The following is a 228171-nucleotide window of genomic DNA, read 5'->3' as shown; positions in this document are numbered from 1 at the left end:
GCCGCTTCGGGCACGTGGCGCAGCACGATGCGCTTCATCGCGAGCGGCAGCCGGTAGCCGTCGAAGCGCTGCAGCACGATGCTGTCGCCGGCTGCCCACTTGACCAGCTTGTACGCACCGGAGCCGGCCTCGTTGGTCTTCAGCCACGCGTTGCCGAAGTCGTTGCCCTGCTGGTGCGACAGCAGCAGCTTCTTGTCGAGCACCGATGCGGGCCACGAGCCGAGCACGTTCAGCACGAAGGTCGGCGCGTATTTCTGGTCGGTGGTGATCGACACCGTCTGGTCGTCGAGCTTCTTCACGTTGGCGACGACGTTCGCCTTCGTGAGGCCGATGCCGGTCAGCACGGCGGCCGGTCCCTTGTCGAGCAGCACCGCGCGCTGGATCGACCATGCGACGTCGTCGGCCGTCAGCGGGTTGCCCGAATGGAACTTGAGGCCGGGGCGCAGCTTGAACGTATAGGTCAGCCCGTCGCTGCTCACCGTCCACGACTGCGCGACGTCGCCGTTGAATTTCGACGGATCGCGCAGGTCGACGCGCACGAGCCGGTCGTACGTGTTCGCGACGTATTCCTCCGGCACCAGCTCGTAGATCTCGCCCGGGTCCAGCGTCGTGAATTCGTCGAGCAGCGTCGCCATCACGAACATGTCCTTCGGCGTTTCCGCGCGTGCGGCGGAAAGCGGAACGGCGGCGAGAACGGACGCGGCGGCCAGCGCCGCGACGAGCCGGGATGTCAGGGGTTTCATGTGCGCTCCATGTGTCGTTGAAGTCGTCGAACGTGAACGGTGAGGGGAATGCGTATGGCCATCACATCAGGCGCCACGGGCCGCTGGCCGCGTTGTCGATCTGCGGCAACGCGCGCGAGCCGGGCAGTTCGTAGTGCCACCACTCGTCGTCGTCGTGCGCGAAGCCGGCCGCGTGCATCACGCCGAGCAGCAGCAGGCGGTTGCGTTGCACGGCGTCGGACAGCCCCGCGTGGAAGTGGCCCGACGCGGCGACCATCTCGTCGAAGCCGGTGCCCATGTCGAGCGGTTCGCCGTTCGCGTCGACCAGCGTCAGGTCGAGCGCGGTGCCGCGGCTGTGATTCGAGCCGCGGCCGAGATCGGCGACGAAGTTCGGGTCGGGCAGGAAATCCCACAGCACCTGCTGCGCCTGCGGCGGCCGGTATGCGTCGTAGATGCGCAGCGTGAAGCCGGCCTGCGCGGCGACGCTCACCGCGCGGCGCAGTGCGGCTTCGGCCGGCTCCAGCAGCAGGCAGTGCGCGCGGCGGTAGATCGGCTTGCCGGTCAGGTTGCGGTCGGTCGCGTAGACGAGGTCGAGCTCGACGCGATGCGTGGCGGGCGTGATTTCGACGAGGCGGTGGTCGGTCATCGGCGGTTCGGGTTCATTCAGGCTCGCTCAGGATTCGAATTGGTCGAACGTGTGCTGCAGTTCGCGGTTGCGCGCGACGCGCCGGTCGATCGCGGGGCCGAGGCGGTCGACGACGGCCGTGATCAGCAGGTTGAACAGGCAGGTGAGCGGCGCGAGCGAATCCCAGAACTGGCCGACGTCGGTCTTCACCTGCAGCAGGTCGGCCGGCCATTCGCGCGCCCACGGGCACGACAGATCGGTGACCAGCGCGAACGGCTGCCCGCGCTCGGCGGCCGCCTGGCAATAGCGGCGCGCGCTGCGCGAATATGCGCGCGTGTCAGTGACGATGCAGTACGGCCGCTCGAATTCGGAGTTCAGCGAATCGACATACGAACCCGACTGGCCGTCGGAATAGAACACGCGCGGGCGCAGGTATTCGAGATAGCTGCTGAACGCGGTGCTGATCCCGCGCGTCGACTGGATGCCGAGGATGAACACGGCGTCGGCATGTGCGATGCGGTCGGCGACCTGCGCGAACACGGGGCCTTCGGCGAGCCGGTACACGTGGCGGATCGCATCGAGTTCGCGTTCGAGCGACGACGCGAGCGCGCCGTCGCTGCCGTTGCCGTCGGCCGGTAGCGTGCCGGCGACGCGGCGGTATTCGTCGAGGCGGTCGGTGATCATCCACGGGCGATCGCCGCCGCCGCGCAGCTCGCGTTTCAGGTCGTCGAGATTGCGATAACCGACGCTGCGCAGGAAGCGCCCGACCGAGATGCCGCTGGTGCCGGTCTGCTGTGCGATCTGGTCGGCCGTCTCGAGCCCGAGCCGGTCGAGGTTCGCGAGCATGTAGCTCGCAATGCGCTTCGCGGTCGGCGTCAGCTCGGCAAAGCGGGATTCGACGGTACGGGCGAACGCGCAAGTCATCGGCTGTTAGATCGTTGTCGTCTGATGATTGAATGTCATCCATCTAACAAAGCCAAAATCATTCGCGCCAGCGGATAAAAACTATGGTGTGACGATAGGTGATAGGGTCGAAAACGCGTTAGAGGGTGGGGTGGCGGCACGTCAGGGTGCACTTTTATGTCTGTCAGGCATATTTTGCGTTTATGCCTGACAGGAATAATTTGCGTTTATGCCTGTCGTTGGCGCCTCGATTTCCTCCTGCCGCCATTCCCGGCATCCCGACCTGATACAGCCGCATTTCGGCATTCACCACACCCGATCGATTCACTGAAATCCATCGCCACCTGTCACCCGCCGCGCCGCAATAATTACAAAATTAAAGCAGATCAGTTTAAATCATTAATTCAGGTTAATAATTCATTTAAGTTTTTAGATTATTTGTATTTAACTTTCGTCACGGGATGTTCGATTTTCGATAATCCGAAAAGCGGCAATTGTTCCGTAATGGAAATTCGCTCAATCGCAAGAATGAAGAGGAAATCATGACGAATCTTTCTCGACGCAAGATGCTGGCGGGTACGGCGGGCGCCATTGCCGCCGCGGGCATTGCCGTATCGGCCAAGGCAGCCTCGTTCGGCAATCCGGACAGCCCGCCGGAAGGTGCGGTGAATGCGCGCAACCGCCAGAGCCTGACCGACCCGGGACCGAAAAACCCGGCAATCGCGAATCAGTTTCCGTCGTTTCAGGATCCGCCGGCCACCGATATCAACGGAATGCCGTTATTCTGGGCATCGTTCAATAATGCCCATAAGCGAATTCAGAATGGCGGATGGGCGCGCGAAGTCACGCAGGACGATTTTGCGATTTCAGAAACCATTTCCGGCGTGAATATGCGCCTGACGCGCGGCGGCATTCGCGAGATGCACTGGCACCAGCAGGCCGAGTGGGCCATCATGCTCGACGGCCGCTGCCGGATCACGGTGCTCGACGAACTGGGGCGGCCGTCGGTGCAGGACGTGAAAACCGGCGATCTCTGGTATTTCCCGCCCGGCCTGCCGCATTCGCTGCAGGGCCTCGGCACCGACGGCGCCGAATTCCTGCTCGCGTTCGATAACGGCCGTGCCTCGGAATTCAACACGCTGCTGCTGACCGACTGGGTCGCGCATACGCCGCCCGACGTGCTCGCGCTCAACTTCGGTGTGCCGGCCGATGCATTCAAGAACGTTCCGCTCGACAACCTGTGGATCTTCCAGGGCGACGAACCCGGCCCGCTCGCGGAAGCGCAGCGTGCGTCGGCATCGTCGGCCGGTGCGCCGCCGCATCCGTTCATTTTCTCGCTCGGCGACATGAAGCCGGTCAGGAAGACCCGCGGCGGCGAAGTGCGGATCGCGGACAGCACCAACTTCAACGTGTCGACGACCGTCGCGGCGGCGCTCGTCACCGTGCATCCGGGCGGCATGCGCGAGCTGCACTGGCACCCGAACGCGGACGAATGGCAGTACTACCTGCAGGGCGAGGCGCGGATGACCGTGTTCGACACGGGGCCCAAGGCGCAGACGGCCGACTTCCGCGCGGGCGACGTCGGCTACGTGAAGAAGAGCCTCGGGCACTACGTGCAAAACACCGGCAAGACCGACCTGGTGTTCCTCGAAATCTTCAAGACCGACCGTTACGCGGAAGTGTCGTTGTCCGACTGGCTCGCGCACACGCCGCCGAAGCTCGTCGAAGCGCACCTGAACGTCGCGCCGGACGTGATCGCGCAGTTTCCGCGCAATCGTCCCGACGTCGTGCCGCTGTAAGGCCGCCGCCACTACCGAGGCCGGCAAGCGGCAGGCCGGCCGCGGCGCCGGCTTCCGGGCAAGCCTTCCTTATCCGAACGGAACCAAACCATGATTCCCGTCACGAGCAAATCCGCCGGCGGCTTCGCGCTGCCCGGCCTGCCCCCCGAGTGCACCGACGGCGCGGCGCGCGCCGCGCTGGAAGGGCGCCGCACCGGTCTCGCCGCACTGCTGCCGTTCGTCGGCCCGGCCGTGATCGCGTCGATCGGCTATATGGATCCCGGCAACTTCGCGACCAACATCCAGGCCGGCGCCGCATACGGCTACCGGCTGCTGTGGGTCGTGCTGGCCGCGAACGCGATCGCGATGCTGTTCCAGGCGATGTCGGCGAAGCTCGGCATCGTGACCGGCCGCAATCTCGCGGAGCTGTGCCGCGACCATTTCCCCGCGCCGGTCGTGTGGAGCATGTGGGTCGCATCCGAGATCGCCGCGATGGCGACCGATCTCGCCGAATTTCTCGGCGGCGCGCTCGCGTTCGGCCTGTTGTGCCACCTTTCGTTGTTCGCGGGGATGATCGCGACGGCGCTCGCGACCTGCGCGATCCTCGCGCTCGAAAAACGTGGCTTCCGGCCGCTGGAAGCCGCGATCGCGGCGTTGGTCGGCGTGATCGGCGCGTGTTATCTCGGCGAGCTGCTGATCGCACCGCAGGACTGGCACGCGGCTGCGTTCCATCTGGTCGTCCCGCAGATTCCGGATCACGCGGCGCTGACGATCGCGGTCGGGATCATCGGCGCGACGATCATGCCGCACACGCTGTATCTGCATTCGGGCCTGACGCAGGATCGCACCGCGCCGCGCGACGACACGGAGCGGCGGCGGCTCGTGCGTTTCTCGAACCGCGAGGTGGTCGTCGCGCTCGGGCTGGCCGGGTTCGTGAATCTCGCGATGGTGATGATGGCGTCGTCGGCGTTCCACCGCAGCGCGCCGGGCATGACCGACATCGGCGACGCGTATCACACGCTGATCCCGGTGCTCGGGCCGGCGGCCGGCGCGCTGTTTCTCGTCGCGCTGCTGACGTCGGGCGTGTCCAGTTCGGTGGTCGGCACGATGGCCGGGCAGGTCGTGATGCAGGGTTTCATCCGCCGCCGCATGTCGGTATGGGCGCGGCGCGCGGTGACGATCGCGCCCGCGTTCGCGGTGGTGGCGCTCGGCTGCGACGTCACGCATGCGATGGTGGCGAGCCAGGTCGTGCTGAGTTTCGTGCTGCCGATGCCGATGATCGCGCTGCTGATGCTGTCGGCGCGCGCGGACGTGATGGGCGCTTACGCGATGCGGATGCCGCTGCGGATCGTCGCCGGCGCGGCGACGATCGTGATCGTCGGGTTGAATGCGTACCTGGTGTGGGTGGCGTTCAATTGACCTGCGGCGAACGGCGGCGGCGTGCGGTGGCCCGTTGCGCCGCGGCGAACGGGCCGGTGCCTACTGCTGCATGTCCGGCGCTTCGCGCAGCCGCCAGATCGCATTGCACTGCTGGCCGCCGAGGCTCGTCGAACGCAGCGTGATGACGGCGCCTGCCACGACCTGATACCAGAAATGCGCCATCAGTTCGGTGCCCTTGCGCTGAGCTTGCCCGTCGACCAGCACTTCGGTCCGCAGCGGCGACGGGGAGCCGGACGGGTGCGTGGCGTACACGTTGAGCCGCGCGATGTCGCGTGTCGCGGTGAACACGACCTCATGGTTTCCGCTGCCGACGAGCATCGTGCCGCCCGGTTCGTCGATCGCCTGCAGATAGGCGCCCGCGCTTCCCTCGATCGCCGCGGACACAACGGTCAGCCCGGCCGATCGCACGTAGTCCGTCGCCGCGATGCGCGCGGCGATCGCATCGGACGGCGACGGCGTGCTGTCCGACAGCGCGAACGGCGCGCCGTCGCGCAGCGCCGCGTCGACGTGGTTCGCGTAGTAGCGCCACCGGTCGAAGAAGCGGATATCGCCGGTCATGTGCAGCGCGCGGATCGGCTCGCCGCGATGGCGGAGCGTCGTGCTGCCGTCGCGTTCGTCGAACGATTCGTGAATGCCGTTCTTGCTGACGAAGTTCTGGACCGGATCGAGCAGCGCCGTTTCGCCTTGCGCACTCCACAGATGCAGGAACGTCGTGTCGATCCCGAAGCACTCCTGGAAGTCGGTGCCGACGCGGGCGATGCAGTCGCGCAGGTGATCCGCATAACGCGCCCAGGCGTCGGCCGTTCCCGCGACGAGCCCGGCCTGCAACGCGCTGCCGTGGCGCGCCTTGACCTCGTCGACGACGAGCCGCCAATGATGGTCGCGCCGCTCGCCGATCAGCGGCGTCACGACGAACGTGCAGAACAGCGGGTCGGGGCACACGTGGATCCGGTCGTCGCCGATCTGCGAGAACAGGTCGAACGAGGGGGCGCAGAACCAGATGTCGGCGTCGTACAGCGCGAGCTTGCGGATCTGCGGGTTGCGCGCGCAATAGTCGGCGGCCTCGATGAAGCGCCCGACCGGCAGCGCATACGCGCTCGACGCTTCGATCACATCGACGGACTGGCTCGCCAGGATGTGCCGCTTGCGTTCCGACAGCCCGTAGCCGATCACCGCGATGCGCCCGTCGTAGCCGGTGTGCCGCAGCGACAGCAGGAACGGCACGAGCATTTCGTACCATGCGCGGTTGTTGTCGTTGATCGCCACGCAGACCGCGTGTTCGCTCGGATGCATGTTCTCTCCCCGTTGCGCGCGCCCGGCTCAATAGCCGACGTGGCGCTCGCAGACGACCGCGCCGCAACCGCGGCTGTCGTGATACGTAATACGAAACTGCTTGTTGTCCCACAGCCACTGGAACACGGCCTGGTAAACGCCGGCCGTGGTCATGTCGTGCAGCACGATCTTCTTGCGTGCCAGCGGGCCGAACCGGTTCAGTTCGGCGAGCGTCTGCTCGTACGTGTGCGTGGTGTCGATGAACAGCAGGTCGGATGCCAGCGGCTCCATCGCGAGATCGTCGGCGATCCTGAATTCGAAGTCGATCGACAGGTCTTTCGCCGCCTGCTCCAGTTCGGGCCGGATGTGGAAGTACTCGTCGGAGATGTCGACCGATACGAGGCGCTTCGGTTGCGCGAGCATGAAGGCCGTCGTGGTCAGCCCGGTAAACACGCCGAGCTCGAGGATGCTGTCGCATCCGACGGCCGTCTCCGTATAGAAGTCGAAGCGGGAAGGGCTGTCGCCGAGCCAGCCGATCGGTTCGATCTTGTACTGCAGGAATTCCATCCGCAGTTGTTGTAGCGTGCGCATCCTGTTTTCCTTGGCGAAGCGAATTCGAGGGGTGCAGCGGTCGCCGGCGCGGCCGGCCTCCCGTGGCGTCGGTTATTGTAGATCGCCGCCGCCGCACGGCCTAGCGCAGGCGCGGTGGCCCGCGGCGATTACCCGCGCGGCGGCATTGCCGGCCGCGCGGGAGGCCGCCATTATTTCGCGAGCGTCCGGTATGACACGAGGTCGTTGATCGGCCCGATTTCCGGCCCGGTCGTACCGGGGCGCGTCGCGACCTGCACGACCTTCTCGAACATGATGATGAACGGCGAGTTCGCGAGCACGGCCTTCTGCAGCGCCTCGTAGCGCTGCGCGCGCTTCGCGGGCGACGGCTCGACGAGCGCGGCCTCGGTGTCCTTCGTCAGTTGCGGAATGTCCCAGCTGTTGCGCCACGCGAGCATCTTGGTCGGCGACTGGTCCGAATTGTCCGGATTCCATGCGAAGCCGCGCGCGTTGCTGTTCGGGTCCATGTAGTCGGGCGACCATTCGCCGACGAAGATGTCGTGCTGGCGTGCGCGGTACTTGCCGATCGCCTGTTTCGCATCGCCGGGGATCAGCTTCACGCGGATGCCGCCCTGCGCGAAGTTCGCCTGCAGCGCCTGTGCGATCTCGATGTACGGATAGTCGTTCGGCATGTCCATCGTCACGTCGAAGCCGTTCGGCAACCCGGCCTTCGCGAGCAGCGCCTTCGCCTTCGCGACGTCCTGCTTGTACGGCCGCGCGTTCAGCGTGCCGAGGAAGCCTTCGGGCAGGAAGGTTTCATGCACCTTGTAGGTCGTGCTGACGATGTTGCGCTGGATGCCGTCGTAGTCGACGAGCCATTTCATCGCCTGCTGCACTTCGGGCTTCGCGAGGTTCGGGTTCTTCGTGTTCAGGCTCAGGTACAGCAGCGCGGACACCGGCCACGACGCGACCTTGATCTTGCCGGCCTTCGTCAGCGCGGCGAGGCTGTCGGGGCTCAGGTTGCGCGCGGCGTCGACGTCGCCGTTCTCCAGCAGCAGCCGTTGCGCGGACGCTTCGGGCACGTGGCGCAGCACGATGCGCTTCATCGGGTACGGCGTGCGGTATTTATCGAAACGCTGCAGCACGATGCTCTCGTTCGGCGTCCACTTGGCGAGCTGGTACGGGCCCGAGCCCGCGTCGTTGGTTCGGAGCCAGCCGCTGCCGAAATCGTTGCCCTGCTGGTGCGACAGCAGCAGTTTCTTGTCGAAGACCGACGCCGGGCAGGCGCTCAGCACGTTGAGCACGAAGCTCGGCGCGTACTTGCGGTCGGTTTCGAGCACGACGGTCTGCGGGTCGACCACGCGCACCTTCTGCATCACGTTCGTCTTCGTGAGGCCGAGATCGGCGAGCACGCCGGCCGGCCCCTTGTCGAGCAGGATGGTGCGCTGCAGCGACCACGCGACGTCGTCGGCGGTCACCGGATTGCCGGAGTGGAACGTGAGGCCGGGGCGCAGCTTGAACGTGTAGGTCAGGCCGTCGGCGCTGACCGTCCACGATTGCGCGATCTGTCCGTCGAAGCGCGTCGGGTCCTTCAGGTCGACGCGCACCAGGCGTTCGTAGGTGTTCGCGACGTACTCGGACGGCACCAGTTCGTAGATCCCGCTCGGGTCGAGGGTCGTGAATTCGCCGAGCTGCGTGGCGACGACGAAGATGCCGGGCGGCGTGGCTGCCTGCGCCGGCAACGCCGGAACAAGCGCGACGAGCGCGGCGCTGACGAACAGCCGGGACAGCAGGTGCTTCATGCGGGCTCCATCGAAAGGGAATCGTGGGTGCGATTCTCTCATCGACGGCCACCCGGATGAAAATATTCGGCGTGCGCGCGGTGGCGCGCAGGAGCGGGCCGGGCGGGCGCCCGGCGCCGGAAGGCGTCAGATCACGCAGCGCGCGATCGCGAAACGCATCGCTTCTTCGGGCGGCTCGCTGCCCGAGCCGCGCACGACCTTGACGACCGAACCGTTGCCCGACGGCGTAAGCGTGACGAAGTACGAATTCGAGCCGACGGAGATGTCGGTCACGCCGTTGTGCTGCGACTGCTCGGACCCTGACAGACGGCTGTCGAGGCAGTTGGCGATCGCGTAAGCCGGACGTTGCGACGACACGTAGATCATCGGTGTCACGCCGGATGACGAGGCCGAGTCGGACGAGGGCGCGGAGCCGCAGGCGGCGAGCAGGGCGGCGGGAAGGAGCAGCAGGAATCGTTTCATGGTCGGTCGTCGAGTGTCTCGTATCGAGGCTGGGGCGCGGGGGAGGCGAAACGCGAAGCTTCGCGACGAAACCGCCCGGAATCGGGCCGTTTTGACGGTCGACACGGCGGGCAGTTGACGACGGAGTATACCCGCGGCATTTGACACGAATGTCACGCTGAAACGAATCGATACAACAAGCACCCGCTGCCGGACCACGGCAGCGGGCGTTTCAGGTGAGGGCGCTTGGGCGCTTGTTGTGGTCGCTTACTGGCCGATCTTGTTGCTGACCGAATTCTCTTGCTGGTTCAGCACGCGCTGTTCGCTCTTGGTGATGTGGCTGTGATCCTGCGCAGCCATGTCCCGCTCTTCCTGGCGGATCTTGTGGTCGTCACGGTGCAGGCGCGCGGCCTGTGCGTGCGACATCTCGCCCTCCTTCACTTCGTGATGGATGCGGCGATTCTGGTTCGCGAGGCGCTGGTTGACCTCTTCGCGGCGCGGATGCGCCTGCTGCCACTGCGTGTCGGCGAACGCGGTGCCGGTCAGCACCGACATCAGGGTGGCGGCAATCGCGAGGTGGCGGGTAAAGGCTCGCATGGTGTTTTCTCCTGTCGTTGTGCGTCCGGATCGTGGGCGCTTGAGAAAAAAACGCGGAGCGGGCCCCGGCTGTTGACGTTTCCGCCTGTATCGATTGCAAGTCTTTATTACGTCTGCTGTTTGCGACGCGGGCGGCGCCGGGTCAGCTGAGCCGGTAGGACGGCCCGGGCGTCACTTCCGCAGGCAGCGGCTCGCGGTTCAGTTCGAGCAGCGAGCGCTCGATTTGCCGCGTGATCGCGTCGAGCGCGAGATGGTTCGGCCCGTCGCCGAACGGCTCGGCGATTGCATGCGCGATCGCGTCGAGCGCGATCAGCGTATACGCGACGAACACGGTGACGAACGGCGTCGCCGCGCCGATCGAGTCGACGAGGCCGAACGGCAGCAGCACGCAGTACGCATAGATGGTCCGGTGCAGCAGCACGTCGTACGAGAACGGGATCGGCGTCGACGCGATGCGCTCGCAGCCGCTCACCATCGCGACGAGTTCGTCGAGGCGCGCGTCGAGCATCCACAGGCGCGTGTCGGCGAGGCGGCCCGCATCGGCGCGCGCGGCGAACGCTTCCCGCAGCCCGTGGACGATCGCGACCGGGCGGAACCGGGACGCGGCGATGCGCGCGTAGGCATCGTCGTCGAGCAGCCCGCGCAGGTCGCCGGCCGGATCGGTGCCGCGCAGTTGATGCTTCAGCGCATAGACGAATGCGACGACTGTTCGCACGAACGCGCGCCGCGCGGCGTCGTCGCGGTCGATCGCGCCGTAGCAGAGCGCCTGCGACACGAGCGTGCGCGTGGCGGTCAGCACGCCGCCCCAGAGTTGCCGCGCCTCGCGGTAGCGGTCGTAGCTCGCGTTGTTGCGAAACCCCGCGAAGATGGCCAGCGTGAGCCCGATCAGCGTGAACGGCGTCGGGTTCAGCGGCACCTTCTCGCCGAGCACGCGGCCGCCGCCCCACACCGCGACGAGGCTGATCGCGAGCGTCAGCACGAGCTGCGGCAGGATGGTCGGCAGTACCGAGCCGTTCCAGACCAGCAGCATCCGCAGCCAGTGCTCGCGCGGACGAACGATCATCGTGGTGCTCCGTCAGGCGGCCATCGACGCCGGCGCGGCCGCGCGATGCAGCAGCACGGGCACCGACTTCGACGTCGGCGTGTTGCACACGTCGCCGACGCTGTCGAGCGGCACGAGCGGGTTGGTTTCCGGGTAGTACGCACCGATGCAGCCGCGCGGGATGTCGTACTCGACCAGCAGGAAGCCGTCCGCACGCCGCTCGATGCCGTCGTGCCACACGGTTTCCATATCGACCCAGTCGCCGGCCTGCAGGCCGAGCATCGCGAGATCGTCGCGGTTGGCGAACACCACGCGGCGCTGGCCGAACACGCCACGATAGCGGTCGTCGAGCCCGTAGACGGTCGTGTTGTACTGGTCGTGCGAGCGCGTCGTCATCAGCGTCATCAGGCGTTCGCCGTGCAGCGCGCGGGCGCGCTGGATCGGCGTGTCGGTCGGCAGCGCGTGCGCGATGAAGTTTGCCTTGGCCGTCGGCGTGAGCCATTCGCGGTCGCGCGATGCGACGCGCAGGTGGAAGCCGCCCGGCCGCGCGATGCGCGTGTTGTAGTCGTAGAAGCCGTCGAGCGTCGCCTCGATCGCGTCGCGGATCTTCGCGTAGTCGTCCTTGTACGCGAGCCAGTCGATCTTGCCGCTGCCGAACAGCGCGTGGCCCATGTGCGCGACGATCGCGGGCTCCGACATCAGGTTCGGCGACGCCGGCTTGTTCATCCCGTACGACACGTGGACCATGCTCATCGAATCCTCGACCGTCACGCCTTGCGCGACGTTGTCCTGCAGGTCGATCTCGGTGCGGCCGAGCGTCGGCAGGATCAGCGCGTCGCGGCCGTGGATCAGGTGGCTGCGGTTCAGTTTCGTCGTGATGTGCACCGAGAGATCGCAGCGGCGCATGCCTTCCCACGTGCGCGGCGTATCGGGCGTCGCCATCGCGAAGTTGCCGCCGAGGCCGATCAGCACCTTCACGTGGCCTTCGAGCATCCCCTCGATCGTCTCGACGACGTCGTAGCCGTGGTGGCGCGGCGGTTCGAAATCGAACACGTGGCCGAGCCGGTCGAGGAACGCCTGGGTCGGTTTTTCCTCGATGCCGACCGTGCGGTTGCCCTGCACGTTCGAGTGCCCGCGCACCGGGCACAGGCCCGCGCCGGGTCGGCCGATGTTGCCGCGCATCAGCATCAGGTTCGACAGCATCTGCACGGTGGCGACCGAATGCTTGTGCTGCGTGATGCCCATGCCCCACGTCGCGATCACGCGTTCGCTGCGCGCATAGAGCTGCGCGAGGCCGTCGATCTGCTCGTACGGCACGCCGCTTTCGGCCGTCAGCGCGGACCAGCTTTCGTTGCGCAGGTCGTCGGCGAATGCGTCGAAGCCGGCCGTGTGCTCGCCGATGAACGCGGTGTCGAGCACGCGCGGCGCACCGGCGGCGCGCGCGGCGTCGTCGAGTTCGAGCACGCGCTTCGCCATCCCCTTGATCAGCGCGAAATCGCCGCCGATGGTCGGCTGGATGAACGTCGATGCGATCCTGGTGCCCGACATCGTCAGCATCTCGAGCGGGCTTTGCGGATCGGCGAAACGTTCGAGGCCGCGCTCCTTCAGCGGGTTGATCGATACGATCGTCGCGCCGCGCTTCGCGCATTCGCGCAGCTCGCCCATCATCCGCGGATGGTTGGTCGCCGGGTTCTGGCCGAAGATCAGCAGCGTGTCCGCGTGCTCGAAATCGTCGAGCGTGACGGTGCCCTTGCCGACGCCGACCGAGGCCGGCAGCCCGCGGCTGGTCGCCTCGTGGCACATGTTCGAGCAGTCGGGGAAGTTGTTCGTGCCGTACAGCCGCACGAGCAGTTGATACAGGAACGCCGCTTCGTTGCTCGCGCGGCCGGACGTGTAGAACGCGGCCTGGTTCGGGTCGGGCAGTGCACGCAGGTGGCGTGCGATCAGCTCGAACGCGTCGTCCCACGCGATCGGCACGTAGCGGTCGGTCTGCGCGTCGTACACCATCGGGTCGGTGAGCCGGCCGTGCTGTTCGAGTTCGAAGTCCGACTGTTCGAGCAATTCGGTGACCGTGTGCGCGGCGAAGAATTCGGGTGTCACGCGCTTGCTGGTCGCTTCGGCGGCCACGGCCTTCACGCCGTTTTCGCAGAATTCGAACGTCGACGCGTGCTGGCGGTCGGGCCACGCACAGCCGGGGCAGTCGAAGCCGTCCGGCTGGTTCTGGCGCAGCAGCGTGCGGTAGTTGCCGCCCGCGACCTTTTCCTTGATCAGGTTGATCGTGACGGCTTTCAGCGCGCCCCAGCCGGCTGCCGGGTGGGTGTACGGTTCGATGCGCGCGGTGGCGGATTTCTTTTTCATGATGCAGCGGGTGTCGGGGTCGATGGCTGCAGAGTACGCGGGGCGCCCGCCGGGCTGTGTGTACACCTGTTCACTTCAAAAAAGAGTACAGTTGCGGCCATTCAGACAGTGCGGATCGCAACTGTGTTGTTGAATGGCAATTGAAAGGAAGGCGCGTGAAGCGTTACGAACAACTGGCCGACGATCTCCAGGCGCAGATCGAGCGTGGCGTGTACCGGCCCGGCGAGCGGATTCCGTCGGTGCGGCAGGCGAGCCGGCAACAGCAGCTGAGCGTCACGACCGTGCTGCGTGCGTACCTCGTGCTGGAAAGCCGCGGCCTGATCGAAAGCCGGCCGCAGTCGGGTTATTTCGTGCGGGCACGCGCGTCGGCGCCGGCCGAAGCGGAACTGCACACGTCGGCGCCGGCCGCCGAACCGTCGGCCGTGGACGTGAGCCGGCTCGTGCTGTCGACGCTGCGCTCGATCGCGCGCGACGACGCGGTGCCGCTCGGCTCGCCGTATCCCGATGCATCGCAGTTCCCGGTGCAGCGCCTCGCGCGCTATGCGCAGACGATCGGGCGCCGCCGCACGCGCTGGGGCGTGATCGACGATCTGCCGCCCGGTAACCAGGAACTGATCCGCCAGATCGCGCGGCGTTATGCGGAGCGCGGGATCGCGGTCGAGCCGGGCGAGATCGTGATGACGATCGGCGCGACCGAGGCGATCAACCTGTGCCTGCAGGCCGTCGCGAAGCCGGGCGACACGATCGCCGTCGAGTCGCCGACGTTCTACGCGATGCTGCACGCGATCGAGCGGATGGGCATGCGCGCGCTGGAAGTCGCAACGCACCCGGGCGACGGCATCGATCTCGACGCGCTCGAACGGATCCTCGAGCGCGAGCGCATCGCCGCGTGCATGGTGATGCCGAATTTCCAGAATCCGCTCGGTTTCCAGATGCCCGACGCGCGCAAGCGCGCACTCGTCGAGCTGCTGGCGAAGCACGGCGTGCCGGCGATCGAGAGCGACGTGTATCACGAGCTGCACTTCGGCGACACGACGCCGAGCGCGCTGAAGTCGTTCGACCGCGACGGGCTCGTGCTGCATTGCGCGTCGTTCACGAAAAGCCTGTCGCCGCGCTACCGGATCGGCTGGGCGATGCCGGGCCGCTACCGCGACCAGGTCGAGAAGCTGAAATTCCTGAACACGCTCGCGACGCCCGCGATCGAGCAACTCGCGATCGCCGAGTACCTGAAATACGACGGCTACGATTTCCACCTGCGGCGCATGCGCAAGCAGTACGCGCAGCAGGCGAGCCTGATGAGCGCGATGGTGCGGCGCTTCTTCCCGGAAGGCACGCGGCTGTCGCAGCCGCAGGGCGGGTATGTGCTGTGGGTCGAGCTGCCGCCTCAGGTCGATGCGATGAAGCTGTATACGCTCGCGCTCGCGCAGCGGATCACGGTCGGGCCCGGGCACATGTTCTCGGCGGGCACCGATTACCGGCATTTCATCCGGCTCAACTACAGCTACCCGTGGTCGCGGCAGATCGAGGACGCGCTGAAGGTGCTGGGGCGGCTCGCGTCGGAGTGCGCGGCGCGCTGAGCGCCGTGCCGGGCGGCCGCCGTCGCTTGCATCAACCGGCGCGCGGCGCCTGCAGCGCGGTTTGCGCGGCGCCGGCCATCTGCCGCATGTCGAAGCCCGACGGATGCTGGTACACGCGCAGGCCGAACTCCGGCAGCACCGCGATCAGGTGGTCGAACAGGTCGGCCTGGATGGTTTCGTAGTCGACCCACGACGTCGTATCGGTGAAGCAGTACAGTTCGAGCGGAATGCCTTCGGCCGTGAGCGGCAGCTGGCGTGCCATGCAGGTCATGTCGCGGCGAATGCGCGGATGGCCCTTCAGGTAGTTCGCGACATACGCGCGGAACGTGCCGAGATTCGTCAACTGGCGGCGGTTCGCCGGGCAGTCGCCGGCCGCGCCGAGCGAGCCGTTCCATTGTTCGATCGCGTCGACCTTGTCCTCGAGATAGTCCTTCAGCAGCGTCAGGCGTTCGAGCCGTTCGATCTCGTCGTCGGCGAGAAAGCGCACGCTCGTCGCGTCGACGAACAGCGCGCGCTTGATGCGGCGGCCGCCCGCTTCGGTCATCCCGCGCCAGTTCTGGTAGCTCTCGGTGATCAGTTTCCAGGTCGGCACCGTGATGATCGTGTGATCGAAGTTCGCGACCTTGACCGTGTTCAGCGTGATGTCGATCACCGTGCCGTCCGCGCCGGCCGACGGCATCGTGATCCAGTCGCCGATCCGCAGCATGTCGTTCGACGACAATTGCACGCCCGCGACGAGGCCGAGCAGCGTGTCCTTGAAGATCAGCATCAGCACCGCGGACATCGCGCCGATGCCGGACAGCAGCAGGCCGATCTGCTTGCCGGTCGCATCGCCGATCACGACGAGCGCGGCCGTGATGAACATCACGAGCTTGACGAGCTGCATCGCGCCTTTCAGCGACAGGCGCGGCTGATCGCGCTGGTGCGTGCGGTGCGTGTGTTCGAGCGCGGACAGCGTTGCGCTGATGGTCATCGTCACGAGGAACACGATCAGCGCGAACAGCACCTTGTCGGTGGCCTGCGCGGCGCGGTCCGGAATGCCGGGCACCGCGCCGAGCCCGAGCTTGATCACAACGAACGGGACGATGCGGTTCAGCCACTTGAACGCGCCGAACTCGAACAGTGCGTCGTCGACACTCGTGGCGGACAGCCGTGCGAGCCGTGCCACCACGCGAAACAGCAGGAAATGGACGGCCGCGGTGATCGCGCCGGCAGCGGCGAGCAGGACGAGGATGCCGACGAGCGGCGCAAACGAAGCTTCATTCAGAGTCATGGGGCAAACGGGGCGGACAGGGCCTGCTGGTGCGTTGAATCGGCGCCGCGATGCGGCGCGTGCCCGGCGAAGGGCACATGAAAGGGACCGTGATTGTGCCATCGGGTTCCGGGCGCGTGCCGTGAATGTGCGTCGCGCGGCTCCCGAATATCCTCACCATTGTGCAGGTCTCCTCTGTAATCCGGTGAAGGCGAATGGCGAACTCGCATCACCGCAAGCCGATGCGTACGCCTGTCGCCGGATGCATTTCGTTTAGTCCCGCGATCGGCTCGAAGCCGCTACGGCGGGCCTTCGCGGGCGAAGGCGCCCGGCCTGCGATTCATGCCATCATGCCGGCATCGCATGCGTTGCCGGTGTATTGCTTGTTGTCGCTTGCGGCCAATCCGGCGACGGTGAGCGACACGCAACGCTTTCGCGCACTTGCCATGCGATGCCTGCTCGGGGCACGATGCGCGAACGACTTCGCGAACCACGTCACTTCGTATCCACGCATTTCACGCATGCAAGATTCCAACGAAAGCCGTCCGTCAGGCGTGCGGCTGCTGAAAGGCATCCTCCCGATCCGCCGCGCGGCGGCCATTCGCGACATCTTCGCGGGCATTTCGCTCGCGTCGATGGATATCCCGCAGGTGCTCGGTTATGCGCGCATCGCCGGCATGCCGGCCGTCACGGGCCTCTATACGGTGTTCCTGCCGCTCGTCGCGTTCGCGTGCTTCGGTGCGTCGCGCCATCTCGTGGTCGCCGCCGATTCCGCGACCGCGACGATCTTCGCGAGCCGGCTTTCGTCGATGGCGCCGGCCGGCAGCGCCGACTATGTCGCGCTGGCCGGCATGGTCGCGCTGCTGACCGCAGCGATGCTGCTGCTCGCGCGCGTCTTCAAACTCGGCTTTCTCGCCGATTTCCTGTCGCGTACGGTGCTGGTCGGTTTTCTCGCCGGTGTCGGCGTGCAGGTGTCGATCGCGATGCTCGGCGACATGTTCGGCCTGGCCGTGCCGTACCCGGCCTCGCGCAGCCTTGCACAGCTCGACTATGTCGTCACGCATCTGGTCCACGCGAACGGGCCGACATTCGCGCTGGCCGCGCTCGTGGTCGTCGCGATTCTCGCGTGCAAGCGGTTCCTGCCGCGCGTGCCGATGCCGATGATCGCGGTCGCGGGCAGCATCGCCGCGAGCTACGCGTTCGGATTCGCCGCGCACGGCATCGCGGTGCTCGGGCCGGTCGCGGGCGGGTTGCCGCCGCTGCGCTGGCCGTCCGTTACGTGGCAGCAGTTCCTCGATCTCGTGCCGGTTGCCGCGTCGTGCTTCGTGATGATCATCGCGCAGAGCGCGGCCGCCGCGCGCGTGTTCGCTCAGCAGTACGGCGAGGACGTCGACACCAACGCCGACATCCTCGGCCTCGCGGCTGCGAATGCGGCCGCGGCGGTCGGCGGCGCGTTCGTCGTCAACGGCAGCCCGACGCAGACGGCGATGGCCGACGGCGCGGGCGTGCGCAGCCAGATCGGGCACCTTGCGTTTGCCGCCGTCGTGGTCGTCGTGCTGCTGTTCCTCAGCACGTATTTGCAGTATCTGCCGCACGCCGTGCTGGCCGGCATCGTGTTCACGATCGCGCTCGGGCTGATCAACGTGCGCAGCCTCGCGGCGATCCGCAAGGAAAGCCCCGGCGAATTCACGCTCGCGCTGGTGACGGCCGCGGCCGTCGTGACGGTCGGCGTCGAGCACGGCATCCTGCTGGCGATCGCGCTGTCGCTGATGCGGCACGTGCGCCACAGCTACCAGCCGCACACGATGGTGCTCGAACCCGTCGCGGGTAACGGACGGTGGCAGCCGGTGCCCACGCGGCCCGGTTCGATGACGGCGCCGGGGCTGATCGTCTACCGGTTCGGCTCCGACCTGTTCTTCGCGAACGACCATCTGTTCGCCGGCGAAGTGACCGAGCTCGTCGATGCGGCGCCCGTGCCGCCGCGCTGGTTCATCGTCGATGCGGGCGCGATTACCGACCTCGACTATTCCGCCGCGCGGACCTTGACCGATCTCGTCAAGACGCTGCACGCGCGCGGGATCGGCGTGCTGTTCGGCCGTGTGAACCGCTACCTGCGCGCGGACATGGACCGTCACCGGATCACGGAGATCGTCGGCGCGCCGTGCATTTTCCCGACGCTGCATCAGGCGCTGGAGGCGGCGGGCACGACGCCGGCACCGCAGGAGCCGGGCACCGTGTAACGCGAGCCGGCCCTAGGCGGCCGCGCGCAAGCGTGCGAAGCCGTTGCGCAGGTGGCGGGCCAGCTCCGTCGCGGCCGGCGTGCGCTGGCCGCGCGGCAGATGAAGGTTGATCGCGAAGTTCGGCAGCGCGGGCAGGCCGCTGCCGGCCGGCAGGATGTCGAGGTCGGCCGGCACGGTGGACGCGAGCCAGACGGTCACCGCGAGATCGGCGCGCACGGTCGCGGCCGTCGCGTCGATGCTGCCGTTTTCGAACAGGGTGCGCCATGCGCGATCGCAGTCGCGCAGCGCGTCGAGCACCGTCGGGCGGAACGCGCAGGACTGCGCGACCATCGACACGGGCAGCGGCGTGTTTCGGTGCGCGGTGCCGCCTTTCGCGCCGACCCAGACCAGACGGTCGACGGCGATGCACTCGCCGCGCGACGACCCGACCGGCGCCTCGATCAATGCGACATCGAGGTCGCCTTGCGCGAGCCCCCGGCGCAGTTCCGGCGACGCCGCGCACACGAGCGTGAGCGCGACCTGCGGATGCGCCTGCGCATACGCTTTCAGGATCGGCGCGAGACAGGTGCCGACGAGATCCTGCGGTGCGCCGAGACGAACGGCGCCTTCGACCGCGCCGGCCGTCAGGTCGGTCAGCAGCGCATCGTGCACGGCGAGCAGCCGGCGCGCCTGCTCGAGCAGACGCTCGCCGGCCGCCGTGAGCAGCAGGTTGCGATGCTCGCGGACGAACAGCGGGCCGGACAGCGTTTCGAGCCGCGCGACCTGCTGGCTGATCGCGCCTTGCGTCAGGTGCAGCGCATGGCTGGCCGCCGTCATGCTGCGATGATCGGCGACCGTGACGAATGCGCGCAGCAGCGCGATGTCGAGATTGCGTGCCATGCGTCGCATTATGAATGCTAATGGCAGGCATAAAAAGCTTTCGCTGTCGTGATGTGAGGATCGCGGGTAAAAACGGAGCTTCGACGACGACAAACGGGAGCCTCCGTGCCGCTTCGCGACTACCTGCCGCTGATGCTGTTCGTGATCGTGTCCACCGTGACGCCGGGCGGCGCCACGACGCTCGCAACCGCATCGGGTGCTCATTTCGGCTATCGGCGTTCGCTGCCGCTGATGACGGGCATCGCGGCCGGCCTGGCGTCGATGGCGGCGGCCGCCGCGGCCGGGCTCGGCGGCGTGCTGCTTGCGCTGCCCGCGTTGCAGCTCGCGATGAAGGCGGCCGGTTCGGTGTATCTCGTGTGGCTGGCCGTGCGCATCGGGCGCGGCGGCAAGCCCCGGCTCGATGCCGCCGTGCACCGGCCGCAAGGGTTTGTCAGCGGCGTCTGGATGCTCTGGCACAACCCGAAGGGCTGGGCGATGACGCTCGGCGCGGCGGCGTCGTTCGCCGCGCTCGCGTCCGGCCCGGCGCGGCTCGGCCTGTTGCTCGGGCTCGCGTTCGGCGTGGCCGCGATGGCGTCGCTGTCGCTGTGGTGTTTCGCCGGGCTGCTGCTCGCGCGCGTGTTGCGCACCGAGCGGCAGTGGCGCTGCCTGAATGCCGGGCTCGGCGTGCTGCTGGTGGTGTCGATCGTGCCGATGTGGCTGCGGTAGCGACGCAGCGCGCGGCGCGGCGCAGCGTTCAGGTTCAGCGCGAACCGCTGCGTGCGCCGCCGGCAGGTTGCCCGCCCGCGCCGGCCGACCACAACGGCAGCCACAGCGTCGTGACGACGCTCGCCGCATGCAGCGCGCAAAGCAGGCCGAACGCCCATGCGTACGCGCTGGCTTGCGTGCCGCCGATCGATGCCGATTCGGCCTGCAGCCGCCACGCGAGGAACAGTGTGCATAGCGTCGTGAACGCCGGTCCGCCGAGGCGCTGCACGATATTGAGCGAGGTGGTCGCCATCGGCAGGTTGCGGCGCTCGACCGACGCGTACGCGGCGGTGATCGACGGCGCGCCGATCGCGCTCTGGCCCATGCCGCGCAGAAACAGCGCCGGCACGAGCACGTAGGGATCGTAGCCGGCCAGCGCGAGGAACACGAACGGCAGTGTCGCGAACAGCGCGAGCAGCGCGCCGGCGGCGGCCAGCCGGCGCACGCCGAACCGGCTCGTCAGCGCGCCCATCAACGGATAGGTGACGAGCATGCCGAGCCCGAGCGGCGCGAGCAGCCAGCCCATCTCGCCCGGCGAGCGCCCGCACGCCTGGATCAGGAACACGGGGATCAGCATCTGGCCCGCGTACATCGCGCCGTTCGACAGGAACTGGGTGCCGGCCGCCGCGCCGAAGACACGAGCGCGAAACAGCTTGAGATCGATCAGCGCATGCTCGCCCTTGTAGTGCTCGAAGCGCAGGAACGCGGCGAGCAGCAGCACCGAACACGCGATCGCGGCGACACCGATCGCCGAGCCGATCCGCTCGGCGCCGTACAGGAACAGCACGAGGCCCGGCGACAGCAGCGCAAGGCCGACCCAGTCGAGTTCGCGCCGTTGCGCATCGTCCCGGCCGCCGGGCAGGAACCGCACGGCCAGCGCGAGCGCCAGCACGCCGACGGGCAGGTTCACGAGAAACAGCCAGCGCCACGATGCGTGCTGCAGGATCGCGCCGGCGACGACGGGGCCGAGGATCGGTGCGAGCAGCACGGGCACCGCCGCGTAGCCGATCACGCGCGCCATCTGCTGGCCGGCGACGCGCGCGATCATCATCTGCGCCATCGGCGCGAGCAGCCCGCCGCTGACGCCTTGCAGCACGCGGAACGCGATCAGCGACGGCGCGGACCACGCGAGCCCGCACAGCGCCGACGTGAGCGTGAATGCCGAGAAGCACCACAGGTACAGCGCCTTTGCGCCGATGCGGTCGACGAGCCAACCGTTCAGCGGCAGCACCAGCGTCAGCGCGAGCAGGTAGCCGCTCGTTACCCACTGGATCGTCGACAGGCTCGCGTGCAGGTCGGTCGCGAGGCTCGACAGCGACACGTTGACGATCGTCGCGTCGAGCTGCGCCAGCAGCGAGCCGAGCATCGCGACCGCGCTGACTTTCCAGATCGACGGATCGAGCCGGCCGGCCGCGCGGCCCGCTGTCGACCGCGCGCGTTCGTCGCTCACGCGCCGCGCTGGTCGAGCAGCGCGATGATGTCCTGCGTCGAGCCCGTTTCGCCGAGGCGCGGGAAGATGCGCTCGACGCTGTTCACGTGCGCATCCGCGTTGAGGTCGGTCATCGCGTCGACGGCGAGCGTCACGTTGTAGCCGAGTTCGAATGCGTACCGGGCGGTCGATTCGACGCCGATGCTGGTCGCGACGCCGGTCAGCACGATCTGCGTGACGCCGGCCGCCTTCAGGTGCGCGTCGAGATCCGTGCCGGTAAACGCGCCCCAGGTCTTTTTCGTCACGACGTGGTCGCCCGGCTGCCGGTTCAGTTCGGGCACGAGTTCGGTCCAGTCGGCGGGGAGCGCGTCCACGCGCATCTGCTGTTGCGTGCGGCCCGGTGCGCCGCCGGCGACGTTGACGAGCACGACCGGCAGGCCGCGGCTGCGGAACGCGTCGAGCAGTTCGCGGGCATGCGCGACTACCGGCGCGACCGGATGGGCGGTGGGGAGGGCGACGATGCCTTTCTGCAGGTCGATGACGACGAGTGCCGTATTCGTGTCGAGACGGGTTGCGCTCATGATGGGACTCCGTGGAATGGACGAAGGGAGGCGGGCGCGCGCATGCCACGGCGCGCGTCCGCCGGAATCACTGGTCGCCGATTCGCCTGATCAGCGGGATCGCGGCGGCAAGCGTGAGGATTTCTTCCGGATTGAGCTTTTCGATCGCGGCACCGAGCCACCGGTGCTTCGCGATGTGGCGCTTGCGCCGTGCGTCGAGGCCGACCGCGGTCAACTGGAACAGGATCTGGCGGCCGTCGGTCGGGTGCGGCTCACGTTCGACGAGACCTTCCTCTTCGAGGCTCGCGAGGATCGCCTTCATCGACTGCGGCTTCATGGCCTCGGCGCGCGCGAGGTCGGCGGTCGTCATCGGCCCCTGCTGTTCGAGCCGGGCGAGCGCGCTGCTCTGGGACATGCCGAACCCTTCGGATTCGACCTCGGAGCGGAGGCGGCGGATCAACTGGCCGACCGCGAGGGTCAGGTCGGCGGCGACGAGGTCGGCGGAAACGCCGGGTTTGCGTGGCGGGTTCATGCGGCGGATCATAGAACACGACAGTTAAACTTGCAAGTTTAACTGTCGAATTAACCGCCGGATCGCGCGCCCCGCGGCGCGCGGTTATGTGCGACGCGGCAGGGCGACCGGCACGACTTCGCTGTATTTCGGGGTGGCGTCTTCGTGCAGCAGGTCGCCGAGGTATTGCGCGAGTTCGTCCGCGGCGAGCGCGGACGGAACATGCAGGTCGGCCGGGCGCCGCTTGCCTTCGGTGCCGAGATCGAACACGGCCCAGCGGCCGTTCGTGCGCACGACGGCGAGCAGCCGTCCGAATGCGTTAAAGCGGTATTCGTCCTGCATGGCATCGCTCCCGTAGGGTGAATGCGCCGGCCGCCTGCGTGTGCTTACTGGATCGAGCAGGTCAGCCAGCGATGGATTTTGAGGGCATCGCTCGATACGCCGGCACGCGTCGGCGCGCCGAGCAGCACGACCGTTTCGCGGCGCCCCTTCACGCGCATGCGCATCACGACGCCATGTCCCGATTCGTTGATGAAGCCGGTCTTCTGCAGTCGGATCGGCAGGCGGCGGTAGCGCACGAGCGGGTCGGAATTCACGTAGACCAGTTCGCCGTCGCCGGGGCGCACGGTGGTCGACGTATCCGTCGAGAAATAGCGGATCAGCGGATCCTGCGCGGCCGCGCCGACGAGCCGCGCGAGATCCTCGGCCGTCGACACGTTGTGCGGCGACAGGCCGGTCGGCTCCCGGAAGTGCGTATGGCGCATGCCGAGCCGGCGTGCTTCGCGGTTCATTGCCTTGACGAACGCGGTGCGCCCGCCCGGATAGTCGCGGCTCAGCGCGGCGGCCGCGCGGTTTTCCGACGACATCAGCGCGATATGGAACATGTCGCGGCGCGACAGTTCCGAGCCGACCTGCAGTCGCGACCCGGTGAACTTGATCGTGTCGCGATCATGCGCGGTGACGCGCAGCACGCCGTTCAGCGGACGAGCGGCGTCGCGCGCGACGACGGCCGTCATCAGTTTCGAGATCGATGCGATCGGCCGCACGGTGCGCGCGTTGCGCGCCAGCAGCGGTGTGCCGGAGTCGACGTCGAGCACGTAGGCCGCGCGTGAATGCAGCGCCCCGACCGCGCGCGGGTTGTAGCCGCAACTGGCGAGCAGGCGCGGTTTCGCGGCCGCCGGGCGCGGGCGTACGGCGGTGGTGCGCTTCGCGCGGCGCTGCTGCGGCGCCGGTGCCGCATGACGCTTGATGGCTTGATGCTTCGCGCGCGGGCGGTGGTGCTTGACGGCCTTGTTCTTGCGATGAGGTTTCTTCTTGACGGCCTTCGCATGCGCATGGGGCTGGACGTGCGTGGTGCGATGCGGCTGCGCGGATGCGTTCGCGGCGAACGCGAGCAGCAGGAACGAGAGGGCGAGGATCAGGGTGGTCCGGGCGCGAGGCAGGTGCGCGATGAGGCCGGTCAAGCGAAAGTCTCCTTTTCACGCGCGATGCGGCTGCGCGGAATGCATGGGCGGTCAGCGGGTGCGGGAAATTATAAGGTCGATTGCGTGGCGATGACGATTGGAGTGCACACAATGACGCATGATCCGGGCGGATGCGGGGCGGTTTCGTGGGGTCGATCAACGCGGCCAGTTCCGCCGCGACACGACCGCGAAACTGATCGCGATCGAACCCGTCACGGCGCGTGGCGGCGTGTTCTCGAGCGCATCGCCGAAGCGAAAGCGGCGGCTGCGTCCGTCGGTGCGTTCGGCACGACGCTTCGGTGCGTACGCTTCTACCGTGGCAGTGCGTTCGTTCGCGACCGCGGCATCGCACGCGGTGTCGGCCACGCATTCGGGCACATGATCCAGGGACATGACGGTTAATTCCGGGAAGGGCATGTCCGTATTGAACGCCATCGCATTCGATCGGTAAAATGAATATTTCGATCGTTACGATTCCTTTGAAGAATGGAACTGAAACTGCTGCGAACGTTCCTGACGGTCACCGAGCTGTGCCATTTCAGCCGCGCGGCCGATGCGCTGCACATGAGCCAGCCGGCGCTGAGCAAGCAGATCGGCGCGCTCGAGGCGAGCCTCGGCGGCAAGCTGTTCGAGCGCGGGCGGCACGGCGCGGAGCTGACGCCGTTCGGCGAACGCTTCCTGCCCGACGCGCAGGCGCTCGTGCGCGATGCCGACGAGATCCTCGCGCGAGCGCGAGAAGCGACCAGCGGGCAGCGCGGGCATCTGCGGCTCGGCATCTGCCTGTCCGTGCTGACGCTCGTGCCCAAGCTCGTCGCGGAATTCCGGCGCCGCAATCCGGGCATCGCCGTCACGCTGAGCGACCTGTCGTCGTCCGAGCAGACGCGTCGGCTGCGCGCCGGCAAGCTCGACGCCGGTTTCCTGCGCCTGCCGTCCGACGAAGGGCTGTCGTCGTTCAAGGTGATCGACGAAGGGCTCGCGCTCGCGGTGCCGCCGCACCTCGGCTTCAAGCGCGTGCCGGCCGACCTCGACGTGCTCAACGAGATCGGCTTCATCGCGCTGCAGCGTGCGCGCGGCCCGGGGCTGGCCGCGCAGATCGACCGATGGTGCGTCGAGCGCCGCTTCGTGCCGCACGTAATGCAGCAGGCGGAGGATGTGCAGTCGGTGCTGACGTCGGTCGCGGCCGGCGTCGGCGTCGCGTTCATCCCGTCTCGCGCGCAGTACCTGCTGCGCGACGCGACGGTGCTGCCGCTCGACGGCCGGGACGCGAAGTGGCGTGTGGGGCTCGCGTGGCTGTCGGGCCGCGAGGATCCCGTCACGACGCATTTCGTGTCGTTCATGCGTGCCGCGATCAAGGGCGCGTGACGGGCGAAGCGATATAGTGTCCGCAACCGGCGCTGAATGCCCGAACGAATATCCTGTCCGCTACAGACCGAACCGATGACTTCAGAATCCGACGAATCCCCACTCGATCCCGCACTCGTTGCGACGCTCGCGACGCTGAACGACGCCGCGAGCGATCCGGCCGGCAAAACGTGGTCACTGCCGAAGATCGCGAAACGCACGCAACTGCCGATGAGCACGCTGCGCCGCGTGCTGACGCAGCTCGACGGCGCCGGCCTCACCGCGACGACGCTGAACGAGGACGGTACCGGCAGCGCTGCGCTGACCGACGAAGGGCGCGCCGTGTGCGCGCAACTGTTCGGCGCGAACGACACCCGATGAATGAAAAAACGGGCCGCTGATGCGGCCCGTCGTATGGCGGTTCGACGCGTGCGACGCGCGACGCCGGGTATTACCAGCGCGCGGTCACGCCGCCCATCACCGAATGACGGTAGGTCTGGTCGTTCAGCCCGTGCCGGTAACCGACGTCGAGATCGAGCCAGCGCGTCGGCGAATAGATCACGCCGGCCAGCACGAACGCCGGATTCGCGCCGGCGGTGCTTTCCGTGTTGCGCGACAGGCCGACATCGGCCACGAGCTGCAGCCGGTCGGTCGCCTTGTAGATCGCCGCACCCGATACCGCCCAGATCGACGTGAGGTCGCCCTGGCGATTCGGCTGGTAGGTCAAGCCGGCATTCGCGAGCAGCGAAAAGCGCCCGACGTCGGCCTGCGCGAGCAGCGTCGCGCCGGTGCCGGCGCGGCCCGTGCCGAGCCCGCGCTCGTCGTTGCCGGTCGGGATCGTCACCTTCGGTTTCAGCGCGAGCGACAGCGGCCCGCGTTCGACGAAGCGCCATTTCATGCCGATCTCGACATCGCCGATGCCTGCGCCGTTTTCGTCGGTCCGCGTTTGCAGATGCGTGTAAGGCGCGTTGACGTAGAGGTCCACGTGTTCGCCGAACCCGCGCGTGAGCGTCGCGTTCCACAACTGGTGGCGGCCGTTTTCTTCCTGTTTCGAGGTTTCCTCGCCGTTGAACTCGAATTGCCAGTTCGCGTTGCCCTGCGTGCCCGTATCGTCGCTGACGAGCGGATGAGCAGGAAAGGCGTCGAGCGGCGCGAGGAGGGCGCTCGCGGTTGCGAGCGGAAGGAATCTTTTCATCGCATTACCTGTAAAGCGTCGTGAGCGGCCGGCCCGCGCGTGTGGCACGGGCCGGCCAGTCGTTATCCGAACGGAATCAGAACCACTGCTTGTAGCGGCGCACGTAGATCGTCTTGACGATCTGCGCGAGCATGATGTAGCCGACCATCGTCGCGACGAGCCACAGCCAGAAGGTGCCCGGCAGGTGCATGAAGCCGATCGCGTCCGCGAACGGCGAGAACGGCAGCCAGCAGCCGATCGCGATCGCGGTGAACGTGGACAGCAGCACCGGCAGCGACGCCGTGCTTTGCAGGAACGGGATCTTCTGCGTGCGCAGCAGGTGCACGACGAGTGTCTGCGACACGAGGCTCTCGATGAACCAGCCGGAGTTCATCACGATCTGGCCGCCCGTGCCGCCGTTCAGGTGATACATCGCGCCCGCGCCGAACACGGTCCACATCAGGATGTACGTCGTGATGTCGAACACCGACGACGTGGGCCCGACCCACAGCATGAAGCGGCTGATGTTGCCGGCTTCCCACTTGCGCGGCTTCTTCAGGAACTCGGGATCCATCTTGTCCCACGGCAGCAGCATCTGCGACGTGTCGTAGATCAGGTTCAGCACGAGCAGCTGCGTCGCGAGCATCGGCTCCCACGGCAGGAAGGCGCTGGCGACGAGCACCGAGAACACGTTGCCGAAGTTCGAGCTCGCGGTCATGTTCAGGTACTTCAGGATGTTGCCGAACGTCTCGCGGCCCTTGATCACGCCTTCCTCGAGCACCATCAGGCTCTTCTCGAGCAGGATGATGTCGGCGGTTTCCTTCGCGATGTCGGCGCCGCTGTCGACCGAGATGCCGACGTCGGCGTCGCGCAGCGCGGGCGCATCGTTGATGCCGTCGCCGAGGAAGCCGACCGTGTGGCCGTTCGCCTGCAGCGCCTTGACGATGCGGGCCTTCTGCAGCGGCGTGAGCTTCGCGAACACGGTCGTGCGTTCGACGACCTGCGCGAGCGTCGCGTCGTCGAGCGCTTCGATTTCCGCGCCGAGCATCGGCTTGCCGGGTTCGAGGCCGACCTGGCGGCACACCTTCATCGTGACGGTCGCGTTGTCGCCCGTCAGCACCTTCACCGCGACGCCGTTTTCGCGCAGCGCGGCGAGTGCCGGTGCGGCCGATTCCTTCGGCGGGTCGAGGAAGGTCAGGAAGCCGCGCACGACGAGATCGTGTTCGTCGGCGGTGCGGTACTGCGCGCGCTCGTCGCCGCGCGGAATCGTGCGGGTCGCGACCACGAGCACGCGGAAGCCGTCCTCGTTGTACGCGTTGGCCTGTTCGAGCAGCCGCTTGCGTGCGACGAAGTCGAGCGGGCGTATGCCGTCTTCATCCTGGACGTGGGTCGACACGGCCAGCATTTCCTCGACCGCGCCCTTGCAGATCAGCAGGTGCGTGCCGCGCGTGTCCTCGACGACGACCGACAGGCGGCGCCGCACGAAGTCGAACGGCAGCTCGTCGATCTTCTTGTAGCCCTGCGGCTTCACGCGTTCGCCGATCTCGTCGGCACGCGCGACGACCGCGATGTCGATCAGGTTCTTCTGGCCGCTCTGGTGGAAGCTGTTCAGCCAGCCGAGCCGCAGGATTTCCTCGTTCTTGTGACCGGACAGGTCGAGGTGATGTTCGAGGATGATCTTGTCCTGCGTGAGCGTGCCGGTCTTGTCGGTGCACAGCACGTCCATCGCGCCGAAGTTCTGCACCGAGTTGAGCCGCTTGACGACGACCTTGCGGCGCGCCATCGCGATCGCGCCGCGCGCGAGGTTCGCGCTGACGATCATCGGCAGCATTTCGGGCGTCAGGCCGACGGCCACCGCGAGTGCGAACGTGAGCGCGCTCAGCCAGTCGCCCTTGGTTAGGCCGTTGATCATGAACACGATCGGCACCATCACGAACATGAACTTGATCAGCAGCCAGCTCACGCTCGACACGCCGCGATCGAAGCTCGTCTCGATGCGCTTGTGGCTCACGACGTTGCGCGCGAGCGAACCGAAGTACGTGTCTTCGCCGGTCGCGACGACGACGGCCGTCGCCGTCCCGCTGACGACGTTGGTGCCCATGAAGCAGACGTTCTCGAGATCGAGCAGCGATGCCGACGTGTCGGTCGCCGCGCCGGCCGCGCGCGTGCTGGCGGATTTGCCGGCCACCGCGCCGAGCGTGTCGTACTTCTCGACGGGCAGTGCCTCGCCGGTCAGCACGGCCTGGCTGATGAACAGGTCGCGCGATGCGAGCAGGCGCACGTCGGCAGGGATCATGTCGCCGGCCGACAGGTGCACGATGTCGCCGGTCACGACTTCGCGCATCGGCACCTCGCGGCGCGTCGGCTCTGACGTATCGGTCATCGCACGCTGCACGGTGGCGGTCGTGCGGACCATCGCCTTGAGCTTCTCGGCCGCACGCAGCGAACGGAATTCCTGCACGAAGCGCAGCAGCGCGCTGATCGTGACCATCGTCAGCAGGATCGTCATGCCGACATAGTCGCGATCGTCGGGCGCGGCGAACCAGACGTCGGTGCAGAAGCTGATCGCGGCCAGCACCAGCAGCACGTAGACGAACGGGTTGTGGAACGAGAGCAGCAGCTGGCGGGTCCAGTGCGGCGGCTTGTCGTGCGCGATTTCGTTCGGGCCGTAGTGCTGCAGACGGTCGGCGGCCTGATCGTAGGTGAGGCCGCGCGTGCTGGTATGCAGCGACTTCAGCGTGTCCTCGAGCGGGCGGGCCGCTTCCTGCGCGGCGCGCATGATGCGCGGTTCGTTCTGCTGGCCTGCACCAGCCTTGATGAAGCCGCGCTGTTTCTTTTGCGATGTGTTGTGTCGTGTCATGAGTCGCTCCTTGCGCACGAGGCGGCGGGCGGGGAGCGACCGTAACGTTATCGACGCACGAGCGCTCCCCGCCGCGTCGCGTCAGGCGCGATCGGATTGGGATCGGGGAAAGCGGGAACGCTCGCCGGCGCGCATGGTGCGGTCGGCGTGTCGATGCGCAGCGTCGCACCGGCGAGCGGTAATCGACTACTGTCGTCTGAGTTCATCTGCACTCCTGTCGGTTGCGGATAATCGGCACGGGCGATCGGCAGCGGCGCACGCACGAAGGCGCGCGGCCGGACGGCACGCGAACGGAGAACGCACGCGGCTGGCGCCGCGCGCAACACGAACGCACACGCGCGACGGCGCGTCGCGTGCATTCGACAACATTGAAAATTCGGCGGGAGATCTGGCCAGTCAGGCCGGAAGGACGCCGCATCCTGCTTCCCGGGATGCGGCAGAAGACGAGGCTCTGCGCGTTTTCCTCAGGCAGCAGTCGAGTTGGTCAAGCACCAACTACAACTCGCATCGGTGTTCACAGAACACTCCATGTAATTAGACGGGAGCGATGGTAATGGCTCGCTGTGCGAAGCGTCAACCCTTTTGTCAGGCGTTATTTCGAGAAACGTAATCGGGTCGATGCGCGCGCGCCGGATCGCCGCACTGCCGGCAACAAAACGGCCGCGCGCACGCCAGGTCGGCATGCGCGCGGCCGCGTCGAGGCAGGGTGCCGGTTACTGGTTGGCTGCCGCGACGGCGGCCCCTGCATCGACGATGCCCGAGCCTGCCGGCATCGCGGTGCACGACGTGCCGGCCGCCAGCTTGGTCGTGCGCGCGCCGCCTTGCAGCTTCTGCTGGATCTGCGCGGGCGTGAGGTTGCCGTTCACCGACAGCATCAGCGCGGCGATGCCCGTCACCTGCGGCGTCGCGAGGCTGGTGCCGTTCGCGAGGCCGTAGGTGTCCGTGCCCGGCGTCGTCGTGCCGGTGTTCGACGTCGACAGGATGTTGACGCCCGGCGCGCTCAGCGCGACATCGGCGCCGAAGTTGCTGAACGATGCGCGGCGACCCGTCGCGTCGGTCGCGCCGACGCTGATCACGCCGCGGCAGTTCGCGGGCTGGTCGAGACCGGTCGACAGGCCGTCGTTGCCGGCGGCGACGACGACGGTCACGCCCTTCGCGGTCACATCGTCGATCGCCTGCTGGAACGTCGTGCTGCACGCGCCAACGCCGCCGAGGCTCAGGTTGATGACCTTCGCGGGCGTCGGGTTCGTCGGGGCGCCGTTCACCGGGATGCCGGCTGCCCAGCGCATCCCGTCGGCGATGTCGCTCGTCACGCCGCCGCATTTGCCGAGCACGCGCACCGGCAGGATCCGGCCGAGCCACGATATGCCGGCGATGCCGGTACCGTTGTTGGCGGTCGCGCCGATCACGCCCATCACGCGCGTGCCGTGCCAGCTGCTGTCGCTCGCCTGGGTCGCGCATTGGTAGTACGGGCCGCTGGCGTTGGCGAGTTCCTGCGGCGTGACCCAGTCGCCCGGATCGGTTGCGTCAGGGCCGCGCGACAGGCCGTTGTTGCTGGTGTTGACGTTGGTGATGAAGCTGTAGCCGGGCAGCAGGTTGCCGACGAGGTCGGCATGCGGCCGATAGCCGGTGTCGAGCACGGCCGTGACGACGGTGGGCGAACCCTTGGTCGTGCTCCACGCGGGCGACATGTCGATGCCGGCGGTCGGGTCGGACAGGTACCACTGCTGGTTGTAGAGCGGGTCGCTGGGCGTGTCGCGGATCGCCATCGGATGATCCGGCTCTGCGTAGTCGACGTCGGTATCGGCCGCGAACGCCTGCGCGAGCGCGGTCGCGTCGGTGGCTGCGATGCGCTGGCCGAGCGACAGCACGGCCGCGCCGTTCGAGATCGTCCGTTCGACCTGCACGTTGAGCGGCAGTTGCGAAACCGTGCTTGCATAGGCGCGTGCGCTGCCGGCCACCGGTGCCGTCCAGCGCGTCATCGAGCGCTGGATCACCGCGTCGAGCCGCGTTCCGTTGTCGATGGTCGCCATCGCACGCGTGGCTGTCAGCGTCTTCAGCTTGACGATCAGGTGATCGACGGGCGGTTCGACCGGTGCCGCCTGCGCAGCCATCTGAACGGCGGCCTGCTGCGTCGCGCATGCATTGCTGCCGGTCGTGGCGGGTGGGGTCGTCGGGGCGGGGGCCGGCGCGGGTGCCGGTGCGGCGTTGGAAGAAGACGGGTTGCTGCCGTCGCCGCCGCCGCCTCCGCCGCAACCGGCGAGGGGCAGGAGGGCGGCGGCAGACAACATGCCGGCGAGCATGCGCGCATGAGCGGAGCGGGCCAGCGCGAAATTGAAACGTTTGGCTCTCATGTTGAAACTCGATCCTCGTAGATAACCGTCGTGCCGGCGGTGAAGCTGGGTCCGGCAAAACCGGACCTCGTCGTTTTTTGTCTGACGGCAGCAGGAGGGTTGCTGCTACGCGCCATGCTCTGGGTAACGGCCGGCGTGGCGGGTTCTTGAGGCGATTTCGCGAGAAAAAAACTGGGGCGCGCAAACGATTACGTTGCTGCTTTGCGGCATGAACGCGCGTTTGGAACGCATGGCACAAAAGGTGCGGCGAGACCGCGCGCGGCGGGTCAGGCGAAACGTGCGGCGCGGGCCGGTTTGCGCGGCACGGAAAACGTCTTTCACGGCCCGGCCACGCTGGAAGGTTGTTTACGCTTTCCCTGATGCGACGCGAATTTTGTCGGGCGTACGATCGCGATTCGATCAACCTTTCGTCAGGAGAAAAGCATGGATCGCCGCTTCCGTTGGCTGGCCGTCGCGCTGTCCTGTGCGCTGGCGGGCCCCGCGCATGCGCAGGCCCTCACCGGTACGCTGAAGAAAATCAAGGACACGGGCATCGTGTCGCTGGGCATTCGCGAATCGTCGGTGCCGTTCTCGTATTCGGACAATCAGCAGAAAAACATCGGCTACTCGCGGGACATCTCGTCGCGCATCATCGACCAGTTGAAGACGGAGTTGAACCTGCCGAACCTCACGGTGAAGGAAATTCCGATCACGTCGCAGAACCGGATTCCGCTGCTGCAGAACGGGACGATCGATTTCGAATGCGGATCGACGACCAACACGCTCGAACGGCAGAAGCAGGCCGCGTTCTCGAACAGCATCTTTCTGTACGGGATCCGCTTCAGCACGCGCAAGGATTCGGGCGTGAAGGACTTCGCGGACCTGGCCGGCAAGACGGTCGCAACGACGGCCGGCACGTCGGACGAGCGCCTGCTGCGCAAGCTCAACGAAGAAAAGGCGATGAACATGACGATCATCAGCGCGAAGGATCACGCCGAAGCGTTCATGAACGTCACGACCGGGCGCGCGGTCGCGTTCGTGATGGACGAGCCGCTGCTGTACGGCGAGATCGCGAAGGATCGCAACCCGGGTGCGTATACGGTGGCGGGCACGCCGCTCGTGCACGAGAACTACGCGTGCATGATGCGCAGGGACGATCCGGCGTTCAAGCATGTCGTCGACGGCGTGATCGCGAAGCTGCAGACGTCGGGCGCGGCCGAGAAGCTCTACAACCAGTGGTTCACGCAACCGATTCCGCCGAAGGGCGTGAGCCTCAACTATCCGTTGTCGGCGGAAATGAAGCAGCTGTTCAGGAATCCGACGGACCAGGCGCAGTATTGATCTGATGCCGTACTGATCGCGGTATCGCGACGAAAAACCGCCGGCGCATGCCGGCGGTGTCGAGGATGGGAGCGAGCGGCGCGCCATGCGCCGATTTCCGGGCCGCGTGCGGCCGGGGCCGTGACGATCGAAATCGCCCCGGCGTTAGTGCATTTCCAGGTGTGCCGCAATCGGCATTCAACCGCGTCCGCGCCAGGGGCATCCTGTCGCCTGACGCAACAACAGGCACAATACGCCATTCGCCACGACCGCACGCGTGTTCGCAATTCGAACATCGCGCGGCTGCGTCACCGCTGCCCGACATCCTTCCCAGTCGTCATGAACGCCACGCCCACCCCCGCGCGCGAGTCGAACTCGCCGCGCTTCCTGCTATTCCTGATCTGCCTGTTCGCGTCCGCGGGTCAGCTCGCGATCGATATCTACGTGCCCGCGCTGCCCGATATGGCACGTTCGTTCGCGACGACGCCGCAGGCGATCCAGTCGAGCGTGTCCGGCTACATGGCGGCCTACGCGCTCGGCCAGCTGATCTTCGGCCCGATCGCCGATGCGTACGGGCGCAAGCGCGTGCTCGCGTTCGGGCTCGTGATCTACACGATCGGCTGCCTGCTGTCGCTCGGCGCGCAGAATCTGGAGACCTTCGTGCTGGCACGCTGCCTGCAGGGTTTCGGGATCGCGACCACCAACCTGCTCGCGAAGGCGATCATCACCGATTCGTTCTCCGGCCAGGCGCTGATGCACGCGTTCACGTACATGTCGATCGCGTGGGGGCTCGCGCCGATCATCGCGCCGGTGATCGGCGCGCACCTGCAGACATGGTTCGGCTGGCGCGCCTGCCTCGTGTTCCTGCTCGTCTACTCGCTGGTGATGTGGGCGCTGCTGTGGCGCTATCGAGAAACCTTGCCGAAACCGGTGCATCTCGAGCCGCGCACGCTGATGGCGAATGCGGGCAAGGTGCTGGCGAGCCCGGTGTTCCAGAGCTGCTTCCTCGCGCAGGGGCTGTGCTACAGCATCCTGCTCGTGTTCAACATCGTCGGGCCGTTCATGGTGCAGACCACGCTGCACAAGCCGCCGACCTTCTTCGGTTATCTCGCGCTCGGCATCGGGCTGATGTATTTCCTCGGCGGGCTGTCGAACCGGATTCACGGGCGCGGGCTGCCGAGCGCCGAGCAGCGGCTGCGCATCGGCGCGCGCGTGATGGCGGGCGCGTCGGTCGCGATGCTGGTGCTGGCGCTGACCGTCGGCCTGCGCGTGTGGACGCTCGCGACGCCGGTGCTCGTGATGGGCTTCTGCGCGGGCGCGATGTATCCGACGCTGATGGCCAAGGGCAATTCGCTGTTTCCGCATATCGCGGGCCTGACGAGCGCGATCCTCGGTTGTGCGCTGCTGCTCGTGTCGTCCGCGATGATGGGTCTGGCCGGCTTCGTGTCGATCCACGTGCTGACGCCGCTCGCGGTGTTCTTCGTCGCGCTGTCGTTCATCGTCGTGTGGATGGTGACCAAGCTGCTGCGGTACCTGACGCAGCAGCAGGCCGCGCCGGTCGCGTGCGGGAGCGGGGAAGCCGCGTAAGCGTTTCGTTGAACGAACGCGGGCGACCGGCCGCGCTTGCCGGACCACCCGCGCAATCCATCGCATCCGACCGAACCATGAGCCTGATCCTGCTGAACCGTGTCGCGCGTACCGACGCCGCCGACCTGATCGCCGCCAATCGCGCGAGCCGGAGCCACCATCTGCCGTGGGTCGATTCGTTCTCCGACCAGGCGGGATTCGACCAATGGTTCTCGCGCTGCCTGACGGGGCCGAATGTGGGCCTCGTCGCGCGCGAGCGGACGTCCGGGGCGGTAGCCGGTGTGGTGAACCTCAACGAGATCGTCGGTGGCGTGTTTCAGAGCGCGTATCTCGGCTACTACGGGATGGCGGCATTCAGCGGCAAGGGGCTGATGACGGACGCGCTGCGCGCGGCGATCGGCGTCGCGTTCGGCGAGCTCGGGCTGCATCGGCTCGAAGCGAACATCCAGCCCGGCAACCACGCGTCGATCGCGCTGGTTCGGCGGCTTGGTTTCCGGAAAGAGGGTTTTTCGCCGCGCTATCTGCGTATCGGCGGCGCATGGTGCGACCACGAACGGTGGGCGCTGCTGGCCGACGATACGCGCGAAGCGGGCGCCTGACGCCCGATCCGTTCCCGCGGCGGTCCGACTACAGCGGATGCGCGGCGCCCGCCTGAGTCAGCAGCGACACGGCAACCGGATCCGGCAGCCCGTTCGAATCGATCGCACCGGCCTTGGCCAGCGCGACGAGATCGCTGTCGACACCCGGTTGCCCAACCACGAACGACGTCGTCAGGAATGCCGGCGTAACCAGCGTGAGCGCATAACGCTGCTGCAGATTCGTCACGACCGCCGATTGCGCGTCCTGCACCGCATTCGGGCTGTTCATCACCTGCTGGAAGTGCAGGTTGCCCTGGAAATTGCCGATCAACCCGGCCGTGTTCGTGCCGAGCTGCGCGGCGAGATAGACCAGCATCAGCTCGGTCTCGGGTGTCGTGTTGAAGGTGCCGCCCGCATACGCGAGCGAATGCAGGCTCGTGCCGCCCGACGTCACGGTGATCACGCACGGCAGAGCGGCGTTCAGCGTCAAGTTGTAGTTGCCGCCGCCGTCAGTCAGCGTCGTGGCCGAGCCCACCGCGCAACTGACCGCGACCGGCGCGCTCGCGAGCGCGTCGCCCGTGGCGGCCGTGCCCGACAGCGACACGGTTTGCGTGTTGTTGTTGAAGCAGACATCGACGCCGAAGCAGGCATCGCCGTTGCAGGCCGGGAGCGCCGCGAGCGTGGCGACGCAGAGCGCGCCCAGTGCGGGGCGGGTGAAGCGCGTAGGGCGAATGTTCATGGTCGCGGGTGTCCGGGAGAAGGGAGCAACCGGTGTGCGCCCGGGGTAGCGGCGCTGTTCCTATTCTAGGTTCCGGATCCGCGCGCTGCTTGCCCGTTTGCGGGTCGGGCCGGAATCCTTTCAGTTCCGTTCGGAACGGGTCATGCCGGGCGTCGACCGGAAACGTCGAGAGAATGCATCGTTCCCGCCGGGCGGGCGCGCTGTCCGGCGGCGCGCGCCTTGCGGCAGCGCGGCGCGGTCGGCAAGCGGCTGGCCCATGCGCTCAGGGCTTGCGCGCGGCCGTCTTCGCGAATGCGCCGCGCACCTCGAAGCTGATCGTATCCGCGACATTCCCGCGCGCGTCGACGAGTTCGAGCCGGTGCCGGCCCGGCCACGGCATCCATGCGACGCGGTCGGCATGCCCGATCACCTTGTCGTCGAGCCGCCACGCGAACTTCGTGGCGCGCCCGGCCGAGCGCTCGAACCAGATCCGCTGGTTCTTCGGCGGAATGTCCGGGTCGATCGCGAAGATCGTGCCGTCGGTCGGCGCGCCGATCGTCAGCGGCGCGCGCGCGCCGTCCTTGCCCGGCGTGACGGGCGCGGCGAGGCGGATCGTGTCGAGCGCCGTGCCCGCGATGAACCACTCGTTGCGCGCGGGCTCGATGTCGCGCTCGAACGTGATGCGGCGCGTCTCGACGCCGGCCGGCGCGCGCGGCGCACGGCTCGGCAGGTCGCGGTGCAGGTAGCCGACGATGGCCGACCACACGGGCGACGCGCCCGTGACGCCCGACACGTCCCACATCGGCGAGCCGTCCGCATTGCCGACCCACACGCCGACCGTGTAGCGCGACGTGAAGCCGACGGTCCAGTTGTCGCGCATGTCCTTGCTCGTACCGGTCTTGACCGCCGAGAAGAAGCGCGTCGCGAGCGGGTTGTCGAAGCCGAACGTGCGGACGCGCGCGTTGTTGTCGGAAAGGATATCGGTGACGACGAAGCTGGCCGCTTCGCTGAATACGCGCGTGCCGCCGTCCGCATGCGCGGGCGCCGATGCACCGGACGCGCCGGACGCGCCGGACGCCGGCGCGGGCAGGTCGACGACCTTGCGCGCGACGCCGCCGTTCGCGAGCGCGCGATACGCGTTGGTCAGCGACAGCAGCGTGACGTCGGCACTCCCGAGCGCGAGGCTGAAGCCGTAGTAGTCGCCTTCCTGCGCGAGCGGCAGGCCGAGCGCGGTCAGCGTGCGGGCGAAGCGGTGCGGCGTGACGAGCACGAGCGTGCGCACGGCCGGCACGTTCAGCGAGCCGCCGAGCGCGCTGCGCACGCTCACCCAGCCCTTGAAATCCTTGTCGTAGTTCTGCGGAATGTACAGGCCGCCGCCGGCGGCGAGGTTGATCGGCGCGTCGTCGAGCAGCGACGCGGCCGTCAGCCGCTTTTCGTCGAGCGCCTGCGCATAGAGGAACGGCTTGAGCGTCGAGCCGGCCTGGCGCGGCGCGAGCACGGCGTCGACATCGCGCGCGCTCGACAACGCCCCCGATGATCCGACCCATGCGCGTATCTCGCCGGTCGCATTGTCGATCACGACGGCCGCGCCGTCCTGCACGTTGCGCCGGTGAGCAGGCGCGTTGAGTTCGGTCAGCGCGCGCATCAGCGTGTCGCGCGCGAAGCGCTGCAGCGGTGCGTCGAGCGTCGTGCGCACCTGCGCACCGGCCGCCGGCCTGACCTCGGTCGCGATGCGGCGCGCGAAGTGCGGGGCGAGGGCGGCGCCGTCGTCGCGCACGGCATTGGCCGGGCGCGCGGTGACGAGCTGCACGTAGCCGTCGAGCGACGCGCACGCCTGCTCGGCATGCATGTCGTGCAGGATCCGGCAGGCGCGCTCGGCGACCTTCGCGGGCGTCGCGTTGGGCGCGCGCACGAGCGCGGCCGCGATCGCGGCTTCGCGCGCGTCGAGGCCGGACGGCGCCTTGCCGAACAGCACCTGCGACAGCGCGCCGAGCCCGACCGTCTCGCCGCGGAACGGCACCAGATTCAGGTAGGCCTCGAGGATCTGGTCCTTGCGCCAGCCGCGTTCGAGCAGCAGCGCGTTCATTGCCTGCGTGGCCTTCTGCGGCAACGAGCGTTGGCCCGAGCGGCGCGGCGAATCGCTGAGCAGCCCGGCAAGCTGCATCGTCACGGTCGACGCGCCGCGCGTGCGCTCGTTCCACAGGTTGCCCCATGCGGCGCCGGCGATGCCGCGCCAGTCGACGCCGCTGTGTTCGTAGAAGCGCTTGTCCTCGGAAACGACGATCGCCTCGCGGAACGCGGGCGATACGTCCGCGAGCGACACCCAGTCGCCGCGCCGTTCGGTGAGGTCGACGCGTGTGCGCTGCAGCGGCGTGCCGTCGCGCGCGAGCAGCACCCAGTCGGAGCTGCGCCAGTTGCGGCGCACGTCGTCGTAGCCGGGCAGCGCATGCGCGACGAGCGGCGCGGCCAGCACCACGGCGACGAATACGCGGCCGGCGAAACGCGCCGGCCGCGGCAAGACCAGATCAATCATCACGTGCTCACGACTTGCCCGCGTCGGCCGGCTTCACGGTCATCGGCGGGTTCGGCCACAGGCCGTAGACGGACGGCGCGTACAGCGCCTCGACGCGCGTCGGCGGCAGCCCGAACGTGCCGACGTTGTTCAGCCGTACCGTGTACTCGACCGAGAATTTGCCCTTCGGCAAGTAATCGTAGTACGCGCGATAACCGTCGAAGTCGCGCTCGATGAAGGCCGGCCACGTGCCGTCCGATGTCTTCTCGCCCTGCGTCGCCGCTTCGGAATCGCGGCCGAGGCCCGAACCGAGGATCGTCGCGCCGGACGGGATCGGATCGTTGACGACGACCCACGTCATGTCGCTCTGCGCGTCGATGTCGAGATGCACGCGCACGACGTCGCCGCGCGTCAGCACGCCCTTGACGGCGGGCGACACGGGCGTGACGGTCTTCGTGATCCGGTAGCCGGCCGCGAACGGCGCGCGCAGCGGCACGGCCGCGAGGCTCTCGATCGTCGCCCACGGGCGGCCCGTGCCGTCTTGCGTGACGGACAGCGTGGCCGGCGCCTGCGTCGCGCGCGGCCACGGCAGCATCACGCTGCGCGCGGCGGCGGCGCGGGTGGCCGCGGTGGCCGACGCCGGCGTATCGGCGGGCGCCGGCGCCTGCGACCACGAGATCGAGCGCGCGTCGCCGCCGAGCGCGACCTTCGTCGCACCGGAGACGGGCGTGCTCTCGTAGGTGCGCGAGAAGCGCTCGACCGCGAGCTGCCCGAGCGCGTTCGACGTCGTCGTCTGCCATGCACCCTGGCGCTGCAGCGCGAGCAGGCCGGCCGTCACGCGCGGCATCTCGTCCTTCCACGCCGGGTCGCCCGCGAATTCCAGCGCGAGACGGGCCGCATTGGTCTCGTTGCTGGTCATCAGCCACCACAGGTCGTCGTCGCGCGCGGTCGAGAACACGAGCTGCGTGCCCTGGTACGTGAGGCGTGCCCGCAGGATCTGTTCGACCTGCGCGCGCTTCTCGTCGCGTTGCGGGATGTCCTTCACGCGCGTCAGGATCGCGTGATAGTCGATCACCGCCGACGTCGGCCACTGGTTCGGCGCGATCTCGATCGAGCCGAGCATGCGGCCTTGCGCGGCGCCGTAGCGCGACAGCGCCTCGATCGCGGCGAGCTTGCGCAGGTCGCGATCCTGGCGCGGCGCCCACGCGTTGCGCTCGATGCGGCCGTCGACGAAGCGCGCGAGCCCGGCTTCGAGCTGCGTGCGCAGGTCTTCCGGCAGGGCGAAGCGCGGGTCGAGACGGCTTGCCTCGTCGGACACCACGAGCAGGTACGACGACAGCGTCGGGCTGCCGTAGTGCGAATCGTCGGACGACGGCGGGAAGTAGCTCGCGAGCCCGTCGCTGTCGAGGTAGACGGGCATGCGTGCCACCAGCGCCTGCCATTGTGCGGGGTCGTGCAGGCCGATCGCGCGCGACGTCTGCTGTTCGAGGCAGCGGTACGGATAACGCTCGAACCAGCGCTTCACGCCGGGGAGCCCGTCGGCGAGCTTCGACTGCAGCGACACGGCGATGCCGCCGCGCGGCAAGCCTTGCGCGTTGTTCGCGGCGCCGGCCGGGGAGGCCACCGGCACCGTCAGCGTGCCGTCCACCTGCGCGAGCGTCGCCTGCTGCACGGTCACCGGCAGCGCGGGCACCACCTTCTGCGCCACCGCCAGCGCGTCGGACGCGCGCTTGCCGCCTTGCTCGGCCGCTTCGATGCGCCAGTTCAGCGCACCGGCCGCGTCGAGCGCCTGCTCGGGCACGGTGATCGTCCACGCGACCTCGGTCGCCGTATTGGCCGCGAGCGACACGGTTTGCGGCGCGACGTCGAGGCCGGTCACGCGAGGCGTCACGACGACCTGCATCGCGCGGTCGGTCGTGTTGCGCAGCGTGACCTGCGCGCGGAACGCGTCGCCTTCGCGCACGAGCGGCGGCAGGCCGGAGATCAGCTGCAGGTCCTGCGTGCTGCGGATCGACGTGCTGCCGGTGCCGAAACGGTCGGGGCCGACCGCCGCGATCGCGACGATCCGGAAGCGCGTCAGCGCGTCGTTCAGCGGCACCTCGACGGTCGCGCTGCCGTTCGCGTCGAGCGTCACGCGCGGATTCCACAGCAGCAGCGTGTCGAACAGCTCGCGCGTCGGCGCGCTGCCGCCGCCACCGCCCGCCGGCACGGCCTTGCGGCCGAAGTGGCGGCGGCCGACGATTTCCATCTGCGCGGTGGCCGTCTCGACGCCGTACGCGCGCCGGCGCAGCATCGCGTCGAGGAGGTCCCAGCTGTTGTTCGGCATCAGTTCGAGCAGCGCCTCGTCGACGGCCGCGACCGCGATCTGCGTGCCGGCCGGCGCGGGCTGGCCGTTCGGCAGCGTGACCTTCACGTGCGCCTGCGCCTTGCTGCGCACCGTGTAGCGCGTCGCGTCGGTCGTCACGGTCACGCCGAGACGATGGACGCCCGTGCCGACCTTGATCTCGCCGAGGCCGTAGCGGAACGCGGGCTTCGACAGGTCGACGAACGCGGTCGGCGCTTCGTAGTGGCGGCCTTCGCGCCAGAACGCGCGCGCCCATTCGACCGGCGCTTTCCAGCCCCACGTGAAGAACGAGTACCACGGCACTTCGCGAATCCGGCCGCGCAGCGCGAGCACCGACACGTAGACGTTCGGCCCCCACGATTCGCCGACCTTCAGGTCGACGGTCGGGTTCTTGCCGTTCAGCTCGACGATGTGCGTTTCCATCACGCCGCCGCGCTCGACCGCAACCAGCGCGGTCGCGTAGCGGAACGGCATCCGGACCTGGAAGCGGGCGGTTTCGCCCGGTTCATACGAAGTCTTCTCCGGGATCACGTCGATCCGGTCGGTGTTGTCGCCGCCGAACCAGAGTTCGTCCTCGCGCGTGACCCACACGGACGTCGATGCGTTCGACGTGCGGCCGTCGCCGTCCTTCGCGACCGCGATCAGCTGGATGTTGCCGGCCTGTTCGAGCGTCGCGTCGCAGGCCATGCGGCCCTTGTCGTCGGTCTTGCCCGAGCACAGCACGCCGAGGTCGCGCGTGTCGCTCTTGTTGTCGTAGGCATAGAAGCCGCCGACCATCCGCTTGCGCGACGACGTCGTGATGTGCGCGACGCCCTTGATCTCGATCGGCACCGACGCGCGCGGCTTGCCCTGCAGGTCGACTGCGAGCGCCTGCACGGGCACGCGCTGGCCGACCGACACCCAGCGGCCGGCCTTGATGCCGGCCACCACCGCGGCCGGCCACAGGATCGTGTCGCCGCGAATCGTCTGCACTTCGCCGTTCGGGTCCGCGAACGTCGCTTCGAGCGCGATGCGCTTCGGCGCGTCGACGTCGGGCAGGCCCTTGAGCGTGACCGAGCCCGCGCCGTTGCGGTCGAGCGTCAGCGGCAGCTTGTCGGCGATCAGCTTCGTCGCGTCGGGATCGTTGTTCGACGCCGACGCGTTGTCGCCGTCCTGCGAATCGTCGTCGGCGTTGCCGTCGCTCTTGTCAGGGCGATACGGCGTGAAGCTGAAATCCTCGAAGCGATCCGCGAACGGCGGCGACGCCCACTTCATCAGCGCCGACACCTGCACCGGCAGGTTCGATGCGCCGCCGCCCGACACGTAGTCGATCTGCACCGCGAGCGGCGCTTCCTTCACGGCGACGAGCGGGCTCTTCTGCGCGTCGCGCGCGCCGATCGACCCCTTCAGCACCGGCAGGCGGAAGGCCTCGACGCGGAAGCTGCCGCTGTAATAGGTGGCGGTCGGCGCGTCTTCCGGGCCGCCTTCGAGTTCGACGCTGTATTCGCCGAGCTTCGCGGCGGGCGGCAGCGTGAACTGCGTATCGGCGCTGTGGTCAGCGGCCCACGTGAGCGGCAGCTTGTACGTCTGGCCCGTGCCGAGATGGCGGATCGTCACGCGCGTCGGGTATTGCGACGGGAACGCGAGGCTCTGCAGCGTCTCGGTGCGGATGAAATGCTTCATCGACACAGTTTCGCCCGCGCGCAGCAGCGTACGGTCGAACACCGTGTGCGCACGCACGGTCGGCGCGCTGTCGGTGTCGGTCGGCACGTTGAAGCGCCACGATTCGATCCCGCGGTTCCAGCCCGAGCTGACGAACGCCATGTCGGGGCCCGTCTTCGGATCGTCGACGCGTGCCGACACGAAGTAGTCGTCGAAGCGCTCGGACGAACTGCATTCGTGCTTCGGCTCGAACGGCCCGTCGATCTTCAGCAGGCCCTGCGCGTCGGTCTTGCCGGCCGCGATCTCGTCGCCGTTGCAGTCCGACACGCGGATCTGCGCATTCGGCACGGGCTTGCCCTTGTCGAGCGTCGTGACCCACACGAGGTTGTTCTCGCGGCCCTGTTTCAGGTGCACGCCGAGGTTCGTGACGAGCACGGTGGTGCGCACGTACATGCTCGACGGCTTCGCGAGCAGCGAGCGGCCGAGCGCGGGTGACGCGAGTTCGAGCACGTAGAAGCCGGGCTTGTCGATCGGCACGCCGACGATCTCGAACGGGCGCAGCGTCTTCGGGTCGGCCTGCGGCAGCGTCAGTGCCTGCGCGCCGGGCTCGCCCTTGAGCAGCGACAGCGAGCGCACGTCGATGCGGCGGTCCTTCGCCGCGGGCTGCTTTTCGCCGGCCTGGAGCGGCACGTAGACGGGGTGCTGGCCCTTGCGTTCCAGCAGGCCGGGAATCTGGCTGTCGATCGAACCGGCCGTCATCGACCAGTTGTCGAAGCGGTCGACGGTGCGCATCCACTGGCGGATCGCGGTGTCGTTCTCGACCTTCAGGTTCGCGAATTGGGCGCCGCCCGCGTTGAGGCCCGCGATATGCAGGTCGGCCTCGACGTTGCGCAGCGTGACGGGCACGAGCGCGGGCGTATCGGGTTCGGCGAAGCGCTCGATGATCCCGAAGGTGCCCGACGAGAATTTCGCGAGCGGCGGCATCGGCGCGGTGCGCGTCGCCAGCGGGAACAGGTCGGCGTTGGACAGCGCGCGGTCGGTCACGTCGCGCAGGCCCGACGGCAGCTCGATCGTCAGGCCGGCCTGCGCGGGCAGCGGCGGGTTGAACGTGACGGTCGTCACTTCCTCGCTGTGGTCGTCGGCCGCGAAGGTCGGCGACAGCGAGCCGTCGGGGCCGCGCACCTTGATCGCCTCGGCGTTCTTGCGCGAGATCGGCGCGTTGAACGACAGCGTGAGCGGGCGCAGCGGCGTGCACGGCGCCTTCGCGTTCTCGCGTTCGCACGAGAAGCTCGCGGCGAACGGCGCGCGCACGGTGAAATCGAAGCGCCGTTCGGTTTCGTTCGCGATGCCGCTCGGGCTCGCGACCCCCTTGCCATACACGAGCTGCATCTTCGCGCTGGCCGGCAGCGCCTGCGCGCACGACAGCGTCAGCACGCGCGCGGCATCCTTCTTCAGCCCGAAATGATCGAGCAGCGCGTTGCGCGTATCGTCATCGGCGGCCGTGACGGGAATGCGGTTGCCGATACCGGCCGCTTCGCACCAGATGTTCGCGAGCGCCGAGCGCGGTTCGGCCGGGCCGTTCAGCTTCATCACGAAGACCTGCCGTTCCTCGATCTCGCGCGAGCCGGGGCGCACGTTCACCGGGAACGGGCCGCCCGTCTGGAACGTGAAGCGGCGCGGGCCGCTGGCCGCGTTGCCGGCGACCGAGCGCAGCGTATCGTTGAGCGCAACCGAGCAGCGCACGCCCGGCGGCAGGTCGTTTTCGAAATCGTAAACCCAGGTCTTGTCGTCGAGCCAGTGACCCTGGCCGCGTGCGGCGGTGGAATCGTTGCAGGTCACGCGCGCGGGATTCGGCGCGGAAGCCGAGCCGAACGCGACCATCGGCTCGTCGAACTTGACGACGCTCTGCCGGACTTCGGTGACGGTGCCCTGCGGCGATACGCTCACCGTGCGCGCCGCGCCCGCATGCAGCGACAGGGCCGCGGCGGCGCCGAGCACCGCGACGGCGCCGATGCGCCAGACGAGCCGCGTGGTGTGGTTGGTTCGATTCGTTTCGTTGTTGTACTTGTCGTGCTGCTTCATCGCTCGATTGCCCTCGGAGGGAAGCTTTCTGTTTGATTGCTGGCGATTCTAACCGACGGCCGTGCGGGCGCATCGCGGCACGCAGTGTGTCGCCGGCATGCGACACGCGTGTGTGCGCGCCGCAGATTTGTCGCGTCGGCGACACAAAAAGGCAGCGAAATGTCGATTATCTCGGATTGCGGAACATTTAATGGACTATAAAAAGATTGTTCGATCCGATTTGTGCGCGTACATTTCAGGTCCGCGCCAATGTTTGAGAAATATCAAGCGTGGTTTTCCCGAATCCGGTGTTCGAGAGAAGGAAACATGCACAACGACAACACCCCCCACTCGCGTCGCAATGGCGACGCAGCCGCAACCGGCATCACGCGGCGTCAATGGCTGCAGGGCGCACTGGCGCTGACGGCGGCGGGCCTCACGGGCTCGCTTGCGTTGCGGGCCCTGGCCGATGATCCCGGCACCGCGCCGCTCGATACGTTCATGACGCTTTCCGAAGCATTGACCGGCAAGAAGGGGCTGAGCCGCGTGCTCGGCCAGCGCTTCCTGCAGGCATTGCAGAAGGGTTCGTTCAAGACGGCCGACAGCCTGCCGCAACTCGCCGGCGCACTCGCGTCCGGCTCGCTGAATCCCGATCAGGAAGCGCTCGCGCTGAAGATTCTTGAAGCGTGGTATCTCGGCATCGTCGACAACGTCGTGATTGCCTACGAAGAAGCATTAATGTTCAGCGTCGTATCCGATACGCTCGTGATCCCTTCGTATTGCCCCAACAAACCCGGCTTCTGGGCCGAAAAACCGATCGAGAGGCAAGCCTGATGGCGGATACCGATACGCAAAAGGCCGACGTCGTCGTCGTCGGGTCGGGTGTCGCCGGCGCGATCGTGGCGCACCAGCTCGCGATGGCGGGCAAGTCGGTGATCCTGCTGGAAGCGGGCCCGCGCATGCCGCGCTGGGAAATCGTCGAGCGCTTTCGCAACCAGCCCGACAAGACGGACTTCATGGCGCCGTACCCGTCGAGCGCGTGGGCGCCGCATCCGGAATACGGCCCGCCGAACGACTACCTGATCCTGAAGGGCGAGCACAAGTTCAACTCGCAGTACATCCGCGCGGTGGGCGGCACGACGTGGCACTGGGCCGCGTCGGCGTGGCGCTTCATCCCGAACGACTTCAAGATGAAGACGGTGTACGGCGTCGGCCGCGACTGGCCGATCCAGTACGACGACCTCGAGCACTACTACCAGCGTGCCGAGGAAGAACTCGGCGTGTGGGGCCCGGGCCCCGAGGAAGATCTTTACTCGCCGCGCAAGGCGCCGTACCCGATGCCGCCGCTGCCGTTGTCGTTCAACGAGCAGACGATCAAGAGCGCGCTCAACGGTTATGACCCGAAGTTCCACGTGGTGACCGAGCCGGTCGCGCGCAACAGCCGCCCGTACGACGGCCGCCCAACCTGTTGCGGGAACAACAATTGCATGCCGATCTGTCCGATCGGCGCGATGTACAACGGCATCGTGCACGTCGAGAAGGCCGAGCAGGCCGGCGCGAAGCTGATCGAGAACGCGGTCGTCTACAAGCTCGAAACCGGGCCGGACAAGCGCATCACCGCAGCGGTCTACAAGGACAAGTCGGGCGCCGACCATCGCGTCGAAGGCAAGGTCTTCGTGGTGGCCGCGAACGGCATCGAGACGCCGAAGATCCTGCTGATGTCGGCGAACCGCGATTTCCCGAACGGCGTCGCGAACAGCTCCGACATGGTCGGCCGCAACCTGATGGACCACCCGGGCACCGGCGTGTCGTTCTACGCGAACGACAAGCTGTGGCCGGGCCGCGGCCCGCAGGAGATGACGTCGCTGATCGGTTTCCGCGACGGCCCGTTCCGCGCGACCGAAGCCGCGAAGAAGATCCACCTGTCGAACATGTCGCGCATCAACCAGGAGACGCAGAAGATCTTCAAGAGCGGCAAGCTGATGAAGCCCGAGGAGCTCGACGCGCAGATCCGCGACCGCGCCGCACGTTTCGTCGAGTTCGACTGCTTCCACGAAATCCTGCCGCAACCCGAGAACCGCATCGTGCCGAGCAAGACGGCCACCGACGCGATCGGCATCCCGCGCCCCGAGATCACGTATGCGATCGACGACTACGTGAAGCGCGGCGCCGTGCACACGCGCGAGGTCTACGCGACGGCCGCGAAGGTGCTGGGCGGCACCGAAGTCGTCTTCAACGACGAGTTCGCGCCGAACAACCACATCACGGGCGCGACGATCATGGGCGCGGATGCACGCGACTCGGTCGTCGACAAGGACTGCCGCACGTTCGACCATCCGAACCTGTTCATCTCGAGCAGCTCGACGATGCCGACCGTCGGTACGGTGAACGTGACGCTGACGATCGCGGCGCTCGCGCTGCGGATGTCGGACACGCTGAAGAAGGAAGTCTGACCGTGCGGAAATCTACTCTCACCTTCCTCGTCGCCGGCTGCCTCGCGCTGCCGGGTCTCGCGCGCGCGGCCGACGCGGCCGATCCGGCGCTGGTCAAGCGCGGCGAATACCTCGCGGTCGCGGGCGACTGCATGGCGTGCCACACCGCGAAGGGCGGCAAGCCGTTCGCGGGCGGCCTCGGGATGCCGGTGCCGATGCTCGGCAAGATCTACTCGAGCAACATCACGCCCGATCCCGATACGGGCATCGGCAACTGGACCTTCGACGACTTCGAGCGCGCGGTGCGCCACGGCGTGTCGAAGAACGGCGACAACCTGTACCCGGCGATGCCGTACGTGTCGTACGCGAAGATCAACGACGACGACGTGCAGGCGCTGTACGCGTACTTCATGCACGGCGTCGAACCGGTCAAGCAGGCGCCGCCGAAGAACGAGATCCCCGCGCTGCTGAGCATGCGCTGGCCGCTGAAGATCTGGAACTGGCTGTTCCTGAAGGACGGTGCGTACGAGCCGAAACCGGCGCAAAGCGCCGAGTGGAACCGCGGCGCGTATCTCGTGCAGGGCCTCGCGCATTGCAGCACGTGCCACACGCCGCGCGGCATCGCGTTGCAGGAGAAGTCGCTCGACGAGACGGGCGGCAGCTTCCTGTCGGGCTCGGTGCTCGCGGGCTGGGACGGTTACAACATCACGTCCGACCCGAATGCAGGGATCGGCGGCTGGACGCAGCAGCAGCTCGTCCAGTACCTGCGCACCGGCAGCGTGCCGGGTGTCGCGCAGGCGGCCGGTCCGATGGCCGAGGCGGTCGAGCACAGCTTCTCGAAGATGACGGAATCCGACATCGGTGCGATCTCGACGTACATCCGCACGGTGCCGGCGGTTGCCAGCGGCGACGCGAAGCAGTCGCGCTCGTCGTGGGGCAAGCCGGCCGAGGACGGCCTGAAGCTGCGCGGCGTCGCGCTCGCATCGTCCGGCATCGATCCCGCGCGGCTGTATCTCGGCAACTGTGCGACCTGCCACCAGATGCAGGGCAAGGGCACGCCGGACGGCTATTACCCGTCGCTGTTCCACAACTCGACGGTCGGCGCGTCGAATCCGACCAACCTCGTGCAGGTGATCCTGAACGGCGTGCAGCGCAAGGCCGGCAGTGAGGATGTCGGGATGCCGGCGTTCCGCTACGAGCTGTCGGATGCGCAGATCGCCGCGCTGACGAACTACCTGACCGGGCAGTTCGGCAATCCGGCCGCGAAGGTGACCGAGCAGGACGTCGCGAAGCTGCGTTGACGCGGCGCGCGACGGCGCGGCAGGGCAATATCGAAGAAGAGCGGCATCGAACAAGAGGAGGAGCACAGCACATCGGGCGGACCCCGATGCCGGTTGTTGCAGAGCGGGGCGGGCGGCGCAGGCGGCGGTCCGTCCCGATTCACAGGCAATCCGGTGCGCCAGCCGCGCATCGTTTTCGTTGATCGACACCATGACACCGAATCAACCGTTTCTCGCGTCCCAACGCGATGTGCTGCTGCTGCTTTCCCGCATCCTCCTCGTGATCCTGTTCGTGATGTTCGGCTGGAAGAAGATCGTCGACTTCCCCGGTACCATCGCGTTCATGGGCTCGGAAGGCGCGCCCGCGCCGATCATGTCCGCCGCGATCTCCGTCGTGATGGAGCTGTTCGTCGGGATCGCGATTCTGGTCGGCTTCCAGACGCGCGCACTCGCGTTGCTGCTTGCGCTGTATACGATCGGCACCGGCATCATCGGCCACCACTACTGGACGATGACGGGCGGCGAGCAGATCAACAACATGATTCATTTCTACAAGAACATCGCGATCTCGGGCGGCCTGCTCGCGCTCTGCGCGGCGGGTCCCGGACGTTTTTCGATCGATCGCGGATAAACAGACCCTGGGCGCGCGCATGGGGCACGCGTCGGATGGTCGAGACTCCGAGGGGGCATCATTTTGCGACTCAAACATTTCGCATGGCTGATTGCGGCCGCCACGCCGGCGGCCGCTTTCGCACAAACGAGCGTGACGCTGTACGGCCGTGTCGACGGCGGCATCGAGTACCTGAACCACATCGCGACGCCGAACGGCAGCAAGTCGCGCTGGGCCGCGGAAAGCGGCGACTGGGGCACCAGCATGTTCGGCCTGAAGGGCATCGAGGATCTGGGCGGCGGGCTGTCGACGGTCTTCGATCTCGAGACCGCGTTCCAGGTGATGAACGGCCAGACGGGCGGCGGGCGCATGTGGTCGCGGCGCGCGTATGTCGGCCTGAAGAGCAATACGTGGGGCCAGCTGCAGGCCGGCCGCAACCTGTTCATCGACAGCGACGGCGTGTGGGAATTCGATCCGTTCGTGCAGCAGGCGTTTTCGTCCGCGTCGCTCGTGCGCGGCCGCAACTGGCAGCAGACCAGCAACAACATCGAATATCACAGCCCGGTGATCGGCGGTTTCGACGTGCAGGCGCAATACGCGTTCGGCAACCAGTCGCGCGGCTTCAACTACGGCGCGGCCGACGATTTCGGCCGCTCGGACGGGATCATGATCTCGTACCACTCGCCGCTGCTCGACGTGCGCGGCATGTACGACGAGCTGCGCGACAACAACGGCAAGTTCAGCAACATCTTCACCGCGTCGCGCGAGTACTTCGTCGGTGCGAACGTGAAGGTGTCGAAGTTCAAGATCCAGGGCGCGTATACGCACTACCAGGCGCCGGACAGCCCGGCCGGTGTCGCCGATCGCGCCGATCACTACTGGCTCGGCGCGACCTACACCGCGACGCCGCAGTGGGCCGTGACGGGCGGCGGGTACTACGTGAAGGTCGGCGACGGCGGCGGCGATGCGTCGCACGATCCGTCGGGCCACGCGATGATGTATGTGCTCGGCACCACGTACAACCTGTCGAAGCGCACGTTCCTGTACGGCACGGTCGCGTACGTGCGCAACGGCGGCAACTCGAACTTCTCGCTGCTCGCGACGCCGCGCGACGCGACGTCGGGCACGAGCCCGCTGACGGGCGAGTCGCAGACGGGCGCGTATGTGGGGATGATGCATACGTTCTGAGCGGGGCGGTTTGCGCAGGGAAAGGCACGGGCGATGAAGGCCCGTGCCTTTTTGTGTTTACGGGGCTCGCTTCGATCGTTGCGGGACATGCTATTGGCATAGACGCATGATCGACTGTAGCGGGCAGGCTGGATCACTCTTAAATGCGACCTCGACCAGATTGCCAGCAGGTCCGACTGCGACACGCAATTCGTAAATGCGTGCAATGACATCAAGGGATGCATAGCTGATGCCGCACCTTGTTCGTCCGTCGTTTCGAAATCGGTATCGTGATCAGAGGCCGGAAGTCAATCGTTGCGCTATCAATCAAACGTGCTTGGTAAAGTCATATTCGTATAAGTTTTAACCGAATCGTGAATGCCAGGATGACCATCTCGATTTTTCATTTTTCGAAATAATTTCACTTATTTTTTCATAAATAGTATTCGAGATCGGCGACAACAGCATGGTTGGCCTGGCAAAAAAGCCGGTGAGGGTCGGCCTGGATCGCCGTGCTCCAAGTCTTGCCATCTCCTGGTGTCGTGATATTGGCGAGTTGTGCCTCGGTTCTGCAGGCGAGATTAATTTGCTTGCGTAATGAATATGAAATGCTTTAGCATTCGCCGTGCAACATTCCGTAATGAATATGAAATGTTGTAGCGGACCATCGGCTTAGTAGATATCTATCTCTAGCTAGCGGTTGCTCGATCCCAGGTTGACAAGGTGGATCATGAGGCTGTATGGCGGTTGTATGCCTATGGCTGGTTGTTGTTTTTCTGCAGGGAGGATTTGCTATCTCAATCAAATCTTCATTTTTTAAAGTAAGGAGAACTGAAAATGTCAAGCAATGATCTGCAGTCGAAGCTCAAAATTGAATCGGTAGCCAACCAGCTTAATCTCGATCGATTGAACAGCAGTCACGCAAGCTATGGCGATTTGATGGATGCCTTCGCCCGTGAGCTGACGTCCGACGAGATTCTTCTCATTTCTGGTGCGGCGAAGTCCGGTGGTTCCTATTGCGGGACTGCGTATGCGTAACTTGAACTAGCCGGCTAACCGGCTGATTCAGCTGCCAGATCTTCTTCTGGCAGCAGATGTCCAGTCAGATTCATCGAAATAATAAGGCGCCGCAGAAGGGCTGCGCGATTCAAGTTCATCCTTTAAGGGTGTTATTTGAATCGAGAGAAGCTCAATCGTTCGCCGGAATTCGTGCGCGCGTGAGACGTCGTGTCGGCTGCTTTTGCTTGATCACCGCTGTCAGGAACCTGTAGAGTTGAAATCCGATTCGTAAAAATGAAAATTAATTTCAAGATCAGTGCCGAGGAATTCAAGCAGAAGTATCAGGAGCGACTGCCGTTCATTATCAAGGGAGCGCTTGATACGTCAGGCGTTCGCTGGGCAGACATCAACGACATCATCTCCAGATGCGATCCTCAATCTGAAAACTTCCGTGTCTCGTTCCCGAGTGGAAATATCGACAAGGACAAGTACGTGCGCACGTACTTTCATGTCGGGGACGTGCGGCGCAAGCTGAACAAGCCGGCTCTCTACAGTTTCCTGCGGCAGGGTGGGACGTTGGTCGCGAATCATATCTATGATGAGCCGAGGTTCAACGACTATGCGAAGGACGTGGCGCAGTTTACCGGGCGCCAGACCGTCACGTCGGCCTATGTTGCATTCGGAAAGACGGATTCGTACCGCGAGCATTGGGATTCGAGAGACGTTTTCGCGGTGCAACTGAAGGGGCGAAAGCGCTGGGTCGTGTATGCACCTTCCTTCGAGGCGCCGCTGTACATGCATCAAAGCAAGTTCATCGAAGAAAAATATCCCTGTCCGGACGAACCATATCTGGATTTTGTCCTCGAGGAAGGCGATGTTTTTTATATTCCGCGCGGTTGGTGGCATAACGTCACGCCGCTTGGAGAACCGACGGTGCATCTTGCCATTGGTACGTTCCCCGCATTTGCCATCGATTATGCAAGATGGGTATTCCGGCAGTTGCCGGAGTGTATTCACGCGCGGATGGCACTTGAAAACCATGCGCAGGACAAGGAAACTATCCGCCTGCTTGCAGAGGCAATATCCGAACGCTTGAACGCCCCCGCCTGTTACCGCGAGTTCATGGAAGCGCACGTGGCGGACCAGATTCTCGAGACGCGACTGAATCTCGAAACGCTTGGCGACGCGAGCGTCGGTGCACTCGAACGTGATACGCAGATACGTCTCAACGTGTTGAGAAGCGATCTGTCGGACGAGTATTTCGTCACGAGCAACGGCAAGGTGTGGTTCCAGGACGAATTGCAGCTTCTCAAGGATTTTCTGACCGCGAATCCGCAAGTGAACGTTTCTCAAATTGAAGAGCAGTTTCCCGGTCACGCCCGTGCCGAGCTTTTCGAAGTTCTGCATTCGTTGGCAACGAATGAGACTATCGAAATTCTTTAAATAGTAGAGATTTCTTATCGGCGCAGATGGATTAATGCGCTGGATGCCCGCGGCATCCAGCGTGGCATTGTCCTGCCGCGCATCAGGAAAGTGTGTGAGATGAGGCCCGGATTCATGTTGATTTGGGTATTCGGCCGCGCAATCGATGATTGCAAGATAAACGTGGTGCGATTGTAGTGTACCGCTGCAAACAAGATGAAAACCGAGCTCCCCTATCCATTCGGTATTGATTTCATGAGGCAGAACAAGGTCTTCATGTTTTTCTGTCCTCCCGATTGTCTGGACGAAGATGGTCGCCCCGTGCTGGAGGGGCGATCGGTGTTGCACAAGCCCAATAGCGCGGCGTATCAGGCGTGTGCTTACCAGGACTCGCGAGCGGATACCCGCAAGCCGATCAATGTGGAATCGCTCCAGGCGCTGATGCGGCATCAGAATGAGGTGGTCGCGTTTATCCGGGAAATCGCTCGCCATCTGCGCAGCCGAAGGATCATTGGTGAAGGCGGGAACAGCATCGGTGACATGTATACGCTCGCTTACGTGTGCTACAAGTCGCCGGCAATCTATTTTGTCAGTCAAGTGTTTGGCGGGCAGGCCGGCGTGCCCGTGGTGTGCTCGATTGTCTCGCGCTTCTTTCATGGGCTGGTCAATCTGTTTGCCATCATGGCCCTTGAACATGAGGGCGATCTGGCTCGGATTGACCTGACGCCCGAGGAGATTTACCGCTACGCGGATGACGGCGGATATCTCATTGGCATGAATGAAGCGTGCGCCGCATCCAAGGCAACCATCGTCAAATACATCTCCATCGTCCGGCAAGCGCTGCTGCCTGACGGAGGTGCGGTCGAGGTTGCGGATGTTGTCCTGTCCGAACAGGAAATGGATACGGTGATTGAAGCGGCTCAGGTCATAACGAGTCTCGAATTCCATGGCCTGATCTACGAAACGGCGCGTTGTCGTTCCTGGCGACAGATCAATGAGAGTGACCCATCTCGCGGGAACTTGAAGGAGCCGCTTTCGCGCTTCGCCACGACGCATTGTCTGGTGGCCAGGAAGCTGTCGCTGGACGAGCGGCCCTTTGAGCATCTCCTCTTCAGGCGAGCCCGCAATCTGTCCGAGGCGCTGCTGAGCGATCGTGCGTCAGCGGAGCGACTGTTCGAATCGGCGAACGCGTACATCACGACGAGCGTTCGCGATACCGAGGCACGAAGCGCACATCGAGAGAGGCTCAAATCCGAGATGCTGCGGCTCATCGAGCGTCACCGGCGATTCGTTGCGCGGCATGTCACGGGAGATGGATACCTAACGGCTGATATGGACATCTTTTTTGGCCGTTGGCCGGAATAGCGGATTGATGATTTGTGTCGATGGACAAGAGAGAATTATTCAGGAAGGAAGCGCTGGAGGCGCGCAAGGAAGCGAGGAATCTCTATGGCGACGTCCTGCTGTTTCTTCCTCGGTCGTATAAAAAAATACTTGTATTGCTGCTCGCTTGCATCTTGTCTCTCCTGCTGGTCCTGATCTTCGGGTCCTATACGAGAAGAGTAGCGGTAAAGGGAGAGCTGTTCTCGACACTCGGCGCGATACCGGTATATCTGCCGAAGCCGGGAATCATCAACAAGTACTTCGTGAAGGAAGACGAGATCGTAAAGAAAGGCGCGCCGCTGTTCCTGGTGTCGACCGAAGTATTTGGCTTGGCCAACCGGGGAACCTCGACCGAGGCGATCAACCTGCTCAGCGAGCGAAAGGAACTGCTGCAGCGGCAGCTCGAGAGCGAGAAGGCGACTTACGCGCATAGCTTGAAGAACATCGAATATCAGATCCGCTCGAAACAGAACGAGCTGAAGCTGATTGGTGTGCAGATAAGAGAGGTACGGAAAAAGAATGAGTTGCTGTCGGCAAGCCTGAGGCGGTATGAGGCCGCGCGAGCCCAGGAGGCGATCTCCGAGGATGCGATGGCGGAGAAGGCGATTCTTGCGTTCAACAGCAGGATTGACTACAACGAGCGGCAAAGATTGTCGGAAACATTGAGTCGGGACATCTCGAATCTTTCCTTTGAAAAGGACAAGGAGGAGTCGGAGTTCGGGAAGCGTACTTTGTCGATCAAGGGCGAGCTGTTGGCGCTTGAAGAACAGATTCTGGCCGCCGAATACCAGAAGGGCGCCATCATCAAGGCGCCTGCATCGGGAAAGATCACGGCGATCCAGGGGGTCGACGGCTCCTACTACGACAGCACCAAACCCGTCTCGTTCGTGGTGCCTTCGCAGGCGGAAATCGAGGCCCGGCTTCTTGTTCCCGCCGCCGCCATTGGCTTCGTGAAAAAGGGCGACGTCGTCTATCTGCGCTATTCGGCATTCCCGTATCAGCAGTTCGGCCAGGGCAAGGGAATCATCCATTCGATATCCGAAACTTCCCTGATGCCGGACGAAATCGCATTGGGATCCAAGCTGTCTATAACGGAGCCGATGTATCTGGTGAAGGTTCGGGTCGAGCGGCAGTTCGTGACCGGGAATGGTATGCGCTACGCGCTCAAACCGGGATTGATGATCGATGCGGACATCATGGTGGAACGGCATCGAATCTATCAGTGGATCATGCGCCCGCTTTTCGCTGCATCGGAAAGAATCAAACAGTAAGCAATGGAAAAGAAGGCATACTTCGAACGTATATTCGGCACCCGATTCCCGACGGTCCTGCAGACTGAGTCGACGGAATGTGGTCTCGCGTGCGTGGCAATGCTGGCCAACTATCATGGCCACCACGTGACGCTGCGCGACCTGCGGCTCAAGTTTTCCGTGTCGCTGAAGGGAATCTCGCTTGGGTCACTGCTCCGCGTGTGCAAGCACAACGGCTTGTCGAGTCGACCGATCCGTACCGAAATTGCTGGTCTCGAGCAGATCAAGCTTCCGTGCATCCTGCACTGGAACTTCAATCATTTTGTCGTGCTGAGGCAAATCGGCACCGAGTACGCCATCATCGTCGATCCTGCATACGGCGAGAGAAAAATCGAGCTGGGAGACTTGTCCCGAGCGTTCACCGGGGTGGCCATCGAGGTATGGCCCGATCCGGAGTTCATCGTCATTGAGCCGCAGAAGAACATTCCCCTGAGTCATCTGATCGGCAATTTGCGGGGGCGGATGAGGGGGCTCGTCACGATCCTGTTTCTGGCTATCGGGCTGGAATTTCTTGTGGCACTTTCGCCCTATTACATCCAGCTGGTCATCGACAGTGCGATCGGCGCGAACGATCAGTATGTTATCGCCGCGCTCGCGATAGGCTTTGGCATGGTCTATCTGCTCAAGAACTTCATCGGCTCGGTGCGCAGCTGGTTCCTGATGTATCTGAGCACCAGCCTGAACGTTCAGTGGAAAGACAATGTCCTGGAGCACATGCTTGCGTTGCCGCTCGAATACTACGAGAAGCGGCACATGGGCGATGTGCTGTCCCGATTCGGCGCCATTGACTTCATTCAGCGAATGCTGACCACGTCATTCGTCGAATCCGTACTTGACGGTGCATTCTCCGTCGTCATCCTGCTCGTGCTGTTCATTTACCAGCCGTTGCTGGGCACCCTGGTTCTGGTCAGCGCACTGCTGTACATCGCGGTGCGCTGGCTGCTTAACGCGTCGATTCTGGGGGCGTCGAGAAATGAGATCGTTCATGGGGCGAAGCAAAGTTCCTACCTGCTCGAGACCATTCGCGGCATCCGGCAGGTCAAGCTCTATGGCCAGCAAGCAGAGCGTCGGCTTACCTGGATCTCGTTGTTCGTCAATCAAACGAATGCCAAGATCAAGACGCTGAAAATCGACGTTTGGTTGAAGTTTGCCAGGACCTTGATCTTTGACGTCCAGAACATCGTGGTGGTCTGGTGCGGTGCAGTCCTGGTTATTGATCGGGAATACACGGTGGGTGCACTGATTGCCTTCCTCGGATACAAGCTCCTGTTCGAAAGCCGCGTGATTGCGCTCATCGACAATGTGTTTGTCATTCAGAACATGCAGCTCCAGGCCGACCGGCTCGGCGATATCGTGCTTTCAAGGCCGGAGGAAGCGCGCGGTGGCCTTGAATGCGATATCACCAGGTTGTCTGGCAGTCTCGAGTGCAAGGACCTGTTCTTCCAGTATTCGCTATTCGAACGAAACGTGATCGACGGATTGAACTTCAAGGTCGAGGAAGGCGAGTCGGTGGCCATCATCGGGCCTTCGGGATGCGGCAAGTCGACGATTTTCAATGTCATTCTAGGCATCTACCAGGGGGCCAAGGGGCGAATCCTCATTGGCGGGGAGGATGTCGAGTCTATGAGTGTGGAGAAGGTCCGAAGCGTATTCGGAACCGTGCTGCAGGATGACATCCTGTTTGGCGGATCCATCGCGGAAAACATCTCGGGATTCGATGTGCGTCCGGATCATGAGTGGATCGTCAGGTGCGCGGCAATGGCCAACATCGGGGATGAGATAGACGCGATGCCGATGAAGTACGCGACTCTCGTGGGCGATATGGGCGCGGTTCTGTCTGGTGGTCAGAAGCAGCGCATTTTGCTGGCGCGAGCGCTTTACAAGCGTCCGAAGATTCTGTTGCTGGATGAGGCGACCAGTCATCTGGACGTGTCGAACGAGAAGGCGGTGAATCGGGCGATCAAGTCGCTGAAGATCACGCGCGTCATCATCGCCCACCGTCCGGAGACGGTCCTGTCCGCGGACAGGATCCTGCTGATGAAGGACGGAAAGATCGATTCGATTCTCACGCCGGCGGAGGCCATGGCATTGCTCGAGACCATCAATGGATCTTCGGAATAGCCGGGCTCATGGTGGCAGGCAATTGTTCGGTTGGTGTTCGTGCGAGGGGGCTTTCTCCGTGTACGCAGTATCTCTCTTCAAGGTGGCGTGATGTCGAAACCGTGGTTTGCAATCGGGTCCTGCGCATGATTGTGCTGTGTGCAAACAAAGATTTGCATTGCAAGGAATGACATGAGAAACACGCCTGTTCCTGGCAAGCGTCGTCGCGACCTGGTCGATTGTTCCGGGCAGATCGCCCGTTCGTGGCCGAGGCATTGCGTCGTTGGTGCATTGATCTCGGTAAATGCCATGTTGGCCGGTTGTGCGGGCAGTGCGTATGAACGCCCGGCGGTCGACATACCGGCTCGGTGGACACGTGAGAACACCGTGGACACGCGTTCGCGTACGGATGCCGCGCCCTGGTGGACGCGTTTTGGCGATAGCCAACTCAATCGGCTCATTGCAGCGGCGGTGTCGCGCAACAACGATCTCGCCACCGCTGCTCTGAATGTCCGGAAGGCCCAACTTCGCGCCGGACTCGCGGGAGATCCGCTCCAGTTAGGGCCCGAGGCTGGCATCAATGCCCGGCGCGAGTTTCGCCTGGATAGCGGTGCGACGGCCTGGGACAACAGCAGCGTAACCCGCGGGACCGTCAATTACACGATCGATTTGTGGGGGCGACTCGAACAGGAGCGGAACATCGCTCAATGGGCGCTCCAGGCGTCCGAGGCGGACCGCGAAGCCGTGCGCCTCAATGTGATCGGAACCACGGCGGACCTTTACTGGAGACTGGCGTACATCAATCAGCGGTTGGCCTCCGAAGAGCAGAGCCTGGCGACGGCGTTGCGCACGCAACAACTCGTACATGCCCAGAATCTGGCGGGCATCGTATCTGCGCTCGAGCGGCGGGAAGCGGAGCAAACTGTTCTTACGCAAAAGAGCAGCCTGTCGCAGTTGCGACAAACCCAGGTTGAGACGCGCAACGCGTTGGCTATTGTGTTCGACGCGGCGCCCGGCAGCAATGTGCTGGAGGAGGTGCTCGGGCAGGAGCCCCCCGCGTTGCCGACGGGCGCGTTGCCGGTCGTGGATGAGGGGCTGCCGGCGGACCTTCTGGGACGGCGGCCAGATCTTCGCGCCGCCGAACTCCGATTGCGTCAGAGTCTCGCCAGGGTCGATGTGGTCCGTACCAGCTATTACCCGACGCTGTCATTGACCAGCGCGGTGGGAGCGAGCAGTACCTCGCTCGGCAGTCTGCTGGCGAACCCTGTAGCGATTCTCGGCGCCGGATTGAACCTGCCATTTCTCGATCTCAAGGCAATGCGCGTTGGAACGAGAGTCGCACAGGTCGAGTACGAGTCTGCGGTCATCGGATTTCGTCAAGCACTCTATCGGGCCTTCGCGGACGTGGAAAACGCGTTGTCGGCGCGAATTCGCCTGGCAGAACAAGCCGAGCTTCGGGCGCGGAACCTGACCGCCGCGCGCGAGGCCGAGCATCTCTATGAGATTCGTTACCGGACGGGCGCAGTTGCGCTGCGTATGTGGCTCGATGCGCAGGAACTGCACCGCACCGCTCAACTCCAGTTGGCGCAGACTCGCCTGAACCAATTGCAGAATTTCGTCACGCTCTATCAGGCGGTTGGCGGCGATACCTTGAAACCATGACGATCAACGTGAATGAATCATCATGAGGATACCGAATTTAGGTTCAGGAAAATCGAGATCGGCAGCAAGGATTCGCCGATTTCGCGAGGAAATGCCGTGCGCCTTGCTGCACCAGAAGGATCACGGGAACAACGAGCCGTCCGGTATCGCGGATGCCGGTGGAATGACAATCATATCGACAGGAATCGGAAATTGAACACCGCTGGCGTACACATCATCGCTGAGCTGAGCGATTGCGACTTCTCCTGCCTCTCCGACGCGGTTCGCGTCGAGGATGCGTGCAAGCAAGCAGCGCTGCACAGCGGGGCCACCGTCTTGTCCGTCAATCGCCACCGATTCAGCCCTGTCGGCGTGAGCATCCTGGTCTTTCTGGCCGAGTCTCATCTATCGGTTCATACATGGCCGGAGGAAGGCTATGCCGCCGTGGATGTTTACACATGTGGTCCTTCAACCCGACCACATAAGGCCGTCACGTTTCTCGCGCGGTTTTTGAAGGCGAACAACATTCACCTGCGCTGTCTTTCGCGCGGGAAAAAAATCAGCGATCGCGAATACGAATCGGAAGAATTTGTACTGGAAAGCGCCAAGCGGGGGCAGACGCGTACCTTTGACGCGGATGCTCACTTTGACTTCAGTGCGGGCCGAATCGGATGAAGCGCAAGCCTTTCCGTTTCGCATGGGAGACCAACTGCAGATGAAAAATATATCAGTTGTATTCGACTGGGACGGCACGCTTGCCGACACGGATTTCCTGATCGACGCCGCTATCGAATACGTACTCGGTCGGCGGGGAGCGGCGGCGCTGTTGGACGATGTGGCGCCCATCATGTACCGCGCGCGTCAGGAGGGCTTGCTCTTGCGGTCCATCCGGATTCCGGTGGACCAGCGGCGCGAAATCATCACGGAGATCGGGGATACGTTCAAGCGACTCGACAGGGAGGCGGCACTCTTCGAAGGCGCGCGGGAGCTGCTTCATGAACTGGGCAATGCGGGAGTTCCCATTGGCATTGTCACGGGACGGGACCGTGCGTCATGGACGGCTCAGGTGAGCCGGCTGTTGCCGGAAGTGCGCTTCGATGCGTCGATCTGCCGGCATGAGTCTGCGCTGAAACCCGATCCACATGGGTTGAGGAAGGTACAGGACGTACTGGGCGTCGAGCAGATCATTTATGTCGGAAACACCGTTGCCGACCTGGAATGTGCCGAGGCCGCGAACGCACATTTCATCGCGGTCAACGTCTGTACGCGTGCGCGTGAGCCGTTGATCCAACGCGACGATGTGGTTGCGAGGCAAACATTTCATCAAATTCGCGCTGATATCCACCAGCTCATCGAGACGATGGAGCGGATGTGAGACGTATGCGTCGCTCGAAGTGTCGTGGGGCGCGTGAATGTTCGAGCGTTGTTGAAACCCCGTCTCGGACGGGATTTTTGTGAGACACCGGGCAAGAAGTCATGTCGATACAGTCTTTGGATCACGTTATAAATCATGCATTGGCCGAGCTATTGCGACATTGCGCGGAGAGTAGTCAGACCGCGCTCTTTGTCCTTGTTGGCGGGTCGGCGGCGGAGGGCTTTGCGGTCTGTACCTCGGACATCGATCTGGTGCTGGTGCACGCCGACGAAAGAACGATCCGTACGAGGCAATTCGTAGTGGGTAACCGGCGCGTGGAGGTCACGATCTACAGTCTGGAGGAATTCCGGGCCGTCGTGAGTTTGACGCGTCAAGGATGCACGGGTCCCACCTTCTTTCGTCAACTGGATTCGCGACGGCGCCTCTTGTTCTCGAAACCGATCTTCGGTGAGGACCGGTACAGGGGGGAAATGGAGAGCGCCAAACGCCAGGACTTCACGGATGACCTGGTGGCGTTTCAAAGAACGGCACTGTTGAAGAGTTTTTCCGATCTGGTCGGTGGTCTTCGCGAAGACTTGCATGAAGATGATCTGAGAATCCGAGCCAGAGGCTATCTCGAGTGCAGTGTCGATGCCCTGTTGACCTCGATCGGAGACTACTACTTCCGCGACAAGTGGAGAGTCGCGCGCGTTCGAAGAGGCATGGTCGGCAGCGTACTGGGTCCAATGCGCGAGCCCGTGAGTTCGCTGCTTTCCGGCCGCCCGCTGCCAGGGACGGTATTTCTGGACACGTTTCTTGAACAGGTATTTTCCTGTTCCGCAATGTGCCAGTACCTCGCGGTCTTCAGTGCGTTCAGTTTCGAGTATCTGCTGGCGGACGATATCGAGACATGCATGGCACGGTGCTCGGCATTGCGGACCCCTTTGCTGGTCGTCGGGCAAGGCGCCGACGTACTCGTGAGATCAAGTACGTCCACGTTGCAGCTCGCGCCTGCATCGGCGAACGCGCTGTGCTTGAGCGCATTGGGGTTGAATACCGCGCGCGTTGGCGAGCTCGCAGGAAAGATGGCGAGTGAGGAACCAGGTGGAGAACAGGTGGAAGCAATTCTTATGAATCTGTCGGTCGTCCTTGCAAAGCTCGGAATCGGGTAAATAAAAATCGGGCCGACGAATGGGGTATCGATCCCGAAACGGTTGTCGCATCTTGGCTTGATGACCGGTCGAGATTGACGACTCCCGTTAAGGATCTCCGAGTATTCATTCAAATCAATCGAATTCTGTCATGAAGATACTTGTTACCGGTGGCAACGGCTTCATTGGGAGGCACGTCGTCAAGGCGCTGTTGGATGATGGTCATAAGGTGGCGATACTTGATCGAAAGATCAAGGCTCAGCCGAATGATGTGTCTCCCCACATCGAGTATGTGTACGGATCCATTACCGATGCAGCCGCGATACATGAGGCGATGTCCGAGGTCGATGGATTCGTTCACCTGGCCGGCGTGCTGGGCACGCAGGAGACTATCAAGAACCCGGCGCCTGCGGTGCACACCAATGCAGTCGGCGGGCTGAACCTGTTGGAAGCGGCGGCGCACTATTCAGTGCCGGGCGTCAACATCACCATTGGAAACTGGTGGATGAACAACGCCTACTCCATTACCAAGAACATGACGGAGCGATTCGTCCACATGTATAACAAGGAGCGGGCGACGAGAATCTCGAATGTGCGAATCGTCAACACGTATGGGCCGGGCCAGTCCGTCGCAGCGCCGTTCGGTCAGAGCAGCGTCAGGAAGATCATGCCTTCGTTCATTTGCCGGGCGCTGACCGGGCGGGACATCGAAGTGTACGGGAGCGGCGAGCAGGTATCCGATATTGTCTACGTGGAGGATGTCGCTCGCATCATCTCGCTTGAACTTGCGTCGGTAATGGCAAGTGGTCCGAGAGAATATTGTCTTGAAATCGGCTCCAGGCGTCCAAGCACGGTCCTGGAAACGGCGATTCTGGTTCGGGATATCGTTGCCGACCTGGGGCTGGCAAAAGTCAACATCAAGCATCTGCCCATGCGCCCGGGAGAGCACGACAACGCGGTCCTTTCCAACGAGGGGGCGGACCGTCTGAGCTCAGCTGTCGGCGCGCTCATGACCACGGAGAAAAACTCGATCCTGCTGTCGGTTACGACCAGTTCGATGATCCGGTCGCTTCGGAATGTCGTGTCGGCCAATCTGTCGACCCTGGATCATCTCGATGTAGATATCGACAGACTTACGCCTCCGGAAGTCGGCATCGCGCATACCGTCAATTACTATTTTAACCAGAAGGGTGTTGTCTGGGACGACTACAGGTAAGTCTGCGATATGAGTCGAAGCACACTTATTCTGGATCTGGATAACACGATCTATCCGGAATCGTGGGGATTGATGAATGTTATTTCAAATCGCATGGTTCAGTTCGTCCGCATGAAATTCCAGGGTGAAGAGGTGGAGTTGCGCGGGCTGATCGAGAGCTATCGATCGAGATACAATTCGATTTCCATCGGTTTTATGAATGATAACCGCGCGGATTTCGATGATTTTATTCTCTACTCACATGAAATTGATCTGAGTCCCTATGCGTCGGATGCGAGCCTCGGTGGGCTTCTCGCGCTGTCGGGGTTCCGGAGGAAATTCATTTTCTCCAATGCGCCCAGGGTTCATGTTGTAAACGTGTTGAAGAAGTTCGGGCTGACCGATGCTTTCGATGGAATCGTATGCATTGAAGATGTGGGATATCGATATAAGCCCAGCGCGACGGCATTCGACGTATTTTACGCAATCACAAAATCGGACCCGTTCGACTCGGTCTTTGTCGATGATTGCATGTGCAACATCGAGACGGCGAGAACGCAGGGAAATTACACGGTACACATCAGCGAAGCGCTCGAGGGCGGGGGGCAGTCAGATGAGATGCATGGGTCGCTCGCTGATTTTCTATTGAGTCGTTGCAGAGAAAGAAAGGAATAACCATGACGTACACGCCATTGCCTCCCCATGCCGCCGCGGAGAAGATCCAGCAACTTGTGGCGGCGCGAGGGACGTTGACTCGTTCCGAGCTGGTGTTTTTCGGAGGAATGACCGATGCCGCGGTTCAGCGTGGTATCGGGTATCTGCGAGAGAACGATGGTGCGGGTGGGAGCCAGCTTCACGATCGGCCGGACGTGCTCGGGCTGGTGGAGGATTCCGGTGTTCGAAACCATCTCAAGGTTGGCATCGCGCCACTGATCGACGATCTCGGCACATACGAACGCGCATTGAAATTCCTGGAGGCATTTTTCCAGGAGGTTTCCAGCCCCGACCATCGCTTCAATCAGAATTTCGTGACGCCGGATACGAGTGTGCGGCGCATCATGTATGCCGCGACGCGAGACACGTTGAAGGGCAAGCGGCTCTATTTTCTCGGGGATGACGATCTTACGGGAGCGGTTGCGGCCTATCTTTACCCGGAGGCGGAGGTGTTCGTCATGGACATCGATGCCCGGCTTCTATCCAGCGTCGAGGCATGCGCAAAAAAATATGGCCTGGGCAATTTGAGGACCATCGTGCACAACGCCTTTGACGAGCTGCCTTCGCATTTGCATAAGCATGCCGATGTGGTGTGGTGCGACCCGTCCAAGGCAGTTCTCGATGTTTTTCTGAGAAATGCCTCCGCCCTGATCGGCGATGAAGGTGTCGTGTATACCTTTGCCCAGCCGGAATACCTTCCGGTGAGCCGAGTGTTCTTTGATGTCATGCTGAAGTACGGGATGATTGCGACCGACATGATTCCGCGCTTCAATCAGTATTGCGCGAGCGGGCAGCATTCGCGGATTCGGGCACACGCTGACGGATTTGAATTGGCGTTCACGGAAAGCCTGGTTCGCCTGATCAAGTTGCCGAATTGAAGTGACGTGAGCTCGCCATGATAATTTCGATCGACGGGTTGCCGGGAACCGGCAAGACTACGCTGGGCATGCGACTCAGCAGGCGATACGACGTTCCCTTCTTGCCGGAACTTTGCCTGCCGAGCCTGAATCGGGCCGACTACGACGAAGGCGCATTCGTGAAGAACGACATGCACAAGATTCGCCGTGCGAGAAATCTCGGGCGTGCAATTCTGGATCGATCGTTTTGTTCGACGATCGCATTCAAGATGGCTGCAACTCAGCGAATCGATGAGGCGAGTTTCCACGATTTCCACCACGCGTTTTACGCGAGTGAACGCGTTGCCCCTGATCTCGTCGTCATGATCATGTCCCCGCCCCATGTTTCGTCGATCGGGCTTGCGAAACGCGGGGACGCGGGATTGTTCACTCAAGCGTTTCTGCAGGCCTGGTGGCATGGTTTTCAGCGTGCGGCACGCGCGCTGGAGTTGAGTGGCGTTCCGGTGCGCTATGTGCCTTATTCAAAGACCCCTTTTTACAGGAGTGTTGTTCGTGAATCAAAAAAGTGAGCTGAATATTCGTGTGTCCGCCAAGGCCATTGTTATTCATCAGGATCGTCTCCTGTTGATTCGGTACAAGTCGGATTCGGATGAGTGGTACACGTTGCCGGGAGGCGGCCAGTTGTTCGGCGAGAAGCTGTCGGAGACGCTGGTCCGGGAATGTCTTGAGGAGACCACGTTCCTGATCGAACCCGGCAAGCTGGTATTCATCCGGGAGTATATCGGCGCAAATCACGAGTTCGCGGAATTCGATGGCGATACGCACCAGATTGAACTGATGTTCCTGGCCTCCCTGGCCAGCGAAGGCACGAATCTCGATGACCTGGAGATCAGTGCGGACCGAGATCAGGTGGGGGCGCAGTGGATCAAGCTGGAAGACGTGACGAACGCACCGCTGTTTCCCGCCGCCCTGCGCAGCCTGATTGCGGAGAAGCAGTTCACCGCTGGCGCATCGATCTATCTGGGCGACGTGAACTGAGACCGGAACATGAAGATTTGCATCGTAGGCCCTTCAGGAGCAGGGAAATCGACGATCTCAGGGGAATTGGCGCGCAAGTTCAATGTCGCCACGTACGAATTCGACGATATCTATTGGGACTTGAGCGGGGCGGAGTTTGTGAAAAACTCGGATGAGTCGATGGCGGCTGCGATCGAAAAGATCATCGAGAAGGACAGCTGGTTCGTCGAAGGTGCATATGACAAGCGGATGTATCCGCTGCTCGTCGAATGTTCCCTGATCTTGAAGGTAGAGGTTTCGTTCGGCCTGAGAGCGATACGCTTGATCAAGCGCTTCATTCGTTCATCCATGACAGGCAAGCGGCCGAGGGAGACCCTCTGGAATACCGTCCATTTGGTCAAGTTCTCGTATAGCTTTGACAAGCGGCTCAGCGAATTTCTGTCGGAGGACGCGGCGCTCTCCCGGAAAGTCGTTTCCGTTCACGACACGCCGTCGTGCATTAGAGCGATGCATACGATGGGTCTTTGCTGACGCGATTGCCATATATGAATACGTTCGCGCTTTATGTGCCGTTGATCGTGCTGTGGCTGAGAACCGTGATGAATATCGCGTGGCTGGTTCGACTGGGACGGGAGACTTCGTATCGGATGGGCCGGGATGCGACGGCGCCCAGTGCAAGCGATGGGGTGGCGAGGCTGTTCATCGTCACGCCGGCGCTGAACGAACAGAACCACATCGGCGATTTTTTGGCTCACGTCTGTGAGCGCTTGACATCGCATGCTGGGCTGGTTTCGCGCATGGTCGTCGTGTGCAATGACAGCGAGACAGGCGATTCATCGTCGACGTCGGGTCCGTACACCTGGGATGCCGCCATCCATGCCCTTGGCGTGTCCGGGGCGTCGGCAATCTCGTCCAAAGTCGATGTCATCCGATACTCGGGAAAAGCCAGACGGCCGGGGCAAATCAACTTCGCTTGCGATTTCTTGCGCCGGAATCACGGTCTTGCTTCGCATGACTTCGTTCTTTTGCTGGATGTCGACGCGATTTTGGACAAGAACTTCTTTTGTGCCGTGGCGGATCATGTGAAATATTCGCGGGCCGATCTTGCACAGGTTCAGTCCATCTATGTTTCCGACGCAAACCGGAGGCATTACGATGCCGCCGCCGCTCAATGGCAGAACTATTTCATGTTGTCGCGCGAGCGCACCAGATTCATGAGAAGAGAGCGTCTCAATGAGGACGATTTGGCGCTGAATGGGTATTTCTGGTACACGGCGAATGGTGTTGTCATTCGCTATTCCCTGATTGAGGAGGTAGGTGGTTTTTTTGAAAACTGCGCGGTTGACGATCTGTCGACTTCAGGCATGTTTTGTGCGATGGGGTGCCGTGTCGCCCTGCTGGATACATTCTTGTCCGTCGAGCAGGTGTCGGGTCCAACCGCGGATTTAAAACAGAAGATTTTCTGGTGCTCGTCTTATGTGGAGATGTTCCGAATGCTGGGTTCGCGGGTGCTGGGTGGAAAAGCCGGCATCGGATACATCGCATTTCGCATATCGCACTTTATCGTCTGGATCTTGCGTGCACCGGTAATTTTGGGGTTGGTTATGGCTTGTGCCATGGATAGTCGGCACATCGGTGCTTGTGCTTTGTCATATCTTGCGTATCTCGTCTCATCGTACGCGTTCCCTTTCGTCTTCCTGCCTCGGACCAGGGGGGGGCTACGGATGAGGTCGGCGCGCGGTCTGCTGTGCCTGGCACTTTATCCTCTGGTGCAGTCGCTTGTCCCGTGGATGATGGTTGCGAAGAGAGGGGCGCTTCGCTTATGTGGTTCTAGTGTCTTGGGTTCGCCAAAGAAATCTGCGGGAGTGTGATGTCCGAAATATTTGAAGTGGTAAACTCAGCGGTGGCACGCTGCGCTCATGGTTCCGATGTGGATGCGTCCGGGGTGAGCATTGCCGTGAAATGCGAGCGTCCGGAATTCATCGATGCGTTGCGAGAGTATTTCTTTGTTCCGTGTCCGCCTCATTGCAAGGAGTTTCCGTTTGTTGGCGCGGAACTGATTTATTGCCACGGAGATGATCTATTTTTTAAGGTGCTGGACATTGCGTCGAGATTTCGGGTGGTCGAACGCATCGAATTTCATCCGGATAACTTCTATGAAGTGATTTACAGGGACGAGTTCGGAGAGGTGCTGGAGTCGCGAGGCGGGATACGACATCTGATCATTCGCTCCTCGTCACGACGGCAATACTGCATTATCACGCCCGGCTTCAAGGAGGGTGTTCTCGAGTTCCAGAAGCCCGGTATTCGATTGATCCGCGAAATCGCGTTTCGTGCGCATCAGTCGGTGCGATATTTTCCGCTGCATGCATCCGTAGCGGGCACGGGATCCAGGGGGTTTCTGTTTGTCGGGGATAGCGGCGCCGGAAAAACCACTTTGGCGGCCGTTGTGTCGGCGATGGCGAATGAGGGCACGTTTGTCAGCTCGGATATCGCGTTGATTCGGCACGATGGCAAGGGTGTCGATTCGATAGGCTGGCCTGGTGGAGGGATATCGGTCGGCCTGGGGACGCTCGACTGCCTTCGCGCCACCGTTTCCGTGCCGCAGCCCGAGAAGGTGTTCCTGCACGAGGAGGGGTACGTAAAGAAAGGCAAGCGCCTGGTGACGCCGGCCGAATTCTCCGAGATGCTGGGGGTGCGCGTGGGCGTCCGACAGCGTATCGATGCGATTGTCTTCCCGAAAATCACGCCTGAGGAGGAATCCTTTCAAATCGAACCGCTATCGTCCGAGCGCGCTTTCGAACTCGCATCGAGTCAGTTGCGGGATTCGATTTCCGATACGTACAGATACGGGTTGGTCGACTTCATCGAAGAGGATATGGAAATCGTTAACACGCTGGCATTAGCGGATCTCGCCGCCGCGACGAGTGCGGTGCCCGCGTACGCAGTTCGGGGGCACCCCGTTGCAATCGCACGTTATCTCGTCGGCGATCCGATCTTGAATTCGAGGCGTTGATTTAACGTGCGTTGTAGGGCGTGTGCCAGAGAGAGGCCACTTTTCCGCGGACTTTATAAGATTGGGGCCTCCTCGACAAACTTGTGGTCTGGTGAGTGCGGTATATCAGAACCCGCAAGCGTCGGTGGTCGTCAGCGTTGCGAACGGGCCGTCGAGCGTTGCGTTGTGATGCGCGACGATTCGCTCGGCCGGCAGCGCCGGCGTGTCCATGCAGGTATGTGCATCGGCAACGAGCACCGCGCGAAAGCCGAGATCGGCGGCCGCGCGACAGGTCGTATCGACGCAGTACTGCGTCTTCATGCCGGTGACGACGAGTTCGCCGATGCTGGCCGCGCGAAGCCATTCGGCGAGGCGCGTGCCCGCGAAGCAGCTCGGGCGGGTCTTGTCGAACACGGTGTCGCGCGCGGGATCGATCGCGAGTTCCGGCAGCAGCGCGGCGAGCGGCGAATCGGGCGCGATCGGCGAACCGGCGGGTCCGGTGTGACGCACGGCGAACACCGGCGCACCGCCTTCGTGCGCGCGGCCAATCAGCCGATTGATGTTGGCGAGCACGCGTGCGCCGTCATGCGGGCGCTCCGGGCCATGAAACAGCCCGACCTGCATGTCGATGACGAGCAGCGCGCGTTGCGGGGAAAGGACTTCGGACATTGCGTTTCTCCTGAATGACCGGTACAGGGACGGAGAAACGACAAGACCCCGTCCGGAACCGGCGGGGCCTGTGAGGAATCGGTGGCGCTACGACCTTGCGCGCACTCGCCGCACGAGCCCGCCGAAGGCGGTCGTGCGCGTGGTTGTCGAAAGGGTGGTCGTGGCGCGGTGCATGGAGCGATCATGCCCGATGCGCGTGCGCTGCGTCAATTGCGCACCGCGCATCGACCGTCGTTCAATCGAGTGCCTTCCCGGCCTTTTCGTCCATGCAGCGGATGGCGAGCAACGTGCACGCGCCGCAGCCGATCGCATACCACGCGGGGGCATTCGGGTTGCCGGTCGCCGCGATCAGCCACGTGACGAAGAACTGCGCGAAGCCGCCGAAGATCGCGACGCCGACGCTGTACACGAGCGCGCCGCCGGTCGCGCGCACCGCACGCGGAAACAGTTCGCCGAGCACCGCGCCGGTCGCGCCGACGTTGATCGCATGCACGATCGACAGCGCCGTGATGATCGACAGCAGCGACGCGGCGCCCGGCCAGCGGTTCAGCGCGATGAACGCCGGGTAGACCGCGGCCATCAGCACGATGCGGGTCCACCAGATGATCCGGTTGCGCCCGTAGACGTCGGACAGGTGGCCGCCGATTGGCGTCACGAGCATCAGGATCGCACCGGCGACGCAGCCGGCCGTCATCGACAACCAGGTCGGCAGGTGCAGCACCTGCACGCCGTAGATCGCCATGTAGAACACGATGATGTAGTGGATCGACGTGCCGCCGATCGTCACGCCGAGCCCCGCGAACACGGCCTTGCCGTGATGGCGCAGCACGTCGGCGAGCGGCAGCGACGCGACCGGCTCGTCATGCGCGGCGGCGGGCGCGGCAGCCGGCACCTCCTCGACGGTGCGGCGCAGCCGGTAGCCGAGCGGCACGAACAGCGTGCCGATGATGAACGGCACGCGCCAGCCCCAGCTTTCAAGCTGCGCGGCAGTCAGCGTCGACGTCAGCGCGACGCCGGTGAGCGCGCCCGCGAGCGCGGCGAGCCCCTGGCTCGAGAACTGGAACGATGCGTAGAAGCCGCGGCGGTGCTGTGGCGCCTGCTCGAGCAACAGCGTGGTCGATGCGCCGACTTCGCCGCCCGATGCGAACCCTTGCAGCAGGCGCGCGAGCACGAGCAGCAGCGGCGCGACGATGCCGACCTGCGCGAAGGTCGGCGCGACCGCGATCGTTGCGGTGCCGAGCGCCATCAGCAGCAGCGTCAGGATCATGGCCTTCTTGCGGCCGGCGCGGTCGGCGTACATGCCGATCACGAGTCCGCCGAGCGGACGCGTGACGAAGCCGACGCCGAAGCTCGCGACCGCGAGCATCAGCTGCCCGAACGACGAATGCACGGGAAAGAACAGCTTGCCGATCAGGATCGCGAAGAAGCTGTAGACCGTGAAGTCGTAGAACTCGAGCGCGTTGCCGACGGCGGCGGCGGCGATCAGCCGGCGCTTCTTCGCGGCGGCGTGTGTATCGGGCGGCGTGCCGGCGAACGACAGGGCAGACGTTTCCATGGGGTTCCCCCGGTAAGCGCGAAACTGCGTGGTGAAGGGCCGTCAGGCCGCGAGCCAGGCTTCGGCGACGCGAACCCAGTAGCTCGCGCCGATCGCGAGGATGTCGTCGTTGAAGTCGTAGCCGGGGTTGTGCACCATGCAGCCGCCCTTGCTGCCGATCCCGTTGCCGATGAACGCGTAGCAGCCGGGGCGGGCCTCGAGCATGAACGCGAAATCCTCGCTGCCCATCAGCGGCGCGGCGTCGGTTTCGACCCGCTCGGCACCGAGCATCTGGCGCGCGATGTCGGCCGCGAACGCGGTCGGTTCCGCGTGATTGACGAGCACCGGGTAGCCGTAGTCGTAGTCGACGTCCGCCGTGATGCCGAAGCTTTCGGCCTGGCCTTTGACGAGTGCTTCGATGCGGCGTGCGAGCAGCGCGCGTACATCAGCGTTCAGCGCGCGCACCGACAGCTTCATCACGACGGTTTCGGGAATGATGTTGAACGTCTCGCCGGCCTGCACGCTGCCGACCGTGATCACGGCCGCATGCTGCGCGTCGACCTCGCGCGCGACGATCGTCTGCAGTGCGACCATGATGCTGCCCGCGGCCGACATCGGATCGCGCGCGAAGTGCGGCATCGCGCCGTGGCCACCGACACCGCGCAGCGTGATCGTCACGCGGTCGGCCGACGCCATCGCGGCGCCGGTGCGGAATGCCATGTCGCCGGCCGCGCGGCCCGGCATGTTGTGGATCGCAAAGATCGCGTCGCACGGGAAACGATCGAACAGGCCGTCGTCCATCATCGCCTTCGCGCCGCCGAAGTTTTCCTCGGCCGGCTGGAAGATCAGGTTCAGCGTGCCGGAAAACTGACGCGTGGCCGAGAGGTGGCGCGCCGCGCACAGCAGCATCGCGGTGTGGCCGTCGTGGCCGCATGCGTGCATCTTGTTCGCGTGGCGGCTCGCGTACGGCAGGCCCGTGGCTTCGGCGAGCGGCAGCGCATCCATGTCGGCGCGCAGCCCGACGGTGCGCGTGCCTTGTCCTTCGCGCAGCACGCCGACGACGCCCGTCTTGCCGATGCCGCGATGCACTTCGTAACCCCAGCCGGCGAGCAGCTCGGCGACGAGATCGCTCGTGAGCGTTTCTTCGAACGCGAGTTCGGGATGCGCATGGATGCGGCGGCGCACCTCGACCAGCTCGGGGGCGATCGCGGCGATACCGGGGATGACGGGGTTCACGGCTTGCAGCATGGTCTCTCCTGTGGGGCAGGTGGGGCGTTTGACGTGCATATGACGAGAGAGCATATAAATTTCTTTTGCTCACTAGAAGCTGATAAATTGCTTTGGTGCACACCACCGGTTGCCGCTCGGGAATACCCTGAACCGGTACGCACGGCCGGGTACAGGGTTTCCACGGATCACGCATTGCCGCCATGAAATACCATCAGTTGAAAGCGTTCGTCACCGTCGCGGAAGAAGGGAGTATTCGCGCGGCCGCGCGGCGCCTGAACGTGTCGCCGGCGGCGCTGACGAAGGCGGTCAAGGAACTGGAGATCGCGCTCGGCGTGTCGCTCGTCGTGCGTACCGCGCGCGGCGTGCAGCTCACCGCGTTTGGCCAGCAGCTGCAGGTGCGCGCGCGGCTGATCGTCGCCGAGATGCAGCGTGCCCGCGACGACATCGAGCAGGCGCAGGGGGCGCTGACGGGCTCCGTGTCGGCAGCGATCACGCCGGCCGCCGCGGTGACGATCCTGCCCGACGCGTTTCGCGCGTTCCGGCGCCGCTTTCCGGTGGCGCGCGTCAACCTGATCGAAGGGTTTCCGGGCGTCGCGCTGCCACGCCTGCACGATGGCTCGCTCGATTTCGCGGTGGTCGTCGTCGTGCCGGAACTGCTGGCGGCCGAGTTCGATCATGCCGAGCTCTACGCGAGCCGTTCGCTGATCGTCGCGCGCAAGGAGCATCCACTCGCGTCGGCCACGTCGCTCGCCGATCTCGTCGAGGCCGACTGGCTGATGAATCCGTCGCCGGAAAGCTCGACGCAGGCGCTGTTCAATTCGTTCGTCACGTACGGTCTGCCGGTGCCGGCGCGCGTCGTCGAATGCCCGAGCTTCGGGCTCGCGCACCGCCTGTTGACGGGTTGCGACCTGATCGCGTCGATGCCGGAGCAACTGTTGGAGGCAGAGTGGGCGCGCGATCAATTGGCGGTGCTGCCGATTCGCGAGCGCTTGCCGGCCGTGTCGGTGCAGGTCGTGACGCGTCGCGACAGCCCGTTGACGCCGGCCGCGGCGATGCTGCTCGATTGCTTGCGCGATTCCGCGCGACGCAAGGGGCTGCGGTGAGTCGGCAACCGAGGCGTGCGCTCGTCATCATGTAGTGATCCTGACGATCTGGCACCGCTGCCGTTTCACGGGATGACGCGGGCAAGGCGTCGTGCGGTTGCGGCGTGCGTCGCGCGAGCCGGTATCATAGCGGCCGGCCCGCCGCTCCGGCCGGCCTCCAACCACATCGCCATCCGGCATCCAGCAATCAGAGGCATCACATGACCAGTGCAACCCAATTCGACAACGTATCGGTCGTCAAGCGCGCCAACGTCTATTTCGACGGCAAGTGCGTGTCGCATACCGTGCTCTTCCCGGACGGCACGCGCAAGACGCTCGGCGTGATCCTGCCGTGCGCGCTCAACTTCGGCACGGACGCCCCCGAATTGATGGAAGTGCAGGCCGGCAAGTGCCGCGTGAAGCTCGACGGCAGCAGCGAGTGGCAGACCTACGGCGCCGGCGAATCGTTCTCGGTGCCGGGCAAGAGCCGCTTCGACATCGAAGTGCTCGAGACGCTCGATTACGTCTGCAGCTACCTGTAAGCGCGGGCGGCAGAAAAAGACAAGCCCCGCCGAGGCGGGGCTTGTCGCAAGCGGATGGCGCAAGGCCATCCGAAGCGCCTGTTCTCGTTACTTACAGGCAGGCGTTGATGTCGCCGGCCGACGACGCATCGCCGCCGCGGAAACCGACCCAGGTTTTCGCGTTCGCGGCGTTGGCAGGACGCACCACGGCGGCGGCGCCGTTCGGCGGTTGCTGGCCCGGCGCATAAACGGCCATCGCGAGGCCGTTCGCCAGTTCGTACTGCGACGTTACCTGTTGCTGCGACTTGTCGGCCCAGGTCTTCGCGATGCACTGCGCTACCTGGTCGGCGGGTTTCTGGCTTTGTCCCACGTTCTGCAGGGCAGAATCGGCTGCATGAGCAGAAAATGCCACGGTCAATGCGATGAGCGGTAAATATTTTGCGTTCACGTTATCTCCCTCGAGTCGTGATTGATTGAGTGGGATGCGCAGCAGGACTGCGTGCAAGTGAGATCGCATCGAACAAGCACGGTTCCGGCTATTCCGAAACAAGTTGTTAACGCGCTTGCCAAACGGAGGCTCCGGTGCTTGGCGGCGCTGCTGCGGCACAACATGCATCGTGTGCGGCCCGTCGGTGGACCGGTGATGCGGCAACGACGTCATGCGTTGCCCGGTCGGCGCGCTGTCCGGTCGTGTGGTGAGGTGACGGCCACGGCGAGTGGCATGTCAATGCATGCCGTGCCGCGACTCATTATTTGAATGCGAACTGATTGGAATGGCTGAATTGTTTGTTGGCCCCGTCGCATGGAGACCATGATGACAAACTTTCGTCGGTTCGATTGTTAACCAACTTTAAACGCGGGAAGCAGCGGAATGCGATGCGGCGCGCGCGGTGCGCGCTGCATCGTGCAACGAGGTGGGGTGAGTGGGCCGTGCGCGGCTGACATGCCGCGCAGGCTGGCGGCGTCAGCCTGCCTTGCGCGTGCCGGCGTCGCGCAGGTTGACCGGGACGACCGGGCGGAAGCGCTCGCGCTTCTGTTCGTCGTCGAAGTGCTGGAGCGCGGGCTTGATCAGGTCGCTGCGCGACACGATGCCCGTGATGCGCAGCGATTGCTCGTCGTCGACGACCGGCAGGCGTTCGAGGCCGAGCATCGCGAGTCGCGACGCGACGACGCGGCAGGTTTCGTGCGCAAGCGCGACGGCGGGCACGCGGTTGGTGAACGCGCCCGAGATCGGCGTGTCGGCTCCGGCTTGCGCGCGCTGCGCGTCGAGCGTCGCGCGATCGACGAGGCCGAGCAGGCGGCCGTTCTGCACGACCGGGTATGCGCGGTGCGTCTGCTTCGCGCCGAAGTACTGCGACTCGACGGTGTCGAGCGTCGACGCGCCGTCGATCGCGACCAGCAGATCGGCGGACGTCATCACTTCGGCGATGTCATGCCGTTCGAGCGGATCGACGCCGTATTCGCGATAGATGTGATAGCCGCGGCGCGCGATCTTTTCCGTCATGATCGAGCGTTTCATCACGATGGTCGCGAAGCCGTGCGCGACGAGCGTCGCTGCGAGCAGCGGCAGCAGCGCGTTGGCATCGTGCGTGAGGCCGAACGCGAACACGATCGCGGTCAGCGGGGCGCCGAGTGTCGCACCAAGCGTCGCGGCCATGCACACGAGCGGCCACAGCGCCGGATCGCCGCCCGGCAGCATCGGCGACAGCACGGTGCCGAGACCGGCGCCGAGCATCAGCAGCGGGGCGAGCACACCGCCCGACGTCCCCGAGCCGAGCGCGATCACCCACATCACGGCCTTCACGATCAGCAGCGCGAGCGCGATCTTCAGCGCGATGTGCTGGTGCAGCAGGTCGCCGATCACGTCGTAGCCGACACCGAGCGCGCGCGGCTCGAGCCAGCCGCCGATACCGATCACGATCGCGCCGAGCGCGGGCCACCACATCCAGTGCACGGGCAGCTTCGCGAAGGTGTCCTCGACGCGATACAGCGCAGCCGACAGGCCGCAGGCGAGCATGCCCGACAGCAGGCCCGCGACGATGCACGACAGCAGCGCGACGGGCGTCGGCGCGGCCGTGGTCAGCGGAAACAGCGGATCGACGCCGAAGAACAGCGCGCGCGCAAAACCGGCCACCGCGCACGCGAGCGCGACCGGCAGGAAACTGCGCGGGCGCCATTCGAACAGCAGCAGTTCGACCGCGAGCAGCACGGCGGCGACCGGCGTGCCGAACACGGCCGTCATGCCGGCGGCCGCACCCGCGACGAGCAGCGTCTTGCGCTCGGCGGCGGTCACGTGCACGCATTGCGCGATCAGCGAGCCGAGCGCGCCACCCGTCATGATGATCGGGCCTTCGGCGCCGAACGGGCCGCCGCTGCCGATCACGACGCCGGACGACAACGGCTTGAGGATCGCGACCTTCGGCGACATGCGGCTCTTGCCGAACAGGATCGCCTCGATCGCTTCGGGAATGCCGTGCCCGCGGATCTTTTCCGAACCGAAGCGCGCCATCATCCCGACGATCAGCCCGCCGATCACCGGCACGACGATCACCCACGCGCCGAGCGTGTTGTTCGCGGGAGAGCGGTCGGCGAACGAGAACTGCTGGAAGAAGAACAGGTTCGTGAACAGGTGGATCAGGCTCAACAGCACGAACGCGGCAAGCGTGCTGAGGAGGCCGATCCCGGCGGCAAGCAACGCGATCCTGGGCAGGCGGTCGTTGGTCGAGAAATCGCGTTTGTGTGGTGCGTTCATCGGCGTGGTGGAAGCAAGGGTCAGTAATCTATCTGGGGAACCTGGAACGCGTCCTTGAGCGACTTCAGCTCGGCGCGATGCATGGCTGCGAGGCGGGCGAGCAGCGTCTCGCCGGCTGGTTCGAGGTGGACTTCGACCTGTCGGCGGTCCGCTTCGCTCGTCTTGCGCTTCACGAGCCCGAGCGCCTCGCAGCGCGTCACCAGCGCGACGACGCCGTGATGCTGCGCCTGCAGGCGTTCCGCGAGTTCGCCGATGGTCGCCCATTCGCGGTGCGGATAACCCTTGATGTGCAGCAGCAGCAGGTATTGCAGCGGCGTCACGCCTTCGCTTTGCGCGGCGCGTTCGGAGAAGCGCTCGAAGCGGCGCATCTGGTAGCGGAACTCGGACAGTTGCTGGAAATCGCTTTTGTTCAGCGCGCGTCGGGTATCGTTCATCGAGGTCGGTCGGGCAGTCGGTTTCGGTAGCGATAAATATATCACAGCATGATATAAATGACCGAAATGAAGCGAAATGAATCCATTTCGCGTCGCATCGCGTCGGCGCGTTGCGCCCGCGTTAAGCGGCCTCGAGCATTTGCGTCTGCTGGTAGAGGCCCGTCACCAGATCCGTCTGCGTAATGATCCCGACGAGTCGGCGCGATGCGTCGACGACCGGAATATGGTGATGGCCCGAATGCGTAAAGAGCGGCACGAGCGCGGTGATCGGCATCGTTTGCGGCACGAATGCGACGTCGCGCGTCATCACGGTGGCGACACTGGCGGGCTGGCCGCCGAGCGATTGCGGCAGCCGTGCGGACAGGCGTTGCCACAGCGGGGTCGGGCGGCGCAACTGGCGCGTGAGGTCGGCGCGCGTGACGATGCCGGTCAGGCGGCCGTCACCGTCGACGACGGGCAGTGCCTTTACGCGGTGGCGGTCGAGCAGCGTGAGTGCGGCCGTCACCGACGTCGACGGCGCGACCTCGATCGCATTCTTCGTCATCAGGTCGGCGCACGTGAGCTGGCCGAACGTGCGCGTATAGGCCTGCATCTCGGTTTCGCGCAGCAGCGTTTCGAGATCGTCCGGATCGACGTCGAGCCATTCGCTGCGGCGCTTCAGCACCGCGTCGAGGTCGCCGCGCGTGAAGCCGCCGCGCGCCGGGGCGGCGCCGCCCGCTTGCGGTTTTGCTTCGGGACGCGCGCCGCCGTGCGGGTAGCGGTGCCCGGTCAGCGCGTGATAGGCGAGCGCGGCAGACAGCAGGATCGCCGATTGCAGCGCGATCGGCTCCAGCACGAAACTGAATCCGAGCGCATGGATTGCCGGGCCGCCGACCACGGCCGTGAGCGCGACGGCGCCTGACGGCGGGTGCACGCAGCGCAGCACGAACATGCCGCCGATCGCACACGCGATCGCGACCGCGGCGGCCGTGATCGGATCGGCGATCCATAACGCGCACGCGACACCGACTGTCGCCGAGACCAGATTGCCGCCGATGATCGACCACGGTTGCGCGAGCGGACTCGCCGGCACCGCGAACAGCAGCACGGCCGACGCTCCCATCGGCGCGACGAGCAGTGGCACGAGGCCCGGCACGCCGGGCAGCAGCCGCATCGTGACGCCGACCGTCGCGATACCGACGAGCGCGCCCGTGCATGAGCGCAGGCGCTCGCGCCAGCCAAGCGACATCGGATGGGGAATGAAGCTGTGCAGCCATTGCCGCAAGGTGCGGCGCGACGAAGAGGAGCCTGACGACATGGGCGGTAAGCGGTAAAAATGACAGCGCGGACGCGCGCCGCCACAAGCGCGGAATTATATCGTGTTGTGATACAAATTGTCGCGGTGCATCAAGCCGTTGCACGTGCGCGACGCGCGAAGCTTGCAAAAACCTTTCATCGGAAGAAAGCTCGAGCGCCGGGCAATCGCGCAAGTTTGTCCGCGGCGGCGTACAATTCGGGCCACTGAATCCCCCGTTATCCCAGAACCACGTACGCGATGCCCGCTCTCCCGCCTTTCTCCCGGCACGGTGATCGATTCGACGTGGTTCGCGGCCGCGTTCCGTTCCCCACCTGACGCGAGCGCCACCGACGTCTCCTCACTGACTCTCCCCAAGCCAATTCAATGGACATGCTCGAAAACATGCGCCTGTTCGTGCGCGTTGTCGAAGCCGGCAGTTTTACTGCGGTCGCGAAGGAAATCGACGCGACCACCGCGCAAGTGTCGCGCGCGGTATCGAACCTCGAAGCGCACGTACAGACGCGCCTGCTGCATCGCACGACGCGCCATCTCGGCCTCACCGAAAGCGGCGAACGTTATTTCGAGCGCGCGAAATCGATCCTCGCGGAATTCGACTATGCGAACGCGGAGGCGCGCAACGCGCTGCTGCGGCCGAGCGGCAAGATGCGCATCCATGCGATGACGGGGCTCGGGCAGAGTCATGTCGTGTCGTCGATCGTCCGCTATCAGGAGGACAACCCCGACGTGTCGGTCGAGCTGACGCTCGCGCAGCGGATGCCGAATCTCGTCGAGGAGGGCTACGACGTGTCGATCGTGACGGCGTCGCAGTTGCCCGACTCGGGTTATGTCGCGCAGACCTGCGGCACGAGCTGCAGCGTGCTCGTCGCGTCGCGCGAATATCTGGCACGACACGGCACGCCGCAGTCGCCCGATGAATTGCCGAACCACGTGTGCCTGCGTCTCGATACGCCGGCTTCGCCGGCCGGCGAATGGCGGCTCGAGCGCAACGACGGTGAGGAGACCGTCTACGAGCTGCAGCCGGCACCGTTCCAGGTCAACGTGCCGGACGCGCTGTGCGTCGCAGTGCGCGCCGGGCGCGGGATCGCGTGTGTCGCGTTGTATACGGTGCTCGACGACATCCGCGAAGGGCGGCTGATTCGCGTGCTGCCCGAGTACCGGTTGCAGACGGTGAGCGTGTATGCGGTCTACGCGACGCGCCGTTATCTCGACGCGAAGATCCGCACGTTCCTCGACCACCTGCGCACGACGCTCACGCCCGCGCTGGAGAACGACCTGCGCGAACTCGACCGGTTGACGATCGAGCACACGCCGGGCGGCCGCAAGCGCGCTTGACGGCATGCGCGGTCCGAATCGTGTGCGCCGCGGCGCGGCTCATGCGCCCGGCGTGATGCGAATCCGCTCGAAGCGGCCCGCGAGCCATGTGTACGCGGCGATGCCGATCAGCCCGTGCGCGGCGACGAACCACAATGCGCCGGCGAACGAACCCGTGCTGGCGACGAAATAACCGATCACGAGCGGCGTGACGATCCCGGCGATGTTGCCGAGGCCGTTGAACACGCCGCCGCTCAGGCCGACCATCCCTTCCGGCGCCGTATCGGCGAGCACGGCCCAGCCGACCGCCGCGAGCCCCTTGCCGAAGAACGCGATCGTCATCAGCGCGATCACGACGGCGTTCGACGATGCGCCGTTCGCCAGCACCAGCAGCGTCGCCATTGCCATCCCCACGACGAACGGCGTCTTGCGTGCGCGCGACGGGTGCATGCCGCGCCGGATCAGCCAGTCCGACAGCACGCCGCCGAGCACACCACCCGTGAACCCGCAGATCGCCGGCAGCGCGGCAACCCAGCCGGCTTCCATGATCGTCATCCCGCGCCCCTTGATCAGGTAGATCGGGAACCACGTGATGAAGAAGTAGGTGAGCGCCGTGATGCAGTACTGGCCGATATAGATCGCCCACAGGTTCCGGTGGCGAAACAGTTGCGACACGTCGTGCCACGACACGCGCGGCCGATGGCGCACGCGGTTCGCCTCGAGATCGACGAGCGCGCCGTGCGCGCGCAGGTAGTCGCGCTCCGCGTCGCTCACGCGCGGGTGGCCATGCGGCTCGCGATACCACGCGAACCACAGCGCGGCGAGCGCGACGCCGAGCAGCCCCATCCACAGGAATACGTGTTCCCAGCCGAGCGCATGCGTGAGCCACGCCATCGCCGGCGTGAACAGCACGACGGCCATGTATTGCGCGGAATTGAACAGCGCGGACGCCGTGCCGCGTTCGGCGGTCGGGAACCAGCACGCGACGATTCGCGAATTGGCCGGGAATGCCGGCGATTCGACGAGGCCGAGCATGAAGCGCATCGCGAACAGCGCGAGCGTCGCGGATGCACCCTGCACGGCAAGCCAGCCGACCGTGCCCTGCAGCATCGTGAATACCGACCACAGCAGCAGGCTCAGGCCGTATACGCGTCGCGCGCCGAAGCGGTCGAGCAGCCAGCCGCCCGGGATCTGGCCGATCGCGTAGGCCCAGGCGAACGCCGAAAAGACGATGCCGAGCTGCACCGGCGTCAGCCCGAGGTCGTGCGCGACGCCGGTGCCGGCGATCGACATCGTCGCGCGGTCCGCATAGTTGATGACGGTGACCGCGAAAATCAGCGCGAGGACGGCATAACGGACGCGGCCGATCGTACGCGAGGCGGCGGGCGACGCGGCGAGGGCGGCGCCACTGGATCGATTGGGCATGCGTGTCTCCTGGCCTCCGTCGTGCGGAGGCATCCGGTGTTGTAACGGTGGGCGTGCGGCGGTCAGCGCGTGACGCTGGTCGGCGGGCGCTGGCCCGCGAAGCACGCGGCCAGGTTGGCAAGCACGATCCGGCCCATCTCGTCGCGCGTCTCGCGCGTGGCACTCGCGCGATGCGGCTGCACGACGACGCGATCAAGTTCGAGCAGCGCGGCCGGCACGTGCGGCTCGTTCGCGAACACGTCGAGGCCGGCGCCGGCGATCGTGCCGTCGGCGAGCGCGCGCACGAGCGCGGCTTCGTCGATCAGCTTGCCGCGCGCGACATTGATCAGGAATCCTTTGGGGCCGAGCGCGGCGAGCACGTCGGCCGTCACGAGCACGTTGCCGTGATCGGCCGATGCCGCGATCACGAGCACGTCGCTGTCGCGCGCGAGCGCGGCGAGGTCGGGCACGAAGCGATAGCCGCTGTCGCGATGCTCGCGCGGGCCGGAGTAGCTGACGGGCATCCGGAACGCCTGCGCGCGCTCGGCGATCGCGCGCCCGACACGGCCGAGGCCGACGATGCCGAGCCGCTTGCCGGTCACCTGCGTCGCGAGCGGCTGGGCCGTCTTGCCCCAACTGCCGGCGCGCACGATCCGCTCGCCGACGCCGAGGTCGCGCAGGGTCATCAGGATCAGCCCCATCGCCATGTCGGCGACGTCGTCGGTCAGCACGTCGGGCGTCGTCGTCACGTGGATGCCGCGTGCCCGCGCGCGGTCGAGATCGACGGCGTCGGTGCCGATGCCGCTGATCGCGACGATTTCGAGCGCGCTCAGCCGGTCCATCAGCGCGGCGGACAGCCCGTTCGCGCCGCCGGTGACGACGCCGCGGATCCGCGATGCAACGCGATCGAGCAGCGCGTCCGGTTGTTCGGCCGCATACAGCCGGTGCACGGCGTAGCGGGCGGACAGTTCGGCGTCGATGGCGTCGGGGAGCGGCTGGGTGAGCAGGATGTCGATGGTCATGAAGGTCTCGGTCGTCGTGCGCGGCGCGGGCCGTGCATCAGGTGCAACCGAGTATAGAAATCGTATCGATATCGGTCTAACATCAAAAGACTATCGATTGATTCAAGATTTGGATGATTGAACTGCACCAGCTTCGCTGCTTCGTCGCGGTCGCCGAGGAACTGCATTTCGGCCGCGCGGCCAGGCGGCTCTTCATGACCCAGCCACCGCTCAGCCGGCAGATCCAGCTGCTCGAGCACGCGCTCGGCATCGCGCTGCTCGAGCGCAGCAGCCGGCAGGTCAGGCTGACCGCGGCCGGCGAGCGCTTCCTGCGCGATGCGCGGCACATCCTCGAATTCTCCGCACGGGCCGAGCAGGCCGCGCAACGCGTCGCGCACGGCGGGGCCGGCCGCATCACGCTCGGCTTCACGGCCGTCAGTGCCTACCGGATGATTCCGGAGTTGCTCGCGCACGCGGCGCATGCGCTGCCGGACGTCGATATCGAGTTGCGCGAGATGGTGTCGACCGTGCAGATCGACGCGCTCGCGTCGCGGATGCTCGACGCGGGTTTCGTGCGCCAGCGCGCCGCGCGCCAGCCGCTCGAATACCGGCTCGTGCAGCGCGAACCGATGCTCGTCGCGGTCGCGGAAGGTGCGCCGCTCGCCGCGTACGAGCAGATCGGCCCCGACGAGCTCGACCGGCAGCCGTTCATCGCGTATTCGCCGAACGAGGGGAAGTATTTCCACGACATGATCTCGGGGATGTTCGCGGGCGCCGGGCGGCTGCCGAACTACCTGCACTACGTCGGGCAGACGCATACGATCCTTGGCCTCGTGCGCGCGGGGCTCGGGGCGGCGCTCGTGCCGGCGTCGGCTCGCGAGCTGCACGTCGACGGCGTGATGTTCCGGCCGCTGGCGGGCGTCGACGCGGCGGCCGAGCTGTATCTCGCGTGGCGCGCGGACAACGATAATCCGGCGCTGCCGGTGTTCAACGCGATGGTCGAACGGTTTCTCGCGCAGGAGCAGGGCGGCGCGGTGGCGTAGCGCGTTCGCGTTGTGTCACAAGCTTTCAATCCGGAAGCTTGCGGTGCCGCGATGGCAAGCAATCCTGAGCGAGCGCGGGATGGATCGAGCGCAGGAATCCTTTCTGTTTCGAAAGCTGATGCGGTGCCCGTGTTCCATCGCAGGAACGGAGCGGGCCGTACGTGTTCACGCGGCCTTCCGGGAGGCGCCGCGCGGATCGCTTGACGCTGCATGCCGGTCGGCGCAGGATACGTCCGTGCATTTGGAGCGGGACGCGCCGGCCGCGCGGTTCCTGCACCCGCGACACGCAAAAGAACAACGATGAGCCTTTACGTACTCGTACCGGAATACCGGCCCCGCCTCCGTCGGCCCGCCGGAACTACGTTTCACCCGACGCCCGTCGCGTCACGTATCCGTCATCCCGTTTCGTACCGTGCATCGGTACACTCTCCCGTTTGCGCGATGGCCGCGCCGATGAGCGGCGCCGGCTTGACCCGCCGCATCGCGCCGCAGCCCGCTACCCCCGATCACCGCATCCTGAACGGCACCTACACCGGCGTCTCGTGACGCCCGCCGGCGCCCGTTGTCGTATTGCGCCGCCGGCTGTCCTGACCGTCCGGCGGCCCCGGAGTCCGAAGCATTTCGATTCAGCTTGAAGAAGCAAATTCACGCAGTTCGGTTCGAGGTTCAAGGAGAAAAACTCATGTCGCAGCTTTCGAATGAAGAAGCAAACGGCAGTTCGGGGAGTGGCAAGGTCAAGCTGGTCAAGTGGGCGATCATCATTGCCGGCGTCGCGATCGCGGCACCGGCCGCGCTGTTCATCCTGAAGGGGATGATCGCGCTGATCACGGCGGGCGTCATCGGCCTCGGCGCGATCTATTTCGCGCCGGTCGTCGCGATGAAGTTCGCGAACCAGAAGGTGAGGATGATCGTCGAGGAGGCGCAGGCGAATCCGATCGAGACGCTCATCAACCAGCTCGCGGAAAAGCGCCAGGCGGCGCAGAAATTCGCGGACAGCATCACCGCGTTCCGCACCGAGGTGAAGAACTTCGAGAGCAAGACGGAGCTGTTCGAGAAGCAGTATCCGGACGACGCGCCGCGCTTCCGGTCGCAGCTCGACACGATGAAGCAGCTCCTCGCGTTTCGCGAAGGGCGCTACAAGCAGGTGCAGGCGGAACTGAAGAATTTCGCGTCGGCGATCGACCGCGCGAAGGCGATGTGGGACATGTCGCAGGCGGCGCAGCAGATGAACAAGCTCGCGGGCCGGCAGGCGTCCGACACGTTCGAGCAGATCAAGACCGACGTGGCCGTCGATTCGGTCATGCGCTCGGTCAACAAGGCGTTCTCCGAAATGGAGACATCGCTGATGGATAACCCCGAGGTCAAGCAGGCGCAGCAGCAGGCGCTGACCGGCGCTCACGTGCCGGTTCCCGGACCCGATGCGGCGAATCCCGCCCAGCTGCCGTCGAAACAACAATAACTTCCTGCAGGCACGCAACCATGAAAAAACTTCTTGGCGCAGTCGCGTTTCTGGTAGTGCTCGTCGGCGTATGGATCGTCCATCAGGGCGGCCTGTCGACGCTGATTCCCGCGCATGACGCGGCCCCGTCCTCGACGTCCGCCCAGACGGGCGACACGGGCCAGCCCGCGCAGCCGTCGGCCAGCGTGCTGCCGGCCGGCTTCACGCCGCAGGCCAGCGCGCTGAAGTCGATTGCCGAAAACGGCATCGTGCGGATCTCGGTGCAGAACCCGAGCGAGCCGTTCTTCGGCGAGGACAAGGGCGCACCGCACGGCTTCAACGTCGAATTCGCGCGGCTGCTGTTCGCGGATCCGTCGTTCTCGCACGGCGGCAAGCCGATCGTCGTCGATACGCGTCACGAGGTCGACACGTACCCGGGCGTGCCGAAGCAACTGCTCGACACGGATGCCAAGGGGAACCACGTCGTCGACGTGGCGATGGACGGGCTGACGTTCCCGGACAACACGCCGTCGGGCGTCGTTTATTCGGTGCCGTACGTCGACGATTTCGGTTATTCACTGATCGTGCGGCAAGGCTCCGCGATCCGTTCGACCGACGATCTCGCGGGCAAGACGGTCGGCATCCTGAAGGGCGACCCCGACGTGCGCGCGTTCGTCACGCGCCAGTATCCGAACGTCCGGTTCGTCGAGGTCGACGATTCCGATCCGGCCTTCATCGCGAAGAGCATCGACGGGCATACGGTCGACGCGTTCATCTACGACTATCCGTTCGCGGTCAGCTCGATCAAGGACACCGACCTGAAGTTCGCGGTGACCAAGCTCGACGGTTCGAACATCGCGTACAAGATCGGCGTGCGCGCCGACGACCAGGATCTGCTGATCTACCTGAACGCCGCAATCGCGAAGCTCAAGCAGTCGCCGCAGTATCTCGACCTGCTGCGCAAGTACTTCGTCAGCGACCAGGCGGTGACGACCGCGGCCGCGTCGGGCGAGCTCACCTATGTGGTGAAGGCGGGCGACACGCTGAACATGATCGCGGCGAGCAAGCTCGGCAGCGGCCAGCGTTATCGCGAGATCCAGCGCCGCAACAACCTCGCCAACCCGAACCTGATCCTGGCCGGCCAGCATCTGGTGATTCCGGTCCGGTAACGATGGCGTGACGTGAACGAAGGCGGGTGAAGGGACGTAAAAAAACGCGGCCCGGCGGAGTGATCCGCCGGGCCGCGCGTTTTCGGGCGTCAGTGGGTGATCGACAGGAACAGGTACGCGGCGAACAGCGACAGGTGCACGACGCCGTGCAGCACCGTCGTGCGCCCCTGGCTGAGCGTCAGCGTGCTGACCAGCAAGGTGAGCGCCAGCAGCACGGTCTCCATCGGCCCGATGCCGAGCGTGAGCGGCTGGCCGATCCAGATGAACACGGCCGCGACGGTCGGGATCGTGAGCCCGATGCTCGCGAGCGCGGAACCGAGCGCGAGGTTCATGCTGGTCTGCAGGCGGTTCGCACGTGCGGCGGTGACGGCCGCGAGTGCTTCCGGCAGCAGCACGAGCGCGGCGATCACGATGCCGACCGCGGCTTCGGGTGCGCCAAGCTTCATCACCGCGTGCTCGACGGCCGGCGACAGCAGCTTCGCGAGCAGCACGACTGCGACGAGGCTCACGAACAGCAGGATCATGCTGATGATGGCGGTACGCGTGCTCGGCGCCGCGGCATGCACCGACTCGTTTGCGCTGTCGTGCGCGGCGAGGAAGTAGTCGCGGTGGCGCACGGTCTGCACGAACACGAATGCACCGTACAGCACGAGCGACGATACGCCGGCAAACGCGAGCTGCGATTTCGAAAAGAACGGGCCCGGCGCAGCGCTCAGGTAGTTCGGCATCACGAGCGACAGCACGGACAGCGACGCCAGCACCGCGAGCGCCTTGCTCGCGCCGCGCCCCTGGAAGTCCTGTTCGCCGTGCTTCCACGCGCCGACCAGCAGGCAGATGCCGACGATGCCGTTGCAGATGATCATCACCGCGGCGAATACGGTGTCGCGCGCGAGGCCCGATTTCTCGGGGCCCGCGCCGAGCATCACCGACACGATCAGCGCGACTTCGATGACGGTCACGGCAACCGCGAGCACCAGCGTGCCGAACGGTTCGCCGACGCGGTGCGCGACGACTTCCGCATGATGGACGGCGGCGAATACGGCGCCGGCGAGTGCGGCGGCGAACACCGCGATGACGAGGCCTTCGGCCGGTACGACGCGCGACAGCGCGAGTACCAGCCACGCGGCAAGCGGGGCCAGGAGGGTCCAGCGCGGGAGCTGGTTGGACGAGAGCGGCATGGAGGGTTTCCTTATGCGAGTGGCGGCGCGCGACGCGCCATCACGGGGTGACGAAGCCCGGCCGTACTATCCGCCGAACGAGGACGATGAAACCGAAGGGTGGCCGCGCGCGAGGACGCGGCCCTGGGTTCGCCGCGGCGACGCGGCGACGGGCGCGGGCGGGCCGAAGCCCGTCGCTGGGTGAAACGGTTCGATGCGGGTGGCCGCCGGTGGCGGGGCGAACGATCGTGACGACGCGCCGGCCGGAGGCTCGGTTCCGACCCTGAAAGGGCGGCGGACGATGGACAGCGGTGGCAGCGCAGCACGCGGTTTCCCCCTGAAATCCGGCAGTTTGTCGAATTTTATCAGGCGTTTGGGGGGGCACTATCTCATATTCGAACGCTTTCATTGACCTTTCGGTTTACAAAAAGTGCCCCGATCCTTCAATTTTTTGTCTTTGCAGTTTCCGTAACGGTCTCTTGCACGACAAATTCGGGCTCGCCCTGACATAAATCTACCGACCGGTCGGTTTATAATCGCTCGCACTTCCACTTCATGACGGATCGCAAGCGATGGCTGTTTCCTCTGCACATTCGGTGAACTCGGGCGCGCTGGCGCCGTCGGCCGTCGTCGGCGTGATCGGCGCCGGCGCGATGGGCGCGGGCATCGCGCAGGTCGCGGCGGCGGCCGGCCATACGGTGCTGCTGTACGACCTGAACGAAGCGGCCTGCGACAAGGCGCTGGCCGGCATCCGCGCGCAGTTCGCGCGGCTTGCGGAGAAAGGCCGGCTCGAACCGGCGCAGGCCGACGCGGCCGGCAATCGGATCCGTGCGGTGCGCGCGCTGGCCGACTTCGCGGGGGCCGCGCTGATCGTCGAGGCGGCGGCCGAGCGGCTCGACGTGAAGCGCGAGATCTTCGCGACCCTCGAGGGCCATGTCGACGACGCGTGCCTGCTGACGACCAACACGTCGTCGATCTCGATTACGTCGATCGCGGCCGGGCTGCGCGTGCCGCAACGCGTCGCCGGCCTGCATTTCTTCAACCCGGCGCCGCTGATGGCGCTCGTCGAGGTGGTCAGCGGGCTCGCGACCGCGCCCGAGGTTGCGCAGGCCCTGTACGCGACCGCCGCCGCGTGGGGCAAGAAACCCGTGATGGCGAAATCGACGCCGGGCTTCATCGTGAACCGCGTCGCGCGTCCGTATTACGCGGAGGCGCTGCGCGTGCTGAGCGAGCAGGGCGGCACGCCGGCATCGATCGACGCGGTGATGCGCGAGGCCGGCGGCTTCCGGATGGGGCCGTTCGAGCTGATGGACCTGATCGGGCACGACGTGAACTTCGCGGTGACCGAGTCGGTGTTCCGTGCGTACTTCAACGACCCGCGCTACACGCCGTCGCTGATCCAGCAGGAACTCGTGAACGCGGGTTTCCTCGGGCGCAAGTCGGGGCGCGGCTTCTATTCGTACGCGGACGGCGCGACGCCGCCCGCACCCGATCTCGAACCGCCGCGCGACGCGCCGGCCGACGTCGTGCTGTACGCGCAGGACGGCCCGGCCGCAGCGCTGCACGCGCGCTTCGCCGAACGCATCGCGCTCGCCCGCCAGGCCGGCGCGCATCCGGACGACCTGCTCGCGACGGCCGGCCGCGCATCGATCGCGCTGACCGATGGCCGGACGGCAACCGCGCGTGCGGCGCAAACCGGCGTGGCCGATCTCGTGCTCGTCGACCTCGCGCGCGATTACGCGCAGGCCGGGCTCGTCGCGCTGACGCGCGCGCTCCAGTGCGGCGATGCGGCCTATGCGGACGCGGTCGGCCTGTTCCAGCAGGCGGGTTTTCGTGTGGTCGGCGTCGCGGACGTGCCGGGGATGGTCGCGATGCGCACCGTCGCGATGCTCGCGAACGAGGCGGCCGACACGGTGAACCAGGGCGTGTGCTCGCCCGCCGATCTCGATCTCGCGATGGAGAAGGGCGTGAACTACCCGTGCGGCCCGCTCGCGTGGGCCGATGCGATCGGCATCGGCCGCGTGTTTCGCGTGCTGTCGAACCTCGCGGCGAGCTACGGCGAGGACCGCTATCGCGTGTCGCCGCGCATCGCCGCGCTGCATGCGGCCGGCCGCACGTTCCGGTCGTAGCCGCCGGCCCCGTCACTTCGATCACGATAACGACATCACTCCATTGGAGGAGCACCCCATGACTCACCCTGCCGCCGCCCTCGAGCCGATCGAGACCGCCAGCCGCGACGAACTGCAGGCGCTGCAGCTCGAGCGCATGAAGTGGTCGCTGCGCCACGCGTACGACAACGTCCCGCACTATCGCCGCACGTTCGATGCGGCGGGTGTGCATCCGGACGACCTGAAGACGCTCGCCGATCTCGCGAAATTCCCGTTCTCGACGAAGAACGACCTGCGCGACAACTATCCGTTCGGGCTTTTCGCGGTGCCGCGCGAGCAGGTCGTGCGCGTGCACGCGTCGAGCGGCACGACGGGCAAGCCGACCGTGGTCGGCTACACGGCGCGCGACATCGACACGTGGGCGAACGTGACCGCGCGCTCGATCCGCGCGGCCGGCGGCCGCCCGGGCGACACGCTGCACAACGCGTTCGGCTACGGGCTCTTCACGGGCGGCCTCGGCATTCACTACGGCGCGGAGCGGCTCGGCTGCATGGTCGTGCCGATGTCGGGCGGGCAGACCGAGAAGCAGGTGCAGCTGATCCGCGATTTCGAGCCGAAGATCATCCTCGTCACGCCGTCGTACATGCTGAACCTGATCGACGAGATGGTGCGGCAGGGGATGGACCCGGCCGAGTCGTTGCTGAAGATCGGCATCTTCGGCGCCGAGCCGTGGACGCAGGCATTGCGCGAGGAAGTGGAGACGCGCGTGGGCATCGACGCGCTCGACATCTACGGGTTGTCGGAGGTGATGGGCCCGGGCGTCGCGTGCGAATGCGTCGAGACAAAGGACGGCCCGGTGATCTGGGAAGACCATTTCTATCCGGAGATCATCGATCCCGTCACGGGTGAAGTGCTGCCCGACGGCAGCCAGGGCGAGCTCGTGTTCACGTCGCTGACGAAGGAAGCGATGCCGGTGATCCGCTACCGCACGCGCGACCTCACCGCGCTGCTGCCGCCGACCGCGCGCGCGATGCGCCGTCTCGCGAAAATCACGGGCCGCTCCGACGATATGCTGATCGTGCGCGGCGTGAACGTGTTCCCGAGCCAGATCGAGGAGATCGTCGTCGCGCTGCCGCTGCTGTCGGGCCAGTTCCAGATCACGCTGTCGCGCGACGGTCACATGGACCGGCTCGACCTCGCGGTCGAGTTGCGCTCCGAAGCCGAGGCGTCCGTCACCGACAGCGATCGCGCGGCGCTCGCACGCGAGTTGCAGCACCGGATCAAGACGATGGTCGGCGTGTCGTCCGGCGTGACGGTGCTCGCGGCCGGTGGTATTCCCGCGACCGCGACCGGCAAGGCCCGACGCGTGATCGACCGTCGCCAGGCTGCCTGATTCCGATGATTGCCGTTCTACCCGAGGAAACCTGTTCGATGGATGGATTGAAGACCCTGGCCGTCGCGGTCGATGCGCGCGGCATCGCGACCGTCTCGCTGCAGCGCGGCGACGTGCTCAACGCGTTCGACGAGACGATGATCGCCGAGCTGACCGACGCGTTCACCGCGCTCGGCCAACGCGACGATGTGCGCGCGATCGTGCTGCGCTCGGACGGCCGCGCGTTCTGCGCGGGCGCCGACCTGCAGTGGATGCAGCGCGCGAGCGCGAACGATGCGGCCGCGAACCTGCGCGACGCGGAGCGGTTCGCCGCGATGATGCGCGCGATCCGGCAATGCCCGAAACCGACCGTGGCACGTGTGCAGGGCCACGCGTTCGGCGGCGGCGTCGGCCTGTGCGCGGCCTGCGACATCGTGATCGCGAGCGACCACGCGCGTTTTTCGGTCAGCGAAGCGCGTTTCGGGATCCTGCCGGCCGTGATCGGCCCGTATCTGGTCGAGGCGGTCGGCCAGCGCCAGGCGCGCCGGCTCGCGCTGACCGCGACGCAGCTCGCCGCCGGCGAAGCCGTCGCGATCGGCCTGATCCACCAGGCCGTGCCGCTCGACGCGCTCGACGCAACGCTCGAACGGACGCTCGCCGAACTGGGCCGCAACGGCCCGAACGCGCTGATGGAGATCAAGCGCTTTTTCGACGCGATCGGCGAGTATCCGCCGTCGGACGCGCGCGCGGCGTTCACCGCGCAGACGATCTCCCGCGTGCGGGCGACGCCGGAAGCGAAGGAAGGCTTTTCCGCGTTCTTCGCGAAGCGGCCGCCGGCATGGGAGTCGGGCGCGGAATAACGGGCAACGGCGACGCTCGACGGCGTGGCGGGCCCGGCCGCATTTTGCGTCTCGGGCCCGGGCGCTTGCTCTACAATGCGTGACCCCCGGCGCGCTGCCGGCCCAGCCCCGACCGATTCCTCGCCCGATGATCGTCAACCGCCTTATCTCCGAGATCCTGTTCGGCTTCACCGGCCTGATCGGCATCATCAATCCGATTGGCATCGCGTTCCTGTTTCTCGAGCGGACCGAGGCGCTCACCGAGCACGAGCGGGACCTGCTCGCGCGGAAGGTCGCGTTCAACGCGTTCATCGTGCTGATGGTCGCGTTCTTCGCCGGCACGCCCGTGCTGCATTTCTTCGGGATCTCGATGGAAGCACTGCGGATCGGCGGCGGCCTGGCGGTCGCGGTGGCCGGCTGGCAGATGCTGAACGAGCCCGACGTGCCGGGCGGTGGCGACACGCCGGTCAAGCCGATCGACGCGAACGCGATCATGACGCGCGCGTTCTTCCCGTTGACCGTGCCGCTGACGGTCGGCCCCGGCTCGATCTCGACCGCGATCGCGCTGAACGCGAACCGCACGCACAAGCTGTCGGAATTCATGCTGTCGAGCATCGTGTCGATCGCCGTTTCCGTGCTGGTCGCCATCGTGATCTGGCAGACCTACAGCCGCGCCGCGCTGCTGTCGCGCTACCTCGGCACCGAAGGCACCAAGGTCGCGATGCGCGTGTCGGCGTTCCTGCTGCTGTGCATCGGCGTACAGATCATGCTGACCGGCTTCTCCGCGTTCCTGCAGCCGATCGCCGACCAGGTCAAGTAACCCGGTTCGCCCTTTCCCGCCGCGCGGCCTGCACGCGAGCGCGGCCATACGCGTTCGCGCCGTGCGGGATAACATGCCACGTCTGGCGGATGTGCGGTGCGCATCCGGCCGCAAACCCAACTTGAGTGGCGAGGCGTGCGATGGAATACGTGAAATTCGGGTCGACCGGGCTGGAAGTGTCGAAGCTGGTGCTGGGTTGCATGACGTTCGGCGAGCCGTTGCGCGGCACGCACCCGTGGACGCTGCCGGAAGCGGAGAGCCGCCCGATCATCCAGCGGGCGGTCGAAGCCGGCATCAACTTCTTCGATACCGCGAACATGTATTCGGACGGCACGTCGGAGGAGATCGTCGGCCGCGCGCTGCGCGATTTCACGAAGCGCGACGACGTCGTGATCGCGACCAAGGTGTTCTACCGGATGCGGCCGGGCCCGAACGGCGCCGGCCTGTCGCGCAAGGCGATCATGACCGACATCGACCAGAGCCTGCAGCGGCTCGGCACCGACTACGTCGATCTCTACCAGATTCACCGCTGGGATGACGGCACGCCGATCGAGGAGACGCTCGAGGCGCTGCACGACGTCGTGAAGGCCGGCAAGGCGCGTTATATCGGCGCATCGTCGATGTTCGCGTGGCAGTTCGCGAAGGCGCTGCACACGTCGAAGCAGAACGGCTGGACCCGCTTCGTCAGCATGCAGAACCACCTGAACCTGCTGTATCGCGAGGAAGAGCGGGAAATGCTGCCGCTGTGCGAAGCCGAGGGCATCGCGGTGATTCCGTGGAGCCCGCTCGCGCGCGGCCGCCTGACGCGCAGCTGGGACGAATCGTCGGAACGGCAGCAGAAGGACGAAGTCGGCCAGCGGTTGTACGACGCGACGGCCGATGCGGACAAGGCGGTTGTCGAGGCCGTCGCGGCGATCGCCGCCGCGCGCAACGTGCCGCGCGCGCAGGTCGCGCTCGCGTGGGTCGCGCACAAGCGCGGCGTCACCGCGCCGATCGTCGGCATCTCGAAGCCGCATCAGCTGGACGATGCGCTCGGCGCGCTCCAGCTGAAGCTGACGGACGACGAAATCGCGACGCTCGAAAGCCCGTACGTGCCGCACGCGGTCGCCGGGTTCAACTGAACGCGGCATCGCCGGGCGGCACCGCGCGCCGCGTTCAGTGCGCGGCGGCGAGCATCGGGTAGGTGAACAGCCCGAAGTGGACGACGTTCAGCCCCGCATGCGCGAGCGCGGATGCGAGCAGTCCGCCGCGCCGCCACGCCAGGCCATAGCCGACGCCGGCCACCGTGCCGAGCACGATCCATGGCCAGCCGCCGGCCGCGTGCGCGGCGCCGAACAGCACCGCGCCGATCGCGGGCGCGGCCCACGGCCCCCACGCGAACGTGCGGAGCGCGCGCGTCAGCCCGCCTTGCACGTAGCCGCGGAACAGCGCTTCCTCGGCGAGCGTCACGAGCAGCAGGTTGTTCACGAGCCACAGCCAGCCGGACGGCGGCCATTTGGGCGCCCAGCCGACCATCCCGAACGCGAGCGCGCCGGCCAGGCACGCGGCGGCCGTCGCGACGGCCGCCACCGCGCCCGTGCGCAGCGCACGCGACAGCGCGACATCGGGGGCGACCCACGGCAGCACCCACAGCAGCCACAGGCCGATGAGCGGCTTGTCGTAATTCAGGTACATCGTGAACGGCACGGCGTCCGGCGTGAAGCGCGTCGGCGCGATCACGCGCGGATTGTGGAAGCCGGGAATCAGGTGCAGGCTCAGCGCGATCGCGAGCGCGGCAAACACGATGTGCGCGGCGATGCGTACCGCGAGCGGGCGCGCGGGCAGCACGCCCCAGGCAGCCGCGGCCAGCAGCGCGAGCGGTGCCAGCGTGATCGGCGCGAGCTGGCCGAACGCGAGGGCGCCCGCATAACCGAGCGCGGCGAGGCCGACGCTCAGGCCATGCAGCGGGCGATGCCACGCGAATGCGGCGGCCGCGAACAGCGCGAGCCAGATCGTGGCACACGGAAGGAGCGAAAGGGACATAACGGGAGAGGCATGATTCGTCGGACGAGACGCCGCGCATCATACAGCAGGCACGGTGACAGGCCGTCGCGCCCGCGCCGGCCGGTCGGCCCTCAGCGGCCGGCGACCTCGGTGACGCCGTCGCGGCCGCCGATGTGGACGCTGTTGCGCACGCGCATCCGCCGCCGGTACCAGAACGTCCACAGCAGCAGACAGCCGAACACGGTGTAGCCGATGATCGGCGACACGACCAGCACGCGCTCGACCGGCCACGTGATGACCATCCAGCAGCGCAGCAGCATTTCCAGCGTCATGAACCCGCCCCACACGAAGGTCATCCGCCGGAGCATCTGCCGCAGCCCGGGCTGGGCGGCCCAGACCGATTCGAAGTGCGCGGCGCCGCCGTCCATCTCGCGGGCGACCGTCGCGCGAGCGAGATAGAAGATCAGCGGACGTTCGCGGAACAGCGACAGCAGGAACACGACGCCGATCGTGCCCGACGCGAGCGATTCGCGCATCAGCAGCGTGCGCGCGCTGCCGCCGAGCGCCATCCCGATGATCGACAGCGCGATGCCGAGCAGCACGATGGCCGCCACCGCGTCGACGCGGCGCGAGCGGATGAATTCGACGATCGACCAGATGATGGGGGGAACAGCCGACGCGTACAGCGCGCCGGTTTCGCCGAAATGCGGATGCGCGACCCGGTAGGCGACCCAGGGCAGCAGCAGGTTGACGAAGAGTTCGAGAATCAGTCCGGCTCGCGGTTTCACGGTGCGCAAGTCCACGCAGGTTGGGGCGAACGCGCGCAGGGCGTGGTTGCCCGCGGTTGCCCCGAAAAGGGTTCGGTCCAGTATATCGAAGAATCAGGCGGGGCTGCGGGGTTGCAATGGTGGCTTGCGCCGGCGCGGGCGTCGCGCATTTGCGGCCGCCGGCAGCCCGAATCCCGCCCATTGCGGCGATCCGCGAAACGCAGCGTTGCGCACATTTCCCTTTACTTGAAGTTAACTTCAATTTGTATCATGTGCGCCAGTCCGATCGCGGCCGCGTGAGACATCCCGTTGCACGCGGCCGCTTCAACGGAGGTGGAGATGACCGAATCGTCTGTCGCGGCCGATGCCGCCGCGCTGCCGTCGCGCAGCTACCGGGCCGCCGTCGCGAACGTCGTGCTGGCGAGCATCGTGTCGGCGTTGCACGTCGGCAAGGCGACGATCGCGTTGCCGTCGCTCCAGCACGAATTCGGCGGCTCGCTCGCCTCGCTGAGCGGGATCATGTCGGTGTTTCCGTTCGTCGGCGTGTTCGGCGGGATCGCGGTCGGGCTGCTGGTGCGCCGCTGGGGAGACCGGTTGCTGCTGATGACGGGCCTCGTCATCCTCGGACTATCGAGTCTCGCCGGCGCGTGGGCGGGCAGCTTCGCGCTGCTGCTGGCCACGCGCTTCGCCGAGGGGCTCGGTTTCGTGATCGTGGTCGTTGCCGCACCGGCCGTGCTGAATCGCGTGACGCCGCCCGAGCGGCGCAATCTCGCGTTCGGCCTGTGGAGCACGTTCATGCCGGCCGGCATGGCGCTGTCGATGCTGGTCGGGCCGCTGCTCGGCGGCTGGCGCAACGGCTGGCTCGCGGCCGCGGCGCTGACGCTCGTCGCGGCGGCCGCGGTGCCTGTCACGACGACCGCCGACTCGCCATCGCGGCAGGCGGCCGCGCCGCGCATCGGCGCCGCGCTGCGTGACGTGCTCGCGTCGCGTTCGACGACGTTGCTGGCGCTGGGCTTCGCGACCTACAACGTGCAGTTCTTCGCGGTGATGACGTTCCTGCCGGTCTTCCTGATGCAGCGCCTCGGCGTCGCGGTCGGCGCGGCGGGGCTGATCAGCGCGGCGATCGTCGCCGCGTGCGTGATCGGCAACCTGAGCGCCGGCTGGCTGCTGTCGCGCGGCGCGCGGCCGGGGATCGTGATGGCCGCGACGTCGGTCGCGATCGGCGCGGCGGGCGCAGGGCTGTTCAGCGCGGCGACGCCCGCGCCGCTCGCGGTCGCGCTGGGTTTCGCGTTCTCGGCGATCGCGGGCATGTTGCCGGCGACGATCCTCGCGTGTGCGCCCGGCTCCGCGCCGTCGCCGTCGCTGGCGCCGCTCAGCATTGGCTGGGTCGTGCAGGGCAACTATCTCGGACAGGTGATCGGGCCGCTGACGATCGGTGCGATCGTCGGCGCATTCGGCTGGTCGGGCGGCATCGGGCTGATGCTCGCGGCGGCCGTCGCCGGTGCGGCGATCGGCCTGGCGCTGCTGCGCGAACCGATGGGCCGGCGCTGAGCGCGGCGCCGGTGCCGTTCAACCTGCACGGAAATCCGTCAAGCATGCTCAACACCATGGAAAGCCTGATCTGCGAAGAAGACGTGGCGTGCGATGCGCCGGCATTCGGCGAACACGATGCGGCACCGCTGCGCGGCGGTCATGTTGCGCATCCGCCGGTGACGATCGGTCACGCGCCGGCTCCGGAACATGTCGCGGCAGCGGTCTCGCCGTTGCGCCCGCAACTGTTCGTCACGGTGCTGGAGGCCGGCGACGACAGCCTGTTGATTCGGTGGGTCGAGAGTGGCCGTTGCCATTACGGCGAGCAACGCTGGCGCTTGCGGGTCGCGTTGCAGTCGGGGCGTTGCGCGATCTCGGGACGGCCGATCGAGCCGGGCGAGCCGGTGTTCCGGCCGGTGCGGCGGCCCGTGCCGGCCAACGGCGACGAGATGATCTGCCCGGCATCGGTGCCGGGCGCGACCGGCGTGGCGTGCCCGGATTTTGCATCCGGGCACGACGATGCGCGGGATCCGGCCGACGTTCTCGACTGAACGCCGGCCGGCCGCGCAGCCGCGTTACTTCTTCAGATCCTTCCGGTACTGGATGAACCCGGCATTGTTCGCGAGCCTGTCGTACAGCGCGCGCGCGGTCGTGTTGGTTTCGTGCGTGAGCCAGTACACGCGGCTCGCGCCGGCTTCGCGGGCATGTTCGTACACGGCCTCGATCAGCGCGCCGCCCGCGCCTTGCCCGCGTGCGTCGGCCGCCGTGTAGAGATCCTGCAGGTAGCAGTACGGCCCTTCGGTCCAGCACGAGCGGTGGTAGATCGAATGCACGATCCCGACCAGCGCACCCGATGCGTCGAATGCGCCGAGCACGAACATCGGTTCGGCGGGGTCCATCAGGCGGGCCCACGTCGTCGCGAACACCGCGTCGCTCAGCGCGGTGTCGTAGAACTTCTGATATCCCTGCCACAGCGGGCGCCACGCGGCTTCATCGGCGGCGACCAGCGGGCGCACCGTGACACGCGTCGCGTCGTTCGCGCGGCCGGCCGCGTCTCGGGCGCTGGCCTGCGCATGGCGGATCGCGGTGAGCGACTGGCGCTGCTCGCCCTGCGCGTCGAAGTTCTCCGGCGCGAGCCACGCGTCGAACGCGGCGCGGACGTGCGGCCATTCGCCGTCGATGATCGAGAACCACGCGGTGTCGCGATTGCGGCCCCGGTAGATGATCGCTTGCCGGAACGTGCCTTCGTAGCGGAAGCCGAGCCGTGCGGCCGCCTTGCGCGACGGCGCGTTCAGGTCGTCGCACTTCCATTCGTAGCGCCGGTAGCCGAGCGTGTCGAACGCGTACTTCATCAGCAGGAACTGCGCTTCGGTCGACACGGGCGTGCGCTTGAGCAGCGGCGAGAACGTGACGGAGCCGACTTCGATCACGCCGTTGGCCGGGTCGATGCGCATCAGCGCGAGCGTGCCGACCGCGCGGCCGGTGGCGCGGTCGATCACCGTGTAGTGGAGCGGATCGGCGCTCGCCTGCGCGCCGCGTGCGTAGTCGCGATAGCTCGACTCGTCGGTGTACGGGCCGTGCGCGAGATAGGTCCAGTCGCTGCCGTCGGGCGCTTGTGCGTAGGCAGCGTACAGGTCGGCTGCGTGGCGTTCGGCGTCGAGCGGCTCGAGCCGGCAGTAGCGGCCTTCGAGCACGATGCGCTCGGGGCGCGGGCGCGTGGACCAGTCGGGAACGGGGTGGCCGATGGGCTGCTGGAAGGCGTTGGTCAGCGTGGACAAGGTCGATCTCGCTTCGGTTGGCGGCCGGCGACATGCCGGCATGCAGACGATCGTAGTCGCGCCGAGGTACCATGAGAAGCGCCAGCCTTCGGCAAATTTATGGTGCCACGGTCCGTGCCCCGTGTTTCGCCCCTTTCACGTTGCGATGTTCCGATGACGACTGCCTTTCCTTCCGGCGACGCCCCGTTGCTGCCGCTCGACGCGCCGCTGGCGCGCACCCAGGGCGCGCCTTCGCTGCAGCGCCAGTTGCTGCGCCGCCTGCGCGACGCGATTCTCGGCGGCGCGATGCCGGCCGGCACGCGGCTGCCCGGCACGCGCGCGCTGGCCGAAACGCTCGGCGTGTCGCGCAACACGACGGCCGCCGTCTACGAGCAACTCGTCGCCGAAGGTTTCCTGCAGTCCGACCGCCGCGGCACGCGCGTCGTCGGCCTGTCGCGGCCCGCGCCGCCGCGCCGGCGTGCCGCGCCGCCGGCCGTCGCGCAGCGGCTCGGCCGGATCCGCCCGAGCCTCATCGGCACCGGTGAATCGGAGGGCTTCCGGCCGGGCGTGCCCGCGCTGTCGCATTTCCCGGTGGATGCATGGCGGCACGCGATCGACCGCGCGCTGCGCCGCGCCGGCCGCGACCTGCTCGCGTACGGCGATCCGCTCGGCGAGCGCGCGCTACGCGAATCGATCGCGCGCCACCTGGCCGTGACGCGCGGCGTGCGCTGCGATCCCGAGCAGATCGTGATCACGGAGGGCGCACAGGGCGCGATCTCGCTGTGCGCGCAATTGCTGACGAACCCGGGCGATACGGTGTGGGTCGAGGAGCCCGGTTATCGCGGCGCGCGCACCGCGATGCAGGCGGCCGACCTCGACGTCGCGCCGATGCCGGTCGATATGGAAGGGTTGCGCGCGGACGAGGACGACTGGCGCGAGCGGCCGCCGCGCCTCGTCTATACGACACCGTCGAACCAGTTCCCGACCGGCGCCGTGCTGTCGATCTCGCGCCGGCTCGCGCTGATCGATGCCGCGCGCCGGCATCGCGCGTGGATCATCGAGGACGACTACGACAGCGAATTCCGTCACACCGGCGAGCCGATCGGCGCGATGCACGGGCTCGCGCCCGATTCGCCCGTCGTTTATCTCGGCTCGTTCAGCAAGACGATGTTTCCGGCGCTGCGGATCGGCTTTCTGGTGCTGCCGGAGGCGCTGCTGGCCGCCGTGCGGACGGTGCTGCCGGAGATGCTGCGCGGCGGGACGCGCCATGTGCAGCTCGCATTGGCGGATTTCATCGAGACGGGGGAATACGGCCGGCATCTCGGGCGGATGCGCCGGCTGTATCGCGACCGGCGGCGCCTGCTGCTCGCCGCGCTCGACGGCAGCCTGAGCGTGCCGCACCAGGTCGAGGGCGGGCCGTGCGGATTGCATCTCGCGCTGCGGCTGCCAGCGCGTTATCGCGACCGCGCGATCGTCGACGCGGCGCGCGCGCACGGTATCGGGCCGTTTCCGCTGTCGGGGTTTTCGATCGAGGCGGCACGGGCGGGTAACGGGCTCGTGCTCGGTTTCGGCAATACGTCGGCCGATGCGTTCGAGCCGATGTTGCGGATGTTGTCGGCGATCGCGGAGCGGGTGAGCGGCGATTGAACCGTTGCCGGACTTGTGCGGATTGACGAATCGCGCACTTTGTCCGGAACGAGCGCCATCGCGGCTTCGCGGCCGTCGCACCACCCGGCATGCGGGTTTCGATTCATCTGTTCGAACAGGCCGCGTGGAGTATAAATGGATGCGTGTACCGGTGCTTGTCGGGCGCCTGCGCGTCTCGCGCAGGTCGGCGCCGCGACTGCCGGGGGAGGTGCACCGTGGTTCGCCAGTCGCTTGCTCGCGCCGTGTTTCACACCGCGCTGTTGGGAGGCGCGTTCGCCTTTTTTGTGTCGACGCCGCCGGCCGCCATGGCGGGGAGCGTCGCGCAGCCCGCCACACCCCCCGTCATAAAGGCCAGGCCGGCCGCCGCGCCTTATGCGATGCCGGTCGATTTTCCGGCCATCGTCGATCGTTACGGACCTGCGGTCGTGACGATCATGACCGCGCTCGAGCAGCAAACCGGCGGGCCGTCCTTCGCGATCCTCGATACCGACGATCCGCTCGCCGCGTTCTTCCGGCGCGCCGCGCCGCCGCCCGCGCAGGGTGTGCCGGCGCCGCCCGACATGTCGCCGCGCGCGGTGTCGGGCAGCGGCTCGGGTTTCATCGTCAGCGCCGACGGCCTGATCCTGACGTCCGCGCACGTGGTCGACGAAGCGACCGACGTGACGGTGCGGCTCACCGACCGCCGCGAATTCAAGGCGACGGTGCTGGCCGTCGATCCGCAAAGCGACGTCGCCGTATTGCGTGTCAACGCAACGAAGCTGCCGTTCGTGCGCATCGGCGATTCGGCGAAGGTGCGGGCGGGCGAACCGGTGATGACGATCGGCGCGCCGGACGGATCGGGCAACACGGTCACGGCCGGCATCGTCAGCGCGACGTCGCACCGGCTGCCGGACGGCAGCGCGTTTCCGTTCTTCGAAACCGATATCGCGCCGAATCCCGACAACTCGGGCGGCCCCGTGTTCAACCGTGCGGGCGACGTGATCGGCATCGTGGTGGAGGTCTATACGGGCGCCGACCGCTACGCGAGCACGACGTTCGCGATCCCGATCGCGTTCGCCGCCAAGGTGCGCGCGCAGCTACAGGCACAGATGCAGGAGCAACAGGCGCAGCAGGCACCCGCGCCGGGCGTGCCGTCCGGCAACGCGTTCGGTCTCGACGTGCAGGATGTCGGCATCGGGCTGGCCGCGGCGTTCGGGCTGCCGCGTCCGGCGGGTGCGCTCGTCAACGGCGTCGCGCACGGCTCGCCGGCCGCCGCGGCCGGCGTGAAGCCCGGCGACGTGATCGTGAAGCTGGGCGACAAGGCGATTGGACACTCGGCCGAACTGAACGACCTGGCCGCCGCGCTGCCGCCGGGCCAGAAGGCGCCGCTGCGCGTGATTCGCAAGCGCGCGCCGGTGATGCTGACGATCACGGGCGCCGACGAGGCGGCCGGCAACGCGGGCGCGACGGTCGGCATGGCTGCACCGATGGCCGCTGCGCGACCGGGCCCAGGGCCGGGAGCGGGGCCGGCGGCGGGTGACGGTGGCGACCGTCTCGGGCTGACGATGCACGCGCTGAGCGACGACGAGCGCCGTTCGACGGGGCTCGCGGTCGGGATGATGGTCGACGCGGTGCATGGCCCGGCGGCGAACGCGGGCATCCAGCCGGGCGACGTCGTGCTGGAGCTCAACGACACGCTGCTCGAGACGCCGGACGACGTGCCGTCGCTCGAAGCGAACGGCGGCAGCGTGATTGCCGTGCTGATCCAGCGCAACAACGCGCGGAAGTTCGTGTCGGTGCGTGCGCGTTAACGCGTTGACGCGGTTGGCGTCGTCCGCCTACCATCGTTCGATATCGCTGGCAGTCAATCAGGCATTCAGGAGCCATCCGGCATGAAAGCGGCATTCATCATCGTAGTCGTACACAGGCGCAGGGTCCGGTAGCGGCACCGCGCCGGCACCCCTGCGCCCCCGACTCGTTCGGGGGCTTTTTTTTGCATTGCGCACGGCCATGCGGCGCGTGCGCGGAGGGCATCCGCTTGCAAACGAACCTGCCGATCGCTTCCGAACCGGCGTCGCCGAGACACGCGACGCTGATCCTGCTGTGCGCGTTCTCGGTGCTGCCGCTGAGCCTGTTCCTGCCGTCGCTGCCGGCAATCGCGCGCGACCTGCGCGCCGACTATGCGCTCGTCGCGCTGTCGCTCGGCGGTTACGCGGCGGTGGCCGCGTCGCTCGAGTTCGTGATGGGGCCGCTGTCGGACCGGTTCGGGCGAAGGCCGATCGTGCTGACGAGCGTCGGCGTGTTCGCGCTCGGCTCGCTCGGCTGCGCGATGGCGACCGATATCCGCGTGTTTCTCGCATGCCGGCTGATGCAGGCGGCCATCACGTCGGTCTATCCCGTGTCGATGGCGACGATCCGCGACGCCGGTGGTGGCAGCCGTGCTGCGAGCCGGATCGGCTATGCGGCGATGGCGGCCGCATTCGCGCCGATGCTGGGCCCGACGCTCGGCGGCGGGCTCGACCAGTCGGTCGGCTGGCGCGCGAGCTTCTGGTTGCTCGGCGCGGCCGGCATCGCGTTGTTCGGCTGGTGCGCGTTCGATCTCGTCGAAACCCATACGAACCGGTCGTCGAGCCTCGGGCGGCAGCTGCGCGCGTATCCGGCGCTGCTCCGTGCGCGCCGTTTCTGGGCCTACGCACTGTGCATGGCGTTTTCGACCGGCTCGTTCTACGCATTCCTGGCCGGCGCGCCGCTCGCCGCGAAAACGGTGTTCGGCATCGCGTCGGCGGAGATCGGCTTCTACATGGGGACGATCACGGCCGGTTTCGTGTGCGGCAGCTTTCTGGCCGCGCGTTACGCGCGCCGCTTCGCGCTGGCCACGACGATCCTGTGCGGGCGCGTCGTCGCGTGCGCGGGGCCGCTGATCGCGCTCGCGCTCGTGTCCGGCGGCGCGCCGCATCCGATCGCATGGTTCGGGCCGTGCGTGCTGGTCGGCATCGGCAACGGGCTGTCCAATCCCGGCGCGCATGCGGGCGCGGTGTCGGTGCGCCCGGATCTGGCGGGCAGCGCGTCGGGGCTGGCCGGTGCGATGACGATCGCCGGCGGCGCCGCGCTTTCGTCGCTGACCGGCGCGGTGCTGACGGTCGGCAACGCGGGTTATGCGCCGCTCGCGATGATGCTGCTGTCGGCCGCGATTGCGCTGGTGGCCGCGGTCTGCGTGCACGTGTTCGATGCGCGAGCCAGCGGACGGTGAACGCGGGCGCGGCACACCGAAGCGCGGAAATGCGGGCCCGCTACCGTGTGACAGGCGATTGGCGGACAATTCGGCCCAGGTCGGGAGACGACGAACCCTCCGCAAGCCGTATTCCCCGACGCATGCGAAGGGCGAATGAACGAGGTAACGATGGACGACTTTTCTGATTTCCAGCGGGACATTGCCGACGCTGCGCGGGCCACCTTCAACGCGCTGCGCGCGCTGCACCCGGACGAGCATTTCTACGCGTTCGCGCTTTATACGGACAGCGGCGCGATGACGGTGGTGCCGGCGGCCAATTCGGTCGAAGGGCTGAGCCGGATCCGCGCGCAACAGGCGATCGCCGATGACGATCGGGACCCGTGGTACACGTGGGGCTTTTCCGAGTGGGCGTACGCGGCGGCGGAAGCGTCGCCGTTCAATGCAATCTGCGGAAAGCTGGCCGATGCCGTGCTGAGCCCGCAGTTTGTCCGGTCGAGATTCGCGGAATTTTCCCGGCAACTCCACGCGGACATGATCGAGGCGTTGCGGCTGCTCGATCGCGACGGCCTGTTCGGCACGGGCGAGGCCAGGGCGGCCATCACGCTGTTCGTATCGATCAGCGACGACGATGCGGCTGAGGCGCTGGAAAACGAATCGGCGAAAGCGCTGAATCCGCCGGCGGTCGTCGACACGTTCCTGCGCCGCTACGACTGACCGGAAGCGGGACAGGGCATGGCGGCTACCGGACGGGCGGCCGCCATGCCTGCGTCGTCAGGGCTTCGCGCCCATCACGAACTCGAACGTCGCGACGCCGTCGACGCCGCCCGTCACGCGGTCGCCCGGCTGCAGCGCGCCGACGCCGGCCGGCGTGCCGGTGAAGATCAGGTCGCCGGCCTTCAGTTCGACCGAGCGCGACACGTACGCGATGACGTCGGGCACGGCCCAGATCATGTCGGCCAGATCGCCTTGCTGGCGCGTTTCGCCATTGACGGCGAGCCAGACGCGGCCCGTCGCCGGGTGGCCGGTGGCCGCGGCCGCGCGCAGCGCGGTCACGGGGCCCGACGCGTCGAAGCCCTTCGCCCAGTCCCACGGACGGCTCAGCTTTTTCGCTTCGGCCTGCAGGTCGCGGCGCGTGAGGTCGACGCCGACGCCGTAGCCCCACACGTGCGACAGCGCGTCGGCCGGGTCGATCGAGCGGCCGTCCTTGCCGATCGCGACCACCAGTTCGATCTCGTGATGGAGGTCGTTCGTCAGCGGCGGATACGGGACGGTGCCACTTGCGGGGACGATCGCGTCGGCCGGCTTCGTGAAGAAGAACGGTGGTTCGCGGTCGGGATCGGCGCCCATTTCCCGGGCGTGGTCGGCGTAGTTGCGGCCGACGCAGAATACGCGGCGCACCGGAAAGCGCGCGGACGCTTGTTCGACTTCGACGGAAGGACGCTCGGCGGCGTCGATGACATAGGCGGACATCGGATGGCCTCGTTCGGTAGGAAGACGGATGCCGGCGCCCGTGCGGCGCACGGGCCGGCATGCATGCAACGATACCGGACGCGCGTGCGGCCGGATGCGACGCAAGTGCGTTTTACCGGGACAAAACTACGCGTCGGCGGCCGCCGGCGCATCGTCGCCGGCCGGCAACGCGGCGTTCGCGTCGCGGTAGGCCTTCGGCGACACGCCGACCCGCGCGCGAAAGCGCCGCGCGAAATACCCTTCGTCGCGGAAGCCGACCGAGCGCGCGATGTCCGCGATGCGCCGGCTCGTATGGGCCAGCAGCGATTGCGCGAGCGCGATCCGGCGCTCGGTCACGAGATCGGTGAAGGTGCTGCCGGTTTCCTTGCGGACCAGGTGCGCGAGGTAGTTCGGCGACAGGAACGCGGCCTCGGCGGTCGCGGCGAGCGTCAGGTCCTCGCGGGTCAGGTTCGCGCGCACGTGCCGCAGCACGCGGGCGAGTGCGTCGCGCCGGCCCGCGCGCTGGGCGCCGCGCTGCGCGAGCTTGTCGAGTGCGCCCGCGTATTGCGTGCAGACGAGCCCGATCAACTGCAGCAGGTAGCCGCGCAGCAGCGTGGTCGAGCCGAAGGTGCGCACGCGATCGGTGTCGAGCATGCACAGCGCGAGGCGGCGCGCTTCGTCGTACGTGTCGCCGGTCAGGATGAAGTCGAGATGTTCCTGGAAGCGGAACGGCGTCAGCTCGGGGAAGCGCTGCGCGGGCACATCCTCGAGATCGAGCGGATCGACGTCGAGATCGGCGCGCAGGAACGCCTGGCTGAAGTTGATCACGATGAAGTGCGCGCCTTCCGGATGCGGGATCAGATGCTCGCGGTGCGGCAGCACGAAAGCGAGCGCGCCGCGCGGAAACGGCCGCGTGACGCCGCCGATCCGCTGCTCGGTGTCGCCGCCGAGATTGAACTGGATCTGGAAATACGCGTGCCGGTGCGGCTCGGTGATCGCCTGGCGCGACGCCTGGTCGCGGATGTAGAAATCGAGCCGGTCGCTGCGTTCGGGCATCCCGTACAGGCGCGGCGGGGCGGTGGAGGGCATGAAGGATTCTGCTGTTCGTGACGCGGTTGAGCCGCGATGGTACAGCGAACCGGGCGCGGCCGGAATGTGTGGCGGCCGCGCTCGGTGGCGATCAGGCGTCCGGATGGAAGCCGAGATAGCGGGTGTCCGGGCCCGCCAGGCTAGCGGCAAGCCGGCTCGACGCGTCGACCGACGCGAGTGCATCCGTCGTCGCCGCGCGGTTCGACACCAGCGTCCAGGCGAGCGTGTCGTCGGCGGCCACCGTCGGCGTCGCGAGCAGATCCGTCAGCGCGGCGAGCAGCGCGGGCGCGGGCGGCGCGTGAATCACGAACCCTTCATTGGCCACGGCCGCCGTGTCGATCCCCAGCACCGCGCACAGCCGTGCGCGCAGCGGCGTCTCGGCTTCGCTCGCCGCTCGCGAGCGCGCGATGCTCTCGCGCGTGTCGGCGTCGACGATCGTGCCGCCGCGGATCAGCGGCGTCTGCTGCCATGCGTCGGACGGGCATTCCTTGCCGCCGGGCGTCAGCGGCACGAACGGATTGATCTCGGCCGGGTAGATCCGGCACACGAGCGGGCGTTCGTCGTAGATCGCGCAGCGCAGGTCGTCGCGCAGGTTCGGGCAGGGCCCTGCATGGGCGGCGGTGAGCACCACCGTGACGCGCACGGGCAGCGAGCCGCTGAGCGCGGGGGTCGAACGGGCGCGCTTGTAGGCGGCGAACGCGTTGTCGGGCTCGGGTTCGACGAGCCATGGCATCGCGTCGCACAGCAGCTCCACGTGACCGCCGCGCCGCAGCCACGCGATCGCCTCGCCGATCGTCAGGGGAATGCGCAGGTCGCGGCAGCATCCGCCGCAGCCGGTGCAGGCGAAGTCGATGTCGGGGGCGGTGACGGTATCGTTCATGGGGTGTGTATCGGGGGTTTGGGCGCGCCGCGAAGCATCGCGACGCCGCCGGTGGTTTCATTCATCGGTCGAGCAGCGGTGCCACGCGGCGGCGCAGCTCGGGCACGACGTCGGCGTCGAACCACGGATGGTGCTTGAACCACGCCTGGTTGCGCGGCGACGGATGAGGCAGCGGCAGCACGTCGGGGCCGTAGTCGCGCCATGCGTGCACGGTGTCGGTGAGCGTCGCCTTGCGCGTGTCGCGCAGGAAATGCCGCTGCGCGTACTGGCCGACCAGCAGCGTCAGCCGGATCGACGGCAGCTCGGCGATCAGCCGTTCGATCCACAGCGGCGCGCATTCGGAGCGCGGCGGGTTGTCGCCGCTCGCGCCGCGGCCCGGGTAGCAGAAGCCCATCGGCACGATCGCGAAACGCGTCTCGTCGTAGAAGGTGTCGGCGTCGACGCCGAGCCACTCACGCAGCCGCTTGCCGCTCGCGTCGTCCCACGGGATGCCGCTCGCATGGACGCGTGCGCCGGGCGCCTGCCCGACGATCAGGATTTGCGCGTCGCGATGGGCGCGCACGACGGGGCGCGGGCCGAGCGGCAGGTCGGCTTCGCAGACGCGGCACGCGCGGATTTCGGTGAGCAGCACGTCGAGCGGCGCGTGCGTTCGTTTCGGCATCGATTCGGATCGGGGACAGAGTGGCCATGCAGTGTCGCCCGGGTGGCCGGAGCGGCGTGGTGTCGCGCCGGCGCGCGCGCCGCATGCATCACGCGGCGCGCATCAAACCCGCGACGGGCCCGGTGCGCCGCCTTCGGCGACGGCAGCATCATACAACGCGGTCTGCGCGATCGCCGCGGCGATTTCCGTGTCGTCGTGCGAACCGTCGAGCATGCCCCAGCGCCGGTATTGCGACAGGAACCACCTGGCTTCGAGCGGATCGGGCCGGTTCACGGCGCCGCCGTCGTGGAAGCGGATCGGCAGCGGCGGCTCGGCGTAAGGCCCCGCGCCGTAGTCGCCGAGCAGGCGCGGCGCGATCAGCCGGGCCGGCACGCCGAGCGCGTCGGGCGACGCGAGCCAGTCGGCCGCCTCACGGCGGTGCGCGGGGCTGTCGAGCCACGCGCACGCATCGACGAGCGTGCGAATCAGTGCGCGCGCGGTCGCCGGATAGAGCGCGACGAAGTCGCGCCGGGCCGCGAGCACCTTCTCCGGATGATCGGGCCAGATCTCGCTCGTGACGGCGACGGTCCGGCCCGCGCCGCAGGCGTCGGCCACCGCATGCCACGGCTCGCCCGCGCAGAAGCCGTCGAGTTCGCCGTTCGCGAGCGCGGCGACCATCTCGGGCGGCGGGATCACGACGCTGCGCACGTCGCGCAGCGGATCGACGCCGTGCGATGCGAGCCAGTGATTCAGCCACATCGCGTGCGTGCCGGTCGGGAATGTCTGCGCGAGGAGCGGCTTGCGGCCGAGCGTCGCGACGGCCGCGCGCACGCTGCCGCTTGCGCGGTACGCGTCGGCGAGGCTGCGCGAAAACGTGATCGCCTGGCCGTTGCGGTTCAGCACCATCAGCGCGGCCATGTCGGCCTGCGGGCCGCCGATGCCGAGCTGCAGCCCGCAGACGAGCCCGTACAGCGCATGCGCGGCGTCGAGCTCGCCGCTCAGCAGCTTGTCGCGCACGGCCGCCCACGACGGCTGGCGGTGCAGTTCGAGCGTCAGGCCGTGCGGTGCGCCGAGGTCCAGGCGCTGTGCGACGATCAGTGGGGCCGCGTCGCTCAGCGCGACGAAGCCGAGGCGAAGATGCGCGCGTTCCGGCGCGGCGGGGGGCGAAGTATTCATGGCGGTCATGGCTGAGGTGTCGCGTCGAGCAGTTGCCGCGCGACGTCGACGATGCGCAGGCCCTGATCCATCGCGCGCTTGCGCAGCGCTGCGTACGCGTCGTGCTCGGACAGCCTGCGCTGGTCCATCAGCACGCGTTTCGCGCGATCGATGAGCTTGCGCTCGGCGAGTTCGCGCTCGACGTCGGCGAGCCGGCGGCGCAGCGCATCGTCGTGCGAGAAGCGCGCGAGCGCGACTTCGAGAATCGGCGCGAGGCGCTCGGCCGACAAGCCTTCGACGAGATACGCGCTGACGCCCGCGCCGACTGCCGCGCGGATCAGCGCCTGGTCGCCGTCGTGGCTGAACATCAGCACCGGGCGCGGCGCGGTCGCATGCATCACCGCGAGTTGCTCGAGCGTATCGCGCGATGGCGAATCGGTATCGATGATCACGACGTCGGGGCGTTGCTCCTCGACGGCCGCCGGCAGGCGCGCGGGCGTCGCGACGTCGTTCAGCATCTCGTAGCCGAGGCGCGCGAGCGCGTCGCCGAGTTCGCCGATCGGCTTGTCGGTGTCGGTGACGAGCAGCACGCGCAGGCGGGCGGATGGGGCAGACGAACTCATGAGGCGAGCAGCAGGGGCGGCAAAGCTTCAGCGCAAGGCGCGAACGATGGATGCCGGCCGCAAGCGCGGCCGGCGTTGACGGCAAGGGGGAGCGGCTGAAGCCGCGCGATGCCGCGCATGCTAGGCGGCCCTGGACAGCGCCGCTTCGCCGGCGGCATCCGCGCACTGCACGGCGGCTTCGCCGATCGCGCCGCCGACGAGGATCACGGCCGGGCTGCCGAGCCGCGCTTCGTCGATGCCGCGCGCGAGGCCGCCGAGCGTGCCGGTCCAGCGGCGTTCGTCGGGCGTGCCGGCCCATTGCACGGCCGCGGCCGGCGTCGCAGCCGGCAGCGCGGCGAGCAGGCCCGCGGCGATGCTGTCGACACGGCTCATCCCCATGTAGATCGCGAGCGTGGTACCGGTCGCCGCGAGTCGCGACCAGTCGGGTTCGCCGTGGTCCTGGCGGTGCGCGGTGACGAACGTGACGCCCTGGCAGTGCTCGCGGTGCGTGAGCGAGATGCCGAGACTCGCGGCGGCCGCGAATCCCGACGAAATACCGTTGACGATCTCGACCGGAATCGCGGCGGCGCGCAGCGTCGCGAGTTCTTCGCCGGCGCGCCCGAACAGCAGCGCGTCGCCGCCTTTCACACGGACCACGTGCGCGCCGCGCTGCGCGTAGCGGCGCATCAGCCGCTCGATGAAGGCCTGCGGCGTGGAGCGGCAGCCGCCGCGCTTGCCGACGCGGATGACGCGCGCCTGCGGTGCGAGTTCGACGATGCCGGGGGCGACGAGATCGTCGAGCAGCAGCACGTCGGCGGCGGCCAGCGCCTTCACGGCCTTCAGCGTGAGGAGATCGGGATCGCCGGGGCCGGCGCCCAGCAGCGTGACTTTGCCAGTCGTCATGTCGTGTTCCAGTGCCGCGTGCGTGCGGCGGTCGTTAATGCATTGTCGGCGTGGCGGCGGGCGGTCGAAGCACACGGGCGTCCGGCCGTGCCGCGCACGGGGGGACGCCGTTGTCCGGATGGGCCCGTCGTGATCGACGGGCAAGGTTTGCGGGGACTGCCCACCGGCGCCGTTGCCGGTGTGATGCAGAAGGTTCAGCAATATCCGGGCCAGCCGCCAACACGCGCGGCGGGCGCGTCGCGCAACGCAACACGAGACGGCCGCAGGCCTGCCTGCGACTGCCGCGCGCGGGCAGACGCCGTGCCGCAACGGCGTGCATCGTGCCCCGTCAGCGCGCACCGCGATGTCGCACGGCGACAGTGCTGCAGCGCACCACATCTGTGCCTCGCTGCATCACGGCGCATCGCGCGCCGCGGGCCGGACGGCCTCGCGCGCTGGCCGGCGAGCCTTGCGCGGCGGGGCTGCCGGCCCGATTCGGGCCGACATGGCACGGCGTTTGCGTAAGCTGGTTCGGGCGGATCAACGGCGATTCGTCCGCAGTACCGATTACAGACGCGCCCGGCAACGGGCTTCATGGGCAACGGCGTCCTACACATCGGGTCTCGACGAGACCGGGTGTGCAGGACGCCGTTTTTCGTTTGGCGGATGACATGACCGACAAAGCTACCCGTATCGATCTCTTCAGCTTCCGCACCGCGCCGATGCGCGCGTTCCACCTGACGTGGATGGCGTTCTTCGTATGTTTCTTCGCGTGGTTCGCGTGCGCGCCGCTGATGCCGCTCATCGCGCGCGAATTTCACCTGACGGCGGCACAGGTCGCCAACATCAACATCGCCGCGGTGGCCGCGACGATCGCCGTCCGGCTGCTGGTCGGCCCGCTGTGCGACCGCTTCGGCCCGCGCCGCGTGTATGTCGGCCTGCTGCTGCTCGGCGCGATCCCCGTGTTCGCCGTGTCGTTCACGCACGACTACCTGTCGTTCCTGATCTGCCGCCTCGGTATCGGCGCGATCGGCGCGGGCTTCGTGATCACGCAGTACCACACGTCGGTGATGTTCGCGCCGAACGTGGTCGGCACCGCGAACGCGACGACGGCCGGCTGGGGCAATGCGGGCGCGGGCGCGACGCAGGCGCTGATGCCGCTGCTGGTTGCCGCCGGCCTGATGCTCGGCTTCGGCGATGACTCGTCGTGGCGCATCGCGCTCGTCGTGCCGGGCGTCGCGATGCTCGTGATGGCGTGGGCGTACTGGCGCTTCACGCAGGATTGCCCGCAAGGCGACGTGATCGCGCTGCGCAAGGAGGGCGTGACGGTCGACAGCGGCAAGAAGGGCGGCTTGGCGAGCTTCTTCGCCGCGTGCGGCAACTATCGCGTGTGGATGCTGTTCGTCACGTACGGCGCGTGCTTCGGCGTCGAGGTGTTCATCCACAACATCGCCGCGCTGTACTACGTCGATCACTTCAACCTGTCGCTGAAGGACGCGGGCTTCGCGGTCGGCCTGTTCGGGCTGCTCGCGCTGTTCGCCCGCGCGCTCGGCGGCTGGCTGTCCGACAAGATCGCCGCGCGGCGCAGCCTCGACGTGCGCGCGACGCTGCTGTGCGCGCTGATCGTCGGCGAAGGGCTCGGGCTGATCTGGTTCTCGCATGCGCAAAGCATCGGCATCGCACTCGTCGCGATGCTGACCTTCGGCCTCTTCACGCACATGGCGTGCGGCGCGACCTACGCACTGGTGCCGTTCATCGACCGCAAGGCGCTCGGCGGCGTCGCGGGGATCGTCGGCGCGGGCGGCAACGTCGGCGCGGTCGCCGCGAGCTTCCTGCTGAAGGGCGTCGGCGACGTGCAGCACACGCTGAGCGTGCTCGGCCTCGCCGTCACCGCGACCGCGCTGTGCGCGATGGCCGTGCGCTTCAGCGAAGAACACAAGGCACGCGAAGCCGAGCTGCGCGACCACGCGCTGGCCGCCGGCAGCGTCGCCAACTGATCGACCGAAGGAAACGTCATCATGAAACTCATCGTCATCGGCCACGGCATGGTCGGCCACAAGCTCCTCGAATGCGTCGCGGCGGAAGCGGGCGCGGCGGGCGCACTGCAGGTCACCGTGCTCGGCGAGGAACCGCGCCCGGCCTACGATCGCGTGCACCTGTCGGAGTTCTTCGCGGGCAAGTCGGCGGACGACCTGTCGCTCGTCGAACCCGGCTTCTTCGAGCGTCATCCGCAGTTCGACCTGCGCCTGAACGCCTGCGTCGCGTCGATCGACCGCGCCGCGCATACGGTCACGCTCGCGTCGGGCGAAACGCTCGCGTACGACAAGCTGGTGCTCGCGACGGGTTCGCGCCCGTTCGTGCCGCCGATGCCGGGGCATGATCGCGCGGGCTGCTTCGTGTACCGGACGATCGAGGATCTCGAAGCGATGCAGGCGTGCGGCACGCACGCGAAGCGCGGTGTCGTGGTCGGCGGCGGGCTGCTCGGCCTCGAATGCGCGAAGGCGCTGCGCGACATGGGGCTCGACACGCACGTCGTCGAATTCGCGCCGCGGCTGATGGCCGTGCAGGTCGACGACGGCGGCGGCCGGATGCTGCGCGCGAAGATCGAGGCGCTCGGCGTGACCGTGCATACGGGCAAGAACACGCTCGAGATCGTCGACGGCGAGGCAGGCACGCACCGGATGGCGTTCGCCGACGGCACCCACCTCGACGCCGACATGATCGTGTTCTCCGCCGGCATTCGCGCACGCGACGAACTGGCGCGCGCCTGCGGGCTCGAAACCGGCCCGCGCGGCGGCGTCGCGATCGACGATGCATGCCGCACCAGCGACGCCGATATCTACGCGATCGGCGAATGCGCGGCATGGAACGGCATGGTGTACGGCCTCGTGGCGCCCGGTTACGACATGGCGCGCGTGGTCGCGAAGCAGCTCGCCGGCAGCGCCGACGAGACGGGCACGGCCGCGTTCGCGGGCGCCGACATGAGCACGAAGCTGAAGCTGATGGGCGTCGACGTCGCGAGCATCGGCGACGCGCACGGCACGACGGCCGGCAGCCGCACCTACCAGTACGCGGACGAGCGCCGCCAGGTCTACAAGAAGCTCGTGGTGTCCGACTGCGGCAAGTTCCTGCACGGCGCGGTGATGGTCGGCGACGCGGCCGAATACGGCACGCTGCTGCAGATGATGCTGAACCGCATCGAGTTGCCCGAGTCGCCCGAATTCCTGATCCTGCCGTCGTCGGACGGTGTCGCGAAGCCGGCGATCGGTGTCGACGCGCTGCCGGACGGCGCACAGATCTGCTCGTGCAACAACGTGTCGAAGTCGCAGATCTGCGCGGCGGTGGCCGACGGCGCGACGAGCCTCGGCGCGCTGAAGTCGTGCACGGGCGCCGGCACGTCGTGCGGCGGCTGCGTGCCGCTCGTCACGCAGATCATGAAGGCCGAGATGAAGAAGCAGGGCCTCGCGGTCAACAACCATATCTGCGAGCACTTCCCGCATTCGCGCCAGGAGCTGTTCCACCTGATCCGCGTCGAGCGCATCACGACGTTCGACGAACTGCTCGCGAAGCACGGCCATGGGCTGGGCTGCGACGTGTGCAAGCCGGCCGTCGCGGGCATCCTCGCGTCGTGCTTCAACGAGTTCGTGCTGAAGAAGGAACATGCCGGGCTGCAGGATTCGAACGACTACTACCTCGCGAACATCCAGCGCGACGGCACGTATTCGGTGGTGCCGCGCATGCCGGGCGGCGAGGTTACGCCGGAAGGGCTGATCGCGGTCGGCCAGGTTGCGCAGAAGTACGGGCTGTATACGAAGATCACCGGTGGCCAGCGCGTCGACCTGTTCGGCGCGCGCGTCGAGCAGCTGCCGTCGATCTGGGAAGAGCTGATCGCGGCCGGCTTCGAATCGGGCCACGCGTACGGCAAGGCGTTGCGCACCGTGAAGTCGTGCGTCGGTTCGACGTGGTGCCGCTACGGCGTCGACGATTCGGTCGGCCTCGCGATCGACTTCGAGAACCGCTACAAGGGCCTGCGCGCGCCGCACAAGATCAAGTTCGGCGTGTCGGGCTGCACGCGCGAATGCGCGGAGGCGCAGGGCAAGGACGTCGGGATCATCGCGACCGAGAAGGGCTGGAACCTGTACGTGTGCGGCAACGGCGGGATGAAGCCGCGCCACGCGGAACTGCTCGCGTCCGACCTCGACCGCGCGACGCTGGTCCGCTACATCGACCGCTTCCTGATGTTCTACGTGCGCACGGCCGACCGCCTGCAACGCACGAGCGTATGGCGCGACAACCTCGAAGGCGGCCTTGACTACCTGATCGACGTCGTCGTGCACGACAAGCTCGGGATCGCGGCCGAACTCGAAGCCGACATGCAGCATGTGGTCGACACCTATGAATGCGAATGGAAGAAGGCCGTGACCGATCCCGAGACGCGCAAGCGCTTCCGCCACTTCGTGAACAGCGACGCGCCGGACGCGAACATCGAATTCGTCGAGACGCGTGGCCAGATCCGCCCCGCGACGCCCGACGAGCGCGTGCGCGGCAAGCCCGTGACGATTCCCGTCGTTGTCGAAGGCGCGACGCAGGCCGTGACCGAATCCGCAACCGTTTGACCCTGACCGACACCAGCGTCTTTTCCAAGGAGCTCATCATGAACGATCGTCTTCCGCTGTCCTGGACCCGTGTGTGCCCGCTCGACGACATCGTGCCGAACACTGGCGTGTGCGCGCTCGTCAACGGCGAGCAGGTCGCGGTGTTTCACGTCGCGCATGCCGACGGCGGCGTGTTCGCGATCGACAACGTCGACCCCGTATCGCAGGCGGCCGTGATGTCGCGCGGGCTGATCGGCAGCCTCGGCGAGCGTGTCGTCGTCGCGTCGCCGCTGTACAAGCAGCATTTCGACCTGCGCACCGGCGAGTGCCTCGAAGCGCCGGAGCAGTCGGTGAGCGCGTATCCGTCGCGGGTCGAGGACGGCTTCGTGTGGATCGCGGCCTGACCGCCCCGGAGCGCGCATGACCGCCACCCCCGTCAAGAGCGTGTGCCCGTATTGCGGCGTCGGCTGCGGCATGGTGCTGCACGTCGAGGAGGGCGAGGTCGTCAAGGTGTCCGGCGACGCCGACCATCCGACCAACTTCGGGCGGCTGTGCACGAAGGGTTCGTCGGCGCACGTCGCGCTGCGCCGCTCGGGGCGGCTCGACCGCGCGTTCGTGCGCCGCGCGCGCGAGGACGACCTCGTGCCGCTGCCGGCCCGCGACGCGATCGCCGAGACCGCGCGCCGCCTGCGCGCGGTGCTCGATGCGCACGGCCCCGACGCGCTGTCGTTCTACGTGTCGGGGCAGATGTCGATCGAGGCGCAATATCTCGTCAACAAGCTCGCGAAGGGCTTCGTCGGCACCAACAACATCGAGTCGAACTCGCGCCTCTGCATGGCGAGCGCGAGCACCGGCTACAAGCAGTCGCTTGGCGCGGACGGCCCGCCCGGGTCGTACCAGGACTTCGATCGCGCGAACCTGTTTTTCGTGATCGGCGCGAACATGGCCGATTGCCACCCGATCCTGTTCCTGCGGATGATGGATCGCGTGAAGGCCGGCGCGAAGCTGATCGTCGTCGACCCGCGCCGCACCGGCACGGCCGACAAGGCCGACCTGTTCCTGCAGATCCGGCCGGGCACCGATCTCGCGCTGACGAACGGGCTGCTGCACCTGCTGCATGCGAACGGCCGCACCGACGGCGCGTTCATCGACGCATACACCGAAGGCTGGGACGCGATGCCCGCGTTTCTCGCCGACTACACGCCCGAGCGCGTCGCGGCGATCACGGGGCTCGCGGAAGCCGACCTGCGCACGGCCGCGCAATGGATCGGCGACGCACCGGAGTGGATGAGCTGCTGGACGATGGGGCTCAACCAGAGCACGCACGGCGTGTGGAACACCAACGCGATCTGCAACCTGCATCTCGCGACCGGCCGCATCTGCCGCCCCGGCAGCGGGCCGTTCTCGCTGACCGGCCAGCCGAACGCGATGGGCGGGCGCGAGATGGGCTACATGGGCGTGGGGCTGCCGGGCCAGCGCTCGGTGCTGTCCGACGACGACCGGCGCTTCGTCGAGAATCTGTGGCGCGTGCCGGCCGGCACGCTGCGCAAGGAGACGGGGCAAGGGACGGTCGACCTGTTCGCGCGGATGGCGGCCGGCGACATCAAGGCATGCTGGATCGTCTGCACGAACCCGGTCGCGACCGTGCCGAACCGGCAGAACGTGATCGCCGGCTTGCAGGCCGCGGAGCTCGTGATCGCGCAGGACGCGTTCCTCGACACCGAGACCAACCGCTACGCGGACATCCTGCTGCCCGGCGCGCTGTGGGCCGAGGGCGACGGCGTGATGGTCAACTCCGAGCGCAACATGACGCTGATGCGCGCCGCCGTGGCGCCGCCCGGCGACGCGCTGCCCGACTGGCGCATCGTCGCGGAAGTCGCGCGTGCGATGGGTTTCGGCGACGCGTTCGACTACGCGTCGGCGGCCGACGTGTTCGACGAGATCGTCCGTTTCTCGAATCCGGCGACCGGTTACGACCTGCGCGGCGCGAGCCACGCGGCGCTGCGCGACGGGCCCGTGCAGTGGCCGGTCGCACCGGGCACCGCGCGCGAGCGGCACCCGATCCGCTACCTGAACGACGGCGTGAGCCAGACGTTGCGCACGGCGGCCGGCGAGAACGACGCGCCGCGCATCGCGTTCCCGACGCCGTCGGGCAAGGCGCGTTTCTTCGCTCGGCCGCATGTCGATCCGGCCGAGCTGCCCGACGACACGTTCCCGATCGTGCTGAACACCGGGCGGCTGCAGCATCAATGGCACACGATGACCAAGACGGGCAAGGTCGCGATGCTGAACAAGCTGAACCCGCGCCCGTTCGTCGAGCTTCACCCGGACGACGCGAGCGCGCTCGGCATCGCCGCGAAGGACAGCGTCGAGATCCGTTCGGCGCGCGGCCGCGCGGTGCTGCCGGCCGTCGTCACCGAGCGCGTGCAGCGCGGCAACTGCTTCGCGCCGATGCACTGGAACGACGTGTACGGCGACGACCTGTGCATCAACGCGGTGACGAACGACGCGATCGATCCCGAATCGCAGCAACCCGAACTGAAATATTGCGCGGTCGCGCTGCGGCGCGTCGAGACCGATGCGTTCGCGTCCGACGACGACGGCACGGCGCAACCCGATGCATGCGCCGACGACGCGCGGCCCGCGCCGGCGATGGTGCAGGCCACTGTTTCACAGGAATCCGACATGGCAGACATCGACACTTTCGCGGCCGCGCTCGGCGTCGCCGATCTCGCGCCGCCGCCGCTGACCGACACCGAGCGGCTGTATGTGGCCGGCCTCGTCAGCGGGTTGAGGGCGAGCGCGGGCCGGCGCGAGGGCAGCGTGCCCGTGCTGCCGGCCGGCGCGCCGCTCACGCCGCCGGTGCGGTTCTGGCTCGACGGGATGCTCGCCGGTTTGTTCAGCCGCTCGGCGCCCGCTCATGCACACGCGCTGGATGCCGTAACGCCGGCCCAGTCGGCCGACGCCGGCGGCGGCGTGCGCATCGTGCGCACGCGCCCGAAGGTCGTACTGCTGTGGGCATCGCAGACCGGCAACATCGAATCGCTGACCGAGGACTACGCGACGCAGTTGATGAACGCGGGTTTCGAGATTCGCACCGCGTGCATGTCCGACTATCCGGTCGCATCGCTTGCCGGCGCGCAATACGTGCTGCTGATGACGAGCACGTTCGGCGACGGCGATGCGCCCGACAACGGCACCGAGTTCTGGGACGCGCTGCAGGCCGGCAGCGCCGCGCGCCTCGACGGCGTGCACTTCGCGGTGCTCGCGTTCGGCGACCGCAACTACGACCAGTTCTGCGGCCACGGCCGCCGGCTCGATGCGCGGCTCGCGGAACTCGGCGCGGCGCGCCTGTGTGCGCGCGTCGACTGCGACGTCGAATTCCAGCGCGATGCCGACCAGTGGCTCGAACGTGTCGTCGCGCGGATCAAGGAGGCGGACGCCGCGCTGCACGCGGTGCCGACCGGCGGGATGAGCCCGTCGGGGCTGCTGCCGACGAAGGCGCATCCGGCACCGTCGAAGCTCGTCGCGAACCTGCGGCTCAATCGTCCGGGCGCCGCGAAGGACACGCGTTACGTGTCGCTGTCGACCGAAGGCGCGAACCTCGAATACGAAACCGGCGACGCGCTCGGCGTGTGGCCGACCAACTGCCCGGAGCTGGTCGACGAGCTGCTGTCCGTCACCGCGCTGAAAGCCGATGCACCCGTGTCCATCGCGGGCGTCGGCGACGTGCGGCTCGGCGACGCGCTCGCACGCCACTTCGACATCACGCGGCCGCATCCGGACACGCTCGCATTCATCGCGTCGCGCAGCGCGAACGGTGCACTGAAGTCGCTGCTCGGCGACGAACGCAAGGGCGACCTGAAGCAATGGTTGTGGGGACAACAGCTCGCGGACGTGCTGCACGAGTTTCCGGTCGAGCTGTCGGGCACGGAGCTGGTCGGGATGCTGAAGCGGATGCAGCCGCGTCTCTATTCGATCGCGTCGAGCCCGAGCGCGCACCAGGGCGAGATCCACCTGACCGTGTCGGCCGTGCGTTATCACAACGGCCGGCGCGCACGCAAAGGCGTTGCGTCGACTTTCCTCGCCGATCGCGCGGACGACGGCCGCGTGCCCGTGTTCGTGCAGAAGTCCGCGCATTTCCGCCCGCCGGTGAACGGAGACGTGCCGATCGTGATGGTCGGCCCGGGCACCGGCGTCGCGCCGTTCCGTGGCTTCCTGCACGAGCGGCAGGCGCGTGGCGCACGCGGGCGCAACTGGCTGTTCTTCGGCGAGCAGCACGCGCAGACCGATTTCTACTACGGCGACGAACTCGGCGCGATGCACGACAGCGGTTTCCTGACGCGACTCGATCTCGCGTTCTCGCGCGACCAGGCCGACAAGATCTACGTGCAGGACCGGATGCGCGAGCAGGGCGCCGAGCTGTTCGCGTGGCTGGAAGAAGGCGCGCACTTCTACGTGTGCGGCGACGCCGCGCGGATGGCCAAGGACGTCGATATGGCGCTGAAGGCGGTCGTCGCCGAGCACGGCGGTATGTCGGACGACGCCGCGAACGACTACGTCGCGCGGCTCGCGAAGGCGCGGCGCTACATGCGGGACGTGTACTGACCGCGCGGGCGGCGGTCCACCCGCCGTCCCGCGACCGGCAGAGGTTACTGCTGGCGGTCCCACGCACGCGCCTGTTCGGCGCGCACGAATGCTTCCGACGATTTCGGCAGCAGGTTGCGGAACGCGCCGCCGTCGCTATCGATCACGTCGACCATCTTCGCGATCATTTCCTCCGGATCGTGCTGTTCGAGCGGGAACGTCAGCCGCTCGGGCGTCACCGTGTGGACGGCCGGATCGCGCCAGCGCCGCGTCGTCTCCATCATCCGGTCGTTGAAGCCGGTGCTGTACGGGCCCGGGTTCACGACCGCGACGCGAATGCCGTGCGGTGCCAGTTCCGCGTGCATCGCCTCGGCCACCGATTCGACCGCATGCTTCGACGCGCAATAGGCGCCCGTGAACGGCCCCGTGATCAGGCCCGCGATCGACGACACGAACACGATCTTGCCGTGCCGGCGCGCGAGCATCCCGCGCGCGATCTGCTGCGTCAGTTCGAGCGGCCCGAACACGTTGGCGTCGAACAGCTCGCGCACGATCTCGACCGGCAGGTCGACGAGCGCGCCGGCTTCGCCGACGCCCGCGTTGTTCACGAGCACGTCGATGTCGAGTTCGGCCGCACGGGCACGATCGTGCGCGGACGTGACGTCGAGCTTGATCGCGCGCAGCGTGGTGCCGCGTTGCGCGGCGGCGGCCGCCAGTTCGTCGATCTCGGTCGTGACGCGCACGCCGGCCGTCACGTCGTGACCGCGTTCGGCGAGCCGCAGCGCGACTTCGCGGCCGAAGCCGGTGCCCGCGCCGGTGATGAGGATGCGTTGCTGTGCCATGTGCTTACCTTGTGGTGGGGAGCGTTGCGTGAAAGCGATCGCGGCAATGTCGGGCGATCGCGGTGTCTTCGTCGACGCTGCCGCCCGATACGCCGATGGCGCCGACGCAGCGTCCGTTGCCGTCGACGAGCGGTTCGCCGCCGCCGAACGTGACGAGCCCGCCGTGACTGTGTTCGATGCCGCGCAGCGGGCCGTCGCCCGACATCGCGCCGAGCGAGCCGGTCGATGCGCGGAAGCGGACGGCGGTCAGCGCCTTGCGCTGCGCCAGATCGATCGCGCCGAGAAAGCAGTCGTCGGTGCGCACGAACGCGAGCAGGTTCGCGCCGGCATCGACGATCGCGATGGCGACGCCCGCGACCTGCAGCGATTCGGCGTGCGCGAGCGCGGTTTCGATCGTGCGGCGGGCGGCTGCGAGCGGCAGCGCGGCGGTGAGCGGGTCCATTCGAGGCTCCGGTGGGACGACAGGGCCAGTGTAGGTCGTCGCGGTATATGGGAGAATCCGCATTCCGCTCGAAGGAGTTTCAAGTTTTTTTAATGATGGGCAGACGCGATCCGATGGCCGGGCTGCACGTATTCATGAGCGTCGCGACGGCCGGCAACTTCACGCGGGCCGCCGCCGCGCTGGGCCTGACGCCGGCCGCCGTCAGCCTCGCGATCGGGCAGCTCGAGGGCGAGCTGAACGTGAAGCTGTTCAACCGCAGCACGCGCGGCGTGAGCCTGACGGAAGCCGGGCAGCGCTACTGGCAGCAGACGGAGCCTGCCTACCGGCAAGTCATGCAGGCGCGCGACGCGCTGAAGGACGCGCGCAGCGAGCCGAGCGGGCTGTTGCGCGTGACCGCGCTGCCGCTGGCGCGCTCGCTCGTGATCGCGCCGGTTCTCGCCGCGTTCCGTGAGCGCTTTCCGAAAGTCCGGCTCGAAATCCGCTACGAGAACGAGCTGGTCGACATCGCGAAGGACGGGTTCGACGCGGGGATCCGCCTCGCCGACCGGCTGCAGCCGGGGATGATCGGCGTGCGGATCGCGCCCGCGCTGTCGTGTGCGCTCGTCGCGTCGCCCGGTTATCTGGCGCGGTATGGCGCGCCCGCGTCGATTACGGAGCTCGAGCGTCATGCGTGCATCCGCTTCCGGTTTTCGGAGAGCGGGCGCCTGCACAAGTGGCTGCTGCACGACGGGCGCCGCGACGTCGATCTCGATCCGGACGGCGTGTTCGTGACGAACGATGCCGATGCGGTGATCGATGCGGCGCGTGCCGGCGTCGGCATCGCATTTGCGTTCATGCGCGAGCGCATCGAGCAGGACCTGCGCGACGGCACGCTCGTCGAGGTGCTGCCGGGTGCGTGCCGCACGCTGCCACCGATGTGGCTCTATTACGTGAATCGCAAGCACGTGCCGGCGAAGCTGCGCGCGTTCATCGACATCCTGCGCGAGCGGGCCGGCGAAGCGTAATTCGACGGCGCCGCCTGCCGGCAGCGATTCGCGCGGCGGCGCATGATGGCGGCTCCATCCACGCAGCCTGGGAGCGCGTCATGCCGGCATTCCCGCATTTCCCGATTCGAACCCTCGTGATCGCCGCAGCGCTGGCGGCCGCCGCGACTTGCGGCGCGCCAGCCGTTGGCCAAACGTCGACCGTGCCGGCCGGCACGGCCGCCGCGACACCCGACAACGCGGTGCTGCTGACCGTGTTCCTGAAGCACGACCAGTCGCGCCCGCTCGCCGAGTTGAACGCGCAGCTCGCGAAGCAGGGGTTCTACAAGGCGTTTCCGCCGCCGGGCGTGGAAGTGGTGAGCTGGACCGTGACGATGGGGATCGGCCAGATCGTCGTGCTGCGGTTGCCGGCGTCGCGGCTGCGCGAGGTCAATCGGGTGCTCGAGGATACGGCCTGGGGGGCGTACCGGACGGAGTTCTATCCGACTTACGACTACAAGGCGATCGGGTTGGGGGAGCATGAGCGGGCGAAGTGACGGTACGCAGCGCGATTCCGTCACGGTGGAAAGTGGATACGAGTGCACCGAATCAACCTGTCCCCATTCCCGAAACGCCCCGCGCCGTTACGTTTTCATCCTCGGCTGTCGGGCCTCGCCCGGGAGATTTCTCCCAAATGCATCACAAGTCATTCATCCGATGAAAAAATGGACCCGGTTCCCGGTATGATGCGCACCTTGCGTTTTTCGGTCGCACGATTTTGATGCGATGTTTACGCGCCCGCGCGCCACAAAACCGCACAATGCGAACCTGAAAGATTCTGTAATATAAATTCCGTATACTCGTAAGTTCTGATTCAGGCGCCACCTGCCTCCGTCTTCGGCCGACCGCCCACGCAGAACAACCAGATTCGTCGCCGCCTGGCCGTCTTGCGCCGCGACACGCTATGCACCACCACTGAACAATCTATGTCTTCCCGCCACTCTGGTTCGCCCGGCCGTGCCGCGGCGGTGATCGCCCGTGTCCGGGCGCTGATCCGCCATGAGCGCGTGCTGTCGCCGCTGCTCGCGCTCGGCATCGGCCTGCTGCTGATCGTGGTTTTCCAGCATCTGTCGGAATCCGTCGACTACCGGTCGGTGATCCGCCAGTTGCGTCACATGTCCGTCGGCGAGTGGGGCGCGTCGCTGGCCGCGACGGCGCTCAGCTATCTCGCGCTGGTCGCCCGCGACGCGGTCGGCCTGCGTTATGTCGCCGCGACGGTGCCGCGCGTCGCGCTGTGGATCGGCGCGATCGCCGGGTCCGCGCTCGGCAACGCGACCGGTTTCGGCGCGCTGACGGGCGGCGCGGTCCGTGCACGCGTGTACGGCGTGTCGGGCGTCACGCCCGCACAGATCGGCCGGATGACGGTATTCACGAGCGGCACGCTGGCGCTCGCGATGGTGCTGATGACGGCGGTCGGCATGGTTTGCGTGCCGGAGGCGCTCGCCGCCATGCTGCACGTCGCGCCCGGCGTGCTCACGTGGAGCGGCGCCGCGCTGCTCGTGGTGCTGGCCGCGATGGTCGTGATGTGCGGCAACACCGCGCGCCCGGTCGTGACGCGCTTCAAGTGGCTGTCGTTCGACGTGCCCGCGCGGCGCGATCTCGTCGCGCAGGTGGTCTACGCGGTGCTCGACGTCGTCGCGGCGGGCCTGACGCTGTGGGTGCTGCTGCCGGCCGCGCCGGTCGGCTTCCCGACCTTCATCACCGTCTACGCGGCCGCGTTGCTGCTCGGGATGATCGGCCATACGCCGGGCGGAATCGGCGTGTTCGAAGCCGCGATGGTCTTCACGCTCGGCCGCGAAGTGCCCGCGCATGCGATGGTCGCCGCGCTGATCGCGTATCGCGCGATCTACTTCGGCGTGCCGCTCGTGCTGTCGGCCGGCCTGCTGGCCGGTTTCGAGGGGCGCGCGTTGCGGCGCCGGCTCGTGTCGCGGCAGGCCGCGCGCGTGTCGCAGCTCGCGCCGGTGTTCCTGAGCCTCGTGACGTTCGCGGTCGGCGGGATGCTGGTGATCTCGAGCGCGACACCCGCGTTCTGGCACCGGATCGCGATCCTGCGCCACCTGGTGCCGTTGTGGGTGCTCGAAGGTTCGCAGGTGATCTGCAGCGTGCTCGGCGTCGCGCTGCTGTTCGTCGCGCGCGGATTGCTGCGCCGCCTCGACGGCGCATGGTGGATGACCTTCGCGCTGACGCTCGCGAGCCTCGCGCTGTCGCTGGCGAAGGGCCTCGCGTTCGTCGAGGCCGGCGTGCTCGGCACGCTGCTGGTGCTGCTGCTCGTCAGCCGCCGCCGCTTCAACCGTCATTCGTCGCTGCTCGCCGAGCGCTTCACGGTCAGCTGGTTCGTGTCGGTGACGATGGTGCTGATGCTGGCGGTGTGGGTGCTGTTCTTCGCGTTCCGCGACGTGCCGTACACGCGCGACCTGTGGTCGCATTTCTCGTTCGACGCACGCGCGCCGCGTGCGCTGCGCGCGACGCTCGCGAGCGGCGTGTTCGTCGCGATGTTCGCGCTGTGGCAACTGCTGCGCCCGGCCCCCGGTCGTTTCGTGAAGCCGGTGCCGCAGGACCTGTTCGACGCCGAGCGGATCATCCGCGCGCAGGAGTGCAGCGATGCGGGCCTCGCGCTGATGGGCGACAAGTCGTTCCTGTTCTCGGAATCGCGCCAGGCGTTCCTGATGTACGCGAAGTACGGTCGCACGTGGGCCGCGCTGCACGACCCGGTCGGGCCGCGCGAAGAATGGCCGGCGCTGATCGCCAAGTTCATCGCGCTCGCGCATGCGCACAGCGGTCGTGCGGCGTTCTACCAGGTGCGCGCGAACGCGCTGCCGCTGTATCTCGACGCGGGGCTCACGCTGATGAAGCTCGGCGAGGAAGCGCATATCGCGCTCGACCAGTTCGACCTGAAGGGTTCGAACCGTTCGCACCTGCGTTACGCATTGCGCCGCGGCGACAAGGACGCGCTGACGGTCGAGGTGATCGCGCCGTGCGACGTGCCGGTCGCGCTGCCGAAGCTGCGCGACATCTCCGACGGCTGGCTCGACAGCCGCGATGCACGCGAGAAGAGCTTCTCGGTGGCCGCGTTCCACGACGGTTATCTCGCGACGCAGTCGGTGATGCTCGTGCGTCAGGCCGACAAGCCGATCGCGTTCGTCACGTTCATGACGACCGACCTCAACACCGAGGCGACGGTCGGTGTGATGCGCCATCTGCCAGACGCGTCGCCGTACGCGATGGAGTATCTGTTTACGCAGCTCGCGCTGCATCTGAAGGAAGCGGGTTTCCGCAAGTTGAGCCTGGGCATCGCGCCGTTCTCGGGGATGGGGGCGGCGAAGATGCCGTCGCCGTGGCACCGGCTCGGCCTGATGGTCTGGCGCTTCGGCGGCCGCTTCTACAACTTCCGCGGCTTGCGCGCATTCAAGAGCAAGTTCGAACCGCACTGGGAGCCGCGTTACCTCGCGGCCTCGGGCTCGGTCGGCGTGTTCGTCACGCTCGCGGATCTGTCATTGCTGGCTGGAGGTCGGCGTTCATGATGTTGAAGAACGGATTCGCGCGGGCGGCAGCCGCCTGCGCGGGAATGATGCTGGCCGGCGCCGCGTGCGCCACGCAGCCGGCCGCAGTGAAGGCCGAAACCGTGTCGGGCGGCCGTTATGGGCCCGTTACCGTCACCAAGCCGAGCGGGCCGCTGCGCGGTTTCGTCGTGTTGTTCTCGCGTGAGGCCGGCTGGAATGCCGCCGATCAGCAGGCCGCCGATGCGCTCGCGAAAGCCGGGGCGATGACGGTCGGTGTCGACTCCGAGCGTTATGCGATGAATCTCGCCGCGAAGCAGGAGACCTGCCACCACCTCGACGGCGACGCCGAGGCGGTCAGCCACCAGCTCGAACGCCTCGCGCAGTCGTCGCGCTATTTCACGCCGATCGTCGCGGGCGTGGGCCAGGGCGGTGCGATCGCGAAGCAGATCCTGTCGATGGCGCCGGAGAACACGATTGCCGGTGTCGTATCGGTAGACCCGGCGGCGAAGCTCGACCCGCGCTTCAAGCCGTGCCCGCCCGATCCGACGATCGTGCGCCGCGCGATGCCGGGTTTTGTCGAAACGGCTGCCGCGGGCGACACCACGAAGCTCGTGTCGCTCGTCACGTCGCACCTGCGTGACAACAGCAGCGGCGACGAACTCGACGTGTCGGATCTGCCGCTCGTCGAGCTGCCGGCCAAGGGCGGCAGCGACCGCCTCGCGATCGTGATCTCGGGCGACGGCGGCTGGCGCGATCTCGACAAGACGATCGCCGAGGCGCTGCAGCGCGACGGCGTGTCGGTGGTCGGCATCGACAGCCTGCGTTATTTCTGGAGCGAGAAGCCGCCCGCACAGGTGAGCCGCGACCTGGCGCGCGTGATGCGTACGTACACGGCGCGCTGGCATGCGAACCGCGTGGCGCTGGTCGGTTACTCGTTCGGTGCCGACGTGATGCCGTTCGCGTACAACCGGCTGCCGGCCGACCTGCGCGACAAGGTCGCGGTGATGTCGCTGCTCGGCTTCGCGCCGTCCGCCGATTTCCAGATCCGCGTGACGGGCTGGCTCGGCATGCCCGCGAGCGACAAGGCGCTGAAGGTCGCGCCGGAACTGGCGAAGGTGCCGCCGCAGCTCGTGCAGTGCTTCTATGGCGCGGAAGAGAAGGACACGATGTGTCCGGCGCTCGTGGGAACGGGCGCCGACGTGATCAAGACGCAGGGCGATCACCACTTCGGCCGCGACTATATCGCGCTCGAGAAGAAGATCCTCGGCGCATTCGGCAAGCCGGTGGCGCGCAACTAGCCGCGTCTGGCGTGCCGGTGGAACGCATGCGCGTTCCGCCGGCGACATGTTCACGTGAGCGTGACCTGGTTTTCGAACGCGATACCGCGCTTCGCGTCGCGCTGCGGCGAAGGATGGATCCCGTTTTCCCGGTCGCCTGATGGTCCGGTAGCAGCCGGCGCGTCGCGTTGCCCGGATCGGGTTCGTCGGGCATTGTCACGGGCGCGTCGAACAGGTCGTTGCCGCCTGCCGACAGCAGGATCGCATCCCATGAATACGCTGGCGTTCCTCCCGCCAGATAGGTGGCGAATTTCACTTCGCTATCACAGCGCCGGGTCGAGCGGCGTGATCCGAGCCAGCATCAACGTGTACTCTTCCGCGGCAATCTGGCCGAATTTCATTTTCACGACCGCTTGTGCCTGGGTCGTCGCGGGTTCGGCCTGCGCATTGGGAAACAGGCACGTGGCGGCGGCTGCGATGATGGCGTCGGGGTTTTCGAGCGGCGGCGCATTGGTTGGTATGGGTGGCGATTCCGCGCCCGGCGCTGGGCTCTGGAGCGCCTGCACCAGCAGGAAGATCGGCACGACATCCGCCAGGCCGATCGGTAGCAATTTCGACGCATCCGGGCCGAAATGCCGGCGTACGATCGCTTGCGAACCGAGTCGCAGCGTGAAGCGAAACGGAAAGCCCGTGCGGATCGACAGCGTGACGGGGTCAGCCGCCGCCATTTGCTCGATCGATGTGATGCCCTCCGCTTGCAGCAACGCCGCCACGAACTTCGTGACGCCGCTCAGGTTGAGCAGTTCGTCCGGAACGTCCTCGTCCTGTTCGAGCTTGCTCATGTTCAGCGCAGCGAGGCGACGAATCGTCTTCATGATCTGATCGACCGGGAGGATCATCAGCGTGAACGCGATCACGACATGCGGCGGGCTGCCGGCCGACGGCGCATATTCCGCGACAAGAGCAAGCGGGATCGAGAGGAACAGCCGCAGCGAATACCAGTACACGTCGGATGCGTTGAGTGCGCGGCGCCGGATCCCCAGCACGGCATCGCTGACGACGAACATCAGCGCACCGGCGATCGACGACACGATCAGCGGGGCACTGAGTCCGAAAATGCAGGTCGCCTGGCTCGACGACGAGCAAGCCCCCTGCGTACACAGCCAGGTCGCGATGGACGTGATCGCGTACGTCACCACGAGCAGGATCAGAAACGGCGGCACGAACGCCCACAGGCCGTACTGCTCGTGGTAGATGTTCGCGAACAGGCGGTCGCCCAGCGTCGGCCAGCGTTCCGAGAAGTCTTTCATGAGGTCCGTGTTGCTGCCCGCGCTCAGCGCCGTGCGTTCCTGATGTTCCGCGAACTGGATCGTCTGCAGCAGCCACTTCGACCAGAAACGCTTGAGGTAGGCATCGAGCGCGTCGTTCTTCAGGCTGTTCTGGAATTCGTCATAACGCGCGTACCAGCCCAGGCACAGGAACGCGATCAGCGGCACGCCTACCAGCACGGTTGCGATCGCGCTGACCATGATGATCGTCCCCCACTGATCCCAGAAAATCCCCGCGCGAACCGGTTGTTTGATCGCATAGGCGGCGACCGCAGCACCCGCCGCGTTGACGAGAAGCAGATAGAGACCTAATGAAATGGCCCTGCCACGTGCCGTCCAGTGATTCATTCTCACGGGATTGATCGTCGGCGGCCGGGCTTCAAACGGATTGGAGGTAGCCATGTGCATGCTCGAGAGTGATCGCACCTGCTTCCACGCACGACCTTGCGTGCGGAAGACAGGCTAATGTCACGTCCCGCCGCCGAACGGCGAAACGATTCTCTTTGCTTCGATGAAGTGAATCAGGGAAGGGGCAGCGGGTCAGCGCGGAGGGGCAAGGAGATGCTTCGACGCGCGCACGGGGGGAATGGCGGCTTCGCGTGTCGACGCGCGCGATGCGTCCGCGAACGGAGCGATTGCGGTGGTGTTTGTGACGCCGCAAGACGATGACTTGTCCATGGCGAGTCCCCAGGTTGAAATTTATTTGTATAACTTAATTATTGTGTCGAATCTTCACGCGATTCATGTGTCCCGATATGAATCGAACAGAATGTGCCGCGCATTTGATCCGTAGAGTCAAGCTAGGTTATACGTTGAAAATGTCAAGCAATGACCGAATCAAATGCGCGGTTTCGCTGTTGTTGCCAGATCGTGCGAGGGTTGGCATGAGGAATGCAGGTTGAATGATCCTATGAATGACTTTCCCGTCGTGGCGAGTGTGGCCGCGCGCTTGCGAATCAAGTCAATCGTCTGACATTATCTCGCGCGGCGATGCCGGCGCTTCCGACCTCGCATCGCGTTGATAGAAGCCCGGAAACCGGTCGAGCTGCCGCCGCGCGGCCGCGATGTCCGTGTCGTCGCCGAGCACCGCGCTCGAAAACCCCGTGCGCTCCATCAGCAGCAACTGGTCGATCAGTACGTCGCCGATCGCGCGCAGGTCGCCGGCGAAGCCGAAGCGCTTGCGCAGCAGGTAGGCCTGGCTGTACGCGCGACCGTCGGTAAACGACGGGAACTGCAGGTCGATGCGCGCAGCCTGCGCGATCCGCGCGGCGAGCGGTGGCAGTTCCTCGTCGTTGCCGATCGTCAGCGTCGCATCGTCGTGCTGCTGCGTGTCGCGGGCGTGTTCGGCCGGCGTCAGCAGCCGGATGCGTGCGTTGATGCTGTCGTTGTCGCTGGCTGGCTTCATGCGTGCTCCGCCTGATGGCGCGCGTCGTTCGCGGCGGCCTTGAAGGGTTCCGCGCCGATGCGGCGCACCGTGTCGATGAATCGTTCGCTGCGGCCGTTCGCATCGATCCGCGCGTCGAGATACGCGTTGACGATCGCGTCGACGACATCGACGATCTCGTCCGCCGAGAACGACGGGCCGATCACCTTGCCCGGCCGCGCGGGGCCGCTCGCGGTCGAGCCGTCCGACCCGCCGAGCGTCACCTGGTACCACTCCGCGCCGTCCTTGTCGACGCCGAGGATGCCGAGGTGGCCGCTGTGATGATGGCCGCAGGAATTGATGCAGCCGCTGATGTGCAGGTCGATGTCGCCGACGTCGTGCAACATGTCCAGATCCTGGAAGCGCTCGGCGATCGCGTCGGCGATCGGGATCGAGCGCGCGTTCGCAAGCGCGCAGAAGTCGCCGCCCGGGCACGCGATCATGTCCGTCAGCAGCCCGACGTTCGCGCTGGCGAGCCCGATCGCGCGCGCGTTTTCCCACAGCAGGAACAGGTCGTCGACGTGCACCCACGGCAGCACGACGTTCTGCGTGTGCGTGACGCGCGCCTCGCCGGCCGAGTAGCGGTCGGCGAGATCGGCGAGCGCGTCGAGCTGGTCCGGCGACGCATCGCCGGGCGCCTGCAGGCGGCGCTTGAACGACAGCGTGACGATGCGCAGCGCCGGGTCGCGGTGCGCGGCGACATTGCGTGCGAGCCAGCGCGCGAACGCCGGGTGGCGGGCCGCCTGCGCGGATACGCGCGCATTCGCGTCGTGCAGGTCGAGCGTGCGCGGCTTGAGCCGCGGCGGCACGAACGACGCGGCGACGCGCTCGAACTCGGCCTGCGGAATCGTATGCGGGCCGCCGTCATGGTCGACGATCTGGCGGAACTCCTCCTCGACGTCGTCGATGTAGCGCTGCCCCTCGGTCTTGACGAGGATCTTGATCCGCGCCTTGTACTTGTTGTCGCGGCGGCCGTAGCGGTTGTACACGCGGACGATCGCCTCGATGTAGTTCATCACGTGCCGCCACGGCAGGAACGCGCGCAGCAGCGTCGCGATCATCGGCGTGCGGCCCATCCCGCCGCCGACGCTCACGCGAAAGCCGAGCTCGCCCGTCTCGTCGCGCACGAGCTTCAGCCCGACGTCGTGCCAGTCGGTCGCCGCGCGGTCTTCGGTCGCGCCGGTGATCGCGATCTTGAACTTGCGCGGCAGAAATGCGAATTCGGGGTGCAGCGTCGTCCACTGGCGCATCACTTCGGCGAACGGACGCGGATCGGCGATCTCGTCCGGCGCGACGCCCGCGCGCTCGTCGCACGAAATATTGCGGATGCAGTTGCCGCTCGTCTGGATGCCGTGCATGTCGACGGTCGCGAGCAGGTCCATCACGTCAGCCGCCTTCGCGAGCGGAATCCAGTTGAACTGCACGTTGGTGCGCGTCGTGAAGTGCGCGCTGCGGGTCGGCAGGCGCAGCGTGCCGAGCAACGCCTGCGCGTCGCACGCGGCGCGATAGGTGGCGTCGTCGGGCACGTCGTAGTCGCGCGCGATCCGCGCGAGCACGCGAAGCTGGGCGCTCGACAGTTCGCCATACGGTACGGCGACGCGCAGCATCGGCGCGTGGCGCTGCACATACCAGCCGTTCTGCAGGCGCAGCGGCCGGAACGCGTCTTCGCTCAGCGTGCCGTGCTGCCAGCGTTCGAGCTGGTCGCGAAACTGGGCGGCGCGGCTGCGCACGAGCGCCCGGTCGAAATCGGTATATCGATACATGACGTGATACGCGAGAGGAGCCGCGGCGCGCGCGGCTCGAAAGGGACGTTGCGACGGGTGTCAGGCAACCGGAGACAGCGTAGGGAACGCGGGGCGGCGGGACAAGCAGCAGATCGGGACGAAAAGGGCGCAGCAGATGGCGGGCGCGACGCCGGTCGTGGCGGCGCCCGCGCGGGCCGGGCATGCATTGATGCCCGTGGCGGATTCAGGCGTCGACGACGAGCGCCGGATCGAGCGCGCGAATGCGCTGGTCGATGAAGTAGCCGCCGCCTTCCTGATAGCGCAGGAACAGGCGGCCGCACGAGCGGCAGCGGCTGACGTTGCAGCGGTTGTACGGGAAATGGCGCAGCGCGATCGGCGCATCGTCCGACGCGTAGCGCGTACCGGCCGGATGATATTCCGCATAGGTTGGCTCCATTTCGCCGGGCGGCGCGAGCGTGGCTACTTCGGTCAGTTGCGCGTCCTGCAGCGACAGCGGCAGGCTGGTCCATCCGGCGAGCGAGGTTTTCGTGCACGTGCACGGCTGCGCGACGTGCGCCGCTTCGGCCGTCAGTTTCAACAACGCGTCGTGATCGAGGTAGGGCAGTTGGCTCATGGAAAATCGTGAAGGGGCAGCGGGATCAGCAATGTAACCCGCGCGCCGATTGCCTGCATGGACGTGACCGGGCACACCGGGCGCGATCAACCGCCCTTGCGCACCGACGGCTGCGCGACCAGTTCACCAAGCACGCGGATCGCGCGCTCGATGTCGCGGCTCCATGGATGGCCGAAGTTCACGCGCACGCAGCGCTCGAAGCCGTGCGTGGCCGAAAACAGCGGCCCCGGCGCGAAGCTGATCCCGCGTGCGATCGCCTGGCGATGCAGTTCCATCGCGTCGATCGCATCGGGAAACGCGAGCCACAGGAAATACCCGCCGTCGGGTCGCACCCATTCGACGCCGGGCGGCAGCCAGCGCCGCAGCGCGTCGTCCATCCGGTCGAGCTGCGTGTGCAGCGCGCCGCGCAGCTTGCGCAGGTGACGGTCGTAGCCGCCGTGCTCGAGATAGTTCGCGATGCCGACCTGCGCGGGAATGCTGGCCGACAGTGTCGTCATCAGCTTGAGCCGCTGCACCTTCTCCGCGAACCGGCCGGCGGCGGCCCAGCCGATCCGGTAACCGGGCGCGAGCGTCTTCGAGAACGAACTGCAGTGCATCACGAGGCCGTGGCGGTCGAACGCACGCGCGGGCAGTGGATAGTCGGGACCGAAATGCAGCTCGCCGTAGACGTCGTCCTCGATCAGCGGCACCTCACGCGCCGCGAGCATGTCGACGAGCGCGCGCTTTTTGTCGACGGACAGCGTGACGCCGGTCGGATTCTGGAAATTGGTCATGAACCAGCACGCGCGGATGTCGTGCCGGTCGAGCGCGTGCGCAAGCGCATCGAGATCGAGGCCCGTGCGCGGATCGACGGGAATCTCGACCGCGCGCAGGTCGAGCCGCTCGATCGCCTGCAGCGCCGCATAGAAGCCGGGCGCTTCGACGGCGACGACGTCGCCGGGCCGCGTGACGGCCATCAGGCACAGGTTCAGCGCTTCGAGCGCGCCGTTCGTGACGACGATCTCGTCGATCGACTGCGACACGCCCGTCGCGAGATAACGCCGCGCGATCTGCTGGCGCAGCGCCTCGTTGCCGGGCGGCAGGTCGACGACCGTGCTCCACGGGCTGACGAGCCGCGTGGCCTGCGCGAGCGACTTCGCGAGACGCGGCAGCGGAAACAGTTGCGGCGCCGGGAACGCGGAACCGAGCGGCACGATGCCGGGCTGCGTGGCCGCATCGAGGACCGAGAACACGAGGCTGCTGATGTCGACCTTGCGCGATGCGCCGGCGCGGCTCGCGCGACGCTTCGCGGCCGGGGCTGCGTCCGGTTGTGCACCCGGCGCGACGTAGTAGCCGGAGCGTTCGCGCGCACGGATCAGCCCCCACTGTTCGAGCAGGTAGTACGCGCGAAACACCGTCGACTGGCTCACGCCATGCTGCGCGATGATCTGCCGCAGCGACGGCAGGCGCGTGCCGACCGCGAGGTTGCCGTTACGGATGTCGTCGGCGATCGTATGGGCGAGGGTTTCGTAGCGTTTCATCGGCGAGGGCGGGAGCGCGTCGCGCGCGGGCGGCTCATTGTCCGATGCGCGGCCCGAAAAGGAAAGCGCGGGCGGCGCAGCGAAGGCGCCGCAGCCGCGCCGCGCTGCCCCGATGCATCAGGCCGCGTTTGGCTCCGCGCCACGCCCGTTCGCGCCGCTGCGCAGCGGCGGCAACGGTTCGACCTTGCCGACGACGAACAGGTACGACAGCGCGCCGACCACGCACAGCACACCGGCCACGGCGAGCGGCACGACGAACGAGCCTTTCGTGATCGACAGCATCACGCCCGTGAACGTCGTGATGAAGATCCCCGCGAGATTGCCCGCGAAGTTCTGGATGCCGCCGATCGACGCGACGTGCGCGGGCGTCGGCGCGACTTCGCCGACGAGCGTCCACACGTTCGCACCGGCAAACGACAGGCTTGCATACGCGAGGGCGAACAATCCGAGGCACGCCCACACGCTTTCGACGAACGCGGACAGCGCGATCGACGACGACAGCAGCATCCCGAGCACGAGGCAGGTCTTGCGCGCGGCGGTCGCACTCCAGCCGCGGCGGAACAGGCTGTCCGACACGTAGCCGCCGAGCCAGCCGCCGGGAATCGCGAGCAGCGCGGGCAGCATGCCCCACGTGCCGAGCGACGCGAGCGAGAAGCCGCGCGATTGCAGCAGATAGCTCGGGAACCACGTGATGAAGAAGTAGATCGCGAAGTTCAGGCAGAACAGGCCGATCATCATCCCCCACACGGTGCGGTAGCGGAACAGGTCGAGCCACGACACCTTCGCGCCGTCGGTTGCGGCCGCAACGGTCGGCGCGCCGCGCTGTGCGAGCAGCGCGTCGACGGCGTCCGGCGCGATCGCGCGATAGCGTTCCGGGTCGCGATAGATGAACCACCACGCCAACGCCCACACGACGCCGATGCCGCCCGTGATCACGAACGACCCGCGCCAGCCGACGATCGAGATCAGCCACGCGACGAGCGGTAGCGACAGCGCGGAGCCGACGCGCGAACCGCTGTCGAAGATGCTGCTCGCGAGCCCGCGTTCGCTGCGCGGGAACCAGTTGAACGCGACCTTCGCGAACGACGGGATCGCGGCCGCTTCGCCGACGCCGAGCATCAGCCGCACGCCGACGAGTTGCGAGAGGCCGCGCGCGGCGCCCGTCGCGACGGTGAACACCGACCACCAGCCGACCGCGAGCGCGAGGCTGACGCGCACGCCGACCTTGTCGATGAACCAGCCGGCCGGCAGTTGCAGGAACGCGTAGGTCCAGAAGAACGCGCTCAGCACGAGCCCCATGCCGACCGCGTCGAGGCCGAGGTCGGCGCGGATGCTGGGCGCGGCGATCGCTAGGTTCGCGCGGTCGATGAAGTTGATAACGTTGGCCAGGAAGCACATCAGGATCATGGCCCATCGGATGCGTGGCATGCGGTGTCTCCGCGCGGAATGTCGTGACGGGCGACCGGCGTTCCGCTGCGCCGGCCGCCTCGATGGGGGTGTTATTGCGGCGCGCGGTTGAACTTCGCCAGCGCTTCCCACAGGCCGTTCAGGTAGACCGCGCCGAGTGCGCGGTCGTAGAGGCCGTAACCGGGCTTGCCCGTCTCGCCCCAGATCATGCGGCCGTGGTCGGGGCGCACGTAGCCCGTGAAGCCGGTGTCGTGGTACGCCTTCACGATCGCGGCGATGTCGAGCGAGCCGCAGCTCGACAGGTGCGCGGTTTCCTCGAAATCGCCGTTCGCGTCGACCTTCACGTTGCGGATGTGCGCGAAGTGGATGCGGCCCATTGCGCCGAACTCGCGCACGAGCGCTTCGACATCGTTCTGCGGGCCCGCGCCGAGCGAGCCCGAGCACAGCGTCAGCCCGTTCGCGGGCGTGTCGACGATGCGCAGGATCCGCGCGAGATCGTCGCGGTTCTTCACGATGCGCGGCAGCCCGAAGATCGGGCGTGGCGGATCGTCGGGATGGATCGCCATCTTCACGCCGGCTTCCTCGGCGACGGGGATGATCGCCTTCAGGAAATATTCGAGGTTCGCCCACAGCGCGTTTTCGTCGACGTCGCGATAGTCGGCGAGCAGCGCCTGCAGTTGTTCGGGCCGGTAGCTCGAATCCCAGCCGGGCAGCGCGATGCCATCGTTCGGATCGATCCGGTCGACCGATTCGGTGCTGAATGCGAGGCAGGTCGACCCGTCGTCGAGCGTCTTCGACAACTCGGTGCGGGTCCAGTCGAACACGGGCATGAAGTTGTAGCAGATGACGCGGATGCCGGCCGCGCCGAGATGGCGGATCGTCTGCCGGTAGTGGTCGATCAGGCGGTCGCGGCCCGGCTTGCCGAGCTTGATGTCCTCGTGGACGGGCACCGATTCGACGACCTCGAAGCGCAGGCCGGCGCGTTCGATCGTCGCCTTCAGCGCGTCGATCTTGTGCGCGGGCCAGACTTCGCCCACCGGCTCATCGTAGATCGCGGACACGATGTGCGTGACGCCCGGGATCTGGCGGATGTATTGCAGCGAGACCGGATCGGGCTCGCCGTACCAACGGAAAGACATCTTCACTGGAGCGGCTCCTGGCTGGCGGTTCATGCATCGGACGACCGGGCGGTAGCACGCCGGCCCGTCGTCGGTGTGCGGATTATGATTGGTATGCCAGTTAACCGGGATAGTGGTTTACCAGTTATCCGATTCCAGATCGCACGGTATGACGCCTCTGCGAATGCGCAGCAGGACTGGCCGACAGGCCGAACGGGACGCGGGCCGGAATTGGTGTACCATTTTGGCGATCCGGTGCCGCGATGGCGCCGGCCAGCCCGTTGCGAGCCTTTCGATGACCGATCTTTCCAGCCTGCCCGCCAGCCGCGACACCGATGCCGCGGACCGCTCCTATATCGGCCTTGCGCGGCAGATTCACGCGATGGTGGCCGCCGGCGCGTTCGAAGCCGGCGCGCGGCTGCCGTCGGAGCGCAGCCTGGCCGACCAGTTCGGCGTGAGCCGCACGCAGGTGCGCGAGGCGATCATCGCGCTCGAGGTGCAGGGGGTTGTCGAGGTGCGGATCGGCTCCGGCATCTACGTGTCGGCGGTCGATGCCGCACGGCCGGTGACGTTCGAGGTGCCGCGCGGCCCGGGGCCGATCGAGACGCTGCGCGCACGCGGGCTGATCGAGGCGGAAGTCGCGGCGCTCGCGGCGACCGAGCGCAAGGATGCCGATCTCGACCGGCTGTTTTTCTCGTTGACGACGATGCGCGAGCAGATGGACGACAAGGCCGCGTACGACGCGGCCGATCGCCAGTTCCATCTGCGCATCGCGGAATCGACCGGCAACACGGTGCTGCTGCACATGGTCACGGCGATGTGGGACTGCGCGCGCAGCGATCCGCTGTGGGACAAGATCGAGGAGCACTTTCATTCGAGCGCGCTGCGCGAGGCGTCGCAGGAGGATCATCAGCGGATCTTCGCGGCGATCATGGCGCGCGATGCGGCCGGCGCGCGCGATGCGATGCGCGCGCACCTGTCGCGCGTGATCGCGGAGTTCACGCAAGCCTGGCGCTGACGTTCGTTTCCTCGGATGAAAGCGGCGCGGCGTCATCGCGCTGCATTCCCGCTGCATTCCGCGTCGACGACGGCACGCACGCATGCCGTGTGCGGCTTCTTCCGATTGCGCGACCGTACGATTTATGGTCTCGTTGCGGGATATCGCATCGACTCGAAAAAGGACAGTCGAATGCAGCCGGGCGATTCGGGTGGGGTCCGATTGATCAGGGGAATCGGCGCGCATGCGCGTCGACGCAGCGGCGTGTTCACGCTGCTCATCATATTGACACTGGGCTTACTGGGCCTGCCTGTTTTCGCTGCCGCTCCCGAAACCGTCAACGACAACGTGCTGCGCGTGCTGGCGTGGCCCGGCTACGCGGACAACGACGTCGTCAGCGCATTCGAGGCGCAGTTTCACGCACGTGTCGAAGTGACGTTCGTCGATTCCGACGAAGCGCTCTGGGCGCGGATGCAAAGCGCGTCGCCGCCGCCGTACGACGTGCTGGCCGCGAACACGGCCGAGATCCAGCGCTACGCGCGCGAACGGCTGCTCGCGCCGATCGACCTGTCGCGCATCCCGAACCGGCGGCGGCAGTTGCCGAACTTCCAGCAGCTCGCGACGATCGGCGGGCTCGTGCAGGACGGCGCGGCATACGCGATCCCGTTCACGTATTCGTCGATGGGGCTGATCTACGACCGCAAGCAGGTGCCGGCCGCGCCGCGCTCGATGCGCGAGCTGTGGAACCCGCGCTACCGCGGCAAGGTGCTCGACTTCAACAGCGCGCAGCACAATTTCTCGTTCGCGGCGCTGGCGCTCGGTTATCCCGATCCGTTTCGGCTGTCGCCCGAGCAGACGCTCGCCGTCGCGCGCAAGCTGATCGACCTGCGCCGCAACTTGCTGACCTACTACACGCTCCCTGAAGAGGCGACCGCGCTGTTCGTCCAGCATCGCGCGGCGCTGATGTTCGGCAACTACGGCACGCAGCAGGTCGAGCTGTTGCGTCGCGCGGGCGCGGACGTCGGCTACGTGATCCCGGACGAAGGTGCGCTCGCATGGCTCGACTGCTGGGCCGTCACGCGCGGCGCGCAACATCCCGAGCTCGCGTTCGCGTGGATCAACTACATGCTCGAACCGGCGATCGGCGCGCTGCTGACCGAGCGCCAGGGGCTCGCGAACACGCTCGAGCCGCCGCCGGGCCTCGACGCCGGGCACGAGCGTCTCGTGTGGCTGCAACCCGTCGAAGACATCGCGCGACGCGAATCGCTGTGGGGGCGCATCGTGTCGGGCGACCGGCCTGAGCGGTTCGGAAAATGATCCGGCTCGGGCTCACGTCGAAGCTCTCGGTGCTGTTCGCCTGCATCGGCGTGATCGCATCCGGCACCACCGGCTACTACACGTATCGCGCGAATCGCGCGATGCTCGTGCAGGAAGCGCAGCACAGCCTGCTGATGTCGACGCAGTTGCTCGGGCAGCGCTTCACGACCGCGCTCTCCGACGTCGCGGACGATGCGCTCGTGCTCGCGCAGTTGCCGTCGTCCGCGCTCGTCGCGGGCAGCGACAACCCGGACCGCGCGCGACGCACGCGGCTCGAGCAGGTGTATTACAGCTTCATGAGAAATCATCCGGAATACCTGCAGATCCGCCTGATCGCGAGCGGGCATTTCGGGCTCGAACACATCCGCGTCGATCGCGACGCACGCGGCATCGTCGTGTTGCCGGAAAATGCATTTCAGGAGAAAGGGCAGTTCTCCTATGTATTCGATACGCTCGCGACGGCGCCCGGCCATATCTACCTGTCGCCGATCGTGATCAACCACGAGACGGGCTCGCACGCGGCTGAGGGGCTGCCGATCCTGCGCGTGGGTACGCCGGTCGTCGATCAGCTGGGCCAGACGGTCGGCGCGCTCGTCGTCGACGTCGAACTGTCGCGCGTGTTCGATCGGCTCGAACGCGATCTGCCGGACGACTATGCGGTGTATCTCGCGAACGAGTGGGGCGATTTCCTCGTGCATCCGGATCCGGCACAGACGTTCGGCTTCGATCGCGGCCGGCGCGTGCTGATGCAGGATCATTTTGTCGCGACACACGTGCTGTTCGACAGCGCGCGCGCGAACGTGACGTTCAATGGCCTGGTGCAGCCGGACGAGGCGCCGGGGCAGATGTTCGCGTTCGTGCGCACGCCGTTCGGGCACGACGAGGGCAATCGCTTCGTCGTGCTCGGGATGGCAAGGCCGCTCGCGGACGTCCTCGCGCCGGCCGGCATGCTTGGCGAACGGATCGTCCGGATGGTGCTCGTGTCGAGCCTGCTGGCGGTGATTCTCGCGATCCTGTTCGCGCGGGCGATGACGCGGCCGCTGCAGACGCTTGCGCGTGCCGCGACGCACGTGTTCGACGATCCGGCGGCGGAACGGCTGCCGGTCGGGCGCGCCGACGAGATCGGCGTGCTCGCGCGCTGTTTCGACAGCATGCGCGTCGAGATCCGCACGCAGGTCGCGATGCTGCGCGCGAAGCAGCAGGAGTTGACGCACCTCGCGGGCCACGATCCGCTGACCGCGCTGCCGAACCGCCTGCTGTTCATGGAGCATCTCGATGCCGCGATCCGGCATGCGGCCGCGGTGCACGAAGGGCTGGCCGTGATGTTCGTCGATCTCGACCGCTTCAAGCAGATCAACGACCAGCATGGGCATTCGGCCGGCGATCGCACGCTCGTCGCGGTCGCGAAGCGGCTGAGCCTCGCGCTGCGCAGCGGCGACATGGTCGCGCGGCTCGGCGGCGACGAATTCATCGTGCTGATTGCGGACGTGCGTTCACCGGCGGTGATCGGCGAAGTCGCGTCGCGGATCCAGATCGTGATGGCCGAGGAACTGGAGGTCGGCGAGCGGCGCGTGGCCATCGGCGCGAGCATCGGCGTCAGCGAGTTTCCGGCTGACGGCGCGTCGGCCGAGGAACTGCTCGTGAAGGCCGACGCGGCGATGTACGCGGCGAAGGCGTCCGCGCAGCGCGCGTGCGTGCGCTATCAGGAACTGGTCGGCGGCGCCGCCGCGACGGAAGAGGCCGGTCGGGTCGCGTCGGGCGGCAGCCGGTGACGGAGGGCCGGTAAAACGGGCCGGTAAAACAAGCGACGCAAACGCAACGAGCCCGTCACGCGACGGGCTCGTTGCAGGTGCGGACTGCGCGCGCAGGGCGCGCGGCGGCAGGCTTAGTGGCCGAAGTAGACCGAGTCGCGCGGGCTTTGCACCTTGGCGGCCGGTGCGCCACCCTGGACGGTCGCGGCCGGTTGCGCACCGTAGCCGCTGTTGTCGGCGCCGCGCACGCGGGCTTGGGCGGCCTGGATGTCCGCCGGGTAGTACGGGCTCGACAGGCCCGGCTTGTAGCCGGCGCTTTCGAGTTGAACCAGTTCGTTGCGCACCTGGGCGCGGGTCACGGTGCTTTGGGCGAATGCGCCGAACGAGGCGGACAGGGCGACAGCGGCAACGACTGCGGAAACGAGCGATTTCATGATGACCTCCGATGTTTGTCTTGGCTTTCCGCGTTCGACACCATGTCGTAAGCGGTTGAATACATCGTAGGCTTCGGCTGACCTAGGGTAAACGTGGATTTCGATGAAAGATCGTTGTCCCTGGAGTAATAATCGCGGTAGAAATACGCTCCGTCCCCATTCGGTATTGCCGGATTTGCAAGGGCACGGCGGGTGGGCGGGTGTCGCGCACGGGCGGGCGCCCGGCGGTAGAGGGGCCGGAGGAGACGATGCGTTCGGGCCGCGGTGCGGCCGGATCAGACGTCGTCGTCGATTTCCTTGCGTTCGCGGCGTTCCTCGTTGCCGCGGCGCGCGCGCAGGCGCTGGCGCGACAGCACGGCGATCACCTGCTGGGTCGGCGCGCCGGACGGCAGCTCGTTGCGGATGCGATCGGGCACCATCGGCAGGCCCGCCCGCTGCCGGCGCAGCGCCTTGGCGATTGCCCGGCGGCATTCGTCCCCGTGGCAATCCCATTCATCGCGGATTCTCTGGCAATAACGGCATTGTTCCATGCGGACAGTCTAACGCGTCTTGGGAAACGGCGAGACGCGCGGGCCGAACGCGATCACGCGCCGGGCGCGGCACCGGCGAGCGCTTTCGCATGCGCCTGGAAGCGGCGGTGTTCTTCCGGCGGAACGAGCGAGCCGCCCGTTGCCCAGATCACGTGCGTCGCCGCGCTTGTGTCGATCGCATGGCGATGCAGGTAGTCGCGGCCGACGGAAGACTGCGTCAGCCAGCCGGGCCCGCCGACGGCAGCGGCGGCCGACGGTTCCAGTTCCACGCCGGTGGCGCGCAGAACCGCGAGCAATTGCGCGTAAAGCTGCTCATCGCTGACGGTGAAGACGCCCGACAGCTGGGACGCCATCAGCGGGCTGACCAGATGCGAGGCCTGCGCGACGGCCAGGCCATCGGCCTCGGTCCGGTTGTCGAGCCCCACGTCGTAGACGGACACCGGCTGACGGGAGCCGGCGGCAAGCTGGACCAGCATGCATGGCGACGCGACGGGCTCGGCAAAAAAGCAATGCACGTGCTCGCCGAACAGCGCCTTGAGGCCGTACGTGATGCCGCCCGGTGCGCCGCCGACACCGCATGGGATATGGACGAAGAGCGGATGCGCGGCGTCGACGCTGCGGCCCGCCCCGGCGAGCTGCGCGGCGAGATGCCGGGCGCTGGCGGCGTAACCCAGGAACAGCATCAGCGAGCCTTCGTCGTCGACGAAATGGCAGCGCGGTTGATGGCGCGCCTGCGCTCGTCCGGCCGCGACGGCTTGCGCATAATCGCCGTCGTGCTCGACCACGCGAACGCCGCGTTTTCTCAGCCGCGCCTTCTTCCAGGGCTTCGCGTCGGTCGACATGTGAACGACCGACTCGAACCCCAGCGCGGCGGCCATCACGCCGATGCTCAGGCCGAGGTTGCCGGTGCTGCCCACGATGACGGTGTGCGTGGCGAACAGCGCGCGAGCGGCGGTCGACGCCAGGATCCGCCGGTCGCCCGCAGGCTCGAGCAGCCCGTGTTCGATCGCGATCGATTCCGCGAGCGCGAGCACTTCATGAAAGCCGCCGCGCGCCTTGATCGAACCGGCAACCGGCAAGGCGTCGTCGCGCTTGATGAACCACGCGCCGTGCGCGTCGGCCGGATGCGACAACGCGCGCTGCAAGTCGTCCGCGGGCATCAGCGGCGACTCGATTTTTCCCGCACTTGCCGCAAGCTCGGGAAAGAGCGCGGCCATCAGCGGTTCGCATCGCGCCAGCCGGGCTTCCGCCGTCGCAATGGCGTCGAACGATGGCGCGTCCTGCGGCAGCGGGCTGCCGGTTTCGGGGTTCAGCCACAGCAGCGGATGGCGGGATTGCAGTCTGGCTAATAGGTCGGCGGGTTGGAGCGTCACGGTCATGGATCGGCCTTGTGTTCGTCAAGCGGGATGCTGGACGGCAATGCTACGATTCCCGCAGACTGCGCAAAAGCGCCGATTTCTAATGAATGTATTAGCCTGACTTATGTCTATGCGACTCGATGGTTCGATCCTCGGTGCGTTGCTCTGCTTTGAAACCGCCGGCCGGTTGCTGAGCTTCACGAAGACGGCGCAGGCGTTCAATCTGACCCAAAGCGCCGTGAGCCAGCAGATCCGGCATCTGGAAGACCGGCTCGGTTATCCGCTGTTCGTGCGCCAGGCGCGCGGGCTGAAGCTGACCGAGAAGGGCGGAATCCTGCTCGGGACGATGTCGAGCGCGTTCTTCGACATCCATCGCACGCTGCAGGCGCTCGACATGTCGGATGCGCCGTTGCAGGTGAGCTGTCTGCCGTCGTTTGCGTTGCAATGGCTGATGCCGCGCCTGACCGAATTTCACCGGCAACAGCCGAACGTGTCGGTTCGCCTGAAAGCCGAGTTTCAGGTGCTGGACCGGCAGGCCATGGAATCCGACGACATCGACGTGGCGGTGCGCTACGACCCGGTGCAATACAGCCGGTTGCATGCCGACGTGATCCTCGACGAAACGCTGTTTCCGGTCGCCACGCCGGCGTATCTGGCGCAGCATCCGTCCTTTGCCGAAGGGAAGTCGCTCGACGGCGTCGTCTTGCTGCACGACGCCGCGCCGTGGGTCGGCGCGCCCGAGTTCGTGGAGTGGCACACGTGGCTGGAGGCAGTCCATCCGGCGTGGATCGCGCAGCTGGGCGGGCCTCAGTTCAATTTCTCCAGCCTTGCGATCACGGCCGCGCTGAACCATCAGGGTGTCGCGATGGCGCGCGCGGCGCTGGTGCATGACGAGATTGCGAGCGGACGGCTTGTCGATGTGTTCGGCACGCACGTGCGTGCGCCGGCGCGCTATGTGCTGCTTTCCCGCAACCCCGAGGATCCGCGTACGGCGGCGTTTTCGGACTGGCTCAAGGCCGAATGCGCGCGCTTCGACGAAGCGCGGCCGCGCCTGCTTCCGGGCGGGAGCAGGCAGGCGTGACGTGTGTGGCGGGATTCGACGCGAATGGTTTGCGCATCGACAGGTGTCGCACGCGTTAGCGGAGCGACCAGATTCCCCAGATGGCAATCAGCAGGCCAAGGCCGAATCCGCAGCCCAGCAACACATAGGTTTCCATTTCGTGCCTCTGAAAACGTGGCGGCGCCGATGTCGGCATCGGCGCGCGAGTAGCAAAGTCGGCAACGTATCGTCCGCATCGTTTCACGATGTCCGGTGCCGTCGGGGGCGGCGATACGCCAGGTCCGCGAATACTACGCTTTGCAGCTTTCAGAACGCATGCGCGATCGAAGGTGGTGCAGTACACCGTTACTTCGTGACGGCGTGCCCGTTGCCCGTCTGCGTCACCTGCGATCCGCCGTGCCGGAACACGCCCGATTTCCAGATCATCTGCGATGCCGCGGCGAGCACGAACAGCAGGACGACCATCCTGAAGATCCGGGGCGACATCTTGTCTCGCAGCGGGCGCACGAGCCACATGCCGGCAATGGCCGGCAGGCTCGCCGCCGCCGAGATCGCGAGGTCGGCGCCGCTGGCATGCGCGGCGCCGCTGAACGTCGTGATCAGCGTGACGATCGACACCACGAGGATGATCGCGATCTGCTTCGTGAACACGCGTCCGGTCGCGCCGGACGAAATCAGGTAGGTGGCCAGCAGCGGGCCCGGCACCGACGCGATGCTTTCCATCAGCGCCGCGCCGAACCCGAGCACGAAACCGACCGGCTTCTGCCACGCGTCCGGCAGGTTGAGCTTCGGTGCGGCGAGCATCAGCGTCGCGGCGAAGATCAGCAGCGCGCCGGATGCGGCCTGGGCGTGCCCCGGATTGAGCGACAGGAGAATGGCGACACCGACGACATTCCCGATCACGGTGCCCACGATCGGCGCGGCGATCTTCCGCGCCGTCGCCAGCACCTGGCCGCCTTCCAGCGCCTGCGGGATGTTGCCGAGGATGATCGGCATCGACAGCAGCAGCACCGCGTGCCGGATCGGCAGGAACTGGCTGAGTATCGGCATCGCGATCAGCGGCACGCCGATGCCCGTGATCCCCTTGGCCATGCCGCCCAGCAGCAGCGCGACGGCGATGCCGGCCAGATCGAGCGGGGTGAGCGCCTGCAGGCTGGAGACCAGCACACCTTCAGTGAGATTGAAATGCATCATGGCGTGGCATGTCGCGGGATATCCGGCAGCGAGCGTTGCCGAGGGAGTCCGTTGCGGTCGCGTGCGTTTTGCATGTATTCGTTCTGGATGGGCTTGAACCGGTCATTCGATCGCATCGCAGCGTTTCAGATGGCCGGGTGCGCTTGCAATCGACGCGGCGATTCGACGACGCATCTTACCTGAGCGTCGCGGCGGACATCTGCCTCGGCCGCCGCGCGGCGCGGGGAGCCGGCTGCGGCGACGCTCGCCGGTCTGCCGCATCGGTTCGATATCCTTCATGACGGCTGGCCGTATCATGTACGGCGTACATACCCCGGATCAAGGAGACCCGATGACGCTTGCCCAGTTGCAGGCTCTAGCTGCCGTAGTCGAACTCGGTTCGCTCACGGCCGCGGCCGACCGGCTCAGCCGCAGTCAATCCGCGATCAGTCATGCGTTGACCGAACTGGAGGACATCACGCAGGTCAAGCTGCTCTGGCGCGACCGGCAGCCGGTCGTGCTGACGGCGGCGGGCGAACGCCTGTGGCCGTACGTCCAGAACGTGGTTCGGGAGGCGCAGATGCTGCGCCAGCAGTTCAGCCTGTCGCGTGGCAAGCTCGAAGGGAAGCTGGTGGTCGCGTCGCTGCCGAGTGTATCGCTGGCGTTCGTCGTGCCCGCGCTCGAGGCGTTGAAGGAGATGCACCAGGGCGTGTCGGCGGTGCTGCTCGAAGGCACGGACAGCGAAGTCGAGGGGTGGATCGACGACGGTACCGCCGACGTCGGTGTGGTGGCCGGCACGAAGACGTTCGCGAACAATCTACCGCTGCTCGACGAGGATTTCGTCGCGGTGGCGGCAGATGGCATGTTCGCCGACCGCAAGCGCGTGTCGGCCAGGCAGTTGTCCGTGGCGCCGTTCATTTTCTCGAAGGCAGGGTGCGGGCCGGTGATCGCCGACTATTTCGCGCGTGGCGGCGCGCCGCTGCGGGCCGCGTTCAACGTGGTCGAGATGCGCACCATTCTATCGATGGCGGAGGCCGGCATGGGCGTATCGATCGTTCCGCGCATCACGCTTACGTACACGCCGTTCTGCGGCCGCGTGCTGGAACTGTCGCCGAGGCTGCATCGTTCCGTGCGGCTGTCGTGGAATGCGGCCGGAAACGCGATCACCGACGAATTCGTGAGGCTCGTCGACGCACAACGCGTAAAGGCAGCGAAGGCGCTCCAGACCCGCGCGAAAAAAGGCCAGTAACGCGCGGCCGGCGTGATGAAAAGCGTTCATGGGCGGCTTGCAGTTTATTCATGATGTTGGTGGACGAGATGCAATACATTGTTCAAACCTCGTCACCCTGACTGTGCTGCCCCGAAGGAGATTGCCGTGCCGGCGTTGCCCACCTTGTTTGCTTTCGGACTCGTGTCGCTCGGCATGGTGCTGACGCCCGGACCGAACATGATCTACCTGGTTTCGCGCTCGATCTGCCAGGGCCGCCGTGCCGGGCTGGTGTCGCTCGGCGGGGTCGCGCTGGGGTTCGTGTTCTATATGTTCTGCGCGGCGCTGGGCATCACCGCGCTGGTGCTGACCGTGCCGTACGCGTACGACGCGTTGCGTTTTTGCGGCGCGCTGTATCTGTCGTACCTCGCGTGGCAGGCGCTGAAGCCGGGCGGTCGCTCCGCGTTCCAGGTCCGGCAGTTGCCGCATGACAGCCGCGTCAGGCTCTTCACGATGGGTTTCGTCACGAACCTCGCGAATCCGAAGATCGCGGTGATGTATCTGTCGCTGCTGCCGCAGTTCATTTCACCGGGGCACGGCAGCGTGCTCGCGCAATCGCTGGCGCTCGGCTGCGTGCAGATCGCGGTGAGCATCAGCGTCAACGCGCTGATTGCGTGCATGGCCGGTTCCATCGCGGGTTTTCTCGCGGGGCGGCCGGTCTGGGCGTCGGTGCAGCGCTGGTTGATGGGCACCGTGCTGGCCGGATTGGCGGTGCGTATCGCGCTGGAGTCGCGAAGCTGACGATGACGGGATGAACGGCACGGGCATCGCGTCGATGCTTGCCGCTGCGCAACAGGGTTCGGCGGACTCCCGGGACGCGGCGGAACGGGCGTTGCGCTCGTTATGCGCGTCGCTTGGGATTCCATGCCTTATGGACGAACTCGAGACGGTTACCGTCGAAGTCCGCGACGTTGGCGGCGTAGTAGCCGGGCGCGAAGTAGGTGCGATCGGCCGGTTTTCCCTCGTCGGTGCCGCCGGCTTTGATGGCAGCCGCATAGGCGGCGTCGACCAGTTCGTTGCTGTCGCAGACGATCCCGAGGTACAGCCCGGTCTCGCCGGGATTGCGTCGACGCAGCCAGATGCTCGATCCGACCGCCGTTCCGTTGCCGTACATGTCGTCGCCGATGCCGTAAAGATCGGGGACGCCCGCGGGGCCCGACGACGAGTCGTAGTTGCCGAACAGGCGCCAGCCGAGCGGCTTCAACGCTTCGGCGTAGAAGGCCAGTGACTTGTCGATGTCGGTGACGGAGAGGTAGACGTGGTCGATCATGGGGTGGCCTTCGACGTGGGGGATGAGTAGCGTTTGCTCGTCCAGCCGGAAACCGGACAAGTCGCGACGCCAATCTAGCATCCCGACGCGCAGCTGGCGAGCGCGCAACGAGCGGCGTCGTCACCCGTGGCAGTTGCCCTCGGCATCCTTCCCGACCGGGACTGGCGCTGTTTTTTCACGTTGCCGGCTGCGTGTCGAGAGCCAGCACAGGATCGACCCGCCGCACACCATCAACGCGCCTTGCCAGAATCCGATCGACAGCGGCGCATGCAGCAGCGTCGCGGCGAGCGCGGCGGCGAGCACCGGCGTCAAGTACGACGCGCCGACGATGATCGTCACGTTGCCGTGCATGATGCCGGTGTTCCATGCGGCGTAGCCGAATCCCAGCGCCGATGCGGCCAGCACGACATACACGACCGCGTGAAGGCTGAACGTCATGCCGCCGCCGCCTTCGATCGCGAACTTGATCCAGAGCATCGCGGCGACCGCCATGAAGAACGGCGTGACGCCGTTCTTGCCGTCGGCAATGCGCGCCGTCACCGTGCAATAGCCGGCCCAGATCAGTGCGCCGAAAAACGCGAGGCCGTAGCTCAGCGGATTGTCCGCGACGTTGTGCAGCATGCCGGCCGGATCGAGACCCTGGTCGCCGCCGAGCACCCGGCAGATGCCGAGCATCGACAGCAGGACACCGGGCACGACCAGCAGGTTGGCGCGCTGCTTGTTGAACAGGATCGCCGCCACCAGCGTAAAGCTCGGCCACAGATAGTTGACCATCGCGACTTCGATCGCTTGCCGGCCGTTGCTCGCATACCCGATCGACAGCGCCAGGCACAGCTCGTATGAAACGAACAGCAGCCCGCCCCAGAGCAGGTACTTTTTCGGGAATCGGCTCAGGTCGGGAAAGCCGATCGAAAACAGCAGTAGTACCGACGCCACCGTATAGATCATCGCGGCGCCGCCGGTCGCACCGAGACTTTCGCTGACCCCGCGAACGAGGGCGACCACCGAGGCCCACAACAACACCGCGCCGAGCCCGACGAGCGTTGCCTTATTCCTGCGCTTCATGCTTCCTGCTTGTTTCGACATTCAAATTCGGGATTGGATGATTCGGTTCCGCTCGCGCGTGCAGCGATCGCGAACGGTAATTCAACGTGGCCGTTGCGTCCGGAGATGCGTAGTTTACAGGGGGCGAGCCGGAAGGGACGAATGGCGGGCGTTGATGGAGAGACGACGTCGTGCGTGCGGCTGTTTCAGGCGAGTGGGTGAAACGGGGCAGCGGGTCACGCGTCGTCGATGCGCCATGCCGCGCCGATTGCCGACAACGCGCGTCCGATCGAGTCGAGCATCGCGTTCCGTGTCGGGCCGAGCGTCGTGACCAGGAAGAAACCGTCTTCGTCGGCCGACAGGCTGATCAGCGGCCAGCCGCCGGTGTCGTCGCGAAGTTCAAGTTGGCGTCGGTCGGGATCGATGTCGATATCGTCATGCGCTTGCCGCAGCGCATGCACGATGGCATCGAATGCGTCGGCCGACGGAAGGGTGTGGATGCGGTATTCGAAACTCATCTGCATGGGCCGGTGTGCGAGGCGGGCAGTCTAACCTGCCTGACGGTATCCCAGTCCGTCGATGCGGACGCAACCGGCGCAACCGGCGCCCGCCGCAGCGGGCGCCCGCCCGATCAGCGTTCGTGCCGCTTCTTGCTCAGCTCGATCGTTTCGAACAGCTCGTAATCCGCGGTCGGGTGCTGGTCGGCGCCCGGCGCATGGTAGTAGCGCATCGTGATCGTCGTGTGCCCGCCCGGCTTGCCCGGGTCGTGGTCGAACACGGCGATCCCGTACCCGGTGCCCGTATCGCGGCGCGCGGACCAGATCGCATCCTCGAGCGCATCGGCCGGCTGGCGCACGAACGTGTTCGGCGCCGTGCCCGGCACCGGCCGGTTCGGCTTCGTGAACACCTTGGCGCGCGCAAAGCCGGTCGCCGGATTCTCGCCGTACACGTCGAGCGGCGCGCTGGTGCCGCCGCCGCCGAGGATCAGGTGGATCGTGCCGTGGCTCGTGTCGAACTTCGTGCGGTCCGGGTCGTTCGATCCGACCGGACGCGGCTGCAGCGTCTCGACCACTTCGCCGGTCGACGCGTCGACGCCCGCGCGGTGATTGCAGCCGCGCACCGGGTAGCTGCGCTCGTAGTCGTGATCGTGGCCGCACAGCACGAGGTCGACGCCGTAGCGGTCGAACAGCGGCAGCCATGCCTCGCGGATGCCTTTGTCGGAGCCGTTGCCCGACTTCGACGAACTGAGCGCGTCCTGGTGCATCTGCACGACGATCCAGTCGATGTCGTCGTCATGCGCCGCATGACGCAGCGTGTGTTCGAGCCAGCGCGTCTGCTCGCCGTTGCTGTAGCCGCGCACGTAGAACGACGTGCCCGGTTCGATCGGCGGGCGGCCCGTGCTCGCGGCCGGCACGAGCGGGGCGGGGCCGCCGACGAACGCGGCGGCGTCCTGGTACACGACGTCGTCGGCGTCGAGCGACACGAACAGCACCGAGCTCACGCGGAAGCTGTACCAGCGGCCCGGGAAGCGCGTGCCGTTCTCCGGCAGCGTATAGCGCGCGAGATACGAGTCGAGCCCCTGCGGGCCGTTGTTGAACTCGATCTCGTGATTGCCGGGGCACGGCATCCACGGACGATTCGCGGCCGACGTCTGGTTGTTGTTGCCGAAGTCGCGCCACACCTCGGGCTGGTGCGCGGGGTTCAGGTTCGCGTAGCAGAGGTCGCCGTTCAGCAGGTGGAACAGCGGCTGGAACTGCTCGACGGCCTGCACCGCGAAGCGGCTTTGCGGCGACGACAGCACCCACGCACCGTTCGGCGTCGCGAGATCGCCGTAGCTCGTGAAGCGGAACGGCGCGCGGCCGCGCGGCGCGGTCGAGAAATTCGCGGAGAACGGCTGCGCGGCATTGCTGTCGTTGTCGGCCGTGATCTCGTAGCGGTAGTGCGTATTCGGCTTCAGCCCGTGCACGCGTGCGTGGTACGCGAACACGGTCTCGCCGTTCAGGCCGTCCGTGTACAGGCGCTGGACGCCGTGCACGGTGCGCGGCGGCTCGCCGTCGGCAACGATGCGCGCGCGCGGATTGACGGCCGGCGCGAGCGATGCCCAAGAGATCACGACCTCGGACGTGGGGTCGTTGCCCCACGTCAGGTGGACCTGCTCGGGCGTGCCGTCCGGATTCGACGCGGCGGCCCTGGCGGCCGCGAGGCCGCCCGCGGCGGTGGCGAGGCCGGATACGCCGGCGAGTTTCAGGAAGCCGCGACGTGACACGGACGCGGCCGGCTCGTTCGGCTGGGCGGGGAGATTGTCCTGGTTCGACATGGTCGTAATTTTCGTTGATGAGGACGCGAGATGTGGAACCGCCAGGTCGTGCGAAAGCGCGAGCACGGCCGGGGCGTGGGCCGGAAGCGAGCGGGATCCCGGTGTCATGCATTGTCGAAGGGCAGTTTTGCCGGGTTGTGACAGCACGGCAACCCGGCGTGAGTGTGCGCCGGCGCGTCACGATATCCAGCCCGCTCCGACGCGCATTCGGTCCGGCCGAAATTTTTTTACCGATACCGCGACGGATTTTTTTTGCCCGCGCCGTTTAACGCATGAACGGCCGCTTCCGGCCGATGCCCGTTACTTCGGAGTCTTTCATGAAACTTTCTGTTCCATTGCGGTTTGCCGCGGCATGCGTGGCCGCGCTGGCGGCGTCCGCGACGTTCGCGCAGGCCGTCATCGTCGCGCCTTACGCGCCGCCGGCGCCGCGTGTCGAAGTGATGCCGGCGCCACGCGCGGGCTACGTGTGGGACCAGGGCCACTGGCACTGGCAGCAGGGCCGCTACGTCTGGATTCCGGGGCACTGGCAAGTGGTGCGCGTCGGTTACCACTGGGTGCCCGGGCACTGGGCCGCGCGCGGCCCGGCCTGGCGCTGGGTGCCGGGCCACTGGGCCTGACGTGTACGCCGTCGCGCGGCACGCGGTGCCGGCGCGGCGGATCCTTCACGCAACGTCATGAGTCGAAGCCATGCCTTTTCGAACCATCGTGATACTGGCGGCGGTAGCCATCGTGCTGGCCGGCTGCGTCGTGGTGCCGGCGCGTCCGGCGTATTACCGGCCCGCGCCGGTCGTCGTATATTGAGCACGCCGGCCGCCGGTCGCGCGGCCGGCCGACAGGATCGAGATGCCGCTCGAACCGGATGTCGATGAAACGGACATGGCCGACGCCGTGTGCGAGGCCGGGCGCGAAACGCGCGGCGTCGCCGAACAGTCGGCGTGGCGCCGTCCGGTGATGGCCCGACGCATGCAAGGAGAGCACGACGATGAGCTTCAGCCGGGCGGCGGGTACACCTGCCGGCACGTGGCGGCGCACGCGCGCCGCGCTGCGGAGCAGGCTGCGTTGAGCGATCGCGGCGACCGCGATCCGGACGCGGAACTCGTCGCGCGCGTCGGCGCGCGCGATTCGTCGGCAGTGCGCGTGCTCGTCGCGCGCAAGCTGCCGCGGCTGCTCGCATTGGCGACGCGCATGCTCGGCGACCGGAACGAAGCCGAGGACGTCGCGCAGGAGACGTTCTTGCGAATCTGGAACCAGGCGCCGCGCTGGCGCGAAGGCGAGGCGCGCTTCGATACGTGGCTGCATCGTGTCGTGCTGAACCTGTGCTACGACCGGTTGCGCGGCCGGCGCGAGGAGCCCGTCGATACGATGCCCGACATGCCGGACCCGCAACCGGAGCCGGCCGCGCATGCGGAACTGCGTTCGCGCGATGCGCGCGTGCGGCAGGCGCTCGCCGCGTTGCCGTCCCGGCAGCGGGAAGCGCTCGTGCTCCAGTACTATCAGGAAATGTCGAATGTGGAAGCGGCCAACCTGATGGGCATCACCGTCGATGCGCTGGAAAGCCTGCTCGCGCGCGCGAGGCGCAACCTGCGCGCGCAGCTGGCCGGCGACACACCTAGCGAGGACAAGCGATGACACCCGAACGATTTCGTACCATCGTCGCCGCATACGGCTCGGACGCGCGGCGCTGGCCGAGCGGCGAGCGTGCGGCCGCCGAGGCGTGGGCGCACGCGAACCCGCGCGAAGCGCTGCTGGCACTGGACGATGCCGCCGACCTCGACGCATGGCTGTCGAACGACATGATCGCACCGCCCGCGCCGGCGCTCGTCGAGCGCATCGTCGCGTCGGCGCCCGCGCCGCAACGCGCGCGTCGGCGCGGCACCGTGTGGTGGTCGGGCGCCGCGTTCGCGGGTGTCGGCCTGGCCGGTGCATTGGCGGGCGCGGTGGCCGTGTCGATGCTGATGCTCGGTAGCGTGCCGTCGTCGCTGCATGAACCGGGCTATCTGACGACCACCTTCGGCGGCCCGAGCGTCGACTGGAGCGAGGAATGACTGAACGCAGCTGGAAATTCATCCTCGTTGGCTCGGTCGTGCTGAACGTGTTCATGCTCGGTGCGATCGGCGGCGGCGCGTATCAGTGGTTTTCGACGCATCGCGACCTGCACGCGGCGGGCGCACCCGCGCAACGGACCGCGTTGCGTTTCGCGGCGGACGAATTGCCCGATGCGCGGCAGCGCGAGTTCGCCGCCGCGCTGAAGGCGGCGCGCAAGGACGGCCGCGATTTCGCGCGGGAAGGGCGCGACGGCCGGATCACCGTGCTGGACCTGCTCGCCGCGCCGCAACTCGATCGCGCGGCGATCGACGCCGCGCTCGACCGCACGCGCACGGCCGATACCGCGCTGCGTGCGCAGGTCGAGCGCAGCGTCGTCGATTTCGCGGCGACGCTGACGCCCGAGGAGCGCGCGAAGTTCGTCGACGGGTTGCAGCGCAGCGGCAACTGGCGTTTGCCGCCGAAGCTGCAGAAGAAACCGGACGCGCCGGCGAGCCAGTAAGCGACTGTTTCGAAAAGCGATCCGCTTGCCGCCTTGCATGAGATCGGACAGAATCGCGACGATCAAACCGGCTCGGACGTCCGTTTCGCGCAGCGCGGCGGATTCGCATATTGGCGCTCATATGCCTCCTCTTGTCGAAGCAATCCTTGACTGGGTCACGGTATCGCTAGCCGCACTCGGTCTGCTCTGCATGATGATCTGGCCGATGACACCGGACCGATGGGTGTTCGAGGCCGGCTATGCATGCGTTCCCGACGGTCGAAATCTGATCCTGTCTCCGCGGCGCATGCGCTTCGGATACTTCGTCTGGTGGTCGTTCGGCTTCGGTCTGGGCGCCATGGGGCTGGCCTGCGTGACCGGCGTACCCGCGTTGGCCGGGACCCTGACCGGAGACGCGTCACATGCATGGTACGAATGGCTCGGCCTCGGCGTCACCGGTGTGCTCATGATCGGTCTGGGTGTTCTGATGATCTGGATCGGCCGCAAGCTGATGCGCGCGCGCTGGTTCGCCGGCCCGCTGCGTGAAACCCGCTTCTGCTGGCGCGACGAAGAGCGCTGGATCGATATCAGCACCACACGCCTGCTGCGCAAGCCGGTGCTGAATACGTACGCGTGTCGCGATCTGGATCGCCTGCTGGTTGGCGGTCGACGAAGTTTCGACGGCGCTGTCGTGGGCGGCTCGCTGGTGACGATCCGGCGCGATCTGGTGCAACTCGTGCTCGTTTTTCGCAACCGCCGGCCGATCGATCTGATGGGCCGGATCGATGATGGTGATGAAGCGCGCCGCATGGCCAACATGATCGGCGTCTGGTGCGGCATCGACGTGCAGCGGGTCGACGGCTTGCCGGACGTGACGCCGTTCAACTTCGACCGGATCTGACCTTACCTGCCGTTGACGGTGCGCGCCATGGGGGGCCGTTGATTGCCATGCGTTGTGCAGATGTAGGCCGATCCAGGCGCGGCCGCCCAATTCCTGATTGACTTGCGTCGTTGTCGCGCATCACCTCCGCCGACTCTCCCGTTCCTCGCTTTCCCGATCCCCCAAAAATATTTGCCATCCCAGCGACGGATTTCCCGGCGCCCCCGCGTTAAACGGGGGTACGCACCGCAAGAGAGCCCGTCATGGACCACCCGAACGACATCACGCCGGCCGCCATCGCGCTGAACCGCTTCGGTCTCGGCGCGCGGGCCGACGAAGCACCGCCTGCCGACCCGAAGGCGGCGCTGGTCGCGCAATTCGACCGTTACGACGCGCGGCCTGCCGCGTGGGCCGGCGAACCCGACGCAGTGGCGCTCGCGACGCGCTTCGCGAACGCGCGCAACGCGATGACGGGCGACGACGCGGCCGCGAAACGCGCGACCGCGCAATCGATCCGCCGCGACGGCTACGACGCGTATCGCAGCGCCGTCGCCGCGCGACTGAACAGCGCGCTGAACACGCCCGCGCCGTTCGTCGAGCATCTCGTGCATTTCTGGGCGAACCATTTCGCGGTATCGGTCGACAAGGGGCAGGTCGCCGCCTATGCGGGCGCGTTCGAACGCGACGCGATCCGCCCGCACGTGCTCGGCCGCTTCGAGGACATGCTCGTCGCCGTCGAACAGCATCCCGCAATGCAGATCTTCCTCGACCAGGCGCGCTCGGTCGGCCCCGACAGCCCGGCCGCGATGCGCGCGCAAGCGCGCAATCCTTCCGCGAAACGCGGGCTCAACGAGAACCTCGCGCGCGAAATCATGGAGCTGCACACGCTCGGCGTGCGCACCGGCTACACGCAAGCCGACGTGACGGAATTCGCACGCGCGCTGACCGGCTGGAGCATCGCCGGTGGGAACGGGCCGCAGCCGGGCGATGCCGCGCCCGGCGCGTTCGTGTTCCGCCCGAAGCTGCACGAGCCGGGCACGCGCACGGTGATGGGGCGCACCTACGACCAGCCGGGCGAAGCGCAGGCGCGCGCGATCCTGCACGACCTCGCGCATTCGCAGGCAACGGGCCGGCACATCGCATTCCAGCTGGCCCGTCATTTCGTCGCCGACAATCCGCCGCCCGCGCTGACCGACCGGCTCGCCCGCGCGTTCGACGCGAGCGGCGGCGACCTGCCGACCGTCTATCGCGCGCTCGTCGATGCGCCGGAAGCATGGGCGCCGGTCAACCGCAAGTTCAAGACGCCGTGGGAGTGGGCCGTGTCGTCGCTGCGCGGGCTTGGCTGGCGCGACACGGGCGAACTGAAGGCCGCGCCGCTGCTCACGCAGCTCGGCCAGCCGGTGTGGCGGCCGGGTTCGCCGGCCGGCTACGACGACGTCGCCGCGAGCTGGGCCGCACCTGACGCGCTCGTGCGCCGCGTCGAGATCGCGCAGCGCCTGGCCGCACGTACCGGCGACCGGCTCGATCCGCGCACGCTCGGCAACACGCTGCTGGCCGGTTCGATGAGCGCGCCGACGGCGACCGCGCTGTCGCGCGCCGAAAGCGCCACCACGTCGCTCGCGCTGCTGCTCGTATCGCCCGATTTCCAACGGAGATGAACATGGCACTGTCCCGCCGACAATTCCTCAGCGTCGCCGCCGCCGGCGCAGGCGCGATCCTCGTCGCGCCGCGGATCGTGTTCGCGAACGTCGCGACCGACCGGCGCTTCGTGTTCGTGATCCAGCGCGGCGCGGCCGACGGCCTGAACATCGTCGTCCCGTATGCGGAACCGGCGTATGCGTCGCTGCGCGGTGCACTCGCGATCGATACGTCGGCCGCGACGCGGCTCGACGGCACGTTCGCGCTGCATCCGTCGCTCGCGCAGACCGCGCAGTTGTACCGCGACGGGCAGGCGCTGTTCGTCCACGCGATCGCGTCGCCGTATCGCGACAGGTCGCACTTCGACGGCCAGAACGTGCTCGAGACGGGCGGCCGCGCGCCGTACCAGGTGAAGGACGGCTGGCTGAACCGGCTCGCCGCGCTGCTGCCGGCGACGCGCGAAAGCGCGATCGCGTTCGCGCCGACCGTGCCGCTCGCGTTGCGCGGCACCGTGCAGGCCGCGTCGTATGCGCCGTCCGGTTTGCCGGCCGCGCCGGACGACCTGCTCGCGCGCGTGTCGGCGCTCTACGAGGCCGACACGCAGCTCGGCCCGCTGTGGCAGTCGGCGATGGACGCACGCGGCCTCGCCGGCGATGCACATGCGCGGCAGGATCCGGCGGGCGTCGGCAAGCTCGCGGCGACCTTCCTCGCGCGCGACGACGGCCCGCGGATCGCGATGATCGAGACGGGCGGCTGGGATACGCACAGCGCGCAGAACGCGCGCCTCGCGAATCAGTTGAAAGCGCTCGACACGATGCTCGCCGCGCTGCGCGACGGCCTCGGCCCCGCGTGGCAGCACACCACGGTGCTGGTTGCAACCGAGTTCGGCCGCACGGCCGCGGTGAACGGCACGGGCGGCACCGATCACGGGCAGGCGTCGGTCGCGATGCTCGCGGGCGGCGCGGTCGCGGGCGGTCGTGTGATCGCCGACTGGCCGGGGCTGCGGCCCGGCGACCTGTACGAAGGGCGCGACCTGAAACCGACCGCGTCGCTCGATGCGCTGATCTCGGGGGCGGCCGCCGAAAGCCTGCGGCTCGATCCCCGCCGCACCGCGTCCGCGCTGTTCGCGGAAAGCGGCGAGACGCGGCCGATGACCGGCCTGATCCGCGGGGGTGCGTGACGCGGCGCGTTGCCGCGTTCGTCTCCGCCGACCGATGACACAACAGGGAGAATCGAATATGAAGTTCCGATCCGTTTCGCTTGCCGTGCTGGTGAGCGTGAGCACCGCGCTGATGTCCGCATGCGTGGTCGAACCCGTGCGGCCGCCGCAGCCCGCGCCCGTCGCCGAGGTGCCGCCGCCACCGCCGGCACCCGGTTATCGGTGGGCAAAGGGGCATTACCGCTGGGCCGGCAATCACTGGGCATGGGTGCCCGGGCATTGGGTGGCCGTGTACTGATCGGGCATGACGTGCCGCGTGCCGCGCGGCGCGGGTGCCGGGAAGCTGGGCCGCGTATTGAACCGCGATGCGCATTGGCCTAAGCTTCCGGATTCCGGCGGCGAGCGTTCCCGTTCGTCCGTCACGGCGAGCCGATGCGCGGCCGCCGTTTTTTCTACGGCACCCACATGAAGGCATGGCTCGTTGCACTGGCCGTCGCGGCCGGCATGACCGGCGCGCAGGCCGCGTCGTTCGACTGCGCGAAGGCGTCCACGTTCGTGGAGCGCGAAATCTGCGGCAATCCGGCGTTGTCGCGTCTCGACGATGCGCTCAACGCGGATTACAAGCACGTCGTGGACGACTTCGCCAATTATCCGGTCGAGGATCCGCCTGAATATCACCAGTTCGTCGCGAGCCAGAAGGTGTGGCTGAAGGCGCGCAACCGCTGCACGACGACGCAGTGCCTGATCGATAGTTACCGCAAGCGCATCGACGCGTTGTGCGGCCAGATCGACGTGCCGGTGGAAAGCGATCGCGCGAAGTGCCGCAGCAACGGCGGCCTCGGCGGCCTCGAACTCGTTCACTGAGCACCGGGACGAAACACGGGCCGGCGTCGACATCGACATCGACATCGGCGGCCCGCACTCGCGCGCAGCACGCGGAGCGTCTGCTACCTACCACCCGATCCGGTGCTTCTCCTCCGTCTCGCGATGGCGCCAGTCGTCGTCCGCGTGCAAATACTGGCTCGTCGTCGTGAGCGATGCGTGGCCGAGGTTGTCACGCACGAGCCGCAGGTCGACGCGGCCATCGGCCATGTGCGAGCCCGCACTGTGGCGCAGCCAGTGCGCGGACGCCTGTTCGAGCACGCGCGCCTGTTCGTCACCGGCCGCGCCGTTCGTGCGCAGCCGGTCGGCCGCGTGCCGGAACACCTGCTTGACGATCCGGTGCAGCGCCGCACGCGTGAGCGGTTTGCGTGCCTGGCCGACCGGCAGCACGAGCGGCGTGGGCTCGCCGTCGGACGGCAGCGCGGGCAGGCCGTGCGCGCGCCGGTAGCGCGACAGCTCGGCCATCATCTCGTCGGTGGCCGGCACGAGCCGCTGCCGGCCGCCTTTGCCCGTCACATCGAGCCACCAGCGGTCGTGCCCGTTCGCGTCGCGCCGGCAGAAGAACTGGCCCATCGTCGTGTCGGCCGCTTCGGTGATGCGCAGCCCGCCGAGATACAGCAGCGTGAACAGCCAGCGCGCGCGATCGGCATGGAAGCATGCACGCGCGTCGTCGCGCGGCATCGCGGCGATCGCGTCCTTGACCGACTGCCACAGCGGTTGCCCGAGATGGCGCGTGACGCGCGGCGCGGGCCGGCGTTGCCGCTGCCGCGACAACGCGAGCGGATTGCCGGCGAGATAACCGGCCTGCACGAGCCACGAGAACATCACGTTGAGGATCACCAGCGCCTGCCGCTGGCTGGCCGCCGACAGCGGCCCGTAGAATGGCCGCCAGCGCGGATCGTCGCGCGGATGCTTGCGGCCGCCGTTCGCGCACCACAAGTCGGCCGGCGCGGGCGCGAGCAGGAACTGCCTGTAGACGACGAGATCCTCGTGCGTGAGCGACGACAGCGGCTTGCCGCACGCGATCACGGCCCACAGCAGCAGGCGCTCGGCTTCCTTGCGGTAGTTCTGGAACGTGGTCGGCGTATCGACGAAGCGCGCGAGCCATGCGCGCACGGCATCGAGATCGTTGGTCGCGGCGATCTGCGGATGCGCGCTGCTCGAACGGTTGGTGCCCGCGCGTCCGTCGAGCGCGGCCGGCACGGTCAGCGTATCGATCGGCAGCGGGCGCAACGCGGCGTCGGACGGAACGGGTGGGGTCATGCGGAGGGGAGCGCAGTGCATGCCGCGCGGGCGTGGCCAAGCGGACGAACGCAGCGCGACGAAGCGTATCGGGAAGCGCCGATGGTACACGATAGCCACGCGGTGAATCGGCCGTCGACGACGCTAGCCAGACCGGCAGCATGACCGCGCGACGCACGTATCGCTCGGCGCGAACGCGTCACCCCAGCGACAGCACGCTGTTCAACAACGTCCGCACGAGCGTCGCCTGCCGCGTCACCCCCGTCTTCGAAAAAATCGCGCGCAAATGCGAGCGCGCGGTGTTCTTGCTGATCGCGAGTTCGTCGGCCGCTTCCTCGAGCGTCTGCCCGTTGACGAGCGCGAGCGCCAGCGCGGTTTCGGCCGGTGTGAGGTCGAACAGCTTGCGCACGATGTCGTGCGACGCCTGCGACTTGCGTTCGGCATCGCGGATGAACACCGCGCACGCCGGCCGGCGCGGATTGTCCTCCGACCATTCGCTCAACGGCACCGCGCGGATCAGCACGCCGAGCCGCGGCTTGCCTGACGGGCGCGGCACCGCGATCGCCTGCACGACCGACGGCACGCCGCCCGCGCGTTCCGCGAGCACCTGGCGGATCAGCTTCTGCAGCTTGCGATCCTCCAGCGGATACGACGCTTCGAGCGCGCCGCCGCGCACGCGCAGGCCGTCGCATTCGGCGAAGATCTCGTCCGCGACGGAATTGGTCTTCATGATTGCGCCGCGCTCGTCGAGAATCGCGGTGCCGACGAGCATGCGGTCGATCGTGCTCGCGTACAGCGTGCGCTCGGATTCGACCATCCCGAACTTCGCGTGCAGCCGCACCGCGCGCTTCAGATGCGGCAGCAGCGCGTTGCAGGCGGCCTTGTCGGTCGCGGAGAACGCGGCGCCGCGATGCGAACGGCACACGCGGAAACGGCATTCGACGCCGTCATGCGTGCGCAGGTCGGCGCCCATCAGATAACCGACGTCGAGCGGTTTCAGGAATTCGGCATACATCGCGCTGTTGCGCCACACGCCGACGCCGAGCAACTCGTCGACGGTGACGACGCGATCGGTCGGCAGGTTCACGAACGGATCGAGCGCGTAATAGTAGTTGTTGTACGACGCGACGCCCGGCAGCGGCGCACTGTGGTCGGACGCATTGATCATCAGCCCCGCATGGCCGCTGGCGGGCCAGCGCAGGATCATCGTCACGTAGTTCGCATGCAGGTGCGCGCGGATCTGCTCCAGCGCGCCGCCCCACGGCACGTCTTCCAGCGGGCCCTCGTAGATTCTCGTGAGCAGCGCGTCGAATTGCTCGAGCGTCAGTTTCGATTGGGCAAGGTGCGGCGGAAGGGCCGCGGGCGCCGTGGTCATTCGGGTTGTCTCCTGTTGCGGCCGCCCGGTCGCAAGGCGCCCGGCGTGCACGTGCGGACCGCCGGCGGCGAGGCGCGCGGCTGAACCGGAACACGGTAACGTGTCGGCGTGCGCGCCACATCGCACGAATGAGGGGGGTGATTCGCTTCTGTAAGCTATTTGTGAACTTTCTCGACGCGCGGGCCGTCTAATCGGCCCTCTAACGCTCCCAGAGGAACATCAGATGATTCGCCAATCCAGAACGCTGCTCGGCGCCGCCGTCATTGCCGGCAGCACGCTCCTCGCCGGGTGCCAGACCGACGCGGCCGTCACGGCCCCGAACGCGGCCCGCCCGGCCGATGGCCGGCCGGTGACCAAGACCGTCTATGTCGCACCGCAATCCGCGCGCTGCATGGGCGTCGCGCCGATGGAATGCCTGCAGGTGCGCAGCAGCCCGAGCGAGCCGTGGAGCCTGTGGTACGCGGGCATCGAAGGCTTCGCGTACCAGCCCGGTTACCTGTACACGCTCGAAATCGACGAGTACCACGTCGCGCAGCCGCCGGCCGACGGCTCGTCGATCCGCTGGGTGCTCAAGCGTGTCGTCGAGCGCCGCCAGGCGAACTGACGGCCGCGCTCACACGGACGGCCGCGACGCCACCGCACGCGGCGGCGCGGCCGTATCGATCCGCCGGAACACGACGGACGACAGCAGCGTGACCACGCCCATGCACGCGAACGACAGCATGAACCCGTGTGCCATCGAGCCCCAATAGGCGGCGAACAGGTTGACGAGGCCGCCGCCGATCGACACGCCGAGCCCCATCGCCAGCATCTGCATCATCGTGAACAGGCTGTTGCCGCTGCCGGCGTCGGCATGGGACAACCCCTTGAGCGTCACACCGTTCATCGCCGCGAACTGCATCGAGTTCGCGGTGCCGAACACGATCAGCAGCACGATCTCCAGCACCGGCGCGGGCCGCGCCGACACCAGTGCGAACCCCGCGATCGCGCAACCGACGATCCCCGTATTCACGACGAGAAACGTCGCGTAGCCGAAGCGCTTCACGAGCGGCGCGATCCAGCGTTTCGCGATGACGCCCGCGATCGCGGCCGGCAGCATCATCAGCCCCGATTGCAGCGGCGTATAGCCGAGCTGCACCTGCATCAGCAGCGGCAACATGAACGGCACCGAACTCGTGCCGATCCGGCACAGCAGGTTGCCGAGCAGCCCCGAACCGAAGTTCGGCTCGCGGAACAGCCCGAGCCGGAACAGCGGCTGCGCGCGCCGCCGCGCGTGCGGCAGGTACGCCAGCGCGCTCGCCAGCCCGAGCACGGCGAGCCCGGCCGCCCAGGCGGCGCGGTGCGCGGACATCGGCGGGTCGATCGCGAGCGACAGCGCGATCATCGCGACCGACAGCAGCGCGCAGCCGACGAAGTCGAACGGCGGCGGCTGCTTGGCCTGGTCGTGCGGCAGGTAGCGCTGCACGGCGACGTAGCCGACCACGCCGACCGGCACGTTGACGATGAACACCCAGTGCCATGAAATCGCCTGCGTGAGCCAGCCGCCCAGCGTCGGCCCGACGATCGGGCCGAGCTGGCCGGCGATCGACACGAACGCGATCGCCGCGACGTACTGTTCGCCCGGCACGCGGCGCAGCACGGCGAGCCGCCCGATCGGCAGCAGCATCGAGCCGCCGATGCCTTGGACGGCGCGCGCGACGACGAGCTGGCCGAGCGTATGGGACGCCGCGCAGCCGATCGACGCGAGCACGAACACGAGGATCGCGACCGAGAACACGCGGCGCGTGCCGAACCGGTCGGCGAGCCAGCCGGACGCCGGCGTGAGCATCGCCATCATCAGCGTGTAGGCGACCACGACCGGCTGCATCGCAAGCGGCGACGCGTGCAGGCTTTGCGCGATCGAAGGCAGCGCGGTGTTGACGATCGTCGTGTCGAGCGACTGCATGAAGAACGCAGCGGCGACGATCCAGAGCAGCACGGAGTGAGTGGGTTCCCGGGACATGGCGAAATCGGTGGTGCGAAAGCCCGGCGCGGGCGGCGCCGCTGCGCGGTCGCGCGGCGCCTGCCGGTCTTCAAGCGCTCGATGGTACCGATTCCGATGGTCATCGGGAAGCTGCCTGAAGACATTGACTGTCATCGTTTATGCCGATGACAATGCGGAATGCTCAATCCCGTCTGGCTCAAGACGTTCGCGACCGTCACGAACTGCCGCAGCTTCACCGAAGCGGGCCGGCAGCTCGGGCTCAACCAGTCGAGCGTCAGTGAACACATCCGTCGCCTCGAAGAGAGCGTCGGCCGGCGGCTGTTCGTGCGCGATACGCATTCGATCGCGATGACGGCCGACGGCGAGGCGCTGCTCGTGCATGCGAACGTGATCCTGCAGGCACTGAACCGCGCGGAATCGCAGTTCCGCAAGCCGCGGCTGCAGGGGCGCGTGCGGCTCGGCGCGTCGGACGATCTCGCGCTCGTCGCGCTGCCGGACGTGCTCGCGGCGTTCCGCGCCGCGCACCCCGACGTCGCGCTGGAGATCACGACCGGCATGACGAGCCGGCTCTACGAACTGATGGACGCGGGCGCGCTCGACCTGATGGTCGGCAAGCGGCGGCTCGGCGAGCGGCGCGGCACGCCGCTGTTGCGCGCGCGGCTCGAATGGGTCGCGCGGCCCGGCACCGTCGTCGATCTGGAGCGGCCGCTGCCGCTCGTGCTGGTCGCCGAGCCGAGCGTCACGCGCGCGGTCGTGCTGAATGCGCTCGCGGAAAAGGGGATCGGCTGGGAAGTCGTGTGTTCGAGCAGCAGCCAGCCGGGCTGCATCGCCGCCGCCCGTGCCGGGCTGGGGCTCACCGCGACCTCGCAGTATCTGTCGGCGCGCGGCCTGGCGCCGCCCGTGAACGGCGACGGGCTGCCGGTGCTGCCCGACGTCGAATTCATCGCGCTGGCCGCGAAGCGGCTCAGCCAGCCGGCCGGCACGCTGCTCGAGCTGCTGGAAACCAGCGACCTGCGCGCGCCGGGCGCGGACGCGTAGCGCGCCTGCCGCACCTGCCACGCGTGATTGGCGCGCATCCGGTGCCCGCGCCGCGCATCGTCATGCCGACCGTTTCTGCGAAATCACCAGCAGCGCGCCGTTCTTGTCCTCCAGCACCGCGCGGAATTCGTGCGGCCCGGCCTGCACGGGCACGCGCACCGATGCGCCGGCCTTCACGACCCGCGCCATCGCCGCATACAGATCGTCGTCCTCGTCGACCCGCAGCGTGAGCGCCGCACGCTCGACGATCTGCTCGTCGCCGGCCACCAGCGCGATCGTCAGCGGGCCGCCGTCGAGCGCGCAATAGCGGTCGCCGTCGCGGAACTTCACGCTCAGGCCCAGCCCGTCGACGAACAGCGGCAACGCCGTGTCGATGTCGTCGACCGGATACAGCAGCATCGATACCTTCATCCCGGATCTCCCTTGTCTTGATGTGGGCGGCGTGCAATGCGCCGCCGCTCGATGCTAGCGCGCCGTTCGCGCGCTCACGCAGTCCGATCGGATGACCGTGAAACCCCTCTGTCCCCGCAGGCATGCCGTTACTCCAAACAGACGATGCCCGCGCCCGCCCGCGCGCCGACACTCCCATTCGTGGACCGTCGCTATTGGTCCGTATCGTGCGGGCGGGCCGCACGACCCCGACTCGTCCAACAAACATGGAGACGCACGCAATGAAGTTTTCCCTCATCTACGAAGCCCAGACCACCGACGCATCGCGCGAGGGCGACCACCGGGTGTTCAAGGAGACGGTCGAACAGGCGCTGCTCGCCGAGCAGGTCGGCTTCGACACGATCTGGTGCGTGGAGCACACGTCGCTGACCAACTATGCGCACATGAGCGCGCCGGAAACCTTCCTTGCGTACCTGGCCGGGCGCACGACGCGCATCGGCCTCGGCCACGGCGTCGTGTGCCTGCCGCCGGCGATGAATCACCCGATCAAGGTCGCCGAGCGCGTCGCGCTGCTCGACATCCTGTCGGGCGGCCGCGTGCACTTCGGCGTCGGCAAGGGCGGCAGCCAGCAGGAAGCGGGCGCGTTCGGCTACGACCTCAACGAACTGCAGCCGATGATCGACGAGTCGATGTACCTGGTGCCGAAGATGTTCGTGCAGGACGAGATCGAGCACGACGGCAAGTACATCAAGATCCCGAAGCGCCCGATCCACCCGAAGCCGTTCCAGGATCCGCACCCGCCGATGTATCTCGCGTGCACGAACACCGACGCGCTGCTGCGCGCCGGCCAGCGCGGGATGGGCGCGCTGGTGCTCGGTTTCGGCGGCCCGGACGAAGTCGCGAAGAAAAACGCGGTGTACCGCGAAGCGTGGGCGAACCGCAAGCCGGAAGACCAGGTCGGCTTCCGCCCGACCCAGCACCTCGCGGCGCTGTGCCCGACGGTCGTGATGGCCGACGGCCAGGCGGCCCGCAAGATCGGTATCCGCGGCCAGCGTTATTTCATGGAATCGCTCGCGTACTGGTACACGGGCGGCGAGCGGCCGGACCCGGCGAAGTGGGGCGACGACCTCGTGCAGGCCGACACCGGCGAGATGGTGATCCGCTCGCGCTTCGCGTCGGAGGAAGTCGTCGTGAACTTCGCCGACCCGGCGCTCGCGATGATGAACCCGAACCACGCGTACGGCACGGTGGACGACTGCATCGGCTACGTCGGCCGCCTGCAGGAAGCGGGCGTCGACGAAGTGCTGTTCCTGTGCCAGATGGGCACGGTGCCGCATGAAGCGCAGCTGGAGACGATCCGCAACATCGGCGAGCACGTGATCCCGTTCTTCAACAAGGAAAAGGAACGGGCCTGCGCGTAAGGCCGGCCGCGCCGCGCCCGTCGTCCCTTCGGACGATGCGGCGCGGGCGCGCGACGCCGAGCATCGGCGGCAGGACCCATCGCTCGCGGCGCGGGCCGCGACGAACAACTTTGAGAGAGACCGGAGCAGGCGCCGCGGCGCACGCTCCGTTCCACAGGAGACATTCGTGCATCGCGACAACGATACGAACGCACTGGCCGCCACGCTGATTGCCCGGGCCGAGGCGCTTGCCCCGACGCTGGCCGGCCGTGCCGCGCAGGCGGAAGCGCAGGGACGCATCCCGGCCGAGACGATCGCCGACATGCAGGCCGCCGGCTTCTTCAAGGTGCTGCAGCCGAAGCGCTACGGCGGCTACGAGCTCGATCCGCAGACCTTCTTCGACATCCAGATGGCGCTCGCGCGCGGCTGCATGTCGACTGCGTGGGTGTACGGCGTCGTCGGCGTGCACAACTGGCAGCTCGCGCTGTTCGACGAGCGCGCGCAGCAGGATGTATGGGGCAACGAACCGGCAACGCTGATCGCGTCGACCTACATGCCGGTCGGCCGCGTGACGCCGGTCGACGGCGGTTTCCGCCTGTCGGGCCACTGGAAGTTCTCGAGCGGCAGCGAACTGTGCGAATGGGTGTTCCTCGGCGCGCTGGTGCCGGCGGCCGTTGCCGGCCAGCCGCCCGAATACCGGACCTTCCTGCTGCCGAAATCCGACTACCGGATCCAGCAGGACTGGGACGTGCTCGGCCTGCGCGCGACCGGCAGCCACGACATCGTCGTCGACGACGTGTTCGTGCCTGCGTACCGCACGCACAAGGCGATCGACGGGATGATGGGCACCAGCCCCGGCCTCGCGGTGAACGATGCGCCGCTGTTCAAGCTGCCGTTCGCGCAGATCTTCGTGCGCGCGGTGTGCACGTCGTGCATCGGCGCGCTGCAGGGCGCGCTCGACGATTTCACCGGTTATGCGGCGACGCGGGTGTCCGCGAACAGCGGCGCGAAGACGACCGACGATCCGGGCGCGCAGAACGCGTGCGCGAACGCGGCCGTCGCGATCGATGAAATGAAGGTGCTGCTCAAACGCAATTTCGCCGAACTGATGGCATCGGTCACCGGCGGCCCGGCCGTGTCGATCGAGCGCCGCGTGCATTTCCGCTACCAGTCCGCGCAGGTCGCAGAGCGCTGCGCGCAGGCCGCGAACGCGCTGCTGCGCTACGCGGGCGGCAACGGCATCTATCACCGCAATCCGCTGGTGCGCCGCTTCCTCGACCTTCACGCGGCCCGCGCGCACTACGCGAACAACGTGGACCGCTTCGGCCAGAACCTCGGCGCCGTGATGCTCGGCCGCGAGAACACCGACTTCTTCATCTGACGAGGCCGAGATGAGCGACCCGCAAGCACAGCAATACGTGTTCGACGTGGTGGTCGTCGGTTCGGGCGCGGGCGCGCTGCTCGCCGCGTGCCGCGCGGCCGACCGCGGCCTGTCCGTCGTCGTGATCGAGAAGACGGCGCTGTACGGCGGCACGTCGGCCGTATCGGGCGGCGGCATCTGGGTGCCGTGCAACCACCATATCGCGGCGCTCGGCGTGACCGATACGCGCGAGGCCGCGCGCCGCTACATCGAAGCGTGCGTGGCCGGCGCGTCGACGCCCGACAAGCTCGACGCGTATCTCGACCAGGCGCCGCAGATGCTGCGCTACCTGGAATCGAAGACGCCCGTGCGTTACCAGTCATTGCCGAAGTACGCGGACTATTTCCAGAAGGTGCCGGGTGCGATGCCGGGTTACCGCGCGCTCGATCCGCTGCCGTTCGACGGCGGGCTGCTCGGCGACGAGTTCGACCGGCTGCGGCCGCCGTCGCCCGGCACGCTGATCGGCGGGCGCGTCGCGGTGACGTCGAAGGAAGCGCACACGCTGTTCTCGCGCGGGCCCGGCTTCATGAAACTCGCGATCGCGCAGTTCGGCCGCTACTGGCTCGACCTCGGGATGCGCCGCCGCACGCGGCGCGACCGGCGCCTGACGCTCGGCAACGCGCTGATCGGCGGCCTGCGCCGCGCGCTGCTCGACCGCAACGTGCCCGTGTGGCTCGACACGCCGATGCGCGACCTGCTCGACGTGGACGGCCGCGTGACCGGCGTGCGCGCGCAGCGCTTCGGGCAGCCCGTGACGATCGCCGCGCGGCGCGGCGTGATCCTCGGTGCGGGCGGTTTCGAGCGCAACCAGCCGATGCGCGAGCGCTACCTGCCGCAACCGACGCAGGCGCAGTGGAGCGCGACGCCGCCGTCGAACACCGGCGACGCGATCGCCGAAGGCCACCGGCTCGGCGGCGCGCTGGCGCTGATGGAACACGTGTGGGGCGCGCCGACGGTCGGCGTTGCCGGCGAGGAGAAGCAGCGTGCGCTGTTCGTCGAACGCAACCTGCCGGGCTGCGTGATCGTCAACCGTCTCGGCAAGCGCTTCGTCAACGAGGCCGCGCCGTATTCCGAATTCGTGCCGGCGATGTATCGCGACCATGCGCGCACCGGCGTGAGCGTGCCAGCGTGGATGGTGTTCGACGCGCGTTTTCGCCGCAAGTATCCGTGCGGGCCGATCATGCCGGCGTCGATGATGCCCGACTCGCGGATTCCGGCAGCGTTTCGCGACGTGCTCGTGAAGGCCGACACGATCGACGCGCTTGCCGCGCGAATCGGCGTCGACGCGGCCGGCCTGAACGACACGCTGCGCGATATGGCGCGCTACGCAGTCACCGGCATCGACGAAGCGTTCGGCAAGGGCGACAACGCGTTCGACACCTACTACGGCGATCCGCGGAACACCCCGAACCCATGCCTCGGGCCGGTCGACCAGGCGCCGTTCTACGCGGTGCGGATCGACGCGGGCGACATCGGCACGAAGGGCGGGCTCGTCACCGACGCGCTGGCCCGTGTGCTGCGCGCCGACGGCGCGCCGATCGACGGCCTCTATGCAATCGGCAACACCAGCGCATCGATGATGGGCACGAGCTACCCCGGCGCGGGCTCGACGCTCGGCCCGGCGATGACCTTCGGTTTCATCGCCGCCGACCACCTGGCCGCGCAGGCGGCCGACGCCGGCGGCCGGCCAGCCCGGCCATCCACGACTGAACTAGACGGAGTCCGATCATGAGCGATCTCACCACCCACCCGCTGCGCACCGACATGCTGCTCGCGATGCGCCGCCTCGCGCGCTCCGTCACGGTCATCAGCAGCGCGCACGACGGCCGGCGCTACTCGATGTCCGCGACGGCGGTCGATTCGCTGTCGACCGATCCGCCGTCGCTGCTGATCTGCATTAACCGCACCGCGTCGCTGTATCCGCCGCTCGATGCAGGTGCGCCGTTCTGCGTGAACGTGCTGTCGGCGCGCCACGAAGGCATCGCGATCGACTGCAGCGGCCGCCTGAAGGGCGAAGCGCGCTTCACGACCGGCGACTGGCACACGTCCCGGGACGGCGTTCCGTACCTGCGCGATTCGCAGGCGAGCTTCGTGTGCGAGCAGGACGGCCGCTTCGAATACGGCACGCATACGGTGTTCATCGGGCGCATCCGCGAGGTGCTGATGAGCGGCGACGTCGATCCGCTCGTCTATCTCGACGGCGCCTACACGACACCCGGCGCACCCGCGAACCGCGTGGCCGCGTGACGGCCGCACGGGTTTTACAGCATCCGCAAGAGACGAACCATGACACGCAGACTGAACGGCATCACCGCGAACGTTGACGAGGCCCGGCGCGATGCCGGCGCATCGGCCGCGCGCGAGATCGTGCGCATGCTCGGCGGTGCGGCATCGCATGTGCTGAACGCGTTCGCGTACGTCGCGCCGGCGCTTGCGTCGAACGCGGCGCTGGTCGTTGCCGGTCGCGAAGCCGGCCACGGCGAACGTGCTCGCCATCCCGCCGGCACAGCGTGAGGAGCCGGCGATGAGCGATTCGCGCTTCCACCGGCTGACCGTTGCCGAAGTGATTTCCGAAAGCGACGACGCGTGCTCGTTCGTGTTCGACGTACCGGCCGCGCTGCGCGACGCATTCGCGTACCGGCCCGGGCAGTTCCTGACGCTGAACGTGCCGTGCGCGGATGCGACCGTCGCGCGCTGTTATTCGCTGTCGAGCGCGCCCGGCATCGACGCCGCGCCGAAGATCACCGTCAAGCGCGTGCGCGACGGCCGCGCATCGAACTGGCTGTGCGACCGCGTGCAGGCGGGCGACACGCTCGACGTGCTGCCGCCGGCCGGCGTGTTCACGCCGCGCACGCTCGACGGCGACCTGCTGCTGTTCGCGGGCGGCAGCGGCGTCACACCCGTGCTGTCGATCCTCAAATCGGCGCTCGTGCACGGGCGCGGGATGTTGACGCTGATCTATGCAAACCGCGACGAGCGCTCGGTGATTTTCCGCGACGAGCTGCAGCAGCTCGCGCAGCGCCATCCGGGCCGCGTGCGCGTGATCCATTGGCTCGACAGCGTGCAGGGCATCCCGCAGCAGCGCCATCTCGAGGAGCTCGCGCGGCCGTTCAGCCAGCAGGAGACGTTCATCTGCGGGCCCGCGCTGTTCATGGAGAACGCGCTGGCCGCGATGCTCGGCCTCGGGCTGCCGCGTGCGCGCGTGCATGTCGAGCGGTTCGCGTCGCTGCCCGATGCGCCGGCGCAGGCCGATACCGCGGCGTCGGCCGCGGCAACGGCGGCGTCCGGCGACGGGGCGGCGATCGAGACGGTGCTCGACGGCGACGCGTTCGCGTTCGACAGCGCGCCCGGCGAAACGCTGCTCGACGCGATGTTGCGCGCAGGCGTGCCGGCGCCGAATTCCTGCCGGATGGGGCAATGCGGCGCGTGCATGTGCCGGATCGAGCGCGGCGAGGTCGCGCTCGACAGCAACCACGTGCTCGATGAAGACGAGATCGCGGCCGGCTGGACGCTCGCCTGTTGCGCGCGGCCGGCGAGCGATGCGCTGCGCGTGGTGTTTCCCGATTGAGCCGTGCCGCGCCGGCGGCGCGCACGGCAACCCTGATGCCTATGACGATGGACAATGAAATCCTGACCACGCCCGCGCTGATCGCGCGGGCTGCCGCGCGCCACGGCGCGCATCCGGCGATCGAGTCGGAGCATGGCCGGCTGACCTACGCGGAACTCGACGCGGCGCGCCTCGATGCGGCGCGCGCGCTGCTGGCAAGCGGTATCGAGACCGGCGATCGCATCGCGGTCTGGGCGCCGAACCTGCCGCAATGGATCGTCGCGGCGCTCGCGATCCACACCGTCGGCGCGATCCTCGTGCCGGTCAATACGCGGATGAAGGGGATGGAGGTCGGCGGCATCCTGCACGACGGCGGCGCAAGGCTGCTGTTCTGCTGCGGCACCTTCCTCGGCGAATCCTATCCGGAGATGCTCGCGCCACACCGGCCCGCGACGCTCGAGCGTGTCGTCGTGTTCGACGGCGATGCGCCGCGAGGCGCGCGCGACGAGACCTGGAACGCGTTTCTCGCGCGCGGCGCGGCGGTGCCGCTTTCCGCGGTGCGCGAACGCGAGGCGCGGGTGACGCCGGACACCGTGATGGACCTGATGTTCACGTCCGGCACGACGGGCCGCCCGAAGGGCGTGATGACCGCGCACGGCCAGAACCTGCGCGCCGCGCAGGCGTGGGCGGCGATCGCGGGTGTGCGCCACGACGATCGTTACCTGATCGTCAATCCGTTCTTCCACACGTTCGGCTACAAGGCCGGCTGGCTCGCCGCGCTGTCGAGCGGCGCGACCGTGCTGCCGCATCTCGTGTTCCAGCCGGCCGACGTGCTGCGGCGCGTCGCCGACGACCGCGTGTCGGTGCTGCCTGGCCCGCCGACGTTGTACTACGCGTTGCTCGATGCGCCCGATCGCGCGACGCGCGACCTGTCGTCGCTGCGGATCGCGGTGACGGGCGCGGCGGCGATCGCGCCGAGCCTGATCGAGCGGATGCGCGCGGAGCTCGGCTTCGAAACGGTGCTGACCGGCTACGGGCTGACCGAATCGTGCGGCTTCGCGACGCTATGCCGTCACGGCGACGACGCGGAGACCGTCGCTTATACGTCGGGCCGGCCGATGCCGGATGTCGAGCTGCGCATCGCGGGGCCGGGCGGCGCGCCGCTCGGGCCGGACGAGACCGGCGAGATCTGGGTGCGCGGCTACAACGTGATGTGCGGCTATTTCAACCAGCCGGACGCGACGCGCGAGACCGTCGATGCGGAAGGCTGGCTGCATACCGGCGATCTCGGCTGCGTCGATGCGAACGGCAACCTGAAGATCACCGATCGCATCAAGGACATGTTCATCGTCGGCGGCTTCAACTGCTATCCGGCGGAGATCGAGCGGCTGCTCGCCGCGCATCCGGCGATCGCGCAGGTCGCGCTGGTCGGCGTGCCCGATACGCGGCTGGGCGAGGTCGGGCACGCGTATGTCGTGCTGCGTCCGGGCGCGCATACCGACGCCGACGAACTGAACGACTGGGCGCGCCGCAACATGGCGAACTACAAGGTGCCGCGGTTTTTCACGTTCGTCGAGCAACTGCCGACGAGCGCGGCGGGCAAGGTGCTGAAGTACCGGCTGCGCGCGGCGACCGAAGCGGCGGCCTGATCGGCGCTGCCACATACGAACGGGATGAACGCATGAACGACAACGGGTTTCCGCAGGGTGCGGTACTGGTGTTCGGCGGCAGCGGCGGGATCGGGCAGGGCGTCGCGCTCGAGTTCGCGCGCGCCGGTGTGCCGGTCGCGGTGGGCTACCGCAGCAAGGCCGACGTGGCCGAACGCGTCGCGCGCGACATTCGTGGCGAAGGCGTTGAGGCCACCACGCACTGCGTGGACGTGACCGATCCGGCGCAGGTCGACGCCGCGCTCGCGGCCGCGATCGACGCGCATGGCCGCGTGCACACGGTTGTCTGGGCGGCCGGGCCGTTCGTGAACCAGCGCCACATCGGCGACATGACGCACGACGACTGGCGCCGCGCGATCGAGGTCGAGACGATCGGTTTCTTCGTGGCGGCGAAAGCCGCGCTGCCGCATTTCCGTGCTTCGGGCGGCGGATCATTCGTGACGCTCGGTTCGGCCGGGCATCTGCGCTGGCCCGATCGCGACGGGCTGTCGGTCGCGCCGAAGGCGGCGAACGAGGCGCTGGTCAAGGGGCTCGCGCGTGAGGAGGGCAGGTACAACATTCGCGCGAATTCGATCCTGGTCGGCGTGATCGAAGCGGGGATGTTTCCGGTGCTGCTCGAACAGGGGCAGTTCGACCAGGCGTGGATCGACGAGACGCAGAAGATGCTCGCGCTCAAGCGCTGGGGGAAGGCGCACGACGTGGGGCGGGCGGCGGTGTTTCTGGCGTCGGACAGGGCGGATTATGTTACGGGGCAGCAGTTGAATGTTTCTGGTGGGTATGGGTTGTAGTGGAGCGTAGACAAGCACGTTCGGGCGGCCGCGCGCGTGGCGGTTGTCCCGAACGTTGACATTACCCACCTGTCTTCCTTCTTCGGCGTATCGACGACGCCGGCCAATATCCCGATCGGCTATCGACAGTTGGTCCGGCTCGCGTATTGCTCCCGTGCCTGACACGGACAAGATGCATGCGCACGCATCGGTATTCACCCTGCCTCGTCACGCGCGATTGCGCATCGACCTCGCTTGCGAGCGGCGCGAGGTCACACCTTTGCAACGCTTCTTCAATCTATTTCGCCGCGCGCGATTGATCGCAACGACGACTCGCGTGCGCTGACGGCCGTCTGGCCTCATTCGATACGCGTTTCGGCATCAACGCGCGATACGTCAAATCGCGTGTTCCGCCTTCGTCTGCCGAATACGGATACGTTCCTGAAACATTTCTCCCGATTCCGCCCCGCGTGACCGTCAGTGTCCGGCGGTAACGCTTGCCCCGCTTCGTTTTGCGCCGCATGGCACGCGCTTTGCGGTTGACCCGGTGCCGCCGGTGCAAACGAAATTGGCAAGAACGATGAGCGCATCGGCGGCATGCAACGACATCGAAACAAACGGGGAATCGGATCGGGTCGCGGGCGCCGCCTGTTGCGGCGTACGCACCGCCGCAGGTCGTATCGGCCATGCGCACGGGGCAACGCGTTCCCGATCCGTCGAACAGCAAGCTTGCTTGCAAGGTGTCGTGCCGGGGATCGCGCCACGCATTGCGCAGGGGGCGCATGCGGGGGGGACGGCGCGCCCGGCACATGTCGGGGAGGCGCCCGTGAAAATGACGGTGAACCAATGGGCAGCGGTGGCTGTGGTGTTCGCCTCGAGCGCGCACGCGCAGGAAATCTACCTGCAAGGCGGCACGCAGGGCGTCGGCATCGGCGCGGCCGTGAGCTTCAATTCGATGCTCGGTGCGCACGCGGATTTCAATGCGATCGATCTTTCGCATGACTTCACGGTGGCCGGCAATCGCTATCAGGACGACCTGAAGCTGCGCCAGGGCGGCTTGTACGCGGACATCTTTCCGTGGCGGGGCAGCGGTTTCCGCGCGACGGTCGGGATGCGCTTCAACGACGACGAGCTGCGCGGCGTATCGGAGCCGACCAACGGGACTTACGTGTTCGGCGGCAAGCGTTATCCGGCGTTGCCGGGGATGTATGCGGTCGCGGAAGCGCGCTATCCGACCGTGATGCCGTATGTCGGGATCGGCTACGGGCATCGGCCGGCGTCGAAAGGGCTGGGATTCGTCGCCGACCTCGGCGTCGCATACGGGATACCGAAGTGTTCATACACGCTGTCGCCGGAGCTGGCGGCCGCTGCGGGACCGGCGAAGAGCCAGATCCTGGTCGCCAGCGGGCTGGACCAACTGCGGCAGGTGATGTCGCGCTATCGGTGGTACCCGGTCTTGCAGATCGGGATTTCGTATCGGTTTTGAGCGGGGGGTGTTGTTGAGCGTGCTGATCGGTGTGTTGTCGATAGGAGCGCGCCAACAAGTCACGTGCGATTTGGCCAGATGGACGGGGGCTGCCTCGCGTGATCCACCCGGACGCGGCGAATGCAGTCGCCCCACGTGGGTCTGCGCGAGCTTGCGTAGGCTGTGGACCGCATCGATTAGCCAATCGGCTGTCTTTTCCGTCGTTCCGATCCGGCATACCTTGGAGACAGCAGTTCGACGTGTCGGGCGAGCGACGAAAGCCGAATGGATTCATGCGGCGGTTGCCGCTCGCCGACGCCAACCACCGTTTTCCCTCTGTCCATGGCGATGATAGCAATGCTTGCATTCCACCGTCATGTTGCTATCATTGATAGCAGTCTGAATGGAGGGACCTATGGCAAATCTTCTGGTGCGTAACGTGGATGACGATATCGTTCAGAGCCTGCGCGAGCAGGCTGCGGCAAATGGCCGGAGTGCCGAGGCCGAGCATCGGGCCATTCTGGCCGATGCGCTCGGCCGGCCGAAGCGAAGGACATTTGCGCAAGTGCTGATGAGCATGCCCGATGTTGGCGAAGACACGGATTTCCAACGTGTTCAGGATTCCGGCGAGGTCAGGCGTGTTTTTGATTGATACGAACGTCATCAGCGAAATCAGGAAGGGCAAGCGAACCAACCGCGGCGTGCGGGCGTTCTTCAGGCAGGCCGAAGCCGACGCGAGCCCGCTTTACCTGTCCGTCGTGACAGTGGCCGAACTTCGGCGCGGCGTCGACCTGATCCGTCATCGCGGCGATCACAGTCAGGCGTCGGCGCTCGAGGCATGGATGGCGACGATCCTGTCCGGCTATGCGCCGAACATCCTGCCGGTCGATATCGAGACCAGCCAGATGTGGGGGCACTTGCGCGTGCCCGATCCGGCGCACGAACTCGACAAGCTGATCGCGGCCACCGCGCTGATCAACGATCTCACGGTCGTCACGCGCAATGTCGACGATTTCGCGCGCACCGGCGTCCGGCTGCTGAACCCGTTCGATTGATTCGGGTTGCCGCACCGCGGCAACCTGCCTCCGCTTCCCGTCTGCCCCTTCACGCGTAGCCTGTTCCGCCGGGCTTCCGCGCCTCCCCGCGCCCCCACGATTCCCCGTCGCCTCTCGTCCCAACAGACGATGTAACACCACCCCCGACCGGCCAGAATCCTTTCACGAACAACGGATTCTGAACCAGGAGGAGGCCGACATGATCGATGTCCGTGCGCTTGGCTATGTCGTCGTCGAGGCGACGCACGTCGATGCGTGGCGCCGCTACGCGGAAGACGTGCTGGGCATGCAGGCGCTCGACGCGCCCGACGGCGCGCTGTACCTGAAGATGGACGAACGCGATTTCCGCTACGTGATCGTCCCCGGCACGACCGACCGCTATTTCGCGTCGGGCTGGGAACTGCCCGACGGCGCCGCGTTCGACGCCGCGCTTGCAGCGCTGCAGCGCGTCGGCGTCGAGCCGATCCGCGCGACGCCCGCCGAAGCCGCGCTGCGCCGCGTGCAGGCGATGGCGTGGTGCACCGACCCGTCCGGCAACCGCCACGAGCTGTACTGGGGCGCGCGCTGCGATTTCCGCCGCTTCGTGTCGCCGCTGGGCGTCGCGCGTTTCGTCACCGGCGACATGGGGCTCGGCCACGCGGTGCTGCCCGCGCCGCAGTTCGACGCGACCGACGCATTCGTGCGCGGCGTGCTCGGCTTCGAACTGTCCGACATCTTTCGGGTGAAGTTCACGGCCGATCCGGCCGAACCCGAGAAGCGCATCCATTTCATGCACTGCCGCAACGCACGCCATCACAGCCTCGCGCTGTTCGAGATGGCCGTGCCGTCGGGCTGCGTGCACGTGATGGCCGAAGTCGACTCGATGGACGAAGTCGGCCGCGCGCTGGACCGCGTCGCCGCGCACGACGTGAAGATGTCGGCGACGCTCGGCCGGCACTGCAACGACCAGATGATCTCGTTCTACATGAAGACCCCCGGCGGCTTCGATCTCGAATACGGCTTCGGCGGCCTCATGGTCGACTGGTCGAAGCACGCGGTATTCGAGGCCACCAAGGTGAGCCAGTGGGGCCACGATTTCAGCATCGGATACCGGTAAGCCAGCACGATGACGATGAAACCTCTCGACAAGACGATGTCCGCGCGCGACGTGGTCGCGCAACTCGCCGACGGCATGACGATCGGTATCGGCGGATGGGGGCCGCGGCGCAAGCCGATGGCATTGGTGCGCGAAATCGCGCGCTCGAACCTGAAGGACCTGACGGTCGTCGCGTACGGCGGCGCCGATGTCGGCCTGCTGTGCGCGGCGGGCAAGGTCCGCAAGGTGGTGTTCGGCTTCGTGTCGCTCGACGTGATCCCGCTCGAACCGCATTTCCGCCGTGCCCGCGAACAGGGCCGCATCGACGTGCTCGAACTCGACGAAGGGATGCTGCAGCTCGGCCTGCGTGCGGCCGCCGCGCGCCTGCCGTTCCTGCCGACGCGCGCCGGGCTCGGCACCGCGCTGCTCGATCACGCGCCGGAACTGCGCACGGTGAGCTCGCCGTACGACGACGGCGAGACGCTGCTCGCGATGCCCGCGATCGAACTCGACGTCGCGCTGCTGCACGTGAACGCGGCCGACCGGATGGGCAACACGCGCATCGACGGCCCCGATCCGTTCTTCGATGCATGGATGGCGCGCGCCGCGCAGCGCTGCTACGTGTCGGCGGAAACGGTCGACGCATCGATCGCGACCGAAGACCTCGACGCCGCGAAACGCAACCCGTTCGAGCGCTCGCTCGTCACGGGCGTCGTGCACGCGCCGGGCGGTGCGCATCCGACGTCGTGCGGGCCGACCTACGGCTGGGACCTGCCGCACCTGCGCGCGTACTGCGCGAGCGCGGAAGACGATGAGAAAACGGCGGCGTACCTGCGCGACGTGGTCGGCCAGGACGAACGCCAGTACCTCGAAGGCGTCGGCGGGCTGTCGCACGTGACGACGCTGCCGTTGCCGATTCTGTAAAGGAGCGCCTGTGAGCGAATCTCTCGACCATTCCCTCGCGGAACTGATGATCGTCGCGTCCGCGCGACTCTGGCGCGACGACGGCGAAGTGCTGGCGACCGGCATCGGCACGGGCCCGCGGCTCGCGGCCGGCCTCGCGCGGTTCGCGTACAACAACGGGCTGATGCTGACCGACGGCGAAGCGTATCTCGTCGAGGAGCCGGTGCCGCTCGGCCCGCGCCCCGACGGCTATCGCGTGAAGGCGAGCGGCTGGATGACCTACGAACGCGTGTTCGACTGTCTGTGGCACGGCCGCCGCCATGCGCTCGTGATGCCGACGCAGATCGACCGCTTCGGCCAGGCCAACATCTCGTGGCTCGGCGACGACTACGCACGCCCGAAGACGCAACTGCTCGGTGCACGCGGCTTCCCCGGCAACTCGACGAACCACGCGAACTCGTTTTTCGTCAGCGGCCACGGCAAGCGCACGTTCGTCGCCGGCGAAGTCGACATGGTGTGCACGGTTGGCTACAACCCGGCGCGCCGACTGCCCGGGATGAAGACCTTCGTCGACCTGCGCAGCATCGTCACCGACCTGTGCGTGATGGATTTCGGCGGGCCGGACCATGCGATCCGCGTGCGCTCGCTGCATCCGGGCGTGAGCTTCGACGAGGTGCAGGACGCGACCGGCTTCCCGCTGATCGCGCATCCGGAACTCGGTACGACGGCCGCGCCGAACGCGGAAGACCTGCGCATCGTCCGCGCGCTCGATCCGCACAACCTGCGCGCGACGATCGTGCGCAACAATCCGGCGCCACGCCGGGGATGAGGCCTGACATGGAAGCGACCCAGGTGACGTTCGGCGACGGTGTCGTCGACTACGCGGTCGAAGGCGGCATCGCGACGATCACGATGAACCGCCCCGAGTATCACAACGCGCAGAACTCGAAGATGACCTACGCGCTCGACGCGGCGTTCCGGCGCGCGGCGCACGACGACGCGGTGAAGGCGATCGTGCTCGCGGGCGCCGGCAAGCATTTCTCGGCGGGGCACGACATCGGCACGCCGGGCCGCGACATCCACGAGTCGTTCGATCGCGCATCGCTGTGGTACGACCACGTCGACAAGGAAGGCGGCGAATTCCTCTATGCACGCGAGCAGGAGGTGTACCTCGGGATGTGCCGGCGCTGGCGCGACCTGCCGAAGCCGACGATCGCGATGGTGCAGGGCGCATGCATCGCGGGCGGCTTGATGCTCGCGTGGGTATGCGACCTGATCGTCGCGTCGGAGGATGCGTTCTTTGCCGATCCGGTCGTGCGGATGGGGATTCCGGGCGTCGAGTATTTCGCGCATGCGTACGAGCTGAACCCGCGCATCGCGAAGGAATTCCTGTTCCTCGGCGAGCGGATGCCGGCCGAGCGCGCGTACCAGATGGGGATGGTCAACCGCGTGGTGCCGCGCGAGCGGCTGCGCGACGCGACCTACGCGATCGCCGCGAAGATCGCGACGATGCCGCGCCTCGGGCTGACGCTGACCAAGCAGGCGCTGAACCACGTCGAGGAGCTGCAGGGCAAGCGCGCGGCGATGGACGCGGCGTTCGCATGGCATCACTTCGCGCATGCGCACAACGAGCTCGTCAGCGGCGACCGCCTCGGCGGCTACGACGCGCGCAGCATGGCCAGCTCGCAGCGCCAGCCGAACGGCGCGGACCGCGGTGACGCACCGGCACCGGTTGCCGTCAACGGAGCCGCCGCATGAGCACGACGCTTCACAGCCAGCTTCACAGCCCGCTCCATACGCCGTTGTGCGACCTGCTCGGCTGCCGTTACCCGATCGTGCAGACCGCGATGGGCTGGGTGGCCGACGCGCGGCTCGTCGCGGCGACCGCGAACGCGGGCGGCTTCGGCTTCCTGGCCGGCGCGACGCTCGAGCCCGAGCAGGTCGAGGCCGAGATCCTGAAGGTGAAGTCGCTGACGGATCACCCGTTCGGCATCAACTTCCACATGTTCCAGAAGAACGCCGCGCAGGTGGTCGATCTCGCGATCAAGCACCGGCTGCGCGCGGTCAGCTACGGCCGCGGGCCCGACGCGAAGACGATCCGCCGCTTCAAGGATGCCGGCATCGTCTGCATGCCGACCGTCGGCGCGCCGAAGCATGCGGCGAAGGCGGTCGAACTCGGCGCGGACATCGTGACGGTGCAGGGCGCGGAAGGCGGTGGCCACACGGGCTCGGTGCCGACCACGCTGCTGCTGCCGAAGGTGCTCGACGCGGTGCGGGTGCCGGTCGTCGCGGCCGGCGGGTTCTTCGACGGGCGCGGGCTGGCTGCCGCACTCGCGTACGGCGCGGCCGGCATCGCGATGGGCACGCGCTTCCTGATGACCGCCGAATCGCCGGTGCCGCGCGAAACGCTCGACCGCTACGTCGCGGTCGGCGACCCGGCGCGCATCCGCGTGTCGGACGCGCTCGACGGGCTGCCGCAACGGATGATCGACAACCCGTATCTGCTGAAGCTCGAACGCTTCGGCCCGCTGCGCCGCACGCTGTTCGTGCTGAAGACGGCCGAGGCCTGGCGGCGCCAGAACGGGCTGCGCACGAGCGACATGCTCGGCCTCGCGATCAAGGCGCTGCGTTCGCACGACTACACCGCAAGCCAGACGCTGATGGCCGCGAACGCGCCGTTCCTGATCCAGCGCGCGATCGTCGAGGGCCGCCCCGACGAAGGCGTGCTGCCGAGCGGCCAGGCGGCGGCGATGATCGGCGCGATCGAATCGTGCGACGCGCTGATCGCGCGGATCGTCGCGGAAGCCGGCGAGCGGCTCGATGCACTGGCCGCACTGCGTGGCGCGGCAGCGGCGCAGGCCGCATGAAGAACATCACAGGGAGGCAATGGAGATGACAGCATCCACTCAACCGGCCGGCGTACAGCCGTTCCGGATCGATCGCGCAGACGGCATCGCCGAACTGGTGATCGCCCATCCGCCCGTGAACGCGCTCGACGCGCAGGGCTGGCATGCGCTTTCCCGCGCGCTCGACGCGCTCGGCGAAGACGACGACGTGCGCGTGATCATCGTGCGCGGCGAAGGCCGCGGCTTCTGCGCGGGCGTCGACATCAAGGAGCTGGCCGCGCATCCGGAGCGGATCGTGGCGGTCAACGCGGGCAACTACGAGACGTTTCGCGCGGTGCACCGCAATCCGAAGCCGGTGATCGCGGCCGTGCACGGTTTCGTGCTCGGCGGCGGGATCGGCATCTGCGGCGCGGCGGACATCGTCGTCGCGGCCGATTGCGCGCGCTTCGGCGTGCCCGAGATCGACCGCGGCGCGATGGGCGGCGGCGCGCACCTGCAGCGGCTGTTCGGCGTGCAGAAGGTGCGGGCGATGTATTTCACCGGCGACATGATCGACGCGGCCGAGGCGTACCGGCTCGGCGCGGTCGAGCAGGTCGTCGCGCGTGACGCGCTGCGCGACGCGGCGCTCGCGATCGCCCGCAAGATCGCGGAGAAGAGCCCGGCGATGGTGCGGCTCGCGAAGGAGGCGCTGAACGGCGTCGAGGACGGCGATCTCGAGGACAAATACCGCTGGGAGCAGGGCTTCACGCTGCAGGCGTACATGACGAACGACTCGACGGAAGCGCGCGCCGCGTTCGTCGAGAAGCGCGATGCGCGGTTCGACGCCCAGGCCGAGGAGGCTCGCGCATGAACCTGACCTACACGCCGCAACAGCAGGCGTTCCGCGCGGAAATCCGCGAATGGCTCGCGGCGCACGTGCCGCGCGAGCGGCTGCCGAGTTTCGACACCGAGGCAGGCTTCGCCGCGCACCGCGAATGGGAGCGCACGCTGCACTCGGGCCGCTGGAGCATGGTCACGTGGCCGCGCGAGCTGGGCGGGCGCGGCTGCGACCTGATCGAGTGGCTGATCTTCGAGGAAGAGTACTGGCGTGCCGACGCGCCGATGCGCGTGAACCAGAACGGCATCTTCCTGCTCGGCCCGACGTTGATGGATTTCGGTACCGCGGAGCAGAAGGCGCGCTTCCTGCCCGCGATGGCCGCGGGCGAGCACGTGTGGGCGCAGGGGTGGTCCGAGCCGAACGCGGGCTCGGACATGGCCGCGATCCGCACGACGGCGGCCCGCATCGGCGACGAGTACGTGCTGAACGGCCAGAAGATCTGGTCGACCCGCGCGGTGTGGGCCGACTGGCTGTTCGGGCTGTTCCGCAGCGATCCCGAATCGTCGCGTCACCACGGGCTCACGTTCCTGATGGTGCCGCTGTCCGCGCCGGGCATCACGGTGCGGCCGATCCGCCAGTTGAACGGGCAGACGGGCTTCGCTGAGATTTTCTTCGACGACGTGCGCGTGCCGGTCGAGAACCGGCTCGCGGCCGAAGGCGCGGGCTGGCAGGTCGCGATGGCGACGGCCGGCTTCGAACGCGGGCTGATGCTGCGTTCGCCCGCGCGTTTCCAGCGCACCGCGCAAGCGTTGCGCGACCTGTATCTCGCGCACCGCGACAGCGCGGACCGTGACCCGACGCTGCGCGAGCGTGTGGTATCGGCGTGGATGGATGCACAGGCCTATGCGCTGTCGACCTACGCGACCGCGAGCCGCTTGCTGAAGGGCGGCCATATCGGCGCGGAGTCGAGCACCAACAAGGTGTTCTGGTCGGAGCTCGACCTGCGCATGCACCAGACGGCGCTCGACATCCTCGGCGCGCAGGGCGAGGTCGTCCCGCAGACGGCCGCGCAGCACGCGACGCTCGGCCACTGGCTCGACGGCTTCCTGTTCGCGCAGGCCGGCACGATCTACGCGGGCACCAACGAGATCCAGCGCAACATCGTCGCCGAACGGATGCTCGGCATGCCGCGCGCGTAACGGCGCCGGCGACTCCCTCACTGAACGGACATCGTATGGATTTCGTATTCGATGAAGACCAGGAAGCGCTCGCGGACAGCGTGAAGCGCCTGCTGATGACCGAGATGACGCCCGAGCTGATCCGCGAGCTCTGGGCCACGCCGACCGGGCGCTCGGATGCGCTGTGGGCGCTGTTCGCGTCGCAGGGGCTGACCGCCGTGTCGGTGCCCGAGGCGCACGGCGGCCTCGGCCTGACCGAAGCGGAATGGGCGCTGCTCGCGCAGACCTACGGTTATTTCGGCAGCCCCGAGCCGCTGCTCGACACGGCGCTCGTGTCGGCCGGCGTGCTCGCGCGGCTGCCGGCGAGCGACTGGCGCGACGCGCTGCTGCGCGACATCGCCGAAGGGCGCGCGCGTGTCGCGCTCGTGCATCCGGTGAACCCGTATGCGGCCGACGTGCACGTCGCGCAGACGCTCTTGTGCGAACACCGCGGCGAGCTGCATCGCGTCGATCCCGCGCAATGCGCGTGGCGCGCGGTGGACAGCGTCGACCCGTCGCGGCGCCTGTTCACGCTCGACTGGGAACCGTCGCCGGCCACGCGCATCGCGGGCGCCGCCGAGGCCGCGCCGCTGCTGGATCGCGCGCTCGACCACGGCGCGTTCGCGGTCGCCGCGCAGTTGCTCGGCCTCACGCAGCGCGTGCTCGACGTCGCGATCGACTACAGCGCGCAGCGCAAGCAGTTCGGCAAGGCGATCGGCTCGTACCAGGCGCTCAAGCATTTGCTCGCGGACGTCGCGATCCGTTACGAGTTCGCGCGGCCGGTGGTCGCGCGCGCGGCGCAGGCGATCGCCGACGATCACCCGCAGCGCGCGGTGTTCGTGTCGCACGCGAAGCTCGCGGCGACGTCGGCCGCGCAGCTGGCCGCGCGCCACTCGATGCAGGTGCACGGCGCGATCGGCTACACGTGGGAGCTCGACCTGCAGATCTTCATGAAGCGCATCTGGGCGCTCGCCGGCAGCTGGGGCGACAGCGCGTTCCACAAGGCCCGCGTGGCCGACGCGATCCTCGGCGACGCACTGCCGATCGGCCCCGCGCAGACCTTCGACCTCGAGGAAACGAACTGATGAAACAAGCCTATATCGTCGACGCGCTGCGCACGCCGACCGGCCGCCGCAAGGGCGGGCTCGCGCACGTGCATGCGGCGGACCTCGGCGGCTTCGTGCTGAAGACGCTCGTCGAGCGCAACGCGATTCCCGCCGACGAATACGACGACGTGGTGTTCGGCTGCGTCGACACGATCGGTCCGCTCGCGGGCAACATCGCGCGCACCTGCTGGCTCGCGGCCGGATTGCCGCTGCAGGTGCCGGGCGTGACGGTCGACCGCCAGTGCGGCTCGTCGCAGCAGGCCGTGCACTTTGCCGCGCAGGCCGTGATGAGCGGCGTGCAGGACGTCGTCGTCGCGGGTGGCGTGCAGACGATGACGCAGATTCCGATCTCGTCCGCGATGACCTGCGCGGCGCCGCTCGGTTTCACCGATCCGTTCTCGGGCAGCCAAGGCTGGCGCGCGCGCTTCGGCGACGCGCCGGTGTCGCAGTTCGTCGCCGCGCAGCGGATCGCCGATCACTGGAACCTGTCGCGCGACGCGATGGAGCGTTATGCACTCGAAAGCCACCGCCGCGCGGTCGCGGCGATCGAGGCCGGCCATTTCAAGCGCGAAATCGTGCCGTTCGAAGGCGTGATGCACGACGAGACGCCGCGCCCCGACACGTCGCTGGAAAAGATGGCGACGCTCGAACCGCTGACGCCGGGCGGCTCGCTGACGGCTGCCGTCGCGAGCCAGACCTGCGATGCGGCCGCCGCGCTGCTGATCGTGTCGGAAGATGCGCTGAAGCGCTACGGGCTCACGCCGCGCGCGCGCATTCATCACCTGAGCGTGCTCGGCGACGATCCGCTGTGGATGCTGACCGCGCCGATTCCGGCGACGAAGGCCGCGCTCGCGAAGAGCGGGCTTGATTGGTCGCAGATCGATGTCGTCGAGATGAACGAGGCATTCGCGTCGGTTGCGCAGGCCTGGCTGGCCGACACGCGCTTCCCGCACGAGAAGACCAACCCGAACGGCGGCGGCATCGCGCTCGGCCATCCGCTCGGCGCGACCGGTGCACGGCTGATGACGACGCTGCTGCATGAGCTGGAACGCACGGGCGGCCGCTACGGGCTGCAGACGATGTGCGAAGGCGGCGGTCTCGCGAACGTCACGATCATCGAGCGCCTGTGAGCGCGTCACTTTCACGATCCACGAGGCACAAGCATGGGAATCTGTAACGGACGCACCGTCATCATCACCGGCGCGGGCGGCGGGCTCGGGCGCGAATACGCGCTCGCGTTCGCGGCCGAGGGCGCGGCGGTCGTCGTCAACGACATCCGGCACGAAGCCGCGCAGGCCGTGTGCGACGAGATCGCGCAACAAGGCGGCCGCGCGCTCGCGAATGCGGACGACATCACGCGAATCGACACCGCGCAGCGGATTGTCGACGCGGCGCGCGAAGCATTCGGCGACGTGCACGTGCTTGTCAACAACGCGGGCATCTGCCGCGACAAGATGTTCACGAGCATGACCGAGCAGGACTGGGACGACGTGATGCGCGTGCACCTGCGCGGCCACTTCTGCCTGTCGAGCGTGCTGGCGCGTGTGTGGCGCGATGCCGCGAAGGCCGGCAACCCGGTCGATGCACGCATCATCAACACGAGTTCGGGCGCCGGCCTGCAAGGATCGATCGGCCAGTCGAACTACGGCGCGGCCAAGGCTGGCATCGCCGCGCTCACGCTGATGCAGGCGGTCGAGCTGCAGCGCTACGGCGTGCGCGTGAATGCACTTGCGCCGGCCGCGCGCACGTCGATGACCGAAGGCGTGTTCGCCGACATGATGAAGAAGCCCGAAGACGGCGGGTTCGACTATTTCGATCCGGCCAACGTCGCGCCGCTGGTTGTGTGGCTCGGCAGCGCGCTGTCGGCCGACGTGACGGGCCAGGTGTTCGAGGTCGCGGGCGGGATGATCGCGGTCGCGGAAGGCTGGCGCACGGGCCCGAGCGTCGATCGCGGCGCGCGCTGGGCGGCGGCCGAGGTCGGCCCGGCGGTCGCGCAGCTGCTCGCCGATGCGCGCCCCGCGCAGCGCGTGTACGGGAGCTGACCCATGGATCTGGCGCTCACCGACGAACAGGCGATGATCCGCGACGCGGCGGCCGACGTGCTCGCCGAGCGCAGTGCGTCCGCCGACGTGCGCCGCGCGCTCGAGCAATCGGCCGGCCGCGACGACGCGTTGTGGGCCGCGCTCGCGGGCGAGCTCGGCTGGAACGCGCTGGCGCTGCCCGAGGCGGCGGGCGGGCTCGGGCTCGGCGCGGTCGAGCAGACGGTGCTGATGGAACAGCTCGGCCGGCGCGTCGCGTGCGTGCCGTATTTTTCGACCGCGTGCCTCGCGGCGACCGCGCTGGCCGGCTGCGACACGCCGCTGGCGATCGGCTGGCTCGCGAAGATCGCCGAAGGCGCGTGCAGCGCGACGCTGGCGCTACCGCTGGACCTGCGGGCTGGCACCGTGGCCTCCTGGTCGCTGCCGGTCGTCGCGGAGGAAACGGCGGGCGGTTACTCGCTGTCCGGCGTGATCGAACAAGTCATCGACGGTGCGCGCGCCGACCTGCTGCTGGTACCCGCGCGAATCGCGAACGAAGGGCAGTCGCTCGCGGTGTTCGCGATCGACGTCGCGACGGCAACCGGCCTGATCGTCACGCCGCTCGAAACACTCGATGCCACGCGGCCGATCGCGCGCGTGGTGTTCGAAGAAACTCGCGTGAGCCGCGACGCACTGCTGGCCGGCCGCGACGCAGCACAAGTACTGGAGCGCACCGCGTGGTTCGCGGCACTCGCGCTCGCGGCCGAACAGCTCGGCGGCGCACAGCAGTGCCTCGACCTGACGCTCGACTACACGAGCCAGCGCGTGCAGTTCGGCCGCACGATCGCGTCGTTCCAGGCCGTCAAGCATCGATGCGCACAGATGATGGTGTCGATGGAATCCACACGCTCGGCCGTGCTCGGCGCCGCGCACGCATGGGACGCGGAAGCCGGCGCGACGCCGGGCGCCGCGCTGCGCGCCGACATCGCGGCCGCGAAAGCCGCCGCGAACGATGCGTATGCGTTCTGCGCGCAGGAGGCGATCCAGTTGCACGGCGGCGTCGGTTTCACGTGGGAATACGACCCGCATCTCTATTTCAAGCGTGCGCAGGCGTCGGGGGCGCAGTTCGGCACGACGCCGCAACTGCTCGAGTGGATCGCGCGCCACGCGATCGACGGCAGCGTGGCCAAGCGCGACGAAACCGCATCGCCGGTCATGAACGCAACCCGCCCATCCGCCGCGCGCGCAGGAGCCCTTCAATGAACAGCGAAACGCGCGAACAGCAATTGCGGCACGAAGTGGCCGACTGGGTGCAGTCGCACCTGACCGGTGAATTCGCCTGCCTGAAATACCGCGGCGGCCCCGGCGACGAGGAAGCGTGGCCGGAGCTGCGCAAGGCATGGGAACGGGAGCTGGCGGAAGGCGGCTGGACCGGGCTCGGCTGGCCGACCGACGCCGGCGGGCGCGGCTTCTCGGTCGCCGAGCAGGTGATCTTCCACGAGGAATACGCGCGTGCGGGCGGCCCCGGGCGGATGGGCCACATCGGCGAAGGGCTGCTCGGGCCGACGCTCGTCGCGTGCGGCACCGACGACCAGCGTGCGCGGTTCCTGCCCGGCATCCTGGCCGGCACGCAGTTCTGGTGCCAGGGTTATTCAGAGCCGGGCGCGGGTTCCGATCTGGCCAACGTGCGCACGCGTGCGGAACAGGATGCGGACGGCACGTGGCGCGTCTACGGCCAGAAGGTATGGACGTCGCTTGCGCACGATTCCGACTGGATCTTCGTGCTGGCGCGGACCGATCCCGCGTCGAAGGGCAACAAGGGGCTGTCGTTCCTGCTGATGCCGCTCGACCAGCCGGGCCTCGAGATCAGGCCGATCAAGCAGCTCAACGGCGGCGCGGAATTCAACGAAGTGTTTTTCGACGGCGCGCGGGCGCAAGCGCGCGACCTGGTCGGCGCGCCGGGCGACGGCTGGCGGATCGCGATGACGCTGCTCGGTTTCGAGCGCGGAATGTCGACGCTCGGCCAGCAGATGCAGTTCGTCCGCGAGCTCGAATGGGTGATCGACGCGGCGCGCGCATCGGGCGCGGACCGCGACCCCGTGCTGCGCCAGCGGATCGGCCGCGCATGGGCCGGGCTGCGCGTGATGCGCTACAACGCGCTGCGGATGCTGTCCGGCGCGGACGACGCCGACGGCGGCGCACCGCTGCGCCGCGAGGCACTGATCTACAAGTACTACTGGTCGAACTGGCACCGCGACCTCGGCCAGCTCGCGATGGATGCGCTGGGGCCGCGCGCGAACGTGATCGATCCCACCGACGAAAAGCTCACCCATCTGCAGCGCGTATTCCTGTTCTCCCGTGCGGACACGATCTACGCCGGCACCAACGAAATCCAGCTGAACATCATGGCCGAGCGCGGGCTCGGCATGCCAAGAGAACCGCGAGGACAAGCATGACCGAACCCCAGATCCAGAAGGCCCCCGCCTACGTGCCGGGCCACCAGCTGCTCGCCGGCAAATCGGTGCTGATCACAGCCGCCGCCGGCGCCGGCATCGGCTTCGCGGCCGCGCGCCGCTGCGCGGAGGAAGGCTGCCGCGCGCTGTTCATTTCCGACATCCACGAAAAACGCCTCGAACAGGCGGTGCAGACGCTGCGCGCCGAAACGGGGCTGCAACAGATCCATGGCCGCCTGTGCAACGTCGCGGTCGAGGCCGACGTGCAGGCGCTCGTCGCCGACGCGCAGGACAAGCTCGACGGCGTCGACGTGCTGATCAACAACGCCGGGCTCGGCGGGTCGACCCGCATCGTCGATATGGACGATGCCGAATGGTCGCGCGTGATCGACATTAGCCTTACCGGGACGTTCCGGATGATGCGCGCGATGCTGCCGCACATGCAGGCCCGCGGCCGCGGCGCGATCGTCAACAACGCATCGGTGCTCGGCTGGCGCGCGCAGGCGGAACAGGCGCACTACGCGGCGGCGAAAGCGGGCGTGATGGCGCTCACGCGCTGCGCGGCGCTCGAAGCGTCGCCGTACGGCGTGCGCATCAACGCGGTCGCGCCGAGCATCGCGATGCACGATTTTCTGAAGAAGTCGGCCCCGGCCGACTTGCTGAATCAACTGGCGTCGCGCGAAGCCTTCGGGCGCGCCGCCGAAGTCTGGGAGGTCGCGAACGTGATGGTGTTTCTTGCAAGCGATTACGCGTCGTACATGACGGGCGAAGTGCTGTCGGTCAGCAGCCAGCACGCATGATGGACACGACCCTCGACCCCGTGCGCGCGACGCCCCGCGTATTCGCGCATCCCGGCGAACTCGCGGCGGCCGTCGGCGACACGCTCGGCGCGAGCGCATGGCTCGCGATCGACCAGATCCGCATCGACGGCTTTGCCGATGCGACGGGCGATCACCAGTGGGTGCACGTCGATCCGGTGCGCGCGAAGGACGGCCCGTTCGGCGCGTGCATCGCGCACGGCTACCTGACGTTGTCGCTCGTCAACTATTTCCTGCCGCAGATCGTACGCATCGACGGTGCGCGGCTCGGCGTCAACTACGGCTGCGACAGGATCCGTTTCCCCGCGCCGGTGAAGGTCGGCGCGCGCGTGCGCGGCGTCGGCGAGCTGCTGCGCGTCGAGCCGCTCGACGGCGGTGTGCAGGCGTGGATTCGCGTAACCGTCGAGATCGAGGGCGAAGGCAAGCCCGGCTGCGTCGCCGACACGATCAGCCGTTACTACTTCTAGATCCAGATTCAGAGAGCCAGCATATGGAAGACGCAGTCATCGTTTCCGTCGCACGCACGCCGATCGGCAAGGCGTTTCGCGGCATGTTCAACGACACCGAGGCGCCCGCGCTGGGCGGCCACGTCGTGCGCACGGCGCTCGAACGCGCGGGTGTCGCGCCGGCCGACGTCGACGACGTGCTGATCGGCTGCGCCGCACAGCAAGGCACGCAGGGCTACAACATCGGCCGCCTGTCGGCCGCGGCGGCCGGGCTGCCGGCGTCGGTGCCCGGTATGGCGATCGACCGCATGTGCTCGTCGGGCCTGATGTCGATCGCGAGCGCCGCGCGCAGCATCGGCGCGGGCGACGCGCGGATCGTCGTCGCGGGCGGCGTCGAGTCGATCTCGCTCACGCAGAACAAGCACAAGAACGCGTATCGCGCGCGTTCGCAGGCCGTGCTCGACCACCAGCCGGCCGCGTACATCGCGATGATGGAAACGGCCGAGATCGTGTCGCGCCGCTACGGCATCTCGCGCGCCGCGCAGGACGCCTACGCGCTGCAGAGCCATCAGCGCACGGCCGAAGCACAGGCCGCCGGCCGCTTCGACGCGGAAATCGCGCCGCTCGACGTGCGCCGCGCGCTGTTCGACAAGGAAGGCAACCCGGCCGGTCACGAAGACCTGCGCGCGGCGCGTGACGAAGGCGTGCGCGCCGACACGACGGCCGAGCGGCTCGCGGGGCTGAAGCCGTCGTGGAGCGGCGGCAAGGTCGTCGAGCAGGGCGAGTTCGTGACGGCCGGCAATGCGTCGCAGCTGTCGGATGGCGCGGCTGCCGTGGTCGTGATGTCGCGCAGCGAGGCGACGCGTCGCGGGCTGACGCCGCTCGGCGCGTTCCGCGGCCTCGCGGTGGCCGGCTGCGAGCCGGACGAGATGGGCATCGGCCCGGTGTTCGCGATCCCGAAGCTGCTGGCGCGTTTCGGGATGACGGTGGCCGACGTCGGGCTGTGGGAGCTGAACGAGGCGTTCGCGTGCCAGGCGCTGTATTGCCGCGACACGCTCGGCATTCCCGACGACCGGCTGAACGTGGACGGCGGCGCGATCGCGCTCGGCCATCCGTTCGGGATGTCGGGCGCGCGGATGACGATGCACGCGCTGCTCGAAGGCGCGCGGCGCGGCGTGCGGCACGCGGTCGTGACGATGTGCATCGGCGGCGGGATGGGTGCCGCCGCGCTGTTCGAAGTCGGCGCGTAGCAGGCGCCGGATCGGCCGCCGGAGACGGCGGCCAGCCATTCAGGACCATTCGAGGCCGCGGCAAAGACCGACGGCCCGGAGATTTGCAGGCGATTGCCGTTGGCGCTTCGGCGCGGACCGCCGTCGAACGCAGACACAGGAGACAAGCATGAAACGAACTTTGCCCGGACTCGCGATGTCGGCGCTCGTGCTCGGCGCCGCGCTGTTCGCGTTTTCGCCGCGCCCGCTGCCGGCGTTCCCGGTCACCGCGATCCATGCGGACCGGCTGCAGATCAACGGGCTCGCCAGGGCCGGCGCGCGCATCGTCGCGGTCGGCGAACGCGGCGTGATCCTGCTGAGCGACGACGCGGGCGCCCACTGGCGGCCGGCGTCGGTCGCGCCCGACCAGGCGTCGACGCTCACGCAGGTGCGCTTCATCACGCCGACGCTCGGGATTGCGGTCGGCCACGACGGCCGGATTATCCGCAGCGACGACGCGGGCGTGCACTGGCGCGAGGTGCACATGGACCACGCGCATTCCGATCCGCTGCTGTCCGTGTGGGGCACCGCCGACGGCCCGCTGTTCGCGGCCGGCAGCTTCGGCCAGTTGCTGCGCTCGGACGACGCCGGCGTCAACTGGCAGACGGTCAAGACGCCCGCCGGCGACCGTCACCTGAACGCGATCGTCGGCGACGGCCACGGCAACCTGCTGGTCGCGGGCGAGAGCGGCACGCTGCTGCGCTCGACCGACAACGGCGTCACCTGGGACAAGCTGCCTTCGCCGTACGCCGGCTCGCTGTTCGGCGCGCTGATGCTCGCGAACGGCGACTGGGTCGCGTACGGGATGCGCGGCAACGTGGTGCGCAGCACCGATCGCGGCGCGACCTGGACGCACGTCGACAGCCACGTGCCGGTGTCGTACTTCGGCGCGACCCAGCTGACCGACGGCGAACTCGTGCTGGTCGGCCAGGGCGGCGCGATCGTCGCGTCGCGCGACGGCGGGTTGACCTTCGACGTGCGCAAGCTCGGCGGCGTGCAGAGTCTCGCGGCCGTGCTCGACATGGGCCACGGCGCGCTGCTGCTCGGCGGCGAGGCCGGCGTCGCGCCGCTCGCCGCGGCGCCGTCCTGATGCGCGGCCACGGCGGCCGCAGTGGCCGCCGGTTGCCGTCCGCTTTGGTTCGTTTCGCATCGCCAGTCCGTACCGACACGAGAATTCCATGAACGACCTGTCACGCCCCCCTGAAGCCGTTCCCGCGTCGCGCCTCGCCACCTTCGTCGAGCGCTGCGCCAACACGATCATTCGCCGGCGCCGGCTGCTGATGCTGCTCTGCGTGGCGGTGACGCTCGCGCTCGGGCTGTCCGCGACGCGCCTGAAGCTCGATCCGGGCTTCAACAAGATGATCCCGATGCAGCATCCGTACATGCAGGTGTTCGAGCGTTATGCGGGCGCGTTCCCCGGCGCCAACACGATCCTCGTGAGCCTGCGCTGGAAGGGCGACGGCGACATCTACAACCAGACGTTCATGGATGCGCTGCGCCATGCGACCGACGATGTGTTCTTCATCCCCGGCGTGAACCGTTCGCGCGTGTTCTCGCTGTTCACGCCGAACGTCCATTACACCGAGGTGACCGAGGCCGGCTTTCGCGGCGACGTGGTCGTGCCGGGCCAGTTCTCGAGCGCGAACCCGGACGATCTCGCGAAGGTGCGCCGCAACGTCGCGCGTTCGGGGCAGATCGGCCGCCTCGTCGGCAACGACCTGAAGTCGGCGCTGATCCGCGCCGAGCTGCGCGAGACCGACCCGGCCACCGGCAAGCGGCTCGACTACAGCGCGGTCGCGCGCCAGCTCGAGGAGATTCGTGCGAAATACGCGAAGCAGGGCATCGACGTGAACATCATCGGCTTCGCGAAGCTGGTCGGCGACGTCGAGAGCGGCATCGCGGGCGTGATGGCGTTCTTCGCGCTCGCGTTCCTCGTGACGGCCGCGCTGCTGTTCGGCTATACGCGCTCGCTGAAGACCACCGTGCTGGCGCTCGTCGTCGCGCTGCTGCCGGTCGTCTGGCTGCTCGGCGCGCTGCCGCTGCTCGGGCTCGGCATCGACCCGATGTCGATCCTCGTGCCGTTCCTGATCTTCTCGATCGGCGTATCGCACGCGGTGCAGATGACCAACGCATGGAAGCAGGCGCTGGTGCGCGGCGAGTCGTCGGTCGACGCCGCCCGCGATGCGTTCCGCAAGCTGTTCGTGCCGGGCACCGTCGCGCTGCTGACCAACGCGCTCGGCTTCATGGTGATCATGCGGATCAGGATCGACATCGTGCGCGAGCTCGGCATCACCGCATGCCTCGGCGTGCTGCTGATGATCGTCACGAACAAGGTGTTCCTGCCGATCCTGCTGTCGTACACGCGCCTCGAACGCGGCACGCTGGCGCGCGCGCAGCGCACGGCGGCGGCCGGCGGCAGCCGGATGTGGTCGCGCTTCGCGGTGTTCGCCCGGCCGGCGCCCGCGCTCGGCGTGTTCGTGGTGGCGCTCGCGCTGCTCGCGTACGGCACGCTCGAATCGCGCAAGCTGGAGATCGGCGACATCGGCACCGGCGCGCCGGAATTGCGCGTGAACTCGCGCTACAACATCGACAACGCGGCGATCACGCACCAGTACAACATTGGCGTGGACGTGCTGTCGGTGATCGTCGAGACGACCGGCTTCGACGACGCGTGCCTGCATTACCCGGTGATGAGCGCGATCGAGAAGTTCGAGATGAACATGCGCGGCGTGGCCGGCGTGCAGTCGGTGACGAGCGTGTCGTCGCAGGGCAAGGTGTTCATCGCCGCGTTCAACGAAGGCAACCCGCGCTGGGCCGCACTGCCGCGCTCCAGCGACGGGCTTACGCAGGGCTCCAACGCGTTCGACCCCGACAACGGGATGAACACCGCGAACTGCAAGGCGATCCAGGTCCTGATCTACACGAAAAACCACGAAGGCACGACCATCGCGCACATCGTCGACGAGATCAAGCGCTTCGCGGCCGAGAACCCGACGCCGAACGTCGCGTTCCGGCTCGCGGGCGGCAACGTCGGCGTGATGGCCGCGACCAACGAGGCGGTCGGCGACGCGGAGATCGCGATGCTGCTGTCGATCTTCGGCGCGATCGCGCTGCTCTGCGCGGTCACGTTCCGCTCGTGGCGCGCGGTGCTGTGCATCGTCGTGCCGCTCACGCTCGTGTCGATCCTGTGCAACGCGGTGATGGCGCGCCTCGGCATCGGGCTGAAGGTCGCGACACTGCCGGTGATCACGCTCGGCGTCGGGGTCGGCGTCGACTACGGGATCTACCTGTACGAGCGCCTGCAGCACGACATCCGCCACGGCGCGTCGCTGCCGGACGCGTTTGCCGACGCGATGCGCCAGCGCGGCACGGCGGCGCTGTTCACGGCCGTCACGATGTTCATCGGCGTCGGCACATGGGCGTTCTCCGCGCTGAAGTTCCAGGTCGACATGGGCGTGCTGCTCGCGTTCATGTTCCTCGTGAACCTGTTCGGCGCGGTGTTCCTGCTGCCCGCGCTCGCCGCGTGGCTCGGCGTCGAGCGGGCCGAGCGCCGCGCGACACAGTCGTCGCCGTCGCCGGTGGCCGCGTCGCCACGGCAGCAGGCGAGCGCGTTCGAACACGGCAATCCGATGCGCTGAGCGGCGCACCCCCATTACCCCGCGCGCGGCGGGCCGCCGCGCGTTCCCCACGAGAGGAGTCAACCCACATGTCCGCACGCCCTTACAAGATCGAAGCCCAGCCGCTCGCGCAGCGCTATGCGCGCGGCTGGCACTGCCTCGGGCTCGCCCGCGACTACAAGGACGGTAAGCCGCACACGCTGAACGTGTTCGGCCGCAAGCTCGCCGCGTTTGCCGATTCGACCGGCAAGGTCAATGTCGTCGACGCCTACTGCCCGCACATGGGCGCCGACCTGAGCCTCGGCACGGTCCAGGGCGACAACCTCGTGTGCCCGTTCCACGGCTGGGCCTGGAGCGGCGAAGGGCAGTGCGCGTCGATCCCGTACTGCAAGCGGATTCCGCCGAAGGCGCGCATCGGCGCATGGCCGACCTGCGAGGAAAACAACCTGCTGTTCGTCTGGAACGACCCGGAAGGCAACGCGCCGCCGGCGGACGTCGCGATTCCGCGTCTCGACGTGTGCTTCTCCGACGAATGGTCGGACTGGGTGGTCGACAAGATGGTGATCCAGGCCAACTGCCGCGAGCTGGTCGACAACATCTCGGACGTCGCGCACTTCGCGACCGTGCACCGCGCGCCGATCGACTATTTCGCGAACCTGTTCGAGGATCACAAGGCGACGCAGCTGATGGTTGGCCGCAGCGAGAAGCTCGGCGGCGACAGCCTGACCGCGCTGTCGACGTATTTCGGGCCGGCCGTGCACATCACGCAGATGACGGGGCAGAGCAACGGGCAGCCGATCCATTCGGTGCTGCTGAACTGCCACGTGCCGATCGACATGAACAGCTTCGAGCTGCGTTACGGCGTGATCGTGAAGAAGGTGGTCGGGCTCAGCGACGAGCAGAACCTGGAGATCGCGAACGCGTACGTGAAGGAAGCGCAGCGCGCGTTCTACGAGGACGTCGACATCTGGCACAGCAAGACGCGGATCGACAACCCGCTGCTGTGCGAAGGCGACGGGCCGCTGTACCAGATGCGCGACTGGTATTCGCAGTTCTATCTGGACGCGGCCGACGTGCGGCCGACGAGCGTCGCGCGTAAGGCATTTGAAATGCGGATTCGCGACGGCGCCGAGCCGCCGGCGTTGCATCACGTGTTCGATCCGCAGTAAAAACGGGCGTGCCGGCCGAGAAATGAGGGGCGTATCGAAATACGCTCCGTCGGCCGGCAACACCCGCCGTATAAGGCGCACGCGGCATTCAAGCTTCCGCGCTGCAACAAAAGGACTTGACGAAACGGTCGTTGCCGCGTAGTGTCCGTGACCGAAGTCTTCAAGAAGTTCGATAGCTCATCATTGGCCGCACTCCGTGCGGCGGTCGTTGGCCTTTCCCTCTTTGATTCTTTCTGTGCCTGTCGTGGGCGCATGTTCAATTATTCGTATTAAGGAAGTATTTGTGGATACCGGTACCGTCAAGTGGTTCAACGAAACCAAGGGCTTTGGTTTCATCTCCCCGGACAACGGCGGCGACGATCTGTTCGCCCATTTCTCGGAAATTCGCGGCACGGGCTTCAAGACCCTGGCCGAAGGCCAGAAGGTCAGCTTCGAAGTGAAGCGCGGCCCGAAGGGTCTGCAAGCGTCGAACATCACGCCGCAGTAAGCCGCAACGGCATCGGCCGCCAATCGGCGGCTGCTGCCGGATGGACTTTCGCGCGGGGCGCCGGTATTCCGGCGGCCAGCGCGATTCCGATGCGCACGACCGATGCATCGCGTCATTCACGATGCATCGGTCGTGACGCCTCCCTCATCGCATGCCTGAACGGCGTGCGACGCAACGCCCTCGCGAAGCGCCCGCCGCTTCGCCAGCGCATCACCGCTTCAACGCATCAACCCGAGCAGACCGCCGCCATGCCGTAGTAGCCGGCGCGGTCCCGACTTGCGCGGCGCTCATTGCGCCGCCGCCACTGACCGCCCGAACGCCGCAACGCGCCGGGCTCCGATCGCAAGACAGGCCTGTGGCCCGTCTGAACGAACCGATACCCGGCAGCCTGCCAGCCGTCGTCCCGTTGCGGGAACGGCGCCCGGCAGATCGCCGCGGCCGCGGTCAATCACCTTGTCTGGAGGAATTGGTTTGGCAAAAGAAGAACTGCTGGAACTCGACGGGATCGTCGACGAAGTGCTGCCGGACAGCAAATATCGCGTCACGCTGGAAAACGGCGTCGTGGTGGGCGCGTACGCGTCGGGCCGCATGCGCAAGAACCACATCCGCATTCTCGCGGGTGACCGCGTGACGCTGGAACTGTCGATGTACGACCTGACCAAGGGCCGTATCAACTTCCGGCACAAGGACGCGAATTCGCCGCGTCCGCCGCGAACCGGGCAACCGCGCCGTTAAGCGGCAACGATCGGGCGCGTTACACCGCACCGATCGACTCCCGTCCGGCCAGGCGGCCGGACGAACCGGATGGACGGCACGCGTCGTGCCGTTCGTCGGTCGCCGGCGGCGTCGTCACGCCGCGGCGGCCAGCACCATCTTCTCCGGTCGCGTTGCGTGTTCCACGCTCAAGCGGCCGCGTCCCGCAGGAAATCCTCGACGATCATCGCGAAGTACGGCGGACTTTCCTGCATCGGGTAATGCCCGCAATTCGGGATCGTCACGAGCCGCGCGTTCGGGTGCCAGGCCAGGAACGTCGCCTGCATTGCCGCTTCGTCGAGCCCCGGATCCTTGTCGCCGACGATCACCAGAAAGCGCGTGTCCAGCCCGCGGATGTCATCGACGAAATCCGTTCCCGTCAGCATGTCGAGATAGGCGAGCCGGCAACCCGGCGCCACGCGCTCGCGGTTCTGCCGCAGTTTCACGTCGGCCCATCGCGCCGACAGCCCACCCGTCACGAATCGTACGAGCCGGCGAAACGCATCGTCGTCGACGGTCGTGCTCGCGAAGAACGCGCGTGCGTCGTCGTTCAGGCGATTGCCGGCCGCGGACACCGGGCACACGGCGATCGCGCTCTTGATGCGCGACGGCGCGTTGGCGGCGATTCGCTGCGTCGCCATGCCGGTCATCGAATGGCCGATGACGTGAAAGCGCTGCCAGCCGAGCCGGTCCGCGAGCGCGAGGCAATCGGCCGCGATCTCGTCGACGGTGCAGGCGCCGTTCAGGTGGATGGAGGTTCCGTAGCCGCGCAAGTCGACGAAGACGTACGTGAAGGCCGTTTCGTCGAGATACGGCAACAGCGCCGCGTAGTTGGTCCGGTCGCCGAGCCAGTCGTGCATGACCATCACGCATTCGGGGCCCGTGCCGTGTTGCAGGTAGCCGAGGCCGTCGTGGTTGGCGTTCGGGCGGGAGGCGAGGGTGTCGACGGGATTCATTTCAAGTGGTTTCCTTTTGGTGGGTGAACCAAAACGAAACGCCCTCCCGGCGGACCGGGAGGGCGTCTTGAAAGTGCATCGATCGTATCGGGCCGACTTGCGAAAGTCAACGTACGGCGCGCCATCCCGCCCGACTCGTCGATGCGCTGCGCATTGATCCGATCCGGCGTTTGTCGTCCGACAGTCGCGACGCGATCGTCGGTCCGATGTTCGTTACGCGGAACATCGCGCCGGCCGATGGTTGAACGCACGCGCGGCAGCGCGGTTCGCGTACGGCTTTACGTGCGGGCCGGCGCGGTCGTACACTCGTCGGCAATTCGCGGCGCGCGGGCATTGCTTTCAATTGCCTTCAATCGTTTTCAGCGCGCCGCCGATCGTGCCCGCCGGACATTCGTCGCGCGACGCCAGGAGGCGCCATGAGTGCAGACGCAGCCCCCGCAGCCCCGCCGGTTCAGCAGCGCATCCAGCACGTGTTCGTGCTGATGCTCGAGAACCGCTCGTTCGATCACCTGTTCGCGCTGTCGGGCATCGCCGACATCGTCGCCGCGTCGCCGGGCAACAGCAACGCGTACGGCGGCGCGGTCTATCCATTCGGCGGCGGTGCGCCGGACCGAATGCCGACCGATCCTTGCCACGAATTCACCGACGTGCTCGAGCAGCTCTGCGGCCCGGGTGTGCCGTTCGTGAAAGGACGGGCTTATCCGCCCATCGCCAACTCGGGGTTCGTGACGAACTACGCGACGTCGCATTCCGAAGGCACGCCGCCGCAGCCGGCCGACGCGGGCAAGATCATGCAGGGCGCGGACGTGCAGACGAACGCGCCGTCGCTGTACGCGCTCGCGAACGCGTTCGTGCTGTGCGACGCATGGCATGCGTCGATGCCGGGGCCGACCTGGCCGAACCGGTTCTTCCTGCACGGCGCGTCGTCGGCCGGGCTCGACCATTCGCCGACCAAGGAAGAAATGGGCGGGTGGGACACGATCGACGGCTTCTCCTATCCGAAGGGTTCGATCTTCGGCGCGCTCGGCGACGGCAACTGGCGCATCTACCAGGACCAGACCGGCGATCCGCTCGGTCATGTGCCGCAGGTCGCGTCGCTGAAGGGCGTGAGCTTCTTCGACGTCGACGACCTCGCGCATTTCGAAGCCGATCTCGCGGCCGGCTACACGGCGCGCTACACGTTCATCGAGCCCGGCTACGGCGACATCGTGCACGGCACCTACGAGAACGGCAGCTCGCAACACCCGATGGACGGGCTGGCTGGCGGCGACCAGCTCGCCGCGCGCGTGTACAACGCGATCCGCAATTCGCCGGTGTGGAACAGCAGCCTGCTCGTGATCGTCTACGACGAGCACGGCGGCTTCTACGATTCCGTCAAGCCGGGCGCCGCGCCGCCGCCGAACGATGGCGCGGCCGCGACGCTGAACGCGAGCGGTTTCGGCTTCGACGTGTACGGCGTGCGCGTGCCGGCGATCGTGATTTCACCGTGGGTCGCGGCCGGGCAGGTCGACCACACGCCGTACGATCATGCGTCGGTGGCCGCGACGCTCGGCCGGCTGTTCGGCCTTGCGCCGCTGACCGACCGCGACCGCCTTGCCAACGACCTGCTGGCGCTCGTGACGGCGACGTGCCGGACCGACTGCCCGCAAAGGATCGGAACATGAGTACGACCCCGGCTCCGGACCCGCGCGATGCGCTACCCGTGCGCGACGGCACGAGCCTGATCGCGTTTCTGCACATCCTGAAGAAAGCGCATGCGGCGCTGGTCGGTCAGGACAAGGCCCATCAGCGCTTCAGCGAAATCGTCACGCGCGGGCAGGCGCGGCAATACATCGAGGAACTGATGCCGTCGCTGCAGCAGGCGCGTGCGGCGCATCGGAAGCGTCGGCACGGCGGGAAGCATCGCTGACGAACGCTGACGCGTGCGATTGGCGCGGTGTAACGCGGTGCCTGCGTCACATGAGAGCGGCGGCCGCGAAGGCGTCATGCGGCCCGCCGCGTGCGTTGCACGCTGACCGCCGACACCGCCGCGCCCGTCAACTGAATGGCCGCACCGGCGAACATCGCCGCGCGCAAGCCGGCCGCGCCGCCGTGCGCAGCCGCGAACAACGTGCCGAGCATCGCGATCCGTTACCTTCCCGCAAAAGAAAACGGGGCTTGCGCCCCGTTTCACAACACCTCCGGACGGATGCCGGCCGCGTTCGCTCAGGCCGCCACCTCCCGCGCCCGCACCATCGTCAGCGCCGCGTCCTCGATCATGTCCTCCTGGCCGCCGACGAGCCGCTGACGGCCCAGCTCGACGAGGATGTCGCGCGCGGGAATCCCGTACTTCGCTTCCGCGCGCTTCGCGAACAGCAGGAACGACGAGTAGACGCCCGCATAACCGAGCGTCAGCGCATCACGGTCGAGACGGATCGGCGCGTCCATGATCGGCACGACGAGATCCTCGGCGACGTCCGAGATCGCGAACACGTCGACACCCGTTTCGATCCCCATCCGGTCGCACACCGCGACGAACACTTCCATCGGCGTATTGCCCGCGCCGGCGCCGAGCCCGGCCGCGGCCGCGTCGATCCGGTTCGCGCCGGCGGCGACCGCCGCGACCGAGTTCGCGACGCCCATCGCGAGGTTGTGGTGGCCGTGGAAGCCGAGCTCCGTCTCCGGCTTCAGTGCGTCACGCACCTGGCCGATCCGCGCGGTCACGTCGTCGGGCAGCATGTGGCCGGCTGAATCGGTGATGTAGATGCAGTTCGCGCCGTACGACTCCATCAGCTTCGCCTGCACGACGAGCTGCTCCGGCGGCGACATGTGCGCCATCATCAGGAAACCGACCGTGTCGAGCCCGAGCGTGCGTGCGAGGCCGATGTGCTGTTCCGACACGTCGGCCTCGGTGCAGTGCGTCGCGACGCGGATCGTGCCGACGCCGAGCTCGTGCGCCATGCGCAGGTGCTCGACGGTGCCGATGCCGGGCAGCAGCAGCGCCGACACCCTGGCCTGCTTCAGCTCCGGAATCACGGCGCTCAGGTACGCCTCGTCGGTATGCGCGGGGAAACCGTAGTTGACCGACGCGCCGCCGAGCCCGTCGCCGTGCGTGACCTCGATCAGCGGCACGCCGGCCGCATCGAGCCCGCGTGCGATGTTGCGCATCTGGTCGAGCGTGATCTGGTGGCGCTTCGGGTGCATCCCGTCGCGCAGCGACATGTCGTGGACGGTGATCTTCTTGCCTGCAAGTGACATCGCGTGGCTCCTCAACTCAAGCGGTGGCGGCCGTCGCGGCCAGCATCTGTTCGGCGAAACGCTCGGCCGTGGCGGCCGCGGCGGCGGTCATGATGTCGAGGTTGCCCGCGTACTTCGGCAGGTAGTCGCCGAGCCCTTCGACTTCCATGAAGACCGACACGCGATTGCCGTCGAACACCGGGCCGTTCTTCAACGTGTAGCCCGGCACGTAGCGCTGCACTTCCTTGACCATCGCGTGCACCGACGCGGTAATGGCCTCGACGTCGGGCGGCCCGTCGGTCAGGCAGTGGATCGTGTCGCGCATGATCAGCGGCGGCTCGGCCGGGTTGATCACGATGATCGCCTTGCCCTTGCGCGCGCCGCCGACCTGTTCGATCGCGCCGGACGTCGTTCGCGTGAATTCGTCGATGTTCTTGCGCGTGCCGGGGCCGACCGAGCGCGACGACACGGTCGCGACGATCTCGCCGTAGGCGACCGGCTGCACGCGCGACACCGCGTACACCATCGGGATCGTTGCCTGGCCGCCGCAGGTCACCATGTTCACGTTCATCTGCGCGCTGTCGAGATGCGCGTCGAGGTTCACCGGCGGCACGCAGTACGGCCCGATCGCGGCGGGCGTCAGGTCGATCATCCGCACGCCGAGCGCGGTGAGCTTGTCGGAGTTGTCGCGGTGCACGTAGGCCGACGTCGCGTCGAACGCGATGCGGATGTCGTCGGCGGCCACGTGCGGCAGCAGCCCGTCGACGCCCTTGTCGGTGGTCTTCAAGCCGAACTCGCGCGCCCGCGCGAGGCCGTCGGAGGCCGGATCGACGCCGACCATCCACACGGGTTCGAGCACCGGCGAACGGCGCAGCTTGTACAGCAGGTCGGTGCCGATGTTGCCGGGACCGATCAGTGCGCATTTGATTTTCTTCATCGGGATGGTTCCTTTAGATAAAGCGGACGTCGCAACTGCCGATGCCGGAAATGTGCATCGACAGCGCGTCGCCGGCCGTGACCGGAATCAGTTTCGCGAGCGAGCCGGACAGCACGATCTCGCCGGCAAGCAACGGCACGTCGTACGCGGCGAGCGTGTTCGCGAGCCACGCGACCGCGTCGGCGGGGTGGCCGAGCGCCGCGTCGCCGCGCCCTTGCGCGACGGGCTCGCCGTTCTTCTCGATCGTCATCTCGCACGCGGCGAGATCGAGCGTGCGCGGGTCGACGCGCGCGTCGCCGAGCACATACACGCCGCACGACGCGTTGTCGGCGACGGTGTCCTCGATGCGGATCGCCCAGTCGCGGATGCGCGAATCGACGATCTCGAAGCAGGGCGCGACGGCGGCCGTCGCGGCGATCACGTCGGTGCGGTCGATGCCGGGGCCGCGCAGGTCGTGCGCGAGGATGAACGCGATCTCGCCTTCGGCGCGCGGCGCGATCAGCGAGTCGGCGGCAATCGCCTCGCCGGCCGCGTAGTGCATGCCCGACAGCAGGATGCCGAAATCGGGCTGGCGCACGTTCAGCATGTCCTGCACGGCCTGGCTCGTCACGCCGATCTTCTTGCCGACCACCGCTTCGCCGTGTTCGACGCGGCGTTCGATGAAGCGCTGCTGGATGCGGTAGGCGTCGTCGAGCGACAGCCGGCGCGGGCGGCTCGACAGCGGCGCGACCGGCGCACGCGCGTGCCACGCGGCGTACAGCTCGTCGCCGAGCGTCGTATGCAGGCGGGAAGACATGAAAGGGCCCTCGAATGGAAAAGGCCGCCGTCGCGGGCGGCGTCGTGCGCCGGAGCAGGGCTCCGGCGCGTGGGTCGCGGGCATGCCGCGTCGCTTAGTTACCCGAACTGCGGATCGCGTCCGGCGAGAAGTACGCCTCGTTGAATTGCGGGCTGTTGTCGAGCTTCGGCATCGGGCCTTCGTTCGTCAGGCGGTCGGCCATGTACGCGCCCGAGATCAGGTCGTGGAAGAACACCGCGCTCGGGTAGAACACCTTCGCGTCATACGCGTACAGCGACGTCGCGACGTTGGTGCGCCACAGCTGGCCGCGTGCGTCGTAGTTGTCGGCGAGCAGCGATTGCCACGAGTCCTCGTCGATGTACAGCACGCGCTTCGCATACTGGTGGCGATAGCCGCTCTTCAGCGTCGCCTGCAGCACCCACACGCGATGCAGCTCGTAGCGGATATACGCCGGGTTCTCGTGGCCCTTGGTCAGCAGGTCGCCGTACTTCACCGCGCTGTCCATCACCTTGTAGTTGTCGTAGGGCACGTAGATCTCGCGCTTGCCGACGATCTTCCAGTCGTAGCGGTCGCCGGGGCCGTTGTACAGGCGGTCGTCGTCGACGGTGCGGAAGCCGCCCGGGCCCTGCGGCTGGTCATAGCCGTATTCGGGCGCCTGGCGCACGCGCCGCGTGCCGGGGTTGTACATCCACGTGCGCGACGAGTTGTCCGCGCCGGCCTTGTCCCAGTTCGTGAAGCCGACGATCAGCGAGCCGCGGTCGGACAGCGGCAGTTCCGTCGCGTTGCGGTAGTACGTGCGGTTGTTCAGGTCGCTCTTCACGTCGTACTTGCCGACGTTGCGCGGCGAGTAGATGTCGTAGCGCACCTTGCCCCACGCGATGTTGCCGTCGGAGTACACGACCGCCTGGTCGTAGGTGGCCTGCTCGGTGCCGATCGACGACGAGAAGCGCTGGTTCCACAGCAGTTCGGCGGCGGTCTTCGGGATCGGGTAGGGCACCGTCGGCGGCGCGTTCGTGAGGCCGTTCGCGTCGGACGTCATCGTCGAATCGGGCGCGTATGCGCGGATGTCCTTGTAGACGGCATCCGGGTAGCGGAAGTCGCGGTGGCTCGGGTAGACGATGATCTTGAAGGTGGTCGGATAACGCTTGAACATCGCCTTCTGACCGTCGGTCAGGTGCTCCGCGTACTGCGCCATGTTCTCCGCGGTGATCGTCGCGACCGGCTTCTCGCTGGCGAACGGATCGGGGTAGCGGCTGCCGCGCTTGTACTGCACGTCGGACGGCGCGCCGAGCCACTTGCCCGACCACTCGGGCACGCTGCTGTCCTTGCTCGCGGCGCGGACCGCGCCCATCGGGGTCAACTGGCCGTCGAGCGCCTTCAGGTCGTCATTCGTGACCTTCGGGTACGACGCCGTCGCGGCGAGCGCGCACGCGGCTATCACCGACGCGCGCAGGAGGGGGAGATGAATTCGCTTCATGACTAATCCTCTTCTTGCTGAGTGACGAGCGGCCGGGCCGCTCAGAAGTGGTAGGTCGCCGTGGCCAGCACGTAGTCGCGGTCCGAGAGCGGGCGCGTGACCGGGTTCGGCGATCCGAGGAACTTTGCGTAGACGAGCGACAGCGACAGGTTGCTCAGGCGCGTGAAGGTCACGCCGGCGGTTACGCGATGGTCGCCCTGGCCCGTCAGCGAGCCGAGCGCGCCGGCCAGCGGCGACGTGCCCGCCAGGTCGTGCGTGTAGGTCAGCGGCACGTCGAGATCCCAGCCGTTGAACACGTTCTTGTAGCTGAGCGTCCACGCGATCTCGAGCGCGAGCGCGTTGCGCGTGTTCGCGAGCGTGGTCGACCCGCCGAGCTCCGAGATGCTGCCCGCGTGCACGTACGTGAGTTCGCCGATCAGCGACTGAGAGTTCGCGAGGAAGCTCGGTCCGATCGAGTAGATGCCCGACAGGTTGGTTTGCACGACGTTCGCGCGGGTCGACTGCACGCCCGTCGGCGTGTTGACGAGGACGGATGCGCCTTGCCGGTACGATGCCTCGCCCGCGACGTTCACCGGGCCGATCTGGGTGGAGAAGCTCGCGCCCGTCAGCTTGATGTTGTTGAAATAGGTCTGCTGGTACTGGAGCGTCGGGAAGAACGACGTGACGACGCTCGGGTTCATGTCGTTGTAGTGCAGGTAGTACAGGCCGAGCTCGGTGTCGCCCAGCACGCGGAAGCGCGCGCCGATACCCCACTGGTTGCGTGCGCTCGGCTTCTCGTCGGCGCCGCGCGGAATCAGCATCCCGCCCGGGCCGATGATGTATTGCGCGCCAGGGCCGGTGACGTCCGAATAGCTCCAGTAGGAACCCGGCGCGGTCAGGCGGTTCTGCTGGAACGAGAACTGGTAGTACGCAAGCAGGCTCAGGCGCGGCGTGATCTGCCACTGCGTCGAGATCTGCGGCACCGGCAGCAGGATGTCCTTCACCTCCGCGCCGGCCATGTACGACTTGGTCGCGTCGGACGGCCCCTGCGCGCCCGCGATGTTCGGGAAGAACAGGCTTTCGCCCCACGCGACGACCTGGTCGCCGACCTTCACGTTCAGGCTCGTCGAACCGATGTGGAACGTGTTGTACGCATACGCGGCGAGCAGCGTCGTGTGGCCGCCCGACCAGTAGCGCGCGTCGCTCGTGAAGTTGTTGTACTGCCCCGAGTGGTTCACGGTGTCCGGCGCGTCGTTGTAGTTCGGACGGTGGTAGGCCTGGTCGTAGAACGTGTCGGCACGGACGAACACGCCCCAGTCGTCGTGCTTCAGGTTCACTTCGCCGAGCAGGCTGACCTGGTTCTCGATCAGCTTGTTCTTCGCGAAGTTGCGATCGCCGTCGTCGCCGTTGATGTTCGCCGGCGTCAGCAGATTGCCGCTCGGCGCACGCGTGCGCATGCCGAGGCCGTAACTGAGCGTGAACGTATAGTCCAGCGTCGTGTCGGCGCCCAGCTCGATCGTGCTGCCTGCATGCGCGTTGGGAACGGCGCATGTCAGCAGCGCGGCGGCCAGCGTCGACAGCGTGGCGGTTGCCCGCTTGTCGGTACGGCGCGAAATCCGTTGATGCATGGTGTCTCCTCTTGGGGGTATCGACGACGGTCGTCTATGTGTGTTGTCGTGAGAGGCAGAGTAGGGAGATCGCGGTAGCAGGGAATCGTCAAAATGAACTAGATGACTTCCCTAGGACTGGCAACGAATCGTCCCGCACCGCTTGCATCGCATGGTTCAACGCGCGGCCGCCTGCACAGCGCTCAGGAACGCCGGCCGCTCACCGCCGCCGTCGAGCCGCAGGTTCGCGCCCGATGTGTACGACGCGTCGGGCGACGCGAGGAACAGGCACGCGGACGCGACGTCGTCCGGCGTCGCGAGCCGTCCGGCGGGAATCGTCGCGCGGATCGCGTCGAGCGCGTCGTCGTTGCCGTAGTGACCTTCGGTGGCCGATTCGGTCTGCACGAGGCTCGGGCTGATCGCGCACACGCGCACGCGCGGCGCCCACTCGACCGCAAGCGACGTGACCGCGTTGACGAGGCCCGCTTTCGCGGCGCCGTACGCGGCCGTGCCGGGCGACGGCCGCGACGCGCTGACGCTCGCGATGAACAGCATCACGCCGCCTTGCGGCTGCGGCTGCATGATCGCGTTCACGCGCTGCGCGAGCTGCAGCGGCGCGATCAGGTTGAGCCGCACGATCGATTCGGTGAAGCGCGGCGACGCGTCGGCCGCGAGCGCGAACGGCGAGCCGCCCGCGTTGTTGACGAGCACGTCGAGGCCACCCGCCGTATCGCGGATCGTCGCGAGCATCGCGTCGACCTGTTCGATGTCGCGCAGGTCGGCCGCGATGAACGCCGCCGTGCGGCCGCCGGCCGTAGGCGGCGTGTCGGGCGCGCTGCGTCCGCAGACGAACACGCGTGCCCCCGCCGCGAGAAACCGTTCGGCGATGCGCCGCCCGATGCCCTTGGTGCCGCCCGTCACGAGCACCGTCTTGCCGCTGTAGTCGAATCCGTTCATCGTCAGCCTCCGTTTCGGTGGGCCGATGATAGAAAGAAGCGCGCGCGGCTTCGTAGTCTGAAAGGATGATGCCGGCCGGCGCCGGCGGCGCAATCATCGGGGCACGCATCCATCGATCGACGAAGGAGACAACCCGCGATGACGATCCCCATGACGCCGCCGGCCGGCATCCTCACCGACGTACCGGGCGGCCTGCGCCTGCACCATTACGAGGCGGGCGAGGGCCGGCCTGTGGTGTTCATCCACGGTAGCGGCCCGGGCGCTAGCGGTTTCAGCAATTTCAAGCACAACGTCCCCGCGTTCGCGGCAGCCGGCTATCGCGCGATCGTCGTCGACCTGCCTGGTTACGGCCAGTCGTCGAAGCCGTCCGACGTCGCCTATACGCTCGATTTCTTCGTCGGCGCGCTGCATGCACAGCTTGCCGCGCTCGGGATCGGGCCGGCCGTGCTGCTCGGCAACTCGCTCGGCGGCGCGATCGCGTTGAAATACGCGCTCGACTATCCGGACGAGGTCGACGGACTGATCATGATGGCGCCGGGCGGCGTCGAGGATCGCGACACCTATTTCCGAATGGAAGGGATTCAGCGGATGGTGAAGCTGTTCACCAATCGACAGATGAATGACGACACGATGCGCGAGCTGCTGACGTTGCTCGTGCACGATCCGGCGATCGTCACCGACGCGCTCGTCGCCGAGCGGATGAAGGTGTGCGTCGAGCAGCCGACCGAAGTGCTGTCGACGATGAGCGTGCCGAACCTGACCGACGCGCTCGGCGACCTGCGCAGCCCGGTGCTCGGTTTCTGGGGCACGGACGACCGCTTCAATCCGGTCGGCGGCGCGCTGAAGTTCCTCGAACGCTGCCGCGACGCACGCTTCGTGCTGATGAACCGGTGCGGCCACTGGGTGATGGTGGAGCACGCCGATTATTTCAATCGGGAATGCCTCGATTTCCTTGCGGCGCGGAATACGCGATAACGCCGGATGCCATTGAAGGTCGCCCCGGCATGGGCGGCCCAGCTAATTACACGGAGACACCATGAAACTCATCGAAGAACTGTTCGACCTGCGCGGCAAGGTGGCCGCGATCACCGGCGGCGCGCGCGGCATTGGCGCGGAGACGGCCCGCACGCTGGCGGCCGCCGGCGCCACCGTCGCGATTCTCGACGTGCTGTCGCAGCCGGCGGAAGCGCTGGTCGAGGAAATCCGCGCGCAGGGCGGCCAGGCGGCGTTCTGGTTGCTCGACGTCACGCAAGAGGCCGACGTGGCGCGCGTGTTCGGCGAGATCGTCGCACGCTTCGGGCGCCTCGACGTGCTCGTGAACAACGCGGGCATCGAAGGGCACAACGTGCCGACGCACGAGCTCACGCTCGCGCAATGGCAGCGCGTGCAGGACGTGAACGTCAACGGCGTGTTCCTGTGCACGCGCGCGGCGATTCCGCACATCGACGCGGCCGGCGGCGGGTCGATCGTGAACCTGTCGTCGATGTACGGGATCGTCGGCGGCCCCGACGTGCCCGCGTATCACGCGTCGAAGGCCGCGGTGCGGATGATGGCGAAGGTCGACGCGATGCTGTACGCGGCGAAGAACATCCGCGCGAACTCGGTGCATCCGGGTTATATCCGCACGCCGATGCTCGAGGAGGCGTTCCGCCAGATGGGGCAGGACCCCGACAACGTGTTCGGTTATCTGCAGACGCATGTACCGATGGCGAAGATCGGCAGCCCGCGTGACATCGCGGCCGGCATCCTGTATCTCGTGTCGCCGGCCGGTCGTTACGTGACGGGCGCGGAACTCGTGATCGACGGCGGGTACACCGCGCGCTGACGCGAGACGGTACGCGCAACGGAACAGGAGACAGGCAGTTGAAAGTGCTCGTGGCAGTGAAACGCGTGGTCGACGCGAACGTGAAGGTGGGCGTGAAATCCGACCGGACCGGCGTCGACATCGCGAACGTGAAGATGTCGATGAACCCGTTCGACGAGATCGCGGTGGAAGAGGCCGTGCGGTTGAAGGAGGCCGGTGTCGTCACCGAGGTGGTCGCCGTGTCGGTCGGCGTCGCGCAGGCGCAGGAAACGCTGCGCACGGCGCTTGCGAATGGCGCGGATCGCGCGATCCTCGTCGAATCGAATGACGGCGTCGAACCGCTGGGCGTCGCGAAGGTGCTGAAGGCGCTGGTCGACAAGGAACAACCTTCGCTCGTGATTCTCGGCAAGCAGGCGATCGACGACGATTCGAACCAGACCGGCCAGATGCTGGCCGCACTGGCCGGCCTGCCGCAAGCGACGTTTGCGTCGAAGGTGACGGTGGCTGACGGCAAGGCGCTGGTCGCGCGCGAAGTCGACGGCGGCGCGGAAACGCTGTCGCTTCAACTGCCGGCCGTGGTGACCACGGACCTGCGTTTGAACGAGCCGCGCTACGTGACGTTGCCGAACATCATGAAGGCGAAGAAGAAGCCGCTAGAAATCGTGAAGCCCGAGGACCTTGGCGTGGACGTGACGCCGCGCCTGAAGGTGCTCAAGGTGAACGAGCCGCCGAAGCGCGCGGCCGGCGTGAAGGTGCCGGACGTGCAGACGCTGGTCGGGAAGCTGAAGACCGAAGCCAAGGTGCTGTAACAGGGAACGCAACGAAATGACGATTCTGGTATTGGCGGAACACGACGATGCGTCGATCAAGGCCGCGACGCTGAATGCGGTGGCGGCGGCGCACGCGCTCAACGCGGCAGGCGGTGGCGACGTTCACGTGCTCGTCGCAGGGCACAACGCGCAGGCGGCGGCCGAGGCGGCCGCACGGATTGCGGGTGTTGCGAAGGTGCTGCTGGCCGACGCGCCGCAGTTGGCCAATGGCCTCGCGGAAAACGTCGAAGCGACGGTCATGAGCGTCGCGGCGCATTACTCGCATATCGTTGCGCCGGCTACTGCCTACGGCAAAAACGTCGCGCCGCGCATCGCCGCGAAGCTGGACGTCGCACAGATCTCCGAGATCACGGCGGTTGTTGCGGCCGATACGTTCGAACGTCCGATCTACGCAGGCAACGCGATCGCGACGGTGCAGTCGGGCGACCCGGTCAAGGTCATCACGGTGCGTGCGACGGGTTTCGATGCGGTGGCAGCCGTTGGCGGCAACGCTGCGATCGAGAAGATCGAAGCGGCTGCCGACGCCGGCGTGTCGCAATTCGTGAGCCGTGAAGTGACGAAGCTGGATCGTCCGGAACTCACGAGCGCAAGCATCATCGTGTCGGGCGGCCGCGGTCTGGGTAGCGGCGAGAACTACACGAAGGTGCTGGAGCCGCTGGCCGACAAGCTGCATGCCGCACTCGGCGCGTCGCGCGCGGCGGTCGATGCAGGTTACGTACCGAACGACTATCAGGTCGGCCAGACCGGCAAGATCGTCGCGCCGCAGCTGTACATCGCGGTCGGCATTTCGGGTGCGATCCAGCACTTGGCCGGCATGAAGGATTCGAAGGTGATCGTCGCGATCAACAAGGATCCGGAAGCGCCGATCTTCAGCGTGGCCGACTATGGTGTCGTCGGCGACCTGTTCACGCTCGTGCCGGAAGCGGCCGCGGCGCTCTGACCGATGCCGCTGTTCGAATTCAACGGGATGCGGCCGCGCGTCGATCCGTTCGCGTATATCGACCCGAGCGCGGTCGTGATCGGCGACGTGACGATCGGCGCGCGCTGCTACATCGGCCCGCATGCGAGCCTGCGCGGCGACTTCGGTGCGATCGTCGTCGACGACGGCAGCAACGTGCAGGACGGCTGCGTGCTGCATGTCGGGATCGGCGAGACCTGCCGGCTCGGTGTCAACAGCCACATCGGCCATGGCGCGATCGTGCATGGCGCGACGCTCGAACCGGACACGATGATCGGGATGAATGCGGTCGTGATGGACGGCGCGACGATCGGCGCGACGACGATCGTCGCCGCGTGCGCGTTCGTGAAGGCCGGTTACGACGTGCCGCGCGGCGTGCTGCTCGCGGGTGTGCCGGGGCGCGTCGTGCGGCGCTTGAGCGATGCGGAGATCGACGCGAAGGCGAACGGCACGCGGATTTATCAGCAGCTGGCGGTGGATTGCTTGAGGACGATCAGGCCGGTCGGCGGGTGAGCGGGCGGCCAGTTGGATCAGGTCGCGGCAGGATCGATTTGCGTCGCACATCGCCGTTGGCTTAAGATCGGCAGCAACTCATCCCACGCCTTCAGCGCCAATGAAAAACAGCACACGCCTGCGGGTCGCCGTGATTATCTCCGCTTTCGCCGTGTTCAACGTTTACATGCACGTTCAGCAGTTCATCAGTGGTTGCATCTGGGTCAGGGGCCATCATCGCTGCAGTTTCGAAAACAGCGCGAATTTCGAGGGCTGGATGGATCTCGACCTGATGATTACCTGCTGCTGGGTCGCTGCGGCGGTGGTGAGCTGGATTGCCGTCGTGCAGTCGGCGAAGAAGCCGGGTTAGCGGCGCGATGCGCGTGCTCGGCGAAACGGCCACGATGTGTCGATTCGATCGAATCGACTCTGTCAATCCGTGACAACGTGTATTCGCTGGTCTTTACCGATGGCTCGATGCCGATGCCCGGCGTCGACGCCGAACCCGTGTTCCGGATCCATTCGAGCCTGCGGTTGGCCTCGGAGATGATGGCGATCCTGAGTGAGCGGGATGCGCGGTTGAGCGCGGCTCGCGCGCCGGGATGGCGGCCGCCGGCGGTCGTTGTGTTTTCACCTTCCGTGCCGGGATAATGATCCCGCGTCGCGCACGCGGCGCGAACGGAGGCTCCCATGCAATTTCCGACGGGATCGATGGTCGCGCTCAGTTCGGCCGCCGCGACGATGTTTTCGCTGGGCATGCTGTTTCTCGGCTACTGGGGATGGCACGAGCCGCTGCCCTGGCGGTTCGGCGACTACATCGTGATCTTGCCCGCACTATTGGGCTTCGCGTGTCTCGCCAGCGTGCCGTTTCTCGCGACGTCGCCGATGAAAACCCCCGACGACGAGTCGCGCATGTTCGTCGCGCGGCGCGTGTTTCTGTGCGGCGCGATTGCGGTGTGGTGTGCGATCGTCGCTTCGCTGTTCGTGTGAGATCCGGGTGAGACGGCGGTCGCCGGAGCAGCCTCAAGCGAGTGCTTCGAAACGTCTTGCGTGACGCCGTGGCGCACGGTTTTCATGCGTCGAAACAGGCCTTCGTTCCTGCTTTGATTTCACCGTGGCGTGCACTAGATTCGAAGCGTTCACATGTCACTGAGCGCGAGGTGGAGTCATGACGCCGTGGGAGATTCAGGGCACCGAAATGATCAGCTGCAATTGTTCATACGGTTGCCCCTGCCAGTTCAATGCGTTGCCAACCAACGGCAATTGCGAAGCGATGGGCGCGATGTCGATCGACAGCGGCCACTACGGCGACGTGGTGCTCGACGGTGTCAGGATCGCGGTCGTGTTTCAGTGGCCGGGGCCCGTCCACGAAGGCAAGGGAAAGTGCCAGCCGATCGTCGACGAACGTGCCAGTCCGGCACAGCGCGAGGCGGTGCTGAAGATCATGACCGGTCAGGATACCGATCCGTTTGCGACGATGTTCTCGGTGTATGCGTCGACGCTCGAGCACGCGTTCGAGCCGATCTTCACGAGGATCGACTTTGACGTCGATGTCGATGCACGGCGCGGCCGGATTCACGTCGACGGCGTGTTCGACGTCGAGGGCGAGCCGATCCGCAACCCGGTGACAGGCGCCGAGCATCGCGTGCGGATCGACCTGCCGCACGGTTTCGAATACGAGTTGGCCGAGATCGGTTCGGGTTCGGGGCGCTCGCAAGGCAACATCGCGTTGAATCTCGACGGCACCTATGCGCAGTTCGCGCGGCTGCACCTGAACAACCACGGGCTGATCCGGCATCGCGTCGCGGCATGATTCCCCTCGACAACTGGCTCGGGCGCGAGCGCGTCATCACGCTGCTCGGCATGGCCGCGCTCGTCGGCATCTGCTGGTTCTACCTGTGGACGGGCGCGGGAACCGGCATGTCGGCGCTGGAGATGACGACGGTCGCGCTGTTTCCGCATCGGCTCGCGGACGACATGGGCAGCATGGATCCGTCGCTGCCGACCGTGATCGTGATGTGGTGGGTGATGATGATCGCGATGATGACGCCCAGCGCGGCGCCGCTCGTGATGCTGTACCGGCGCGTGCTGCGGCATCGCAGTGCGGACGGTGCGGGTTCGGCGTTCACGTCGGTGTCGCTGCTGGCCGGTTATCTGACCGCGTGGCTCGCGTTCTCGATCGGCGCGGCATTGCTTCAGAAGCTGCTGCAGCCGGCCGGGCTGATCTCCGCGATGATGCTGTGGTCGAAGAGCGCCGTCCTGTCCGCGATCGTGCTGGTGCTGGCCGGGCTCTATCAATTCTCGCCGCTGAAGCGTGCGTGTCTTCGGCAATGCCGTGCGCCGGCCGGGTTCCTGGTCGCGCACTGGCGCCCGGGCGTCGCCGGCAGTTTCCTGCTCGGCGCGCGGCACGGCATGTATTGCGTGGGCTGCTGCTGGTTGCTGATGGCGCTGCTGTTCGTCGGCGGCGTGATGAATGTCGTCTGGATTGCCGCGCTGTCGCTCGTCGTGTTCGCGGAAAAGATCCTGCCCGGCGGCGAACGTATCGGCCGCGCGCTGGGTGTCGTGCTGATCGCCTGGGCTGGCGTGACGTTGATCGTGTGATGCACTCGACGACATCGGGATGCCGCCGATGACGATGGCGTTCAAGATCGCCGATGCGGCCATGATCGCGCCGCTTGATGTGGGCGACAGTGTCAGGGTGTGAGTGGAAGGCGTCAACGACACGCTTACGATCGTCAAGCTTGTGAAGCGGCCGTGATGAAGATGCCGCGCATGCGCGGTCGCGGCAGGGTTTTTCCCATTCGTGCTACGTAACGCAGGGCCGATGTTACGGTGAGATTGCCGGGACGCCGGCGTCGATTGAACCGCAGGGCTGGACTCGCTTGCAATGCGTCGTGCCGGAAAGGGCCGCCGGCACGGTCGCTGCTGGACGGTTGCAGGATTGTTAACGACGCCGATGGAGATGGCACGGTAGCTGCTTGCTGAAATGATCGCGCTGAATAGCTTACGGGGGCTTCCATGCAAAATCATTTCATCAAGGCGAACGTTGCGCTCGCCGCCATCGCCGCGGCGTGCGCGCTGGCTGCGTGCGGCGGCAACGACGTTACCTCGCCGACACCGGGCGGTAACACCATCGGAACGAGTACGACCGGTACGTCAAGCGGTACAAGTGGCACGAGCGGGAGCAGTGGCACGAGCGGCAGCAGCGGCACAAGCAGCAGCGGCACAAGCAGCAGCGGCACAAGCAGCAGCGGCACAAGCAGCAGCGGCACAAGCAGCAGTGGCACAAGCAGCAGCGGCACAAGCAGCAGCGGCACAAGCAGTAGCGGCACAAGCAGCAGCGGCACAAGCAGCAGTGGCACGAGCAGCAGCGGCACAAGCAGCAGCGGCACGAGCAGCAGCGGCACGAGCAGCAGTGGCACGAGCAGCAGCGGCACGAGCAGCAGTGGCACAAGCGGAACGCCGGGCACGAACGGCATCATCAGCTCGGTCGGTTCGGTCGTCACCGATGTGGGCGTCACGATCGCCGGCGCAAGCCCTCCGGGCGGAACCAAGGGCGTGACCACCGGGCTTGCCAACACGGTCACCGGCGCCGGCACGCTCATCCGCGATACGTCGAACGCGGTGAGCAACGGCATCGGTCAGATGGGTTTCACGACGAACCCGGTCGGCTCGACGGTCGCCGGCCTCGGCACGATCGTCGGCTCGACCAGTAATCCGGTCAGCGGTCTCGCCGACACGGTGAAGGCGCTCGGCTCCGGCCCGCTGTCGCCGCTGGCACCGCTCACCACGCCGGTCGGCGGCCTGCTCGACACGGTGGCCGGCGGTCTGAAGTCGGGCGGCACGATGCTCGGCTCGGCGCTGTCGTCGGGCCCGGTCCAGCAGGCAACGCAGGCGCTCAGCACGGCGATCACGCCGCTCGTGACGACGGCCGGCCAGCTCACGCAACAGGTCGGCACCGCAACCGGCCTCGGCCAGCCGGTCGCCGGCCTGCTCGGGCAAATCGGCGGGGCAATCACGTCGGCCGGATGGAAGGTGACATCGGCGTCGCCGCAGCCGGTCGTGAGTGGTGTCGGTGAACTCGTCCGTGCGGTCGGCAATACTGTGACCAACGTGGGCGGGCTCGTGAACCCGAGCGGTGCGAACGGCGCGGTGCCGATCGCCGGCCTGGTGACGAGCGTGGTCGGCGGTATGCCGGCGGCCGTGCACGGCGGCTCCGCGACCGGCACGGGAGGCGGCAATCCGTTGGGCGCGCTCGGCAATCCGCTCGCGCCGGTGACGTCGCTGGTGGGCGGCCTGCTCGGCGGCGTGGCTGGCAAATAGCCGATCGGCGCCGAACGTCGCACAGGCAGCGGTGCCCAAAGACCTGGGAGACGGCTTCAGAAAAGTTGCATGGCGACTGTCAACTTTTTGCGCAAGCCGTCTCCTGGCTTCACGTCAATGCGGCGGTGCCGCGGCATGCTGCTGCAACGCATCCAGGTGCCCGATGATCTGACTGGCGATATCCTTCGCCAACGAATCAACCGCGGTCGTCCCCTCGGCTTTCTTGACGACGAACTTCGCCGCAACGACGTACGGATTCCAGCTCGCCACCGTGCCTTGCGCCTTGATCGCATCCGCCACGCCGATGACCGCAAACGGCACGTTGGCGTCTCCGGCCGCGTCGGCGATCGTCACCGAAACTTCCGTGTTCGGGCTGTCGTCGCCCGAGCCGCCTTGCAGCAGCGACTGAATGCGGCCGCTCGGGGCGCGTGAATAGAAAATGCCGCCGATCAGCCAGCCCGACGCGACCCTTGGCAATGGTTCGCCGGGCGCGAGATAACGCGCGGTGACGCCCGCGTTGCCGAGCTGCTGGACGATGGCCTGCGCCAACGCACCGGCATTCTGGCTAGCCGACCTCGCGTGAATGGTCGCCCGCGTGCGGGACAGCAAGCGTCCCGAGCCGTCGCTTTCCTGAACGACCTGGAAAGGCCGCACGTACATGACCGGTGTGGCCGACGCGACGTCCGCGCTGCTCGCAGCCGGCTGCTGCGCGTGCGCGAAACTCGTTGCAAACCCGATGACGAGCGCGGCAAGAACTGCCTGATTGAGCTTTCTCAAGGGTTGCGCCTTTTTCACGATTGGAACGAGGGCCAGCTTATGGCCGTGAACAGGGGGCGTCAACCTTGCCATCTCCCGCGACCTCGGTTTGCCCGGGTCGTTCAGATGCATGAGGTCAGCAGCTCGCGTCGAAAGTTAACCGCCCCATGGGGCCTTTTTGAAACCGTCGCTCAGGTGACCGGCCGGCACCGGTCGCCTGAGGTTCGGACCAGGACCTGCCGGTCGGCGAGGCGTCGGCCGGCTACTTGCGGCCGCCATCGAGCTTCGACGGCGGCCGCGCCAGCCCGCGCGCCGGCAGCGGTGTCGACATCACGATCGACGTGCGCGTTTCGCCGTACAGGTTGATGCGTTCGATCAGCTGTTCGAGATGGGCCATGCTGACGGCGACGAACCGCATGACATACGAGTCCGCGCCCGTCACGTGATGACATTCGACGACTTCGGGAATCGTCTCGAGCAACTTGAGGAATTTCGCTTTCGCCGGTTGCGGCACCGTGATGCCGATCAGCGCGCTTACCGGATAGCCGGCTGCGGCCGGATTGATCCGGGCCGTGTAGCCGTCGACGACGCCGGCCGCTTCAAGGCGCTTCACGCGCTCGGTCACCGCCGGCACCGACAGGTGAACCTGGCGCGCCAGCTCCGTATAGCTGATGCGGCCGTTGTCCTGCATCAGCGCCAGTACCTTCCAGTCCAGTTCATCCATCGCGGCGGGATTTTTTAAGGAGGAGCAGCCATTTTTCCTTAAAAACCGCATTCAGCGATGACCGGACTTTCCCTACGATGCCTGTTCCACCCGTTGAAAGTCGCAAGGAGCAGGCGATGCTGTTCATCAAGTCCGTCGTGATGGGGCTGTCGATCGCGGTGCCGGTCGGCCCGATCGGCATGCTGTGCATTCAGCGCAGCCTGAGCCGCGGTTTTCAGGCGGGATTCGCGACGGGCGTCGGTGCCGCGTGCGCCGATGCGATCTACGGGCTGCTCGGCGCGCTGGGCATCGCGGGCATCGTCACGGCCTTCCCGATGCTGACCGTCGGCCTGAAGATCGGCGGCGGCGCGTTTCTCGTGTGGCTGGCGTGGACCATCGCGCGCCAGGCGCCGGCCGCGTCGGCGATGCAACGCGATCTGCCGCGCACGACCGTCCTGCGCGACTTCCTGACGACGTTCGGCCTCACGCTGTCGAACCCGATGACGATCCTGTCGTTCGTCGGCATTTTCGCGGCGCTGGGCCCGCTGTCGGGCGCGCGGGAAGGCGCGATGTGGCCGGCCGTGGCGCTGATGGTCGCCGGCGTGTTCATCGGTTCCGCGACCTGGTGGCTGTGCCTGAGCAGCGCGACCGCCGCGCTGCGCACGAAGATGTCGTTCGCGTTCATGCACGGGCTGTCGCGCGTGTCGGCCGTCGTCATCGCGGCATTCGGCGCGATCCAGCTGGTCGCGGGCGTGCGCGGCCTGGTCTAGTCCTGCGGCGGGGCGCCGTTCGAACGAACGCCTTCGGCCGCATTCAACGCCTGCAGATGCGCACGCACGAAACGCGCGATCTCCTGGCTCAGTTCCATGTCTTCCGGCGCGCCCATGAACCCGCCATGCGGCATCCCTTCGAACACGTGAAGCTCGGTCGGCACCTGCGCGCGGCGCAACGCGCGGTGCAGGCGCACGGCGTTCGACAGGAACAGGTCACGCGTGCCGCTCTGGATGAACGTCGGCGGAAAGCCGGCGGCGAAATCGCCGAACAGCGGCGACAGATACGGATGCGCAAGATCGGCGCCGTTCGCGTAGAGCAGGTTGTTCGGCATCAGCGACGCCGGCAACACGACGTCGACGAACCGGTTGGTTTCGAAGCTGTCGCCGGATTCCGTCAGGTCGGCTTCCGGCGACAGTAGCACCAGCGCGGCCGGCAGCGGCAAGCCTTCGTCGCGGGCGCGCAGCACCATCGCGGCGGCGAGGTTGCCGCCCGCCGAGCGGCCGCCGATGACGATGTTTTCCGGCGCAAAGCGTTCGAGCACATACGCATACGCCGCGATGCAATCGTCGAGCGCGGCCGGGTACGGATGCTCGGGCGGCAGGCGGTAGTCGACACCGTAGCAGCGGATGCCGAGCCGGTCGGCCTGCATCCGCGCGCCGGCCCGGCACGCCGCGCCGCCGCCGAAGATCAGCGCGCCGCCATGCAGGTCGATGTACGCGCATTCGCCGGAAGCCGGTGCGTCGGGCGTTGCGACATGCACGTCCGCGTCGCCGGCCCGGATCGTTGCCACGCTCGAACGCAGATAGCCGCCGAGCTGCTCGACGGCGGCCGCGTAGTGCGCATCGGTGGCCGCCTTCACGCGCAGCCAGGCGTCGACATCGTCCGGCGCCGGCATCACGTGCCGCGCGTTCAGCGGCACGCCGTCGTCGCCGACCAGCCGTTGCAGCGCGGTGCGCGCTTCGTCGCTGATCGAGGTCGGGAAGGGAACGACACGGCTCGGCAGGACGACGCCGTCAGGTTTGTCTTTCATCGCGAGATTTCCGTTCGATGCGTCATGCGGCCGAAGGCCAGTGACGCAGCATCACGTCCAGCGCATCGAGACTGCGCGACCACGACGTGTCGGAATCCGGCGCGCCGTGCGAGAAACCGCCCGCACTTTCGAGCGTCACGTAGCCCATGAAGAAGCCGCCCAGCAGGCGGATCGCATGAGCCTGTTCGGTTTCCGGAATGTCGTAGCTGCGCAGCACCGCCGAGGTCATCCTGACGAGCCGGCCGCCCGCGCTTTCGGCGGCGCGCTCGGCGCTCACCGGATGGCGCGCGGCCGCAAAGCGGCCCGGGTGCGCGCGCGCATAGTCGCGATAGACGTTCGCGAGCGCGGCCAGCGCGTCCTTGCCGGTGCGGCCGGCCAATGCGTCGGTCGCGCGCTCGGCGAGTTCCTTCAGCGCGAACAGCGCGATCCGGCTCTTGAGATCGTCGAAACTCGGGATATGGGAGTACAGGCTGGCCAGCTTGACGTCGAAGTGCCGCGCGAGCGCTGCCCCGGTGAGCTGCTCGAAGCCGGTTTCATCGGCGAGCTGCGCGCCGGCTTCGACGAGCCTGTCTACGGTAATGCCGGCACGCGCCATGACGGATGCTATGCGGGTTAGTCAAAAAACTAATTCTATTAGTTTTTATGCCGATGTCAATTTCCCGCGCGCGCCGGATGCGCCGATACGCACCGGCGCCCGTGACGCAGGCGCCGATGCACGGGGCGGTCAGAACGTGTAGCTGACCTTGCCGAACGCGGTGCGTCCGAGCGTGTTGTAGCCGTACGCGGTCATGTACTGCCGGTCGAACAGGTTCGACAGCGATGCCGACACCGTCAGGTGCGAATTGATCCGGTACGACGCGCGCAGGCTCACCGTCAGGTACGACGGCAGATACTGCGTGTTGGCCGGGTCGTCGAACGTCGAACCGCCGTAGAGCAGCGACGCGCCGGTGCTCAGCGCATGCAGGTGCAGTTCGTCCCACGTGTGGTCGACGTTGAGGCTGACCGTCTGGCGCGGCCGGCGGTTGAGCCAGGTCTGGTTGGTCTCGTCCTGCGGATTCAGGATGCCGACCGCGACGCTCACCGGCGTCGAGCGGCCGATCGTCCCCTTGTACGACAGGTCGATGCCGCGAATATGCGAGCGGCCGATGTTGATCGGCGAGAACGTCGCCGGGTTGTAGGCGACCAGGTTGTTGACCCGCGTGTCGTAGAGCGCGGCGGTGAACGTGCCGTACGACGTGTTCGCGTCGATCGCGGCCTCGACCGACGTGCTGCGTTCCGGGCTGAGGTTCGGATTGCCGTAGCCGGGGTAATACAGGTCGTTGAAGCTCGGCAGGCGGAATGCATTGCCGTACGACACGCGTGCCGTATAGACCGGCGTGATCGCCCACGACAACGCGGCGTTGCCCGTGTTCACGGATTGCCCGGCGATGATCTCGTGGCGACCCGCGAGGAACATCGTCACGCTGCCGAGCGTCGCCGACTGATGCAGCGAGAACGCGGAGTCGTTGCGCGTCGGCACGCCGCCGGGAATGTCGATCGGCAGGAACGCCTGTTCGCGCGTGAAGTCGTAGGCCAGCTTCGATTCGCCCGACAGCGGCAGGCCGAACAGGCGGAACCCGTGCTCCTGATGCGTCAGCGACGTCGAGATGCTGAAGCGTTGCGAATTGATCTGGTCGGTCGCGAGGGCCGGGTTGTCCGCGTAGATGAACTGGCGATCGTTCGCATAACCGAAGGACTGGTCGAACTGCGTGTCGGGCGTGATGTCGAGATGGAACGCGACACCGGTCGTCAGCTGGTGATCGAGCTCGCGGTTCGCATAACCGAGGTTGTCGAAGGACAGATCGGAGCGGTGATACAGCGCGAACGTCGAGATCGACCAGTTGTCGCGCGCGTAACCGAGGCGCGCATCGAGATCCTGCGCGTGATACGGATTGCGGCCGGCCTCGTGACCGGAGAAGAAGGGCCGCGTCGCATCGATGCCGGCCGTGTTGTAGTCGTGCAGCCCGAGCGAATAGGTAAGACCGCCGAGCGCGGCAAGCGGCCCCGTCGACGGCACGGTGCCCGACGTGCGGAACTGCGTGTCGAACGTCTTGTTCGAGCCGCCGCCGAACGAGACGGTGGTCTGGTTCGGCTGGTTGGACGCACGGCGCGTGAAGAGCTGTACGACGCCGCCCATCGCATTGGCGCCGAACGACGCGGCGGCCGGGCCCGAAATCACTTCGACGCGTTCGAACGCTTCGGTCGGCAGGTCGGCCCACGGTGCGATGCCGGTAGTCGGCGAGCCGATTCGGATGCCGTCGATGAACACGGCGACCTGGCTGGCCGACGAGCCGCGAATGCTGACCGACGAGGATGAGCCGGGGCCGCCGCTCTGCGAAACGGTGACGCCCGGCAGCGTCGCGAGTGCTTGCGTGATGCTCGGGTCGCTCGGCGACAGCCGGTCGAGATCCTCGCGCGTGAGCACCTGCGTCGACGCATAACGCCGGTCGAACGATTCGGGCAAGTGCCGCGTGTCGGTCACGCTGATCGTCGGCAGGTCGGCGCCTTCCGCGGGCTGGGACGGCTGCGGGAGCGCTGCGTCGCCGGCGGCATGGGCGATCGGGGAGAGCAGCGCGGTGGCGGCGGACGTGGCAAGCAGATAACGGATGTTCATGAGGCAGCGAGAGTGAGCGTGTTGCGCGTACGGCGATCGTGTGCGGGGGGCGGGCAGGGCCGGCCGGTTTTGTCCTGGGTCATCGCGTGGCCGGGCAGCGCGGCGGGCCGTCGCGGGTGCAGGCGCGGAACATGCCGGAGGGCGCGATCGATGGCGCAAGCCGTATGCGTGCGGGCAGGCCACGCAGGCCACGCCTGCCGACAGCGTGCCGGTGCGACGCTTCCGGCGGGGAAGCGGATTCGGGAACGAAGGACATCTGAAGGATCCTGAGGTCGGGCCGTCCATGCAACGGGCGACCGCCAATGGCGGTGCTTGGCGCATCGGGACACCCCGCCCGGTGCGGCTGCTTGGACCTCGGGTCGATGGCAGGTCTCCTGGCTCGCGGGTCGTCATCCGTGCCGGCCTTCCCGGTTTCCCAGTGGCGCGCAGTGGCACGAATTCGCCGCTCACAGTTGCGGGGGCAGCCGCAGATTCGAGGCGCTGCCTCTCCTGCGTTCCCTTTTGATCCCGTCTCCGGGAACCATCAGCGCGCAAGCGTAATGGCGCGCACTCCGGCACGTCAATTCTTCGGTCGCGCGGGGATGCGAAAAAACGTCATTGCCTGGTAAAAACTTTCGAAATCCTTTCTTTTATGCACCGACGCCGCGTTTCATGTCTGACGAAACAGGTGGGTTCGAGGCTGCACGCTCGCGCCTGAACCGGCTCGGCGCGACGCCGGTCCAGCGCACGAACGCACGCCGGAACGCCTCCTCGCCACCGAAGCCGAGAAACGCGGCCACGCGTGTCACCGGCCAGTCCGTCTCGTGCAGGCATCGCCGTGCCGCGTCGGCCAGGCATTGCTCGCGCAGCACGTGATATCCGCTGCCTTCGGTTGCGAGCCGGCGCCGCAGCGTTGCTTCGCTGACGCCGAGCCATGCGGCCAGTTCCGCGAGTGCCGGCAGCGCCTGTTCGCGCGCGAGCGCCGCATCGAGAAAACCGCGCACCTGCTGCGCCCAGGACACGACGGCCGGTGCCGCATCGATCAGACGAAACGGGAAATCGACGAGAAACGCGTCGAGCTCGCCCGGCTGCCGGATCACGCGGTTGTCGAGCCGCGCCGCATCGAACGAGAAGCCGTAGGTTTTCCGTCCGACGTCGACCGGCGCGTTGAACAAGCCGAGCAGCGGCATCGCGTCGTCACGGCGCGGATGGCCGAGCCAGACTTCGTCCGGCCGCAGCGGCTGCCCGATCAGCCAGCCGAACAGCTGCAGATAGCAGAGCAGCCCCGTCAGGTCGACGAGGCATGCGGCCGGGCTGCGCGTGCGGCGCAGCGAGTCCATCCGGAACGTCGCGCGGGCGTCGCGCACCGAGAGCGACAGCGCACCGGCGCGCGGCGTCAGCATCTCGCAGAAGTCACGCGCGCAGCGGATCGCGTCGGCGAGCGTCGCGCAGCTCAGCAGGCAGCGGCACATCAGGTCGACTTCCTGCTTGCGCATCGGCGGATGGCCGTTGCCGCGCGCGACCTGTGCCTCGAGCCGCTCGATCGCGTCGCGGTAGAGCGCGACGAAGCCGCGCGTCGCCGTCGCATCTTGCCGCGGCTGCGCATCGCGGTCGGGCGGCGGCGCGCCGCTGCGCGTGAGTTCGCTCAGCAGGCGCGCGTCGAGGCCCGGCAGGACCCGGCCACTGGACGGCATGGCGCGCTGTTTCATGTGTCTCCCGTTCTGATCGTTGCGACAGGGGCCGGTGAGCGGGCCGGTAGGGGTCCGTGAACCGTCGCCACGCAAGAATGCTAGTCACGCCGGCCGCCTTCGGCCTCGCCGGAACGGCGTAGGCCGGCCACGCATCCCGCCACGAACGACCACGGACGACACGCGAATGATCCAGATCGTAGATGAAATCACGCTCGCACCCGAGCGCATTCCCGACGTGCTCGCACTGCTGCGCGACCGCTATCTGCCGGGCCACGCGGCGCGCGGGCTGACGGCGGCCGGCCGCTGGGTGTCGCCGCCCGTTGCGGTGCCGGGGCAGCCCAGCACGTTGTGGCTGACGTGGCAGGTCGACGATGCGCCGGCTTATTACCGGATGCGTGCGCTGACCGATGGCGACGTGGTCGCGTTCTGGGTAGCGGTCGATGGGCTGTGCGACGCACGCCGCCGCCACGTGATGACGGACGCCGATGCGCCGCTGCCCGCGCTGACGGAGGTCGACCATGCGGCATGACACGGCACAGGTGTTCGTATCGGTGGATCGCGACGCCAGCGCAATCGAGCATGCATTGCGCGACGCCGCGCAGGCGTTGCCTGGCGCAACCCGTGTGGCCCTCGCACGCAATCTGGAAGGCAGCTGGGGCGCGGGCGATTACACGCTCGACGTGCTGCGCGACGAACGGGCGGTCGATTCGGCAGCGGATTTCGCTGCGCTGGCTCGACTGCCGGGCATCGAGCGCATCGACGGCGCGGCCTGCCGTGCGATCGGCGGCGGCCTGCGCGAACCGGCGTTGCGCGATGGCATCTGGCGCACGCTGATGCTGCGCGTGCGGCCGCAGGTGAGCGAAGCGCAGGTCGCGTCGCTGGAGCACGAATTGCTGCAGATGCCCGCGTTCATGCGTGGCATCCGCAACTGGCGCCTGAGCCGGATCGTGACGCCCGGCGCATGGACGCACGTATGGCAACAGGAATTCGCGCAGGTCGGCGATCTGCTCGGCGAATACCTGATGCATCCGTATCACTGGGGCTGGGTCGACCGCCGGTTCGACGCCGAAAGCCCCGACTGGACGGTCGACGCGATCTCGCATGCGTTCTGTCCGCTCGCGTCGAGCCTGCTGGCCGACACGGCGGCGTGACGCGCGGCGCACTGCGCAACGAGCCAGCCCAAAATCCTGGAGACACGAAAATGCGAGCCCTTCTGATCGACCGAGTCGGCCATTCCGACGCTTTCCGGCTGGCCGACGTTCCCGCACCGAAACCGGGCCCCGGCGACGTGCTGATCCGCGTTGCATACGCGGGCGTCAATCCCGCCGACTGGAAATGCCGCGAAGGTTATCTCGGCGCGTTCATGCAGTACACGTTTCCGTTCGTGATCGGTTTCGATGCGGCGGGTGTGGTCGAAGCGGTCGGCGACGGCGTCGACGGCTTCGCGCCCGGCATGCGCGTGTTTGCGCAGACCGACGTTGGCGCGGGGCGCTGGGGCGCGTATGCGGAGTACGTCGCGGTGCGCCACGACTCGGTCGTGCGCCTGCCCGACGCGGTGAGCTTCGCGGAAGCGGCCGCCACGCCGACGCCCGCGCTGGCCGCATGGGCCGGCCTGTTCGACGACGGCGGGCTGCGCGCGGGGCAGACCGTGCTGGTGCACGGCGGCGCGGGCGCGGTCGGCACGTTTGCGATCCAGCTGGCTGTGCAGGCCGGTGCGCATGTCGCGGCGACGTGTTCCGCGCGCAACCGCGACACGGTCGAATCGCTGGGCGCGGCCGCGAGCATCGACTACCGCGCGCAGGACATCGCGGCAGCGGTGCGTGCATGGGCGCCCTGCGGCGTCGATCTCGTGCTCGACGCGGTCGGCGGCGACACGTTGCCCGACGCACTCGACCTGCTCGCGCCGGGCGGCACGCTGGTGAACATCATGACGCTCGCGGCCGGCGACGCCGAGCGGTTGGCCGCGACGGGTGCTGAAGCCGCGCGGCGCGGGCTGCGCACCGCGATGACCTACAGCCGGATGCCGAGCGGCAACACGCTCGCGTCGATTGCCGAACGCCTCGGCCGGCGCGCGTTGCGCGTGCCGCGCTTCGACAGTTTCCCGCTCGAACAGGCGGCACGGGCGCTCGATCTCGTTCAAACGGGCGAGGCGAAAACCAAGCTCGTGCTGCACGTTGCGGATATCGCCGGCTGAATGGCCCGCACTCAAATCACAGGAGACAAAATGACCGACACCCGAGCCCCGATCCTGGCCGGCAAGTGCGCGCTCGTGACGGGCGCGAGCCGCGGCATCGGCCGCGCGATCGCGCAGCGCCTCGCGTCCGAAGGCGCGACCGTCGTCGTCACAGCGCGCAGCCTTACGCAATCGGCCGGCACCGCCGGCACGCTCGCCGAAACGGTCGCGCTGATCGAACAGGCCGGCGGTCGCGCGATCGCGCTTGCGGCCGACCTGTCGAACGCGGCCGAGCGCGATGCACTCGTCGGGCGCGCGGTCGATGCGGCCGGCGGCCTCGACATCCTCGTCAACAACGCGGGCGTGGCCGACTACGCATGCGTCGACGCGATGCCGATGACGATGTTCGACACGACGATCGAACACTACCTGCGCATTCCGTTCGCACTGGCGCAGGCCGCGATCCCGCTGATGCGTGCACGCGGCGCCGGCTGGATAGTCAACATCGGTTCGGTGACGGCGCTGCCGCCGCTGCGGCCGTTCGACGATTTCTCGCGGGTGGGCGGCGCGACCGTCTATGCGGCGGTGAAGGCTGCGCTGTCGCGCTTCACGCAGGGGCTCGCGGCCGAACTCGAAGCGGACGGCATCGCGGTGAATCTCGTCGCGCCGAGCACGGCGATCCGCACGCCCGGCGCCGCGCGCTACATCCCCGAAGGTTATCCGACCGAGGACGTCGCGTATCTCGCCGAAACCGCTCTCGCGCTGTGCAGCCTGCCGGCGCGCGAACGCACGGGCCTCGTCACGCACAGCCTGCATTTCCCGCTCGCGCAGCAACTCGCGGTGCGTTCGCTCGACGGCCGCACGCCGCTGCCGCCGCCCGTGATTCCCGCGTACGCGCATCCCCACATCGACCCGACAGGATTCTGATATGACGAAATCGATTCGTTTCGACGGCGGCACCGCCGTGATCACCGGCGCGGCCAGCGGCATCGGCAGTGGGCTTGCGCGCCATGCGGCCGCACTCGGCATGCGCGTCGTGCTGGCCGATCTCGATCCGGCGAAGCTCGACGCGTTCGCCGCGACGCTCGATGCCGACGTGTTGTGCGTGCCGACCGACGTCAGCCGGCCGGAAGCCGTCGACGCGCTGGCCGACGCCACATGGCGGCGCTTCGGCGGCGTCGATCTGCTGTTCAACAACGCGGGCGTGATGGCGACCGGCTTCAGTTGGGAAATCACGCCGGAACGCTTCGAGCGCAGCTTCGCGATCAACGTGCACGGCGTGCTGAACGGGATCCGCAGCTTCGTGCCGCGGATGCTCGAACGCAACGTGCCGGCGCGCGTCGTGAATACCGCGTCGGTCGGCGGCTTCCTGCCGAGCCCGCTGATGTCGCCTTATTCGGCGACGAAATTCGCGGTGGTCGCGCTCACCGAATCGCTGTACGGCGAACTGAAGATGCTCGGCGCGCCGGTCAGCGTGTCGCTGCTCGCGCCGGGCCCCGTGCAGTCGGACATCTTCAACGATCCGTTCGGCGCCGTGCACGACCGGCCCGAGGTGCGCGGCTTCGTCGACACGATGCGCTCGATGCTGAGCGCGCACGGGCTCACGCCCGACGCGTTCGCCGAGCGGGTGTTCGACGGCATCCGCGAAGGGCGTTACTGGCTGATTCCGCAGCCGGAGACGATCGACGGCGCGCTGCAGCGGCGCACCGATGACATCCTCGCCGCACGCGATCCGTCGCTGCCGTCGTTCTGAGGGCCGGGCGCGGCAGCGGCGACCGGCGTGTGGCGCTTACATACGGGTGCCGGCGTGCGCGCGGCCGCTCGGGTCGCCGCCGCGATCGGGCGGCGTATTGTTCTGATCGATCTTCGCGAGCACGAAGCCGGCGGACGGCAGCGCGGCGGGCGAACGATGCGTCGCCTGCGCGACTGCATCGCGTGGCGATGCGGCGGGAAAACCGGAAGACGTAACGCCCGGTTGAGCGAACGCCGAAAGGGAGGCGGCCACCAGGGCGGCGGCGACGATCGCGTGCGTGTTCATGTTGGCTCCTTCACGACTGACTGCGGGACAACGTAATCAGTCTAGGGCGCGAAACTTAACGCGACGTGAAGGAGCGGCGGCGCGCGGATTACCGGATGTTCCCGCGCGCCGCGACGCTCATGCCGATGCCGACACCAGCTTGCAGAAGTTCTCGAGATCGACGTTGCCGCCGCTGATCACCACGCCGACGCGCTTGCCCTGCAGCTGGTCCTTCATCCGTCGCACCGCGGCGAACGACAGGCAGCCGGTCGGCTCGACGACAATCTTCATACGAGTCGCGAAGAAGCGCATGCAGTCGATCAATTCCGCGTCCGTCGCGGTCAGGATGTCGTCGACGTCGCGGCGGATGATCGGGAACGTCAGGTTGCCGAGATGCTGCGTCTGCGCGCCGTCGGCGATCGTGCGCGGCGTGTCGATATGCACGATCGCGCCGGACCGGAACGATTGCTGGCCGTCGTTGCCGGCTTCGGGTTCGACGCCGTACAACGTTGCGCGCGGCGACAGCGCACGCGTGGCGAGCGCGGTGCCCGACAGCAGCCCGCCGCCGCCGAGCGGTGCGAATACCGCGTCGAGCGGGCCGACTTCGTCGAACAGTTCCTTGGCCGCCGTGCCCTGGCCGGCGATCACGTCTGCGTGGTCGTAGGGCGGGATCAGCGTGAGCCCGTGCTTCGCCGCCAGATCGCGCCCGATCTGCTCGCGATCCTCGGTGTAGCGGTCGTAGGTCACGACGTTGCCGCCGTAACCGCGCGTTGCGTCCATCTTCGCGACCGGCGCATCCTGCGGCATCACGATCGTTGCCGGGATGCCGAGAATGCGTGCCGACAGCGCGATCGCCTGCGCATGGTTGCCGGACGAGAACGCGACGACGCCATGGCGGCGCTGCTCCGCATCGAAGCGCGACAGCGCGTTGAATGCGCCGCGAAACTTGAAGGCGCCCATGCGCTGCAGGTTCTCGCACTTGAAGAACACCTGCGCGCCGAGCGCTTCGTCGATCGTCCGCGACGTCATCACGGGCGTGCGGTGGGCATGGCCTGCGAGCCGGGCCGCGGCGGCGGCAACGTCGTCGTACGTAGGCAGAGTCGGAGAGTTCATGATGGTTCGAGGGTCGGAAAGATCAGTCAACAGGAAAGCAGCGCGCACGACGCGCACGCGTCATTTCGCATCGTTGTACACCGTCGCGCGCGATACGCCGAGATGCTGCGACACGATTTCCATCGCGCGGCGCACCTCGAGGAAGCCGTCGGTCTTCAGCGCCTGCATCAGCTCGCGGCGCTGGTCGGTCTTCAGTTCGCGCGGTGTCGTCGCGAGGCGCGACGCGAACGCGTCGATGCGTTGCCGGATCGCGTCCGCGCCGGCCGGGTCGAGCGTTTCGGCGACGGTTTCGCCATCCGTGGCGCAGAACTGGTTCAGCATGCCCTGGAAGCCGCGGAACAGCGTGACGTCGGCATTCAGGCACAGCGCGGCCACGTAGCGCCCGGTCGAATCCTTGATGCCGATCGACGTGCTTTTCGCGGTGCGGCCGTCGGCGAAACGGTTCGGGTAGTTCGCGAGCACTTGCGGGAAATCGTCGTCGGCGATGCGGGCGAGGCCGAGCTCGGTCGCGGGATCGCCGACCGCGCGTCCGGACAGGTTGTTGTGGATCGCGAGGATCGCGTGCTGCGGCGTGCGCAGGTCGTGGACCACGACCTCGGTGAATGGCGCGAACATCTCGCCGAGCCCTTCGGCGATGCGCTGCACCTGTTCGATCAGCGACGCCTGCTCCGACAGCGCTTTGTTCCGGGTGGTGGTCATGGTGTATTTGCGTTCAGTGAGGCGGGTGGTTCTGCGTCGATGCAATGGGCGCCGGAAACGGTCATCCGGCGAGTGCGTCGCCGTCCACCGCTTCCGGCCGCGTGATGTCGGCCAGCAACGGGCGCGCGATCCGCACGTAGTCGGCTGCGTCGAGCACGACCGAGCGGTCGAGGCGGCCTGCGTTGAATGCGATCTCGGCATTGCGTTCGACCAGCGCGGGGTCGACGACGAGCGTCACGTTGGCGTCGAACACGAACGGCGGCACGGCGCCCATCACGCAGCGCGTGACGGCGGCTGCGAGGTCGGGAGAAGCGAGCGTTGCCTTGCGGCGGCCGACGGCATCGGCGACCTTGCGGAAGTCGATCTTCAGGTGGCCGGGGATGACGGCGAGCGCGGTTGTGTCGCCGCCGTCCTTGAATGTGCAGAGCATCGCTTTCGCGCCCTGTTCGGGGCGCGTGCCGCGGATCGCGGCGATGACGTCGGATTTACCTTCCGCCGGATGCTCCAGCACGCGGAAGCGTGCGCCGGAGGTGGTCAGCAGGTCGCAAAGCGTGTCGAAAACGGGGTAGGCGTTCATGTCGCTCCGGGGAGGCTGGGCCGGGGAATCGCCGCGCGCACGGGATGAAGCGTATGCCGCGAGGTGGTCGATGGATTGTCCAATTATAGACGTTTTGTCATGGCGGGTGGAAGTGTGGGTTGTCACGGGGTGGCGGCCGTGGTCATCGGGAAAAGGGGATCGAAGAAACGGATCTTTGCGCAATGGTGCGGAACGCGGAGCGAACGGCCGGCGTTCAGCCAGGCAGCGTCGTTAACCGACGCTTCCGGATTGGCGGCAATCTGGCAATATGCTCCGACAGACCTCAGATACGGCACCCCATGCACATCGCGATCCTGACCTTCCAGGGCTTCAACGAACTCGATTCCCTCATTGCACTTGGCGTGCTCAATCGAATCAAGAAGCCCGACTGGCGGGTAACGCTCTCATGCCCGGAGCATTCCGTCACATCGATGAATGGTGTGACTGTCCACGCGCAGTCAACGTTGGCCGACGCCTGCACGGCGGATGCCGTCATCGTCGGGAGCGGCATTCAAACCCGGGAGATCGTCAACGACGCGGCACTGATGGCGCAGATCAAGCTCGATCCTGCCCGGCAACTTATTGGCGCGCAGTGTTCGGGCACGTTGGTTCTGGCAAAGCTGGGTCTCCTCGGCGGAGTCCCGGCCTGCACGGACCTGACGACCAAACCCTGGGTAGTCGAGGCGGGCGTTGAAGTCCTCAATCAGCCGTTCTTCGCTCAAGGCAACGTTGCAACCGCGGGTGGCTGCTTTGCTTCGCAGTATCTGGCCGCATGGATCATTGCGCGCATGGAAGGTGAAGAAGCCGCGCAGAGCGCACTCCACTACGTTGCGCCAGTCGGAGAGAAGGAAGCGTATGTTTCTCGCGCGATGACGAACATCACGCCTTACTTGCCGTAACTCAGTAAAAAATGGCACTGCCTCCGTCGCGGAGCGACGACGTTTGATCGGCGTCTTCAATGGAGGGATCCGTCCTCCGCATTCGGGACGTGCAGGCCAAAAGCTATCGTCGACAACATCGCAATGAGAAGAAAAATGATCGCCATCGACGTCGCGTGGAAGCACGCTTTTGAGTCAGAGCCGGTCCGTCTCGTTTCGATGCTTGACCGTGATCGTTATGAGGTGCGCAAGCTCGAGTTCTTTCGCGATGGCCGAGTGGGGTTTGCCGACGAAACGAGGTCGTCGCAGGGGACGGCGCTAGGAACCGTTCCGGTGCCCTCGCTGGTCGAGATCAACGAGGATCCGGAATTCGACGCACG

At 67.0% G+C, this 228171-nt stretch carries 208 protein-coding genes, 2 pseudogenes and 1 riboswitch (2 of these 211 cut by a window edge); of the genes and pseudogenes, 127 read left to right on the top strand and 83 right to left on the bottom strand.

The window, feature by feature from the left end; genetic code table 11:
- From ACN22W_RS23610 to sapR, 3 genes are all read right to left on the bottom strand, one after another.
- A protein-coding gene (locus ACN22W_RS23610) for an ABC transporter substrate-binding protein (protein WP_419689608.1) crosses the window boundary here: on the bottom strand, nt 1-743 show its start. Its footprint begins 859 nt before the window's first position; the window shows 743 of its 1602 coding nt (coding positions 1-743); its start codon is at nt 741-743; its stop codon lies beyond the left edge, outside the window.
- A 61-nt stretch (nt 744-804) separates the two neighbouring features.
- The gene (ddpX, locus tag ACN22W_RS23605; protein ID WP_419689607.1) at nt 805-1368 is read right to left on the bottom strand and encodes a D-alanyl-D-alanine dipeptidase; all 564 of its coding nucleotides are present in this window, start codon (nt 1366-1368) and stop codon (nt 805-807) included.
- Between the two features lie 27 nt (nt 1369-1395).
- Entirely contained in the window at nt 1396-2271 is an 876-nt protein-coding gene (gene sapR, locus ACN22W_RS23600) for a sap1 transcriptional regulator SapR (protein ID WP_419689606.1), read from the bottom strand.
- A gap of 521 nt (nt 2272-2792) precedes the next feature.
- Between sapR and ACN22W_RS23595 the strand changes: the two genes are divergently transcribed.
- A complete protein-coding gene (locus ACN22W_RS23595; protein ID WP_129515141.1) occupies nt 2793-4049 on the top strand; it encodes an oxalate decarboxylase family bicupin in 1257 nt (418 codons plus the stop codon).
- A 90-nt stretch (nt 4050-4139) separates the two neighbouring features.
- On the top strand, nt 4140-5447 hold the full coding sequence (locus tag ACN22W_RS23590; protein ID WP_419689605.1) for an Nramp family divalent metal transporter: 1308 nt from the start codon (nt 4140-4142) through the stop codon (nt 5445-5447).
- 60 nt (nt 5448-5507) lie between these two features.
- Here the strand turns inward: ACN22W_RS23590 and ACN22W_RS23585 are convergent, their stop codons facing one another.
- The 7 genes from ACN22W_RS23585 to ACN22W_RS23555 all read right to left on the bottom strand — a co-directional run bounded on the left by ACN22W_RS23585 (nt 5508) and on the right by ACN22W_RS23555 (nt 13529).
- Nucleotides 5508-6761, bottom strand: a complete 1254-nt coding sequence (locus ACN22W_RS23585) for a hypothetical protein (RefSeq protein ID WP_419689604.1) — start codon at nt 6759-6761, stop codon at nt 5508-5510.
- 27 nt (nt 6762-6788) lie between these two features.
- Nucleotides 6789-7331, bottom strand: a complete 543-nt coding sequence (locus ACN22W_RS23580) for a class I SAM-dependent methyltransferase (protein ID WP_129515138.1) — start codon at nt 7329-7331, stop codon at nt 6789-6791.
- Between the two features lie 170 nt (nt 7332-7501).
- Nucleotides 7502-9091, bottom strand: a complete 1590-nt coding sequence (locus ACN22W_RS23575; protein ID WP_412024342.1) for an ABC transporter substrate-binding protein — start codon at nt 9089-9091, stop codon at nt 7502-7504.
- A gap of 126 nt (nt 9092-9217) precedes the next feature.
- The gene (locus tag ACN22W_RS23570; RefSeq protein ID WP_419689603.1) at nt 9218-9553 is read right to left on the bottom strand and encodes a sugar ABC transporter ATPase; all 336 of its coding nucleotides are present in this window, start codon (nt 9551-9553) and stop codon (nt 9218-9220) included.
- Between the two features lie 246 nt (nt 9554-9799).
- A complete protein-coding gene (locus tag ACN22W_RS23565; protein WP_343493293.1) occupies nt 9800-10129 on the bottom strand; it encodes a hypothetical protein in 330 nt (109 codons plus the stop codon).
- 142 nt (nt 10130-10271) lie between these two features.
- A complete protein-coding gene (locus ACN22W_RS23560) occupies nt 10272-11192 on the bottom strand; it encodes a bestrophin family protein (protein ID WP_419689602.1) in 921 nt (306 codons plus the stop codon).
- A 12-nt stretch (nt 11193-11204) separates the two neighbouring features.
- Nucleotides 11205-13529, bottom strand: a complete 2325-nt coding sequence (locus tag ACN22W_RS23555; RefSeq protein WP_412024345.1) for an FdhF/YdeP family oxidoreductase — start codon at nt 13527-13529, stop codon at nt 11205-11207.
- 155 nt (nt 13530-13684) lie between these two features.
- Here ACN22W_RS23555 and ACN22W_RS23550 point away from each other — a divergent pair, with 155 nt between their 5' ends.
- Nucleotides 13685-15106 carry a PLP-dependent aminotransferase family protein gene (locus tag ACN22W_RS23550; protein WP_419689601.1) on the top strand — a complete coding sequence of 474 codons (1422 nt, stop codon included), beginning with the start codon at nt 13685-13687 and terminating at the stop codon, nt 15104-15106.
- Nucleotides 15107-15137: 31 nt separating this feature from the next.
- Here ACN22W_RS23550 and ACN22W_RS23545 read toward each other — a convergent pair whose 3' ends face one another.
- Nucleotides 15138-16379 carry a mechanosensitive ion channel family protein gene (locus tag ACN22W_RS23545; protein WP_419689600.1) on the bottom strand — a complete coding sequence of 414 codons (1242 nt, stop codon included), beginning with the start codon at nt 16377-16379 and terminating at the stop codon, nt 15138-15140.
- 500 nt (nt 16380-16879) lie between these two features.
- On the opposite strand from ACN22W_RS23545, the gene ACN22W_RS23540 reads away from it, so the two are divergent.
- The gene (locus ACN22W_RS23540) at nt 16880-18598 is read left to right on the top strand and encodes a SulP family inorganic anion transporter (protein WP_419689599.1); all 1719 of its coding nucleotides are present in this window, start codon (nt 16880-16882) and stop codon (nt 18596-18598) included.
- A gap of 12 nt (nt 18599-18610) precedes the next feature.
- Here the strand turns inward: ACN22W_RS23540 and ACN22W_RS23535 are convergent, their stop codons facing one another.
- Entirely contained in the window at nt 18611-19486 is an 876-nt protein-coding gene (locus tag ACN22W_RS23535) for a LysR substrate-binding domain-containing protein (RefSeq protein WP_419689598.1), read from the bottom strand.
- A gap of 96 nt (nt 19487-19582) precedes the next feature.
- On the opposite strand from ACN22W_RS23535, the gene ACN22W_RS23530 reads away from it, so the two are divergent.
- Complete coding sequence (locus ACN22W_RS23530; RefSeq protein ID WP_343493299.1) at nt 19583-20182, top strand: LysE family translocator; 600 nt, start codon at nt 19583-19585, stop codon at nt 20180-20182.
- Nucleotides 20183-20216: 34 nt separating this feature from the next.
- On the opposite strand, the gene ACN22W_RS23525 is transcribed toward ACN22W_RS23530, so the two are convergent.
- The 6 genes from ACN22W_RS23525 to ACN22W_RS23500 form a co-directional block, all read right to left on the bottom strand.
- Nucleotides 20217-21671: a DHA2 family efflux MFS transporter permease subunit gene (locus tag ACN22W_RS23525; RefSeq protein ID WP_419689597.1), complete on the bottom strand. Its 1455-nt coding sequence runs from the start codon at nt 21669-21671 to the stop codon at nt 20217-20219.
- Nucleotides 21668-22231, bottom strand: coding sequence for an isochorismatase family protein (locus ACN22W_RS23520; RefSeq protein ID WP_412024351.1), 564 nt, complete (start codon nt 22229-22231; stop codon nt 21668-21670). The genes ACN22W_RS23525 and ACN22W_RS23520 overlap by 4 nt, the downstream gene beginning before the upstream one ends.
- A gap of 67 nt (nt 22232-22298) precedes the next feature.
- Nucleotides 22299-22754, bottom strand: a complete 456-nt coding sequence (locus ACN22W_RS23515; RefSeq protein ID WP_193100324.1) for a MarR family winged helix-turn-helix transcriptional regulator — start codon at nt 22752-22754, stop codon at nt 22299-22301.
- Between the two features lie 72 nt (nt 22755-22826).
- Nucleotides 22827-23063 carry a DUF7661 family protein gene (locus ACN22W_RS23510; RefSeq protein ID WP_419689596.1) on the bottom strand — a complete coding sequence of 79 codons (237 nt, stop codon included), beginning with the start codon at nt 23061-23063 and terminating at the stop codon, nt 22827-22829.
- 44 nt (nt 23064-23107) lie between these two features.
- Nucleotides 23108-24184, bottom strand: coding sequence for a serine hydrolase (locus tag ACN22W_RS23505; protein WP_419689595.1), 1077 nt, complete (start codon nt 24182-24184; stop codon nt 23108-23110).
- Nucleotides 24185-24340: 156 nt separating this feature from the next.
- Nucleotides 24341-24619 (bottom strand): hypothetical protein, encoded by a 279-nt coding sequence (locus ACN22W_RS23500; RefSeq protein WP_419689594.1) that lies wholly within the window; start codon nt 24617-24619, stop codon nt 24341-24343.
- A 51-nt stretch (nt 24620-24670) separates the two neighbouring features.
- Between ACN22W_RS23500 and ACN22W_RS23495 the strand changes: the two genes are divergently transcribed.
- Nucleotides 24671-25546 carry a LysR family transcriptional regulator gene (locus ACN22W_RS23495; RefSeq protein ID WP_193100328.1) on the top strand — a complete coding sequence of 292 codons (876 nt, stop codon included), beginning with the start codon at nt 24671-24673 and terminating at the stop codon, nt 25544-25546.
- 75 nt (nt 25547-25621) lie between these two features.
- Nucleotides 25622-25906, top strand: coding sequence for a transcriptional regulator (locus ACN22W_RS23490; RefSeq protein WP_419689593.1), 285 nt, complete (start codon nt 25622-25624; stop codon nt 25904-25906).
- 70 nt (nt 25907-25976) lie between these two features.
- Here ACN22W_RS23490 and ACN22W_RS23485 read toward each other — a convergent pair whose 3' ends face one another.
- From ACN22W_RS23485 to ACN22W_RS23475, 3 genes are all read right to left on the bottom strand, one after another.
- Nucleotides 25977-26720 carry a transporter gene (locus ACN22W_RS23485; RefSeq protein WP_419689592.1) on the bottom strand — a complete coding sequence of 248 codons (744 nt, stop codon included), beginning with the start codon at nt 26718-26720 and terminating at the stop codon, nt 25977-25979.
- 76 nt (nt 26721-26796) lie between these two features.
- The gene (gene mgtA, locus ACN22W_RS23480) at nt 26797-29559 is read right to left on the bottom strand and encodes a magnesium-translocating P-type ATPase (protein ID WP_419689591.1); all 2763 of its coding nucleotides are present in this window, start codon (nt 29557-29559) and stop codon (nt 26797-26799) included.
- Nucleotides 29560-30272: 713 nt separating this feature from the next.
- Nucleotides 30273-31913 (bottom strand): S8 family peptidase, encoded by a 1641-nt coding sequence (locus ACN22W_RS23475; protein ID WP_419689590.1) that lies wholly within the window; start codon nt 31911-31913, stop codon nt 30273-30275.
- A gap of 423 nt (nt 31914-32336) precedes the next feature.
- On the opposite strand from ACN22W_RS23475, the gene ACN22W_RS23470 reads away from it, so the two are divergent.
- The 3 genes from ACN22W_RS23470 to ACN22W_RS23460 all read left to right on the top strand — a co-directional run bounded on the left by ACN22W_RS23470 (nt 32337) and on the right by ACN22W_RS23460 (nt 35398).
- Nucleotides 32337-33233 (top strand): glutamate/aspartate ABC transporter substrate-binding protein, encoded by an 897-nt coding sequence (locus ACN22W_RS23470; RefSeq protein ID WP_412024359.1) that lies wholly within the window; start codon nt 32337-32339, stop codon nt 33231-33233.
- A 318-nt stretch (nt 33234-33551) separates the two neighbouring features.
- Entirely contained in the window at nt 33552-34799 is a 1248-nt protein-coding gene (locus ACN22W_RS23465) for a multidrug effflux MFS transporter (RefSeq protein WP_419689589.1), read from the top strand.
- A 77-nt stretch (nt 34800-34876) separates the two neighbouring features.
- Nucleotides 34877-35398, top strand: a complete 522-nt coding sequence (locus ACN22W_RS23460; protein ID WP_419689588.1) for a GNAT family N-acetyltransferase — start codon at nt 34877-34879, stop codon at nt 35396-35398.
- Nucleotides 35399-35426: 28 nt separating this feature from the next.
- On the opposite strand, the gene ACN22W_RS23455 is transcribed toward ACN22W_RS23460, so the two are convergent.
- From ACN22W_RS23455 to ACN22W_RS23445, 3 genes are all read right to left on the bottom strand, one after another.
- Complete coding sequence (locus tag ACN22W_RS23455) at nt 35427-36116, bottom strand: hypothetical protein (RefSeq protein ID WP_419689587.1); 690 nt, start codon at nt 36114-36116, stop codon at nt 35427-35429.
- 262 nt (nt 36117-36378) lie between these two features.
- A complete protein-coding gene (pbpC, locus tag ACN22W_RS23450; protein ID WP_419689586.1) occupies nt 36379-38628 on the bottom strand; it encodes a penicillin-binding protein 1C in 2250 nt (749 codons plus the stop codon).
- Nucleotides 38629-38635: 7 nt separating this feature from the next.
- Complete coding sequence (locus ACN22W_RS23445; RefSeq protein ID WP_419689585.1) at nt 38636-44674, bottom strand: alpha-2-macroglobulin family protein; 6039 nt, start codon at nt 44672-44674, stop codon at nt 38636-38638.
- A 306-nt stretch (nt 44675-44980) separates the two neighbouring features.
- Between ACN22W_RS23445 and ACN22W_RS23440 the strand changes: the two genes are divergently transcribed.
- The 22 genes from ACN22W_RS23440 to ACN22W_RS23335 all read left to right on the top strand — a co-directional run bounded on the left by ACN22W_RS23440 (nt 44981) and on the right by ACN22W_RS23335 (nt 68301).
- Nucleotides 44981-45487 (top strand): sugar dehydrogenase complex small subunit, encoded by a 507-nt coding sequence (locus tag ACN22W_RS23440; protein ID WP_419689584.1) that lies wholly within the window; start codon nt 44981-44983, stop codon nt 45485-45487.
- The gene (locus tag ACN22W_RS23435) at nt 45487-47106 is read left to right on the top strand and encodes a GMC family oxidoreductase (RefSeq protein WP_129515106.1); all 1620 of its coding nucleotides are present in this window, start codon (nt 45487-45489) and stop codon (nt 47104-47106) included. Before ACN22W_RS23440 ends, ACN22W_RS23435 begins: the two co-directional genes overlap by 1 nt.
- A gap of 2 nt (nt 47107-47108) precedes the next feature.
- The gene (locus ACN22W_RS23430; protein ID WP_419689583.1) at nt 47109-48386 is read left to right on the top strand and encodes a c-type cytochrome; all 1278 of its coding nucleotides are present in this window, start codon (nt 47109-47111) and stop codon (nt 48384-48386) included.
- Between the two features lie 190 nt (nt 48387-48576).
- Nucleotides 48577-48996 carry a DoxX family protein gene (locus tag ACN22W_RS23425; protein ID WP_343493318.1) on the top strand — a complete coding sequence of 140 codons (420 nt, stop codon included), beginning with the start codon at nt 48577-48579 and terminating at the stop codon, nt 48994-48996.
- 63 nt (nt 48997-49059) lie between these two features.
- Nucleotides 49060-50163, top strand: coding sequence for a porin (locus tag ACN22W_RS23420; RefSeq protein ID WP_419689582.1), 1104 nt, complete (start codon nt 49060-49062; stop codon nt 50161-50163).
- An 816-nt stretch (nt 50164-50979) separates the two neighbouring features.
- Nucleotides 50980-51180, top strand: a complete 201-nt coding sequence (locus ACN22W_RS23415; protein WP_419689581.1) for a hypothetical protein — start codon at nt 50980-50982, stop codon at nt 51178-51180.
- 255 nt (nt 51181-51435) lie between these two features.
- Nucleotides 51436-52584, top strand: coding sequence for a JmjC domain-containing protein (locus tag ACN22W_RS23410; protein ID WP_419689580.1), 1149 nt, complete (start codon nt 51436-51438; stop codon nt 52582-52584).
- Nucleotides 52585-52779: 195 nt separating this feature from the next.
- On the top strand, nt 52780-53928 hold the full coding sequence (locus ACN22W_RS23405; RefSeq protein ID WP_419689579.1) for a hypothetical protein: 1149 nt from the start codon (nt 52780-52782) through the stop codon (nt 53926-53928).
- A gap of 20 nt (nt 53929-53948) precedes the next feature.
- Complete coding sequence (locus ACN22W_RS23400; RefSeq protein WP_419689578.1) at nt 53949-55217, top strand: HlyD family efflux transporter periplasmic adaptor subunit; 1269 nt, start codon at nt 53949-53951, stop codon at nt 55215-55217.
- 3 nt (nt 55218-55220) lie between these two features.
- Nucleotides 55221-57377: a peptidase domain-containing ABC transporter gene (locus tag ACN22W_RS23395; RefSeq protein WP_419689577.1), complete on the top strand. Its 2157-nt coding sequence runs from the start codon at nt 55221-55223 to the stop codon at nt 57375-57377.
- Nucleotides 57378-57548: 171 nt separating this feature from the next.
- On the top strand, nt 57549-59018 hold the full coding sequence (locus ACN22W_RS23390; RefSeq protein WP_419689576.1) for an efflux transporter outer membrane subunit: 1470 nt from the start codon (nt 57549-57551) through the stop codon (nt 59016-59018).
- Between the two features lie 12 nt (nt 59019-59030).
- A complete protein-coding gene (speD, locus tag ACN22W_RS23385) occupies nt 59031-59672 on the top strand; it encodes an adenosylmethionine decarboxylase (RefSeq protein WP_419689575.1) in 642 nt (213 codons plus the stop codon).
- Nucleotides 59635-60372 (top strand): HAD family hydrolase, encoded by a 738-nt coding sequence (locus ACN22W_RS23380; protein WP_419689820.1) that lies wholly within the window; start codon nt 59635-59637, stop codon nt 60370-60372. The genes speD and ACN22W_RS23380 overlap by 38 nt, the downstream gene beginning before the upstream one ends.
- A 101-nt stretch (nt 60373-60473) precedes the next feature.
- On the top strand, nt 60474-61523 hold the full coding sequence (locus tag ACN22W_RS23375) for a hypothetical protein (protein ID WP_419689574.1): 1050 nt from the start codon (nt 60474-60476) through the stop codon (nt 61521-61523).
- A 130-nt stretch (nt 61524-61653) separates the two neighbouring features.
- On the top strand, nt 61654-62718 hold the full coding sequence (locus tag ACN22W_RS23370; RefSeq protein ID WP_419689573.1) for an NAD-dependent epimerase/dehydratase family protein: 1065 nt from the start codon (nt 61654-61656) through the stop codon (nt 62716-62718).
- A gap of 9 nt (nt 62719-62727) precedes the next feature.
- Complete coding sequence (locus tag ACN22W_RS23365; RefSeq protein ID WP_419689572.1) at nt 62728-63372, top strand: HAD family hydrolase; 645 nt, start codon at nt 62728-62730, stop codon at nt 63370-63372.
- Between the two features lie 2 nt (nt 63373-63374).
- Entirely contained in the window at nt 63375-64289 is a 915-nt protein-coding gene (locus tag ACN22W_RS23360; RefSeq protein ID WP_419689571.1) for a bis-aminopropyl spermidine synthase family protein, read from the top strand.
- 17 nt (nt 64290-64306) lie between these two features.
- A complete protein-coding gene (locus ACN22W_RS23355) occupies nt 64307-64837 on the top strand; it encodes a hypothetical protein (RefSeq protein ID WP_419689570.1) in 531 nt (176 codons plus the stop codon).
- Complete coding sequence (locus ACN22W_RS23350; protein WP_419689569.1) at nt 64821-65306, top strand: NUDIX domain-containing protein; 486 nt, start codon at nt 64821-64823, stop codon at nt 65304-65306. The genes ACN22W_RS23355 and ACN22W_RS23350 overlap by 17 nt, the downstream gene beginning before the upstream one ends.
- Before the next feature lie 9 nt (nt 65307-65315).
- On the top strand, nt 65316-65816 hold the full coding sequence (locus ACN22W_RS23345) for an AAA family ATPase (protein ID WP_419689568.1): 501 nt from the start codon (nt 65316-65318) through the stop codon (nt 65814-65816).
- 14 nt (nt 65817-65830) lie between these two features.
- Nucleotides 65831-67156: a glycosyltransferase gene (locus ACN22W_RS23340; RefSeq protein WP_419689567.1), complete on the top strand. Its 1326-nt coding sequence runs from the start codon at nt 65831-65833 to the stop codon at nt 67154-67156.
- A complete protein-coding gene (locus ACN22W_RS23335; RefSeq protein WP_419689566.1) occupies nt 67156-68301 on the top strand; it encodes a hypothetical protein in 1146 nt (381 codons plus the stop codon). The genes ACN22W_RS23340 and ACN22W_RS23335 overlap by 1 nt, the downstream gene beginning before the upstream one ends.
- 105 nt (nt 68302-68406) lie before the next feature.
- Here ACN22W_RS23335 and ACN22W_RS23330 read toward each other — a convergent pair whose 3' ends face one another.
- From ACN22W_RS23330 to ACN22W_RS23320, 3 genes are all read right to left on the bottom strand, one after another.
- Nucleotides 68407-68949: a cysteine hydrolase family protein gene (locus ACN22W_RS23330; RefSeq protein ID WP_419689565.1), complete on the bottom strand. Its 543-nt coding sequence runs from the start codon at nt 68947-68949 to the stop codon at nt 68407-68409.
- 235 nt (nt 68950-69184) lie between these two features.
- Complete coding sequence (locus ACN22W_RS23325) at nt 69185-70504, bottom strand: MFS transporter (RefSeq protein ID WP_419689564.1); 1320 nt, start codon at nt 70502-70504, stop codon at nt 69185-69187.
- Nucleotides 70505-70546: 42 nt separating this feature from the next.
- Nucleotides 70547-71731, bottom strand: coding sequence for a M20 aminoacylase family protein (locus ACN22W_RS23320; RefSeq protein ID WP_419689563.1), 1185 nt, complete (start codon nt 71729-71731; stop codon nt 70547-70549).
- A 182-nt stretch (nt 71732-71913) separates the two neighbouring features.
- Between ACN22W_RS23320 and ACN22W_RS23315 the strand changes: the two genes are divergently transcribed.
- Both ACN22W_RS23315 and ACN22W_RS23310 read left to right on the top strand, forming a co-directional pair.
- The gene (locus ACN22W_RS23315) at nt 71914-72816 is read left to right on the top strand and encodes a LysR substrate-binding domain-containing protein (RefSeq protein WP_129515101.1); all 903 of its coding nucleotides are present in this window, start codon (nt 71914-71916) and stop codon (nt 72814-72816) included.
- A 200-nt stretch (nt 72817-73016) separates the two neighbouring features.
- Nucleotides 73017-73337 (top strand): pyrimidine/purine nucleoside phosphorylase, encoded by a 321-nt coding sequence (locus tag ACN22W_RS23310; protein WP_006478890.1) that lies wholly within the window; start codon nt 73017-73019, stop codon nt 73335-73337.
- A gap of 91 nt (nt 73338-73428) precedes the next feature.
- Here ACN22W_RS23310 and ACN22W_RS23305 read toward each other — a convergent pair whose 3' ends face one another.
- The 4 genes from ACN22W_RS23305 to ACN22W_RS23290 form a co-directional block, all read right to left on the bottom strand.
- Nucleotides 73429-73764, bottom strand: coding sequence for a hypothetical protein (locus tag ACN22W_RS23305; RefSeq protein ID WP_021162025.1), 336 nt, complete (start codon nt 73762-73764; stop codon nt 73429-73431).
- Nucleotides 73765-74280: 516 nt separating this feature from the next.
- The gene (locus ACN22W_RS23300) at nt 74281-76068 is read right to left on the bottom strand and encodes a chloride channel protein (protein ID WP_419689562.1); all 1788 of its coding nucleotides are present in this window, start codon (nt 76066-76068) and stop codon (nt 74281-74283) included.
- 20 nt (nt 76069-76088) lie between these two features.
- Complete coding sequence (locus ACN22W_RS23295; RefSeq protein ID WP_412024371.1) at nt 76089-76502, bottom strand: MarR family winged helix-turn-helix transcriptional regulator; 414 nt, start codon at nt 76500-76502, stop codon at nt 76089-76091.
- A 121-nt stretch (nt 76503-76623) separates the two neighbouring features.
- A complete protein-coding gene (locus ACN22W_RS23290; RefSeq protein WP_419689561.1) occupies nt 76624-77799 on the bottom strand; it encodes an HPP family protein in 1176 nt (391 codons plus the stop codon).
- Nucleotides 77800-78162: 363 nt separating this feature from the next.
- Here ACN22W_RS23290 and ACN22W_RS23285 point away from each other — a divergent pair, with 363 nt between their 5' ends.
- A complete protein-coding gene (locus ACN22W_RS23285) occupies nt 78163-79131 on the top strand; it encodes a LysR family transcriptional regulator (RefSeq protein ID WP_129515097.1) in 969 nt (322 codons plus the stop codon).
- 39 nt (nt 79132-79170) lie between these two features.
- On the opposite strand, the gene ACN22W_RS23280 is transcribed toward ACN22W_RS23285, so the two are convergent.
- Together ACN22W_RS23280 and ACN22W_RS23275 are read right to left on the bottom strand one after the other, a co-directional pair.
- Entirely contained in the window at nt 79171-80535 is a 1365-nt protein-coding gene (locus ACN22W_RS23280) for an MFS transporter (RefSeq protein ID WP_419689560.1), read from the bottom strand.
- A 62-nt stretch (nt 80536-80597) separates the two neighbouring features.
- Nucleotides 80598-81536, bottom strand: coding sequence for a 2-hydroxyacid dehydrogenase (locus ACN22W_RS23275; protein WP_419689559.1), 939 nt, complete (start codon nt 81534-81536; stop codon nt 80598-80600).
- Between the two features lie 113 nt (nt 81537-81649).
- On the opposite strand from ACN22W_RS23275, the gene ACN22W_RS23270 reads away from it, so the two are divergent.
- The 3 genes from ACN22W_RS23270 to ACN22W_RS23260 all read left to right on the top strand — a co-directional run bounded on the left by ACN22W_RS23270 (nt 81650) and on the right by ACN22W_RS23260 (nt 85165).
- On the top strand, nt 81650-82558 hold the full coding sequence (locus ACN22W_RS23270; protein WP_129515096.1) for a LysR substrate-binding domain-containing protein: 909 nt from the start codon (nt 81650-81652) through the stop codon (nt 82556-82558).
- Between the two features lie 682 nt (nt 82559-83240).
- Nucleotides 83241-84017, top strand: a complete 777-nt coding sequence (locus ACN22W_RS23265) for a hypothetical protein (RefSeq protein WP_129515095.1) — start codon at nt 83241-83243, stop codon at nt 84015-84017.
- Nucleotides 84018-84037: 20 nt separating this feature from the next.
- Nucleotides 84038-85165, top strand: a complete 1128-nt coding sequence (locus ACN22W_RS23260; RefSeq protein ID WP_412024377.1) for a LysM peptidoglycan-binding domain-containing protein — start codon at nt 84038-84040, stop codon at nt 85163-85165.
- A gap of 89 nt (nt 85166-85254) precedes the next feature.
- Here the strand turns inward: ACN22W_RS23260 and ACN22W_RS23255 are convergent, their stop codons facing one another.
- Entirely contained in the window at nt 85255-86343 is a 1089-nt protein-coding gene (locus ACN22W_RS23255) for a calcium:proton antiporter (RefSeq protein WP_193100353.1), read from the bottom strand.
- A gap of 551 nt (nt 86344-86894) precedes the next feature.
- On the opposite strand from ACN22W_RS23255, the gene ACN22W_RS23250 reads away from it, so the two are divergent.
- From ACN22W_RS23250 to ACN22W_RS23230, 5 genes are all read left to right on the top strand, one after another.
- Nucleotides 86895-88451, top strand: a complete 1557-nt coding sequence (locus ACN22W_RS23250) for a 3-hydroxyacyl-CoA dehydrogenase (protein WP_419689558.1) — start codon at nt 86895-86897, stop codon at nt 88449-88451.
- Between the two features lie 58 nt (nt 88452-88509).
- On the top strand, nt 88510-89823 hold the full coding sequence (gene paaK, locus ACN22W_RS23245) for a phenylacetate--CoA ligase PaaK (protein WP_419689557.1): 1314 nt from the start codon (nt 88510-88512) through the stop codon (nt 89821-89823).
- Between the two features lie 38 nt (nt 89824-89861).
- Nucleotides 89862-90662, top strand: a complete 801-nt coding sequence (locus tag ACN22W_RS23240; RefSeq protein WP_419689556.1) for an enoyl-CoA hydratase-related protein — start codon at nt 89862-89864, stop codon at nt 90660-90662.
- A gap of 127 nt (nt 90663-90789) precedes the next feature.
- Nucleotides 90790-91461, top strand: coding sequence for a MarC family protein (locus ACN22W_RS23235; protein ID WP_048250875.1), 672 nt, complete (start codon nt 90790-90792; stop codon nt 91459-91461).
- A 140-nt stretch (nt 91462-91601) separates the two neighbouring features.
- On the top strand, nt 91602-92582 hold the full coding sequence (locus tag ACN22W_RS23230) for an aldo/keto reductase (protein ID WP_129515090.1): 981 nt from the start codon (nt 91602-91604) through the stop codon (nt 92580-92582).
- 34 nt (nt 92583-92616) lie between these two features.
- Here the strand turns inward: ACN22W_RS23230 and ACN22W_RS23225 are convergent, their stop codons facing one another.
- Entirely contained in the window at nt 92617-93483 is an 867-nt protein-coding gene (locus ACN22W_RS23225; protein ID WP_419689555.1) for a CPBP family intramembrane glutamic endopeptidase, read from the bottom strand.
- 92 nt (nt 93484-93575) lie between these two features.
- Nucleotides 93576-94232, bottom strand: a complete 657-nt coding sequence (locus tag ACN22W_RS23220) for a VC0807 family protein (RefSeq protein ID WP_419689554.1) — start codon at nt 94230-94232, stop codon at nt 93576-93578.
- 318 nt (nt 94233-94550) lie between these two features.
- Between ACN22W_RS23220 and ACN22W_RS23215 the strand changes: the two genes are divergently transcribed.
- Nucleotides 94551-95762 carry a CynX/NimT family MFS transporter gene (locus ACN22W_RS23215; RefSeq protein WP_419689553.1) on the top strand — a complete coding sequence of 404 codons (1212 nt, stop codon included), beginning with the start codon at nt 94551-94553 and terminating at the stop codon, nt 95760-95762.
- Between the two features lie 44 nt (nt 95763-95806).
- Nucleotides 95807-96292 carry a DUF3331 domain-containing protein gene (locus ACN22W_RS23210; protein ID WP_419689552.1) on the top strand — a complete coding sequence of 162 codons (486 nt, stop codon included), beginning with the start codon at nt 95807-95809 and terminating at the stop codon, nt 96290-96292.
- A 24-nt stretch (nt 96293-96316) separates the two neighbouring features.
- Here the strand turns inward: ACN22W_RS23210 and ACN22W_RS23205 are convergent, their stop codons facing one another.
- On the bottom strand, nt 96317-97519 hold the full coding sequence (locus ACN22W_RS23205) for a GNAT family N-acetyltransferase (protein ID WP_419689551.1): 1203 nt from the start codon (nt 97517-97519) through the stop codon (nt 96317-96319).
- Between the two features lie 153 nt (nt 97520-97672).
- On the opposite strand from ACN22W_RS23205, the gene ACN22W_RS23200 reads away from it, so the two are divergent.
- From ACN22W_RS23200 to ACN22W_RS23185, 4 genes are all read left to right on the top strand, one after another.
- Entirely contained in the window at nt 97673-99145 is a 1473-nt protein-coding gene (locus tag ACN22W_RS23200) for a PLP-dependent aminotransferase family protein (protein ID WP_419689550.1), read from the top strand.
- 215 nt (nt 99146-99360) lie between these two features.
- Entirely contained in the window at nt 99361-100935 is a 1575-nt protein-coding gene (locus ACN22W_RS23195) for a trypsin-like peptidase domain-containing protein (protein ID WP_419689549.1), read from the top strand.
- 227 nt (nt 100936-101162) lie between these two features.
- Complete coding sequence (locus ACN22W_RS23190; protein ID WP_419689548.1) at nt 101163-102374, top strand: MFS transporter; 1212 nt, start codon at nt 101163-101165, stop codon at nt 102372-102374.
- Between the two features lie 150 nt (nt 102375-102524).
- Nucleotides 102525-103070 carry a DUF4303 domain-containing protein gene (locus tag ACN22W_RS23185; protein WP_419689547.1) on the top strand — a complete coding sequence of 182 codons (546 nt, stop codon included), beginning with the start codon at nt 102525-102527 and terminating at the stop codon, nt 103068-103070.
- Between the two features lie 57 nt (nt 103071-103127).
- Here the strand turns inward: ACN22W_RS23185 and ACN22W_RS23180 are convergent, their stop codons facing one another.
- The 7 genes from ACN22W_RS23180 to cobA form a co-directional block, all read right to left on the bottom strand.
- The gene (locus tag ACN22W_RS23180) at nt 103128-103826 is read right to left on the bottom strand and encodes a fumarylacetoacetate hydrolase family protein (RefSeq protein WP_048250865.1); all 699 of its coding nucleotides are present in this window, start codon (nt 103824-103826) and stop codon (nt 103128-103130) included.
- 126 nt (nt 103827-103952) lie between these two features.
- Nucleotides 103953-104894, bottom strand: coding sequence for a helix-turn-helix transcriptional regulator (locus tag ACN22W_RS23175; RefSeq protein ID WP_048250863.1), 942 nt, complete (start codon nt 104892-104894; stop codon nt 103953-103955).
- Nucleotides 104895-104985: 91 nt separating this feature from the next.
- Nucleotides 104986-105774: a YkgJ family cysteine cluster protein gene (locus ACN22W_RS23170; protein WP_419689546.1), complete on the bottom strand. Its 789-nt coding sequence runs from the start codon at nt 105772-105774 to the stop codon at nt 104986-104988.
- A 61-nt stretch (nt 105775-105835) separates the two neighbouring features.
- On the bottom strand, nt 105836-106435 hold the full coding sequence (locus ACN22W_RS23165) for a uracil-DNA glycosylase family protein (RefSeq protein ID WP_419689545.1): 600 nt from the start codon (nt 106433-106435) through the stop codon (nt 105836-105838).
- Nucleotides 106436-106537: 102 nt separating this feature from the next.
- On the bottom strand, nt 106538-107590 hold the full coding sequence (locus ACN22W_RS23160) for a CmpA/NrtA family ABC transporter substrate-binding protein (protein ID WP_419689544.1): 1053 nt from the start codon (nt 107588-107590) through the stop codon (nt 106538-106540).
- 5 nt (nt 107591-107595) lie between these two features.
- Entirely contained in the window at nt 107596-108192 is a 597-nt protein-coding gene (locus ACN22W_RS23155) for an ANTAR domain-containing response regulator (RefSeq protein ID WP_129515077.1), read from the bottom strand.
- 120 nt (nt 108193-108312) lie between these two features.
- A complete protein-coding gene (gene cobA / locus ACN22W_RS23150) occupies nt 108313-109074 on the bottom strand; it encodes a uroporphyrinogen-III C-methyltransferase (protein ID WP_419689543.1) in 762 nt (253 codons plus the stop codon).
- Nucleotides 109075-109724: 650 nt separating this feature from the next.
- Between cobA and ACN22W_RS23145 the strand changes: the two genes are divergently transcribed.
- Genes ACN22W_RS23145 through ACN22W_RS23130 form a run of 4 tightly spaced genes read left to right on the top strand, consistent with a single transcriptional unit; the run spans nt 109725 to nt 118256 of the window.
- On the top strand, nt 109725-111050 hold the full coding sequence (locus ACN22W_RS23145) for an MFS transporter (RefSeq protein ID WP_419689542.1): 1326 nt from the start codon (nt 109725-109727) through the stop codon (nt 111048-111050).
- A gap of 21 nt (nt 111051-111071) precedes the next feature.
- Nucleotides 111072-113669, top strand: a complete 2598-nt coding sequence (nirB, locus tag ACN22W_RS23140; protein ID WP_419689541.1) for a nitrite reductase large subunit NirB — start codon at nt 111072-111074, stop codon at nt 113667-113669.
- A 38-nt stretch (nt 113670-113707) separates the two neighbouring features.
- A complete protein-coding gene (gene nirD, locus ACN22W_RS23135; RefSeq protein WP_047903106.1) occupies nt 113708-114052 on the top strand; it encodes a nitrite reductase small subunit NirD in 345 nt (114 codons plus the stop codon).
- 16 nt (nt 114053-114068) lie between these two features.
- Nucleotides 114069-118256 carry a molybdopterin-dependent oxidoreductase gene (locus ACN22W_RS23130; RefSeq protein ID WP_419689540.1) on the top strand — a complete coding sequence of 1396 codons (4188 nt, stop codon included), beginning with the start codon at nt 114069-114071 and terminating at the stop codon, nt 118254-118256.
- 44 nt (nt 118257-118300) lie between these two features.
- Here ACN22W_RS23130 and ACN22W_RS23125 read toward each other — a convergent pair whose 3' ends face one another.
- On the bottom strand, nt 118301-119077 hold the full coding sequence (locus ACN22W_RS23125; protein WP_419689539.1) for an SDR family oxidoreductase: 777 nt from the start codon (nt 119075-119077) through the stop codon (nt 118301-118303).
- Between the two features lie 4 nt (nt 119078-119081).
- On the bottom strand, nt 119082-119519 hold the full coding sequence (locus ACN22W_RS23120) for a GlcG/HbpS family heme-binding protein (protein ID WP_419689538.1): 438 nt from the start codon (nt 119517-119519) through the stop codon (nt 119082-119084).
- A 95-nt stretch (nt 119520-119614) separates the two neighbouring features.
- Here ACN22W_RS23120 and ACN22W_RS23115 point away from each other — a divergent pair, with 95 nt between their 5' ends.
- The 4 genes from ACN22W_RS23115 to ACN22W_RS23100 all read left to right on the top strand — a co-directional run bounded on the left by ACN22W_RS23115 (nt 119615) and on the right by ACN22W_RS23100 (nt 125339).
- Nucleotides 119615-120523: a LysR substrate-binding domain-containing protein gene (locus tag ACN22W_RS23115; protein WP_412025625.1), complete on the top strand. Its 909-nt coding sequence runs from the start codon at nt 119615-119617 to the stop codon at nt 120521-120523.
- An 80-nt stretch (nt 120524-120603) separates the two neighbouring features.
- On the top strand, nt 120604-121038 hold the full coding sequence (locus tag ACN22W_RS23110; protein ID WP_193100376.1) for a hypothetical protein: 435 nt from the start codon (nt 120604-120606) through the stop codon (nt 121036-121038).
- Between the two features lie 429 nt (nt 121039-121467).
- Nucleotides 121468-124062 carry a bifunctional lysylphosphatidylglycerol flippase/synthetase MprF gene (mprF, locus tag ACN22W_RS23105; protein ID WP_419689537.1) on the top strand — a complete coding sequence of 865 codons (2595 nt, stop codon included), beginning with the start codon at nt 121468-121470 and terminating at the stop codon, nt 124060-124062.
- Nucleotides 124059-125339 carry a virulence factor family protein gene (locus tag ACN22W_RS23100; RefSeq protein WP_419689536.1) on the top strand — a complete coding sequence of 427 codons (1281 nt, stop codon included), beginning with the start codon at nt 124059-124061 and terminating at the stop codon, nt 125337-125339. Before mprF ends, ACN22W_RS23100 begins: the two co-directional genes overlap by 4 nt.
- 302 nt (nt 125340-125641) lie before the next feature.
- Here the strand turns inward: ACN22W_RS23100 and ACN22W_RS23095 are convergent, their stop codons facing one another.
- From ACN22W_RS23095 to uxuA, 7 genes are all read right to left on the bottom strand, one after another.
- The gene (locus ACN22W_RS23095; RefSeq protein ID WP_419689535.1) at nt 125642-127048 is read right to left on the bottom strand and encodes a hypothetical protein; all 1407 of its coding nucleotides are present in this window, start codon (nt 127046-127048) and stop codon (nt 125642-125644) included.
- Between the two features lie 559 nt (nt 127049-127607).
- On the bottom strand, nt 127608-128051 hold the full coding sequence (locus ACN22W_RS23090; RefSeq protein WP_419689534.1) for a DUF934 domain-containing protein: 444 nt from the start codon (nt 128049-128051) through the stop codon (nt 127608-127610).
- Nucleotides 128048-129832: a nitrite/sulfite reductase gene (locus ACN22W_RS23085; protein WP_419689533.1), complete on the bottom strand. Its 1785-nt coding sequence runs from the start codon at nt 129830-129832 to the stop codon at nt 128048-128050. The genes ACN22W_RS23090 and ACN22W_RS23085 overlap by 4 nt, the downstream gene beginning before the upstream one ends.
- Nucleotides 129833-130037: 205 nt before the next feature.
- On the bottom strand, nt 130038-130427 hold the full coding sequence (locus ACN22W_RS23080) for a hypothetical protein (RefSeq protein WP_343494445.1): 390 nt from the start codon (nt 130425-130427) through the stop codon (nt 130038-130040).
- An 86-nt stretch (nt 130428-130513) separates the two neighbouring features.
- Nucleotides 130514-131947 carry a PLP-dependent aminotransferase family protein gene (locus ACN22W_RS23075; RefSeq protein WP_419689532.1) on the bottom strand — a complete coding sequence of 478 codons (1434 nt, stop codon included), beginning with the start codon at nt 131945-131947 and terminating at the stop codon, nt 130514-130516.
- Nucleotides 131948-132064: 117 nt separating this feature from the next.
- The gene (locus tag ACN22W_RS23070) at nt 132065-133375 is read right to left on the bottom strand and encodes an MFS transporter (protein WP_193100382.1); all 1311 of its coding nucleotides are present in this window, start codon (nt 133373-133375) and stop codon (nt 132065-132067) included.
- A gap of 71 nt (nt 133376-133446) precedes the next feature.
- Nucleotides 133447-134499: a mannonate dehydratase gene (uxuA, locus tag ACN22W_RS23065; RefSeq protein WP_419689531.1), complete on the bottom strand. Its 1053-nt coding sequence runs from the start codon at nt 134497-134499 to the stop codon at nt 133447-133449.
- A gap of 268 nt (nt 134500-134767) precedes the next feature.
- Here uxuA and ACN22W_RS23060 point away from each other — a divergent pair, with 268 nt between their 5' ends.
- The 3 genes from ACN22W_RS23060 to ACN22W_RS23050 all read left to right on the top strand — a co-directional run bounded on the left by ACN22W_RS23060 (nt 134768) and on the right by ACN22W_RS23050 (nt 138558).
- Nucleotides 134768-135490, top strand: coding sequence for a FadR/GntR family transcriptional regulator (locus ACN22W_RS23060; protein ID WP_419689530.1), 723 nt, complete (start codon nt 134768-134770; stop codon nt 135488-135490).
- Nucleotides 135491-135661: 171 nt separating this feature from the next.
- Nucleotides 135662-136786: an extracellular solute-binding protein gene (locus tag ACN22W_RS23055; RefSeq protein WP_412024410.1), complete on the top strand. Its 1125-nt coding sequence runs from the start codon at nt 135662-135664 to the stop codon at nt 136784-136786.
- Nucleotides 136783-138558 (top strand): diguanylate cyclase domain-containing protein, encoded by a 1776-nt coding sequence (locus tag ACN22W_RS23050; RefSeq protein ID WP_419689529.1) that lies wholly within the window; start codon nt 136783-136785, stop codon nt 138556-138558. Before ACN22W_RS23055 ends, ACN22W_RS23050 begins: the two co-directional genes overlap by 4 nt.
- A gap of 113 nt (nt 138559-138671) precedes the next feature.
- Here the strand turns inward: ACN22W_RS23050 and ACN22W_RS23045 are convergent, their stop codons facing one another.
- The 3 genes from ACN22W_RS23045 to ACN22W_RS23035 form a co-directional block, all read right to left on the bottom strand.
- On the bottom strand, nt 138672-138971 hold the full coding sequence (locus ACN22W_RS23045; protein ID WP_129515059.1) for a DUF4148 domain-containing protein: 300 nt from the start codon (nt 138969-138971) through the stop codon (nt 138672-138674).
- A 275-nt stretch (nt 138972-139246) separates the two neighbouring features.
- A complete protein-coding gene (locus ACN22W_RS23040; protein ID WP_027791787.1) occupies nt 139247-139501 on the bottom strand; it encodes a hypothetical protein in 255 nt (84 codons plus the stop codon).
- Between the two features lie 53 nt (nt 139502-139554).
- Nucleotides 139555-140880 (bottom strand): D-serine ammonia-lyase, encoded by a 1326-nt coding sequence (locus ACN22W_RS23035; protein WP_419689528.1) that lies wholly within the window; start codon nt 140878-140880, stop codon nt 139555-139557.
- A gap of 103 nt (nt 140881-140983) precedes the next feature.
- On the opposite strand from ACN22W_RS23035, the gene ACN22W_RS23030 reads away from it, so the two are divergent.
- On the top strand, nt 140984-141940 hold the full coding sequence (locus ACN22W_RS23030; protein WP_419689527.1) for a LysR substrate-binding domain-containing protein: 957 nt from the start codon (nt 140984-140986) through the stop codon (nt 141938-141940).
- Nucleotides 141941-142264: 324 nt separating this feature from the next.
- On the opposite strand, the gene ACN22W_RS23025 is transcribed toward ACN22W_RS23030, so the two are convergent.
- Entirely contained in the window at nt 142265-143113 is an 849-nt protein-coding gene (locus tag ACN22W_RS23025) for a sulfite exporter TauE/SafE family protein (protein WP_419689526.1), read from the bottom strand.
- A gap of 331 nt (nt 143114-143444) precedes the next feature.
- Between ACN22W_RS23025 and ACN22W_RS23020 the strand changes: the two genes are divergently transcribed.
- Together ACN22W_RS23020 and ACN22W_RS23015 are read left to right on the top strand one after the other, a co-directional pair.
- Entirely contained in the window at nt 143445-144341 is an 897-nt protein-coding gene (locus ACN22W_RS23020; protein ID WP_419689525.1) for a LysR family transcriptional regulator, read from the top strand.
- Between the two features lie 126 nt (nt 144342-144467).
- The gene (locus ACN22W_RS23015) at nt 144468-145100 is read left to right on the top strand and encodes a LysE family translocator (RefSeq protein WP_048251044.1); all 633 of its coding nucleotides are present in this window, start codon (nt 144468-144470) and stop codon (nt 145098-145100) included.
- Nucleotides 145101-145200: 100 nt separating this feature from the next.
- Here ACN22W_RS23015 and ACN22W_RS23010 read toward each other — a convergent pair whose 3' ends face one another.
- From ACN22W_RS23010 to ACN22W_RS22995, 4 genes are all read right to left on the bottom strand, one after another.
- A complete protein-coding gene (locus tag ACN22W_RS23010) occupies nt 145201-145629 on the bottom strand; it encodes a VOC family protein (protein ID WP_129515052.1) in 429 nt (142 codons plus the stop codon).
- 120 nt (nt 145630-145749) lie between these two features.
- Nucleotides 145750-146694 (bottom strand): aromatic amino acid DMT transporter YddG, encoded by a 945-nt coding sequence (yddG, locus tag ACN22W_RS23005; RefSeq protein WP_419689524.1) that lies wholly within the window; start codon nt 146692-146694, stop codon nt 145750-145752.
- Nucleotides 146695-146909: 215 nt separating this feature from the next.
- Nucleotides 146910-147197 carry a hypothetical protein gene (locus tag ACN22W_RS23000; RefSeq protein WP_419689523.1) on the bottom strand — a complete coding sequence of 96 codons (288 nt, stop codon included), beginning with the start codon at nt 147195-147197 and terminating at the stop codon, nt 146910-146912.
- Nucleotides 147198-147304: 107 nt separating this feature from the next.
- On the bottom strand, nt 147305-148990 hold the full coding sequence (locus tag ACN22W_RS22995; protein WP_419689522.1) for a purple acid phosphatase family protein: 1686 nt from the start codon (nt 148988-148990) through the stop codon (nt 147305-147307).
- A gap of 317 nt (nt 148991-149307) precedes the next feature.
- On the opposite strand from ACN22W_RS22995, the gene ACN22W_RS22990 reads away from it, so the two are divergent.
- The 9 genes from ACN22W_RS22990 (at nt 149308) to ACN22W_RS22950 (ending at nt 156055) form a co-directional block, all read left to right on the top strand.
- Nucleotides 149308-149607 (top strand): YXWGXW repeat-containing protein, encoded by a 300-nt coding sequence (locus ACN22W_RS22990; RefSeq protein WP_048251049.1) that lies wholly within the window; start codon nt 149308-149310, stop codon nt 149605-149607.
- A 226-nt stretch (nt 149608-149833) separates the two neighbouring features.
- Nucleotides 149834-150619: an RNA polymerase sigma factor gene (locus ACN22W_RS22985; protein ID WP_419689521.1), complete on the top strand. Its 786-nt coding sequence runs from the start codon at nt 149834-149836 to the stop codon at nt 150617-150619.
- Nucleotides 150616-151035, top strand: coding sequence for a hypothetical protein (locus ACN22W_RS22980; RefSeq protein WP_343494461.1), 420 nt, complete (start codon nt 150616-150618; stop codon nt 151033-151035). The genes ACN22W_RS22985 and ACN22W_RS22980 overlap by 4 nt, the downstream gene beginning before the upstream one ends.
- Entirely contained in the window at nt 151032-151535 is a 504-nt protein-coding gene (locus ACN22W_RS22975; RefSeq protein WP_419689520.1) for a periplasmic heavy metal sensor, read from the top strand. Before ACN22W_RS22980 ends, ACN22W_RS22975 begins: the two co-directional genes overlap by 4 nt.
- A gap of 190 nt (nt 151536-151725) precedes the next feature.
- Nucleotides 151726-152415 (top strand): phage holin family protein, encoded by a 690-nt coding sequence (locus ACN22W_RS22970; RefSeq protein ID WP_419689519.1) that lies wholly within the window; start codon nt 151726-151728, stop codon nt 152413-152415.
- Nucleotides 152416-152657: 242 nt separating this feature from the next.
- Nucleotides 152658-154052, top strand: coding sequence for a DUF1800 domain-containing protein (locus ACN22W_RS22965; RefSeq protein ID WP_048251054.1), 1395 nt, complete (start codon nt 152658-152660; stop codon nt 154050-154052).
- Nucleotides 154053-154054: 2 nt separating this feature from the next.
- Nucleotides 154055-155212 (top strand): DUF1501 domain-containing protein, encoded by a 1158-nt coding sequence (locus tag ACN22W_RS22960; RefSeq protein WP_419689518.1) that lies wholly within the window; start codon nt 154055-154057, stop codon nt 155210-155212.
- A 58-nt stretch (nt 155213-155270) separates the two neighbouring features.
- Entirely contained in the window at nt 155271-155489 is a 219-nt protein-coding gene (locus ACN22W_RS22955; RefSeq protein WP_412024428.1) for a YXWGXW repeat-containing protein, read from the top strand.
- Between the two features lie 167 nt (nt 155490-155656).
- Nucleotides 155657-156055, top strand: a complete 399-nt coding sequence (locus ACN22W_RS22950; RefSeq protein ID WP_193100402.1) for a lysozyme inhibitor LprI family protein — start codon at nt 155657-155659, stop codon at nt 156053-156055.
- Between the two features lie 87 nt (nt 156056-156142).
- Here the strand turns inward: ACN22W_RS22950 and ACN22W_RS22945 are convergent, their stop codons facing one another.
- Together ACN22W_RS22945 and ACN22W_RS22940 are read right to left on the bottom strand one after the other, a co-directional pair.
- Complete coding sequence (locus ACN22W_RS22945; protein ID WP_419689517.1) at nt 156143-157357, bottom strand: tyrosine-type recombinase/integrase; 1215 nt, start codon at nt 157355-157357, stop codon at nt 156143-156145.
- A 157-nt stretch (nt 157358-157514) separates the two neighbouring features.
- Entirely contained in the window at nt 157515-158690 is a 1176-nt protein-coding gene (locus ACN22W_RS22940) for a helix-turn-helix transcriptional regulator (protein WP_193100404.1), read from the bottom strand.
- Nucleotides 158691-158913: 223 nt separating this feature from the next.
- On the opposite strand from ACN22W_RS22940, the gene ACN22W_RS22935 reads away from it, so the two are divergent.
- Nucleotides 158914-159294: a DUF4377 domain-containing protein gene (locus ACN22W_RS22935; RefSeq protein ID WP_419689516.1), complete on the top strand. Its 381-nt coding sequence runs from the start codon at nt 158914-158916 to the stop codon at nt 159292-159294.
- A 9-nt stretch (nt 159295-159303) separates the two neighbouring features.
- Here the strand turns inward: ACN22W_RS22935 and ACN22W_RS22930 are convergent, their stop codons facing one another.
- On the bottom strand, nt 159304-160692 hold the full coding sequence (locus tag ACN22W_RS22930; RefSeq protein ID WP_412024432.1) for a DHA2 family efflux MFS transporter permease subunit: 1389 nt from the start codon (nt 160690-160692) through the stop codon (nt 159304-159306).
- Nucleotides 160693-160851: 159 nt separating this feature from the next.
- Here ACN22W_RS22930 and ACN22W_RS22925 point away from each other — a divergent pair, with 159 nt between their 5' ends.
- Nucleotides 160852-161712, top strand: a complete 861-nt coding sequence (locus ACN22W_RS22925; protein WP_129515037.1) for a LysR family transcriptional regulator — start codon at nt 160852-160854, stop codon at nt 161710-161712.
- A gap of 60 nt (nt 161713-161772) precedes the next feature.
- Here the strand turns inward: ACN22W_RS22925 and ACN22W_RS22920 are convergent, their stop codons facing one another.
- Nucleotides 161773-162123 (bottom strand): VOC family protein, encoded by a 351-nt coding sequence (locus ACN22W_RS22920; protein ID WP_129515036.1) that lies wholly within the window; start codon nt 162121-162123, stop codon nt 161773-161775.
- 260 nt (nt 162124-162383) lie between these two features.
- Here ACN22W_RS22920 and ACN22W_RS22915 point away from each other — a divergent pair, with 260 nt between their 5' ends.
- From ACN22W_RS22915 to infA, 31 genes are all read left to right on the top strand, one after another.
- Nucleotides 162384-163523 (top strand): LLM class flavin-dependent oxidoreductase, encoded by a 1140-nt coding sequence (locus ACN22W_RS22915; RefSeq protein WP_129515035.1) that lies wholly within the window; start codon nt 162384-162386, stop codon nt 163521-163523.
- Between the two features lie 166 nt (nt 163524-163689).
- Nucleotides 163690-164883 (top strand): acyl-CoA dehydrogenase family protein, encoded by a 1194-nt coding sequence (locus tag ACN22W_RS22910; protein WP_419689515.1) that lies wholly within the window; start codon nt 163690-163692, stop codon nt 164881-164883.
- 10 nt (nt 164884-164893) lie between these two features.
- Nucleotides 164894-166654, top strand: coding sequence for an FAD-dependent oxidoreductase (locus ACN22W_RS22905; RefSeq protein ID WP_419689514.1), 1761 nt, complete (start codon nt 164894-164896; stop codon nt 166652-166654).
- The gene (locus tag ACN22W_RS22900; protein ID WP_129515032.1) at nt 166651-167169 is read left to right on the top strand and encodes a flavin reductase family protein; all 519 of its coding nucleotides are present in this window, start codon (nt 166651-166653) and stop codon (nt 167167-167169) included. Before ACN22W_RS22905 ends, ACN22W_RS22900 begins: the two co-directional genes overlap by 4 nt.
- 39 nt (nt 167170-167208) lie before the next feature.
- The gene (locus ACN22W_RS22895; protein WP_419689513.1) at nt 167209-167436 is read left to right on the top strand and encodes a hypothetical protein; all 228 of its coding nucleotides are present in this window, start codon (nt 167209-167211) and stop codon (nt 167434-167436) included.
- Nucleotides 167437-167446: 10 nt separating this feature from the next.
- A complete protein-coding gene (locus tag ACN22W_RS22890) occupies nt 167447-168490 on the top strand; it encodes a 2Fe-2S iron-sulfur cluster-binding protein (RefSeq protein WP_419689512.1) in 1044 nt (347 codons plus the stop codon).
- Nucleotides 168491-168531: 41 nt separating this feature from the next.
- A complete protein-coding gene (locus tag ACN22W_RS22885) occupies nt 168532-170118 on the top strand; it encodes a FadD3 family acyl-CoA ligase (protein ID WP_419689819.1) in 1587 nt (528 codons plus the stop codon).
- Between the two features lie 32 nt (nt 170119-170150).
- Nucleotides 170151-170924: an SDR family NAD(P)-dependent oxidoreductase gene (locus ACN22W_RS22880; RefSeq protein ID WP_129515029.1), complete on the top strand. Its 774-nt coding sequence runs from the start codon at nt 170151-170153 to the stop codon at nt 170922-170924.
- An 811-nt stretch (nt 170925-171735) separates the two neighbouring features.
- On the top strand, nt 171736-172389 hold the full coding sequence (locus ACN22W_RS22875; RefSeq protein WP_419689511.1) for a hypothetical protein: 654 nt from the start codon (nt 171736-171738) through the stop codon (nt 172387-172389).
- 394 nt (nt 172390-172783) lie between these two features.
- Nucleotides 172784-173020, top strand: coding sequence for a FitA-like ribbon-helix-helix domain-containing protein (locus ACN22W_RS22870; protein WP_048251071.1), 237 nt, complete (start codon nt 172784-172786; stop codon nt 173018-173020).
- Nucleotides 173007-173423: a type II toxin-antitoxin system VapC family toxin gene (locus ACN22W_RS22865; RefSeq protein WP_230684579.1), complete on the top strand. Its 417-nt coding sequence runs from the start codon at nt 173007-173009 to the stop codon at nt 173421-173423. Before ACN22W_RS22870 ends, ACN22W_RS22865 begins: the two co-directional genes overlap by 14 nt.
- Before the next feature lie 199 nt (nt 173424-173622).
- Complete coding sequence (locus ACN22W_RS22860; protein WP_419689510.1) at nt 173623-174519, top strand: VOC family protein; 897 nt, start codon at nt 173623-173625, stop codon at nt 174517-174519.
- Between the two features lie 9 nt (nt 174520-174528).
- The gene (locus tag ACN22W_RS22855) at nt 174529-175422 is read left to right on the top strand and encodes a CoA transferase subunit A (protein WP_419689509.1); all 894 of its coding nucleotides are present in this window, start codon (nt 174529-174531) and stop codon (nt 175420-175422) included.
- Between the two features lie 10 nt (nt 175423-175432).
- Entirely contained in the window at nt 175433-176230 is a 798-nt protein-coding gene (locus tag ACN22W_RS22850) for a CoA-transferase subunit beta (protein ID WP_419689508.1), read from the top strand.
- Between the two features lie 8 nt (nt 176231-176238).
- Nucleotides 176239-177159, top strand: a complete 921-nt coding sequence (locus ACN22W_RS22845) for an enoyl-CoA hydratase (protein WP_048251076.1) — start codon at nt 176239-176241, stop codon at nt 177157-177159.
- The gene (locus tag ACN22W_RS22840; protein WP_419689507.1) at nt 177156-178268 is read left to right on the top strand and encodes an NAD(P)H-dependent flavin oxidoreductase; all 1113 of its coding nucleotides are present in this window, start codon (nt 177156-177158) and stop codon (nt 178266-178268) included. Before ACN22W_RS22845 ends, ACN22W_RS22840 begins: the two co-directional genes overlap by 4 nt.
- A 19-nt stretch (nt 178269-178287) precedes the next feature.
- Nucleotides 178288-179097: an enoyl-CoA hydratase family protein gene (locus tag ACN22W_RS22835; RefSeq protein WP_419689506.1), complete on the top strand. Its 810-nt coding sequence runs from the start codon at nt 178288-178290 to the stop codon at nt 179095-179097.
- Nucleotides 179094-180263, top strand: a complete 1170-nt coding sequence (locus ACN22W_RS22830; protein WP_048251079.1) for an acyl-CoA dehydrogenase family protein — start codon at nt 179094-179096, stop codon at nt 180261-180263. Before ACN22W_RS22835 ends, ACN22W_RS22830 begins: the two co-directional genes overlap by 4 nt.
- Nucleotides 180264-180298: 35 nt before the next feature.
- Nucleotides 180299-181366 (top strand): acyl-CoA dehydrogenase family protein, encoded by a 1068-nt coding sequence (locus ACN22W_RS22825; protein WP_419689505.1) that lies wholly within the window; start codon nt 180299-180301, stop codon nt 181364-181366.
- Nucleotides 181366-182517: an acetyl-CoA C-acetyltransferase gene (locus ACN22W_RS22820; RefSeq protein WP_193100418.1), complete on the top strand. Its 1152-nt coding sequence runs from the start codon at nt 181366-181368 to the stop codon at nt 182515-182517. The genes ACN22W_RS22825 and ACN22W_RS22820 overlap by 1 nt, the downstream gene beginning before the upstream one ends.
- 33 nt (nt 182518-182550) lie before the next feature.
- Nucleotides 182551-183429 (top strand): SDR family oxidoreductase, encoded by an 879-nt coding sequence (locus ACN22W_RS22815; protein WP_419689504.1) that lies wholly within the window; start codon nt 182551-182553, stop codon nt 183427-183429.
- Between the two features lie 3 nt (nt 183430-183432).
- Nucleotides 183433-184668: an acyl-CoA dehydrogenase family protein gene (locus ACN22W_RS22810; RefSeq protein WP_419689503.1), complete on the top strand. Its 1236-nt coding sequence runs from the start codon at nt 183433-183435 to the stop codon at nt 184666-184668.
- Entirely contained in the window at nt 184665-185861 is a 1197-nt protein-coding gene (locus tag ACN22W_RS22805; protein WP_419689502.1) for an acyl-CoA dehydrogenase family protein, read from the top strand. The genes ACN22W_RS22810 and ACN22W_RS22805 overlap by 4 nt, the downstream gene beginning before the upstream one ends.
- A complete protein-coding gene (locus tag ACN22W_RS22800) occupies nt 185858-186658 on the top strand; it encodes an SDR family oxidoreductase (protein ID WP_193100422.1) in 801 nt (266 codons plus the stop codon). Before ACN22W_RS22805 ends, ACN22W_RS22800 begins: the two co-directional genes overlap by 4 nt.
- A complete protein-coding gene (locus tag ACN22W_RS22795) occupies nt 186658-187143 on the top strand; it encodes a MaoC family dehydratase (protein WP_419689818.1) in 486 nt (161 codons plus the stop codon). Before ACN22W_RS22800 ends, ACN22W_RS22795 begins: the two co-directional genes overlap by 1 nt.
- Nucleotides 187144-187166: 23 nt before the next feature.
- The gene (locus ACN22W_RS22790) at nt 187167-188372 is read left to right on the top strand and encodes an acetyl-CoA C-acyltransferase (RefSeq protein WP_419689501.1); all 1206 of its coding nucleotides are present in this window, start codon (nt 187167-187169) and stop codon (nt 188370-188372) included.
- Nucleotides 188373-188520: 148 nt separating this feature from the next.
- Nucleotides 188521-189480, top strand: coding sequence for a WD40/YVTN/BNR-like repeat-containing protein (locus ACN22W_RS22785; RefSeq protein WP_419689500.1), 960 nt, complete (start codon nt 188521-188523; stop codon nt 189478-189480).
- 88 nt (nt 189481-189568) lie between these two features.
- Nucleotides 189569-192028 carry an efflux RND transporter permease subunit gene (locus ACN22W_RS22780; RefSeq protein WP_419689499.1) on the top strand — a complete coding sequence of 820 codons (2460 nt, stop codon included), beginning with the start codon at nt 189569-189571 and terminating at the stop codon, nt 192026-192028.
- 68 nt (nt 192029-192096) lie between these two features.
- Nucleotides 192097-193176, top strand: a complete 1080-nt coding sequence (locus ACN22W_RS22775) for a Rieske 2Fe-2S domain-containing protein (RefSeq protein ID WP_419689498.1) — start codon at nt 192097-192099, stop codon at nt 193174-193176.
- Between the two features lie 283 nt (nt 193177-193459).
- Nucleotides 193460-193663 (top strand): cold-shock protein, encoded by a 204-nt coding sequence (locus ACN22W_RS22770; RefSeq protein WP_006483056.1) that lies wholly within the window; start codon nt 193460-193462, stop codon nt 193661-193663.
- 471 nt (nt 193664-194134) lie between these two features.
- On the top strand, nt 194135-194398 hold the full coding sequence (gene infA, locus ACN22W_RS22765) for a translation initiation factor IF-1 (RefSeq protein ID WP_048251091.1): 264 nt from the start codon (nt 194135-194137) through the stop codon (nt 194396-194398).
- A gap of 167 nt (nt 194399-194565) precedes the next feature.
- Here the strand turns inward: infA and ACN22W_RS22760 are convergent, their stop codons facing one another.
- Nucleotides 194566-195372 carry an alpha/beta fold hydrolase gene (locus tag ACN22W_RS22760; RefSeq protein WP_419689497.1) on the bottom strand — a complete coding sequence of 269 codons (807 nt, stop codon included), beginning with the start codon at nt 195370-195372 and terminating at the stop codon, nt 194566-194568.
- Nucleotides 195373-195788: 416 nt separating this feature from the next.
- Here ACN22W_RS22760 and ACN22W_RS22755 point away from each other — a divergent pair, with 416 nt between their 5' ends.
- Nucleotides 195789-197036 carry an alkaline phosphatase family protein gene (locus tag ACN22W_RS22755; protein ID WP_419689496.1) on the top strand — a complete coding sequence of 416 codons (1248 nt, stop codon included), beginning with the start codon at nt 195789-195791 and terminating at the stop codon, nt 197034-197036.
- Nucleotides 197033-197281, top strand: coding sequence for a hypothetical protein (locus ACN22W_RS22750; protein ID WP_193100429.1), 249 nt, complete (start codon nt 197033-197035; stop codon nt 197279-197281). Before ACN22W_RS22755 ends, ACN22W_RS22750 begins: the two co-directional genes overlap by 4 nt.
- Nucleotides 197282-197355: 74 nt before the next feature.
- Here ACN22W_RS22750 and ACN22W_RS22745 read toward each other — a convergent pair.
- The 7 genes and pseudogenes from ACN22W_RS22745 to ACN22W_RS22715 all read right to left on the bottom strand — a co-directional run.
- Nucleotides 197356-197499, bottom strand: a pseudogene (locus ACN22W_RS22745) (MFS transporter); the annotation flags it as partial.
- 78 nt (nt 197500-197577) lie between these two features.
- Nucleotides 197578-198609: a 4-hydroxy-2-oxovalerate aldolase gene (gene dmpG, locus ACN22W_RS22740; RefSeq protein WP_419689495.1), complete on the bottom strand. Its 1032-nt coding sequence runs from the start codon at nt 198607-198609 to the stop codon at nt 197578-197580.
- A gap of 16 nt (nt 198610-198625) precedes the next feature.
- Nucleotides 198626-199525, bottom strand: coding sequence for an acetaldehyde dehydrogenase (acetylating) (locus tag ACN22W_RS22735; RefSeq protein ID WP_129515002.1), 900 nt, complete (start codon nt 199523-199525; stop codon nt 198626-198628).
- A gap of 13 nt (nt 199526-199538) precedes the next feature.
- On the bottom strand, nt 199539-200321 hold the full coding sequence (gene dmpE, locus ACN22W_RS22730) for a 2-oxopent-4-enoate hydratase (protein ID WP_343494496.1): 783 nt from the start codon (nt 200319-200321) through the stop codon (nt 199539-199541).
- Nucleotides 200322-200415: 94 nt separating this feature from the next.
- Nucleotides 200416-201798: a DUF1329 domain-containing protein gene (locus tag ACN22W_RS22725; RefSeq protein ID WP_343494497.1), complete on the bottom strand. Its 1383-nt coding sequence runs from the start codon at nt 201796-201798 to the stop codon at nt 200416-200418.
- Between the two features lie 41 nt (nt 201799-201839).
- Nucleotides 201840-203405, bottom strand: coding sequence for a DUF1302 domain-containing protein (locus ACN22W_RS22720; RefSeq protein ID WP_129514999.1), 1566 nt, complete (start codon nt 203403-203405; stop codon nt 201840-201842).
- A gap of 156 nt (nt 203406-203561) precedes the next feature.
- The gene (locus ACN22W_RS22715) at nt 203562-204341 is read right to left on the bottom strand and encodes an SDR family oxidoreductase (protein ID WP_419689494.1); all 780 of its coding nucleotides are present in this window, start codon (nt 204339-204341) and stop codon (nt 203562-203564) included.
- Nucleotides 204342-204479: 138 nt separating this feature from the next.
- On the opposite strand from ACN22W_RS22715, the gene ACN22W_RS22710 reads away from it, so the two are divergent.
- The 12 genes and pseudogenes from ACN22W_RS22710 to ACN22W_RS22655 all read left to right on the top strand — a co-directional run bounded on the left by ACN22W_RS22710 (nt 204480) and on the right by ACN22W_RS22655 (nt 212748).
- Nucleotides 204480-205316, top strand: a complete 837-nt coding sequence (locus ACN22W_RS22710; RefSeq protein WP_419689493.1) for an alpha/beta fold hydrolase — start codon at nt 204480-204482, stop codon at nt 205314-205316.
- A 61-nt stretch (nt 205317-205377) separates the two neighbouring features.
- Nucleotides 205378-206166, top strand: a complete 789-nt coding sequence (locus ACN22W_RS22705) for an SDR family NAD(P)-dependent oxidoreductase (protein ID WP_419689492.1) — start codon at nt 205378-205380, stop codon at nt 206164-206166.
- 38 nt (nt 206167-206204) lie between these two features.
- Nucleotides 206205-206954: an electron transfer flavoprotein subunit beta/FixA family protein gene (locus ACN22W_RS22700; protein ID WP_419689491.1), complete on the top strand. Its 750-nt coding sequence runs from the start codon at nt 206205-206207 to the stop codon at nt 206952-206954.
- Between the two features lie 16 nt (nt 206955-206970).
- Nucleotides 206971-207915, top strand: coding sequence for an electron transfer flavoprotein subunit alpha/FixB family protein (locus ACN22W_RS22695; protein ID WP_419689490.1), 945 nt, complete (start codon nt 206971-206973; stop codon nt 207913-207915).
- A gap of 3 nt (nt 207916-207918) precedes the next feature.
- Nucleotides 207919-208446, top strand: a complete 528-nt coding sequence (locus tag ACN22W_RS22690) for a transferase hexapeptide repeat family protein (RefSeq protein WP_419689489.1) — start codon at nt 207919-207921, stop codon at nt 208444-208446.
- Between the two features lie 100 nt (nt 208447-208546).
- Nucleotides 208547-208795 carry a hypothetical protein gene (locus ACN22W_RS22685; protein WP_129514992.1) on the top strand — a complete coding sequence of 83 codons (249 nt, stop codon included), beginning with the start codon at nt 208547-208549 and terminating at the stop codon, nt 208793-208795.
- 77 nt (nt 208796-208872) lie between these two features.
- Nucleotides 208873-209076, top strand: a complete 204-nt coding sequence (locus tag ACN22W_RS22680; RefSeq protein ID WP_419689488.1) for a hypothetical protein — start codon at nt 208873-208875, stop codon at nt 209074-209076.
- 39 nt (nt 209077-209115) lie between these two features.
- Nucleotides 209116-209415, top strand: a complete 300-nt coding sequence (locus ACN22W_RS22675) for a hypothetical protein (RefSeq protein ID WP_419689487.1) — start codon at nt 209116-209118, stop codon at nt 209413-209415.
- Nucleotides 209416-209593: 178 nt separating this feature from the next.
- On the top strand, nt 209594-210238 hold the full coding sequence (locus ACN22W_RS22670; protein WP_419689486.1) for a DUF1326 domain-containing protein: 645 nt from the start codon (nt 209594-209596) through the stop codon (nt 210236-210238).
- The gene (locus ACN22W_RS22665; protein ID WP_419689485.1) at nt 210235-211026 is read left to right on the top strand and encodes a DUF2182 domain-containing protein; all 792 of its coding nucleotides are present in this window, start codon (nt 210235-210237) and stop codon (nt 211024-211026) included. Before ACN22W_RS22670 ends, ACN22W_RS22665 begins: the two co-directional genes overlap by 4 nt.
- 1 nt (nt 211027) lies before the next feature.
- Nucleotides 211028-211129, top strand: a pseudogene (locus ACN22W_RS22660) (copper-binding protein); the annotation flags it as partial.
- A 314-nt stretch (nt 211130-211443) separates the two neighbouring features.
- Nucleotides 211444-212748, top strand: a complete 1305-nt coding sequence (locus ACN22W_RS22655) for a collagen-like triple helix repeat-containing protein (RefSeq protein WP_419689484.1) — start codon at nt 211444-211446, stop codon at nt 212746-212748.
- 114 nt (nt 212749-212862) lie between these two features.
- On the opposite strand, the gene ACN22W_RS22650 is transcribed toward ACN22W_RS22655, so the two are convergent.
- Together ACN22W_RS22650 and ACN22W_RS22645 are read right to left on the bottom strand one after the other, a co-directional pair.
- Nucleotides 212863-213636: a hypothetical protein gene (locus ACN22W_RS22650; RefSeq protein WP_419689483.1), complete on the bottom strand. Its 774-nt coding sequence runs from the start codon at nt 213634-213636 to the stop codon at nt 212863-212865.
- Nucleotides 213637-213766: 130 nt separating this feature from the next.
- The gene (locus tag ACN22W_RS22645; protein WP_129514986.1) at nt 213767-214228 is read right to left on the bottom strand and encodes an Lrp/AsnC family transcriptional regulator; all 462 of its coding nucleotides are present in this window, start codon (nt 214226-214228) and stop codon (nt 213767-213769) included.
- A gap of 116 nt (nt 214229-214344) precedes the next feature.
- Here ACN22W_RS22645 and ACN22W_RS22640 point away from each other — a divergent pair, with 116 nt between their 5' ends.
- Entirely contained in the window at nt 214345-214977 is a 633-nt protein-coding gene (locus tag ACN22W_RS22640) for a LysE family translocator (RefSeq protein ID WP_419689482.1), read from the top strand.
- Here ACN22W_RS22640 and ACN22W_RS22635 read toward each other — a convergent pair.
- The 4 genes from ACN22W_RS22635 to ACN22W_RS22620 form a co-directional block, all read right to left on the bottom strand.
- A complete protein-coding gene (locus tag ACN22W_RS22635; protein ID WP_419689481.1) occupies nt 214974-216011 on the bottom strand; it encodes an alpha/beta hydrolase in 1038 nt (345 codons plus the stop codon). The genes ACN22W_RS22640 and ACN22W_RS22635 overlap by 4 nt on opposite strands.
- Before the next feature lie 22 nt (nt 216012-216033).
- Nucleotides 216034-216606: a TetR/AcrR family transcriptional regulator gene (locus tag ACN22W_RS22630; RefSeq protein ID WP_419689480.1), complete on the bottom strand. Its 573-nt coding sequence runs from the start codon at nt 216604-216606 to the stop codon at nt 216034-216036.
- Between the two features lie 129 nt (nt 216607-216735).
- Nucleotides 216736-218664 carry a TonB-dependent receptor domain-containing protein gene (locus tag ACN22W_RS22625; RefSeq protein WP_419689479.1) on the bottom strand — a complete coding sequence of 643 codons (1929 nt, stop codon included), beginning with the start codon at nt 218662-218664 and terminating at the stop codon, nt 216736-216738.
- Nucleotides 218665-219010: 346 nt separating this feature from the next.
- Nucleotides 219011-219204: riboswitch (cobalamin riboswitch) on the bottom strand.
- A gap of 89 nt (nt 219205-219293) precedes the next feature.
- A complete protein-coding gene (locus ACN22W_RS22620) occupies nt 219294-220352 on the bottom strand; it encodes an AraC family transcriptional regulator ligand-binding domain-containing protein (protein ID WP_419689478.1) in 1059 nt (352 codons plus the stop codon).
- 166 nt (nt 220353-220518) lie between these two features.
- Here ACN22W_RS22620 and ACN22W_RS22615 point away from each other — a divergent pair, with 166 nt between their 5' ends.
- Genes ACN22W_RS22615 through ACN22W_RS22595 form a run of 5 tightly spaced genes read left to right on the top strand, consistent with a single transcriptional unit; the run spans nt 220519 to nt 224260 of the window.
- Nucleotides 220519-220863: a hypothetical protein gene (locus ACN22W_RS22615; protein ID WP_419689477.1), complete on the top strand. Its 345-nt coding sequence runs from the start codon at nt 220519-220521 to the stop codon at nt 220861-220863.
- The gene (locus ACN22W_RS22610) at nt 220853-221485 is read left to right on the top strand and encodes a Dabb family protein (protein ID WP_419689476.1); all 633 of its coding nucleotides are present in this window, start codon (nt 220853-220855) and stop codon (nt 221483-221485) included. Before ACN22W_RS22615 ends, ACN22W_RS22610 begins: the two co-directional genes overlap by 11 nt.
- A gap of 50 nt (nt 221486-221535) precedes the next feature.
- The gene (locus tag ACN22W_RS22605) at nt 221536-222528 is read left to right on the top strand and encodes an NADP-dependent oxidoreductase (protein ID WP_419689475.1); all 993 of its coding nucleotides are present in this window, start codon (nt 221536-221538) and stop codon (nt 222526-222528) included.
- A 30-nt stretch (nt 222529-222558) separates the two neighbouring features.
- The gene (locus tag ACN22W_RS22600) at nt 222559-223434 is read left to right on the top strand and encodes an SDR family NAD(P)-dependent oxidoreductase (protein WP_419689474.1); all 876 of its coding nucleotides are present in this window, start codon (nt 222559-222561) and stop codon (nt 223432-223434) included.
- Between the two features lies 1 nt (nt 223435).
- A complete protein-coding gene (locus ACN22W_RS22595) occupies nt 223436-224260 on the top strand; it encodes an SDR family NAD(P)-dependent oxidoreductase (protein WP_419689473.1) in 825 nt (274 codons plus the stop codon).
- 36 nt (nt 224261-224296) lie between these two features.
- On the opposite strand, the gene ACN22W_RS22590 is transcribed toward ACN22W_RS22595, so the two are convergent.
- The 4 genes from ACN22W_RS22590 to ACN22W_RS22575 all read right to left on the bottom strand — a co-directional run bounded on the left by ACN22W_RS22590 (nt 224297) and on the right by ACN22W_RS22575 (nt 226913).
- The gene (locus tag ACN22W_RS22590; RefSeq protein WP_419689472.1) at nt 224297-224545 is read right to left on the bottom strand and encodes a hypothetical protein; all 249 of its coding nucleotides are present in this window, start codon (nt 224543-224545) and stop codon (nt 224297-224299) included.
- Nucleotides 224546-224662: 117 nt separating this feature from the next.
- Complete coding sequence (locus ACN22W_RS22585) at nt 224663-225637, bottom strand: threo-3-hydroxy-L-aspartate ammonia-lyase (protein WP_419689471.1); 975 nt, start codon at nt 225635-225637, stop codon at nt 224663-224665.
- 60 nt (nt 225638-225697) lie between these two features.
- Nucleotides 225698-226336, bottom strand: a complete 639-nt coding sequence (locus ACN22W_RS22580; protein WP_129514974.1) for a helix-turn-helix transcriptional regulator — start codon at nt 226334-226336, stop codon at nt 225698-225700.
- A 61-nt stretch (nt 226337-226397) separates the two neighbouring features.
- Nucleotides 226398-226913 (bottom strand): YbaK/prolyl-tRNA synthetase associated domain-containing protein, encoded by a 516-nt coding sequence (locus ACN22W_RS22575; protein WP_193100451.1) that lies wholly within the window; start codon nt 226911-226913, stop codon nt 226398-226400.
- A gap of 299 nt (nt 226914-227212) precedes the next feature.
- Between ACN22W_RS22575 and ACN22W_RS22570 the strand changes: the two genes are divergently transcribed.
- Nucleotides 227213-227812 carry a DJ-1/PfpI family protein gene (locus ACN22W_RS22570; RefSeq protein WP_226122491.1) on the top strand — a complete coding sequence of 200 codons (600 nt, stop codon included), beginning with the start codon at nt 227213-227215 and terminating at the stop codon, nt 227810-227812.
- 135 nt (nt 227813-227947) lie between these two features.
- Nucleotides 227948-228171: the 5' portion of a DUF6881 domain-containing protein gene (locus ACN22W_RS22565; protein WP_226122493.1), read on the top strand. Its footprint extends 76 nt past the window's final position; the window shows 224 of its 300 coding nt (coding positions 1-224); its start codon is at nt 227948-227950; its stop codon lies off the right edge, out of view.

The organism is Burkholderia theae (genome assembly GCF_048565265.1).
Taxonomy (GTDB): Bacteria; Pseudomonadota; Gammaproteobacteria; order Burkholderiales; family Burkholderiaceae; genus Burkholderia; species Burkholderia theae.
The sequence above is the reverse complement of the archived record's forward strand: the minus strand, read 5'-3'. Positions and strand labels throughout refer to the sequence as shown.

Coding starts and splice junctions, on each gene's coding strand:
- ddpX (WP_419689607.1), bottom strand. CDS start 1,368: ATGACCGACCACCGCCTCGTCGAAATCACGCCCGCCACGCATCGCGTC.
- sapR (WP_419689606.1), bottom strand. CDS start 2,271: ATGACTTGCGCGTTCGCCCGTACCGTCGAATCCCGCTTTGCCGAGCTG.
- ACN22W_RS23595 (WP_129515141.1), top strand. CDS start 2,793: ATGACGAATCTTTCTCGACGCAAGATGCTGGCGGGTACGGCGGGCGCC.
- ACN22W_RS23590 (WP_419689605.1), top strand. CDS start 4,140: ATGATTCCCGTCACGAGCAAATCCGCCGGCGGCTTCGCGCTGCCCGGC.
- ACN22W_RS23585 (WP_419689604.1), bottom strand. CDS start 6,761: ATGCATCCGAGCGAACACGCGGTCTGCGTGGCGATCAACGACAACAAC.
- ACN22W_RS23580 (WP_129515138.1), bottom strand. CDS start 7,331: ATGCGCACGCTACAACAACTGCGGATGGAATTCCTGCAGTACAAGATC.
- ACN22W_RS23575 (WP_412024342.1), bottom strand. CDS start 9,091: ATGAAGCACCTGCTGTCCCGGCTGTTCGTCAGCGCCGCGCTCGTCGCG.
- ACN22W_RS23570 (WP_419689603.1), bottom strand. CDS start 9,553: ATGAAACGATTCCTGCTGCTCCTTCCCGCCGCCCTGCTCGCCGCCTGC.
- ACN22W_RS23565 (WP_343493293.1), bottom strand. CDS start 10,129: ATGCGAGCCTTTACCCGCCACCTCGCGATTGCCGCCACCCTGATGTCG.
- ACN22W_RS23560 (WP_419689602.1), bottom strand. CDS start 11,192: ATGATCGTTCGTCCGCGCGAGCACTGGCTGCGGATGCTGCTGGTCTGG.
- ACN22W_RS23555 (WP_412024345.1), bottom strand. CDS start 13,529: ATGAAAAAGAAATCCGCCACCGCGCGCATCGAACCGTACACCCACCCG.
- ACN22W_RS23545 (WP_419689600.1), bottom strand. CDS start 16,379: ATGACTCTGAATGAAGCTTCGTTTGCGCCGCTCGTCGGCATCCTCGTC.
- ACN22W_RS23540 (WP_419689599.1), top strand. CDS start 16,880: ATGCAAGATTCCAACGAAAGCCGTCCGTCAGGCGTGCGGCTGCTGAAA.
- ACN22W_RS23535 (WP_419689598.1), bottom strand. CDS start 19,486: ATGCGACGCATGGCACGCAATCTCGACATCGCGCTGCTGCGCGCATTC.
- ACN22W_RS23520 (WP_412024351.1), bottom strand. CDS start 22,231: ATGAGCGCAACCCGTCTCGACACGAATACGGCACTCGTCGTCATCGAC.
- ACN22W_RS23515 (WP_193100324.1), bottom strand. CDS start 22,754: ATGATCCGCCGCATGAACCCGCCACGCAAACCCGGCGTTTCCGCCGAC.
- ACN22W_RS23510 (WP_419689596.1), bottom strand. CDS start 23,063: ATGCAGGACGAATACCGCTTTAACGCATTCGGACGGCTGCTCGCCGTC.
- ACN22W_RS23500 (WP_419689594.1), bottom strand. CDS start 24,619: ATGGCGTTCAATACGGACATGCCCTTCCCGGAATTAACCGTCATGTCC.
- ACN22W_RS23495 (WP_193100328.1), top strand. CDS start 24,671: ATGGAACTGAAACTGCTGCGAACGTTCCTGACGGTCACCGAGCTGTGC.
- ACN22W_RS23490 (WP_419689593.1), top strand. CDS start 25,622: ATGACTTCAGAATCCGACGAATCCCCACTCGATCCCGCACTCGTTGCG.
- ACN22W_RS23485 (WP_419689592.1), bottom strand. CDS start 26,720: ATGAAAAGATTCCTTCCGCTCGCAACCGCGAGCGCCCTCCTCGCGCCG.
- mgtA (WP_419689591.1), bottom strand. CDS start 29,559: ATGACACGACACAACACATCGCAAAAGAAACAGCGCGGCTTCATCAAG.
- ACN22W_RS23475 (WP_419689590.1), bottom strand. CDS start 31,913: ATGAGAGCCAAACGTTTCAATTTCGCGCTGGCCCGCTCCGCTCATGCG.
- ACN22W_RS23470 (WP_412024359.1), top strand. CDS start 32,337: ATGGATCGCCGCTTCCGTTGGCTGGCCGTCGCGCTGTCCTGTGCGCTG.
- ACN22W_RS23465 (WP_419689589.1), top strand. CDS start 33,552: ATGAACGCCACGCCCACCCCCGCGCGCGAGTCGAACTCGCCGCGCTTC.
- ACN22W_RS23460 (WP_419689588.1), top strand. CDS start 34,877: ATGAGCCTGATCCTGCTGAACCGTGTCGCGCGTACCGACGCCGCCGAC.
- ACN22W_RS23455 (WP_419689587.1), bottom strand. CDS start 36,116: ATGAACATTCGCCCTACGCGCTTCACCCGCCCCGCACTGGGCGCGCTC.
- pbpC (WP_419689586.1), bottom strand. CDS start 38,628: ATGATTGATCTGGTCTTGCCGCGGCCGGCGCGTTTCGCCGGCCGCGTA.
- ACN22W_RS23445 (WP_419689585.1), bottom strand. CDS start 44,674: ATGAAGCAGCACGACAAGTACAACAACGAAACGAATCGAACCAACCAC.
- ACN22W_RS23440 (WP_419689584.1), top strand. CDS start 44,981: ATGCACAACGACAACACCCCCCACTCGCGTCGCAATGGCGACGCAGCC.
- ACN22W_RS23435 (WP_129515106.1), top strand. CDS start 45,487: ATGGCGGATACCGATACGCAAAAGGCCGACGTCGTCGTCGTCGGGTCG.
- ACN22W_RS23425 (WP_343493318.1), top strand. CDS start 48,577: ATGACACCGAATCAACCGTTTCTCGCGTCCCAACGCGATGTGCTGCTG.
- ACN22W_RS23415 (WP_419689581.1), top strand. CDS start 50,980: ATGTCAAGCAATGATCTGCAGTCGAAGCTCAAAATTGAATCGGTAGCC.
- ACN22W_RS23410 (WP_419689580.1), top strand. CDS start 51,436: ATGAAAATTAATTTCAAGATCAGTGCCGAGGAATTCAAGCAGAAGTAT.
- ACN22W_RS23405 (WP_419689579.1), top strand. CDS start 52,780: ATGAAAACCGAGCTCCCCTATCCATTCGGTATTGATTTCATGAGGCAG.
- ACN22W_RS23400 (WP_419689578.1), top strand. CDS start 53,949: ATGGACAAGAGAGAATTATTCAGGAAGGAAGCGCTGGAGGCGCGCAAG.
- ACN22W_RS23395 (WP_419689577.1), top strand. CDS start 55,221: ATGGAAAAGAAGGCATACTTCGAACGTATATTCGGCACCCGATTCCCG.
- ACN22W_RS23390 (WP_419689576.1), top strand. CDS start 57,549: ATGAGAAACACGCCTGTTCCTGGCAAGCGTCGTCGCGACCTGGTCGAT.
- speD (WP_419689575.1), top strand. CDS start 59,031: ATGAATCATCATGAGGATACCGAATTTAGGTTCAGGAAAATCGAGATC.
- ACN22W_RS23380 (WP_419689820.1), top strand. CDS start 59,635: ATGCTCACTTTGACTTCAGTGCGGGCCGAATCGGATGAAGCGCAAGCC.
- ACN22W_RS23375 (WP_419689574.1), top strand. CDS start 60,474: ATGTCGATACAGTCTTTGGATCACGTTATAAATCATGCATTGGCCGAG.
- ACN22W_RS23370 (WP_419689573.1), top strand. CDS start 61,654: ATGAAGATACTTGTTACCGGTGGCAACGGCTTCATTGGGAGGCACGTC.
- ACN22W_RS23365 (WP_419689572.1), top strand. CDS start 62,728: ATGAGTCGAAGCACACTTATTCTGGATCTGGATAACACGATCTATCCG.
- ACN22W_RS23360 (WP_419689571.1), top strand. CDS start 63,375: ATGACGTACACGCCATTGCCTCCCCATGCCGCCGCGGAGAAGATCCAG.
- ACN22W_RS23355 (WP_419689570.1), top strand. CDS start 64,307: ATGATAATTTCGATCGACGGGTTGCCGGGAACCGGCAAGACTACGCTG.
- ACN22W_RS23345 (WP_419689568.1), top strand. CDS start 65,316: ATGAAGATTTGCATCGTAGGCCCTTCAGGAGCAGGGAAATCGACGATC.
- ACN22W_RS23340 (WP_419689567.1), top strand. CDS start 65,831: ATGAATACGTTCGCGCTTTATGTGCCGTTGATCGTGCTGTGGCTGAGA.
- ACN22W_RS23335 (WP_419689566.1), top strand. CDS start 67,156: ATGTCCGAAATATTTGAAGTGGTAAACTCAGCGGTGGCACGCTGCGCT.
- ACN22W_RS23330 (WP_419689565.1), bottom strand. CDS start 68,949: ATGTCCGAAGTCCTTTCCCCGCAACGCGCGCTGCTCGTCATCGACATG.
- ACN22W_RS23325 (WP_419689564.1), bottom strand. CDS start 70,504: ATGGAAACGTCTGCCCTGTCGTTCGCCGGCACGCCGCCCGATACACAC.
- ACN22W_RS23320 (WP_419689563.1), bottom strand. CDS start 71,731: ATGCTGCAAGCCGTGAACCCCGTCATCCCCGGTATCGCCGCGATCGCC.
- ACN22W_RS23315 (WP_129515101.1), top strand. CDS start 71,914: ATGAAATACCATCAGTTGAAAGCGTTCGTCACCGTCGCGGAAGAAGGG.
- ACN22W_RS23310 (WP_006478890.1), top strand. CDS start 73,017: ATGACCAGTGCAACCCAATTCGACAACGTATCGGTCGTCAAGCGCGCC.
- ACN22W_RS23300 (WP_419689562.1), bottom strand. CDS start 76,068: ATGAACGCACCACACAAACGCGATTTCTCGACCAACGACCGCCTGCCC.
- ACN22W_RS23295 (WP_412024371.1), bottom strand. CDS start 76,502: ATGAACGATACCCGACGCGCGCTGAACAAAAGCGATTTCCAGCAACTG.
- ACN22W_RS23290 (WP_419689561.1), bottom strand. CDS start 77,799: ATGTCGTCAGGCTCCTCTTCGTCGCGCCGCACCTTGCGGCAATGGCTG.
- ACN22W_RS23285 (WP_129515097.1), top strand. CDS start 78,163: ATGGACATGCTCGAAAACATGCGCCTGTTCGTGCGCGTTGTCGAAGCC.
- ACN22W_RS23280 (WP_419689560.1), bottom strand. CDS start 80,535: ATGCCCAATCGATCCAGTGGCGCCGCCCTCGCCGCGTCGCCCGCCGCC.
- ACN22W_RS23275 (WP_419689559.1), bottom strand. CDS start 81,536: ATGACCATCGACATCCTGCTCACCCAGCCGCTCCCCGACGCCATCGAC.
- ACN22W_RS23270 (WP_129515096.1), top strand. CDS start 81,650: ATGATTGAACTGCACCAGCTTCGCTGCTTCGTCGCGGTCGCCGAGGAA.
- ACN22W_RS23265 (WP_129515095.1), top strand. CDS start 83,241: ATGTCGCAGCTTTCGAATGAAGAAGCAAACGGCAGTTCGGGGAGTGGC.
- ACN22W_RS23260 (WP_412024377.1), top strand. CDS start 84,038: ATGAAAAAACTTCTTGGCGCAGTCGCGTTTCTGGTAGTGCTCGTCGGC.
- ACN22W_RS23255 (WP_193100353.1), bottom strand. CDS start 86,343: ATGCCGCTCTCGTCCAACCAGCTCCCGCGCTGGACCCTCCTGGCCCCG.
- ACN22W_RS23250 (WP_419689558.1), top strand. CDS start 86,895: ATGGCTGTTTCCTCTGCACATTCGGTGAACTCGGGCGCGCTGGCGCCG.
- paaK (WP_419689557.1), top strand. CDS start 88,510: ATGACTCACCCTGCCGCCGCCCTCGAGCCGATCGAGACCGCCAGCCGC.
- ACN22W_RS23240 (WP_419689556.1), top strand. CDS start 89,862: ATGGATGGATTGAAGACCCTGGCCGTCGCGGTCGATGCGCGCGGCATC.
- ACN22W_RS23235 (WP_048250875.1), top strand. CDS start 90,790: ATGATCGTCAACCGCCTTATCTCCGAGATCCTGTTCGGCTTCACCGGC.
- ACN22W_RS23230 (WP_129515090.1), top strand. CDS start 91,602: ATGGAATACGTGAAATTCGGGTCGACCGGGCTGGAAGTGTCGAAGCTG.
- ACN22W_RS23225 (WP_419689555.1), bottom strand. CDS start 93,483: ATGTCCCTTTCGCTCCTTCCGTGTGCCACGATCTGGCTCGCGCTGTTC.
- ACN22W_RS23215 (WP_419689553.1), top strand. CDS start 94,551: ATGACCGAATCGTCTGTCGCGGCCGATGCCGCCGCGCTGCCGTCGCGC.
- ACN22W_RS23210 (WP_419689552.1), top strand. CDS start 95,807: ATGCTCAACACCATGGAAAGCCTGATCTGCGAAGAAGACGTGGCGTGC.
- ACN22W_RS23200 (WP_419689550.1), top strand. CDS start 97,673: ATGACGACTGCCTTTCCTTCCGGCGACGCCCCGTTGCTGCCGCTCGAC.
- ACN22W_RS23185 (WP_419689547.1), top strand. CDS start 102,525: ATGGACGACTTTTCTGATTTCCAGCGGGACATTGCCGACGCTGCGCGG.
- ACN22W_RS23180 (WP_048250865.1), bottom strand. CDS start 103,826: ATGTCCGCCTATGTCATCGACGCCGCCGAGCGTCCTTCCGTCGAAGTC.
- ACN22W_RS23175 (WP_048250863.1), bottom strand. CDS start 104,894: ATGCCCTCCACCGCCCCGCCGCGCCTGTACGGGATGCCCGAACGCAGC.
- ACN22W_RS23170 (WP_419689546.1), bottom strand. CDS start 105,774: ATGAACGATACCGTCACCGCCCCCGACATCGACTTCGCCTGCACCGGC.
- ACN22W_RS23165 (WP_419689545.1), bottom strand. CDS start 106,435: ATGCCGAAACGAACGCACGCGCCGCTCGACGTGCTGCTCACCGAAATC.
- ACN22W_RS23160 (WP_419689544.1), bottom strand. CDS start 107,590: ATGAATACTTCGCCCCCCGCCGCGCCGGAACGCGCGCATCTTCGCCTC.
- ACN22W_RS23155 (WP_129515077.1), bottom strand. CDS start 108,192: ATGAGTTCGTCTGCCCCATCCGCCCGCCTGCGCGTGCTGCTCGTCACC.
- cobA (WP_419689543.1), bottom strand. CDS start 109,074: ATGACGACTGGCAAAGTCACGCTGCTGGGCGCCGGCCCCGGCGATCCC.
- ACN22W_RS23145 (WP_419689542.1), top strand. CDS start 109,725: ATGACCGACAAAGCTACCCGTATCGATCTCTTCAGCTTCCGCACCGCG.
- nirB (WP_419689541.1), top strand. CDS start 111,072: ATGAAACTCATCGTCATCGGCCACGGCATGGTCGGCCACAAGCTCCTC.
- nirD (WP_047903106.1), top strand. CDS start 113,708: ATGAACGATCGTCTTCCGCTGTCCTGGACCCGTGTGTGCCCGCTCGAC.
- ACN22W_RS23130 (WP_419689540.1), top strand. CDS start 114,069: ATGACCGCCACCCCCGTCAAGAGCGTGTGCCCGTATTGCGGCGTCGGC.
- ACN22W_RS23125 (WP_419689539.1), bottom strand. CDS start 119,077: ATGGCACAGCAACGCATCCTCATCACCGGCGCGGGCACCGGCTTCGGC.
- ACN22W_RS23120 (WP_419689538.1), bottom strand. CDS start 119,519: ATGGACCCGCTCACCGCCGCGCTGCCGCTCGCAGCCGCCCGCCGCACG.
- ACN22W_RS23115 (WP_412025625.1), top strand. CDS start 119,615: ATGGGCAGACGCGATCCGATGGCCGGGCTGCACGTATTCATGAGCGTC.
- ACN22W_RS23110 (WP_193100376.1), top strand. CDS start 120,604: ATGCCGGCATTCCCGCATTTCCCGATTCGAACCCTCGTGATCGCCGCA.
- mprF (WP_419689537.1), top strand. CDS start 121,468: ATGTCTTCCCGCCACTCTGGTTCGCCCGGCCGTGCCGCGGCGGTGATC.
- ACN22W_RS23100 (WP_419689536.1), top strand. CDS start 124,059: ATGATGTTGAAGAACGGATTCGCGCGGGCGGCAGCCGCCTGCGCGGGA.
- ACN22W_RS23095 (WP_419689535.1), bottom strand. CDS start 127,048: ATGGCTACCTCCAATCCGTTTGAAGCCCGGCCGCCGACGATCAATCCC.
- ACN22W_RS23090 (WP_419689534.1), bottom strand. CDS start 128,051: ATGAAGCCAGCCAGCGACAACGACAGCATCAACGCACGCATCCGGCTG.
- ACN22W_RS23085 (WP_419689533.1), bottom strand. CDS start 129,832: ATGTATCGATATACCGATTTCGACCGGGCGCTCGTGCGCAGCCGCGCC.
- ACN22W_RS23080 (WP_343494445.1), bottom strand. CDS start 130,427: ATGAGCCAACTGCCCTACCTCGATCACGACGCGTTGTTGAAACTGACG.
- ACN22W_RS23075 (WP_419689532.1), bottom strand. CDS start 131,947: ATGAAACGCTACGAAACCCTCGCCCATACGATCGCCGACGACATCCGT.
- ACN22W_RS23070 (WP_193100382.1), bottom strand. CDS start 133,375: ATGCCACGCATCCGATGGGCCATGATCCTGATGTGCTTCCTGGCCAAC.
- ACN22W_RS23060 (WP_419689530.1), top strand. CDS start 134,768: ATGACCGATCTTTCCAGCCTGCCCGCCAGCCGCGACACCGATGCCGCG.
- ACN22W_RS23055 (WP_412024410.1), top strand. CDS start 135,662: ATGCAGCCGGGCGATTCGGGTGGGGTCCGATTGATCAGGGGAATCGGC.
- ACN22W_RS23050 (WP_419689529.1), top strand. CDS start 136,783: ATGATCCGGCTCGGGCTCACGTCGAAGCTCTCGGTGCTGTTCGCCTGC.
- ACN22W_RS23045 (WP_129515059.1), bottom strand. CDS start 138,971: ATGAAATCGCTCGTTTCCGCAGTCGTTGCCGCTGTCGCCCTGTCCGCC.
- ACN22W_RS23040 (WP_027791787.1), bottom strand. CDS start 139,501: ATGGAACAATGCCGTTATTGCCAGAGAATCCGCGATGAATGGGATTGC.
- ACN22W_RS23035 (WP_419689528.1), bottom strand. CDS start 140,880: ATGACCGTGACGCTCCAACCCGCCGACCTATTAGCCAGACTGCAATCC.
- ACN22W_RS23030 (WP_419689527.1), top strand. CDS start 140,984: ATGTCTATGCGACTCGATGGTTCGATCCTCGGTGCGTTGCTCTGCTTT.
- ACN22W_RS23025 (WP_419689526.1), bottom strand. CDS start 143,113: ATGATGCATTTCAATCTCACTGAAGGTGTGCTGGTCTCCAGCCTGCAG.
- ACN22W_RS23020 (WP_419689525.1), top strand. CDS start 143,445: ATGACGCTTGCCCAGTTGCAGGCTCTAGCTGCCGTAGTCGAACTCGGT.
- ACN22W_RS23010 (WP_129515052.1), bottom strand. CDS start 145,629: ATGATCGACCACGTCTACCTCTCCGTCACCGACATCGACAAGTCACTG.
- yddG (WP_419689524.1), bottom strand. CDS start 146,694: ATGAAGCGCAGGAATAAGGCAACGCTCGTCGGGCTCGGCGCGGTGTTG.
- ACN22W_RS23000 (WP_419689523.1), bottom strand. CDS start 147,197: ATGCAGATGAGTTTCGAATACCGCATCCACACCCTTCCGTCGGCCGAC.
- ACN22W_RS22995 (WP_419689522.1), bottom strand. CDS start 148,990: ATGTCGAACCAGGACAATCTCCCCGCCCAGCCGAACGAGCCGGCCGCG.
- ACN22W_RS22990 (WP_048251049.1), top strand. CDS start 149,308: ATGAAACTTTCTGTTCCATTGCGGTTTGCCGCGGCATGCGTGGCCGCG.
- ACN22W_RS22985 (WP_419689521.1), top strand. CDS start 149,834: ATGCCGCTCGAACCGGATGTCGATGAAACGGACATGGCCGACGCCGTG.
- ACN22W_RS22980 (WP_343494461.1), top strand. CDS start 150,616: ATGACACCCGAACGATTTCGTACCATCGTCGCCGCATACGGCTCGGAC.
- ACN22W_RS22975 (WP_419689520.1), top strand. CDS start 151,032: ATGACTGAACGCAGCTGGAAATTCATCCTCGTTGGCTCGGTCGTGCTG.
- ACN22W_RS22970 (WP_419689519.1), top strand. CDS start 151,726: ATGATGATCTGGCCGATGACACCGGACCGATGGGTGTTCGAGGCCGGC.
- ACN22W_RS22965 (WP_048251054.1), top strand. CDS start 152,658: ATGGACCACCCGAACGACATCACGCCGGCCGCCATCGCGCTGAACCGC.
- ACN22W_RS22960 (WP_419689518.1), top strand. CDS start 154,055: ATGGCACTGTCCCGCCGACAATTCCTCAGCGTCGCCGCCGCCGGCGCA.
- ACN22W_RS22955 (WP_412024428.1), top strand. CDS start 155,271: ATGAAGTTCCGATCCGTTTCGCTTGCCGTGCTGGTGAGCGTGAGCACC.
- ACN22W_RS22950 (WP_193100402.1), top strand. CDS start 155,657: ATGAAGGCATGGCTCGTTGCACTGGCCGTCGCGGCCGGCATGACCGGC.
- ACN22W_RS22945 (WP_419689517.1), bottom strand. CDS start 157,357: ATGCACTGCGCTCCCCTCCGCATGACCCCACCCGTTCCGTCCGACGCC.
- ACN22W_RS22940 (WP_193100404.1), bottom strand. CDS start 158,690: ATGACCACGGCGCCCGCGGCCCTTCCGCCGCACCTTGCCCAATCGAAA.
- ACN22W_RS22935 (WP_419689516.1), top strand. CDS start 158,914: ATGATTCGCCAATCCAGAACGCTGCTCGGCGCCGCCGTCATTGCCGGC.
- ACN22W_RS22930 (WP_412024432.1), bottom strand. CDS start 160,692: ATGTCCCGGGAACCCACTCACTCCGTGCTGCTCTGGATCGTCGCCGCT.
- ACN22W_RS22925 (WP_129515037.1), top strand. CDS start 160,852: ATGCTCAATCCCGTCTGGCTCAAGACGTTCGCGACCGTCACGAACTGC.
- ACN22W_RS22920 (WP_129515036.1), bottom strand. CDS start 162,123: ATGAAGGTATCGATGCTGCTGTATCCGGTCGACGACATCGACACGGCG.
- ACN22W_RS22915 (WP_129515035.1), top strand. CDS start 162,384: ATGAAGTTTTCCCTCATCTACGAAGCCCAGACCACCGACGCATCGCGC.
- ACN22W_RS22905 (WP_419689514.1), top strand. CDS start 164,894: ATGAGCGACCCGCAAGCACAGCAATACGTGTTCGACGTGGTGGTCGTC.
- ACN22W_RS22900 (WP_129515032.1), top strand. CDS start 166,651: ATGAGCGATCTCACCACCCACCCGCTGCGCACCGACATGCTGCTCGCG.
- ACN22W_RS22895 (WP_419689513.1), top strand. CDS start 167,209: ATGACACGCAGACTGAACGGCATCACCGCGAACGTTGACGAGGCCCGG.
- ACN22W_RS22890 (WP_419689512.1), top strand. CDS start 167,447: ATGAGCGATTCGCGCTTCCACCGGCTGACCGTTGCCGAAGTGATTTCC.
- ACN22W_RS22885 (WP_419689819.1), top strand. CDS start 168,532: ATGACGATGGACAATGAAATCCTGACCACGCCCGCGCTGATCGCGCGG.
- ACN22W_RS22880 (WP_129515029.1), top strand. CDS start 170,151: ATGAACGACAACGGGTTTCCGCAGGGTGCGGTACTGGTGTTCGGCGGC.
- ACN22W_RS22875 (WP_419689511.1), top strand. CDS start 171,736: ATGACGGTGAACCAATGGGCAGCGGTGGCTGTGGTGTTCGCCTCGAGC.
- ACN22W_RS22870 (WP_048251071.1), top strand. CDS start 172,784: ATGGCAAATCTTCTGGTGCGTAACGTGGATGACGATATCGTTCAGAGC.
- ACN22W_RS22860 (WP_419689510.1), top strand. CDS start 173,623: ATGATCGATGTCCGTGCGCTTGGCTATGTCGTCGTCGAGGCGACGCAC.
- ACN22W_RS22855 (WP_419689509.1), top strand. CDS start 174,529: ATGACGATGAAACCTCTCGACAAGACGATGTCCGCGCGCGACGTGGTC.
- ACN22W_RS22845 (WP_048251076.1), top strand. CDS start 176,239: ATGGAAGCGACCCAGGTGACGTTCGGCGACGGTGTCGTCGACTACGCG.
- ACN22W_RS22840 (WP_419689507.1), top strand. CDS start 177,156: ATGAGCACGACGCTTCACAGCCAGCTTCACAGCCCGCTCCATACGCCG.
- ACN22W_RS22835 (WP_419689506.1), top strand. CDS start 178,288: ATGGAGATGACAGCATCCACTCAACCGGCCGGCGTACAGCCGTTCCGG.
- ACN22W_RS22830 (WP_048251079.1), top strand. CDS start 179,094: ATGAACCTGACCTACACGCCGCAACAGCAGGCGTTCCGCGCGGAAATC.
- ACN22W_RS22825 (WP_419689505.1), top strand. CDS start 180,299: ATGGATTTCGTATTCGATGAAGACCAGGAAGCGCTCGCGGACAGCGTG.
- ACN22W_RS22820 (WP_193100418.1), top strand. CDS start 181,366: ATGAAACAAGCCTATATCGTCGACGCGCTGCGCACGCCGACCGGCCGC.
- ACN22W_RS22815 (WP_419689504.1), top strand. CDS start 182,551: ATGGGAATCTGTAACGGACGCACCGTCATCATCACCGGCGCGGGCGGC.
- ACN22W_RS22810 (WP_419689503.1), top strand. CDS start 183,433: ATGGATCTGGCGCTCACCGACGAACAGGCGATGATCCGCGACGCGGCG.
- ACN22W_RS22805 (WP_419689502.1), top strand. CDS start 184,665: ATGAACAGCGAAACGCGCGAACAGCAATTGCGGCACGAAGTGGCCGAC.
- ACN22W_RS22800 (WP_193100422.1), top strand. CDS start 185,858: ATGACCGAACCCCAGATCCAGAAGGCCCCCGCCTACGTGCCGGGCCAC.
- ACN22W_RS22795 (WP_419689818.1), top strand. CDS start 186,658: ATGGACACGACCCTCGACCCCGTGCGCGCGACGCCCCGCGTATTCGCG.
- ACN22W_RS22790 (WP_419689501.1), top strand. CDS start 187,167: ATGGAAGACGCAGTCATCGTTTCCGTCGCACGCACGCCGATCGGCAAG.
- ACN22W_RS22785 (WP_419689500.1), top strand. CDS start 188,521: ATGAAACGAACTTTGCCCGGACTCGCGATGTCGGCGCTCGTGCTCGGC.
- ACN22W_RS22780 (WP_419689499.1), top strand. CDS start 189,569: ATGAACGACCTGTCACGCCCCCCTGAAGCCGTTCCCGCGTCGCGCCTC.
- ACN22W_RS22775 (WP_419689498.1), top strand. CDS start 192,097: ATGTCCGCACGCCCTTACAAGATCGAAGCCCAGCCGCTCGCGCAGCGC.
- ACN22W_RS22760 (WP_419689497.1), bottom strand. CDS start 195,372: ATGAATCCCGTCGACACCCTCGCCTCCCGCCCGAACGCCAACCACGAC.
- ACN22W_RS22755 (WP_419689496.1), top strand. CDS start 195,789: ATGAGTGCAGACGCAGCCCCCGCAGCCCCGCCGGTTCAGCAGCGCATC.
- ACN22W_RS22750 (WP_193100429.1), top strand. CDS start 197,033: ATGAGTACGACCCCGGCTCCGGACCCGCGCGATGCGCTACCCGTGCGC.
- dmpG (WP_419689495.1), bottom strand. CDS start 198,609: ATGTCACTTGCAGGCAAGAAGATCACCGTCCACGACATGTCGCTGCGC.
- ACN22W_RS22735 (WP_129515002.1), bottom strand. CDS start 199,525: ATGAAGAAAATCAAATGCGCACTGATCGGTCCCGGCAACATCGGCACC.
- dmpE (WP_343494496.1), bottom strand. CDS start 200,321: ATGTCTTCCCGCCTGCATACGACGCTCGGCGACGAGCTGTACGCCGCG.
- ACN22W_RS22725 (WP_343494497.1), bottom strand. CDS start 201,798: ATGAAGCGAATTCATCTCCCCCTCCTGCGCGCGTCGGTGATAGCCGCG.
- ACN22W_RS22720 (WP_129514999.1), bottom strand. CDS start 203,405: ATGCATCAACGGATTTCGCGCCGTACCGACAAGCGGGCAACCGCCACG.
- ACN22W_RS22715 (WP_419689494.1), bottom strand. CDS start 204,341: ATGAACGGATTCGACTACAGCGGCAAGACGGTGCTCGTGACGGGCGGC.
- ACN22W_RS22710 (WP_419689493.1), top strand. CDS start 204,480: ATGACGATCCCCATGACGCCGCCGGCCGGCATCCTCACCGACGTACCG.
- ACN22W_RS22705 (WP_419689492.1), top strand. CDS start 205,378: ATGAAACTCATCGAAGAACTGTTCGACCTGCGCGGCAAGGTGGCCGCG.
- ACN22W_RS22695 (WP_419689490.1), top strand. CDS start 206,971: ATGACGATTCTGGTATTGGCGGAACACGACGATGCGTCGATCAAGGCC.
- ACN22W_RS22690 (WP_419689489.1), top strand. CDS start 207,919: ATGCCGCTGTTCGAATTCAACGGGATGCGGCCGCGCGTCGATCCGTTC.
- ACN22W_RS22685 (WP_129514992.1), top strand. CDS start 208,547: ATGAAAAACAGCACACGCCTGCGGGTCGCCGTGATTATCTCCGCTTTC.
- ACN22W_RS22675 (WP_419689487.1), top strand. CDS start 209,116: ATGCAATTTCCGACGGGATCGATGGTCGCGCTCAGTTCGGCCGCCGCG.
- ACN22W_RS22670 (WP_419689486.1), top strand. CDS start 209,594: ATGACGCCGTGGGAGATTCAGGGCACCGAAATGATCAGCTGCAATTGT.
- ACN22W_RS22665 (WP_419689485.1), top strand. CDS start 210,235: ATGATTCCCCTCGACAACTGGCTCGGGCGCGAGCGCGTCATCACGCTG.
- ACN22W_RS22655 (WP_419689484.1), top strand. CDS start 211,444: ATGCAAAATCATTTCATCAAGGCGAACGTTGCGCTCGCCGCCATCGCC.
- ACN22W_RS22650 (WP_419689483.1), bottom strand. CDS start 213,636: ATGCATCTGAACGACCCGGGCAAACCGAGGTCGCGGGAGATGGCAAGG.
- ACN22W_RS22645 (WP_129514986.1), bottom strand. CDS start 214,228: ATGGATGAACTGGACTGGAAGGTACTGGCGCTGATGCAGGACAACGGC.
- ACN22W_RS22640 (WP_419689482.1), top strand. CDS start 214,345: ATGCTGTTCATCAAGTCCGTCGTGATGGGGCTGTCGATCGCGGTGCCG.
- ACN22W_RS22635 (WP_419689481.1), bottom strand. CDS start 216,011: ATGAAAGACAAACCTGACGGCGTCGTCCTGCCGAGCCGTGTCGTTCCC.
- ACN22W_RS22630 (WP_419689480.1), bottom strand. CDS start 216,606: ATGGCGCGTGCCGGCATTACCGTAGACAGGCTCGTCGAAGCCGGCGCG.
- ACN22W_RS22625 (WP_419689479.1), bottom strand. CDS start 218,664: ATGAACATCCGTTATCTGCTTGCCACGTCCGCCGCCACCGCGCTGCTC.
- ACN22W_RS22620 (WP_419689478.1), bottom strand. CDS start 220,352: ATGAAACAGCGCGCCATGCCGTCCAGTGGCCGGGTCCTGCCGGGCCTC.
- ACN22W_RS22615 (WP_419689477.1), top strand. CDS start 220,519: ATGATCCAGATCGTAGATGAAATCACGCTCGCACCCGAGCGCATTCCC.
- ACN22W_RS22610 (WP_419689476.1), top strand. CDS start 220,853: ATGCGGCATGACACGGCACAGGTGTTCGTATCGGTGGATCGCGACGCC.
- ACN22W_RS22605 (WP_419689475.1), top strand. CDS start 221,536: ATGCGAGCCCTTCTGATCGACCGAGTCGGCCATTCCGACGCTTTCCGG.
- ACN22W_RS22600 (WP_419689474.1), top strand. CDS start 222,559: ATGACCGACACCCGAGCCCCGATCCTGGCCGGCAAGTGCGCGCTCGTG.
- ACN22W_RS22595 (WP_419689473.1), top strand. CDS start 223,436: ATGACGAAATCGATTCGTTTCGACGGCGGCACCGCCGTGATCACCGGC.
- ACN22W_RS22590 (WP_419689472.1), bottom strand. CDS start 224,545: ATGAACACGCACGCGATCGTCGCCGCCGCCCTGGTGGCCGCCTCCCTT.
- ACN22W_RS22585 (WP_419689471.1), bottom strand. CDS start 225,637: ATGAACTCTCCGACTCTGCCTACGTACGACGACGTTGCCGCCGCCGCG.
- ACN22W_RS22580 (WP_129514974.1), bottom strand. CDS start 226,336: ATGACCACCACCCGGAACAAAGCGCTGTCGGAGCAGGCGTCGCTGATC.
- ACN22W_RS22575 (WP_193100451.1), bottom strand. CDS start 226,913: ATGAACGCCTACCCCGTTTTCGACACGCTTTGCGACCTGCTGACCACC.
- ACN22W_RS22570 (WP_226122491.1), top strand. CDS start 227,213: ATGCACATCGCGATCCTGACCTTCCAGGGCTTCAACGAACTCGATTCC.